Source organism: Pseudomonas sp. BF-R-24 (assembly GCF_019947335.1).
Lineage (GTDB): Bacteria > Pseudomonadota > Gammaproteobacteria > Pseudomonadales > Pseudomonadaceae > Aquipseudomonas > Aquipseudomonas jessenii.
Window position 1 is genome coordinate 1 of record NZ_JAGYGG010000004.1, and the last position, 229,193, is coordinate 229,193.

The following is a 229,193-nucleotide window of genomic DNA, read 5'->3' on the forward strand; positions in this document are numbered from 1 at the left end:
GCCAGAACTCAGGCCTTGGTCATTCTTGCCCGCAAGCTTTGCCGAGTGGCATTCGCCCTCATGAAAAACCAGAGCGAATACCAGCCGAATTTGAAGTTGCAGGGTTCCCCTGCAACATAGAATCTCCCACAATGAACCGGTTTTGAACACAAAATTCAGGCAGACTCAAATACCTGTGGGAGCGAGCTTGCTCGCGATTGAGGCAACTCGGTCCACCTGAAGACTCGCTGTTTTAAACCAACACCTGCCGGGTACTGGCCATGTACTCGAACACCTGCTTCTCCACCCGCGGATGAATCAATTCCACTGGCCCCCGCCCATTGGGGCACGGCAGGGTCTTGGTGGTGCCGAACAACCGGCAGATCAGCGGCCGTTCGTCATACACCGTGCAACCATTGGGCCCCAGGTGCACACAGTTGAGTTCTTCCATGGCGGCATCCTGCTCGGCGCGGGTCTTGCGCGGCAGGCGTGACATTTCTTCCGGCGAGGTGGTCACCGGCCCGCAGCAGTCATGGCAGCCGGGAACGCACTCGAACGAGGGAATCTGCTGTCGCAATGTGCGGATTGTCTGACTGTTGCAGCTCATTGCAGCGGTGACCAATAGCGGAATAGAGCGCGATTCTGACGCAAAAGCCCCGATCCAGACAGCACCAGCCGACCAATGTTGCCCGTCCGGGAAGGTCCGGCTTATGCTCCGTCAAGTTTTCTAAGCGCAAGCATCAGGAACACACACATGAATGCCCGTGCTCAACAGCCTGCAATGAACCACACCGCGTCCTACTACGCCGCCAGCAGTCTGCCGCAGCCTGAACTTCCGGCGCTCAAAGGCGAAGTGCTGACCGATGTCTGTGTGGTGGGCGGTGGGTTTTCGGGGTTGAACACGGCGCTTGAGCTGGCCGAACGCGGCCTCAGTGTAGTGTTGCTTGAAGCCCATAGAATCGGCTGGGGCGCCAGTGGTCGAAATGGCGGGCAACTGATTCGCGGCGTCGGCCACGGCCTCGATCAGTTCACCAACGTCATCGGTGTCGAAGGTGTTCGGCAAATGAAACTCATGGGCCTGGAAGCCGTGGAAATCGTCCGGCAACGGGTCGAGCACTTCCAGATCCCCTGTGACCTGACCTGGGGTTACTGCGACCTCGCCAACAAACCCCGAGACCTGGAAGGTTTCGCCGAGGATGCCGAAGAACTGCGCAGCCTCGGTTATCGCTACGAGACCCGTTTGCTGCAAGCCAACGAGATGCACACCGTGGTCGGCTCTACGCGTTACGTCGGCGGCCTGATCGACATGGGCTCGGGGCACCTGCATCCACTGAACCTGGCCTTGGGCGAAGCATCCGCGGCACAACGACTGGGGGTCCAGTTGTTCGAGCACTCGGCCGTGACCCGCATCGACTATGGCCCAGAGGTAAAGGTCCATGCCGCCGAGGGCTCGGTGCGCGCCAAGACCCTGGTACTGGGTTGCAATGCCTACCTCAATGACCTCAACCCGGAACTCAGCGGCAAAGTCCTGCCCGCCGGCAGCTACATCATCGCCACCGAACCATTGAGCGAAGAACGGGCCCACGCCCTTCTGCCGCAGAACATGGCGGTCTGTGACCAGCGCGTGGCGCTGGACTACTACCGGCTCTCGGCGGACCGGCGCCTGCTGTTTGGTGGTGCCTGCCATTACTCCGGCCGCGACCCGAAAGACATCGCTGCGTACATGCGTCCGAAAATGCTGGAGGTCTTCCCGCAACTGAGTGCAGTGAAGATCGATTACCAATGGGGCGGCATGATCGGTATCGGCGCCAACCGCCTGCCGCAGATCGGGCGACTCAAGGACCAGCCGAATGTGTATTACGCCCAGGCCTATTCCGGTCATGGCGTGAACGCCACGCACCTGGCCGGCAAGCTGTTGGCCGAAGCTATCAGCGGCCAGCACAGCGGCGGCTTCGATCTGTTTGCCAAGGTGCCGCACATCACATTCCCGGGTGGCAAGCATTTGCGTTCGCCGTTGCTGGCATTGGGGATGTTGTGGCATCGGTTTAAAGAGTTGGTCTGAAGGTTTAGCTGGGCCTGTACCGACGCCATCGCGAGCAAGCTCGCTCCCACAGTGTTTGGCAGTGTTCACAAAATTTGTGTTCACCACCGTTCCTTGTGGGAGCGAGCTTGCTCGCGATGAGGCCCTGAAGAACACCGCAAAACTCAGATCCGCCAGAAAGGCTTCAGCCCCTCCTCCCGCGCCTGCTCCCGCGTCAGCCCGATGTCCTTGAGCTGGTCAGCCGTCAGGGCCAGCAACGCCTTGCGCGTGTGCAGGCGACGCCAGAACCGGTCCCAGCGATTCAGGCCGGACGACGCATTGCCCATGCCCCCCTCCCGCGTGCCGTTGTTCTGCCCGGTCGCCAGCTCCTGACTGTGTAACGTCAGCCGCACATCGCTCAAACCGTTCATCTTGGATGCTCCTGTTTACTTGGGTAGCCAGAGGTTCCATGATGCGTGGGCGCGCAAGAGCATTACAGATTCAAAACAACTGTATTAATTCCATACAGTTTTGCCGATTCCGCCACTGAATCCCGATTTTTCGCCCGATCTGTACTGGTTAACCGAATCACCCTTATCGAGGCTGCACCATGACCCTTTACGTCAACCTCGCCGAATTGCTCGGCACACGTATCGAACAGGGCTTCTATCGCCCCGGTGACCGGCTGCCTTCGGTTCGGGCGCTGAGCGTCGAGCACGGCGTCAGCCTGAGCACAGTGCAGCAGGCCTATCGGGTGCTGGAGGACAGCGGGCTGGCCATGCCTCGGCCCAAGTCGGGGTACTTCGTCCCGGCCAGCCGCGAACTGCCGGATTTGCCGGCAGTCGGCCGCCCGGCCCAACGGCCGGTGGACATTTCCCAATGGGATCAAGTGCTGGAGTTGATTCGCGCCGTTCCACGCAAAGACGTGGTGCAACTGGGTCGCGGCATGCCGGACATCACCAGTGCGACCATGAAACCGCTGCTGCGTGACCTGGCGCGAATCAGCCGTCGGCAGGACATGCCCGGCCTGTATTACGACAACATCCACGGCAACCTTGAACTGCGCGAACAGATCGCTCGTCTGATGCTCGATTCCGGCTGCCAGTTGAGTGCCAGCGAACTGGTGGTGACCACTGGATGCCATGAAGCGCTGTCCACCAGTATTCGCGCGATCTGCGAGCCCGGCGACATTGTCGCGGTGGACTCGCCGAGCTTTCACGGCGCGATGCAGACCCTCAAGGGCCTGGGCATGAAGGCCCTGGAAATCCCCACCGATCCACTGACCGGCATCAGCCTCGAAGCGCTGGAACTGGCCCTGGAACAGTGGCCGATCAAGGTCATACAGTTGACCCCCAACTGCAACAACCCGTTGGGCTACATCATGCCGGAGTCGCGCAAACGCGCGTTGTTGACGCTTGCGCAGCGCTATGACGTGGCGATCATCGAGGACGATGTGTATGGCGAGCTCGCCTACACCTACCCGCGTCCGCGCACGATCAAGTCCTTCGACGAGGACGGTCGTGTCCTGTTGTGCAGTTCGTTTTCCAAGACCCTGGCACCCGGCCTGCGCATCGGCTGGGTCGCGCCCGGCCGCTATCTGGAACGGGTACTGCACATGAAATACATCAGCACCGGATCCACCGCGCCACAACCGCAGATCGCCATCGCCGAATTCCTTAAAGGTGGCCACTTCGAACCGCATTTGCGGCGGATGCGTACGCAATACCAGCGCAATCGCGACATGATGATTGATTGGGTGACCCGCTACTTCCCGGCCGGCACCCGCGCCAGTCGCCCACAGGGTAGCTTCATGCTGTGGGTCGAATTACCGGAAGGTTTCGACACCCTGAAACTGAATCGTGCATTGCACGACCAGGGCGTACAGATTGCCGTGGGCAGTATTTTTTCCGCCTCGGGCAAGTACCGCAATTGCCTGCGCATGAACTACGCTGCCAAGCCAACACCGCAGATCGAAGACGCAGTACGCAAGGTCGGTACGACAGCGATCAGACTGCTGGCGGAAAACGATCAGCTCAGCGACTGACCTTTTTTCGGGAATCAGCGTACATATGCCTATCTGCGCCGCCAAACGGAGTTGGCGGCGGCGCTTCAATGCCTGGCTGAGCAATTCGGTTGGCTGGGGACGATGTTGTAAGACTCGACCGCCACAGTCCTGCGATGCTCATCAGGCTGGCTGAGCGGTGCCAAACGCCCCTTGCCGCGACACCACAATCAGCACGCCCAAGGCCCCCACTGCCATCAGCAACGGCAACGCATGGCCGTTGATCCACTGGCTGCCGGCACCCGCCAGCAGCGGCCCGACCAAGCAACCAATCCCCCACAGCTGTGCAATATGCGCGTTGGCCCGCACCAGTGCGTCGTCGCGATAACGCTCACCGATCAGGATCAGTGACAAGGTGAACAAGCCACCGGCACTGGCGCCAAACAAGACCCACAGCGGCCAGATCAGCAGTGTGTCGATCAGCATCGGAATCGCCAGGCTCGACACCAGCAAGACGACTGCGCAGCCGGTAAACAACGCCCGCCGCGACAAACGATCGGCCAACGCACCAATCGGCAATTGCAGCACCGCATCGCCGACGACCACCGTACTGACCATCGCCAGAGCGATCTCCGTGGTGAAGCCCTGGCGCAGGCAGTAGACCGGCAACAGCGTCAAAATCATCGCCTCGAACGCAGCGAACAGCGACACCGCCCAGGCAATCGCCGGCAGGCCACGACAAAACTCAAGCAAATCACGCAGGGTCACGCTGCTGGCTTCACTGCTCGGCGCGCCACTGCGGCCCAGCAACAGGAACGGAGCCCCCATCAGCAAACCGACGCCCACCCAAAAGCCATAGTCATGCTCGGTACCGAGGAAGCCCAACAACACCGGCCCCGCCAGCTGACTCAATGCGTAGCTGCTGCCATACAGCGCCACCAGCCGCCCGCGCCATTGCTCGACCACCAGTTGATTGATCCAGCTTTCACCGATGATGAATACAAGGGTCAGGATCACCCCGATCATCAGCCGCAGCACCAACCAGATCGGATAGCTCGGCAACAGCGCCAGCAAACCGATCGAAACCGCCCCGGCCCACAGGCACAGGCGCATCAGATTGGCCGTGCCGAATCGCGCCGCCAGATGGCTGGAGATTTTCGCCCCCAGCAGGACGCCGATGGCTGGCATCGCGGCCATCACGCCAATGGCAAACGAGCCGTAGCCCCAGCTTTCCAAGCGAAACGACACCAGCGGCATGCTGACACCCAAGGCCAGGCCGACACTCAGGACAGATGCCAAAACGGCGAAATAAGTCGCCCAACGCATGTTCCACGCTCCTGTGGATATTTTTATGTACAACACAAAACATTGTGGGAGCGAGCTTGCTCGCGATGACGGAACAACATTCAACATTGAAGTCGACTGTTACACCGCTATCGCGAGCAAGCTCGCTCCCACAAGGGATCTGTGTCGTTCGGGAGGCCTGCTCTACAACAGACCTCCCTTAACGGCTTACAACTTGATCCAGGTCGCCTTCAGCTCGGTGTATTTGTCGAACGCGTGCAGGGACTTGTCGCGGCCGTTGCCGGATTGCTTGAAGCCACCGAACGGAGCGGTCATGTCGCCGCCATCGTACTGGTTGACCCACACGCTACCGGCACGCAGTGCGCGGGCGGTGAGGTGGGCCTTGGAAATGTCGGCCGTCCAGACCGCAGCGGCCAGGCCGTACGGTGTGTCGTTAGCAATCGCGATGGCTTCTTCGGCGCTGTCGAATTCGATAACCGACAGTACCGGGCCGAAGATTTCTTCCTGGGCGATTTTCATCGCATTGCTCACACCATCGAAAATCGTCGGTTCAACGTAAGTGCCGCCAGTTTCCTGGAGCGTACGCTTGCCACCGGCCACCAACCTGGCGCCGTCGGCATGACCGGACTCGATGTAGGACAGTACGGTGTTCATCTGCTGGGTATCGACCAGCGCGCCAACATTGGTCGCCGGATCCAGCGGATTGCCCGGCTTCCAGGCCTTCAGCGCCTCGATCACCAGCGGCAGGAATTTATCCTTGATCGAACGCTCCACCAGCAGGCGCGAACCGGCGGTGCAGACTTCGCCCTGGTTGAAGGCGATGGCGCCAGCAGCGGCTTCGGCAGCATCCTGCAGATTCGGCGCATCGGCGAACACGATGTTCGGGCTCTTGCCGCCGGCTTCGAGCCAGACTCGCTTCATGTTCGACTCGCCGGAGTAGATCAGCAATTGCTTGGCGATTTTGGTCGAGCCGGTGAATACCAGGGTGTCGACGTCGTTGTGCAGGGCCAAGGCCTTGCCGACGGTGTGACCGTAACCCGGCAGCACGTTCAGCACGCCTTTCGGGATGCCGGCTTCGACAGCCAGTTCGGCGATGCGAATGGCGGTCAGCGGGGATTTTTCGGACGGCTTGAGGATCACCGAGTTACCGGTGGACAGCGCAGGACCGAGTTTCCAGCACGCCATCATCAGCGGGAAGTTCCACGGCACGATGGCGCCCACAACACCCACCGGCTCACGGGTCACAAGACCCAACTGATCGTGCGGAGTGGCTGCCACTTCGTCGTAGATCTTGTCGATGGCTTCGCCGCTCCAGCTCAAGGCTTGCGCCGCGCCGGGAACGTCGATGTACAGGGAATCGCTGATCGGCTTGCCCATGTCCAGGGTTTCAAGCAGGGCCAGCTCTTCGGCGTGCTGTTTCAGCAGGCCGGCAAAACGGATCATGGTGGACTTGCGTTTGGTCGGCGCCAGACGCGACCAGACACCGGAATTGAACGTGGCGCGAGCGTTTTCCACGGCGCGCTGGGCATCGGCGGCGTCACAACTGGCAATCTTGCCGAGCAGACGGCCATCGACCGGGCTGATGCACTCGAATGTCTCGCCGGAAACGGCGTCGGTGTATTCGCCATTGATATAGGCGCGGCCTTCGATTTTCAGGTCGCGGGCACGTTGTTCCCAGTCGGCACGGGTCAGGGTGGTCATGCGAGTGTCCTCCTCTTATTGATACGACACCCGCGTTCTTCGCGGGCGCTGTCAGGAATTCTGCCCGGCCAGCCTGCTTTTCGGCCCAAGGCATCCACCACCCTAAACCAGCGGCAGGTGAAGTTTCAATATATTTGACATAACACCGGCAAACGGCCTTGCGATGTTCATTTTAATAAACATAGACTTTGGCAATACCAACGCAATGACGGGGGAATACAACAATGAGCATCCAGAATATCGTCGACTTCAGCCAGGCCACCACCGCCGCCGAACGCTATCGCCCGGATCCGACCAAAGTACTGAAGGGTGATCCAGAGCAAGTGGTGTACAACCACTACAACAGCCCTTGCGGCCAATTGAACGCTGGCGTGTGGGAAGGGGCTGTCGGCCAGTGGACGGTAAACTTCACCGAGCACGAATACTGCGAAATCGTGCAGGGGGTTTCCGTGATACGTGACCTCGACGGCAACGCCAAGACGCTGCGTGTGGGTGATCGCTTCGTGATCCCGGCAGGCTTTCGTGGCACCTGGGAAGTGCTGGAGCCATGCCGCAAGATCTATGTGGCGTTTGAACAGAAGGCTTGAAGACTAGCGTTGTCAGGGCCGGCCCCTTCGCGAGCAAGCCCGCTCCCACATTCGAGCTTCAGTGAACACCACATTTGTGTCCGGCGACAATCAAGTGTGGGAGCGGGCTTGCTCGCGAAAGGGCCCTGACAGGCACTGCATAACCCACAGGCAACAAAAAAGGCCCGTATCTCGCGATACGGGCCTTTTTCGTAAGAGGGAAAAATCAATTACTTGATTTTGCCTTCTTTGTAGATCACGTGCTTGCGAACAACCGGATCATATTTCTTGATCTCGATTTTGTCCGGAGTAGTACGCTTGTTCTTGTCGGTAGTGTAGAAGTGACCAGTACCGGCGCTCGAAATCAAACGAATCAATTCACGCATGATTAGCTCCCTTAAACCTTGCCATCGCGGCGAAGTTCGGCCAGCACGACAGTGATGCCACGCTTGTCGATGATACGCATGCCTTTGGCAGATACGCGCAGACGCACAAAACGTTTCTCTTCTTCAACCCAGAAGCGGTGATGCTGCAGGTTCGGCAGGAAACGACGACGGGTTTTGTTGTTTGCGTGGGAAATGTTATTCCCAGTCACCGGACCCTTACCGGTAACTTGACAGACTCTAGACATGCCTCAGCCCTCTAAAACCACATGCCCAACCCGGCATGGGTTGGCCGCTTAATCTCTCAGTCATTTGGCGCCAGGCGCCGCGTTTCTTTAGAGGTCTTACCGGCTACACCTACAGTGAAGGAACCGGGCCCCTAGAAAAGAGCGCTGCTTTATACCAGAAAGACTAGAGAGCAACAACATTCAGTGTGCGTTGAATTCACAAAAACCCCGTTTTTCTGGCTCCGAGCGCCTTGGACAAAGGCTATCGTCGATGGCGACCGCTCGTCGCAGAAAATCGTTCAGCGAGCCATCCAAGGGGTTTGCTCAACCGCTGCACAGCAAAATCAGTCGCCTATAGTCCCCTTAAAATGAAAAAGGGGATAGTCATTTGCAAAAGAGCCCACTAGGGTAGGCCTTTTCCAGACTGCACTTGCAGATGGGCCTTCGACCTGTATAGGAAGCCGACCATGCGCCTTGCTGCCCTACCGCTGTTGCTCGCCCCGCTTCTGCTGAGCCCACAGGCATTTGCCGCCGCCCTGAGCGTCTGCACCGAGGCCAGCCCTGAAGGGTTCGACGTGGTGCAGTACAACTCGCTGACCACCACCAATGCCTCGGCCGATGTGTTGATGAATCGCCTGGTGGACTTTGACACGGCCAGTGGCAAAGTGGTCGCCAGCCTCGCCGATAGCTGGGAAGTCAGCCCCGATGGCCTGATCTACGTGTTCAAGTTGCACCCGCAGGTGAAATTCCATCGCACCGAGTACTTCACCCCGACGCGTGACCTGAGCGCCGAAGACGTGATTTTCAGCTTCGACCGTATGCTCGACCCGGCCAATGCGTGGCACAAAGTCGCCCAGAGCGGCTTCCCGCATGCGCAATCGATGCAGTTGCCTGCATTGATCAAGAAAATCGACGCCCTCGATCCGCAGACCGTGCGCTTCACCCTCGACCACCCGGATTCGACCTTCCTGGCGACCCTGAGCATGGGTTTCGCCTCGATCTATTCGGCCGAATACGCCGACAAACTGATGAAGACCGGCACACCCGAGAAGCTCAACAGCCAGCCGATCGGCACAGGGCCGTTCGTTTTCACTCGCTTCCAGAAGGACGCATCGGTTCGCTACAAAGCCAACCCCGACTACTTCGGCGGCAAACCCTCTGTAGATCCGCTGATCTTTGCCATCACCCCGGACGCCAACGTGCGCCTGCAGAAATTGCGCCGCAACGAATGCCAGATCGCCCTGTCGCCCAAGCCTCTGGACGTACAGGAAGCGCTGAAAGAGCCGACGCTGAAGGTCGAAAAGACTGACGCGTTCATGACCGCATTCGTCGGCATCAACAGTCAGCATCCGCCACTGGACAAGCCTGAAGTCCGCCAGGCCATCAACCTTGCCTTCGACAAGGCCAACTATGTCAAAGCCGTGTTCGAAGACACTGCCGAGGCGGCCAACGGTCCGTATCCGCCCAACACCTGGAGCTACGCCAAAGGCCTGCCGGGTTACCCTCACGACATCGCCAAGGCCAAGGCCTTGATGGCCAAGGCCGGACTCAAGGACGGCTTCCAGACCACCATCTGGACCCGCCCTTCCGGCAGCCTGCTTAACCCCAATCCAAGCCTTGGTGCCCAACTGCTGCAGTCTGACCTCGCGGAAATCGGCATTCAGGCCGAAATCCGCGTGATCGAATGGGGCGAACTGATCCGCCGCGCCAAGGCCGGTGAGCACGACTTGCTGTTCATGGGCTGGGCCGGTGACAACGGTGACCCGGACAACTTCCTCACGCCGCAGTTTTCCTGCGCGGCGGTCAAGTCCGGCACCAACTTCGCCCGCTACTGCAATCAGGACCTGGACAAGCTGATCAGCGCCGGCAAGACCACTGGCGAGCAAGGTGTGCGTAGCAAACTCTACGAACAGGCCCAGGCGCAGATCCAGCAGCAGGCGTTGTGGCTACCACTGGCTCACCCGACGGCCTTCGCGCTGACGCGCAAGGATGTCGAGGGGTATTCGGTCAGCCCGTTCGGCCGGCAGGATTACTCCAAAGCGACCCTGAAATAAACGGCTGAAACCCTGTAGGAGCGAGCTCTGCTCGCGATGGACTTCAACGATGACGAGGGCTGCTTGAATGAAAACGGTGCCCCGGCCGCCATCGCGAGCAGAGCTCGCTCCTACAGTGAATCATTCACATCCAGCCATACTCCGCCATCGACAACGGGTCGCCATCACCGATGATGAAATGGTCGAGCACCCGCACGTCAATCAACTCCAGCGCCTTTTGCAGGCGCTTGGTCAGCACCCGGTCGGACTGACTTGGGTCGGTGTTGCCCGAAGGATGGTTGTGACAGAGGATCAATGCCGCTGCGTTGTTGGCCAGGGCGCGCTTGACCACCTCTCGCGGATGAACGCTGGTGTTGTCGATGGAGCCGCGGAACAGCGTCTCGAACGCCAGTACCTGATGCCTGGAATCGAGAAACAGGCAACCAAACACCTCGTGTGGCTCGTGGCGCAGCATCGATTTCAGATACTCGCGAACCGCGTGCGGACTCTCCAGTGCCGATTTATGGCGCGCACGCTCGGCCAGATGACGCCTGCTCATTTCTTGCGCAGCCTGCAACTGCGCAAATTTCGCCGGCCCAAGTCCCAACTGCTTGCTGAACGCTTCCTGATCGGCTTCAAGCAACAAACGCAGGCTGCCAAACTGATTCAACAGGTGTCGCGCCAGATCTACTGCACTTTTACCCACCACGCCGGTGCGTAAAAAGATCGCCAGCAATTCGGCATCCGAAAGGCTTCCCGCGCCCCGCTCAAGCAACCTCTCCCGCGGCCGTTCCGCCGCCGGCCAATCGCGAATACTCATAGCACCTCCCTGTCTGTGGGCACCGCTGTTCCGTAGCGGTCGCTGTGATATCGTAGCCCATCTTTTTTGCGGGCGAATTCACCCTGGGGAGGGGGTTTCGCCACGTATGTCACCAACGAATTGAAAGGCAGGCCTATGCAGCGGCTGTATCGGAAACGCATTGTTCTGGGCGTCGGCGGCGGTATCGCTGCCTACAAGAGCGCCGACCTGGTTCGCCGCCTGATCGATCAGGGCGCCGAAGTGCGCGTGGTCATGACCCGAGGCGGCGCAGAGTTCATCACCCCGCTGACCATGCAGGCCCTGTCCGGGCACCCGGTCCACCTGGACCTGCTGGACCCGGCGGCCGAGGCGGCCATGGGCCACATCGAACTGGCCAAATGGGCCGACCTGGTGCTGATCGCCCCCGCCACGGCGGACCTGATCGCCCGCCTGGCCCAAGGCATTGCCGATGATCTGCTGACCACGCTGGTGCTGGCCACCGACGCAGTGGTCGCCGTCGCGCCGGCAATGAACCAGGCGATGTGGCGCGATCCGGCGACCCAGGCCAACCTGCAAACCCTCGAAAGCCGCGACATCAAGGTTTTCGGCCCGGCCTCCGGCAGCCAGGCCTGCGGCGACGTCGGCCTGGGACGCATGCTCGAAGCCCTTGAACTGGCCCAGTGCGCCGCCGACTGCTTCCAGCGTCAGGCACTGACCGGCAAACACGTGCTGATTACGGCCGGCCCGACCCAGGAAAACATCGACCCGGTGCGCTACATCACCAACCACAGCTCCGGAAAAATGGGCTTTGCCCTGGCCGAAGCCGCTGTGGAGGCCGGTGCCCGCGTGACCCTGATCACCGGCCCCGTGCACCTGCCGACTCCGGATCGCGTCAACCGCATCGACGTGGTCAGCGCCCGCGACATGCTGGCCGCGTGTGAAGCGGCGATCCCTTGCGACCTGTTCATCGCCTCGGCAGCGGTCGCGGATTACCGTCCGGAAGTCGTCGCCCCACAGAAACTCAAGAAAGATCCTACGAACGGCGACGGCTTGTTGCTACAGATGGTGCGTAACCCGGACATCCTGGCCACCATCGCCACCCGCCCCGACCGCCCGTTCAGTGTCGGTTTTGCCGCCGAGACCGAACACCTGCTCGATTACGCTGCACGCAAGTTGAAAGACAAGAACCTCGATCTGATCGTCGCCAACGACGTCGCCAACCCGAGCATTGGCTTCAACAGCGAAGAAAACGCCTGCAGCGTCATCGACCGTGAGCTTCACGCCACACTTTTCGCCCAGACCAGCAAGAGCAAGATTGCTCGCCAGCTGATCACTTTTATCGCCGAACGTCTGAACCAGGTTTAATTTACATGCACGCTTTGCAAGCCAAGATCCTCGACCCCCGCATCGGTACCGAATTCCCGCTGCCGCAATACGCCACACCGGGCTCCGCCGGCCTCGACCTACGCGCCATGCTGGAACAGGACACCGTGATCAAGCCGGGTGAAACCGTGCTGATCCCCACCGGCCTGTCGGTCTATATCGGCGACCCGAACCTGGCGGCGCTGATTCTGCCGCGCTCGGGGATGGGCCATAAGCACGGCATCGTGCTGGGCAACCTGGTGGGGCTGATCGACTCCGACTACCAAGGCCCATTGATGGTTTCCTGCTGGAACCGTGGCCAGACCGAGTTCACCATGCCGGTTGGCGAGCGCCTGGCGCAGCTGGTGCTGGTACCAGTAGTGCAGGCTCACTTCGAGATGGTTGAAGAGTTTGTTGAAACCGAGCGCGGCACCGGCGGCTTCGGCCATACCGGCACCCGCTGATCCGGTCTTGCTCTTCTTGTGGCGGGGGGATCTGGCTCCCTCGCCACAAAATTCAAATTGTCATCTGCAAGGTTTAGCTCCGAAAATCAAGGCATTGCCCGGTCAAACCCTTGTCGTCAGGGGCGTCATGGCCCTTTCACACCACGAACTCTCTGTGGAAAACGCCGTCATACCCTTCAGTTTGAACCTGCCGCCGAGTGAATCGGCGGCCTGTCCAGCCACTTTCGAGATGGAGCATTCCCACAGATGAACACCCCGGCCAACATCGCACCCAAGTTCCCTGACAGCATCTTCCGCGCCTACGACATCCGCGGCACCGTCCCGGAATTCCTGAACGCCGAAACCGCTTACTGGATCGGCCGCGCCGTCGGCTCTCAAAGCCTGGCCCAGGGCGAGCCAAACGTGTCCGTCGGCCGCGATGGCCGTTTGTCCGGCCCGGAGCTGGTCGCGCAACTGATCAAAGGCATCGCCGACAGCGGCTGCCACGTCAGTGATGTCGGCCTGGTCCCGACTCCGGCGCTTTACTACGCCGCCAACGTACTGGCCGGCAAATCCGGCGTGATGCTCACCGGCAGCCACAACCCGTCGAACTACAACGGTTTCAAGATCGTCATTGCCGGCGACACCCTGGCCAACGAACAGATCCAGGCCCTGCACGACCGCCTCAAGACCAATAACCTGAGCAGCGGCCAGGGCAGCATCACCCAGGTCGAGATTCTCGACCGCTACACCACCGAAATCGTCCAGGACATCAAGCTGGCCCGTCGCCTGAAAGTGGTCGTCGATTGCGGTAACGGCGCGGCCGGTGTGATCGCTCCGCAACTGATCGAAGCGCTGAACTGCGAAGTCATCCCGCTGTTCTGCGAAGTGGACGGCAACTTCCCGAACCACCACCCGGACCCGGGCAAGCCTGAAAACCTCGTGGACCTGATCGCCAAGGTCAAGGAAACCAACGCTGACATCGGCCTGGCCTTCGACGGCGATGGCGACCGCGTCGGCGTGGTGACCAACACCGGCAGCATCGTCTACCCAGACCGGTTGCTGATGCTGTTCGCCCGCGACGTTGTGGCGCGCAACCCGGGCGCCGAAATCATCTTCGACGTCAAATGCACCCGCCGCCTGATTCCGCTGATCAAGGAATACGGTGGCCGGTCGTTAATGTGGAAGACCGGTCACTCGTTGATCAAAAAGAAAATGAAACAATCCGGCGCCCTGCTGGCTGGCGAAATGAGCGGGCACATCTTCTTCAAGGAGCGCTGGTTCGGTTTCGACGACGGCATTTACAGCGCCGCGCGGTTGCTGGAGATCCTCAGCAAGGAAAAATCCTCGGCCGAAGAGTTGTTCGCGACCTTCCCGAACGATATTTCTACGCCGGAAATCAATATCCATGTGACCGAAGAGAGCAAATTCAGCATCATTGATGCATTGCACGATGCGCAGTGGGGCGAAGGCGCCGACCTGACCACCATTGACGGCGTGCGAGTCGACTATGCCAAAGGCTGGGGCCTGGTACGCGCATCCAACACCACACCGGTGCTGGTGCTGCGTTTCGAGGCCGATGACGAGGCTGAATTGCAGCGCATCAAGGACGTTTTCCACGCCCAGTTGAAGCGTGTTGCACCTGATCTCCAACTACCGTTCTGATTCACCCGGAGCCCTGAATGACCCTCGAACGCGAAGCCGCCGCCAACACCGCCAAGGTCCTGTCCGAAGCGCTGCCTTACATCCGCCGTTATGTCGGCAAGACACTGGTGATCAAATACGGCGGCAACGCGATGGAAAGCGAGGAGCTGAAAACCGGCTTCGCCCGCGACATCGTGCTGATGAAGGCCGTGGGCATCAACCCGGTGGTGGTTCACGGTGGCGGCCCGCAAATCGGTGACCTGCTCAAGCGCCTGTCGATCGAGAGCCATTTCGTCGACGGCATGCGCGTCACCGACGCCGCGACCATGGACGTGGTTGAAATGGTCCTCGGCGGCCAGGTCAACAAGGACATCGTCAACCTGATCAACCGTCATGGCGGCAGCGCCATCGGCCTGACCGGTAAAGACGCCGAGCTGATTCGCGCGAAGAAGCTCACCGTTACCCGTCAGACGCCGGAAATGACCACCCCGGAAATCATCGACATCGGCCACGTGGGCGAAGTAGTCGGCATCAATACCGACCTGCTGAACCTGTTGGTCAAGGGCGATTTCATCCCGGTGATCGCGCCCATCGGCGTCGGCGCCAACGGCGAGTCGTACAACATCAACGCTGACCTGGTGGCCGGTAAAGTCGCCGAGGCATTGAAAGCCGAGAAGTTGATGCTGCTGACCAACATCGCCGGCCTGATGGACAAATCGGGCACGGTCCTGACCGGCCTGACAACCCAGCAAGTCGACGACCTGATCGCCGACGGCACCATCTATGGCGGCATGCTGCCGAAGATCCGTTGCGCACTGGAAGCGGTCCAGGGCGGTGTGGGCAGCTCGCTGATCATCGACGGTCGCGTGCCGAACGCGATCCTGCTGGAGATCTTCACCGATACCGGCGTGGGCACCCTGATCAGCAATCGCAAGCGTCACTGATTCAAGAACGTCATAAAGATCGCAACCTTCAGCGGCACCTACGGAAGTATGAATTTTCCGTAGGTGCTGACGAAGTCTGCGATCTTTTTTATGCGTGCAGGAAATGCCTCACTTCAGATAACGAAACGTCCGACATCATTAAGGAATCAATCTGCATAGGATCTTCCCTGCATCCACAGGAGATCTACCCATGCAAAAAGACCATGTTCCATACGGCAGTGACATTTCAGCAGGCACCTACGCCTGCGTAGACTGCGGATTTGAGTATTCAGGCCCGTCGCAAACATCAATGCCACCCTGCCCTGATTTCAAAAAGACCCCTCACACGCGCAAAGCCTGGAAAGTATTGACCGGCCAGGGCGACGCCCCGAATGACCCGTATCCGGAAAAAACCGACAAATCCGTCGAGAACAAAAAGGCCGAGACAACCAGCCCTGCGAGCAAAAAATAGCCACGGAGGCACTGAGCCATGCAGATCTCGTTCACGATCGACGCCCAGGCTTTCGAGCAGGAGCAGAAGGAACCGGTCAAGAAAACCCTGAAGATTTCCGACACGGAAATTGCTCATGCCTTACAGCGTATAGCCAAGGCGAGCCTGACTGAATACTTGAAAATGCTGGTTGAGGGCGGCATGCCGAGCCGGGCCGATGAAGCAAAACAGGACCGTTTGCTGTATCTGATTCAAAGCTACTTCGGGCAGACCCTGCCAACCGAATCGCAGATATCGACGATTTTCCAGCTGACTCAGAGCCAAAGCAAAACCTTGCTGAAAAACACGGTTTCACGCTTCCGCAATCAATTGGACGAGATCCTGCAGCACAGCATGCGAGCCGTGATCGAGTCTGCGGAGCACGCGCAGACCGTGTATCTGGTGGTGATCAGCTCGGACGTCATCCGCGATGAACTGAACATGCTGATCACCCAGAACGAGCCGACTTTCAAACCCATCATCAAACGCAAAGGCAGTGCCGGGCAGTTCGAAATCAGCGAGGATTCCCACGCGCTGCTGTGCCGGACACTGGGCCTGAATGCCGTTCAGTGACATCGTCGCGGTCAGTGGTTTGCTGCTGACCCTGACCACCTTCATGTTCAACCTGGCATGGCCAAAATTGCATGAAGCGTTGGAACTGGATGAAAAACAACCAGGCCCACTGGCCAGAAAACGTAGCCGAGAGAAGGTTTCAGGCGTTCTGCTCGGCTGCGCCCTGCCCCTGACCTGCGCCTTCACAGCACTTTTTTACGTCAACCTGCCGGCCGCCGCTCGAATCATGCGTGGCAGCAGACTGGATCTGTGGGATTTCGATGTGGACCGCACGCTTTACGTTCTAGTCGTCGTGGCACTGCTGGTGTTCGCGCTATTCAATCTGGGATTGGCACTAAAACTGATAGGAAAATGGCGAAGACTGCACTGACAGCACAAACAAAAAGACCGTTGTAGGAGCGAGCCCGCTCGCGAAAAACGTCAACGATAACGCGGGGGTGCCTGACAACCCGCGTTGTTGGGACGTCCATCGCGAGCAGGCTCGCTCCTACAGGGTCGGCGTATCAAACGCCGAACTGGGCGCGGTAGGCTTCCACAGCTGGCAGATGTTGCTTGAGCTGCGGATCGTCCGCCAGGAATTCCAGCACCTGGTTCAGCGAAACGATGCTGATCACCGGGATGCCGAAGTCACGCTCGACTTCCTGGATCGCCGACAACTCGCCGTTGCCACGCTCCTGACGGTTCAGGGCGATCAGCACGCCAGCGGCCTTGGCGCCGTCCTGGGAGGCGATGATCTGCATCACTTCACGGATGGCGGTGCCGGCGGTGATCACGTCGTCGATGATCAGCACTTCACCGGTCAGCGGTGCGCCAACCAGGCTGCCGCCTTCGCCGTGGGCCTTGGCTTCCTTGCGGTTGAAGCACCATGGCAGGTCACGGTCGTGATGCTCGGCCAGGGCCACGGCGGTGGTCGCCGCCAAAGGGATGCCCTTGTAGGCCGGACCAAACAGCACGTCGAACGAAATGCCGCTCTCGGCAATGGCGGCGGCGTAGAAACGACCCAGCTGCGCCAAGGCCGAACCCGAGTTGAACAGGCCGGCATTGAAGAAGTAAGGACTGGTGCGCCCGGACTTCAGGGTGAACTCACCGAAGCGCAAAACGCCGCGATCGATGGCAAAACGGATGAAATCGCGCTGATACGCTTGCATGAAAAAACCCCAAATACCACGGATTTAGCTAATTAGCTTGACGCCGTGTATCATACACGCACGCGATTTTTGGGGCCATTTATGCGGATCATCAGTGTGAACGTCAATGGTATTCAGGCTGCAGTCGAGCGTGGTTTGCTCAGTTGGCTGCAAGCACAGAATGCCGACGTCATCTGCCTGCAGGACACCCGTGCCTCCGCCTTTGAACTGGATGACCCAGCCTTCCAACTGGATGGCTACTTCCTTTATGCCTGCGATGCTGAAGTCCCTGCCCAAGGTGGCGTGGCTTTGTATTCGCGGCTGCAACCGAAGGCTGTCATCAGCGGTCTCGGTTTCGAGACGGCCGACCGCTACGGGCGCTACCTGCAAGCAGATTTCGACAAAGTCAGTATTGCCACCTTGCTGCTTCCTTCGGGGATGAACGGCGATGAGGATTTGAACCAGAAGTTCAAGCTCATGGACGACTTCGGCAAGTACCTGGACAAGCAGCGGCGCAAACGCCGCGAGTACATTTATTGTGGCTCGCTGTACGTGGCGCAGCAGAAGCTCGACATCAAGAACTGGCGCGACAGCCAGCAATCTCCGGGCTTCCTGGCACCTGAACGTGCCTGGATGGACGAGATTGTCGGCAACATGGGTTATGTCGACGCCCTGCGGGAAGTCAGCCGGGAAGGCGACCAGTACAGCTGGTGGCCGGACAACGAACAGGCGGAGATGCTCAACCTCGGTTGGCGCTTCGACTATCAGTTGCTGACCCCTGGCCTGCGCCGCTTCGTACGCAGCGCACGCCTGCCACGCCAGCCGCGGTTCTCGCAACACGCGCCGCTGATCGTGGACTACGACTGGACGCTGACGATCTAAGTGATTTTTCACTGAGCAGTTTGACGGATGGTCGAAAAAATGCCCGTATCGCAAGATACGGGCATTTTTTTATGCGCTCTATCCAGAGGTTCCCATCGACCTGAACTTCAAGCCGCGGCGAAAAACGGTAGAGCGAGATACAACTTGATCACAATGACATTAATGATGTCGATGAAGAAAGCGCCCACCATGGGCACCACCAGGAACGCTATCTGCGAAGGCCCGTAGCGTTGCGTCACCGCTTGCATGTTAGCGATGGCAGTTGGCGTGGCCCCCAGTCCAAAACCGCAGTGTCCTGCCGCCAGTACAGCCGCATCGTAGTTACTACCCATGACCCTGAACGTCACGAAAATCGCAAACAGCGCCATGACCAGCGTTTGCGCCGCCAGGATGATGAAGATCGGCAAAGCCAATGCGGCCAGATCCCAGAGTTTGAGTGACATGAGAGCAATTGCCAGAAACAGCGACAAGCTGACATTCCCAAGCACGGAGACTTCACGCTCAAACACTTGATACAAGCCAAGCGCTGAAAGCCCGTTTCGCAAAAGTACACCCACGAACAAGACACAAACGAACGTCGGCAACTCGAATGCGCTTCCGTGGAGCATCTCGTTCAGAAGAGTACCTGCCAGCAGGCTGACGGCGATCAGCGCGAGCGTCTCGATAAACGAAAAGGGTGTGATCGAGCGCTCTTTGTTTGGCTGTTCAAAGCCTTTTGGCACCCGTGGTTTTTCTTGATCAACGCAGCCGGGTACTTGTACGCGCTTGATGAGGTGGCGAGCAACTGGCCCACCGATCAATCCGCCCAGCACCAATCCAAACGTCGCAGAGGCCATCGCAAGCTCGGAGGCAGATGCCAGACCGAACTTCTCACTGAACGTAGCCCCCCATGCAGCACCCGTACCGTGACCGCCGGCCAACGTAACCGAGCCTGTCAGCAGGCCCATCAAGGGATCGAGCCCCAAGAGACTCGCAAGACCGATACCCATGGCATTCTGGACCAGTAAAAGCCCGGTGACCGCCAGTATGAAAACACCCACCACCCGCCCGCCCTTCTTCAGGCTGGCGAAATCTGCACTCAAGCCAATGGTGGCGAAAAACGCCAACATCAAGGGTGTCTGCAACGAAGTGTCGAACCGGACCTCAACATCAAAGCCGCGCAAAACCAGGAGAACCAAGGCAACCACCAGGCCACCCGCTACAGGTTCGGGGATATTGTAGGCGCGTAAAAAACCGACACGCGTGACAAGTCCGCGCCCCAGCAAAAGTACTAAAGAGGCGGCTACTAATGTTCCATAAAAATCGAGCTGAAGCATTCTGGATATTCTTGCTTATATATTCAGGGGCGAACTTTTTACCTGGACACGCCTCTTGAACAGGTTGATAGATCTCAACACTGACCGGTATTAGATTCAGGAGCCGTCAATGGTCTGAATATATCGAAATATTTCTTGATAAATATTACTTGGGCCAACCTTATCAACCGCCAAGTCCAATTGCCAAGCCTACAAGCGGCACTGAGCTTTGCAGTTTGTGTCTAAACGTGTAAAAAACATTATGCGCACGAATTAACTTAGTTTGAATAGCGAGCGACAAAACACGCAATAATAGAGATTAATCTGATTGCAAAAAAACAAATACCCCGACATGTCGGGGCATTTGTTTTGAATTGCGCTGAAGTGTGCGTCAAACAACAGCAGTGTCTTGGCTTACTTGATCAACCGCCATGTGAACGGATACCGATAAGGCTGCCCTTCATTGGCCTTCACCCCGGCAATGATCGTTAGCACCAGCGCACCGATCGCGATCAGGCCAAACAGGAAGAACCCGATAATCACCAGCATCAGCAAGAAGCAGATAGCCGAGGCAATCGCCACCGTTATCTGAAAGTTCAGCGCTTCCTTGCCCTGGGCATCGATGAACGGGTCCATCTCGCGCTTGATCTGCCAGAGAATCAGCGGGCCGATGATCGTACCGAACGGAATCCAGATCCCCAGCAAGGCGGACAAGTGGCAAAACATGGCCCACTGACGCGCCTCTTGGCTCGGCGTGGGCAGCGGCAGTTGCTCGTCACTCATGGTGTCCTCCTTGTCTGGAGCAGCCCGGTCAGTCGGCCAGGGCGGCCTTTTGCAGTTCGAAGATCTCGTTCATGCCTTTCTTGGCCAGTTCGAGCATGGCGTTCAGCTCTTCAGGCTGGAACGGCGCGCCTTCGGCAGTGCCCTGGACTTCGATGAAGCCGCCAGCGCTGGTCATTACCACGTTCAGGTCAGTCTCGGCGGCCGAGTCTTCCAGGTAATCGAGGTCGAGCACCGGCTCACCCTTGTACATGCCCACGGAAACCGCAGCGATCATCTGCTTGACCGGGTCGCCGCCTTTCAGGCCGCCACGCTTCTTGATCACTTTCAAGGCATCGATCAGCGCAACCATGGAACCGGTAATCGAAGCCGTGCGGGTGCCGCCATCGGCCTGGATCACATCGCAGTCGACGTACAGGGTGATATCGCCCAGTTTGGACATGTCCAGCGCAGCGCGCAGGGAGCGACCGATCAGACGCTGGATTTCCAGGGTGCGACCGCCTTGCTTGCCACGGCTGGCTTCACGCTGGTTACGCTCGCCGGTAGCACGCGGCAGCATGCCGTACTCGGCAGTCAACCAACCCTGGCCCTGGCCTTTCAGGAAACGCGGTACGCCCGGTTCAACGCTGACGGTGCAGATGACCTTGGTATCACCGAATTCGACCAGCACAGAACCCTCGGCGTGCTTGGTGTAGTTGCGGGTGATGCGGATCGAGCGGAGCTGATCGGCAGCGCGACCACTTGGACGTATCATAGGGAGTACCTGTACTGGGGACGGAAAACTGCGGAGCATTATAGAGCCGACGGCCGCCACTGGGCACTTCTAAAAAAATCCGCCGACGACCGAGGGCTCTGTACCGCGCGCCGGTGCAGGCCTGCCGCTCTTTGTCACACTGTGTGTTTGGGCGCATCCGCGCCACTGCGCTACAATCCTGCGCCTTTGCTGCCAGTCGGCTTTAATTCATTGATATCGGATTCCCGGAACCTCGGTTCTGTGCCGATCTGCCTTGCGAGGTACCTCCATGGTGCACAGCATGACCGCCTTCGCCCGCGTCGAGAAAGCCGGCGTCCAGGGCACCCTGAGCTGGGAACTGCGCTCGGTCAACAGCCGCTACCTGGAACCCCACCTGCGCCTGCCGGAGTCCTTTCGCGACCTCGAGGGCGCTGTTCGTGAAGCCCTGCGCCAGGGTGTGTCGCGGGGCAAGCTTGAATGCACCCTGCGCTTCACCGAAGAAAATACCGGCAAGGCGCTGCAAATCGATCAGGAGCGCGCCGCGCAACTGGTCGCCGCCGCCGAGACCATCGCCAGCCTGATCAAGAACCCGGCAGCGCTGAACCCGCTGGAAGTCCTTGCCTGGCCCGGCGTACTGGTAGGCGACGCCACCGACCCGCAAGCCTTGAACGCCGAAGCGCTGGCACTGTTCAATCAGGGCCTCAAGGAGCTGAAGGCCGGCCGCGAGCGCGAAGGCGCGGAGCTGGCGCGACTGATCAACGAGCGCCTGAGCGCCATCGAAGAAGACGTGGTGACCTTGCGCGAACTAGTCCCGCAAATGCTCGCCACCCAGCGCCAGAAAGTCCTCGACCGTTTCGCCGACATGAAGGCCGAGATGGATCCGCAGCGCCTGGAGCAGGAAATGGTCATGCTCGCGCAAAAAAGTGACGTCGCCGAAGAACTGGATCGCCTGAGCACTCATATCATCGAAGTTCGCCGGGTGCTCAAATCCGGCGGTGCCGCCGGTCGGCGCCTGGACTTCCTGATGCAGGAACTCAACCGCGAAGCCAATACACTGGGCTCCAAAGCCTTCGACCCGCGCAGCACCCAGGCTGCGGTCAACCTCAAGGTGTTGATCGAGCAGATGCGCGAACAAGTGCAGAATATTGAGTAAGGCTACCCCGACATGACACACAGCACCGGCACCCTGTACATCATTTCCGCTCCTTCGGGCGCGGGCAAGAGCAGTCTGGTCAAGGCTCTGACCGACGCAAATCCGGAGATCCGCGTCTCGGTCTCCCACACCACCCGCGCCATGCGCCCCGGTGAAGTGAATGGCGTGAACTATCACTTCGTCGACCGCAGCGAGTTCGTGAAGATGATCGAGCACGGGGACTTCCTCGAGCGCGCCGAAGTGTTCGGCAACCTCTACGGCACCTCGCAAAGCCACCTGCAGCAAACCCTGGACGAAGGCCACGACCTGATTCTGGAAATCGACTGGCAAGGTGCCGAGCAAGTGCGCAAGCTGATGCCTCAGGCCCGTTCGATCTTCATTCTGCCGCCGTCATTGCAGGCCCTGCACCAGCGCCTGACCAATCGCGGCCAGGACAGTGACGAAGTCATTGACGGCCGGATGCGCGAAGCCGTCAGCGAAATGAGCCACTACGTCGAATACGACTACCTGATCATCAACGACGATTTCGCCCACGCGCTGCACGATCTGAAGGCGATTTTCCGCGCCAATCAGCTGATTCAAAAGCGTCAGCAACAGCGTCACGGCAAATTGCTGGCTGAATTGCTCGGTTAATCAGCTCTTCCCAAAACCGCTGCAAGGGCTTTACATTGGTACTTGCAGCGCGTTGAAGGGCTTGGTCAAAAAATCAGCGCTTCCCTAAACGCTGGTGATTTTTTAAACTGTCGAGTCCGCTCGCCCATCCGGGCAGCGCGCATATTGCATTTGCTACGAGGAAGACCATGGCCCGCGTAACCGTTGAAGACTGCCTAGAACACGTGGATAACCGCTTTGAGCTGGTCATGCTCTCTACCAAGCGTGCCCGTCAACTGGCCACCGGCGGCAAAGAGCCGAAAGTAGCATGGGAAAACGACAAGCCTACCGTCGTTGCCCTGCGCGAAATCGCTGAAGGCCTGATCGACTACGCAGCTATCGCCGAAGCCGAAATCGTTGAAGATGAACCGCTTTTTGCTGCATTCGAGGACGAGTCCAACGAGGCCGTCTAAGCCTATGCCTGGTCGACGTAGCACGGCGCGGGATAAAAGCTTACGGCAGGAGACATCATGCCGAGCATAGACGCCCTCGCCGATCGCTTATCGACCTACCTCGGCAAGGACCAGGTCAACCTGGTCCGCCGAGCGTATTTCTACGCCGAACAAGCCCACGACGGCCAACGCCGCCGTAGCGGCGAGGCGTACGTCACGCACCCACTCGCGGTTGCGAATATTCTTGCCGACATGCACATGGACCATCAGAGCCTGATGGCCGCGATGCTGCATGACGTGATCGAAGACACCGGTATTGCCAAGGAAGCGCTGCAAGCGCAGTTCGGCGAAACCGTGGCCGAACTCGTCGACGGGGTCAGCAAACTGACCCAGATGAATTTCGAGACCAAGGCCGAGGCACAAGCCGAAAACTTCCAGAAAATGGCCATGGCCATGGCCCGCGACATTCGCGTGATCCTGGTCAAGCTGGCCGACCGCCTGCACAACATGCGCACGCTGGAAGTGCTGTCCGGCGAAAAACGCCGGCGCATCGCCAAGGAAACCCTGGAAATCTATGCGCCCATCGCCAACCGGCTGGGCATGCACGCCATCCGCATAGAGTTCGAAGATCTCGGTTTCAAGGCCATGCACCCGATGCGTTCCGCGCGGATCTACCAGGCCGTCAAACGCGCCCGGGGCAACCGCAAGGAAATCGTCAACAAGATCGAAGAGTCCCTGAGCCACTGTCTGGCCATCGATGGCATCCAGGGCGAGGTCAGCGGTCGCCAGAAACACCTCTACGGCATCTACAAGAAAATGCGCGGCAAGCGTCGGGCCTTCAACGAGATCATGGACGTCTACGCGTTCCGGATCATCGTCGACAAGGTCGATACCTGCTACCGAGTGCTGGGTGCTGTACATAACTTATATAAACCGCTGCCGGGACGCTTCAAGGATTACATCGCGATCCCCAAGGCCAACGGCTATCAGTCACTGCACACCACGCTGTTCGGCATGCACGGTGTTCCGATCGAGATCCAGATCCGAACCCGTGAAATGGAAGAGATGGCCAACAACGGCATCGCCGCCCATTGGCTGTACAAATCCAGCGGCGACGAGCAGCCAAAAGGCACCCATGCCCGCGCCCGCCAGTGGGTCAAGGGCGTGCTGGAAATGCAGCAACGCGCCGGCAACTCGCTGGAATTCATCGAAAGCGTGAAGATCGACCTGTTTCCGGACGAGGTCTACGTGTTCACGCCCAAAGGCCGGATCATGGAGCTGCCCAAGGGCTCCACGGCGGTCGACTTCGCTTATGCGGTGCACACCGACGTCGGCAACAGCTGCATCGCCTGCCGGATCAACCGTCGACTCGCGCCGTTGTCCGAACCGCTACAAAGCGGCTCCACGGTCGAGATCGTCAGCGCTCCCGGCGCACGGCCGAACCCGGCCTGGCTCAACTTCGTGGTCACCGGCAAGGCGCGCACGCACATACGCCACGCACTGAAGCTGCAACGCCGCTCCGAATCCATCAGCCTCGGCGAGCGCCTGCTGAACAAGGTCCTCAACGGCTTCGACAGCTCGCTGGAGAAAATCCCGGCCGAGCGCGTCAAGGCCATGCTGGTCGAGTACCGCCTGGAACTGATCGAAGACCTGCTGGAAGATATCGGCCTGGGCAATCGCATGGCCTATGTAGTGGCCCGCCGGTTGCTGGGCGAAGGCGAACAGTTGCCAAGCCCTGAAGGCCCGCTGGCGATTCGCGGCACCGAAGGCCTGGTGCTCAGCTACGCCAAGTGTTGCACCCCGATCCCGGGCGACCCGATTGTCGGCCACCTGTCCGCCGGCAAGGGCATGGTCGTGCACCTGGACAACTGCCGCAATATCAGCGAAATCCGCCACAACCCGGAAAAATGCATCCAGCTCTCGTGGGCCAAGGATGTCACCGGCGAATTCAACGTCGAGCTGCGCGTCGAGCTGGAGCACCAGCGCGGCCTGATCGCCCTGCTGGCCAGCAGCGTCAACGCCGCCGACGGCAACATCGAGAAAATCAGCATGGACGAACGCGATGGTCGCATCAGCGTGGTCCAGTTGGTGGTCAGCGTGCACGACCGCGTGCACCTGGCCCGCGTGATCAAGAAACTGCGCGCCTTGACCGGGGTGATTCGCATCACCCGCATGCGCGCCTAAGCCCCTAATTACAAGGAGTCCTACATGACCAAGACTGTTATCACCAGCGACAAGGCCCCGGCCGCCATCGGTACTTACTCCCAGGCGATCAAGGCTGGCAACACCGTTTACATGTCGGGTCAGATTCCCCTGGACCCAAAAACCATGGAACTGGTTGAAGGCTTCGAAGCCCAGACCGTCCAGGTATTCGAGAACCTCAAGGCCGTGGCTGAAGCTGCCGGCGGTTCGTTCAAGGACATCGTCAAGCTGAACATCTTCCTCACCGACCTGAGCCACTTCGCCAAGGTCAACGAGATCATGGGCAAGTACTTCGACCAGCCTTACCCTGCACGCGCCGCCATCGGCGTAGCGGCCCTGCCGAAGGGTTCGCAGGTCGAAATGGATGCCATCCTGGTCATCGAGTAATGCGTACGGCGCAGCCTCGGGCTGCGCCGACTGCTCTGCTGTAAAGAAAGCTTGAAAGGATTCCACCATGCGCAACGCGCTTGTTCTCTCGCTGCTTGCCCTGTTCCTGGGCGGATGTGCCAGCAACCCTGCCGACCGTGACATCAGCGGCACCTGGATCAACCAGGTGGCGATCGATGCTGCCGCCAAAGGCGTCCCCCTGCGTGAAGCGCTCCAGGCCTATGGCCCGAACCTGGAATGGGACATCAACACCAAGGCCGGTCAGGCCCGCTACACCAACGGTTTTGAAAATGTCGATGGCAAGCTGCTGGGTGAAGACTCCGGCGCCTGGAAAGTCGACTTTTATGGCAGCTCGGCCAGTGAGCTGAAGCGTGACGGCAAGCAACTGAGCCAGTCCGCCAGCGACAATGAGCCTGAGCAAGTCTTCGACCGCGTACAGATCCAGGTACCGGATGGCGCACCGATGGGTGCCACCTTCGAGCGTGCCCTGTATTCAGCCTACATGGGTGGCGGCTGGACAATCGTCAACGGCCCGGGCGAAGGCAACACGGTTCAATTCCAGGCCGACGGCCAGGTGACCGGCCTGCCGGGCAGCGACCGCTATGCGTTGTGCCTGGCCGGCGATTGCGCATCCATGAGCGGCGGCAATGACAACATGTGGCTGCAACTCAATGGCCAGGGCAACGCCTGGATCTTTGCGCGCAAGGGTAAAGAGCTGGAGATTTTCCAGACCGTGAACACGGCACAGGCGGACGAGATGCCTCAGTACACACCGGGTGATCGCAAGTGGTTGCTGGAGAAGCAATAACCCGGATCTAGCTGCAAAGAAGTTTTAATTTGGGAGCGGGCTTGCTCGCGAATGCTATCTATCATTCAACGTTGATGTTGACTGATACACCGCTTTCGCGAGCAAGCCCGCTCCCACATTTTGGTTTCTGGTGACTGAACGTCAGCAGCGCCCTTCAATGATCGCCGCATACCCCTCGCGAAAACTCGGATACTTCGGCGTCCAGCCCAACGCTTTGGCCCGCGCATTGCTGCAGCGCTTGCTGCCAGTGCGACGCACGCTGTCGTCATCGGCCCATTCGGTCACACCCAGATATTCGCGCAACCAGCCCACCACATCGGCCAGCGCTGCCGGCGCATCATCGACGCCGATGTAGACATCATCCAGCGCCACCCCACGCCGATCCGCCTCAAGCAGGCACGCGATCAACCCTGCGGCATCGTCGGCATGAATCCGATTGGCATACAACGGTGGCTCGACCGCCACGCGATAACCCCGGCGCACCTGGGTCAGCAGCCATTCACGGCCGGGACCGTAAATGCCGGTCAGGCGCACGATACTGGCCGGAATGCCGCTCTTGAGGGCAAGTTGCTCGGCTTCGAGCATCACACGTCCGGAGTAGCCCGCCGCCACGGCCGGTGAAGCCTCGTCGACCCATTCGCCATTCTGCTGACCGTAGACACTGCTGCTGGAAACGAACAACAGGCGATTGGGCATCTGCCCGTAGTCGTCCAGCCACTCCAGCACATGCTCCAGACCCTGAACATACGCAGCGCGGTAACCGGCTTCGTCGTGATCGGTGGCCGCCGCGCAATACACCAGGTAATCCACGGCGCCGATTGGCCAAGTGTCCGGGCAGTCTTTGTTGAACAGGTCACCGGCCACGCCGATGACGCCCTTGGGCAGGCGTGAAACGTCGCGTCGCAGACCATGGACCTCCCATCCCGCCGCCAGCAATTGTGTGGCCAGGCGGCTGCCGACATCACCGCAGCCGGCGATCAAAACAGTAGGCGCAGACATCAGAAAACTCCCATCGGAAAGCCACAGACTAGCGCCGGCAACAGACAGGCGGCTAGTAATGCAGGAAAAAAAGAGACGCTATTACTTCTGTTAACAAGAATTACTTGCAATAATGCCTCCCCACTTTTGTTCTCGGCCTTCGAGGCCTGGAAGAACATCACCCGTTTTTTCTCTCAGGTCCGGCCAGCATGACACGCAATCAACTCTCCGCTTCGCCAACCAAACGACCTCGCGCCTGGAGCGCGGTGGCCGCCCTGTTCTTCAGCCTGATGCTCGCGCCAGTCGCCGCTTTCGCCGATGCCCAGGCGCCAGCCACACCAGCCGCCACCGCGCCTGCGCCGGCCGATCACGCCGCCCCGGCCGTTGCTCCGGTCGCGACCGATCCTGCCCAGGCCGCACCGACAGAAGCGTTGGGTGAAGACGTCCCTGAAGTCCTCGAAGCCGACAACACCCTGGGCATGGCCCACGACCTGTCGCCGTGGGGCATGTACAAGAACGCCGACATCATCGTGAAAATCGTGATGATCGGCCTGGCCATCGCCTCGATCATCACCTGGACCATCTGGATCGCCAAGGGTCTTGAGCTGATGGGCGCCAAGCGTCGTCTGCGCGGTGAAATCGCCCAACTGAAAAAATCCGCCTCCCTCAAGGAAGCCAGCGCCACCGCGGCGAAGGAAGGCACCCTGGCCAACCTGCTGGTACATGACGCCCTTGAAGAGATGCGCCTGTCGGTCAACAGCCGTGAGAAAGAAGGCATCAAGGAACGCGTCAGCTTCCGTCTTGAGCGCCTGGTCGCGGCCTGCGGTCGCAACATGAGCAGCGGCACCGGCGTGCTGGCCACCATCGGTTCCACCGCGCCGTTCGTCGGCCTGTTCGGTACCGTGTGGGGCATCATGAACAGCTTCATCGGCATCGCCAAGACCCAGACCACCAACCTCGCCGTCGTCGCCCCCGGTATCGCCGAAGCCTTGCTGGCTACCGCGCTGGGCCTGGTTGCAGCTATCCCTGCGGTCGTGATCTACAACGTCTTTGCCCGCTCCATCGCCGGTTACAAGGCTCAGGTGTCCGATGCGTCGGCACAGGTCCTGCTGCTGGTCAGCCGCGACCTCGACCACCAGCCTGAGCGCAGCTCGCAACCGCACATGGTGAAAGTGGGGTAATCGGCCATGGGCCTGCATTTGAAAGAAGGGGCAGACGACGATCTGTCCGAAAACCACGAAATCAACGTTACGCCGTTCATTGACGTGATGTTGGTGCTGTTGATCATTTTCATGGTGGCGGCCCCGCTGGCCACCGTGGACATCAAGGTCGACCTGCCCGCCTCGACCGCCAAGCCGGCTCCGCGGCCAGAGAAACCGGTGTTCCTCAGCGTCAAGGCAGACCAGCGCCTGTTCCTTGGTGAAGACGAAGTGAAGGCCGAAGCACTCGGCGCCACCCTCGACGCCAAGACCCAGGGTAAGAAAGACACGACAATCTTCTTCCAGGCCGACAAAGGCGTGGATTACGGCGACCTGATGAGCGTGATGGACAACCTGCGTTCCGCCGGTTACCTGAAGGTAGGTCTGGTCGGACTCGAGACGGCAGCCAAGAAATGATCACGACGCGCCATAAGCTGACGCGTTACAGCGGTAGCCTGGCCGTGGTGCTGGGTGTTCACGCGCTGGCCATTGCGCTGGCGCTGAACTGGTCCACCCGTCCGCCCATCGAATTGCCCCCTCAGGCAATGCTGGTCGAACTGGCACCGGTTCCTGCCCCGCCACCGCCTGCTCCGCCGAAGGTCGTCACCCCTCCGCAGCCACCGGCTCCGGTTGAAGAACTGCCGATACCCAAGCTCGCTGAAGCACCGAAAGCTGAAATTGCCGTGCCCAAGCCGGTCAAACCCAAGCCGAAGCCGCAACCGCCCAAGCCGGTAGAGAAAAAACCCGAACCGCCGAAGGAAAAACCGGCCGAGGAAAAGCCTGCCGAAACGCAACAGACTCAGGCACCAACGGAGAAATCCGCCCAGCCTGCGCCGGGCCCATCGCCTGCTCAATTGGCGGCCAAGGCCAGTTGGCAAGGCACGCTGTTGGCACACCTGCAGAAGTACAAAAAGTACCCTGCAAGTGCCCAGGCGCGGGGCAAGGAAGGCATGAACCGTCTGCGTTTCGTCGTGGATGCCGAAGGCAATGTGTTGTCGTTTGAGCTGGTAGGCGCCTCGGGCACTGCGGATCTGGACCGGGCCACTCTGGAAATGATCCGTCGCGCCCAACCGCTGCCCAAGCCACCGGCCGACATGCTGACAAATGGCTCCATCGAAATCGTTGCACCGTTTGTTTATTCGCTGGAAAAACGTCGACGGTAAATGTGGGAGCGGGCTTGCTCGCGAAGAGGCCGACACATTCAACATCCATGTTGATTGGCACACCGCTTTCGCGAGCAAGACCGCTCCCACATGATCACGCTTCAACGATAAAAGGCACCGAAAGGTGCCTTTCGCTTATCTGCCAGCGGCAAACCGGTATAACCCGGTGTCACGCGACAGTCTCAGTCTGATAACGTGCGTCTATCGATTGCAGCCGGTATGCTTGGCCCGCAACTACATGGACGCTTGCTATGACCCTCACAGAATTACGCTACATCGTTACCCTCGCCCAAGAGCAGCACTTCGGCCACGCGGCCGAGCGTTGCCACGTCAGCCAGCCGACCCTGTCGGTGGGTGTGAAAAAGCTTGAAGACGAACTCGGTGTGCTGATTTTCGAGCGCAGCAAAAGCGCCGTGCGCCTGACGCCGGTCGGCGAAGGCATCGTGGCCCAGGCCCAAAAGGTATTGGAACAAGCCCAAGGCATCCGCGAACTGGCCCAGGCCGGCAAGAACCAGCTGACCGCCCCACTCAAAGTCGGCGCGATCTACACCGTCGGGCCGTACCTGTTTCCGCATCTGATTCCACAACTGCACCGGGTCGCCCCGCAGATGCCGTTGTACATCGAAGAAAACTTCACCCACGTGCTGCGCGACAAACTGCGCAACGGCGAGCTCGACGCGATCATCATCGCCCTGCCGTTCAATGAAGCCGACGTGCTGACCCTGCAGCTCTACGACGAGCCGTTCTACGTGCTGATGCCGGCGCAGCACCCGTGGACACAAAAGGAATCCATCGACGCCAGCCTGCTCAACGACAAGAGCCTGCTGCTGCTCGGCGAAGGCCACTGCTTCCGCGATCAGGTATTGGAAGCCTGCCCGGCCCTGACCAAAGGCAACGACGGCGCCAAGCACACCACGGTGGAATCCAGCTCCCTGGAAACCATTCGCCACATGGTCGCCTCGGGTCTCGGGATTTCGATCCTGCCGTTGTCGGCGGTCGACAGCCATCACTACGCCCCCGGCGTGATCGAGGTGCGTCCGTTGTCGGCACCCGTACCGTTCCGCACCGTGGCCATTGCCTGGCGCGCCAGCTTCCCGCGCCCGAAAGCGATTGAAATCCTCGCCGACTCCATTCGCCTGTGCTCGGTGGCCAAGCCAGCGGCGCAAGTCGCTGCGGGCTAAGCAACGGTCATGAGCGAGTTGTCGCAAGTGTCGGTGACGGCACTCAAGGGTGTCGGTGAAGCCATGGCCGAGAAACTGGCCAAGGTCGGCCTGGAAAACCTCCAGGACGTGTTGTTTCACCTGCCCCTGCGTTATCAGGACCGCACTCGCGTGGTGCCGATCGGCGCACTGCGGCCCGGTCAGGATGCGGTCATCGAAGGCACTGTCAGCGGTGCCGATGTGGTCATGGGGCGTCGGCGCAGCCTGGTGGTCCGGTTGCAGGATGGCACCGGCGGACTCAGCCTGCGCTTCTACCATTTCAGCAACGCGCAAAAGGAAGGTCTCAAACGCGGCACGCGGATTCGCTGCTACGGCGAAGCGCGGCCCGGTGCTTCGGGGCTGGAGATCTACCACCCGGAATACCGCGCCATCACCGGCGACGAACCGCCGCCAGTGGATGAAACCCTGACCCCGGTCTACCCGCTCACCGAAGGCCTGACCCAACAGCGCTTGCGCCAGTTGTGCATGCAGACCCTCACCCTGCTCGGCCCCAGCAGCCTGCCCGACTGGCTGCCGAGCGAACTGGCCCGCGACTACCAACTGGCGCCGCTGGCCGATGCGATCCGCTACCTGCACAACCCGCCCGCCGATGCCGACGTCGATGAACTGGCCCTCGGTCACCACTGGGCACAGCACCGTCTGGCTTTCGAAGAACTGCTGACCCATCAACTGTCGCAACAGCGCCTTCGTGAAAGCATGCGCGCCCTGCGTGCGCCCGCGATGCCCAAAGCTACCAAGCTGCCAGCCAAATACCTGGCCAACCTCGGCTTCAGCCCGACCGGTGCCCAGCAGCGGGTCGGCAACGAAATCGCCTATGACCTCAGCCAGCACGAACCGATGCTGCGGCTGATCCAGGGCGATGTCGGCGCCGGCAAAACCGTGGTCGCCGCCCTTGCCGCACTGCAAGCGCTGGAGGCCGGTTATCAGGTCGCGCTGATGGCGCCCACCGAGATTCTCGCCGAGCAGCACTTCATCACCTTCAAGCGCTGGCTCGAGCCGCTGGGCATTGAAGTCGCGTGGCTGGCCGGCAAGCTCAAGGGCAAGAACCGCGTCGCCGCGCTGGAGCAAATCGCCAGCGGCACGCCGATGGTGGTCGGCACCCACGCGCTGTTCCAGGACGAAGTGCAATTCAAGAACCTGGCACTGGTGATCATCGACGAACAGCACCGTTTCGGCGTACAGCAACGTCTGGCCCTGCGGCAGAAAGGCGTCGGCGGGCGCATGTGCCCGCATCAGCTGATCATGACCGCTACGCCGATTCCGCGCACGCTGGCCATGAGTGCCTACGCCGACCTCGACACCTCGATCCTCGACGAACTGCCCCCCGGCCGAACCCCGGTCAACACCGTGCTGATCACCGACACCCGGCGGGTCGAAGTCATTGAGCGAGTACGCAGCGCTTGCGCCGAAGGGCGTCAGGCCTATTGGGTGTGCACGCTGATCGAAGAGTCGGAAGAGCTGACCTGCCAGGCCGCCGAAACCACTTTTGAGGACCTCACCGCCGCCCTCGGCGAACTGAAGGTCGGGCTGATCCACGGCCGCATGAAGCCTGCGGAAAAAGCCGCGGTGATGGCCGAATTCAAGGCCGGCAACCTGCAATTGCTGGTCGCGACCACGGTGATCGAAGTCGGCGTGGACGTGCCCAACGCCAGCCTGATGATCATCGAGAACCCTGAACGCCTGGGCCTGGCGCAATTGCACCAGTTGCGCGGCCGCGTCGGCCGGGGCAGTGCCGTCAGCCATTGCGTGCTGCTCTACCATCCGCCGCTGTCGCAGATCGGCCGCCAGCGCCTGGGCATCATGCGTGAAACCAACGATGGTTTCGTCATCGCCGAAAAGGATCTGGAACTGCGCGGCCCCGGCGAAATGCTCGGCACCCGGCAGACAGGTTTACTTCAATTCAAGGTCGCCGACCTGATGCGCGATGCCGATTTGCTGCCTGCCGTGCGGGATGCCGCCCAGGCATTGCTCGAGCGCTGGCCGACCCACGTCAGCCCGCTACTCGATCGATGGCTGCGTCATGGCCAACAATACGGCCAAGTGTGACAACCGTCACGGTTTCTGAGGCGTGGCCCCAAGCAAGCTGGTTATACTCCTGCAATTGTTTAAGTCCGGATACAGACCATGACCGACGTTGCCTTCGCACCCGACACCCCGCACGCTCCGTCGGTTATTCGGCTGATGCTGGGCAAGTTGGGCATTGCCTACGAAGAAGTGCTGGACCGTCACGGTCTCAATGCCGCGCGCAAAGTGCAGGCTGTTCTCCTGGATGACAGCATTGGCGTATTGATGGTGCTGTTCCCGCAGAGCCAATTGCTGGACCTCAATCGCCTGACCGAACTCACCGGTCGCCGCCTCGCCGCCGTACCCACCGAACGCCTGACAAAAATGCTCGGCAAGCACAATCTCGGCTTGCTGCCGGGCTTGCCGGCGCTGACCAGTTCACCGTGCCTGTATGACGAAAGCCTGCTGCGCGAGCCGAAGTTGCTGATCAACTCCGGTGAGCCGGGCGTGCTGCTGGAAATCACCAGCGAAGACTTCAAGGCGACCATGCTGACCAAGGCCAGCGCCGCCAACTTCGGCGAAAACCTGACAAGCATCCGTCCCAACCTCGACCGCCCCGATGACGACCGCGAGGAAATCACCCAGGCCGTCCAGGCGTTCACCGCACGGCGTATCCAGCAGCGTCTGGAAGCGACCATCGAAATTCCGCCGCTGGCCGAAACCGCGCAAAAAATCATCAAGCTGCGCGTCGACCCCAACGCCACCATCGACGACATCACCGGCGTGGTCGAAACCGACCCGGCGCTGGCCGCACAAGTGGTGAGCTGGGCGGCATCGCCCTACTACGCGTCGCCGGGAAAGATCCGCTCCGTTGAAGACGCCATCGTGCGCGTGCTGGGCTTCGACCTGGTGATCAACCTGGCGCTGGGCCTGGCCCTGGGCAAAACCCTGAGCCTGCCCAAGGACCACCCGCAACACTCCACCCCGTACTGGCAGCAATCGATCTACACCGCCGCCGTCATCGAAGGCCTGACCCGCGCCATGCCGCGCGCCCAGCGTCCGGAAGCCGGCCTGACCTACCTCGCCGGCCTGCTGCACAACTTCGGCTACCTGCTGCTGGCCCATGTGTTCCCGCCGCACTTCTCGCTGATCTGCCGTCACCTGGAGGTCAACCCGCACCTGTGCCACAGCTACATCGAGCAACACCTGCTGGGCATCAGCCGCGAACAGATCGGCGCATGGCTGATGCGCCACTGGGACATGCCCGAAGAACTGTCCACAGCACTGCGCTTCCAGCACGACCCAGCCTACGACGGCGCCTACGCCGAGTACCCGAACCTGGTCTGCCTGGCCGTGCGCCTGCTGCGCAGCCGTAATATCGGCTCCGGCCCGGACGAAGACATCCCCGACGCCCTGCTCGAACGCCTCGGCCTGAGCCGCGAAAAAGCCAACGACGTGGTAAGCAAAGTGCTGGAAGCCGAGATGCTGCTGCGCGAATTGGCATCGCAATTCACTCAAGGCTGAAAAACATCGCGAGCAAGCTCGCTCCCACAAGGATCACCAAAACCTTGTAGGAGCGAGCTTGCTCGCGAAAGTCGTCAACGATGACGCGTGCATCCTGGATAAACGCGGAGGGGCTTGAGTTTCTCGCGAGCAGGCTCGCTCCTACACCTTCTTCGGCTTCAAATACTTCGTCAGCCCCTGGAACCAGATCACCAGCGCCGGGTTGCCCTTGATCTGAATCGACTTGTCCTGAATCCCCGTCATGAACGCCAGCTGCTTGTTCTTCGCCTGCATCGTGGCAAAGCCATACGCGGCGTCTTTAAAGGCAATCGCAAACGCAGGCTCGGCATGCACACCCGATTGACTGGTGATGCGCTGGTCCTTCACGCGGAAATGCCGCGCCACTTTCCCGTCCAGGGTCTGCAACTGAAACACCAGGTCCTTGTCACCCAACTGCTGCTGAAACGCCGGATTGGTCCGGCTGGCCTTACCCATCAACAAACCCAGCATCCACAGCAGAAAACGAAATTTCATGCGTAAGCCTCAGAAGAAAAATGAACGGCTGGGGCAGTTTAGCGACTTAAAACAAGAACGCCACCTTCCAGATGCGTTAGAAGAAGATAAGCCACATTTCCCGCATGATGACTGCCAAGTCACGATCTTATACGTCACACCGATCGCTCACGTGCTCATGCGTGGGAATGCATCCCGTGTCGCTCCTACACCTGTAGAAACACATTCCTGTAGGAGCTGCAGAAGGCTGCGATCTTTTGATCTTGCACCCCGCAGACTTCTCGGACATTTCCTTCCAAACGCCGGGTCATGCGTGAACTAGGCGATTCGGGTCGGCACCGATAACCTCTTTAAGCCACCGCAAAATCGGTGACTCGGACGTGCAAGTCCGGTTCAGGTGCACATCGTTGATGGCAATTCACCGAGCGTTTTCCTATGCTCGCGGATCGTTATGGCGGCTGTGCGTCGGAGACCTTCGGGTCTGCCGGGCACCTGGACCGGTCTTGCACACCAACGCACAGCTGCCACCTCTTTCGAAGTGCAAAGCGAAACGGTGCCAGCCTCTTAATTCCAGGAAGCGACATCCATGTTCAAACCAACACCCAACCCCCCTGATAACGAAGCCACATCCCCCTGCGAATCCCCCGATTCCAAAGTGACCAATGAAGCGGTCGAATGCACCTTCAACCACTACACCACCCAAGCCAAACAGAAACAACCGAAACGCAACGGCCAACTCTTCAGCGTCCGTCCTGACATCAACACTGAAGCACTGCTGGCCAACGCCTCAGAAGATCTGCTCTCCATCAGCGCCATCGCCGCCGACCTCGCGGATGATGTAGACGGCTCACGTCGCTCGGTTGTCCTTGCGATCAGTCGCATGGCTGACGGGGTGCATTTGCTAGTTGAGCAAGCACTGGAACATCTGGACGAACCGGAAATGGCAGCGATTATCACCCAGCAAAAAAGCAGAATCATCTGACTCGCAAAGCAGAAAAAACAAACCCGTTTGTTGTCACCAACAATCGGGGGTTTCTTTGACTGCGTATCACGTTGTTCGACATCAAATCACCAGCGCCACGGCTCCAGGCAAAAATCCAGGTGCCAGCTTGGATCGTTCCGCTTTGAGACATGCAACATTCTGAAATGCAGGAAGTTTCTGATCGCTGAAGGAGAGTCTTCCTACATCACCTCCTCCAATTTCTTGTTAGCGTATTTCGGTCATGGACACCGGAGTTACTAGTCCACTAACGGGCGAACTGTCAGGGAGACACTCGAATGTTTTTATGGCAAATCGTGCCCACGTGGCACGAAATAGAAAATCGTATAACCCATAAGATGGGATACCAAGGAGGCGCCTGCTTTCGCACGCATTTCAACGAACGTGCCCCCTCCCTTTCTCTCAACATCCGACGTATCAACAGTGTCAGCTACGCATTCAACCAAGCCGAGTGGGAAGCCGGCCGCCTATTGAGGCAACGGTTCTCTGACCTCGACATCTCCAGCATCCTCAACGAGTTGATCGAAGTCGTTACTCAAATGGCAATGATCGTCGCCGGCAGTGTGCTGACCGGAGGAGCAATTGGTGCGGGAGTAGGCGCATTCCTCGGAGGGGCAGGTGCCATTCCCATGGGTGCCGCTGGCGCCGCAATGGGATTGCAAGTCAGCACCTGGATATTAGGGATACTTGGTCTGACGTCCGTCGCTGAGTTTTTCGTCGAGGGTTTGCCGCGCATTGGCGAGTATTACCTGACGGGCATCAACATCGCGTGGAAAGGCCCACGTGGCGAGGAAGGGTTGAACCCGTTCAGCCGGGACGATCCTTTTGCCGAAGAAAGAGCAACCCATCACATCGCACTGGGGCATGTGGAGGTTGTCGTCCTGCTGCTGGGAGCCATCGTTGCTTACATTACGCGCGGTCGAGGTAATGTAAATGTCCTCGCCCAGGAAATGCGAGCAAGCCCCAAAGGGGCACGGCTGGGCGAATGGATGCTCAAGCATGAAGAGGCACTGAAAAAACGACCAGACCTGCAAACCGCAGAGCCGCGCAGAGGTGCACTTGGCCCGCAGGAGCCCGCGCCGCCAGCAAATCGCCCATCTGGAAAAGACAAGGACTCGCCTCGTGACAAACCGAACGCCATGCCGCTTCATAAAGTCGAATGCTTTAAAGCGGACAAGATGCCGGCGTCTAAAATCGGAGAGTTCGAGCGGCAGTTGAAGGGGCAAGAGGACGGGCTGAATCGGCTGACGGTTGATGAGTATCTGGAGAATATTGCTAATCCGGTGAAGCGTAGTCGGGCGGCTGCCAAGCGGGCTCGAAAAGATTTAACAACTACGTTGCAAAAGCGTTTTCAGCGGGAATACCAGAAAAACATGACTCCGCTTGAAGCAGAGGCTGAAGCTATCAAAAAAGCCAAGGAAACGATGTCAAACCTTGCAGGGTTGCATAATCCTGATTTGCGCGCTGGCGGCAAGGACATCATTGCGGACTTTGGTGATCGACAAGTGAATTCCAGTATCGGTCCTCAGTGGGCACCGAAAATCGCAAATTTGAAGGCTGCTGCTGAGAACGTGCCCCATTCAATGAGAGAGTCAACTTTTCTCAACGTAAAACTACATAAGTGCTAATAAGGAGACATCGCGTGGACCAAGTATTTGCCCGGTTTATAGAGAAATTTGGCGGACCTGTTGATCGGCAAGATGTCCCAGCATCAAGTATCGAGCACTATAGAGGCAAGCTACCCAACCAGTTGTTGGAATACTGGGCTGAACACGGCTGGTGCGGTTACGGTGACGGCATTTTTTGGATAGTCAATCCTCAGGAATACGATGGGGTAGTGGCGTCTTGGCTTGAAGATACGAAATATGAAGAGCGTGATGCTTACCACCTGATTGCTCGTAGCGCCTTCGGTGATTTGTACCTGTGGGGCGAAAAAACGGGTGCCTCTCTTAAAATAACCAGTGTTCTTTCTCGATGTGTTTTTGATGATTTCGAAATTACGATCGAAGAAATGGATAGGGAGTTGCAAGGCTTTCTTTTATCCACGGATGTGGACTCCAACGATTATGGCGACCTGTTCCAACCCGCGAAGAAAAAGCTCGGCACCTTGCGTCACGATGAGATGTACGGCTTTGTTCCAGCGCTGATGTTCGGCGGTCCGGACACCCTCGACCATCTAGAGAAGGTGAAAGCGGTGGAGCATCTGATCCTGCTGTCTCAGATCACCGAGCTTCAGCCCTATAGTTTTTCAGACCTTTAAGGCAGGTATCAGGAAGCAGATCTCAATGAAATCACCGATCAGTGATCTGATGCTTACAAAGAAGGAGGCATCGCGTGGACAAAGTATTTGCCAGGTTTATAGAGAAATTTGGCGGACCTGTTGACCGGCAGGAAGTCCCAGCATCAAGTATCGAACGCTATAGAGGCAAGCTACCCAATCAGTTATTGGAATACTGGGCCGAACACGGCTGGTGCGGTTACGGTGATGGGATTTTTTGGATAGTAAACCCTCAGGAATACGACAGGATGGTAGCGTCTTGGCTTGAGGGGACGAAGTTTGAAGCCATTGACACCTACCACCTGATTGCTCGCAGCGCCTTTGGCGATCTGTACTTTTGGGGGGAAGAAACGGGTGCTTCGCTAAAAATAATCAGTATCGTTTCTCGCTACATAACACACACATCCACACTTCCAAAAGAGCAAATGGATAAGAGACTTCATAACTTTTTATTGTCTACGGAGGTGGAGTACAACGATTTCGATGACCTATTCAAGCCCGCAAAGAAAAAACTCGGCACCCTGCGCCACGACGAGATGTACGGATTTGTTCCAGCGCTGATGTTCGGCGGTCCGGACACTATCGACCATCTAGAGAAGGTGAAGGCCGTGGAGCATCTGATCCTGCTGTCTCAGATCACCGAGCATCGGCCCTACAGTTTTTCAGACCTTTAAAGCAGATTTCAGGGGCAGATTTCAATGAAACCTGTAGACCCCACAAAAAATGGGCACCCAACCCTGGTTGGCGTGCCCATTTTTTATTCCACTCCCCCGCTACGCGGGAGGTGAAAACGGATTACGGATTAACGCTGTCTTTCAACGATTTCCCAGGCTTGAAAGCAACGGTGTTGCTGGCCTTGATTTTGACGGGTTCACCGGTTTGCGGGTTTTTGCCGGTGCGGGCACCGCGATGGCGTTGCAGGAAGGTGCCGAAGCCCACCAGCGTCACGCTGTCTTTGCGGTGCAGGGCACCGGTGATTTCTTCAAGAACGGCGTTGAGAACGCGGTTGGCTTGTTCTTTGGTGAGGTCTGCTTTTTCAGCAATGGCTGCAGCGAGGTCTGGTTTACGCATGTGAGTGAAGCCCCTTTGACGGTTTGTTGTTGTTATGTCCGTGCTGCTCTCTATGGAGCAGCGCCCAAAGCGCCGCAGGTGCTCTACTCTGCGGCAGACGGGAGTGAGGATGGCACGCAGTGAGGCCCCGCGCCAGTATCGGCGCGGCCATTGTTAGGGCAAAAGGGGGGTGATTCCGACAGAACGACCGGTATTTATGCCAACAGGGCCGGAAGCTCTTTGTTCAGGGCCAGTTTTTCCATCACGGCGGCACCGGTGAGGGCGTAACCGAGCAGCTTGCCCGCGGCATCGCGGCATAAAACCTTGATGTCGGCGCCCTGCCCTTCGACTGTCCAGATGCCCTCTGCGCCCCGTGGCGGCGGGGACACCACCAACGGGCAGACCGGGGTCTTGACGGTGATCGGCATCGGGCCATAGGTGACGGCGGTCGGGTTGCCGGACAGGGTTTGCGCCAGCGCTCGCGCACAGCTCATCAGGGGCATCACGTACAGCAGGTTCAGCCCGTCGACCTCGGCGCAGTCGCCCAGGGCGTAGATGTTGGCGTGGGAAGTCTTCAGGTGCCGGTCGACCATGATGCCGCGGTTGACCTGCAGACCGGCCGCAGCCGCCAGGTCGACGCGCGGTCGCAGGCCAATGGCCGAGACCACCACGTCGCACGGGATCACCTGGCCATCGGACAGGTGCGCTTCCAGGCCGTCAGCCACGCGCTGCAGGCGGTTGAGCACCGGCCCGAGGTGGAAGCGAGCGCCAAGGCTTTCGAGGCCTGCCTGCACCGCAGCGGCAGCCGCCGGGTGCAACAGGGTCGGCATGACTTGTTCGCACGGCGCAACCAGCTGCACTTCGTAGCCACCCAGGGTCAGGTCGTTGGCGAACTCGCAGCCGATCAGGCCGGCGCCGAGCAGCAGCACGCGGCGCTTGCCGGCTGCCGCCGCACGGAAGCGTGCGTAGTCTTCCAGGTCGTTGATCGGGAACACGCAGTCCGCCGCGTCGCCTTCAATGGGTACACGCACGGTTTCGGCGCCCCAGGCCAGGATCAGGTCGCGGTAGATCACCGCTTCTTCACCGATCCACAAGCGCTTGTGGCCCGGGTCGATGCCGCTGATGCGCGTGTGGGTGCGTATTTCAACCTTGAGCTGCTCGGCCATGGTGCCGGGTTCGGCCATGCTCAGGCCGTCGGCATCCTTGTTTTTGCCGAAGCCGGTGGAGAGCATCGGCTTGGAGTAGGAGCGCCCGTCATCGGCGGTAATCAGCAGCAGCGGGGTTTCGCTATCGAGTTTGCGAAACTCGCGGGCCACGTTGTAGCCAGCCAGGCCGGTGCCAATGATTACGACAGGTGCGTTCATTCCTTACTCCTCAATTATTCAGGCAGCGATTTCGATCATTTCAAAATCCATTTTGCCCACACCGCAGTCCGGGCACAGCCAGTCTGCCGGGACGTCTTCCCAACGGGTGCCCGGCGCAATGCCGTCATCCGGCCAACCGTCGGCTTCGTTGTAGATCAGGCCGCAGACGATACATTGCCACTTTTTCATCAGGTACTTCCTCAGGGTTCAGGCGTTTTGCCGGCCGGACGGTCGATGGTTGTAGCACTGCCGTCCAACTCAGCGCGTTTTGTACTGATCGGAGCCATCGGATGCAAGCCTGTTCGGCGCAACGGCAGGCCATTTCAATCGATATCGGCGGCTGACATGTTAAGCTCGCCGCCTCATTTGCTGCCAATAATGACTCATTGTGCATCACACAGAATCCCCCTCTCCAGCTCCTCTCTGGCTCTCGCGCAGCGAACTGGCGCCCCTCCCCGATGCCTCCACCCTCGACTGGCTGTTCGACGAAGGCTCGCTGACCAGACGCCTGATTCATTTGTCGAATGACGCCTTCAGCGTCTCGCCGATGTTCGAAGGCTGGCAGCCCCTGCGTGCCGACGAATGCGCAGCACTGGACCTGGCCGATGGCAGTGAGGGCTGGGTCCGCGAGGTGTATTTGCGTGGTCATGGCCAGGCGTGGGTGTTTGCGCGCAGCGTGGCGTCACGCAGTGCATTGCAAGGCGACGGCTTGCACATGGACGAACTGGGCAGCCGCTCGCTGGGCGAATTACTGTTTTGCGATCAGGCCTTCCAGCGCCGGGCCATCGAGGTTTGCCATTATCCGCAAGCGTGGCTGCCCACCGAGGTGCAATCGCCTGGACTGTGGGGCCGCCGCTCGCGCTTCGACCGCGGCGCCTTGAGCGTTTTGGTGGCCGAAATTTTCCTGCCTTCCCTGTGGGACGCCGCCTGCGCCCAATCGGAGAACCGTTGATGTACCAAAGCCTGCTCAAGTCCTTGAACCGCTTGAACCCTCGGGCCTGGGATTTCATTCAGCTGACCCGCATGGACAAGCCGATCGGCATTTACCTGCTGCTCTGGCCTACGCTGTGGGCGCTGTGGATTGCCGGCAAGGGTTCGCCCTCCCTGGCCAACATTGTGATTTTCGTCCTTGGCGTGGTGCTGACTCGCGCTGGCGGCTGCGTGATCAACGACTGGGCGGACCGCAAGGTCGATGGTCATGTGAAGCGTACCGAGCAGCGGCCGCTGGTGAGCGGCAAGATCAGCTCCAAAGAGGCACTGGTATTCTTCGCACTGCTGATGGGCGTGAGTTTCCTGCTGGTGCTGTGCACCAATGCCGCGACCATCTGGCTGTCGTTGGGCGGCCTGGCACTGGCGTTCAGTTACCCGTTCATGAAGCGCTACACCTATTACCCGCAAGTGGTGCTGGGCGCTGCATTTTCGTGGGGGATGCCGATGGCGTTCACCGCAGAAACCGGTGAACTGCCGGCTGTCGCGTGGCTGCTGTGGATCGCCAACCTGATGTGGACCGTGGGTTACGACACGTATTACGCGATGACCGACCGCGATGACGACCTGAAGATCGGCGTGAAATCCACGGCGATTCTGTTCGGCGACGCAGACCGGGCGATCATCCTGACCCTGCAAGGGCTGGCGCTGGGTTGCCTGTTGCTGGCGGGTTCGAAGTTCGACCTCGGTGGCTGGTTCCACCTTGGATTACTGGCGGCGGCGGGCTGCTTTGCCTGGGAGTTCTGGTACACCCGCGACAGGGACCGCATGCGTTGCTTCAAGGCGTTTTTACACAACCATTGGGCAGGGTTGGCGATTTTTGTGGGGATTGTTTTGGATTACGCGGTGCGTTGACGCCATATCGTGTGTAGGGGCGAGCCCGCTCGCGATGAATTTGAAAGCGACGCGGTTATCCAGACAGCCCGCATAATCGTTCACGCTCATCGCGAGCAAGCTCGCTCCTACATGAGATGTCTTACATCTTCGGCCCTTGGAGGACGTGCCAGACCTTGTTCTTCATGTCGCCCGTCTTGTCTCCGGGCTTCTTGTCGTCGTCGTAGTAGTACAGCGGCTTGCCGTCGTAGGCCCATTGCATCGTGCCATCGTCACGCTGGACGACTGTCCATTTACCTTCAGCCTTGGCACCCGCTTCAGCCTTGAGCGGCGGCCAGTGTTTTGCACACTCACCGGTGCATACCGACGTGCCGCCAGTGTCCTTGTCGAACGTGTACAAGGTCATGCCCTTATGGTCGACCATCATGCCGTCTTTCATCATCGCCGGCTCAGCCGCGAAGGCCATGGTCGGCAAGGAAAACGCCGCGACCAGTAGCAGAGCCTTGAAGGATTGCGAGATTTGCTTCATGGAAACCTTCCTTTTGTGGTTGTCAGGATTCGGACTTAAAGCTTAGCCCAGGATCCCGCCAATCGCCGACCGACTAAAATACTGTCACACGACTGCAATAATTCCGTTATCTAATGCGGCGCAAGACAGTTAAATGACAAGAGGATTAAGGGCATGGTTGGCAGGAGCATTCTGATCGTCGACGACGAAGCGCCTATTCGCGAAATGATCGCCGTTGCGTTGGAAATGGCCGGCTATGACTGCCTGGAGGCTGAAAACTCCCAGCAGGCCCACGCCATTATCGTCGACCGCAAACCGGACCTGATCCTGCTCGACTGGATGCTGCCCGGCACGTCCGGCATCGAGCTGGCCCGTCGTCTCAAGCGTGATGAATTGACCGGGGACATCCCGATCATCATGCTCACCGCCAAAGGTGAAGAGGACAACAAGATCCAGGGCCTGGAAGTCGGCGCCGACGACTACATCACCAAACCGTTTTCCCCCCGTGAGCTGGTAGCGCGCCTGAAGGCCGTGCTGCGCCGTGCCGGCCCGACCGATGGCGAGGCGCCAATCGAAGTCGGCGGCCTGCTGCTGGACCCGATCAGCCACCGCGTGACCATCGACGGCCGTCCTGCCGAGATGGGCCCGACCGAATACCGCCTGCTGCAATTTTTCATGACCCACCAGGAGCGCGCCTACACGCGTGGCCAGTTGCTGGATCAGGTCTGGGGCGGCAACGTCTACGTTGAAGAGCGTACCGTCGACGTGCACATTCGTCGCCTGCGCAAAGCCCTCGGCGATGCTTACGAAAATCTGGTACAAACCGTGCGCGGCACCGGTTACCGCTTTTCTACCAAAGCCTGACCCGGACCTCTACCGCCCGACAAGCTGACAAGGACGCGCGTCAAGTGAACCAAAACTGGCATGGCACCCTGATTCGCCACATGCTGCTGCTGGTCACCGCCTGCCTGGTGATCGGCCTGATTACCGGCTATTACGGCTGGAGCCTCGCCGCAGGCCTGGGTCTTTACCTGGCCTGGACCCTCAAGCAATTGCTGCGTCTGCACGAGTGGCTGCGCCTGCACAAACCCGATGAAGCACCACCCGACGGCTACGGCCTGTGGGGCGAGGTGTTCGACAGCATCTACCACCTGCAACGCCGCGACCAACGGGTACGCGGGCGCCTGCAAGCAGTGATCGACCGGGTTCAGGAATCCACCGCCGCGCTCAAGGATGCGGTGATCATGCTCGACACCGACGGCAATCTGGAATGGTGGAACCGCGCCGCCGAAACCCTGCTGGGCCTCAAGACGCCACAGGACAGCGGTCAACCGGTGACCAACCTGGTGCGCCATCCGCGCTTCAAGGAATACTTCGAGCAAGACAGCTACGCTGAGCCGCTGGAAATCCCTTCGCCAACCAACGACCGCGTGCGCATTCAGCTGTACATCACCCGTTACGGCAACAACGAACACTTGATGCTGGTGCGCGATGTGACGCGCATCCATCAGCTTGAGCAAATGCGCAAAGACTTCATCGCCAACGTTTCCCATGAACTGCGCACGCCGTTGACGGTGATCTGCGGTTACCTGGAAACCTTGCTCGATAACGTCGACGAGGTGAACCCGCGCTGGGGTCGTGCCTTGCAGCAGATGCAGCAACAAGGCGGACGCATGCAGACCCTGCTCAACGACCTGTTGTTGCTGGCCAAGCTGGAAGCCACCGATTATCCGTCGGACAACCAGCCGGTACCGATCGACGGCTTGCTGCAATCGATCAAGAGTGACGCGCAGCAGTTGTCCGGCCAGAAAAACCAGAAAATCACCCTGGAAGCCGACCCGACGATTCTGCTCAAGGGCAGCGAAGCGGAGTTGCGCAGCGCGTTTTCCAACCTGGTGTTCAACGCGGTGAAATACACCCCGGCCGAAGGCAATATCCGCATTCGCTGGTGGGGCGATGACCAAGGGGCGCACCTGAGCGTGCAGGATTCCGGGATCGGCATCGATGCCAAACACCTGCCGCGCCTGACCGAACGCTTCTATCGCGTCGACTCCAGCCGCAACTCCAACACCGGGGGCACCGGCCTGGGGCTGGCGATCGTCAAACACGTCTTGTTACGACATCGGGCACGCATGGAAATCAGCAGCGTGCCGGGCCACGGCAGTACCTTTACCTGCCACTTTGCCCCGGCCCAGGTCACCAAATCACGGGTTATCAGCACCGCTGACTGATACCGGCCAGCACGCGCCACTAGGCAACTGGCCGGTCAGCCGCTACATTGGCTGACTTGCGCCTGCCTTTCAGGCGCGGTTTTTTACTTCCCTCTCGAATATACGGAACCCGCAAAACTCCATCATGGACCCTTCCCCTGGCTTGACCCTCGCTACAATTTTCGCCGACTTCGGCATGATTCTTTTTGCTCTGATCCTGGTTTTGCTCAACGGATTTTTCGTTGCGGCGGAATTTGCCATGGTCAAATTGCGCTCGACCCGGGTCGAGGCCATCGCTGACAAAAACGGCTGGCGCGGGCACATCCTGCGCACCGTGCACAGTCAGCTCGATGCTTACCTGTCGGCTTGCCAATTGGGTATCACCCTCGCCTCCCTGGGCCTGGGCTGGGTCGGTGAACCCGCGTTTGCCCACATTCTTGAGCCGGTGTTGAGCGCAGTCGGCGTCGAGTCGGCCGAAGTGGTCAAAGGCATCTCGTTCTTCACCGCCTTCTTCATCATTTCGTACCTGCACATCGTGGTCGGCGAACTGGCCCCCAAATCCTGGGCCATCCGCAAACCCGAGTTGCTGTCGCTGTGGACCGCCGTGCCGCTGTACCTGTTCTATTGGGCCATGTACCCGGCCATCTACCTGCTCAACGCCAGCGCCAACACTATCCTGCGCATTGCGGGGCAAGGTGAACCCGGCCCGCATCACGAGCATCACTACAGCCGGGAAGAACTGAAACTGATCCTGCACTCCAGCCGTGGCCAGGACCCGAGCGACCAAGGCATGCGCGTGCTGGCCTCGGCAGTGGAAATGGGTGAACTGGAAGTGGTCGACTGGGCCAACTCCCGCGAAGACCTGGTGACCCTGGAGTTCAACGCACCACTCAAGCAGATCCTGGCGATGTTCCGTCGCCACAAGTTCAGCCGCTACCCGGTGTACGACAGCGAGCGCCAGGAGTTCGTCGGCCTGCTGCACATCAAGGATCTGCTACTGGAACTGGCGGCGCTGGACCACATTCCCGAGTCGTTCAACCTGGCCGAACTGACCCGCCCGCTGGAGCGCGTGTCGCGGCACATGCCGCTGTCGCAGTTGCTGGAGCAGTTCCGCAAGGGCGGCTCGCACTTCGCCGTGGTCGAAGAGGCCGACGGCAACATCATCGGCTACCTGACCATGGAAGACGTGCTGGAAGTGCTGGTCGGCGACATCCAGGACGAACACCGCAAGGCCGAACGCGGGATCCTCGCGTATCAGCCGGGCAAGCTGCTGGTGCGGGGCGATACGCCACTTTTCAAGGTTGAAAGGTTGCTGGGCATCGACCTCGACCACGTCGAAGCCGAAACCCTTGCCGGGCTGGTCTATGAGAGCCTCAAGCGCGTTCCGGAAGAGGAAGAAGTGCTGGAAGTCGAAGGCCTGCGGATCATCATCAAGAAGATGAAAGGGCCGAAGATCGTTCTGGCCAAGGTGTTGATGCTGGATTGATCTGCGGCTGAAGGGCATTTTGTGGCGAGGGGGCTTGCCCCCTCGCCACAGTTGATCACCGAAAACTTCACTTCCCGCCCAACGCAAAGTTGGGCAGCGCACCCACCGGCTGGTTGAACTGGTACGGAATCGAGACCAGCCCCAGCCCGGTATTGCGCTGCACCACGAAGTGCAAATGCGGCCCGGTGCTGTTGCCGGTGTTGCCGGACAACGCCAACGCACTGCCTACCGTTACCCGCTGACCTTCCCGAACGCAGACCGAACCTTTCTTCAGGTGCAGGTAAACACCCATGGTCCCGTCATCGTGCAGCACCCGCACGAAATTGCCGGAAGCGTCGGTGCCGCGCCCGCTCTGCCTGTTCTCGGTTTTCACCACCACCCCGCCTCGCGCGGCAATGATCGGCGTGCCCTCAGGCATTGCGATGTCTATGGCATATCGGCTCTTGGGCCCGAAGTGGCTGTAGGGGCCATTGGCGCCCTGACTGATCCGGAATGGTCCACCACGCCAGGGCAACGGGTACCGATAGCCCACCGTGGGCCCAGAGGGGTCGCCCAGGGAGTATTTGAACTTCGGGACGTATGCGAGGGACCTCCCGCCTTTAGTCGCCGTGAGCCGCGCCAGACGAACGCTGCTGCGTAGCGGTATCACCCGCCGAATCGTTCCGCCCGGCACGCCGCTGGCGTTCTTCACCCCGGCAAAACTCAATTCGACTTCTACCGGCGCATACAGGTCATTGCGCACGTACACGCTGTGCACGCCGTTCTTCTTCATGATGATGAGGCGCACCTGACGCTCAAGGTGCTCGACCATGCCATCGCGAAAAACGAACACATGGGCGCCCTTGCTGGGGCGGTCGCTGTAGGAAACCACGCCATAGGCGTCCTTGGACTTGTAGATGGTCATGGCCACGGCCGAGGTGGCGACCATGAACAAGCCACATAAAAACAGCAGGCGCGTGAACATGAGCAAGGATTCTGTCGAGTGAGATCTGGGATTGAGCCTAGCAGCTGCAATGGACCCGGGTAGTCGGCAGTTGTTTCAGAAAAGGTGTTCAGCAGATGTGCGGTAACAGTGATGGCCCCTTCGCGAGCAGGCTCGCTCCCACAAGAGAACGCATTACAAATGTGGAAGCGAGCCTGCTCGCGAAAGCGGACTGTCAGGCGACCTTATATCAAGCGCCAGGAATAAAGTGCTTCTGCGCCGTACCCCGTGCAATCAGGCGGGAGATGTAATCGAGCTTCTGCGCATCCTGGTCGACAAAACGGAAGGTCAGTTGCAGCCAGTCGCTGTCGGGCTTCGGTTCGTGGGCCACGACGGCGTGCAGGTAACCGTTGAGGCGGGCGATTTCGGCGTTGTCGCCCTGCTCAAGGTCCAGCACGGCGCTGTCGAGGATCTGCGGCAGGGTCTCGGTGCGTTTGACCACCAACAGGGCTTCCTTGAGGCTCAAGGCCTTGATCACACATTGCGCGATGCCGTTAGGCAAACGCAGTTGACCCTGGCCACGGCCACTGGTGGGTGCCGAGGAGGTCGCAGGCGTCTTGACCGGTGGACTGTTGAGCAAGCCTTTGGACGGTGCGGGTGCGACCGTTGGGGTCGCTACGGGTGCCTTGCCACCGGTCAAGGCGGCAAGGGAGTCGTTACCGAAGGCAGGGCTGGTTTTGGTTGCGGCTACGTTGATCAAGGCGTCGAGTTTGCCGACCTTGTGCAGCGCCTGCTTGACCTTGGTGATCAGTTGCTCGTTGGTGAACGGCTTGCTGACGTAACCGGAAACTCCGGCCTGGATCGCCTGGACAACGTTCTCCTTGTCGCCACGGCTGGTGACCATCACGAAGGGCATTGTTTTGAGGGTGTCTTGCTCGCGGCACCAGGTCAGCAGTTCCAGGCCGGACATTTCCGGCATTTCCCAGTCGCACAGGACCAGGTCGAAGGCTTCCTTGGCCAGCATGGCCTGGGCCTTTCTGCCGTTGATCGCGTCTTCAATCCGCATGCCCGGGAAATAGTTGCGCAGGCACTTCTTCACCAGGTCACGAATGAACGACGCGTCGTCCACGACCAACACATTGACCTTACTCATCCAAAACCCCTTTAAAAAATCCCGGCCAGCATACCGCCTTGCTGATGGCACATTGCCAAAAACCTTCAGTCACGCCGGACTTTTCGTTCGCGGGGTGCTGCTTTTCGAATTCGTGAAGCTCAAACAAAAACGCCCGGCCAAAAGGCCGGGCGCTTTACTTGGGCAACCTTACTTATCGTCAGTTTTGCCCGGAACATTAGCGCTTTCGCCGGTTGTTCCTTCGACTTCTTCCTTCATGCGCTTGAGACCCAGGTGCCGCACGTCGGTGCCGCGTACCAGGTAGATCACCAGCTCCGAAATATTGCGCGCGTGGTCGCCGATACGCTCCAGCGAACGCAGCACCCAGATAATGCTCAGAACCCGCGAAATGGAACGCGGATCTTCCATCATGTAGGTAGCCAGCTCACGCAGGGCCGTCTTGTATTCGCGGTCGATGATCTTGTCGTACTGCGCCACCGACAAGGCCAGTTCGGCGTCGAAACGGGCAAAGGCGTCCAGTGCATCGCGGACCATGTTGCGCACCTGGTCGCCGATGTGACGCACTTCGACGTAACCGCGCGGCGCTTCGCCTTCTTCGCACAGCTGGATGGCACGACGGGCGATCTTGGTCGCTTCGTCACCGATGCGCTCCAGGTCGATCACCGACTTGGAAATGCTGATGATCAGGCGCAGGTCGGACGCTGCCGGCTGACGACGGGCCAGAATGCGCAGGCATTCTTCGTCAATGTTGCGTTCCATCTGGTTGATCTGGTCGTCGATCTCGCGCACCTGCTGGGCCAGGCCGGAGTCGGCCTCGATCAGCGCGGTCACCGCGTCGTTGACTTGCTTTTCCACCAGCCCGCCCATGGCCAGGAGGTGGCTGCGCACCTCTTCAAGCTCGGCGTTGAATTGCGCGGAAATGTGGTGGGTAAGGCCTTCTTTACTAATCATCTTTTTCGCTCCGCGAAAGTTGCAAGCTTCAAGCTGCAAGCTTCAAGCAGTTATGTACAAGTCCTGGAATCGCACCGCTTCTTTCTTGCCGCTTGCAGCTTGTAGCTCGCGGCGGCCTCAACTAGCCATACCGACCAGTGATGTAGTCTTCGGTCTGCTTCTTCGCCGGGTTGGTGAACAGGGTATCGGTGTCGCCAAACTCGACCAGTTTGCCCATGTACATGAACGCGGTGTAGTCGGACACCCGCGCAGCTTGTTGCATGTTGTGGGTCACGATCACGATGGTGAACTTGGATTTCAGTTCGTAGATCAGCTCTTCGACTTTCAGCGTGGAGATCGGGTCGAGTGCCGAGCACGGTTCGTCGAGCAACAGTACTTCCGGTTCCACGGCAATGGTGCGGGCGATCACCAGACGTTGCTGCTGACCACCGGACAGGCCCAGTGCCGACTCGTGCAGACGGTCCTTGACCTCATCCCACAGTGCCGCGCCTTTCAACGCCCACTCGACGGCTTCGTCGAGGACGCGCTTCTTGTTGATACCCTGGATGCGCAGGCCGTAAACCACGTTTTCGTAGATGGTTTTCGGGAAAGGGTTCGGCTTCTGGAACACCATGCCGACGCGACGACGCAGCTCGGCCACGTCTTCGCCCTTGCGATAGATGTTGTTGCCGTACAGGTTGATCTCGCCTTCAACGCGGCAGCCGTCAACCAGGTCGTTCATGCGGTTGAAGGTACGCAGCAGCGTGGACTTGCCACAGCCGGACGGGCCGATGAAGGCGGTCACGCGCTGTTTCGGGATGTTCATGCTGACGTCGTACAGCGCTTGTTTTTCGCCGTAGAACAGGCTCAGGCCCGGCACTTCGATGGCTACGGTTTCCTGCTCGAGGTTCAGGCTCTGTTTGTCGCGACCCAGCGCCGACATGTTGATGCCGTGGGTATGTGCTTCGTGCTGCATGGGAGGCTCCCTGTGCTAACAAATTCGGTTCGGTTGCCACTGGCCAAGGCCCGCGGTTACACAATTCTTTCTGTAGGAGCGAGCCTGCTCGCGATGGTCGTTCAGACACAGAAAATGTGTCGGATGTACCTTCTTCGCGAGCAGGCTCGCTCCTACAGGGTGTTATCAGCTATCCAGCGCCTTGTACTTCTCGCGCAGGTGGTTACGGATGTACACCGCCGACAGGTTCAATGTCGCGATCACCAGCACCAACAGCAACGCCGTGGCGTACACCAGCGGTCGCGCGGCTTCGACGTTCGGGCTCTGGAAGCCGACGTCATAGATGTGGAAGCCCAGGTGCATGATCTTCTGGTCCAGGTGCAGGTACGGGTAGTTACCGTCCACCGGCAGCGACGGCGCCAGCTTCACCACACCCACCAGCATCAGCGGTGCCACTTCCCCCGCGGCGCGGGCCACGGCGAGGATCATGCCGGTCATCATCGCCGGGCTGGCCATCGGCAGCACGATCTTCCACAAGGTTTCAGCCTTGGTCGCGCCGAGGGCCAACGAGCCTTCACGCACGGTGCGAGGAATCCGCGCCAGGCCTTCTTCGGTAGCCACGATCACCACAGGCACCGCCAGCAGCGCCAGGGTCAGCGAGGCCCAGAGCAGACCCGGCGTACCGAAGGTCGGTGCCGGCAGTGCTTCCGGGAAGAACAGACGGTCGAGCGAGCCGCCCAGCACATAGACGAAGAAGCCCAGGCCGAACACGCCGTAAACGATCGCCGGAACACCCGCCAGGTTGTTCACCGCGATGCGGATGATTCGGGTCAGTGCGTTCTGCTTGGCGTATTCACGCAAGTAAACCGCTGCCAACACGCCGAACGGAGTCACGATCATCGCCATGATCAGGGTCATCATCACGGTGCCGAAAATCGCCGGGAAAATCCCGCCTTCGGTGTTTGCTTCACGCGGGTCGTCGGACAGGAACTCCCAGATCTTGCTGAAATAGAAACCGATCTTGGTGAAGGTGCTCATGGCGTTCGGCTGGTAGGCGTGAACCACTTTGCCCAGACTGATTTCGATTTCTTTGCCATTGGCGTCGCGGGCTGTCAAAGCGTCGCGGTTGAACTGTGCATGCAAGTCAGTCAGACGTGCTTCGATATCCTGATAGCGGGCGTTCAGCTCAGCGCGCTCGGATTCCATGTCCGCTTGTGCGGTTGCGTCGAGTTTACCTTCCAGCTCCAGCTTGCGGCCGTGCAGACGGATGCGCTCCAGACCTGCGTTGATCGCACCAATATCACTCTTTTCCAGTGACTTCAGTTGCGCAGCAAGCTTGTTCACGCGGTCGATCCGCGCTTGCAGCTCAGGCCATGCCGCTTCCCCCTCGGCGATAACCTTGCCGTCCTGTTTGACGTTAACGAGGTAGCCGTAAAAGTTGCCCCACTCGCGACGCTCGATGGCCATCAACTCGACCGGGGTGGTCTGGTTGGTCAGCCACTCGCCGACGACCCAGGTGAAGTCGTTGCCGTTCAGATCACGGTTGCCGACCTTGATCAGCTCGCGAGTCATGAATTCCGGGCCCTGATCAGGCACCGGCAGACCGGCACTTTTCAGACGGGCGCGCGGCACTTCTTCTTTCTGCACCACCTCACCGACGACCAGATGCTGGCCCTGGCCCGGCACGTCATAGCTGGCGTGGATCAGATCCGCCGGCCAGAAGTGACCCAGGCCACGCACGGCAATCACTGCCAGCAGGCCAATGGTCATGATGACCGCGATGGACACCGCGCCACCGCTGATCCAGACGCCGGGGGCGCCGCTCTTGAACCATCCTTTCAGGGAGTTCTGTTTCACAGACTTCTACCTTTCTTAAAGCGACGAGTATTTCTTGCGCAGACGCTGACGAATCAGTTCTGCGAGGGTGTTCATGACGAAGGTGAACAACAGCAGCACCAGCGCCGAGAGGAACAGCACGCGGTAGTGGCTGCCGCCGACTTCCGATTCGGGCATTTCCACTGCAACGTTGGCCGCCAGGGTGCGCAGGCCTTCGAACAGGTTCATTTCCATGACCGGGGTGTTACCGGTGGCCATCAACACGATCATGGTTTCACCGACCGCACGGCCCATGCCGATCATCAGCGCCGAGAAGATGCCCGGGCTCGCGGTGAGGATCACCACGCGAGTCATGGTCTGCCACGGTGTGGCACCGAGGGCCAGGGAGCCCAGGGTCAGACCGCGAGGCACGCTGAACACGGCGTCTTCGGCGATGGAGTAGATGTTCGGGATGACCGCGAAGCCCATGGCCAGGCCCACTACCAGGGCGTTGCGCTGGTCGTAGGTGATGCCCAGGTCGTGGGAGATCCACATGCGCATGTCGCCACCGAAGAACCAGTTCTCCATGAACGGGCTCATGTACAGCGACAGCCAGCCCACGAACAGGATCACCGGAATCAGCAGCGCACTTTCCCAGCCATCCGGGACTTTCAGGCGGATCGACTCAGGCAGGCGGCTGAAGGTGAAACCGGCGACCAGGATGCCGATCGGCAGCAACATCAGCAGGCTGAAGATGCCCGGCAAATGCCCTTCAACATAGGGCGCGAGGAACAGGCCGGCGAAGAAACCGAGGATCACCGTCGGCATCGCTTCCATCAGCTCGATCACCGGCTTGACCTTGCGGCGCATGCCGGGAGCCATGAAGTACGCGGTGTAGATCGCAGCGGCAACGGCCAGTGGAGCGGCCAGCAGCATGGCGTAGAACGCGGCTTTCAGGGTACCGAAGGTCAGCGGTGACAGGCTCAGTTTGGGTTCGAAGTCGGTGTTGGCGGCGGTCGATTGCCAGACGTATTTAGGCTCGTCGTAGTTCTCGTACCAGACCTTGCTCCACAGCGCGCTCCACGAGACTTCCGGGTGCGGGTTGTCGAGCAGCAGCGGGTGCAACTTGCCACCGGCTTCCACGATCACGCGGTTGGCGCGCGGCGACAGACCGAAAACGCCTTGGCCTTCTGCGACCGGCTCCACCAGCAAGGTGCGGTGGGCAGTGCTGTGGAACACGCCAAGCTTGCCGGAAGCGTCGAGGGCGACGAAGCCCTTGCGGCGCTCTTCAGCTGTGATTTCAACGATAGGCGTGGTGCCCATCTGGAAGGTGCGGATCTGCTTCAGGCGTTGCTCGCCATCGGGGTCGCGGGCCATGAACCACTGGGCCAGGCCACCTTTGGAGTCACCGATGATCAGCGAGATGCCGCCCACCAGTTGGGTGCTGGCGGTGACTTGAGCCTCACCGTCTTCAAGCAGTTTGTAGCGACCGTTGAGGCTCTTGTCGCGCAGGCTGAACACGTCGGCCTGGGCACGCCCGTTGACCACGTAAAGCCACTGCTGACGCGGGTCGACGAAAATATTCTTCACCGGCTCGGTCATTTGCGGCAGTTCGATGCGTTTCTGCTCGTTGGTGACTTCGCCGGTCATCATGTTCTCTTCGCTGGTCAGCGACAGAACATTGAGTTGCGAACCGGTGGAGCCGACCAGCATCAGGGTCGAATCATTGGCGTTGAGGCTGACGTGTTCCAGCACACCGCCGGCTTCGTTGACCGCGATTGGCGTTTCGCCGTACGGGTACTCGACGGCCGGGGTGATGGTTTTCTTGCCTTCCGGGTAGCTGACTTTATAGGTGTGACGGAACACCAGGGCCTGACCGTTGGACAGACCTACGGCCACCAGCGGGTGACCTGGCTGGTCTTCACCGATGGAGGTCACGGTGGTGCCGGCCGGGATCGACAGATCGACGCGCTTCAATTCAGCGCCACTGTCGATATCGAAGAACAACGCCTGGCCCTTGTCGGAAACGCGCATGGCCACCTGATTCTGCTCTTCGAGCGAGATCATCAGTGGCTTGCCAGCGTCCTGCATCCAGGCCGGGGTAATGGACTCTTTCGCGGTCAGGTCGGCACCCTGGAACAGCGGCGCAACAACATAGGCGAGGAAGAAGAAGATCAGGGTGATGGCTGCCAGCACCGCCAGGCCGCCGATGAGGACGTACCAACGGGTGAAGCGATCTTTGAGCGCGCGAATGCGGCGCTTGCGTTGCAGTTCAGGCGTATTGAAGTCAATTCGCTTGGGGGGATTAGTAGTCATGTTGGAATTGGCCAGATCATTCATGCGCTCACCCTAGCGATCCTGTATGACAGAAAGATGACAATGCAGTGACGCACCAAATCCACCGCCAGCGGGACTGGCAGAGGATCGAAAATTTGAGGTGTGTAAAAGGCCGGCCTGCAAGCAGATCCGGCCTTTTACTTGAGTCCGGAAGGGTTCACCCCGGACTCAATTTGTTACTTTTTTACGACTGCAGCGCCGCCTTCCGCCAGACCCAGGTCAGCCAGTGCTTTTGCAGCAACCTTGGCTGGCAGTGGGATGTAGCCGTCTTTCACCACAACTTCCTGGCCCTGTTTGGACAGAACCAGCTTCACGAACTCAGCTTCCAGCGGAGCCAAAGGCTTGTTCGGGGCTTTGTTGACGTACACGTACAGGAAGCGCGACAGCGGGTACTTGCCGTTCAGGGCGTTTTCTTCAGTGTCTTCAACAAACTCGGTGCTGCCTTTCTTGGCCAGGGCCACCGTCTTCACGCTGGCAGTCTTGTAACCGATACCCGAGTAACCGATGCCGTTCAGCGAGGAGCTGATCGACTGAACAACCGAAGCCGAGCCTGGCTGTTCGTTGACGTTTGGCTTGAAGTCACCTTTGCACAGGGCTTCTTCCTTGAAGTAGCCATAAGTGCCGGATACCGAGTTACGGCCGAACAGCTGAACCGGCTTGTTGGCCAGGTCGCCGGTCACACCCAGGTCACCCCAGGTTTTGACGTCGGTTTTGCCGCCGCACAGACGGGTGGACGAGAAGACCGCATCGACCTGTTCCATGGTCATATGCTTGATCGGGTTGTCCTTGTGCACGAATACGGCCAAGGCATCCACGGCAACCGGAATAGCGGTTGGCTTGTAACCGTATTTGGTTTCGAAGGCCTGCAGCTCGTTGTCCTTCATCTTGCGGCTCATCGGACCCAGGTTAGCGGTGCCTTCGGTCAGCGCAGGTGGCGCGGTAGAAGAACCGGCGGCCTGAATCTGGATGTTTACGTTCGGGTATTCTTTTTTGTAGTTCTCAGCCCAGAGGGTCATGAGGTTGGCCAGGGTATCGGAGCCGACGCTGGACAGGTTGCCCGACACACCAGTGGTCTTGGTGTAGCTCGGGATAGCAGGGTCAACAGCGGCAACCGCGTTGGCAGTCGCAACGCCAGCAGCGACAAAAGTCATTGCCGCCATCAAACGCTTCAGTTTCATGCCTTACTCCTAGCAGATAGGGTGTGTTATTCGGGGCCAAGTATCAGCAGGCCGTGTGAACACTCTATGGCTGAAATATGACAATTGGATGAAAGGCCATTATTCGATGTTTTGAAGGGATACAGCGTTATCGTTCTTCGCGAGCAAGCCCGCTCCCACATTCGACCGCATTCCTCTGTGAGAACTCGGTCAAGTGTGGGAGCGGGCTTGCTCGCGAAGGCGTCAGTGAAGTCGATACAAAGGGCTGGTTTAGCGCCCCCTCTTCCAGAGATACGCCCCCACCAGAATCCCGACCCCGCACAACACGGCCACATAATAAGCAGGCCCCATCGCACTTTCCTTGAGCAACAGGCTGACGATCATCGGCGTCAGGCCACCGAAAATCGCGTAGGCGACGTTGTAGGAGAACGACAGGCCGCTGAAACGCACCACCGGCGGGAACGCCTTGACCATCACATACGGCACCGCGCCGATGGTGCCGACCAGCAGACCGGTCAGGGCATACATCGGGAACAGCCAGTCGGGATGATCGGCCAGGCTGTTGTAGAAGGTCCAGGAACTGGCCAGCAATGCGGTACAGCCGATCACGAAGACTCGTCCCGCACCGAAGCGATCGGCCAGTGCGCCGGCAATGATGCAACCAAAACTCAGGAACACGATCGCCACGCTGTTCGCCTGCAGGGACGTGGTTGGCGAGAAGTGATAGACCGTCTGCAACACAGTCGGTGTCATCAGGATCAACACCACGATGGCGGCCGACAGCAGCCAGGTCAGCAGCATCGAAATGGCGATGGCGCCACGATGGTCACGCAACACCGCACGCAGCGGCACTTCTTCGGCCAGGGCCTTGCGCTGTTGCAGTTCGGCGAACACCGGGGTTTCGTGCAACCAGCGACGCAGGTACACCGAGAACAGACCGAACACGCCACCCAGCAGGAACGGAATTCGCCAGGCGTAATCCGCTACTTCCACCGGGGTGTAGATACTGTTGATCGCCGTGGCGACCAGCGAACCGAGCAGGATGCCCGCCGTCAGGCCGCTGGTCAGGGTCCCGCAGGCATAGCCGATATGCCGTTGCGGCACGTGTTCGGAAACGAAGACCCATGCACCCGGCACTTCACCGCCAATGGCCGCGCCCTGGATCACCCGCATCAGCAGCAACAGGATCGGCGCCCACATGCCGATCTGTGCATAAGTCGGCAGCAAACCCATGATCAAGGTCGGCACCGCCATCATGAAAATGCTCAGAGTGAACATTTTCTTGCGGCCCAGCAGGTCACCGAAGTGCGCCATCACGATGCCGCCCAGCGGCCGCGCCAGGTAGCCGGCGGCGAAGATGCCGAAGGTCTGCATCAGGCGTAGCCATTCAGGCATGTCCGCCGGGAAGAACAACTTGCCCACCACCGTAGCGAAAAACACGAAGATGATGAAATCGTAGAACTCCAGCGCGCCGCCCAGGGCAGACAGCGATAGAGTCTTGTAGTCGTTGCGGGTCAGCGGACGTGCGGGTTGGTCTGGCTGCGCGATGCTCGAGGGCGCTGTGGTCATGGCAAGGGCTTCTCTTATAGTCGGATCTGCTACCTCAACAACGCTGGCTGAGGTTTGGGCAGGTCCGGCACGATAGCAAATTGTTCGAAAAAGCACATAGAGGTGCGTTTTTGACAGTCAAAATGAGAACCGGACGGTCGTCGCGGAGTCTACCGACCGATATACTCAAAGCCTGCTCCGGTTTTTGAGGGGTTGCTGTGCGAAAGCGCCTGTCAGGTTCATAGGCGATTTCGCAGAGTTTCCCTTTAGGCGCCTGATGGAAAACGTGACGAACGTAGTATGTTCGGTGCTGAATCGTTTTTCCCGAAGACGGCTACCACCAGCAATACCAACGAAGAGTCACGGGTCAGAGGCCCCCCGGCATGATAGAACTCGAACAAGAAGATCCGATCCCGCAAGGCGACCTGGCCTTGCAAATCACCGCGCTCCCACGCGAAACCAACGGCTTTGGCGATATTTTCGGCGGCTGGCTGGTGGCGCAGATGGATTTGGCAGGCACCGCGATGGCCAGCAAGGTCGCCGGCGGACGCGTTGCTACCGTTGCAATCGACCGCATGGCGTTTCTGGTTCCGGTGGCGGTGGGCGCTCAGCTCTCCTTTTATACCCAGGCCCTGGAAATCGGCCGCAGCTCGATCAAGATGATGGTCGAGGTCTGGAGCGACGACCCACTGTCCAGCGAGTGGCGTAAAGTAACCGAAGCGGTGTTTGTGTTCGTTGCCATCGACGGCAGCGGTCGCACCCGTTCGGTTCCGCCCCGGGCTCGCTGAAAGAACTTCTAAACCTGGTAGCCGTTTTGCGGTCGATAGTCGTCCACGTTACTGATCGAGAGCTGTCCCATGAGCACGCCCAATGTTGAAGCCGTAAAACTGGATGAACTGAACTGCTGGCGAATTCGCCACGGTCAGGCTGAATTACTGGTGGCCCAGCAAGGCGCGCACATCCTCAGCTATCAACTGGCCGGCCAGCCGCCGCTGATCTGGCTCAATGACGAGGCCGTGTTCAAGACCGGCAAGAGCATCCGTGCCGGCGTGCCGGTGTGCTGGCCGTGGTTCGGCGTCTTCGACCGTAACCCGCAAAGCGTGCAGGCGATGCGCGTCAGCAATGAAGCGCCGTCGGCTCACGGCTTCGTGCGAGCGATGGATTGGGAGCTGGGCGGCATCGAAGCCGAAGGCGAAAGCCTGAAAGTCGAATTCCTCCTGCCCTACCCCGACGGCGGCTTTCCTGGCTGGCTGCACCAGGTGGACTTGACGCTGAGCATTCGCCTGGACGAGCAGTTGCACATCCACCTGACCAGCCATAACCGGGGCGCTGAAACCGTCAGCATCAGCCAGGCGCTGCACAGCTATTTTGCCGTCAGCGATGTGCGCGAGGTGCATGTCGAAGGTGTGGGCGGTCTCAAATACATCGAAACCCTGGATAACTGGAAAACCGTAACCCAGAGCGGTGATCTGCGTTTTACCGGCGAAACCGACCGCATCTATCTCGATGCCCCGCCACTGCTGAGCATCGTCGATCCGGCCTGGGAGCGACGCATCGAACTGACCAGCACGGGCTCGCGCACCGCGGTGATCTGGAACCCGTGGATCGACCGCGCCGCCGCATTCAGCGACATGGCCGACGACGGTTGGCAGCGCATGCTGTGCATCGAGACGGCGAACGTGATGGGTGATGTGGTGAACCTGGCACCAGGTGCCAGCCATACCTTGGGCGTGAGCATCGCCAGCAAATCGCTCTAACACCACAAAACTGATGTGGGAGCGGGCTTGCTCGCGAAGGCGGTGTACCAGTCAACGATGATGTTGAATGTTACGGCCCTTCGCGAGCAAGCCCGCTCCCACATTGGGTTTATGCCGGCTTGAGTGGCGCGTTACAGATCCGATTCCTTCACCACCCGCACCTTCTCCGCATCCAGCGCATACGCCGCATCCGCCAAGTCATTGCTGACCTTCTCGACCTTCAGCGTGCCGGTGACCCACAGCGGCGTGTAGATATCGTTCAGTTTCAGGCCCTTTGGATAGCGCACCAGCACCAGTTGGTTGGGCGGCGGCGGCGGCACGTGGATGCACGCGCCCGGGTACGGCACCAGGAAGAACAACGTACTACGGCCCTTGGCATCGGACTCCAGCGGCACGGGGTAACCGCCAATGCGGATGTTCTTGTCGTTCATCGACGCAACGGTCTTGGTCGAGTACATCACCGCCGGCAAGCCTTTGGCCTGCTTCATCCCACCCTTGTCGGTGAAAGTGCCATTGGCTTCAGGGGAGTTGTGGTCGATTTCAGGCATGGCCTCGAGGGCCTTCTGGTCCGACTTGGGCATCAATTCGAGCCAGTCGGTTTCCGGCAGTTCGCCGGCATGGGCAAGGCCCGTTCCCAATAAAAGTAGAGTCAGCAGAAGACGGCGCATGAAGGTGCTCGGTATAGGAGTGATCAGAAAACGCCGAGCATTCTAGCCCTCCCGGCTTGTGCGACCGAGAGGACTTTTTCGCCTGGATCAGTTCTTTTTGATCAGTCCGTAGATCACCAGCAACACAACGGCGCCCACCAGCGCACCGATGAAGCCTGCGCCTTGACCAGCCTGATAAATGCCCAGAGCCTGGCCACCGTAAGTGGCCGCCAGCGAACCGCCGATACCGAGCAGGATGGTCATGATCCAGCCCATGTTGTCATCGCCCGGTTTCAGGAACCGCGCCAGCAGGCCGACAATCAAGCCGATAAAGATGGTTCCGATAATTCCCATGGCATTTCCCTCAATATGGAGTGGTCATGCCAAAGCCTAGTCAGACTTTGGCATCCTGCCATGAGAGAACGGCGGTCCCTGAATGGTTCCGCCGCTGCCACATGAAACTATTCGGCGATCAGCGCTTCGACCTTGAGGATCTGCGCGGTCAGCGTTTCGCGATCCGCACAACGAAGGTTGGCGTGACCGACCTTGCGACCGACCTTGAACGCCTTGCCATAGTGATGCAGATGGCAATCGGCGATGGTCAGGACCTTCTCGGTCTCAGGCACTTTGCCGATGAAGTTGAGCATCGCGCTTTCGCCGACCTTGGCCGTCGAACCCAACGGCAGACCGGCAACGGCCCGCAGGTGGTTTTCGAACTGGCTGCACTCGGCGCCTTCGGTGGTCCAGTGCCCGGAGTTGTGTACTCGCGGGGCGATTTCGTTGGCCTTGAGGCCACCGTCGACTTCAAAGAACTCGAACGCCATCACGCCGACGTAATCCAGTTGCTTGAGCACACGGCTGGAATAGTCTTCGGCCAAGGCTTGCAGCGGGTGATCGGTGCTGGCCACGGACAGCTTGAGGATGCCGCTGTCGTGGGTGTTGTGTACCAGCGGATAGAAGCGGGTTTCACCGTCGCGGGCACGCACGGCGATCAGCGAGACTTCACCGGTGAACGGCACGAAGCCTTCCAGCAGACAGGCCACGCTGCCCAGCTCGGCAAAGGTGCCAACCACATCTTCTGGCGTGCGCAGGACTTTCTGACCCTTGCCGTCGTAACCCAAAGTACGGGTCTTCAGCACTGCCGGCAGGCCGATGGAAGCCACGGCGGCGTCCAGGTCAGCCTGGGACTGAATGTCGGCGAACGCCGGGGTAGGAATCCCCAGGTCCTTGAACATGCTCTTCTCGAACCAACGATCGCGGGCAATGCGCAGCGCTTCGGCGCTCGGATAGACCGGGACGAATTGCGACAGGAAAGCCACGGTCTCGGCCGGAACGCTTTCGAACTCGAAGGTCACCAGATCGACTTCATCGGCCAGCTGGCGCAGGTGATCCTGATCGCCGTAATCGGCTCGCAGGTGTTCGCCCAACGCGGCTGCGCAAGCATCCGGTGCCGGGTCCAGGAAAGCGAAGTTCATGCCCAGCGGAGTGCCCGCCAGCGCCAACATGCGACCCAACTGGCCGCCACCGATTACACCGATCTTCATCGTCAACAACCTCAGGCGATGCGTGGGTCTGGATTGTCCAGGACGCTGTCTGTCTGCTCAGCACGGAAGGTTTTCAGCACCGCATGGAACTGCGGGTGCTTGGCGCCAAGGATACTCGCCGACAGCAGCGCCGCGTTGATCGCGCCCGCCTTGCCGATGGCCAGGGTGGCGACCGGAATGCCCGCCGGCATCTGCACAATGGATAGCAGCGAATCAACGCCCGACAGCATTGCCGATTGTACTGGTACGCCCAGCACCGGCAGGTGGGTCTTGGCTGCACACATGCCTGGCAAGTGGGCTGCGCCACCGGCACCGGCGATGATCACCTCGATGCCACGCGCCTCGGCTTCTTCAGCGTACTGGAACAGCAGGTCCGGGGTGCGGTGGGCGGAGACCACTTTCACCTCGTAGGGGATGCCGAGCTTTTCCAGCATATCGGCGGTGTGGCTAAGGGTGGACCAATCGGACTTGGAGCCCATGATCACGCCAACCAGTGCACTCATCGTCGTGCCTCTTCTCTATCTGGGCGCCCGCAGGCGCATCAAAAAACAACAAGCCACGCAAAATGCGTGGCTTGATTGTACGAATTATGGCCGGTCGTAACCGGCCGAAGGCCGCGCAGTATACCGCAATACGACAGATAAACAGCCCCTGTCGCGACCATCTGTCATTCACCTTGCCGGAGTTATTAACTGACTCAAAAGTCAGCTGAGACAGCTATTTCAGGTGACGACTTGATTACTCGCAATAAGATCCAAAACTTCCAGCGCCTAAATTTCTATAATTATTAATTCCATGCAATAGAACGCAACAATCGCCAACTCGCAAAAACAAAACACCGCCATTAGATTGAACCTGTAGAAACCTCACAAACAAACCAAACTTGCAACAACCCCAAGATAACTAAAGGATTCAAGGATGAACCCAACTAGCGCCCCCGCCGAGAAAAAAGCAATTACTATTTTCGTGATCATTCATGATGACGTACCGGAACCAACAAGAAAAAACCTTTATGCCGACCATTTCCAGCCATTCATAACCGAACTGCAAAGCTTTATCGAGCGAAAAGTCCACGTAATTTTTGGCCGACTCGCGCCCTACAGCAACTTTGATTATAAAAACGAAAACGAGCAAATGACCTCGTCGCGCTGGGAAAACATGTGCTTCGGCTATTTAGAGGAAAGACGTGCAGAAGGGTTCAAAACGGACCAACTGACCAAAGTGCTTTTAGTCACCAACGAAAGTTTGAACAGCAGGACAGGAGGGATCGCTCGTATTTACCCACCGTTTTTTTCCGGAAATAGCGCAATTGCATCGCTGACCAGCTACATAAATGTCGCCCATGAAATTGGCCACTTACTGGGTGCAAGGCATGGGGACTATGAAACTCAATTCAACGGTTGGTGGTGTGAAACTTACATGACATCACAGCCCGGAGGTATTACATCCAACTGTTATGTATTCAGTCCTGCCAACCGACAGAACATAAAGAATTATTTGGCGAGCGTAAACTGATAATTCCTGGATTTTCCATCAAGAAACCCCCTGGAAGTTTTGCTCTCTTCGTTGCCCGCAGGCGCGTCAAAAACCTGCAAGCTACGTATTACTCATGGCTTGAGTACGAATGATGGCTGGAAATAATCAACATCCAGCCAAAAATTTTAAATTCCGGAAAGACAACTGCTCAATACCGTCCTGAATATAAACCCTGAAAACAACCACACATACGCAGATCATAATTTTCCACAAATAATTATACCTTCAGCCTCATCGAATACAGAACAAGACTATTTGGATTATTTAATTCACATTGAACTCACACCTTATTAAACCGACTACTTCACCAACTTCAATTCGAGCTACTTAAGACTTGATAAATCCAATGGAAACCATTATGTCAAAACGACCGATCAAGCTAACCGTCTTCTTACATGAAGACCTGAGCGACATTAACGAAGATTTGCTGCATCAAGATTATTTCGATTGGCTTGAAGATACGGTTTCACGTATCTCCGGCCGTACAATGGATGTTATTTTTATACAACCTTCAGACGCACCAACACTAAGTAGCCTCAACTATAGATCCGAAGACATGAAACTCTTGCTAGATAAATTTCAACACGCTCTCCTCATCCATCTCGAAAATGAAGATCGCAACACTTACGATGCCACCATCAACAAGTATTTGCTGTTAACGCGCGATGACATCAATAAAAGCACGCTGGGTGTTGCTCGAAGACAAGGTGCGCTAGGGATTGCCTCGATCACATCGAAATTAACTGCATCCCATGAGGTTGGGCATATGCTCGATGCCGTTCATGAAGACAGCGATGAAAATGCTTCCACCTACTACGGAACCTACAAATCGATAATGTACAAAACTGCAGGCAAGTCAGCATTTGTCTTCAGCAAGAAAAACCAAGAGAACATTCGCAATTACCTCAATCAGTTCCCTTAATCTGATTGACGCCGTTTTCGACAGATCAAGGCCAACTCGATTGGCCTTGATCACGCTTCGCCCTCAGGAAGCAGAACCCGCCGCTCCGCCTTCCAGTTTGCGCCACAACAACCGCACATTGGCCTTGCGTACCAGCGCGCAGCGGTACAAACGAATCTCCAGCGGCACATGCCATTGCGGGCCGCCGCAGACCACCAGCTCACCGCGTGCCAGTTCGGCACGCACGCTGAGTTGCGGCACCCAGGCGATGCCCAGGCCTTCAAGGGCCATGCTTTTCAGGCTGTCGGCCATGGCGGTTTCGTAGATGGTGGTGAAGCGCAGCGCCCGTTGGCGCAGCAACATGTTCACCGAACGACCGAGGAACGCACCGGCGCTGTAGGCCAACAGCGGCACGCTGCCCTCGCCTTCCAGATCGAACAGCGGCTTGCCATCGGCGTCTGCCGCGCAGACCGGCAGCATCTCGGTGTGGCCAAGGTGTAGCGAGGGGAAGATTTCGGGGTCCATCTGCATCGCCGCATCCGGGTCGTAGAACGCCAGCATCAGATCGCAGCCGCCTTCGCGCAAGGCATGCACGGCATCACCGACGTTGGTCGCCACCAGTCGCGTGGCGATGTTCAAACCTTCGTTGCGCAACTGCGCGATCCAGCGCGGAAAGAAACCGAGCGCCAGGGAGTGCGCGGCAGCGACCTGCATCACTTCGCCCTGCCCGCCCTCCAGGTGATGCAGATGGCGCAATACTTCACCCAGCTGTTCGACCACGGTGCGCGCGGTGACCAGAAACAATTGCCCTGCCGCCGTCAGCTCCACCGGCGTGCGCGAACGGTTGACCAGGGTCAGCCCCAACGCGGCTTCAAGGCTGCGGATTCGCCGACTGAACGCCGGCTGCGTCACAAAACGCCGCTCGGCGGCCTGGGAGAAACTGCGGGTGGCGGCCAGGGCACTGAAGTCCTCCAGCCATTTGCTTTCCAGATTCATCACGTCCTCCCGGACACGCACCAATTTAGGTCACACGTTCGCCGTCAAGCCGGCGTCACACGGGCATTATGCCGAATGTGCATAGGCTAGTGCTTAACAGCATTGGCCCAAAATTCTGCACAAGCCTAGCATTCACAGCGTTCCGGCACAGACCGGGTCCATATTGAGATGATTTCTATCATGTCCTCCGCTGCATCATTCCGCACAGAAAATGACCTGCTTGGCGCCCTCGAAGTACCGGCTCAAGCGTATTACGGTATCCAGACCCTGCGAGCGGTGAATAACTTCCGCCTTTCGGGCGTTCCGATTTCGCACTACCCGAAACTGGTTGTCGGTTTGGCCATGGTTAAACAGGCCGCTGCCGACGCCAACCGTGAGTTGGGTCACCTGAGCGAAGCCAAGCACGCCGCCATCAGCGAAGCTTGTGCACGTTTGATCCGCGGCGACTTCCACGAAGAGTTCGTGGTGGACATGATTCAAGGCGGTGCTGGCACTTCGACCAACATGAATGCCAACGAAGTCATCGCCAACATCGCACTGGAGGCCATGGGTCACCAGAAAGGCGAGTATCAGTACCTGCACCCGAACGACGACGTGAACATGGCGCAGTCGACCAACGACGCCTACCCGACGGCGATCCGTCTGGGTCTGTTGCTCGGTCACGACGCCCTGCTCGCCAGCCTCGACAGCCTGATTCAGGCGTTCGCGGCCAAGGGTGAAGAATTCAACCACGTCCTGAAGATGGGTCGTACCCAACTGCAAGACGCCGTTCCGATGACCCTGGGTCAGGAATTCCGTGCGTTCGCCACTACCTTGGGTGAAGACCTCGCACGCCTGAAGACTCTGGCACCGGAAGTGCTGACGGAAGTTAACCTGGGCGGCACCGCGATCGGCACCGGCATCAACGCCGACCCGCGTTACCAGCACCTGGCTGTTCAGCGTCTGGCAGTAATCAGCGGTCAACCGCTGGTACCGGCCGCCGACCTGATCGAAGCCACCTCCGACATGGGCGCCTTCGTGCTGTTCTCCGGCATGCTCAAGCGTACCGCGGTCAAGCTGTCGAAGATCTGCAACGACCTGCGCCTGCTGTCCAGCGGCCCACGCACCGGCATCAACGAGATCAACCTGCCGGCGCGTCAGCCAGGCAGCTCGATCATGCCAGGCAAGGTCAACCCGGTTATTCCGGAAGCGGTCAACCAGGTAGCGTTCCAGATCATCGGTAACGACCTGGCCCTGACCATCGCGGCCGAAGGCGGCCAACTGCAACTGAACGTGATGGAGCCGCTGATCGCCTTCAAGATCTTCGACTCGATCCGCCTGCTGCAACGCGCCATGGACATGCTGCGCGAGCACTGCATCGTCGGCATCACCGCCAACGAAGCACGCTGCCGTGAACTGGTCGAGCACTCGATCGGCCTGGTCACCGCACTGAACCCGTACATCGGCTACAAAAATGCCACCCGCATCGCCGGCCTCGCCCTTGAAAGCGGCCGTGGCGTGCTGGAACTGGTGCGCGAAGAAGGTCTGCTCGACGAAGCCATGCTCGCCGACATCCTGCGCCCGGAAAACATGATTGCTCCGCGTCTGGTGCCTCTGAAGGCATAACCCGACGCGTTACTTGTAGCACCGCTCACCAGGTCGAGGGACTAGACACCTCTCACCTTTTGAGGGCTTGGAGATCAATCTCCAGGCCCTTTTTTTTAACCATTTGCCAGTGAAACCGTATGTCTGGGGACTGACCAATGTGGGAGCGGGCTTGCTCGCGAAGGCGGCGGCACATTCAACAATGACGTGTCTGATACACCGCTTTCGCGAGCAAGCCCGCTCCCACCAAGAGCAGTTCCCACATAGCCTGACAGCACAAATGTCAGGTGTTTCAAAGGCTTCGTTTCACCGCATGCACCACAACCGTGCAGACGGACGGCACTGTCATCGGTATAGTGCCGCCCCTCTTCGCATGAGCGGTCGTCGGTAGCGAGGCCACAACCCATGCGAAACCCGAACTAATAACAAACCCGCGATATGAAACCGGGACGAACTTCGTACCGCCCATTGTGCCGTGCGCCAAGGGGTGTAACTCGATGTGTCTGTCCGGCCAGCATTGTTGCCTACACAAAAAACAGCGAGGAATAATCCATGCTCGAAGTCATTAACGACTTCCTCTCAGGGAAAGTACTGATCGTGCTCATTGTCGGGCTCGGTAGCTACTTCACGATCCGCTCGCGTTTCGTTCAATTGCGTCACTTCTTCCACATGTTCGCGGTGTTCCGCGACAGCCTCAAAAGCAGCGCCGGGCAACTGAGCTCGTTCCAGGCCCTGATGCTCAGCCTCGCCGGCCGCGTCGGTGCGGGCAACATCGCCGGTGTCGGCATTGCCGTGACCCTCGGTGGCCCAGGTGCGGTGTTCTGGATGTGGGTGACCGCGCTGGTCGGCATGTCCAGCAGTTTCTTCGAATGCTCCCTCGGCCAGCTCTACAAGCGCTGCGATTCCGAAGGCCAGTTCCGTGGTGGCCCGTCCTATTACATCCAGCACGGTTTGCAAAAACGCTGGTTGGGCATGCTGATGGCGTTCCTGTTGCTGGTAACGTTCGGCTTCGCCTTCAACGGCCTGCAAGCCCACGCTGTGACGCACTCGCTGAACAACGCGTTCGGCCTCGACACCACTTACACCGGCATCGGCCTGGCCGTGCTGCTGGGCCTGGTGTTCATCGGCGGGATCAAGCGCATCGCCAAGGTCGCCGACCTGTTGGTGCCGGTGAAAACCCTGGTGTACATCGGCGTGACCATCTACGTGATCGTGCTGCAGTTCGACCAGGTGCCGGGCATGCTGATGACCATCGTCAAGAGCGCCTTCGGTCTGGACCAGGCCTTCGGCGGCCTGATCGGCAGCGCCATTATCATGGGCGTGAAGCGTGGCGTGTTCGCCAACGAAGCAGGCCTGGGCAGTGCGCCTAACGTGGCGGCGGTTGCGGCGGTCGAGCACCCGGTGGCGCAAGGCGTGGTCCAGGCGTTCAGCGTGTTCCTCGATACCTTCGTGATCTGCACCTGCACCGCGTTGCTGATTCTGCTCTCCGGTTTCTACACCCCAGGCTTCGAAGGCGACGGCATTGCCCTGACCCAGAACTCGCTGGCCGCCGTGGTCGGTGACTGGGGCCGGATGTTCATCTCCGTAGCCCTGGCGTTGTTCGTGTTCACCTCGATCCTCTACAACTACTACCTGGGTGAGAACAACCTGCGCTTTTTGATCGGTGAAAACCGCAAAGCGCTGATGGGCTATCGCGCGCTGGTACTGGTGCTGATTTTCTGGGGCGCCATCGAAAACCTCGGCACCGTGTTCGCTTTCGCCGACATCACCATGACCATGCTCGCGTTCGTCAACCTGATCGCGCTCTTCCTGCTGTTCAAGGTCGGCATGCGCATCCTGCGTGATTACGATGACCAACGCGCCGCCGGGATCAAGACTCCGGTGTTCGACTCCGCCAAGTTCCCGGATCTGGATCTGGATCGCCAGGCGTGGCCGGCCAACCCGCCTGCCGCTGTCGGCAAAACTGAAGTTGAGCCGCAAGGCGTACCCGCAGCGCAACGCTGACAGGTAAATGACGGGCGCATCGCGTGCGCCCGTCAGTTAAAGTTCGAAAAACTGTGGGAGCGAGCTTGCTCGCGATGGCGCACTGTCAGTCAACATAGCGATGTCTGACATACCGCTATCGCGAGCAAGCTCGCTCCCACAGGAACTCTTCCTTTCGGAGAATCTTCATGAATTCGTCGACCTACCCCGCCGCCCAGCACGTCATGGTGCTCTACACCGGTGGCACCATCGGCATGCAGGCCAGCGCCAACGGCCTGGCCCCGGCGTCCGGTTTCGAAGCGCGGATGCGCGACTATCTGCACGGCCAGCCTGAGCTGGTGGTACCGCAATGGCGTTTCCGTGAAATGTCGCCGCTGATCGACAGTGCCAACATGACCCCGACGTACTGGCAGCAGTTGCGTGAAGCGGTGGTCGATGCGGTGGATGTTCAGGGCTGCGACAGCGTGCTGATCCTGCATGGCACCGACACCCTGGCCTACAGCGCGGCCGCGATGAGTTTCCAGTTGCTCGGCCTGCATGCCCGCGTGTGCTTCACCGGCTCGATGCTGCCGGCAGGTGTAACTGACAGCGACGCCTGGGAAAACCTCGGCGGCGCGCTGGTTGCGCTGGGCCAGGGCCTGGCGCCGGGCGTGCATCTGTACTTCCATGGCGAACTGCTGGACCCGACCCGTTGCGCCAAGGTGCGCAGTTTTGGCCGTCATCCCTTCAAGCGACTGGTGCGTCAGGGCGGCGGTGTGAAAGCGGCCTCGATTCCGGCACAACTGAACTACAACCAGCCGAAGCAATTGGCGAACGTCGCAGTGCTGCCGTTGTTTCCCGGCATTAGCGCCGAGGTGCTGGATGGTTTGCTCGACAGCGGCATTCAGGGCCTGGTGCTGGAGTGCTACGGCAGCGGCACCGGGCCGAGCGACAATCCAGAGTTCCTCGCCAGCTTCGGCCGTGCACGGGACAACGGCGTGGTGGTGGTTGCCGTTACCCAATGCCATGAAGGTGGCGTGAAGCTCGACGTGTATGAGGCAGGCAGCCGCCTGCGTGGCGTTGGCGTGCTGTCCGGTGGCGGCATGACCCGTGAGGCGGCGTTTGGCAAGTTGCATGGCTTGCTGGGAGCCGGACTCGAAGCTGCCGAGGTTCGCCGTCTCGTTGAACTCGACCTTTGCGGCGAATTGAGCTGACACCACACAACACACCTGTAGGAGCGAGCCTGCTCGCGATGGACAAGAGATCGCCGCGGGGTGTCAGGCTGCCAGCGTTATCGTTCACGACCATCGCGAGCAGGCTCGCTCCTACAGTTTTGTGCCTCGGCATGCAACTTGCTGTGTTCCAGCTATCCCAAGGCTGGAAGTCCTTATGCTCCACTCCCACCTCACCACCCTCAATGCCGTCTCCCTGGTACTCGATGCCTTCAAGGCACAGGGCTTGTCCAGCGAAGCACTGCTGGCCGGAAGCGGCATCAGTGCGGCGGATCTGAACCGTGCCGACACGCGTATCACCACCAATCAGGAAATGCAGGTCTGTGCCAACGCCGTCGCACTCAAGCGTGACATCGGCCTGGAACTGGGTCGGCGGATGCACGTCTCCTGCTACGGCATGCTCGGTTACGCCCTGCTCACCAGTGCCACCTTCGGTGACGCTTTGCGTCTGGCGATGCGCTATCCGGCGCTGCTGGGAACACTTTTCGAACTGAGCCTTAAAGACGATGGCGAGCGCATCTGGTTCGCCGCCGCCGATTACCGCGAGAGCCCCGCCATGGCAGTGTTCAATGCCGAGTTCTGCCTGGTGTCGCTGAAAGTCACCTGCGACGACCTGCTCGGCCATCCCCTGCCCTTGCTCGGCGCACGCTTCGAACATGCCGCGCCCGACTACGAAGCGACCTACGCCGAACACTTCAACTGCCCAGTGCACTTCGGAGCACGGAACAACGCCTTCGCTTTCGACAAGCGCTGGCTCGACCAGCCATTGCCGCTGGCCGATGTCATCACCCATCAAGCCATGGCCGAACGCTGCCGAAAACAGAACATCGAGTTCACCGGGCGACAGGCCTGGCTGGGACGGATCCGCCAATTGCTCAGCGCGCAACTGAATGCCGCGCCCGGGCTGGAGGGGCTGGCCGAGCAAATGAACTGTTCGGCGCGGACCTTGCGCCGGCATCTCAAGGACATGGGTTGCAGCTACCAGGAGCTGCTCGACGAACTGCGCTTCGAACAGGCCAAGCAGATGCTTTGCGAGGATCAATTGCCGATCTATCAGATTGCCGAAGCGTTGGGCTTCAGCGAGACCGCGAGTTTTCGCCATGCCTTTGTGCGCTGGAGTGGTGTGGCGCCGAGTCAGTTCCGGCCCTGAGGGCTGTAGTGACCGATCTGCCGCCATCGCGAGCAAGCTCGCTCCCACAAGGGGTATGCGTCTTACAAAAAATCGCGGACGCTGAGGCTCACCTGTGGGAGCGAGCTTGCTCGCGATGGCGGCCGCGAGAGCTCCGCATTATAAAGGGGCGAATTTCGGTCAAATGTTTTGGCCATATCGATCCCCTTTTGGCCTTTCCTGCCGTTCTCCGATTCGCCGTGCGCCGCAACACTGGGGGCAACCGAATCAGCCCTGCGGAGAACAACAAATGCTGACGATCTACTCTGACGATCACCACCTGCACCATGGCCGCTGCGAACTCATCGACGGCCAGCTCAAGCCGTGCTTCGAGATGCCATCGCGCGCCGATCATGTGCTGCAACGCGTGCAGAACCAGAACCTTGGCCCAGTCGAAGCGCCAAAGGATTTCGGTCTTGAGCCTATCGCCCGCATTCACAGCCGCGACTACCTCGACTTTTTCAAAGGTGCCTGGGCACGCTGGACCGAGTTCAACACCGACGGTGACCTGCTGCCCTACACCTGGCCTGCACGCACCTTGCGCCCGATCAAACCGACCAGCCTGCACGGCCAACTCGGCTATTACAGCTTCGACGGCGGCGCCCCGATCACCGCTGGCACCTGGCAAGCGGCGTACAGCGCAGCACAAGTCGCGCTCACCGCCCAAGCTGAAATCCAGCGCGGCGCCCGTTCTGCTTTCGCCCTGTGCCGTCCACCGGGACACCACGCCGCCAGCGATTTGATGGGTGGTTATTGCTACCTCAACAACGCCGCCATCGCTGCCCAGGCGTTCCTCGATCAGGGCCACAAAAAAGTCGCGATCCTCGACGTCGATTACCACCACGGCAACGGCACCCAGTCGATTTTCTACGAGCGAAGTGATGTGCTGTTCACCTCGATCCACGGTCACCCGGAAGCCGAGTTCCCGTTCTTCCTAGGCTATGAAGACGAACTGGGCGAAGGCGCCGGTGAAGGCTTCAACTTCAACTACCCGTTGGCTGCCGGTTCAGGCTGGGATACCTGGAGCGCAGCGTTGGAACAAGCCTGCAAAGAGATCGAAAACTACGGCGCCGACATCGTCGTGGTGTCCCTTGGCGTCGATACCTTCAAGGATGATCCGATCTCGCAATTCAAACTCGACAGCCCGGATTACCTGGCCATGGGCAAGCGCATCGCGGCGCTCGGCAAACCCACGCTGTTCGTCATGGAAGGCGGCTATGCCGTGGAAGAAATCGGCATCAATGCCGTGAACGTTCTCGAAGGTTTTGAAAGCGCTTAATGAGGAAGTAGAAGAATGAAAAGTCTTAAGCGTTTTATTTTTCCAGCGCTATGCGCCACGGTGCTCAGTGGCGCCGCCCACGCTGAAGAGCGAACCCTGCGCGTCTACAACTGGTTCGACTACATCACCCCCAAGGCCCTGGAAGACTTCAAGGCTCAGAACACCCAGACCAAACTGGTCTACGACATCTTCGACACCAACGAAGCACTGGAAGCCAAGCTGCTGACCGGCAACTCCGGCTACGACGTGGTGGTGCCGTCCAACGTGTTCCTCGCCAAGCAAATCGAAGCCGGCGTATTCCAGCCCCTGGACCGCAGCAAGCTGCCGAACTGGAACCACCTCGATCCCAAGCTGATGAAGCTGATCGAGGCCAACGACCCGGGCAACAAATTTGCCGTGCCGTACATGTACGGGACCATCCTGATCGGCTTCAACCCGGACAAGGTCAAGGCAGCCTTGGGCGCCGACGCGCCGGTAGACAGCTGGGACCTGATCTTCAAGGAAGAAAACATCAGCAAGCTCAAGCAGTGCGGTGTCGCCCTGCTCGACTCGCCCTCGGAGATCCTGCCGCTGGCCCTGCAACACCTCGGCCTTGACCCCAACAGCAAGAAGCCTGCGGACTATGACAAGGCTGAAACACTGCTGATGAAGATTCGTCCGTACATCACCTACTTCCACTCGTCCAAGTACATGGCCGACATTGCCAACGGTGACATCTGTGTCGCAGTCGGCTATTCCGGCAGCTTCTCGCAAGCCGCCAATCGCGCCAAGGAAGCCAAGAATGGGGTGGTCGTCGACATGCGTTTGCCGAAGGAAGGCGCGCCGATCTGGTTCGACATGCTGGCAATTCCGAAGGGGGCGAAAAACCCCGAAGACGCCTACACCTTCATCAACTACCTGCTACAGCCGCAGGTGATTGCACCGGTCAGTGACTTTGTCGGTTACCCGAACCCGAACAAGGACGCCACGGAACTGGTCGACCCGGCGATCCGCAACAACCCGAACCTGTACCCGACCGATACGGCGATGAGCACGCTCTACACCCTGCAACCGCTGCCGCGCGATGCCGAGCGTGCACGGACCCGGGCCTGGACCAAGATCAAGTCCGGCACCTGATAACCGACGCGCGTTTATGCTGACCTGCGCTTGCGCAGGTCTTTTTTTGCCCGCGATATTTATTTACCGCCAACATCGCGATACCCGTCGCTACTTTGCAAGGGACCGCGCACCGGACTATCCACGGTGCCTGCTGCCCTCACAAAGGATGTGACCATGACAGATACTTCCAGCCCTGCGTCTGAAACCGGCCTCTCCACTGATCAAGATGCCCTGCTCACTCAATTGGTAACCGGCCCCTCGATCAGGGAAGTCGCCACACATGCGCTGCAACCTGCCTTGAAAGCGCTTTACCCGAATTTGCAAATCGATCCTCGCCTGGCCATGGTGGTGACACCGTCCTGGGTCTTTCACAATGGGCTTGTCGAGCCCGGGCCACGGCACTTCGAGTCGCTGACAGACGCACTGGTGCGTCATGGCGTAGCGCGAACGCCCGTGGTCTACCTCGACGGCGAGCACTACCTCACGCTGCACCCTCAGAAACAGACACCGGCCCAACTGCCTGTGAGCATCGACGCCATCGGGCGCCTGCTCAACGAGTTGGCACCGCTGCTGTTTGTCGCTTTTCAAGAGCAACAGGTCGATTACTGGAACCAGTTCACCCGCGCGTCGGCTCCACGCTGGCAGGCGCTGTCCAAATCCTTGCGCGACCTGTGGAACATCGAAGCCAACCCTGACTGGGACAGCGACCAACACGCCATGGCCGGCAAGCTTTTCGCCTACCCGGACATAAGCGCACGCCGTGCGCATGACCCCTATCAGTCGCGCGCCTGCCTGATTGACCTGGACATCCTGCGCGACGCTGCCTCGACTCACGTCAACATCCTCGACATGGCGGTACTGATCGGAACACTGGGTACCCGGACCCTGATCATCACTCACACCATCACTCGTGGTTTCCAGGCGTTTGACTCCCTGCAGGAACTGGGCGAGTCGTTGTTGGCGGACACCGATGGGCAAGTACCGGGGAATATCCTGCATTGGCGCTTGATCGAACCGACGGGAAATTATTTCGACCGCCTGGCGTGCAACCTGATAGCCCTGCAAGCCGATGCAATCGGTGCGCTGGCCAACGAACCCGCGGCGGCAAACCCGGACCTGGCGCCACACGTCAGCCGTACGAACAACGAACTCGACCCGACGGACAAGCAGTCATCCTCGCGCTTCAATCAGGTCGAGCAATCGCTGCCAGACTGGATGGCCGATGCGTCATCCACCGATCTCACGGCTTACAGCCGTCATCTGATGGATCTGGTGACGGTGCGCAATCAGAACGCCGGGCAATCCTTTCTGGACGGGCTCAAACCGATCCGCGAATTTGCACTGGATCAGCTGCGCGAAGCCATGCTCGCGCAACATGCCGATGCCGCATATCTGAACCTGGCGGACATCGAGATCGTGGTCGACAGCGTGGTGGTCTGGGGCAGTTTTGTGCCAACGGTGGGACCCGAGCGCACTGCCCTGAGCCTGGTCGACCTGGCGCTGCAAAACCTGATTGCCCTGCCGCTGGGCAACAAATCCGTACACAGTTCCAGCGCCGCCGCGCTGCCACAGTGGATGACGGTGAGCTATCTGGAGGAGCTGATTACACGCGTCGACATTGGCCAGAACTACCCGGCGCTGATCAAAAGCAAGCTGCTCGCCGATCCCGTTGAAAGCCTGCGGCGTCAGAACCTGTTCACCAGCCATTTGCGCATCGAGTTACCGCTGTTGGCCTTACAGCTGAAGATTCGCAAACAGAACGGCGTCGACGAGACGGGTTATCGCTATGTCGCCGCCGTGGTGCAAGTGCTCGACGCCAATCGCTGGGTGGATGACCAGGAAATCGTGATTCGCCCACTGGCCTTCGCGCCAGGCTGGCGCATCGGGGGCGCCACCGATGAAGTGACCAACATGTTCGTGATCGGGCCCCGGCAGATGGACAAGGGGCCGTGCTTGCTTTACCGGCCAATGCTTGAGCAACCACTGAGCCAGTATCCAACGCCGGCCAACCTGGTCTACGCCATCAAACACTCGCCGACGTTGCGCCAGTCCGTACTCGCCTGGCTGCCGGACGACGCCCGCACCAACTACGCCAACTATGCGTTCACCGGAGACCGACCTTCGGTCTGGAGCATTTCTCAACTGCTGGCCGACCCGCTGACCTCCCTGCAAATGAGCGGCCCGATTTCCCTCGGCCCTCGAGTTCTCAGCGGCAATTACCTGGCCGTCCTGTACAAGGCCAACGTCAATGCGCTGGTCGAACTGGCGCAACGGCAATCGCTGTCCAACGCGCAAAATCGCTGGGCGACTTTCAAGCGGACAGCCTGGACGCTGCTCAATGCCGCATTGCCCTTTCTCGGTCGAACCGTCGGGACGGCCGCCTGGATCTGGCAAGTGCTGGATGACTTGCAGCAAACCCTCGACGCGGCCGACCGTGGCGACCATCAGCAGCAGAAGTCAGCCATGACCGACCTGTTGCTGACCCTTGCCATGGTGCTTGCCCATCACGCCAGTACGCGTAATCCGCCTGCGCGCAGGGCCCAGGAAAAGCCCATTGCAAAAGCGATCGAGCAACAGGAAAAACCGGCCCGGAAACCTGTGACCGTCGTGCAATTGTCCGACATCGTCAGCGAGTACCCTCCTGCGCAACATCGCCAGACAGTGGCAACCGATGCGGCCCTGGACCTGACAAAAACCCTGGACCAGTTCAAGGTCATTCCACCCGAACAACTCACACCGCCCGACAGTGGCAACGGCGTCTATCGCCACCTCTATCGAAAGGAAAACACCTTCTATGCGCCGGTGGGCGAGCGCTGGTTCGAGGTGGCCGTAGAGGACACGGGCGAAGTGTCGATCATCGACTCTCGTCAGCAGCCCGTGCGTAGCGGCCCGGCACTGATCAGCAACCAACGGGGTGACTGGTTCGTCGACATTCGCCTGCGCCTGCGCGGCGGCGGTCTGTCGAGTCGGCGCAAGGCACTCAAACAGCAGAACCACGAGCGCATTGCCGACCTCAAACGGCAACTGGTCGAGTTTGATCGCGAACGCGAACGGGCACGTACAGAACTGACCGACGCTCACAACGCCATGAAATCGGCCAGCGACGAGTCACTGCCTGCCGCGCAAACGCGTTTCCTCGAAAAGCTCGATCGCCGCACCCAGGAGTACGCCCTGCCCATCGAGCAGCTGAAATCGTTGAACCTGCTCGACACGGTGCCCAACTACCGAACCGCCATGGTCGAGATGCTCGGCACCCAATTGTTCTTCAACCAGACGTGGCTCGATCAGCGCAATGCAACTTTTGCGCAGACCCTGAGGGAAACTCTGGTGCTGCTCGATGCCGAGGAAACGGCAGGCGGGACCGGTAATCCTGCGACCTACCGGAAAATGGTCGAACTGGCCGAGGGCGTGATCGGCAAAATAGAGTTTGCCCAATCGCGGTTCCATGAGTTGAGCCGACTCGGTAGAGGCGCTGCGGAAGTTGCGGGCACCTACCGGACAAAACTGCCCGCTTTCAGCCTCAACGATCTCAAGGCGCTCCAGGTTTCGCTGGCCCGCGACGTCTGCCTGAAAGAAGGTAACAGTGCCGCTCTGATCGACGCCAGGAGCGCATTCGAGCGCCTGCTCGACACCACCAATCTGGTTATCCAGACCTCGCAAGAGCTGATGCTGCAAGACAGTGCATGGGCGACAGGCGAACGCATAGAAGGCCTCAACGGCATGCTCGAACAGTTTGCCGCTATCGACCAGTTCTTCGAAGACTTCAGCCTCACCCACAAGGACGCGGTTCTGGAGCAACCGTTCAAACACGTACGTACACGGATCAGTGAATTCCAGCAGGACACTGAAGCTAATCTGGCGCAATTGCTGCGTGAACAACAGCCGGTGGAGCCCCGCCCCGGCCCTTCAAGGCCCGTGCCGGCATCGCACAAACGGGTGGTCAAGACGCGCTTCAAGGGCACGGTCGTTGGCGAAGTGCGTCCTTCGGGCTCGGGAGAGCCGATCCTGCTGGATGTGAAATCCCCCTTGACCGGCAAAGTGATCGCCACCTTTCACGAAAAAACACCCGGCGTCTGGATTGAGCGCGTGCAACCCCGACGTCGCCGCCCGACCGTCCAGGCGACTGACCTCGACACCCAAATCGCGCAAGGCCAGACACTGCTCGACGGTGTGGACAACTTCATTCGGCAAACCGAAGCGAGCGCGAAAAAAACCGGCCGCATCCCGGTGGAAATCGAAGAGTTGTTCCAGCACAAAGCCGAACAGCTCGACAAAAGCGCGAAGATGCTCGAGCAGACCCTGACCGCTTCGAATACGACCGACACCACGACAACACTGGGTGCTGACTTGAACGCGGCACGTGATCGACTGTATGCCGAGGGCTACCGGATCCGGATCGAGATGATCAAGCAACAGCCGCCCACGGCGGCCCGCGTCGAATGGCTGTCGAGCAAAAATGAAATTGATATCGTGCGCAGCGGTGAGCGACGCCGACTCAAGGGCCCGCGCAAGGATTACCTGGAGGAATACGAGATTCGCGAGCGAGGCACCGGGCAACCATTGTGGTACGCGCATTTCCACTACACCGGGTCCGACACGCCTGCCGAGGCATTTACCGCCGCCCATTTGAAACTGCGTGAGCAACGGATGATGGCCGGGGGTGTCGACCTGAGTTCGGCCTCCAGCAGCCAGGTGATCGCCATTTATCGCAGCGCGATCAGCCCGCAACTGGCACGCACACTGTTCTTTTCAAAAAGCCTCTAACGTCAAAAAGTAAAATGGCGATGACCGAGCACCCAGTCACTCGATACACACCCTGATGTGTGAACACGGACGGGTTGATCACCCGCCCACTTCAGCGAGCACGCCACACCGAGCGTAATCGCTCCAGTGCCGCCTCGATCGATTTCTCAGGCACTGCCGCAAAGCCCAGCACCAGCCCGGCGCGTTGATCGACCGGGGTGGTGGAGTCCGGCAGCCAATAACTGCTCAAACCATTGATCTCGACATCGACGCCACGTGCCAATTCGATCAGTTCTTGCTCACGCGCCACACTATCGATCGGCACGGTCATGTGCAGCCCGGCGGCGACTGTGGGTAATGGGCCGACGCCAGGCATGTCCAGCGGCCAGCCATTGAGCAGGGTATTACGCCGACTCAGCGCCGCACGGCGCATCCGGCGGATATGCCGCTGGAAGTGTCCCGCCGCCATGAACTCGGCCATCACTGCTTGGGTACTGACTTCCGAATGTCGAACATCCACTGCACGACGCTGGGCAAAGGCTTCCACCAGACCCGCAGGCAACACCAGATAACCCAGGCGCAATGCTGGAAACGCCACCTTGCCGAACGTGCCCACGTAAAGCACCCGGCCTTGCCGATCCAGCGCCGCCAAAGGCGCCAGCGGTGCACCGCTGTAGCGGTACTCCCCGTCGTAATCGTCCTCGACGATCCAGCCCTGGGTGCGCTCTGCCCAGGCCAGCAACTCCAGGCGTCGCGCCAGACTCATGACCACGCCGGTGGGATACTGGTGTGACGGCGTGACGTAGGTCAGCCGACAATCACTGAGCTTTGCCAGTTCACTGCAATCGATGCCCTCGCTGTCCACCGTCACCCCATGCAGCCGTGCACCCGCCACGACGAACGCATGACCCGCCGCCCGATACCCCGGATTCTCGATCGCCACGCCGTCGCCCGGCTCCACCAGCAACTGTGCACAAAGGCTGATCCCCTGCTGCGCGCCACTGGTGATCACAATTTGCTCAGCCGTGCACTGCATGCCACGGGAACTGCGCAAATACGCGGCGATCATCCCGCGCAAGCGCGCATCGCCGGCCGGGTCGCCATAACACAGCTGCTGCAAGTCCGGTTTACGCCAGAAAGCCGCATTCAGCTTGGCCCAGACCTCGAATGGAAACAGATCGAACGCCGGAACACCAACCCGAAAAGCCTTGGGCGGACCACTGGGCGGCATGGGTAAATGGTTCTTTTCGACGCGAGTCAATGCACCACTGTGGATAACTTTGCTGGATGAATCCACAGGTAAATCGAGCCAATTTGTGGATAAGGTTGTGGGTAACCCTGTTGAAAACCCTGTGGATACTTTTGTGGATAGTTTTTTTGCCGGCACGGTTGCCTGGGGCAGTTGCGCGACATAAGTCCCATCGCCTACCCGCCCTTCGATAAACCCTTCGGCGTACAACTGATCGTAGGCGCGCACTACGCTGTTGCGGGAAATCGCCAGCGCGGCTGCCAGATCACGACTGGCAGGCAGACGCGTACCGCTGGCCAGTCGCCCGTCCAACACACGCGTGCGCAATGCCTGGTAGAGCTGACGACTCAGCCCCTGGCGACGATCAAGTTCGATACCTGCCGGGTTGAAGGTCAGGGACAGTGGTTCGCTAGTCATCACAATGGACCTATGAAATTGGTCATTAATGGCTCTTACAACAGACCAATAGCCTGCCTAGGATGCAGACATTCGCCAAGGGAAATATCTCCATGTACACGCCACGTGCTTTTGCCATCGACGAGTTGTCCCAACTGCATGAACTGATCCTCGCCACCCGTCTCGCCATATTGGTGACCCACGGTGAAAGCGGCCTGCAAGCCAGCCATGTACCGGTGCTGCTGCATTGCGAACAAGGCTCGAACGGCACGTTGTACGGACATCTGGCCAAAGCCAATCCACAGTGGAAAGACCTGCGCGACGGCGCCGAAGCCCTGCTGATTTTTGCCGGTGCCGACGCCTACGTCAGCCCTGGCTTCTACCCGAGCAAGGCCGAACACGGCAAAGTCGTGCCAACCTGGAACTACGTCGCCGTACACGCCTATGGCCGAGCCGAAACCTTCAGTGATGGCGGGCGGCTGCTCGACATCGTCAGCACCCTCACCGATCGTCATGAAGCTGGCCGCGCCCAACCGTGGTCAGTGGCCGATGCCCCCGCCGATTACATCGACGGCATGCTCAAGGCCATCGTCGGTTTCGCCATTCCCATCGACCGTCTGGAAGGCAAGCGCAAGCTCAGCCAGAACCGCAGCCCCGCCGACATCGCCGGCGTGCGCAAAGGCCTGGCCGCCAGCCCCGACGTCAACGACCAAACCCTCGCCCAATTGATGCGCTAAGGAAATCACCATGAGTCAGATCGACATTCGCCAAGTCACCGCCGGTGATCACGCGGCATGGTTGCCGCTGTGGCAAGCCTACCTGCGCTTCTACAACACCGAACTTGCGGATACCGTCACTCAAAGCACCTGGCAGCGCATGCTCGACCCGAGCGAACCGACCCACGCCGCCCTCGCCTGGGCCGATGACAAAGCGGTGGGCATGGTGCACTTCATCTACCATCGTTCGAACTGGGCCATCGAAAACTCCTGCTACCTGCAAGACTTGTTGGTGGTCCCGCAAACCCGTGGTACCGGCGTCGGCCGCCAGTTGATCGAGTTCGTCTACACCACAGCCAAGGCCGACGGTTGCAACAAGGTCCACTGGCTGACCCACGAAACCAATGCCACCGCGATCCAGCTCTACGAGCGCATCGCCGAACGCCCCGGTTTCATCCAGTTTCGCAAAGCCATCTAGGTTCAAGGAGAACAGCATGTCGATTTCACTCGCCGACTGGAAAGGCGTCCCGCCCCCCACGACTCAACTGATCGAAGGGCGTTACATCCGCCTGGAAAGACTCGACCCGGCGCGCCACGGCGACGACCTGTTCAAGGCCCTGCAAGGCCCGGGCGCTGACCCGAAATTGTGGGACTACCTGCCTTACGGCCCCTTCCCGGAGCGCAGCGTCTTCAACGACTGGCTGAACAACCACGCGACCAGCAGCGATCCGTATTTCTTCAGCGTGATCGACCGCGTCAGCGGCGAGGTCCAGGGCATTCTCAGCCTGATGTCCATCGTCCCGGCCCAGGGCCGCATCGAAATCGGCCACGTCACCTTCGGCGCCCCGATGCAGCGCTCGCCGAAAAGCACAGAGGCGGTTTACCTTCTGGCCAAGGAATCCTTTGCCTTGGGTTACCGTCGCCTGGAATGGAAATGCAACAACGCCAACGCTCGCTCCAAATATGCTGCCGAGCGTTTGGGCTTCAGTTTTGAGGGTGTGTTTCGCCAGCACATGGTGGTCAAGGGACAGAACCGGGATACGGCGTGGTATTCGATCCTGGATTCGGAGTGGCCGGCGATTGGTGCGGGGTTTGAAAAGTGGCTGAGCAATGAGAACCAGACCGGTTCGGGGCAGGTGAAGTCGTTGGTGGAGTGTCGCGGGTAATCGTCAGCGCCTGGAATTACGCCATCCCGAGCGAGCTCTTGATCAATTCACACCCGCTTCACTGATGGGACACAGCACCTGTGGGAGCGAGCTTGCTCGCGATGGCGGCATCACATTCAGCAATTGTTGAGACTGATGCTCCGCTATCGCGAGCAAGCCCGCTCCCACAGGTTTTTCAGGCACGGATTTGCAGGCATAAAAAAAGGGGAGCACATGCCCCCCCGAGGTATAAAGCGTTGTATCGAGGCTGTTAACTCAGCCTTCGATCTCGATCAGGATCTCGCCCGGGTTCACCCGGTCGCCCTTGGCCACGTGAATGGCGGTGACTTTACCGGCGATGGCTGCCTGGACTTCTGTTTCCATCTTCATCGCTTCTGTGATCAACACGGCCTGGCCTGCCTTGACGGTGTCGCCCTCCTTGACCAGCACGTCGACGATGTTGCCCGGCATGGTGGTGCTGACGTGACCCGGTGCAGTGGCTTGCTTGCGCTTGCTGCTGCCGCCGCCGACAAATTCGTTGAGCGGCTCGAACACCACTTCTTCCGGCATGCCGTCGATGGACAGGTAGAAGTGACGCTTGCCTTCGGCCTTGACGCCAACACCGGTGATGTCGACGCGGTAGGTTTCACCGTGCACGTCGATGACGAACTCGGTCGGCACACCTTCGCCACCGGCAGAGGCCACGCCACCCGCTTCAGGAATCGGCAGCAGAACCTCTGGCGTGAGGGTGCCAGCGGCGCGTTCCTCGAGGAACTTGCGACCGATGTCCGGGAACATGGCGTAGGTCAGCACGTCTTCTTCAGACTTGGCCAAGGCACCGATATCGGCACGCAGCTTGGCCATTTCCGGCTTGAGCAGGTCGGCCGGGCGAACGTCGATAACCTCTTCGCTGCCGATGGCCTGGCGACGCAGTTGTTCGTTCACGGTGCCCGGCGCCTTGCCGTAGCCGCCTTGCAGGTACAGCTTCACTTCGTTGGTGATGGTCTTGTAGCGCTCGCCGGCCAGCACGTTGAAGAACGCCTGGGTACCGACGATCTGCGAAGTCGGGGTCACCAGCGGCGGGAAGCCGAGGTCTTCACGAACGCGCGGGATTTCGGCCAGCACTTCGCTCATGCGGTTGAGCGCACCCTGCTCTTTCAACTGGTTGGCCAGGTTGGAAATCATCCCGCCCGGTACCTGGTTGACTTGAACACGGGTGTCGACGGCGGTGAACTCGCTTTCGAACTGGTGGTACTTCTTGCGCACTGCGTAGAAGTACAGACCGATCTCTTGCAGCAGTTCCAGGTTCAGGCCGGTGTCGAACTCGCTGCCTTTAAGGGCGGCGACCATCGACTCGGTACCCGGGTGGCTGGTGCCCCAGGCGAAGCTGGAGATCGCGGTGTCGATGTGATCGGCGCCGTTTTCGATGGCCTTCATTTGGCACATCGCGGCCAGGCCAGCAGTGTCGTGGGAGTGAATGAACACTGGCAACGATTGCTCGGCTTTCAGAGCCTTGACCAGTTCGCCGGTGGCGTACGGGGTCAGCAGGCCGGCCATGTCCTTGATCGCCACTGAGTCGCAACCCATGGCTTCCATTTGCTTGGCCTGGTTCACGAACGCCTCGATGGTGTGCACCGGGCTGGTGGTGTAGGCGATGGTGCCCTGGGCGTGTTTGCCGGCGGCTTTCACCGCTTCGATGGCCACGCGCAGGTTACGCACGTCGTTCATGGCGTCGAAGATGCGGAACACGTCGATGCCGTTGACCGCTGCCTTGGCCACGAAGGCTTTGACCACGTCGTCGCTGTAGTGGCGGTAGCCCAGCAGGTTCTGGCCGCGCAACAACATTTGCAGGCGGGTGTTAGGCAGCGCGGCGCGCAGCTGGCGCAGACGCTCCCACGGATCTTCTTTCAGGAAACGTACGCAGGCGTCGAACGTCGCGCCGCCCCAGCACTCCAGCGACCAGTAGCCGACTTTGTCGAGCTTGTCGCAGATCGGCAGCATGTCTTCGGTGCGCATGCGGGTGGCGAGCAGCGATTGGTGGGCGTCGCGCAGGATAGTGTCGGTAACGTGGATTTGTTTGCTCATTGTTCTATTCCTCACAGGCCTGCGTGGGCGGCGATGGCGGCGGCGATGGCCAGGGCCAGCTCTTCGGGTTTGCGCTTGATCGAGTAGTTGGTCAGTTCAGGGTGGCTTTCAACGAAGCTGGTGTTGAACTGGCCGCTACGGAATTCCGGGTTACGCAGGATTTCCTGGTAGTACGCGGCGGTGGTCTTGACCCCTTGCAGACGCATGTCATCCAGGGCGCGCAAGCCACGGTCCATCGCCTCTTCCCAGGTCAGCGCCCACACCACCAGTTTCAGGCACATGGAGTCGTAGTACGGTGGAATGGTGTAGCCGGTATAGATCGCCGTGTCGGTTCGCACGCCGGGGCCGCCGGGAGCGTAGTAACGGGTGATCTTGCCGAAGCTCGGCAGGAAGTTGTTCTTCGGGTCTTCGGCGTTGATCCGGAATTGCAGGGCGAAGCCGCGGTGCTGGATGTCTTCCTGTTTCACCGAAAGCGGCAGGCCGGAGGCAATGCGAATCTGCTCGCGGACAATGTCGATGCCGGTGATTTCTTCGGTGATGGTGTGTTCCACCTGCACCCGGGTATTCATCTCCATGAAGTACACCTCGCCCTCGGCGAGCAGGAACTCCACGGTGCCGGCGTTCTCGTATCCCACGGCCTTGGCTGCGCGCACCGACAGGTCGCCGATATAGGCGCGCTGTTCCGGGGTCAGCTGTGGGCTTGGGGCGATTTCGATCAGTTTCTGGTTGCGGCGCTGGATCGAGCAGTCACGTTCGAACAGGTGCACCACGTTGCCGAAGCTGTCGCCAAGAATTTGCGCTTCAATGTGCTTCGGATTGACGATACATTTTTCCAGGAACACTTCCGCCGAACCAAAAGCCTTGGTGGCTTCGGAAATGACCCGCGGGAAAGCCTGTTCGAGCTCTTCACGGCTGTTGCAGCGACGAATGCCGCGACCGCCACCACCGGAAGTGGCCTTGAGCATCACCGGGTAACCGATACGATCGCCTTCGGTCAGGGCTTCTTCGATGCCCGACACGTTGCCTTCAGTGCCCGGGGTCACCGGTACACCGGCCTTGATCATGCTGCGACGGGCTTCGGTCTTGTCGCCCATGCGGCGAATCACTTCGGCCGATGGGCCAATGAACTTGATCCCGCGCTCGGCGCAGATCTCCGCCAGCTCGGCGTTTTCCGAAAGGAAGCCGTAGCCTGGGTGCAGTGCATCGCAACCGGTTTCCACAGCCAGGTTCACCAGCTTGCGCGGGTTCAGGTAACCGGCCAGTGGCTCGGCACCAATGCTGTGGGCCTCGTCCGCTCGCTTGACGTGCAAGGCATGACGGTCGGCATCGGAGTAGATCGCGACCGAGCGAATGCCCATTTCGGCGCAGGCACGTACGATTCGTACGGCAATCTCACCACGGTTGGCGATCAGGATCTTTGTTATCACTTGGAAATTCCCTTGAGCCGGTGGTACCCACGACCTGCTAGACCAGGTCGACGCGTGACCAAATGTTTCAATTTGGTCGCAGGTCCACACTAGCGCTCACAAGGGATTAACAAAAATGAATAATTATTGGGTCGTGCATAAGTAAAGACTTATAGTTGATTCACCAGCCAGCGACGAGAGTGATCAAAAAATGCGTAAGTCATTGATGCGTATGACTTTACGACAATTGCAGATCTTCAACGAGGTCTGTGATTTGCGGTCGTACAGTCGCGCGGCCGAGGAAATGTCGCTCACACAACCTGCCGTCAGCCTGCAGATTCGTCAACTTGAGGAGCTGATTGGCCAGCCTTTGTTCGATTACGTCGGCAAAAAACTCTACATGACCGAAGCGGCTGAAGCGTTACAGCGGGCCAGCCGGGATATTTTCGGACGCCTGGAAAACCTCGACATGCAACTGTCGGACATGCAGGGTTCGTTGCAGGGGCAATTGAAACTGGCGGTGGAATCCAGCGCCAAATACTTCGTGCCGCATCTGTTTGCCGCGTTCAAACGCCAGCACCCGGAAGTGAACCTGCAACTGACGGTGGTCAATCGCGGTCAGGTCATTCGGCGCCTGTCGGACAACCGCGATGACCTGGTGATCATGTCCATGGTGCCTCAGGACATGGGCCTGGAATTCCTGCCGTTCCTGAACAACCCGATCGTCGCCGTGGCGCCACCGGATCACCCGCTGTGTCATATGGGGCCGCTGCGCTTGCAGGATCTCGAACCCTACACACTGCTGCTGCGCGAGCCAGGCTCCGGGACGCGGCTGGCGTGCGAAGAATACTTCAAAGAGAAACGCGTGCACTTCAACCAGACTCAGGAAGTCTCGTCTGCCGAAGCCCAGCGAGAATGTGTACTGGCAGGCCTGGGCGTTGCGCTGTTGACGCGCCACGCCCTGAACCTTGAACTGGCAACCGGTGGGCTGATCGAGCTACCGGTCGAAGAGCTGCCACTGTTTCGCAGTTGGTGCCTGGTGCAGGCCAAGGCGAAACGCCTGTCACCGGTGGCTCACGCCTTCCTGGCGTTTATCCGTAGTGAACGGATTCAAATCAGCGCGCTGGTTGAGCGTTTCGACGGGAAGTCGAGGGAGTTGCCTGCCAGAAGTTGAGTTCCAACTCCGGAAAATCGCCAATTTCGGCCAGAAGCTGGCGGCGTTCGCAGCGATCTTCGATGGCGCGACGGAATTCCATGCGGCGCTGATCTTCTTGCTGACGACGGGTTTTGACAGCGCTGTTGCGTTCTTCGTAGGGCATGGCCATTTCGAGTCTCCCAAGGCGAGTACGGGAGTTTCAAGATAGGCGCGGGGGATGACGGTTTGGCGGCTTGGGGGTTACAAACTGATGAAAATTGCGGTGCATTCGAGGCCGCCATCGCGAGCAAGCTCGCTCCCACAAGTTCTGCGGCGTGCACGATCAAATGTGGGAGCGAGCTTGCTCGCGATAAGGTCGGAACGACCTTAATGCAATCTCAGGCCTGGCTCAATCGTCCAGCGCTTTCACCGACTTGGGCGACAACCGCAAGCTGCGCAGGCTGCGCTTGACGCTCTTGAGGTGGTTGACCAGGCTCGGGCCACGCGCCATGGCCACGCCCATCGCCAGCACGTCGATCACCACCAGGTGGGCGATACGCGAAGTCAGCGGCGTATAGATTTCAGTGTCTTCATGCACATCGATTGCCAGATTGACCGTAGACAGTTCGGCCAACGGCGTCTGGCTCGGGCACAAGGTGATCAACGAGGCACCGCTTTCACGCACCAGGTTGGCAGTGATCAGCAGGTCCTTGGAACGCCCGGACTGGGAAATGCAGATCGCCACGTCGGTTGGCTTGAGCGTCACGGCCGACATCGCCTGCATGTGCGGGTCGGAATACGCCGCAGCGGTGAGCAGCAAGCGGAAGAACTTGTGCTGGGCGTCCGCCGCGACCGCACCCGAGGCACCAAAGCCATAGAACTCGACACGCTGGGCCTGGGACATCAGCGTCACCGCCCGCTGCAATTCCAGCGGATCGAGTTTCTCGCGAACCTCCATCAGCGTATGCAGGGTGGTGTCGAAGATTTTCAGGCTGTAGTCAGCGACCGAATCATCCTCATGGATCGCAAACTGGCCAAAACTTGCACCTGCCGCCAGGCTCTGGGCCAGCTTCAGCTTCAGGTCCTGAAAGCCGGAACAACCGATGGCACGGCAAAAACGCACGATGGTCGGTTCGCTGATGCCCACGCTGTGGGCCAGGTCGGCCATCGAACTGTGCATCACGGCCGCAGGATCAAGCAGCACGTGGTCGGCGACCTTGAGCTCCGACTTGCGTAACAGGTGGCGAGACTGGGCGATGTGTTGCAGCAGATTCAAAGGGCTGGACTCTTTGTTATTGGCAAGTGCCGGGGATGTAGCACGCTTGTAGTTATACTACATGAATCGGCTTTTTGCCTGCTCAATGCGTTACCGAATCCCTCGATTTCAGGTGCCCGCGCTTCATGTAGCACTCATGGCGTCCGTCCAGGTGCGCCGTCGGCTGCACGAATTTAAAGGACAAAAGCATCTTAAGTTATCAAATGAAAATCATATACGATTCGCTGCGACTGATTAACAACAGAACACACAGCCTTACAAAACCAACAAAGAAACCTCAACCGATAGCAATTTCAATTGAATATATTGATGCCGCAGGAAGCAAAAAATTAATTAAAGGAGCTACATATTATGAGTATTAAAACAAAAGACTGGGCCGCACAAATTGACCGCATGCCCGGCGCCGCTTCGTTCCGCGCCTACGGCACCGTAACCGTTGCCCACCCGGGTTTCACACCAAAACTGGAAATGACCGCACTGCAAGACAAATCCTTTGATCTGCGCCTGGAACTAAAACTGGAAGAGTCCGATGGAGTCTTCTTGCAGGTCGAAACAGACAAAGTTGTTGAGTACAAAGTAACGGGCAATTCCAATGTCACCGGCGTCAGCATTTTCTACGAAGGCAAATTGCTGCACCATATAGATGAAGTATTGATTACCCAGTAAAAACATATAAGTCTTCCGGCATCTCAGGCGTCCTGCCCGACACGTCAGGCGGGACGCCTCCTCGTCAGCTTGCGGCTTGCGCGTGCAGCAAACCTGCCAACGTCTCAGCCTCAACCGGGCGGCTGATCAAATAGCCCTGTACCTCATCGCAGCGCTCGGCTTTCAGGAACTCAAGCTGTTCTCCGCGCTCCACTCCTTCCGCCACGACCTTAAGCTTCAGGCCGTGGGCCATGGCAATGATTGCCCGGGTAATCGCCGCGTCTTCGCTGCCCTCACCCAAGCCACGAATAAACGCCTGATCAATCTTCACGTAATCCACCGGGATCCGCTTGAGATAGCTCAGGGATGAGTAACCAGTGCCAAAATCGTCAATGGCCAGTTTCACCCCGAGATCACGCAACTGCTGGAAGGTTGCGATGATGTGTTCGACGCTGTCCAGCAACTGGCTTTCGGTGAGTTCCAGCTCCAGCAGTTGCGGCGCCAGCCCGGTCTCTTCCAGCACCTGCCGCACCAGACTGACCAGCTTGCCTTGGCGCAATTGATGCACCGACAGATTGACCGACACCCGAATTGCTTCGAGTCCCTGCCGTTGCCACTCACAGGCTTGCCAGCAGGCCTGACGCAGCACGAACTCACCGATCGGGCCGATCAATCCGGTTTCTTCAGCCAGGCCAATGAAATCCCCCGGCGGCACGCGGCCCATGGTCGGATGATCCCAACGCACCAAGGCTTCGGCGGCATTCAACCTGCCAGTGGCCAGGCACAGTTTCGGTTGGTAAAACACCTTCAGTTGTTTGTCTTCGATGGCTTTGCGCAAGTGGTTTTCCAGCTGTAAACGCTCCAACGTGCTGGCTTGCAAGCTGTCGGTGTAAAACTGGAAATTATCGCCTCCCAGGTGTTTGGCGTGCTGCATTGCCATGTTCGACTGACTGACCAGTGCCGATATTTCCCGCGCGCTGTCCGGCAACAAGCTGATGCCCATCGACGCGCTGAGCACCAGCTCATGCCCGTCAATGGTCACCGGCAAACGCAACTTGTTCGCCAGACGAGTCGCCACCCTCGCCAGGCTCGAAAGGTTGCCGTAGGAATTGAACAGCACGGCAAACTCATCACCGGAAAGGCGCGCGATGGTGTCTGCTTCAGGCAATGCATTCACCAGTCGCCGGGCCATTTTCTGCAATAACTGATCGGCGACTTCATGCCCCAGGCTGTCGTTGAGTTGCTTGAACCGATCGAGATTGATGTGCAGCAACGCCAGGCTGCGATAACCGCCCTGCCGCACTCGTTGATGAGCCTCGTTGAGTCGTTCGCGAAACATCGCGCGGTTGGCCAGACCGGTAAGTTCGTCGTAATGGGTCAGATAGCGCATACGCTGTTCGGACTCTCGACGAGCCGAGAGATCAGCGAAGAAGCCCACAATATGGCTCACATTTCCCCGGGCATCGCGCACGGCATTCAGTTGCAGCCATTGCGGATACATCTCGCCGTTCTTGCGGGTTTCCACCAATTCGCCCTGCCAGCTGCCTTGCTGCTCCAGCGCCTGATGTATCGCGGCGTAATGCCTGCGCGCATCGCGACTGCATGGCAACTCGACGACATTGCGTCCGATCATGTCGTCGATGTCATAACCGGTCACCCGACTGAAGGCTTGATTGATCGCGATCAGGACGTAGTTAGGATCGAAAATCACGATCCCTTCGCTGGCCGCCTCGAACACGGTCGCCGCCAATTGCCGCTGCTCTTCCAGACTTTTGCTGGCGCTGATATCGCGGCGAGTGCCGACCATGCGAATCACCCGGCCGTTGTCGGCACGCTCGACTGCTCGCCCGCGGTCCTCGATCCAGACCCAGTGGCCGTCGCCATGCCGCACGCGATACTCGATTTGATAGTCCTCGGTGCGGCCCTTCAAATGCTCGACCAGCGCCCTTTTCAGCGCAGGAAGATCCTCGGGGTGAAGACGCGGCTTGAGGTGACGCAATATCGCCGTGACCTGTTCCGGCTCCAGGCCGAACAATTCCTGAATTTGTGTGTGATGGACTTCGTCGGTTTGCAGATTCCAGTCCCACAACCCCAACTCGCTGGCCTTCAATGCCAGCGCCAGGCGCGCCTCACTCTTGCTCAGTGCCTGATTGGCGGCGTCCAGTTCCAGGCTGCGCTGAGCCACCCGGTTTTCCAGGTCGACCTGGATCTCTCGCAATTCGTCCTCGGCACGTCGGCGCTGTTCTATCTCCTTGGCCAGCTTCTGATTGAGCTGATCACTGCAGCTTTGCGCCTGCTGCAGATGCTCGATCAGTGCCTGGTTCTGAAAGCGTCGCATCAAGCCCCGATCGATCAATCGATTGACTTGCCAGGCAACCACGCTCAACGCACCGAGCAGGATCAGCCCGAACCAGCCCCAACCTTGCTGCTGTTCGTCAGCCCCCCAAAACATATAGGCGATGGCCGGCAACAGGCAGGGCAAGGTGAATGACAGGAAGGCCGGCAAGCTGACCGCATAAGCCACGCTGGCCGAGAGCGCTGCGGCACCGATGAGGCCGAAGACCCAGGCTTGCTGAATGAAAGTATCGGCGGGAACCAGGGCGATGCCGGCACCGGCCAGGGTCAGACCGGTGAGGCCGGAGCCCAGCAAAAACATCCGCCGCCAGATGGGATGGGCCTGACGGTTGGGAATGGCCGAATCAAAGGCTGCGACCTGAATCACCCGCAATGCCACCAATGACAACAACCACACCAGCCAGACACTGACCAGGAAATAGCGCTGCGGGCTCCAGAGCAAACCGGCACAGACCAGGCCATTGATCAGCATGAACAACGTGGGCAGCAGCGAGCCTTGATACAACAGGCGCGTGCGTTCGACCGCCATTTCCATGGCGTACTGTTTACGGATCACCCGGGGCTCCACAGTGGGGCCCGACAGGTCGAAGCTGAGGGTCATAGGCGATGTTCTTGTTCTTATAATGATGAGCATGTGCCCGAAACTGCTCGGAGCATACACAAGCAATTGCCCGGACCAAACTGCTGCTGATCAATAAATCGCCAAATTTTTCGGACGCCGATGCCGCTGAAAATGCTGAAGGCACGCCCCGCCAATGCCTGCAGCCGATGACTGACCGGTCGTCCTTCGCATAACTTTCATCGGTTAAAGCGAAGCGGGGTTTGCCCGGTGTGTCGCTGCCCCCTAGAATGCCCCGATGCGCGATGATCTCTCCCTTCTGCTGAACTCCCTCAACGATGCCCAACGCCAGGCCGTAGCGGCCCCCGTGGGTCGTCAGTTGGTCCTGGCCGGTGCTGGTTCCGGTAAAACCCGAGTGCTGGTGCACCGTATCGCCTGGTTGATCCAGGTCGAAAACGCCTCGCCCCACTCCATCCTGTCGGTGACCTTCACCAACAAGGCCGCTGCCGAGATGCGCCAGCGCATCGAGCAGTTGATGGGTATCAACCCGGCCGGCATGTGGGTTGGCACCTTCCACGGCCTGGCGCACCGCCTTCTGCGGGCACACTGGCAGGAAGCGGGCTTAAGCCAGACCTTCCAGATTCTCGACAGCGATGACCAGCAGCGGTTGGTCAAGCGGGTGATCCGCGAGCTCGGCCTGGATGAGCAACGCTGGCCGGCCCGTCAGGCCCAATGGTTCATCAACGGCCAGAAAGACGAAGGCCTGCGCCCGCAACACATTCAAGCCAGTGGCGACCTGTTCCTGGCAACCATGCGCGGTATCTATGAGGCCTACGAGGCCGCCTGCCTGCGTGCCGGTGTCATCGACTTCTCCGAATTGCTGCTGCGCGCACTCGATCTGTGGCGCGATCACCCAGGCCTGCTCGCTCACTATCAAAAGCGCTTCCGGCACATTCTGGTGGACGAGTTCCAGGACACCAACGCCGTGCAATACGCCTGGTTGCGCATGTTGGCCAAGGGTGGCGACAGCCTGATGGTGGTGGGCGACGACGACCAGTCGATCTACGGCTGGCGCGGCGCCAAAATCGAGAACATCTACCAGTATTCCGAAGACTTCCCGGACGCCGAAACCATTCGCCTGGAGCAGAACTATCGCTCCACCGCCGGCATCCTGAAGGCTGCCAACGCCTTGATCGCCAACAACACCGGGCGCCTGGGCAAAGAGCTGTGGACTGACGGCGGCGACGGCGAAGCGATCAACCTGTACGCCGCCTTCAACGAGCACGACGAAGCACGCTACGTTGTCGAAACCATCGAAAGCGCGCTGAAAACCGGCTTGTCTCGCAGCGATATCGCGATTCTGTACCGCTCCAACGCCCAATCGCGGGTTCTGGAAGAAGCCTTGCTGCGCGAGCGCATTCCCTACCGCATCTATGGTGGTCAGCGCTTCTTCGAACGCGCCGAAATCAAGAACGCCATGGCCTACATGCGCTTGCTCGAAGGCCGCGGTAACGATGCTGCGCTGGAACGGGTCATCAACGTGCCGGCCCGCGGCATCGGCGAGAAAACCGTCGAAGCGATCCGCGACCATGCGCGCCACAGCGATGTGTCGATGTGGGAAGCGATGCGCCAACTGGTGGCCAACAAAGGCCTGACCGGTCGTGCGGCCGGTGCCCTCGGCGCGTTTATCGAGCTGATCGAGAACCTCGCTGCCAAGTGCATAGAAATGCCGCTGCACCTGATGACCCAGACCGTCATCGAGCAGTCGGGGCTGATCGCCTATCACGAAGCGGAAAAAGGCGAGAAAGGCCAGGCCCGGGTAGAAAACCTTGAGGAACTGGTCAGCGCCGCGCGCAACTTCGAAAACAGCGAAGAAGACGAAGACCTGACGCCATTGGCAGCATTCCTTGGTCACGCATCGCTGGAGGCCGGCGACACGCAGGCCGACGAGCACGAAGACAGCATCCAGCTGATGACCCTGCACAGCGCCAAAGGCCTGGAGTTCCCTTACGTGTTCCTGGTGGGCATGGAAGAAGGCCTGTTCCCGCACAAGATGAGCCTGGAAGAACCCGGCCGCCTGGAGGAAGAGCGTCGTCTGGCCTACGTAGGCATCACCCGGGCCATGCAGAATCTGGTGATGACCTTCGCCGAAACCCGGCGCCTTTATGGCAGCGAGACCTACAACAAGGTGTCGCGCTTCGTACGCGAAGTTCCGAAAGGCCTGATTCAGGAGGTGCGGCTGTCCAACAGCGTCAGCCGTCCGTTCGGTGGCAACCAGTCGATGAGTGGCAGCAACCTGTTCAGCGGCAGCGAGATTCCGCAGACCGGCTTCAGCCTGGGCCAGACTGTGCGCCACTCGATCTTCGGTGACGGCGTGATCCTCAACTTCGAAGGCGCCGGCGCTCAGGCCCGGGTGCAGGTGAACTTCAGCGAAGGCAGCAAGTGGTTGATGCTGGGGTATGCCAAACTGGAAGCAATCTAAAGATCGTCGAAGGATCAATGTGGGAGCGGGCTTGCTCGCGAATACGGTGGATCAGTCTCTATCGATGTTGCCTGACACTCCGCTTTCGCGAGCAAGCCCGCTCCCACAAGGTTCTGTGTAGTCTCCAGGTTCATGTAAGCAATCAAGGAACCGTCATGGGCACGGGCTTTTTTTCCTCCTGGACATTCTGGGCCCTGTTATCCGCGGCATTCGCGGCAATGACCGCCATTTTCGCGAAAGTCGGCATCGAAAACGTCAACTCCGACTTCGCCACCCTGCTGCGTACGATAGTGGTATTGGTCAGCCTGGCCTTGATTTTGTACGCCACGGGCCAATATCAGTCCTTGGGATCGATCTCTGCGAAGAGCTACCTGTTCCTGCTGTTGTCGGGCCTTGCCACCGGTGCATCGTGGATCTGCTATTTCCGCGCACTCAAGGTCGGTCCGGCGTCACTGGTTGCTCCAGTGGACAAACTCAGCGTGGTGCTGGTGGCTGTCCTTGGCGTTGTCCTGCTGGGTGAAAAACTCGACTTGCGCCAATGGGGCGGAATAGGCCTGATCACGGCCGGAGTGGTCATGCTTGCCCTGCGACGCTAGGCAAGCGTCCTACAAGCCCTGTCCACTCATCTGACAGATCAAAGTCAAAAGGCCTTATTGCACTGACTGGAGCTGAACACGACCTGTCAGGCAAAAGCCCGAAACACTCTGCCGCTAGCCAGCAACACTTCACCTGTGCAACATGGCGCGCGTGCCTTCCACAAATGGGAATTCCCTTTATGAAACGTTTTCTTAGCATCGCCATGGCGTTGTGCATCGGCCTGACGATGAGTCTCGACGTCAATGCCGCCAAGCGCTTCGGTGGTGGCAAAAGCGCAGGCGCTGCGCCGACTCACCAGACCAGCCAGATGGCTCCTTCTTCTCCAGGCATGGGCGGCGCTGCGGCGACCGCTGGTGCTGCCGGTGCCGCTGGCGCTGCTGCCAAGGCCGGTGGCGCTTCGCGCTGGCTCGGCCCACTGGCCGGTATCGCTGCCGGTGGCCTGCTCGCATCCATGTTCATGGGTGACGGCTTCCAGGGCATGCAGATCTTCGACATCCTGATCATGGCCGTCATTGCGTTCCTGGTCTTCCGCTTTATCGCCGCCCGTCGTCGCAAGCAGCAGGAGCAGTACGCTCCGGCCGGCCACGCGCCGATGCAACGTGAGGCGTTCGAACAAAAGCCTGCCGGCGGTTCGATCTTCGGTGGTTCGGCAGCGCCTGTTGCCGCTCGCCCGGTGATCAACGCGCCAGCCTGGTTCAACGAAGGAAACTTCGTCGAAGCGGCACGCAATCACTTCCAGTCCCTGCAACAGCACTGGGACGCCAACGAAATGGACAAGATCGCCGAGTTCGTGACCCCGCAAATGCTGGAGTTCCTCAAGCGTGAGCGTGCTGACCTGGGCGACGGCTTCCAGTCCACCTACATCGATAACCTCAATGTACAACTGGACGGTGTGGACGATCGCGCCGACAAGACCATCGCCACCCTGACCTTCACTGGCCTGTCGAAAACCTCGCGTTTCGACCAGGGCGAAGTCTTCAGCGAAAGCTGGAACATGGAACGTGCACAGGGCGAAAACCAGCCTTGGCTGGTGGCCGGTATCCGCCAGAACGGCTGATCACCCTCCGCGTTTCACTTGTTGTAAACAAAACCCCGGCCCAGGCCGGGGTTTTCTATTTCGCGGTTGCATCTATAGCAAGCTACTGTATAAACCGCCCCATATAAACCGCGCCATACAAGCAAGAGGATCCCGGACGTGGAAGAAATCATCGAACAACTGCGTGAAGCCAACGAACCGGTACCGGTCCCCTTGGAGTTGCCCGACGAAGACCTGCTGGTCGAAATCGAAGAACAACTGTTCATCGACATTCCGTTCGTCTTCAGAGAGTTTCTGCTGACCGTCAGCGATGTGGTCTACGGCAGCCTGGAACCGGTCACCGTGACCGACCCGCAATCCCACACCTACCTGCCCGACGTTGCCGCCAACGCCTGGGACGCCGGCGTCGATCGCAGCCTGATCCCGATCTGCCAGGACGGTGATGACTACTATTGTGTCGAAGAAGACGGCACCGTGGTGCTTTGGCAGGCCGAAGAAGAACTGATCGCCGAAGAGACCTGGGAGTCTGTCTGGCACTGGGCACGGGACGTCTGGCTGGAAAGCTGATCCAGTCAACGCCGCGGGGTGGTCAATGCCCGGACGACTCCTTGTGATTGTCGAGGGTTTCCAGCAACGCCACCTGCATCCGCGTATGCACACGAATGAACCAGCGCCACAACAGCGCCGCCACGGCGGCCGCGACCACGGCGATCAGTACCAGCAACTTGTTGGTCGGCAGAATACTGGCCGACAAGGCTGCCAGCAGAAAAAAGATCACCAACAGCGACAGGATCGGGATCACTTCGGCGATCACCCGGCGCACTCGCTGCGTGTGGCGCCCGGCCATCTCCGGCTTCACGCCCATTTCTGCGAGCAACATCGACAGCGCCTTTAGCTTGCGGTACGCCGCAATCAAAAAAGGCAGCGATAACAACAGCGCCCCGCCCCAGATCAACGCCTTTTGCCAGCTCGGATCGCTGATCCAGCCTTGCAGGTAAGCCGACATGCGTTCGGCGAAGTACGCGCCCGAGAAGAAGATCGCGATCACCAGCGCCAGATTGACTCCCACCTGCAGCAAGATCCTGCGAATCATGGATGCCAGTAACGCGCCCTCACCCTGCGGCTGGATGCTGCGCAGCCATTCGCCATACATCCCCAGCACCCGCCCCAAGCGTTCTGGCATCGCGCTGGCGAGCTTGATCGACAATGGATCGGCCGCACGGATCAGATAAGGCGTCAGCAAGGTCGTGATCACCGAAACCGCCACAGCCACGGGGTATAAAAAGTTACTGGTGACCTGCAACGTCATGCCCAGTGCCGCGATGATGAAAGAGAATTCGCCAATCTGTGAAAGACCCATCCCGACTCGCAGCGAGGTACGTCCGTCATTGCCGGCGATAAATGCACCAAGGCCGCAGGACAACATCTTGCCGAGCACCACGGCTACGGTGATTACCGCGATTGGCCAGGCGTACTGAAGCAGGATCGCCGGATCGAGCATCAGCCCGATGGCCACAAAGAAAATCGCACTGAAAAGATCGCGAACCGGTTCAATCAAACGCTCGATTTTCAGCAGTTGCCGGGATTCCGCCATGATCGCGCCGATCAGGAATGCACCGAGGACCATGCTGTATTCAAGCTTGACCACCAGCAGGCAGAAGCCAAAACACAGGCCCAGCACCGTGATCAGCAGCATTTCGTTGCTTTCGAATCTGGCGACGTAGGCCAGCAACCGCGGTACCATCAGGATGCCAATGACCAAGGCGACGATCATGAACAGCGACAGCTTGCCGACCGTGGAAAACACTTCGCCGGAGCTGACCGTACCGCTGACCGCGATGCTGGACAGCAGCGCGATGATGCCGATGCCCAGAATGTCTTCGACGATCAGCACTCCGAATATCAACTGGGCAAACCGCTCGTTCTTCAGCTTCAGATCATTGAGCGCCTTGACGATGATGGTGGTCGAGGAAATCGCCAGGATCGCGCCGAGGAACAGTGAATCCATGGTGTTCCAGTCGAACCAGCGACCGATCTCGTAGCCGATCCAGATCATCAGCACGATTTCCAGGAATGCCGCGATGAATGCCGTGGCACCGACCTTGAACAACTTGCGCAGGCTGAACTCCAGGCCCAGGCAGAACATCAGGAATATCACACCGAGCTCGGCCAGGGTCTTGATGGTTTCTTCGTCGTGGATCAGGCCGAATGGCGGGGTGTGCGGGCCAATGATGAAACCGGCGACGATGTATCCCAGTACCACCGGTTGCTTCAGGCGATGAAAGACCACGGTGACCACGCCTGCGATCAACATGATCACTGCCAGATCCTGAATGAAACTGATGGCATGCATGGCGTGAGACTCCCTGGGTGGTATTGCTCGATCCCCGGACGCAGGAAAAGTCTGATCGAGCAGAACAAAAATCGGAATTGCACGTAGGAAATGCCCTTGAGGCGGGGCTTTTGCAGGGTAACACCGCGACTTCTGGCAGAAAGGCGGTGCAATATATGGAAACAGATCGATCCGGCGTGACGGCGACTCCGCACCTGGCGTCCCGATAACTGTTGGTTTGAAAAAAACCGCCGAGGCACCCGCAGAGGTGCATCCCTCAAACCTGGCCTTGACCCGTGAGAATGCTATGGAACCCGGAAACGCCCAGCTGTCGATGACGGTATTGATGACCCCCGACATGGCCAATTTCTCTGGCAATGTTCACGGCGGCACCCTGCTCAAATACCTCGACGAAGTGGCCTACGCCTGCGCCAGCCGTTATGCCGGCCGCTATGTGGTGACCTTGTCGGTGGATCAGGTCATTTTCCGTGAGCCGATCCATGTCGGCGAACTGGTGACCTTCCTGGCCTCGGTCAACTACACCGGCAACACCTCCATGGAGGTGGGCATCAAAGTGGTGACCGAGAACATCCGCGAACGCTCGGTGCGCCATACCAACAGTTGCTTCTTCACCATGGTCGCGGTGGATGAGCAGCGTAAACCTGCATCGGTACCACCGCTGCAACCGCAGAACAGCGAAGACAAGCGCCGCTATATGCAGGCCCAGCAGCGTCGGCAGATTCGTCAGGAGCTGGAAAAGCGCTATCAGGAAATCAAGGGCGACGCCTGAGCTGGTCTTTCAGGCTGATGGTGTTCGTTAGATAGCCATTCGCGAGCAAGCCCGCTCCCACACTGGATCTATGCAATACCGAAGATCAAATGTGGGAGCGAGCCTGCTCGCGAATGGGGGCAACGCAGAATCAAAGGCTGATCGAGGTCGCCTCGAACCGCACCCGCGGATGGGCAATCCGGTCCTGAGCCCGAACCAGTTCCAACTCGTAGCTGGCACAAGCCTGGGTTTCCAGCAGCACTTCATGCACCGCCGATGCCGTGAACTCGAACGCGGCCACCAGGCTGTCGCCCAGCAGCACACGCGCCAGGAACAGGCCGGACGTCAGATCGCCCACGCCCACCGGCTGACGCGGGAACGCCAGCAACGGGCGCTGCAAATGCCAGCTGCCTTCGGCCGTCACCAGCAGCATCTCGAAGACCTCAGCAGACTTGCCTGGGTAGTCCAGATGCTTGACCAGCACCGCTTTCGGACCGCGCACCAGCAATGCACGCGCCATTGCCAGGCAATCGAACAGCGATTGCGGCTTGCGTCCGGAGAAGCTGTCCAGCTCCAGCTGGTTCGGGCACATGAAGTCCGCCACGGCGGCGGCCTCCTCCAGCAGAAAATCACTGACCTCCGCCGGAACACTGCAGCCCTTCTCCGGATGCCCCATGACCGGGTCACACAGGTACAGCGCCTTGGGGTTCATCGACTTGATCCGCTCCACCCCCGTCAGGATCGCCCGGCCCTGGGCCGCACTGCCGAGGTAACCGGAGAGCACCGCATCGCAGTTGCCCAGCTCGCCAATCGCCGCGATGCCTTCGACCAGGTCAGGTATCTGGTGCGGCGCCAACACTTCACCGGCCCACTGACCGTACTGGGTGTGATTGGAGAACTGCACGGTGTTGAGCGGCCAGACATTCACCCCGACCCGTTGCATCGGGAAAACCGCGGCACTGTTGCCGGCGTGACCGAATACCACGTGGGACTGGATAGCGAGCAAATGCGGTGTACGTTTCATGCGGTGGATTTCCGTAAAACGATTGAAATTCTAGCCGCGCAGTATGCGACTAAACGCAGCCTGTACGACAGACCAGCGACACAGTTAAGCTGACACTATCTTGTTGGAGCACCCTGTTGATGCTGACCCTTGGAAATATATTCGTGCTGATGCTGTTCGCCACTGCCGGCGCATGGCTATGGCACAACCACGGCTTGCGCGAGCGCGCGCTGGAGCGGGTCAAGCAGCATTGCGGCAAACTCGGGATCGAATTGCTCGACGGCAACGTGGCCTTGAAAAAAATCGCATTCATCAGGGATGCCAGTGGTCGGCGACGCCTGGCCCGTGTGTACAACTTCGAGTTCACCGTGACGGGCGAAACCCGCCACAACGGTACCATCACCCAGTTCGGCGCTCACAGCGCACAGATTGAGCTGGCGCCCTACCCGGTCCCGTTCGACGAAACCGAACCGGTGGTCGAAGTGGCGAAACCTCGCGCTGAAGTGATCGAGCTGAGCCAGTGGCGTCAGGAACACACCAAGTGGCGACCTTGAGCCATTAACCCGATCCGGATCGACATGCTGCCAGCTCACGCTGCAGTCGTTCTGCGTTCTGCGTTTCACTGAAAATCAGCTCGATACGCGAATCCTGCCGCCATTCACTGGGCTGCCAGTCCAGCACCGAGTTATCCACAGCGTTCGCCGAGACCCACCCGTGGGCGCTGTGGATAACCAGCTTCGCCCGCTTCCAGCCAAGGCAGTCAAGCCACCGGCCAACCAGAGCGGCATCAAACACCTGGCTTGGGTGCCAACGCCATCCGATGCTCCAGCCTCCGTCCTGTTCCTGACTCAAGCAAATGGGCAACGCGGGATCACTCCAGCCCGCCGGCAGCTGCGCCAATCCCCTGGGCAAGACGAAGTTATCCACACCTGCCAGTGCTTTGGCATTCAGCCCCGGCAACTCGCTCAAGGGTAAAGCCGCCTGCTGCGTCCAGTGCAGGGGGAGCGGCGGCAATTGCCCGGTGATTCGCTGGCGGCTTTCTTCTTCGAGCCCTTCAGACTTGTTCAACAGTAATAATCCCGCATGGCCCAGCGCTTGCTGTTGAACATCCGGCAGCGGTTTGCCCGCGGCGAGCGACTGGGCATCCAACACCAGCACACAAGGCTGGACAGCCAACACGCCTTGCCACGGCGCTTCGCTCAATTGCCTGAGCAACTGCGCCGGATGCCCCAGCCCCGAGGGTTCGATGAACAGCCGATCCGGTTGTGCCTTGCGCAACAAGCGCCCAAGACCAATCTGAAACGGCGCACCGTTGACGCAACACAAGCAGCCCCCGGCCACTTCCCCCAGTGCGATACCATCGGCGTCCTGGGTCAGTAGCGCAGCGTCGAGACCGATCTGGCCAAACTCGTTGATCAACACCGCCCACCGCTCGCCAGCCGGGCGCTGGGCCAGCAGGTGCTTGATCAGGCTGGTCTTGCCGGCACCCAAGGGGCCGGCGATGACATGAGTGGGGATATTCTGCAGCATGGTTGATGATTTCTGAGGAGGTGATGGATGCGGTTGATTGGCTTGGCGTTGCTCCTGGCACTCGTTTCAGGCGAAGCGCTGGCCCAGGCTTGTGTGGTTCATAGCCAGGGCGAGCGGCTTGATGTCCAGGTTTGCCAGCAGAACCGCAACATCCCGCCAAAACTCTTCGCCGATGGCTTCTGCCAACCGAACCTGGTGGGGCAGAAAGTCGATGTGCAGTATGTCGATCAATGTCCCGGCGGCGCATTTGGTATCTGCAGCAACGCCCAAGTAGCCAATATGCCCTACCGACAGGATATTCACTATTACGGCGTTGCCACCGACGCGGCGTATTTGCAGCCGTACTGCGAAGCCCAGAGCCAGGGCACCTGGCTCAAGCCTTGAAGCGTCAGTTCAGGATCAGGCTGCCTCTTCGTACCAGGGGCCGAATGGATCAGGCAGCAAACGCCAGCCCTCTATGCCCAGCACCATTTCCTCATCGGTCAGCAGGCATGCGTCCAGTTCGGCCGCAAGCTGCTTGAAGTCGATGTTCTGGCCGATGAATACCAGTTCCTGACGACAGTCCCCGCTGTCAGCGGCCCAGTTTTTCATGATCCCGGCGGTACTTTCTTCGTCTTGCGGCCATTGGTTTTTCGGTACGAAACGCCACCAGCGTCCGGCAAAGCCATAGCGCATCAAACCACCGGCCTGGGACCAGCTGCCGGCGTCCATGTGCTTGCTCGCCAGCCAGAAAAAGCCCTTGGAGCGCAGCAGCTTGCCGTTGTCCCAGGGCCCGTCGATGAAGTTGAAGAAACGCTGTGGATGGAACGGTCGACGAGCCCGGTAAGCGCTGGACGCAATGCCGTATTCTTCGGTTTCCGGCACATGTTCGCCGCGCAGCTCCTGCAACCATCCCGGTGCCTGGGCAGCCTTTTCGAAGTCAAAACGACCGGTGTTGAGAATCTTGTTCAAGGGGATTTCACCCATCGACATCGCAATGATTTCCGCCCTGGCGTTGAGCCGTTCAAGTATGGCGATCAACTCCTCACGCTGGTGGCTGCTGATCAAGTCGATCTTGCTGAGCAAAATCACATCGGCGAACTCGACCTGCTCAATCAACAGATCGGTAATCGAACGTTCGTCTTCCTCCCCTAGTGTTTCTCCTCGGGAAGCCAGGCTTTCGGCAGCCTGGTAATCGAGCAGGAAGTTCATGCCATCGACCACCGTGACCATGGTGTCCAGACGTGCGATGTCGTTGAGGCTCTGGCCGTTTTCATCGCGGAAGGTGAAGGTTTCCGCCACCGGCAGCGGTTCGGAAATACCGGTGGACTCGATCAGCAGATAGTCGAAGCGACCCTCCCTGGCGAGTTGGCTCACTTCCTCCAGCAAATCTTCACGTAACGTACAGCAAATACACCCGTTACTCATTTCCACTAACCGTTCTTCAGCGCGATTAAGGCTGACATCGCGCTGGACTTCGGTGCCATCGACGTTGATTTCGCTCATATCGTTGACGATGACTGCAACCCGTAAACCATCGCGATTACGTAGTATGTAATTAAGAAGTGTACTTTTTCCGGCACCAAGAAAGCCGGAGAGAACGGTCACGGGGAGTCGATTGGACATCTGTATATTCCTCACAGGGATGCCCGGTCGCTGTGTCGGGCTTACATAATGTTATACTGTAACAACACAAATAAACCATCCCCTCTTGCTCCGCAGGGCGAACGACAGGATGCTGAACGCCGCGGCCCTCGTGAGAAAACCCATGCGCAACACCCTTAAACCCGCATTGATCATGCTCTCCCTGCTGGTGGCTGCCGACGCGATGGCACAGGTCCCGAGCCTGGCCAAGTGCACTCGCAGCGCCAACCTGCTGGCCTGCGTGGATGCGGATGGCAACGCCTACAGCGTCAATACCGCCGGAAGCACGATCTATTTGCGGGGTTTCGAAGTGACCGGAAAACGCTATTGGGCACAGACCAACAGCCGCTACGGCCAGCTTACGTTTTTCACCGGTATCGCTTCCGACGGCGAGACCTGGGTTGGCTACAACCGGCGCGTCGGCTGGACCACGATCAACCGGTTTTCCAGCTCCGGCGGCAGCAGCGCCAGGTTCACCTGCAGCCGGATCGCTGGCTGTTAGGCCGGCTTGTTTTTCTGCTCTTGCTGCCAGGCAAATGACGTCTGTGCATGATGAAGACCTGTTCATGAAAAAGGCATCGTCGATTTGATTGCAATACTATAACATTGCAAATCAACTCCCACGATGGACCTGCTCATGAATGCGCTGACTCTGCCGGATATCGCCGCGCAGGCCTCACGCCAAGCCCTGCCACTGGAGTGGGTGGGCATGTGCGGCATTGCTCTTCCCGTTTTGTTTGAGGGCCAACGACTGAATGCAAAGGCCGATGCCGGCGTGAGCCTCGACGATGGCAACGCGCGTGGCATTCACATGTCACGGCTCTATCTGGCACTTGAATTGTTGGAACAGGAAAGTCTTTCAGCGGCTTTATTGCGGCGGGTTTTGCAGCGTTTTCTTGAGAGCCATGAAGGGCTGTCCAGCAGCGCCCACTTGACCCTTCACGCCGATTTGTTGCTGAAAAGGCCCGCGCTAATCAGTCCATTGGCTGGCTGGAAAAGCTATCCGGTCAGCATCGAAGCACGTTTGAAAAACGCAATGTTCCACGTGGAACTAAAAATCGAGGTGCCTTATTCCTCAACCTGCCCGTGTTCTGCTGCTCTTTCTCGACAGTTGATTCAGCAGCAGTTCGTCGATGATTTCGCCAACAAGCCACTGCAACACGCCGACGTTTTAGCGTGGCTCGGCTCCACGAATGGCATCGTCGCCACACCTCACAGCCAACGCAGCAGCGCAAAGTTGCGCGTACGGCTGGCTGATTTTTTAGACGAGTTGCCTCTGATCGCCGTCATCAATGACGCCGAAGCCGCACTCGGCACAGCCGTTCAAACAGCGGTAAAACGCGCCGACGAACAGGCCTTCGCCCTCGCCAATGGTCAGAACCTGATGTTCTGCGAGGACGCCGCACGCCGCTTGAATCTGGCCCTGAAGCGCTCCACGGGCATTAACGCCTTCCACATTCGTGTGATCCACGCCGAAAGCCTGCACGCCCACGACGCCGTAGCCGAAAGCCGCTTCAACTGGGAGGTCGCATGATCGGTTGCCACGCCTTGCGCTGGGGCGCACCGGGGCAGCCACTGACGCCAGCGCTGGACTTCGAACTGTCGAAGGGCAGCCTGACCGCCATCATCGGTGCGAACGGCTCCGGGAAAAGCAGCCTGCTGAAGGTCATCGCCGGCTTGCAAAAACCGTTGGCCGGAAAGGTTCGACTGGATATTCCACTCAAGGGCGGTGTGTCGTTCCTGCCCCAGCAACAACACTTGGACAGGCAATTTCCGATCAGCCTTCAGGCATTGGTCGCCGCTGGTTTCTGGGGCAACAAACAATCACCGGTAATCCGTAGCCAACGACTGGCAACCGTCCTCGAAAACTGGTGCCTGAATGGTCTGGAAGATCGACCCTTGATGGCCCTTTCCGGCGGCGAATTGCAACGCGCCCTGCTCGCCCGATTGAGCCTGACAGACGCACCCGTGCTGTTGCTCGACGAACCCCACGCAGCCCTCGATGAACTCGGTCAGGCATTGCTCTGGAAGCACATACACGATTGGCACCTCGACGGCCGGACACTGGTGGTGGTGTGCCATGACCTCGCCGCTGTTCGCGAGCACATCCCACATACATTGCTGATCAAAAGCAACGGTTGTGTATTCGGCCCGAGCGCCGAACTGATCCGCCAACAACCTCAATCGCTGGTGGCCTGATGATCGCTGCCGCGCATCTCTGGCAACCGTTCCACGAATTCGTGTTCATGCGCCGAGCGCTTCTCGGTGGATTGGTCCTGGCATGCAGCACGGCGCCCCTGGGGGTATTTCTGATCCTCAGACGCATGAGCCTGATCGGTGATGCCGTCGCCCACGGCATCCTCCCCGGTGCGGCGTTAGGTTTCTGGTTTGCCGGGTTGAGCCTCCCGGCGTTGACCATCGGTGGCCTCGGCGCGGGCCTGAGCATGGCAGGCCTCGCAGCCTGGATTACGCGACGCACCGGCCTGCGAGAGGACGCCAGCCTCGCGGCGATCTACCCGATTTCCCTGGCCGGTGGCGTGCTGATTCTCGGCATCGCCGGCAAACGCCTGGACCTGTTGCACCTGCTGTTTGGTTCCGCGCTGGCAGTCGACGGCCCGACCTTGACCGGCATGCTTTGGGTCTCAGGCCTGAGCCTGATGGCCATGGCACTGATCTACAAACCACTGCTGCTCGACACCCTCGACCCGCTTTTTCTGCAAACCGTCAGCCGACTCGGCCCACTGGCCCACGGCGTATTCCTGACGCTGGTGGTGTTGAATCTGGTCATCGGCTTCCAGGCGATCGGCGCGTTGATGGTAGTCGGCCTGATGATGTTGCCTGCCGCCGCGGCACGTTTCTGGAGTCGCCGCCTGCCAATACTGATCGTCGTCGCCGCCGTGCTCGGCAGCCTCTCGGTATGGCTCGGTTTATTGATCTCATTCTATTACTCGCTACCCAGTGGCCCGGCAATCGTGCTGGTCGCAGGCGCAGGGTATCTGTTGTCCGTGGTGTTCGGACCGGTGCACGGCTTGCTGCGCCGCCCGCCTTTGCTCACATCCCAATGAGGTGTTAACCGATGCGCGCTTTACTCGTGCTGTTCAGCTTGATGGTGTCGATGTCACTATCTGCCGCCGAAAAACTTCAGGTGGTCACCAGCTTCAGCATCCTTGCCGACATGACCCGGCAGGTTGGCAAGGATCATATCCAGATCACCAACATGGTCGGCCCGGACGCGGATGCCCACACCTACGAGCCGACACCGGACGACGCCAAAGCGCTGCTCAAGGCCAGGCTCATCATCAAGAACGGCCTGGGTTTCGAGCCCTGGCTGGATCGCCTGGTGACGAGCACGGAGACTCGGGCGCCGGTCATCAGCGCAAGCCACGGTGTCATACCCCGTAGCCTGGATGAAGACGGTAAAACCGTTCCCGACCCGCACGCCTGGCATAACCTGGCGAACACCGAGCTGTACATCACCAACATCACCAAAGCGCTGATCGCCGCTGACCCGGCGAACACCGCCGACTATGAGCGCAACAGCCAGCTGTACCTGAAACAGGTCTACGCCCTGCTCGCCGAAGCCAAGGCCAAACTCGGCTCACTGCCACCGGGCAACCGCAAGGTCGTGACGTCCCATGATGCCTTCGGTTATCTCGGCCAAGCCTACGGCATCGAGTTCATGGCGCCTCAAGGACTCTCAACCGAGCGCGAGCCTTCAGCCGCCGAAGTGGCCGCACTGATTACCCAGATTCGTCAGGCCAAGGTCAAGGCGGTGTTCATGGAAAACATCAAGGACGCCCGCCTGCTCAAGCAGATCGCGGATGAAAGCGGCGCTCAGATCGGCGGCACGCTGTACTCCGATGCCCTGGCGGCGAGTGGTCCGGCCAGCACCTTCACAGGGTTGTTCGAGTACAACCTCAACACCCTTTACAACGCGTTGGGCAAGCCATGATCCGCAAGAACCCCTCTGGAGATTTACCGCTGATTGCCGAATCGGCCTACGTCGACAAGACGGCGATCATCTGCGGCAAAGTGGTGATCGGCGAAAACGTGTTCGTCGGGCCTTATGCCGTGATCCGTGCTGACGAGGTCGATGACTCGGGCGACATGCAGCCGATCACCATCGGCGCCAACTCGAACATCCAGGACGGCGTGGTGATCCATTCCAAATCCGGTGCGGCGGTGACCATTGGCGAGTTCAGTTCCATCGCCCACCGCTCGATCGTGCATGGCCCCTGCACCGTGGGTAATCGAGTGTTCATCGGCTTCAACAGCGTGCTGTTCAACTGCGTGGTCGGTGACGGTTGCGTGGTGCGGCACAACTCGGTGGTCGATGGTCGTGACCTGCCTGAAGCTTTCTACGTACCTTCCACCACGCGGATCGGCCCAAACACCGACCTCTCGCAATACCCGCCGGTAAGCGTCAGTGCTTCGGAATTTTCCGAAGATGTGGCGCGCACCAACGTCGACCTGGTACGCGGCTACAAAGCCCTGCAAAACGAGTTCTGAGCATGAGTAGCGTGCTGATTCGCAATGCCCGCGTTGCTGGAACCGGTCGCGGAACAGATTTTACCGATCAGCACACTGGCGGCCAGAACCAGCCATCGTGTCAGGACAAATTGCCTGGCACGACAAACGTCTTAATGAAGCACCCCTACGGTTTATGCGATAACGCTCGTTAGAAGCACCAGAGTACGCCGACCATGATCCAGATCACCCTGCCCGATGGTTCATTGCGTGAGTACGATCAGCCGCTGTCCGTGCACGAGGTGGCCGCCAGCATCGGCCCCGAACTGGCCATCGCGGCCGTCGCGGGAAGGGTCAATGGTGTACTGGTGGACTGCGAATACCTGATCGAGGCGGATGCCCGGGTCAGCATTGTCACCCCCCGGGAGCCGGACGGCCTGGAGATCCTGCGTCGCTCCTGTGCATTGATGCTGGCCATGGCGGTCAAGCAACTCCACCCTCATGCGCAATTGCGTGCGGGAAAGGAACTGGGTGACGGTTTCTATTACGAGTTTGCAGTCGAGCAACCGCTGACCCCCGCAGACCTGCCTCTAATCGAAGCGCGCATGCAGTCATTGGCAGCAACCAATCACTCGATCCGTCGTCGGCCGGCGCGCGAAGCCGTGTCGCTGTACCGTCTGGGGGACGCCGAGTACCAGAGCCATGGACCGCACGTCCCAACCACCAAAGTCTTGCAGGCGTTTGCCCTCGATCACATCAGCGGCACGTTGCAACAACGGATCTACGGCACCTGCTGGTCCAGCCATCAGGAGCTGCAACACTGGCGCGTTCCACCCCATGTGGTCGTCGTGAGCATGGATGAACGCCAGGCGACTTATGCACAAGCGGTGACCGAGTCCTTGCGCCAAAAAGGCGTGCATGCAAAGGCCGACCTGCGAAACGAAAAGGTCCGCTACAAGATTCGCCAGCACAGCCAGACCGTGCCGTTCCTGGTCGTGGTTGGCGAAATGGAACAGGCTGGGGGGTTCGTCAGTGTGCGCAGTCGCACGGGGGAGGATTTTGGCCGGATGGCTGTCGAGGCGGCGTGTGAGTGGTTAAGTCGGCCGGGGATTCAGGGCGGCTGAACGGACGCTTTCGCGAGCAGGCTTGCTCCCACAGGGGATTTGTGTGCGACACATAACCAATGTGGGAGCGAGCCTGCTCGCGAAGCTTTTTAAGCTCTTGGCTTCACCGTGCCACAATCCTGCCCCAACCAGACGGCGCGGGATTCGAGGCTGCCCTTCTGCTGAATGCCGGTGGCGTTGAACGTCCCGTTGACCTTGGTGGTGAATTCGCGATCACTGAGGAACGTCGCCACGCCGGCTCCCTGGGCTTTCGGGCAGCTGAAACGGAATTTCCACTGATTGCCGGAGCGGTCGGTGATTTCCTGTTTGCAGCCCGACTGCGGATCGGTCAGCGGAATGTCGTCGGTCTTGACCTGTTCAGGGGTCAGGCACGCCCGGATCCCTTTGCCGCCCACGGTGATGCCCTGCTTTTCCAGCTGCGCACGTTGCTCGGGGGTCATCTGGTTCTGGATCTGGCCGAGGATCAATTGCAGGTCCGGCATATTCTGCTCGTCGACCTTCATGTTGCTCGTGGTCAGCTCCCACAATCCTGGTTGCAGCATTTGCGCGTGAGCGGCCACAGGAAGTGCCAAACCCAGTGCCATGGCCAAACCCAGCAGACGAACGTTCATCGAGTAACTCCTGATCAGTAGTGGCCGTTAGACGTCAGCCGCGGGCTTCGGTTCATGGTCGAATTAATTAGCGACATTCTGCACGGAACATGGTCTGTTAAGCACTGAATCTTCAGGAGCAAGGCAGCCCCCATGGATTACTTCGGACCACATATTTTCGGTTATACCATCGCCCTGTTGCACTCGCTGGGCATGATTGCGGCCATACACGCCGTGTTGACCGTCCGTACCGCCCAAGGCTCGATCGCCTGGGCCCTGTCGCTGTTTTTCATCCCTTACCTGACGCTGATCCCTTACCTGATGTTCGGCCGCAGCACCTTTGATGGCTACATCAAGGCCCGGCGGCAGGCCAACGACGAGATGCGCAAGGCTGTTTCCGAACTCAACTGGCGACCCTGGGTAGAAGAAGCCCTCACCGCCCGCGCTTCGTCTGCCTACGCCTCACTCAGAGCGATGCCCAAGCTCGGACACATGCCCTGCCTGGCCAATAACCAGATGCGGTTGCTGATCAACGGCCAGTCGACGTTCGAGGCCATTTTCGATGCCATCGGCCAGGCGAAAGAGGCCGTGCTGATCCAGTTTTTCATCGTCCACGACGACCGTCTCGGTCAACGCCTGCAGACTTTGCTGTTGAAGAAAGCCGCCGAAGGCGTAGCGATCTATCTGTTGTATGACCGAATCGGCAGCCATTCCCTACCCAACGGTTACGTGCAGGCCTTGCGTGATGGCGGGGTCGAGGTCAAGGCTTTTGGCCCTCGTAATGGCTGGTTCAATCGCTTTCAGGTGAACTTCCGTAACCATCGCAAAATTGTGGTGGTGGACGGCATTCTCGGCTTCGTTGGCGGGCACAACGTCGGCGATGAATACATGGGCGAGAAACCGCCCCTGGCCCCTTGGCGCGATACCCACGTGCAAGTGCGCGGGCCAGTGGTGGCGTGCATGCAGGAGTCTTTCGCTGAAGACTGGTTCTGGGTGGCTCATGCCCTGCCGCCACTGATCCTGCCCGAGGTTTATCCGGAAGACGGCGTGCTGTGCCAGTTGCTCGCCAGCGGGCCGGCAGACGCCTACGAAACCTGTTCTCTGTTCTTTGTCGAAGCGATCCATGCAGCGACGGAACGGATCTGGATCACCAGCCCGTACTTCATCCCCGATGAAGCCGTATTCGCCGCGTTGCGTCTGGCGGTCCTGCGGGGTGTGGATGTGCGGCTGCTGTTGCCGTCTCGACCCGACCATCGAATCGTCTACGCCGCCTCCAGCCTCTACGCCTTCGAAGCCGTGCGCGCCGGTGTTCGGGTGTTCCGTTACGAGCCCGGTTTCCTGCACCAGAAAGTGGTGTTGATCGACTACGAAATCAGCGCCATCGGCAGCGCCAACCTGGACAACCGTTCGTTCCGGCTGAATTTCGAAGTGATGTTGCTGACCGTCGACAGCGCCTTTGCCGCAGAGGTGGAACAGATGCTCAACGATGATTTCGCCAACGCCCACGAAATCGCCAAAGGAGAAGGCCGGGAGACTCACCGCCTGCAGCAGGTCGGCATGCGGGTCGCCCGGCTTATTTCGCCGGTTCTCTAGAGGTAGATATCGTCACGGGTCCATGGCAGTTCATGACTGCCATCGGCGTGGGCCTTCACCGCGAGAATCTGGTGCAGGTTGATCCAGCCCCGGGCAAAGGCGTAAGCGCAACCGGCCAGGTACAGCCGCCAGATACGCAGGGCTTGTTCCGGTACGAGTCTGGAGGCCGCTTCGAGGTTGTCCTCCAGGCGTTCGCTCCAGTGATCGAGCGTACGTGCGTAGTGCAGACGCAAGCTCTCGACGTCGACGATTTCCAGCCCGGCCTCACTGATCTCGGCAGAGATCATCGACAGGTGCGGCAGCTCGCCGTTGGGGAACACATATTTTCCAATGAACTCACCGGCACCGCGTCCCACCGGACGGCCATCGGTGTATTTGGCGGTGATCCCGTGGTTCATCACCAGGCCACCGTCTTTCACCGCACCGAACAGGGTCTTGCAGTACTCGGCAAGATTGGCGTGGCCGACGTGTTCGAACATGCCGACGCTGACCACTTTGTCGAAACGGCCATCCTGCGGCAGATCGCGATAGTCGAGCAGTTGCAGTTCGATCAGGTCCTCCAGGCCCTCCGCTTTTACGCGCTCCCGGGCCAGGGCCAACTGCTCCTTGCTGAGGGTGATACCGAACACTTTCGCGCCAAATTCTCGCGCAGCAAAACGCGCCAATCCGCCCCAACCACAACCCACATCCAGCAGATACTCGCCGGGCTGCAGGCGCAGCTTGCGACACAAATGACGGAACTTGGCTTGTTGGGCTTGTTCCAGGGATTCGCTGCCGGTCTCGAAATAGGCGCAGGAATATGCCATGTCGCTGTCGAGCCACAGCTGATAGAACGCGTTGGAAAGGTCGTAGTGGTAGGAAATCGCCTTGGCGTCCATCTCTTTGTCGTGGGCGTTACGAACCGGCTGATTGTCGTCGCCTTCATCCAGCAACGCCTGGCTCCATTCATCGCAGATGCGGATCACATCGCTGATGGAGCCTTCAAGCTCAAGTTTGCCTTCGACAAATGCAGCACCAAGGGCGTCCAGGCTTGGATGGGTAAACTGGGTGACCATTTGTGGGTCCTTGACCACAATCGTGACACTGGGCGTCGGCCCCAGATTGAATTCATGGCCATCCCAGAGTCTCAGGCGAAGCGGCAATTGCAGATTCTGTAAGGCCGGTGGAAGATGCGCGAGCATGGAGAAGCCCCCTTGTTTCAGACGTCTAAACAGAGGGTAGACCATCTTTGAAAAATAGCTGGCTATCGAATTAATAGCCGTTTTCAATGATTCGCGACGCCTACACCTGCCGCCGCGAACGCACAAAATGATGTGCCCTCATCTTCAAAGACTACGAACCGCGTGCACAGTTCTAAAAAGTTGAAGCCCCCCGCGATTACCCGGTTTAGAGCATTCGCCTTCAGGTTTCGTCCTTGAGTTTGAGCAATGGCTCCTGGAACCGCAGCAAACGGCCGGCATTGCCCAACACCAACAGGGTGCTGAGGTTATGCAGCAACGCCGCAATCATCGCCCCGGCAGCGCCAAGCCAGCCGAACGCGGCGAAGGCGACGATCGCCAGGGTCCAACCTAGCCCGATGATCACATTCACCTGTAACGTTTGGCGGCACTGACGACTCAGGCGCACGCAAGTACCGAGGCGGCGCAGGTCACTGCCGATCAGCACGATATCCGCCGATGCCAGGGCGATGTCCGCACCGCCCGCGCCCATGGCGACACCCACCACGCCAGCCTTGAGGGCCAGGGAATCGTTGATCCCATCGCCGACCACCATCGGCCGGAAACCGCTGTCGATTTCCTTGAGCACACGCTTCAGTTTGTCTTCGGGCAGGGCCTGCGCTTCGACATCACTGATCCCGACATCCCGGGCGAGCGTTTGTGCGACGCTGTGCCGGTCACCGGTGAGCAACAACTGGCGACCCAACCCGAGGTCGCGCAACTCACCCAAGGCAAATTGCGCCTCGGGTTTGACGCTGTCGGCCAACAACAACCAGGCGAGAAATTCACCGTTGAGCGCCAGCCCGGCAATCGGACCGTCGTGATCGGGAACCTCCGTTGTACTGATGCCCAGTTGCGCGAACAGCTCCGGCCGGCCGAGCGCTGCTTCGCCCTGCCCGGTCATCGCCACCACGCCCAGGCCCTGGCGCTCATGGATGTCAGTAAGCAGCAGGAAATGCTCCTGGGTCACCAACCCCGCCAGCGCACGGCTGACCGGGTGACTGCTGGCCGAGCCAAGGCTGGCGGCGAGCTTCAGGAGATGACTGCGATCCTCCAGCGGACTGTCGATGGATTGCAGCCGCAAGGTGCCGAAGGTCAGCGTCCCGGTCTTGTCGACCACCAGCGAAGTCAGGTCCGCCAACTCTTCAAGGAACGCAGAACTGCGAATCAGAATCCCGTGGCGTGCCGCTACCGCCACCCCGGCAATCGCCGTGGCCGGCGCCGACAACACCAGCGCACAAGGACAGGCCGCCACCAACACCGCGAGCATCGCTTGAGCGTTGTTGGTGATGAACCAGGTCACCGCCGCCAGCAGCAACACCAGCACCATATAGCTGCCCGCGTAACGCTCCAGCAGACGAGTGATCGGCGGTTTCGAGCGCTCGGCGTTTTGCATCAGGGCGATGACTTTGCCGAGGGTCGATTCCTGTCCGGTGCGGGTCACTTCGATCCGTAGCAGACCGTCGAGGTTGATCGCGCCGCCGAACACCGACATGCCGACGCCCGCCTCCATCGGTACCGATTCGCCGGTAATGGAGGCGGTGTCCAGGCTGGCCTGGCCGGACAACACCCGGCCATCCGCGGGCACCCTGTCCCCGGCGCGTACCTCGACCAGGTCGCCCGCCTTGAGCGTACCGTTGTCGACTTCGATGATGGAGCCGTCCGCCTGAACCTTGCGCGCGTGGCTGCGGGTCAGTTTGCCGAGGGCGTGAATCGCCTCCTGGGAACCGATCACGCTGCGCTCCTCCAGCACGTGCCCGAAGATCATGATGATCGGCAACAGGGCCGCCGTCAGCAGATCCCCGGTGGCCCAGGCACCCAGCATGGCCAGGGCAATCAATTGATCGGTGATGCCGTGCAGGCTTGGATAACGCAGGCTGTACCAGGCTGAACGCATGACCGGAACGGCGACCAGCAACGAAGCAAAACCCAGCAGCAGTTGACTGACACCAGTCTGCTCCGGCGCCAGCCAACGCCAGATCAAGCCCAGCGCGAGCAGGCCCAACGCGAGCATGGCCAGGGTCAACTGGCGCGCGGCGCGGCGCTGTTCGGCCGATGACAACAGGCTCGGTACGGCGGCGGTTTGAGCGGTCATTGTGCAGCTCCCTGAATGATCAGGCGGGAATCGTCTTTAGGGTCGACCGTCGTGACGGAGCCGGCCTGGCCGAGGATCTTCGGCATCCGCTCGCGATAGATGCGCAGCAGCATTTGCGGGTCAGTCCCCTGCTGCTGTGCCTTGGCCAGGCTCAACACTGTGGCGGTATCTGCCGAGGCTTTGGCCAGTCGCTCGCTCGCCTGGGCATGGGCCACTTGCAGCGTACGGTCGGCTTGCTCGTTGGCGGTCTGCGTCAACTTCTCGGCTTCGGTGCGCGCATTGGCGACGGCCTTATCGGCTTGCTGGCTGGCCGTCAGTACCGCGTTGAAAGCGTTCACCGCAGGGCTGGGCAAACTCGATTGCACATCCACTCGCGCCACTTCGATCCCCAAGCCTTGCCCTGTTGCCGTGAGTTCGGCCAGCCGTTGATTAATGCCCTGCACAAGATCGCCTCGCAAGCGCTCGCGCCGTTCCGCCGCCTGGCTATCAGCGCCGATCAATTCCGGGCGAGCGACCAGGATAGTGTCCAGATCCCGTGCGGCCGTGAGCGCGACCGCACTGCGGGTCACCAGGCGATCCAGTGCCAGCAACACGTGTTCGCCCTGAAGCACGAACGCATAGGGCTCGGTGACTTTGTAGAAAACCCGCACATCCAGTTGCACCACACCGGCATCACCCGTTAACAGATAGCCGGAGCCTGCGAGGGCATCGCTGATGGGCGTGGCAAAACTGGCCACGCGATCTGCCTGCATCGCGGCACCACTGCGCAACAAGCCTTCCACTCGGCGCTCGATCACCCGATCCGCCGCCGGCAACAAAATCACCTGTTCGAACGGTTGTGGCCAGGCCAATAACAGCCCGGCATTCTGAATGCGATCCAGCGCGCCGAAATGCAAAACCACCGCGCGATTCTGCGGATCAATCTGCCTCACATTGGAAAACGCCCACGCCAATGCCGCCAACACCGTCACCGCGTAGAGGGCGAGAAACGCCAAGCGCCCGGCCTGAATCCAGGGGCTGCTCAACTCATTTGTTCCACGTGGAACCAAACTCATGGCTGCGATCCGGACTTGTTGTCGAAACTCGGCGGACCGTCAACCAACACCCGGAACGGTTCGGCATCGGTACGCAGAATCAGCTTGGTTCCTGGCGTCACCACCGTGCCCAAGGTGTCGAGCGAGCGCAGCAGGTTGTAGAGCTGCGGCGATTGCGCGTAGGCGCGGCCATAAATCTGCGCCGCTTCGACGCGCGATTGCGCTTCGATATCTGCTGCTTTCACCGTGGCATCGGCCTGCAAAATTCGCGCATCACGCTCGGCGGCGGAACGAATTTGCGCGGCTTCACGCTTGCCGATGGCCGTGCGCTCAGTAGCGATGGTTTCGCGCTCGGCACGCATCCGGTCGACTGTCGCGGTGAGCGTCACTGAAGGCAGCGTCAATCGCTCGATACCGACCTGCAACACGCGCACACCATAAGTGGTGAGCAGCTGCTGATCTATTTGCTTGCGCAGTTGTGTTTCGAAATCGGCGATGCGTACCTGGCTGGCATCTGTATTGACCAGGTTCGCCAGATCAAAACTGCTGGCGGTGGTTTCCAGCGCGGAGCCGACAAAGGTGCGAATCTGCCGCGCGGCTTCATCGGGCTGGTTCTGCACCGCCCGCATGAAACGTTGCACATTGTCCGGATCACCCTGCACCTGCCACGCCACATAGGCTTGAACGATGATGCGCAGACCGTCCCGCGTGCCGACATCCTGCAAACCGCTGGACGTGGTACGCAGCCGCAGATCCACAGGGATCGCTGCTTCGAACGGTGCCGGCCAGCGCCAGCCCAGTCCCGGCTCCAGCAAGACCCGTGAGGGGTTGCCGAAGCGCGTGATCACCGTGGCCTCACCCGAGCGCACCTGCACCAGGCTCGCGGCAGCGACCGCAAACGCCACCAGCAATGCCGCCCACCCCATCCGACGCCATGGGAATGGACCGGCCTCCTGCGGATCGCCGTGATGATGATGGCCGTGGTGATGGTGCCCGCCATGGCCGTGATCGTGGCCGGCGTGGTCATCGTGATCGTGAGTATGGGACTGGCTCAATTGGCAGCTCCTGGCTGAGCGGTTTTACGCGACGGCGCAGAGTCAACCGGCAGCGCGAACGTACGGAGGTCGATGGTCGGCGCATTGCTGCTGCCACCCAGACGATGATCAAGAACCAGCAACTTGGCATTGGCCAAACCCTGGGACAACTGACTGAAATACTGCTCCAGCACGAAGGCCTGGCCAGCGCTGGCATAGGCTTTTTGCTCGGCGTTGAATTTCAGGTCCGCTGCCTGGGCGCCAGCATTGATTTCGCGGGCGCTGGCCGTCGCCTGATCGCGGGCGATGCTGGCTTGCAACTGCGCCTGATTGGTAGCTTCGGCAGCGGCACCACGTTCACGGGCGATCAAGGCTTGCGCGCCAATCTGCGCCGCTTGCACGCCGTGATAGGCGTTGGCTGCACCGGCCGGGGGGTGAATCGCCTCGACCACCGTGGCGAGAATTTCCACGCCGCTGTCGAGTTTTTGCAGGTCCGCCTGAACCGCGCGGCCGATCTCTTCAGCCAGCCCTACCCTGTCCTCGCCAAGCAACCCGTCGAGGGTGCGCGAGGCGAAGTCGTGAACCAGGATTCGGCTGGCGGTGCTGCGAATCAACATCGGTACATCGGCACTGTTATAGGTCGCGGCCAACGCCGCCTGATCGCTCAGGCCGATGCGATAGACGAAGCGTACGTCCATGTTGACGATCTGAAAGCTCTGCTTGTCGGCTCGGCTGCTGGCGATCACCTGGGACTTGTCGTTCACATGGCTGGCGTCCCACAGACGATTGGCAACTGCCGGGGCCGGGCCTTCAGCGGGGTCCGCCTGAGCAGGGGCTGTGGTTTCGCCAACACTGGTGGCCAACTCGTGAACCACGCCATTCTCGACACTCAACACCCGACCCAATGGCCACGGCAAGCCCATATGCAAACCTGGGCCAAACACCTCCACTGGCTTACCGAATCGCTCATAGATGCCACGCTCTTGCAGGGCAATTTCGTGAATGCCGGTCAGCGACCAGCCAACAAGTGCGACCACCGCCAACACCGGCAGGAAGGCCCGACGCATGTAAGTGAAGGCCCAGATCTGCCGCAGGTCGATGCCGAAGCGGTTATGCAATTCGTGCTGCAACGCCAGCAATGGCTGTGGTGGCCAGCGCAACATGTCAGCGATAAAACTGCGCGCCAGTAGCTCTGGCTCAAGACGTTCACGGCGCGGGCTGAACAATGACAACACCGCGCGCAGCAACAGTTCTGCCGCCACCAGCCCCGGCAGCAGCCCAATCAACACCGCCAGACGTACGGGCCATACCGAGGTTTCATTGGCAAACAACAGACAAAAAGCACCGAGCGCCAGGCTGATGATCACCACACGGATCAATTGCGCCAACGTAGCGGCTTCAGGCCATTGCGCGGTGTTTTCCTGCGCCAGATGACGCTCCATCACCAACAGGCCGAACGCCAACAGCAAGAAGCACGCTGCCCCGACAGTGGCTGCCAGCCCCAGTGCTGCCGGGGGCAATGTGAGGTTCCAGGCCTGTTCGACGCTCAATACCGCCAACAATGCCCAGCCACCAAGCCACAGCGTTGGCGCGCCGATTTGCCCGAGCAGGTGCTGCGATTGCAGGCTGATCCGGTCCAGCAAACGCTCATACCACCCCGAAGGCGCGACAGATTCGTCGACAGCAATCACCTTCCCCACGGGGTTCATGGCGCGAGCACGCCACTGGGCCACCCACCAGGCCGATTGCAAACCCGCCATCAACACGACAAACGCCATGCTCAGGTTCAGCAGCAATGTTGGCCACAGTGTTTGCGAGGAAAACAGCCCGGCAAAAAACGCCAGCAGCACACCTACCGTCGCGAGCACGCCCGCACCGATGGCGAACTGGCGCAAACGCCGCCCTTGAATGAACGCCTGCTGAAAGCGCGGCAACCCGGCTAACGGCGTTTCATCAACATCGAGATCGACTTGCATACCACCCCAGAGTGTCTTCGCTTGCATGGCAATTCGTTACGATATAACGAAAATGGTGAAATTTTCGTACTCAAGCGCGCTATCTAAAGATGCCCAACCTGTCACTTGGCTGAAGCCTTGACCGAAATGCGACAGAACGCACATATTACGTTCGTAATTTTACTCAGGAACTACTTTTACCCATCCCTTCCCCATTCGATCCAGGAGTACATCCATGAGCACTTATGACGTCGTGATACTCGGCGGTGGCCCCGGCGGTTACAACGCGGCGATCCGCGCCGGACAACTGGGTCTGAAAGCTGCCTGCGTGGAAGGACGCGCCACACTCGGCGGCACCTGCCTGAACGTCGGTTGCATGCCATCCAAGGCGTTGCTGCATGCCTCCGAACTGTACGACGCGGCCAAGGGCGCGGAATTCGCCAATCTGGGGATCGAAGTCAAACCCGTGCTCAACCTCAACCAGATGATGAAGCAAAAGGATGAAAGCGTTACCGGGCTGACCAAGGGCATCGAGTTTCTTTTCCGTAAGAACAAGGTCGACTGGATCAGAGGATGGGGCCACATCGACGGGCCGGGCAAAGTCACGGTGACCGATAGCGCCGGCGGCAAGACCGAACTAAGTGCCAGGGACATCATCATCGCCACCGGTTCCGAGCCTACGCCCCTGCCCGGCGTGGATATCGATAACAAACGCATCCTCGACTCCACCGGTGCCCTGGCGCTGACCGAGGTGCCCAAGCATCTGGTAGTGATCGGCGCCGGCGTGATCGGCCTGGAGCTGGGTTCGGTATGGCGGCGCCTTGGGGCGCAGGTAACGGTGGTCGAGTTTCTCGACCGGATCTGCCCCGGTGTGGACATCGAAGCCGGCAAAACCCTGCAGCGCTCCCTGAGCAAACAAGGCTTGAGTTTCAAATTGAGTTCAAAAGTGACCAGCGCCACCTCCTCCGCCACCGGCGTGCAGCTCAGCATCGAGCCTGCCGCAGGCGGTGCCGCCGAGCTACTGGAAGCGGATTACGTATTGGTGGCCATCGGGCGCCGACCTTATACACAGGGCCTGGGCCTGGAGAACGTCGGCCTCGCCACGGACAAGCGCGGCATGCTCGCCAACAAGGGGCATCGCACCGAAGCCGTCGGGGTCTGGGTGATTGGTGACGTGACCTCCGGCCCCATGCTCGCCCACAAGGCTGAGGACGAAGCCATGGCCTGCGTCGAGCAGATGGTCGGCAAGGCGGGCGAGGTCAATTACAACCTGATCCCCAGTGTGGTCTACACCAAACCGGAGCTGGCCAGCGTCGGCAAGACCGAAGAGCAGCTCAAGGCTGAAGGCCGGGCGTACAAGGTCGGCAAGTTTCCCTTTACCGCCAACAGCCGGGCGAAGATCAACCACGAAACCGAAGGCTTCGCCAAAGTGCTGGCCGATGAACGCACGGACGAAGTCCTCGGCGTGCATCTGGTTGGCCCGAGCGTCAGTGAAATGATTGGCGAGTATTGCGTGGCCATGGAGTTCAGCGCCTCGGCCGAAGACATCGCCCTGACCTGCCATCCACACCCGACTCGCTCCGAGGCCTTGCGCCAGGCGGCGATGAATGTGGAGGGGATGGCGACGCAGATGTAAGAGTTGAAGAGTTGAAGAGTTGAAGAGTTGAAGAGTTGCAGTGACTGATTTATCGCCTTCGCGAGCAAGCCCGCTCCCACAGGTACAGCGCAATCCTTGTGGGAGCGGGCTTGCTCGCGAAGGCAGGCGACTCGGTTTAAAGCGGCAAATGCTCCAACGGCAACGCCCCCGGCGCCTTCACCGTGTGAATCGCAAAGTTGCTGCGGATGTCGCTCACACCCGGCAACTTCAGCAAACGCCCGGTGAGAAACCGGTCATAGGCACGCAAGTCCGGCACCACTACCTGCAGCAGAAAATCCGACTCTCCCGACACCAGAAACGCCGAAATCACCTCCGGCAATGCCGTCACCGCCAGGCGGAAGGCTTCGGCTTGCTCATCGTTATGACGCTCGACCTTGACCCCGACAAACACCGTCAGCCCCAACCCCACTTCGTCGCGGTCCAGATTGGCCTGGTAGCCGCGAATCACCCCCGCCTCTTCAAGCATCCGAACCCGGCGCAAGCAAGGCGATGCCGACAGACCGATCTCGTCTGCCAGTTGCACATTGCTCAAGCGGCCATCCCGTTGCAGTGCGGCGAGAATCTTGCGGTCGTAGGCGTCGAGTTTCATGGTTTGGCAGATCCTGATGGTTCAATCTTGATTAAGTGGCAGATTATGCCAATACATGACCCGATAGAAGCTGACAACGCAAGCACCTGCCCCGCCCTTCAGCCCTAGACTGGCACGACCAAATCGACAACGAATGGGGTGCAACATGCAAGGTCTCTGGCTGTTTTTCATGGCACTGGCGGTGGTCTACCTGTTGCCGGGGCCCGACATGATCCTGCTGTTGCAGACCGGTGCCCGCCAAGGCAAAGGCGCTGCGCTGGCCACGGCCGTGGGCCTGGGCATTGCCCGGGGTTGCCATGTGGCATTGGCGGCGCTGGGGCTGGCGGCACTGTTCAAGGCAGCACCCTGGACCTTCGACGTGGTACGCCTGGCCGGTGCCGCGTACCTGCTGTGGATCGGCATTCAGTGCCTGCGAACCACGATGCTGCCGAGCCTCACCAGCGCCGACACAACCGGCGAAAAACCGCGCTGGGGCGCAGCCATCCGACGCGGACTGCTGACCAACCTGCTCAATCCCAAGGCACTGCTGTTCTGCTCGGTGCTGCTACCGCAATTCATCGACCCACAGTCTGGGCCGGTGCTCGGGCAATTTGCGACCTTGGGCGTGGTGCTGGTTAGTGTCGGGTTGCTGTTCGACAGCGCATACGCCCTGGTCGGCGCCGCACTCGGCCGTTGGCTGCAAAGCAGCCCCTCAGCCCAGCGCCTGCAACAATGGTTGTTCGGCAGCCTGTTGATCGGTTTCGCCGTGCGGCTGACCTTTGTGCAACAGGCTTGAACCTCACTGCGCCTTGCGGCGGCGGCGTTTGAACATCAACAGCGCCGCTGCCGCGAACACCACTACGCTACCAACCTGTAAAGGCATCTTGTACGGTCGCAAGGCCGAACGCGCAGCGTCGGTCACTTGGGTCACGTAGCGTTTGTCGGCGTTTTCGAAGTCGGGGTACGGGCACTGGTGGCCGAAATCGGCGGCCCATTCCACGTAAGGCCCTTCTTTGACATAACGCTGATATATCGCACTTTGCTCTTCGAGGCTGCTGTTCCACCCCGACGCCTCGCACAGCACCGCCGCAAACGCCTGACTGGTGTGAGGCAAGTTATCCGCCGCCTTGCTCGCCAGCGCGGTGGCCACGAAGCGATAGTGATAACGCTGATCAGGCTGGGCAGCGCTGGCCTGCTGGCGCTTCACTTCGTCCTCAGCCACCAAAGGACCGACCTTGAGTTCGGTGTTTTCGAGAATGTAGTTACCGCCGAACGTGGCGTAATCCGGCGCCATTTCATAGCCCAGAATGTCCATGCCCCACTCGCGTGCCGTCCAGGCCGCATTGAACAGAGCAGCGGCGCGACGGGTCGGCCACCAGGCTGAATCAGCCGCCAGACGTTGCTCGCCATACAGCTTTGCCTTGTGCCGCAAGCCGTCATTGTCGAAGTACGCCGGCGCCTGCTCGTAATGTCCCTCGCGCAACAGCCGACGGCCCAGCAGATTGCGCAGGCTCGCCGCCACCGGCAAGGGCACGTAGTTGTCGCGGTCCTGTTGGCTGAGCGGCGGCGGGGCCGGCACTTGAGTGTCTACGTAGTGCTTGAGTTCTTCGAGGGTCAACACGCGCTCGGCAACGGTGGCGGCATCGAACCAGTAAATGCTCTGGCTGCGATACAGCTGATCGAAGGCTTGCAGGTAATCCCCGCGTTGCAGGGCCAGGATCGCACTTTCACCCTCGACCCGGCATTTGGGCTGGAGCGTTTCGTAATCGAAGTCCGGTGTGCGGCGCTCGCCCCAGGATTCATTCTGCGGGAAGGCCTGCGCCGCTTTGGCATAGGCTGCGGCGGCCGCGCTCTTATTGCCCTCGCGCACCGCCAGTTTCGCCCGCAACCACCAGGCCAACCCACCATCGCCAGCCTGTTCGAGGAAAGCCTTGGCGCTGGCGTAATCACCCTGTTGATAATTCATCGCCGCCAGGCGGTCGGCGTTTTCGAGACTGCCACGGGTACTGTTTTGCAGCAGCTTGATCATTTTCTGTTCGTTGGGCGGTTGATCACCGAACGACCACCCCAACCGACTGATCAGCGATGCTGTCACCAATTGCTGCACTGGCTGGCCCTTGAGCAACTCGGCCACTTGATCATCCGGCAGCGTCATCAGGTCCGCCATCAACAGCTTCAACGAGGTGTAGCCCACCGCGGAGCCGTGCAGGTTCTGCGTGGCGTACAACTCGATGGCGCGGTTCCAGTCGCCAGCGGTGCGCACCACCCGGGCTTCTTCACCGAGGCTGGCGACACCCAGTTCCAGTGGATCACTGAAGCCGTCGATGCTCAGTTGCCGGGTTTGCTCGAAGGCGTCGCGGGATTGTTCGAGCAGATCCGGAGCCGCATTGGCTTCGGCGCTCATGGCGAACAACGCTCGACCCAACGAGTAAGCCGCCCAGGTACTGCGTGAGGCCCGTTGCTCTGTGGGCAGGGCCAGCACTTTCTTGAAATACCCGGCAGCCAAGGCAGGATCACCCGCGGCAAATGCCACAGCGCCGGCCAGGTACAACCTGAGCTCAGGCGGCAGTTGCGCGCCCTCGCTTTCGACCTGGCGGGCATCGGTCAGGCTGCGCAAGTGTTTCACCAACACCTGTTGTTCGGCGGAAAGTCCCGCCTGCTCGGCTTGATCGCGTAGCGCTACAGCGTCAGGTACATCCGTGTAGTCAACGCCAGCGGCGACGTTCTTCAACCCGTTGATGGCGTGACCGAGGCGGCTGGTTTCGAAGCTGAAGTTGCCTTCCGGCAGTTCCGCCAGCGACTGGCCTCGGTTATCCAGCAGGCGCATGGGGAAGTCCGGACCGCAGGCCAGTGCCGAACCCAGCGGCAGGCTGAGGCCCAGGCAAAGCAAATGACGCGGCCAGTTACGGGTGAACATTCGAACCTCCTTGATCAATGTGTGCGCAGCGAGCCCAACCAACGGCACGCTGTCCGCCGGCCGGTATTCGGCCATCACGCAGGCGGGTGAAGGTAAGCAGATCCGGACGCTGTTGCAACGCGTAACCGGCCAAGGCATCGGCCCCCTCACAACCGCTGACCGCCAGTGTCAGGCGTTCGGGCCAGGCGCTGTCGAGATTGCCCTGGTTGCTGATGCCGATGTCATAGAGGCCATTGTCGGCCGAGAGTTTCAGTTTCAATTGACTGTCGAGGACATCACCACGCGCCACGGCGAGCAAAGTGGTCAAGCTCCAGGCCCGACGGTCGTTGGCCAATGGCAGGCGAAACCAGATCAGGCCCGCCAGATGTTTCGGTGGATCGGCACGCAACTCGGTGCCGAGGGTGCGCAATGACTGAGGGTCGGCAAGCAATTCCCGACGCAGCCCTTCACGCTCCACCGTCACTTCGCTTTCCACAACGGGCGCGCCACCCGCCGAGGGCAGCAACGCCACGCCATAGGCCGGCAGCGCCAGATAGAACGGTTTCGTCGTGATACGGCTCCAGGCCTTCGCCCATTGCCGGGCCTGATCAGCATCGAACAAGCCACGACGCGGATCGCTCACCGCGTGCACCTGCAACACACTGCTGTCGACTGTGGATAACAGCGCCGGCAGTTCGCGACTGTCGAGCCAGGATGGCAACGCGGTGATGCTCAGTACCAGCGAAGTCGGCAATGCTCCGCGCAACTGCGCGAGAAATTGGCGGTACTCCGGTAGCCGAGCGTTACCGGCATCGTGGTCGATTTCCACGCCGGCGAGGTTCAGCCCCTGTCCCTGCCAGTCGCCGATCACCTGGCGGATTTGCGCTGTGATCTCATCCTGATCCAGCGCCTTGAGCTGCCCATCCAGGCGAATCACCGCAATCACCGGCCGGCCATCGCGCTTGAGCAGTGCCGGGTCAATCCGGGCTCGACTCCAGCCCGCGTTGGGAAAGGCCTGCAAGGCCAGCACCCGCAACGTCGAAAAGTCGGCACGGCTATCCCTGAGGGCAGCGTCGTGGGCCGGCGTCCACTGCCGCTGCCAGACGTAAAGCTGTTGATCCAGCGGCGGTGCATCCTGTCTTTCGCAACCGGTGGTGAGCGCCAGCGCCATCAGCAAGACCATCGAGCGAGTGAAAAAAACCATTGAAACGCCTGTTCCTGAAATGCAGAAAGGGCCTGTGCGGTGAATGCCAGTCAGTTAAGCGTTTAAACACCGCAAACCTTGTGGGAGCGAGCTTGCTCGCGATGACGGTTGGACAGTCACACAAGGGGTGCCTGACGGTCCGCTATCGCGAGCAAGCTCGCTCCCACAATGTCCGGGGCTTAACTGACAGGCACTACCCTCTGCGGCCCTTGTTCGTTCTGCCCCTACCCTACTCAGCCATCGACCGGCGGGCAATGTTCGCCTGAAATGATATTCAGATATCGAGTACCAGCGGTTGCGCGCCCTGCGCCGGAATCGCACAGCAAATCAGCACCTGTCCATCATCCGGCACCTCCGCTGGCGGCAGTGGGTAATGCACCTGACCGCTGATCAAGCGCGTTTTGCAGGTGCCGCAGGAGCCGCCGCGACAACTGAATTCCGGGCGCAGGCCACGGCTTTCCGCCAACTCCAGCAAGCTGCCGCCGTCTGGCTGCCAGCGCGCCTCCTTGGCCGAACGCTGGAACACCACGGGCACGGACGTGGTGGCGGCTGGCGGTTGTTCGATGACCACCGCATCGGGGTCCGGTCGCCGGCGCAAGGTGGACGGGCCGAAGGTTTCGGCGTGAATCCGCGAATCGCGAATGTCCAACTCGCGCAAGCCGTCGTACAACGCCTGGGTAAAACTCCCGGGACCGCAGACCACAAAATCCGGCTGATCGTAGTCCGCGACTGTCAGCAGATCCTTGAGCAGCGCGACGTCGATCCGTCCACTGAGGTCGAAGTCCTCTCCTTGTATCGCCTCGGCTTCCGGTTGACTGAGCAAACGCACTACCCGCACCGCGTCACCGGCATCCTCGAGCAAGCGATCCAGTTCGCGGCGAAATGGCTGGTCGGCCAGCGTGCGCGAACTCTGGATGAACCATGTGGGCCGGATACGCCGGGTGCGCAACCCTTGGTAAACCACTTCCCGCAGCATCGATAACAGCGGCGTGATGCCGACCCCGGCCGCCAACAACACCAAGGGTCGACGCTCATGGGGCGCCACGGTGAAATGCCCTTGCGGCGCCCGCGCCTCCAGCAGGTCGCCGACACGAATCTGCTCATGCAAATGCGTAGACACCCGTCCGTCACGCTTCACGCTGATGCGGAAAAAATCATCGGACGGTGCGCTCGATAAACTGTACGTGCGGATATATGCATCGCCGTCAATGTTCAAGCGCAACGGCAAATGCTGCCCGGCCTGGAACAGTGGCAACCCCGCTCCGTCGGCGGGCTCCAGGTAAAGTGAGCGAATGCTGTGGCTTTGCGCTTCAATCCGCGTCACCCGTAACGGCCGCCACTGATCGCCCAGGGTCTTGGCCTGCAAACGCGCCTTGGCCTGCTCCCAGGTACCGGTGAGCAAACTGGTGGGTGAAACGCCGTCGAAGCGCCAGCGCAACGACAGGGCAGCCGGACGACGTATCACCTGCTCGACATCGATCGTCCACAGGCGCTCGGCCCCCTGGAACGCCTCGACCTGAGGACCGTCCAGGATGATTTCGGTGCGCCCACTGAGCTGCAGCAAATCACCGGTATTGAAATCGATGAACAACAACCCGGCCCGGGGATTGAGCAGCAGGTTGCCCAAGGTGTTGAAATGCAGGTTGCCGGCGAAATCCGGAATGGTCAGGCGATTGCCTTCCACCTGTACGAAACCGGCCTGACCGCCGCGGTGAGAAACATCCACCGAGCGTTCACCGTCGACGTCCACATAACTGGCAACGAAAAAGGTGTCCGCCTCGGCGATCATGGCTTTGCTCGCGTCATCCAGTTCGCCGAAATGCTGGGCGGCACGGGTCGCAGGATCGGTCAGCGGCACCGAGCGAAACTGGCGCAACTGAATGTACTGCGGGCAATTGCCGAAGGATTGGTCCACCGTCACTGCGAAACCATCCATGGTCATGGCACTGACATGCCCATTGATGCGGTTGCGGCGGCGGGTGTGCAACTCGATGCCCAGCAGTCCGATGGCCGAGCCTTCGCTCAACTGCGCGGGATCACCAAAGGCCGGCAGACTGCGAAATTGCAGCAAACCAGGTTCTGGCGAGTGTGCGAAACCGGGCTGGCCTTCAAGGACACTGGCCCAGGGATGACCGTCGGCATCCACCGCTGCGTACAGCATGAACGGCAATTGTTGATAGAAGGTGCGGTGCTGGTCCGGCATCTCGCTGCGAATCACCTTACGACCGAACGCCTCCATTCGTTCGGCAACGCCCACATGCGCCTGCAATTGTTTCTCGCCGGCATGCCAGGGTGAACGGTCCATACGGCTGCTCCCTTGCGCCTGTGGCGCAGAACGGGGCGGCCCGGCAACACCGGGCCACCAGCATCAGGCGGTTTTTTGCAGGCCGGCGACGGTGCGCGGCATGCCGACAAAACCCGGCAAGGCTTCGATGCGGGCCAGCCAGGCACGAATGTTGGTGTACTCGTCCAGCGACACATTGCCCTCAGGCGCATGGGCGATGTAGCTGTAGGCGGCGACGTCGGCAATCGTCGGATCAGCGCCGGCAAGATACGGCGTATCGGCCAATTCGTGATCGATTACCTTGAGTACGGTATGGGCATAGGCAATCACTTCTGCAGCGTTGTAAGGCGCGCCGAACACAGTAATCAATCTTGCCCGGGCAGGGCCGAAGGCAATCGGACCGGCAGCCACCGACAACCAGCGTTGGACCTTGGCGGCCCCTACCGGATCAGCCGGTAGCCAGCGACCGTTGCCGTACTTTTGCGCCAGGTAAACCAGAATCGCGTTGGAATCGGCCAACACCACGCCCTGATCATCAATCACCGGCACCTGACCGAAAGCATTGAGCGCGAGGAACGCCGGTTGCTTGTGTTCGCCTTTGGCGAGGTCAACGAAGATCAATTCGGTCGGCAGTTTCAGCAGGGACAGCATCAATTCGACACGATGAGCGTGGCCGGAACGTGGGAAGTTGTAGAGTTTGATCGCTTGCATGGTCGACACCTCGGGTGAGTGCTGCTGTTCAGGAGAGAGATGGCTCGTATCTTCTACTCACCTCCAAAACAACAGAATCACCAGCCAACGCAATCCATTATTTCAACAAGTGAAATAATTCAATGCTTGAGCGCTGGATGCTCGCGCAGGGTCTTCACCGCGAAATCGACAAAACTGCGCACACGGGCCGGTGCTTTGCGCCCGCCCTGATAGACCACATGGATGGGCAACGGCGGCAGTTCGAAGTCCGCCAGAATGATTTCCAGCTCTCCGGCAGCCACCTTGCCCGCCACTTGATAAGACAGCACCCGCGTGAAGCCCAACCCCAAACTGGCCGCCGTGATGGCTGCCTGATTCGCCGTCACCACCAGCCGCGGTTCAGCCCGGACACTCAAGGTCTCGCCGTCTTCAATGAATGGCCAACTCCTGAGTTGGCCAATAGCAGAAGTCGCAATAATCGGCGCCTGGGCCAGTTCCCGGGGATGTCTGGGCCGACCATGGCTGGCCAGAAACTGTGGCGATGCGCAGATCACCCGCCGCACTTCGCCCACGCGGATCGCATGCTGGTTGCTGTCGGGGAGCTCGCCGATGCGGATGGCCACATCAACGCCCTCCTCGACCACGCTCACCACCCGGTCCACCAGCAGCGCGTTGATGCAGACCTCGGGGAATTGCGTCAGATAATTCACCATCAACGGCGTGACAAACAGCTCGCCAAACAAGACCGGTGCGGTGATGGTCAGTTGCCCACGGGGATGGATATGGCTGCCCGCTGCCGAGTCCTCGGCTTCCTGCACCTCGGCGAGAATTCTCCGACAATCCTCCAGATATCGTTGACCGGCCTCGCTCAAATAAACGCTGCGCGTCGTACGCGTGAGCAGTTGTGTGCCTATTCGCTTCTCCAGCGCCGCGACCGCTCGGGTGACGCTGGCCGCCGACAGACCCAAACCCCGCGCCGCCGCCGAAAAACCCTGCTCCTTGGCGACAGCAGCGAAGACCTGCATTTCCTGGAAGCGGTCCATGGGACTGCCCTCATTTCAGATAGATAAACCGCAACCGAAGGCCGGAATGTTAAGCGCAAATGTTCAACAACATAGTTGGGCGCCAGACCATCAGGTAAATCAATGGGCTACTGCACTGTAGCGCCTGCACCGTAAAAACCAAGCGCGTCACAAACCTCAAAAAGCGGACCGGGGATTATTGATAATTAATGACGATTATTTTCTTGCGACGGGTGCGACTGTTGGCAATTATTCTGATCAGCCCGCTGCAACGGCAAATGCCCGGTAGAGAAAAAGAACCATTGGTTCAGCTTCCAAACCGCTTCAGTCAAGGGCTCGCAGCGGACTCCATCAACTGCAGCAGGATTCCAGCCTGTATAAACAGGCGGAATATACGACTGCTCCTATACTACAAACCACCTGTTACCTATTGGGTTTTTGGTAGGTACCTCATTGAAGTTTTCTCTACTTAAAGTAAGGCGTTATCGGTTTTTAACGCTTTGACGGCTGCCCGTCGATCCTGCTTTATGGATTCACTTAGTAGGGAAGAGTTGAACTTCAACGGCCTGGCTAACCTGTGTGACACAGCAAGGAGTTCGACAATGTTGCGCACTAATATTTCCGCTAGAGCACTGTCCGGTGGTTTGCTCGATGTACTGATTCGCGCCGGGTTGATTACGGTGCTGGTACTGTTCTGCTTCCAGATCTTCCACCCCTTCCTCAACCTGATGCTCTGGGCAATGATTCTGGCCATTACCCTGTATCCCCTGCATGCGCTCATCAAGCGCAAGCTGGTCAACAAGGACGGTCGTGCCGCCACCCTGATCGTGGTGGTCGCCCTGGCTTTGCTGATGGTACCGATCTACCTGCTGGGCACCTCGATCAGTGAATCGGTCCAGGGCACCCTGGCGGTCCTCAAGTCCGATACGTTGCAGATTCCGCTCCCCAGCGAAAAAATCGCTTCCCTGCCGCTCATAGGCGAGCCGCTTTATGGCTACTGGATGCAGGCCGCCACCGACATGAGCAGCGTGCTCATGAAGCTGATGCCTTATATCAAGTCCGTCGGCCTGACCTTGTTGGGCAAAATGGCCGATGTTGGCGTGGGCTTTCTGTTGTTCATCGGCGCCCTGATCATTGCCGGCGTGTTCATGGCCTATGGCGAAAACGGCGAAAGAAGCGCCCTGGCCATCACCTCGCGCCTTTCCGGACCAGAGCGTGGGCCACGCATTACCGTGCTCTGCACTGCAACCATCCGCGCGGTCGCCCAGGGCGTAGTGGGCATCGCGTTCATTCAGATGTTGCTGGTCGGCGTGGGCTTCGTGCTCATGGGTGTCCCCGGTGCCGGGCTACTGGCCATGGTGGCGCTGTTGATGGGGATCATGCAATTGCCGGTACTGCTGGTGACCCTTCCGGTGATCGCTTTTGTCTTCGCCACCGAAGGGACCAGCCTGGCCACCGTCGTGTTTGGCATCTACAGCCTGATTGCCGGGATGGCCGACAACGTCCTCAAACCGTTGATGCTGGGTCGTGGCGTCGATGTCCCGATGCCGGTGATTCTGATTGGTGCCCTGGGCGGCATGGTAAGCGGCGGCTTCATCGGTTTGTTCATCGGGCCGGTGGCGCTGGCGGTGGGCTACCAATTGTTCTGGCAATGGGTCCAGGACCAACCGTCTGCCGAGCTGATGAACGAGACACCCGAGATCGAGGCGTTGAACGATCAGCGTCCTGTCTGAGGAGTTTGCGCTTGATGCCACGCCCTGCTCGCATCAGCCGGCTTCTGCTCTGTGGCACCGTCGTCCTGGGGGGCTGTGTACAACTGGGCCCGGATTTCCAGTCGCCGGCCCAGCCCTGGGTCGACCACTGGAACAGCCCGGCCCTGGAGGTCGCCGGCCAACAACACGCGCAACCTGACAGCCGCCAATGGTGGCGCGTGTTCAACGACCCGGTGCTGGACCATTTGATGGCCGAAGCCGATGCCCACAACGCCGACCTGCACCTCGCTGGCCTGCGGGTCATGGAGTCCCGGGCGCAATTGGGTATCGCCCTGAGTGGACGCTACCCGCAATTGCAGCAGGCCAGCGCCGACAGCCTGTACCTGAACCGTCGACAATCGGGGGGCGCCAACCCTCAGGACACGCATTTCTGGCAATACAGCGCCGGTTTCGATATCGGCTGGGAGCTGGATTTCTGGGGGCGTTTCAGCCGTGCCATCGAGTCGGCGGACGCATCCTGGTTTGCCGCCCAGGCCAACTATGAAAATGCCTTGGTGCTGTTGCACGCGCAACTGGCGCAAAACTACTACGCCTTGCGCACCGCCGAGGCGCGCCTGGCCATCGCCCGCAGTAACGCCAAATTGCAAAAACGCAGCTACGAGATCACCGAGCGCCTGTTCAACAGCGGGGCCGAAGCCGAACTTGATCTGCAACAAGCCAAGACCCAGTACCTGGGCACCCTCAGTACGATCCCGGACTTCGAGAGCCAGGTGGCGAGCTTGCGCAATGCGTTGTCCACCCTGATCGGCCAGCCACCCGGCTCGATCCCTGACCTCAATCGCAACACCGGCTTAGTGCCGCTGCTCGATACTGCGGTCTTGCAGGATGTGCCGGCCAACCTGCTGGTGCGGCGCCCCGATGTTCGTGCTGCCGAGCTACAAGTGGCGGCGCAGTCGGCGTTGATCGGTGTGGCCGAGACTGACCTGTACCCCTCCATCAGCCTGCTGGGCAGCATCGTCTGGTCTGCCAGCTCGCTCAGCGGTGCATCCAACACCCTGGACATGGTGGCCGGCCCCAGTTTGCGCTGGGACATCTTCGACCACGGCCGGATCACCAACAACGTCCGCGTGCAGGATGCGCGCTTGCAGCAACTGATCGTTATCTACCAGGACAGCGTGCGCCAGGCGGCACGCGAGGCGGACGACGCCGCGACCGGCTTGATCAAGGCACTGGAGCGCGACCGGATCCTCAGCGATGCATCGGTGGCCGCCGAACGTTCGGTGACCCTGGCCAATGCCCAATACCGCGAAGGCTATTCCGATTTCCAGCGCGTGCTGGATGCCCAGCGGGCTCTGTTTGCCCAACAGGATATCTACCTGGTCAACCGTGGCACCGCGGTCAACAGCCTGATCGCCCTATACAAGGCTCTGGGCGGAGGCTGGTACAGCGACCAGCCGATGATCGACCCGGCCACCCGCAAACAAATGCAAGAACGGACCGATTGGGGCGATCTGCTCGACGAACCGAAGGAAAGTGCCAATGACTGACAGCCAACAACCGGCCGCCGAGAAAGCCCCGACACCTGCCGCCGACCCTGCGAAAAAAGCAATCAACTGGGTGGTGCTGCTGATCATCCTGAGTCTGGTCTGGTACCTGATGGCCGACCGTTACACCCCCTACACGCAACAGGCACGGGTGCAGGCCTTCATTGTACCGGTGGCCGCCGAGGTATCCGGCCGGGTGACCAAGGTGCATGTACGCAACAACCAGGACGTAAAGGCTGGCGAATTGCTGTTTGAAGTCAACCCGGAGCAGTACCAGATTGCCGTCGATCGCGCTCGCGCCGACCTTGAGTCGACCCGTCGCCAGGTGGGCGCCAACACCGCCGGCGTCGACTCCAAGCAAGCATCACTGCGTGCATCCCAGGCCAACGAGCTCAAGGCACGCCAGGACATCCAGCGGCTTGAACGCCTGTACAGAGAAGACCCGGGCACCATCTCGCTGCGACGCCTGGAGATATCCCGCGCCACCCTGGAAGAATCCATCAGCCAGGTCGCCGCGGCCAAGGCCGAAGTGCAACGTGCGCGCGAACAACAGGGCGGTAACGAAGACGAAAACGCCCAGTTGCTCAGTGCCGCCAGCAACCTTGAAAAAGCCGAGCTGGACTTGAGCAATACGAAGGTCCACGCGCGCTCGGCCGGCCTGATCACCGATCTGCGCACCGATGTCGGCCAGTTTGCTTCCGCCGGTGCGCCGGTGATGACCCTGATCGCCATCCACGATGTCTGGATCAGCGCCGACATGACCGAAAACAACCTGGGAAGTGTCCAGCCAGGGACGCCGGTGTCCATCGTCCTCGACGCCCTGCCGGGGAGAATTTTCAAAGGCCATGTGCGCAGCGTCGGCTATGGCGTCGAAGTTGGTCAGAGCACTCAGCCGGGTAGTCTGCCGAAAGTGGAGAACAGCCGCGACTGGCTACGCCCTGCCCAGCGCTTTCCGGTGATCATCGAGTTCGAGCCCGGTGAGTTGACCAGCCCGCAAGGCATCCGGTCCGGCGGGCAGGCCGAAGTCATGGCATTTCCGAGTGAAAGTAACCCGCTGAATATCCTGGGTCGCCTGTTCCTGCGCCTGATGAGCTGGATGTCCTATGCGTATTGAGCGCCCGCCCCGGGTTCAGCGCGCCCTGCGCCTGAGCTTCGGCACGGCGCTGTGCCTGGCGGCGAGCTTTGGTCTGGCCCTGCCCATCCCGTTCCTCTCTCCGATGCTGGCGCTGATGATGCTGGCAGCGATGAACCGACCATTGCCGTTCAAGGCCAGCCTGGGCCTGATCCTGATCCTTATGCTGACCACCGGGACCGGCCTGTTGCTCATTCCCCTGCTGCGTTACTACCCGTTCAGCGGTGTACTGCTGGTAGGGCTATGCCTGTTCCTGGCCTTCGGTTATGGCCTGCGCGGCGGCAACCCGCTGGTGGCGACGTTTCTGGTGGTGGGCCTGACCTTGATCAGTTCGGCCGGAACCGCTGAATTCGCCCTGGCGCTTGAGGTGATCGTGGCCCTGGTCAAGGGGCTGTTCCTGGCCGTCACCACGCTGACCATCAGCCATTGGCTGTTTCCCGACCCCGCCAGCGCCCCCGCGGCCAAACCCGGCCCGAGCCTTACTCCAACCGAAAGCAGTTGGCTGGCGCTACGTGCCACGCTGGTGGTACTGCCCACTTTCCTGCTGGCCATGATCGACCCGGCCAGCTACCTGCCGATCATCATGAAAGCCGTCAGCCTCGGCCAACAAAGCTGCGCGACCAGCGCCCGCACCGCCGGCCAGGAGTTGCTCGGCTCGACCCTGCTCGGTGGCCTGATGGCAATTCTTTTCTGGTGCGCACTCAGCCTGTTCGTCAACCTGTGGATGTTCTTTCTGTGGATGTTGCTATTCGGTTTGCTGGTGGCCAGAAAACTCTACGGTGTGGCCATGACTCGACAACCACCGAGTTTCTGGCTCAACAGCCTGGCGACCCTGATCATTCTGCTCGGCCAATCGGTACAGGACAGTGCAGCAGGCAAGGACGTCTACACCGCCTTCGCCATCCGCATGGGCCTGTTCATACTGGTGACCTTGTACGCCTGTGTCATGGTCCATCTGCTGGACATGCGGCGGGAGCGTCGAATTACGACCGCCTAGAAACAGAAAAACCCCCTGAGAAGGGGGTTTTTCACCTGTGGATAACTTATTCCACAGTGACCGACTTCGCCAGGTTGCGCGGCTGGTCAACGTCGGTGCCCTTGAGTACGGCAACGTAGTACGACAGCAGTTGCAGCGGGATGGTGTAGAGAATCGGCGCCAGGATGTCGTGAATGTGCGGCATGTGCACAACGTGAGTGCCTTCACCGTTGGTCATGCCGGCCTTCTCGTCAGCGAAGACGATCAACTGGCCACCGCGGGCGCGGACTTCCTGAAGGTTGGACTTCAGCTTCTCCAGCAGTTCGTTGTTCGGCGCCACGGTCACCACTGGCATGTCGTTATCCACAAGCGCCAACGGGCCATGTTTCAGCTCGCCGGCCGGATAGGCTTCAGCGTGGATGTAGGAGATTTCCTTGAGCTTGAGTGCCCCTTCCATCGCGACCGGGAACTGCGCGCCACGGCCGAGGAACAGCGTGTGGTGTTTCTCGGCGAACAGCTCGGAGATTTTTTCCACGGTGCCGTCCATGGCCAGCGCCTCGCCCAGACGGGTCGGCAAACGACGCAACTCTTCGACCAACGTCGCTTCGACACCTTTGGCCAAGGTGCCACGAACCTGACCCAGGGAAAGCGTCAGCAACAACAGGCCAACCAATTGCGTGGTGAAGGCTTTGGTCGAAGCCACACCGATTTCGCGACCGGCCTGGGTCAACAGGGTCAGATCGGATTCGCGCACCAGCGAGCTGATGCCGACGTTGCAGATCGCCAGGCTGGCGAGGTAACCCAGTTCCTTGGCGTTGCGCAGCGCGGCCAAGGTATCGGCTGTCTCACCGGACTGGGAAATGGTCACGAACAAGGTGTCCGGCTGCACCACCACCTTGCGGTAGCGGAATTCGCTGGCGACTTCGACCTGGCACGGAATGCCGGCCAGCTCTTCGAGCCAGTAACGCGCGACCATGCCTGCGTGGTAGCTGGTGCCACACGCGACGATTTGTACGTTACGCACTTTGGCGAACAGTTCGGCCGCCTGTGGGCCGAATGCCTGTACCAGGACTTGGTTCTGGCTCAGGCGACCTTCCAGGGTGCGCTGCACCACGGACGGTTGCTCGTGGATTTCCTTGAGCATGAAGTGGCGGAACTCGCCCTTCTCAGCGGCTTCGGCACCGTCGCGATACTGCACGGCTTCGCGCTCGACAGCCTTGCCGTCAACGTCCCAGATCTGCACGCTGTCGCGGCGGATTTCGGCGATATCGCCTTCTTCGAGGTACATGAAACGGTCGGTGACCTGACGCAGGGCCAACTGGTCGGACGCCAGGAAGTTTTCCCCCAGGCCCAGGCCGATCACCAGCGGGCTGCCGCTGCGGGCTGCAACCAGGCGATCCGGTTGCTGAGCGCTGATCACTGCCAGGCCGTAAGCACCGTGCAACTCTTTGACAGTTGCCTTGAGGGCCACGGTCAGGTCGCTCAGATCCTTGAGTTTGTGGTTCAGCAGGTGAGCGATGACTTCGGTGTCGGTGTCCGAGGTGAACACATAACCCTGGGCCTTGAGTTGTTCACGCAGGGCTTCGTGATTCTCGATGATGCCGTTATGCACCACCGCCAGGTCACCGGAGAAATGCGGGTGGGCATTGCGCTCGCACGGTGCACCGTGGGTGGCCCAGCGCGTGTGGGCAATGCCCAGGCGACCGACCAGCGGCTCGGTGGCCAACGCCTGCTCCAGCTCACTGACCTTGCCCGGACGACGCAGGCGCTCGAGTTTTTCGTCGTTGGTGTAGACCGCAACGCCGGCACTGTCATACCCGCGGTATTCCAGACGCTTCAAGCCTTCGACGAGGATGGCGGTGATGTTACGTTCTGCGACTGCGCCGACAATTCCACACATGCTATTTCTCCTGACTGACAGCCGCGCAAATCAATGTGATGCCGCGGGCCTGAATCTGATCGCGAGCCTCAAGTGGCAGGCGTTCATCGGTAATAAGGGTATGGACGCTGCTCCAGGGCAGCTCCAGATTGGGAATCTTGCGACCGATCTTGTCGGCCTCCACCATCACGACCACTTCGCGGGCGACTTCGGCCATGACCCGGCTCAGCCCGAGCAGTTCGTTGAAGGTGGTTGTACCGCGAACCAGATCGATGCCATCGGCGCCGATAAAAAGCTGGTCGAAATCGTAGGAGCGTAGTACCTGCTCGGCAACCTGCCCCTGAAAGGACTCGGAGTGCGGGTCCCAGGTACCACCGGTCATCAACAGCACCGGTTCGTGCTCAAGTTCGCTCAGGGCATTGGCGACATGCAGCGAGTTGGTCATCACCACCAGGCCGGGTTGCTGTCCGAGTTCCGGGATCATGGAGGCGGTGGTACTGCCACTGTCGATAATGATCCGCGCATGCTCGCGAATCCGCGCGACGGCGGCACGGGCGATGGCTTGCTTGTACTTGGAAACCGGCTGACCAAGATCGGCGACCAGTTCCTGAGGCATGGTGATCGCCCCACCGTAACGACGCAGCAACAGGCCATTGCTTTCAAGCGCCGCCAGATCCTTGCGAATCGTAACTTCCGACGTTTCGAAACGCTTGGCCAACTCATCCACACTGACTTCACCCTGCTCATTGAGCAAGGCGAGGATGTTGTGACGGCGCTGAGGTGTGTTGCGCTTCGACATAAGCTAGTAAGTTTCGTTTCGAAAGATAACGGAAGCAATCAAAACCTATCAGCGAAACTTCGTCAAGCGCCATGCGATAAAAAGAGCTGTGGATAACCCTGTGTAGGAGCGAGCTCGCGATGGACTTAAGGGCGCTGCCTTTATTCAGACTGATCTCGTCATCATTGACGTCCATCGCGAGCGAGCTCGCTCCTACACAAGGGAGTTGTGGATAACTCAGCCCTTCTTGATCTTCTCCGGCCGCTTCCAGCCATCGATGTTCTTCTGGCGAGCACGCCCGATGGCCAACTGGGACTTATCCACAGTCGAGGTAATAGTCGAGCCAGCCGCTGTGGTCGCACCGGAAAGGATATCCACAGGCGCTACCAACGAGTTGTTGGAACCAATGAACACATCTTCACCCAACACGGTTTTCCACTTGTTGGCGCCGTCGTAGTTGCAGGTGATGGTGCCGGCACCAATGTTGGTGCGCGCCCCGACTTCGGCATCGCCCAGGTAAGTCAGGTGACCGGCCTTGGCACCTTCGCCCAGGTGAGCGTTTTTCAATTCGACGAAGTTACCCACATGGGCTCGCGCTTCCAACACGGTACCTGGACGCAGACGCGCAAACGGGCCGGCATCGCTGCCTTCACCCAGAATGGCACCTTCGATATGACTGTTGGCCTTGATGACCACGCCTTTGCGCAGGGTGCTGTCCTTGATCACGCAGTTCGGGCCGATCACCACGTCGTCTTCAATGACCACCTTGCCTTCGAGGATCACGTTGATGTCGATCAGCACATCGCGGCCTACGGTTACGTCTCCGCGCACATCGAATCGTGCCGGGTCGCGCAGCGTCACGCCTTGAGCCATCAAGCGACGACCGGCGCGCAATTGATAATGCCGTTCAAGTTCGGAAAGCTGCTTGCGGTCATTAGCGCCCTGCACTTCCATGGCGTCGTGCGGTTGCTCGGTGGCCACCACCAGACCATCGCTCACTGCCATGGCAATGATGTCGGTCAGGTAGTACTCGCCCTGGGCGTTGTTGTTGGAGAGACGGCTCATCCAGTCGCCGAGACGGGCAAAAGGCAGCGCCAGAATGCCGGTATTGCCTTCGGTGATCTTGCGTTCGGCTTCGTTGGCATCTTTCTGTTCGACGATGGCCGTCACTTTACCTGCGTCATCACGAACGATGCGGCCGTAACCGGTCGGGTCATCCAGTTCGACGGTCAGCAAGCCCAACTGCTGCGGCCCCACCTTCTTGAGCAGGCGCTGCAGGGTGTCGACCTCGATCAACGGCACATCGCCGTAGAGCACCAGCACGGTGTCGGCCTGAATGAACGGCACGGCTTGAGCAACGGCATGGCCGGTACCCAACTGTTTATCCTGCAGGACGAAGTTCAGGTCATCCGCCGCCAGGCGTTCGCGCACCGCATCGGCACCATGACCGATCACGACGTGAATGCGCTGTGGATCAAGTTGCCGGGCGCTGTGGATAACATGGCCGAGCATGGAGTTGCCAGCAATCGGGTGCAAAACTTTCGGCAAAGCAGAACGCATACGCGTGCCTTGGCCAGCAGCGAGAATAACGATTTCAAGAGACATGACTGGCTACCAATCCTGGGTGGTCAGCGGCTGCGACCGGGTTGTAAAAATCGGAAAAGAAAAAAGGGTAGCCGAGGCTACCCTTTTTAATCAATCACACAACAAGTGCAGCCTTAGTGGCCGAACTTCTTGCGGATCTGCTGGACGGTGCGCAGCTGAGCTGCAGCCTCGGCCAGACGTGCGGCAGCAGAACCGTAATCGAATTCCGCGCCACGTTCATGCAAGGCCTTCTCGGCTGCCTTAACGGCTTCCTGAGCGGAGGCTTCATCCAGGTCGGCAGCACGTTGCACGGTGTCGGCAAGAACCTTGACCATGTTCGGCTGAACCTCGAGGAAACCACCGGAGATGTAATACACCTCCTCTTCCCCGCCCTGCTTGACCAGGCGGATCGGACCTGGCTTCAGATTAGTGATCAGCGGCGCGTGACCCAGAGCGATACCAAGATCACCCAGTGCACCGTGCGCAATCACCATCTCGACCAGACCGGAAAAGATTTCTCCTTCCGCGCTGACGATATCGCAATGGACTGTCATAGCCATCTGATTGCCTCAACCTAAATTAGCGCCCGTTGCCGGGCGCCGGGATTACAGTTTCTTGGCTTTCTCGATCGCTTCTTCGATGCCGCCAACCATGTAGAACGCTTGTTCTGGCAGGTGGTCGTAGTCACCGTTGAGGATGCCTTTGAAGCCAGCAATGGTGTCTTTCAGGGAAACGTATTTACCCGATGCACCGGTGAAGACTTCAGCCACGAAGAACGGCTGCGACAAGAAGCGCTGGATCTTACGAGCACGGTTTACCAACTGCTTGTCGGCTTCCGACAGCTCGTCCATACCCAGGATCGCAATGATGTCCTTCAGTTCTTTGTAACGCTGCAGAACGTACTGAACGCCGCGAGCGGTGTCGTAGTGGTCCTGGCCGATTACGTTCGGGTCCAGCTGGCGCGAAGTCGAGTCGAGTGGATCGACCGCTGGGTAGATACCCAGGGAAGCGATGTCACGGGACAGAACGACGGTAGCGTCCAAGTGGGCGAAGGTGGTCGCTGGCGACGGGTCGGTCAAGTCATCCGCAGGTACGTATACCGCTTGGATCGAAGTGATCGAACCTTCCTTGGTCGAAGTGATACGTTCTTGCAGAACGCCCATCTCTTCAGCCAGGGTCGGCTGGTAACCTACTGCCGAAGGCATACGGCCCAGCAGTGCGGATACTTCAGTACCGGCCAGGGTGTAACGGTAGATGTTGTCGACGAACAGCAGAACGTCGTTACCTTCGTCACGGAACTTCTCGGCCATGGTCAGGCCGGTCAGTGCTACGCGCAGACGGTTACCCGGCGGCTCGTTCATCTGACCGTAAACCAGTGCCACTTTGTCCAGAACGTTGGAGTCCTTCATCTCGTGGTAGAAGTCGTTACCCTCACGAGTACGCTCACCCACACCGGCGAACACGGAATAACCGCTGTGCTCGATGGCGATGTTACGGATCAGTTCCATCATGTTTACGGTTTTGCCTACACCGGCACCACCGAACAGACCGACTTTACCGCCTTTGGCGAACGGGCAAACCAGGTCGATAACCTTGATGCCGGTTTCCAGCAGGTCGTTGCCGCCTGCTTGTTCAGCGAACGAAGGCGCTGGACGGTGAATGCCCCAACGCTCTTCAGTGGCGATAGGGCCAGCTTCGTCGATCGGGTTGCCCAGAACGTCCATGATCCGGCCCAGAGTCGCTTTACCGACCGGTACGGAGATGGCTGCGCCAGAGTCGGTAACTTCCAGACCGCGCTTCAGGCCTTCGGTGGAACCCATCGCAATGGTACGAACCACGCCGTCGCCCAGCTGCTGCTGAACTTCCAGAGTGGTCCCGGCCGCGCTTTGTACTGTCAGCGCGTTGTAGATGCTCGGTACGCTGTCGCGTGGAAATTCCACGTCGATAACGGCGCCGATGATTTGAACGATACGTCCGCTACTCATAGCTGGATCCTCTGAATATTTGAACCGTTAAACCGCGGCAGCGCCGCCGACGATTTCCGAGATCTCTTGGGTGATCGCAGCCTGACGCGCCTTGTTGTAGACCAGCTGCAAATCGCTGATCAAATCACCGGCGTTGTCGGTAGCGTTCTTCATCGCGATCATCCGCGCAGCTTGTTCAGCCGCGTTGTTCTCGACCACCGCCTGGTAGACCTGCGACTCCACGTAACGGACCATCAAGCCGTCGAGCAGCTCCTTGGCATCCGGTTCGTAGAGATAGTCCCAGTGGTGCTTGAGGTCTTGATCCGGGGTTGCCACCAGTGGAATCAACTGCTCCACGGTAGGCTGTTGCGTCATGGTGTTGATGAACTTGTTGGACACCACGGACAGGCGGTCAATACGGCCGTCCAGGTAGGCATCCAGCATCACCTTGACGCTGCCGATCAGATCATTGATCGACGGCTCTTCACCCAGGTGGCTGATAGCTGCAACGACGTTACCGCCGAAGTTGCGGAAAAAGGCCGCACCCTTGCTACCAACGACACACAGATCGATCTCGACGCCGTTTTCGCGGTTTACCGCCATGTCCTTGACCAGGGCCTTGAACAGGTTGGTGTTCAAGCCGCCGCACAGACCACGGTCACTGCTCACTACGACATAACCAACACGCTTGATTTCGCGGTCGATCATGAACGGGTGGCGGTATTCCGGGTTGGCGTTGGCCAGATGCCCAATTACCTGGCGGATACGCTCCGCATAAGGACGGCTAGCAGCCATGCGCATTTGTGCCTTGCGCATTTTGCTGACCGCCACTTTTTCCATGGCGCTGGTAATCTTTTGCGTGCTTTTGATGCTCGCAATCTTACTGCGAATCTCTTTTGCGCCTGCCATGTAACACCTATCAGGTTAGCAAGCGGGAGCCTTGCGGCTCCCGCTGCGGCTTACCAGGTTTGGGTGGCCTTGAACTTCTCGATACCGGCTTTCATGCCAGCGTCGATTTCGTCATTGAAGTCACCTTTCACGTTGATCTTCGCCATCAAATCGGCGTGATCGCGGTTGAAGAAAGCAATCAGCGCTTGCTCGAAGCTGCCGATCTTGGCGATTTCAACGTCAGTCAGGAACCCACGCTCAGCGGCATACAGCGACAGCGCCATGTCAGCGATCGACATTGGTGCGTATTGCTTCTGCTTCATCAGCTCGGTAACGCGCTGACCATGCTCAAGTTGCTTACGGGTCGCTTCGTCCAGGTCAGAAGCGAACTGGGCGAATGCCGCCAGTTCACGGTACTGAGCCAGAGCGGTACGGATACCACCGGACAGCTTCTTGATGATCTTGGTCTGAGCGGCACCACCCACACGGGATACCGAAACACCGGCGTTCACTGCAGGACGGATGCCCGAGTTGAACATGGCCGATTCCAGGAAGATCTGACCGTCGGTGATGGAAATCACGTTGGTCGGAACGAACGCGGAAACGTCGCCAGCCTGGGTTTCGATGATCGGCAGTGCGGTCAGGGAACCGGTTTTGCCGGTCACTGCGCCGTTGGTGAACTTCTCTACGTATTCTTCCGAAACGCGGGATGCGCGCTCCAGCAGACGGGAGTGGAGATAGAACACGTCGCCTGGGTAAGCTTCACGGCCTGGTGGACGGCGCAGCAGCAGGGAAATCTGGCGGTAAGCCACTGCTTGCTTGGACAGATCGTCATAAACGATCAGCGCGTCTTCACCGCGGTCGCGGAAGAATTCACCCATGGTGCAACCGGAGTACGGTGCCAGGAATTGCAGCGCAGGAGATTCCGAAGCACTGGCAGCCACGATGATCGTGTTGGCCAGGGCGCCGTTTTCTTCCAGCTTGCGAACCACGTTGGCGATGGTCGATTGTTTCTGACCGATTGCTACGTAGACGCAGAAAATGCCGCTGTTCTTCTGGTTGATGATCGCGTCGATCGCCAGAGCGGTTTTACCGATCTGACGGTCACCGATGATCAGCTCACGCTGGCCACGGCCGACAGGGATCATGGCATCGACAGCCTTGTAGCCAGTCTGTACAGGCTGGTCTACCGACTTACGCCAGATCACGCCTGGAGCAACTTTCTCGACCGCGTCGGTCTCGGTGTTGCCCAGTGGACCTTTGCCGTCAACAGGGTTACCCAGTGCGTCGACTACGCGACCCAGCAGTTCCTTACCAACCGGAACTTCCAGGATGCGGCCAGTGCACTTGGCGCTCATGCCTTCAGCCAGAGACTGGTATGCGCCCAATACAACGGCACCTACGGAGTCTTGCTCCAGGTTGAGGGCCATACCGAAGACGCCGCCCGGAAACTCGATCATCTCGCCGTACATTACGTCGGCCAGACCGTGAATCCGCACGATACCGTCAGATACGCTGACGACAGTGCCTTCGTTACGGGCTTGGGAGGTCACATCGAGCTTGTCGATGCGGCCCTTGATAATTTCACTTATTTCGGAAGGATTGAGTTGCTGCATTGCTCTGCTGCCCCTTCAAACTCAAGATTTCAATGCTTCGGCAAGTTTCGCGATTTTGCCGCGAATCGAGCCATCGATAACCAGGTCGCCGGCGCGGATGACGACACCACCAATAAGGGCAGCGTCCTCCGCAACTTGCAGGCGCACTTCCCGGTTGAGTCGTGCACTGAGAACCTTGGCGAGTTTGTCTTGCTGTTCTTGGTTCAATGCAAAAGCACTGGTGACTTCAACGTCTACCGACTTCTCTTGTTCGGCCTTGTACAGGTCGAACAGAGCGGCGATCTCCGGCAACAGCGGGAGACGGTCGTTTTCGGCAACGACGTGGATGAAGTTCTGTGCCTTGGCATCAAACTTGTCGCCGCACACGTCAATAAACGTGGCGGCCTTTTCTGCGCTCGTCAGTCGCGGGGCCTTGAGCACGCGCTGCATGGTGTCGTCTTCCGACACCGCTGCAGCCAGGCCGAGCATGGCTGACCAATTGGCCAGTTGCTGGTGGGCCTGAGCGTGCTCGAAGGCCGCCTTAGCGTAAGGTCGGGCCAACGTGGTCAGTTCTGCCATGATCGCCCTCGCTTAGATTTCAGCAGCCAGTTGGTTAACCAGCTCTGCGTGCGCGTTTTGATCGATTGTGGCACCCAGGATCTTCTCGGCGCCGCCGACTGCCAGCAAGCCCACTTGGGCACGCAGCGCGTCTTTGACACTGTTCAGTTCCTGTTCGATCTCGGCCTGAGCCTGAACCTTCACACGGTCAGCGTCGACACGGGCCTTTTCAACAGCCTCTTCGACAATCTGGTTACCGCGTTTCTTGGCTTGCTCGATGATTTCAGCTGCCTGAGCTTTCGCTTCGCGCAGTTGGTGACCCGCTTTTTCTTGGGCCAACTCCAGGTCGCGAGCTGCACGGCTGGCAGCGTCCAGACCATCAGCGATCTTCTTTTGACGTTCGTGCAGTGCCGCAATGACCGGAGGCCATACGAACTTCATGCAGAACAGTACAAAAATCAGGAACGCAACGGACTGGCCAATCAGGGTCGCATTAATGTTCACGCCAACACCTCGCAGTTACGTTGTCCATCACACCAAATTACCCGGAAGATCCGAGTAATTAGCCAGCGATTTGACCAACGAACGGGTTCGCAAAGGTGAAGAACAGAGCGATACCAACACCGATCATGGTTACGGCGTCGAGCAGACCGGCAACGATGAACATTTTAACTTGCAGCATTGGAACCATTTCTGGCTGACGCGCTGCGCCTTCCAGGAACTTGCCGCCCAGCAGGCCGAAACCAATTGCGGTACCCAGTGCGCCCAGGCCGATCAACAGTGCAACAGCGATAGCGGTTAGACCAACTACAGTTTCCATCTTTCCTCCCGACTTTTACGTCGTATGGTTTAGGTTTTTTAGATTAAAGCGGTAAAACAAATCGTTTCAGATGCCCCGTAAGGAGCACCTTCCCGTTTTACCGGGAAGGACATCAGACTAGTCGAGACTGGCCTTAATGGTTTTCTTCGTGCGCCATCGACAGGTAGACGATGGTCAACATCATGAAGATGAACGCCTGCAGGGTGATGATCAGGATGTGGAACACAGCCCACGCCCACTGCAGAACAACGCCCAGGCCACTAAGCCAGAGCAGACCGCTGCCGAACATCACAGCAATCAGAATGAAGACCAGCTCGCCGGCGTACATGTTGCCGAACAGACGCAGAGCCAGGGAGATCGGCTTGGCGATCAGGGTCACGAATTCCAGCAGGAAGTTCACCGGAATCAGCAGCGCCTGAACGAAGATGTTCTTGCTGCCGAACGGGTGCAGGGTCAGCTCGCCGATGAAGCCGCCGAGGCCCTTGATCTTGATGCTGTAGAAAATGATCAGCGCGAACACCGTGAAGGCCATGGCCAGAGTCGCGTTCGGGTCGGTGGTCGACACGGCGCGGAACGGGATGTGTGCATCGCCGGAGATCAGGATGGCCAGCTGAGGAATCCAGTCGACCGGTACCAGGTCGACGGCGTTCATCAGGAACACCCAGACGAAGATGGTCAGTGCCAGCGGTGCAATCACCGGGCTACGGCCATGGAAGCTGTCTTTCACGCTGCCATCGACGAATTCGACCAATACTTCAACGAAGTTCTGCAAAGCACCAGGCTGACCGGAAGTCGCTTTCTTGGCCGCCATGCGGAAAAGAAGAACGAAGATCAGACCCAATGCGACCGACCAGCCGAGAGTATCGACGTGGAAAGCCCAGAAGCCCATTTCTTTAGCTTCTGCTGCGGTGTGGGCAAAGCCCCAGCCGCCGGTAGGGTGCTGACCGAAGGTCAGGTTCTGCAAGTGGTGCTGGATATAGCCCGAAGCGGTTGTTTCTGCCATGGTTGCCTCAAACGCCCTAAGGTCTCGAAAGTCTTGTTCTCATCAGCAGGGGAGCGAACCAGCTGACCGACTGAGTCAGCACGAAGGCACCGAATACTGCAATCGGCGCCAGTGGCTTCACACCTGCAAACACCAGTGCAAACAGCACTGCCGTCAAAATCAGTTTGCCTGCCTCGCCGGCATAAAAAGACCGGACGATGGACTGGGCTGCTCGGGCGCCGGAAAACCGAAATGCCCTGTGAGCGAAATAAACATTGGGTAGCAAGGCTATCAGGCCTCCGCAGAGTCCCGAGTACCCGGCAACGACTCCATATCGGTACCAGAGCGCCAAAGCGGCGATCAGCAGCACGACAAATTGAGCCATTAACACCGGAAAAACTGCCAGGCGATGGAAGGGCAGGCGGTTTGGCGTGCGGGTTTCCATCACTTTTACTCCCCAATGGTCGGCTGCCGAAATTCAATAACTTGGCATAATTTGTGCCGACAAAATGCGCGCAGAGTATAGGGGCGGTTCTGCCCCTATTCAACTGTCAGGTAGTGATTTCCGACTGCGCGCTACATGAGGAAATGTTTCAGCGGATATGTGCAAGTACGCCTTGAAGCTCATCCAGTGAGTTGTAGCCAATCACCAACTGCCCTTTACCCTTCTTACCGTGGCGGATCTGCACCGCAGAGCCTAGGCGCTCGGCCAGGCGCTGTTCGAGACGGGCGATATCCGGGTCCGGTTTTGCCGCTTCCACAGGCTCCGGTTTACCACTCAACCACTGACGAACCAGTGCCTCGGTTTGGCGCACGGTCAGCCCGCGTGCGACAACATGTCGCGCCCCTTCAACCTGTTGAATTTCCGGCAAACCGAGCAAAGCACGGGCATGACCCATTTCCAGGTCGCCGTGGGACAACATGGTCTTGATGACTTCCGGCAAGGAAATCAGGCGCAACAGGTTGGCCACGGTCACCCGGGACTTGCCTACAGCCTCGGCCACCTGTTGCTGGGTCAGCTGGAACTCCTGCTGCAACCGCTGCAGGGCCACCGCTTCTTCAATCGGGTTCAGGTCTTCGCGCTGAATGTTCTCGATCAGCGCGATGGCGATCGCGGTTTCATCGGGTACATCGCGAACCATCGCCGGGATGGTTTCCTGCCCGGCTTGCTGGCTGGCGCGCCAGCGGCGTTCGCCGGCAATGATTTCAAAGCGGCCGCTGCCGATCGGGCGAACCACGATGGGCTGCATGACGCCCTGGGCCTTGATCGATTGCGCCAGCTCTTCGAGCGCCTGCGGATCCATGTCACGACGCGGCTGGTACTTGCCGCGCTGGAGCAGATCCAGGGGGAGATGTTGCAGCTCACGCTGATCGGCTTGCGCCGCTTGTTCTTCCAGCGAGCTGACAGTCGGACCACTCAACAGAGCATCCAGTCCACGTCCGAGACCTCGTTTCTTGACGGCCATGGGGATTCCTTAAGTTGCCTGAGCAGCGGCGATGCGTGAGTTTTTGCGTTGACGACGAACCATTTCGCCCGCCAATGCCAGGTAGGCAACGGCGCCTCGCGAAGCTTTGTCGTACGCCAGCGCCGGCATGCCGTAGCTTGGCGCTTCGGCCAGACGGATATTGCGCGGAATGACGGTGTCGTAGAGCTGCTCGCCGAAGTGTTCCTTGAGCTGCGCCGAGACATCGTTCATCAGGCTCAGGCGTGGGTCGTACATCGTACGCAGCAGGCCTTCGACCTTGAGGTTCGGGTTCAGCAGTTCAGAGATACGCTTGATGTTATCCACAAGGTCGCTCAAGCCTTCGAGTGCGAAGTACTCGCACTGCATGGGGATAATGACCCCGTCAGCGGCAACCAGTGCGTTCAAGGTCAGCATCGACAGCGACGGCGGGCAGTCGATCAGGATGTAATCGTAGTTTTCCCGGATCGGCGCCAGCGCGCTGCGCAGACGGCTTTCCTTCATCTGCATTTCCAGCAGCACCACTTCGGCTGCGGTGAGATCGCGGTTGGCCGGCAACAGCTGGTAACCACCGTGTTCGGAGAAGTGCATGGCCTGGGCCAGATCACATTCTCCGATCAGCAGGTCGTAGACCGAGTTTTCCAGGCCATGTTTATCCACACCGCTACCCATGGTGGCGTTGCCCTGTGGATCAAGATCGATCAACAGCACCCGGCGCTTGGTCGCGACCAGGGATGCTGCGAGGTTGATGCAGGTGGTGGTTTTGCCCACGCCACCCTTTTGGTTCGCAATCGCGAATACCTTAGCCATTCTTGCTTGTGTTCCCAATCATGCCGTGCGGCGCAGTATCAGCAGATGGCGTTGGCCTTGGCAACCAGGTACGGCCAGGGCGTGTTCGCTATCGAGGTGGAAGTCTGCCGGCAATGCTACCAGCTCATCGGCCGGATGAACGCCCTTCATTGCCAGCCAGCGTGTTTCGCTATCGCCGAGGTGGCGCGTCCAGTTACTGAAGTTCTCCATGCTGCTGAACGCCCGGGAAATGATTCCGTTGAAGGGCTGTGCAGGCTGGAAGGCTTCGACGCGACTGTGGATAACTTGCAGGTTATCCAGTTTGAGTTCGAGTTTGACCTGGGTCAGGAAGCGGGTTTTCTTGCCGTTGCTGTCCAGGCAGGTCACCTGGGACTCGGGAAACAGGATGGCCAGTGGAATGCCTGGCATGCCACCGCCACTGCCGACATCGAGCCAGCGCCCGTTTTCGATGAATGACATCACGCTCAGACTGTCGAGCAGATGGCGGGAAACCATTTCGTCCGGATCACGCACGGCAGTGAGGTTGTAAGCCTTGTTCCATTTTATCAACAGGGTCAGATAACCCAGCAGTTTCGCGTGCTGGGTTTCTGTCAGCGTGACGCCAAGCTGGCGGGCACCTGTGGATAACTCTTCTGCGTGTTGCGAAGTGACCAACGAACTCAAGCGCTTTGCTCCAACTGACGGCCCGCGCCGCGTTTTTTCAAATGAATCATCAACAGCGAAATGGCTGCCGGCGTAACGCCCGGTATACGCGAGGCCTGGCCCAAGGTTTCTGGACGGGTCGTGCCGAGCTTGCTCTGGATCTCCTTGGAGAGACCGGAAATATTCGTGTAATCGATATCCACAGGCAATTTGGTGTCTTCGCTGGCTCGCAGGCGGGCGATTTCATCCTGTTGACGATCAATGTAGCCGGCGTATTTGGTCTTGATCTCGACCTGCTCGGCAACCTGTGGATCTTCCGCGCCCCCACCGGTCACGGCGATGAGACCAGCGTAGTCGATTTCCGGACGGCTCAAGAGGTTGAGCAGGTTGTATTCGTGAGTCAGTGGCGTGCCGAATTTTTCGGCAATGGCATCGCCCTGTTCGGTACCAGGGCGTACCCAGGTACTTTTCAGGCGCTGCTCTTCCAGTTCGATGCTTTCGCGTTTTTTGCAGAAAGCCGCCCAGCGCACGTCATCCACCAGACCCAGTTCGCGACCTTTTTCGGTCAAGCGCAGGTCGGCGTTGTCTTCGCGCAGGATCAGGCGATATTCGGCACGTGAGGTGAACATCCGGTACGGCTCTTGGGTACCGAGGGTTATCAGGTCGTCGACCAACACGCCGATATAGGCCTCGTCGCGACGCGGGCACCAGGCCTCTTTGCCTTGCGCACGCAGTGCAGCGTTGGTCCCGGCGAGCAAACCCTGGGCACCGGCTTCTTCGTAACCGGTTGTGCCGTTGATTTGCCCGGCGAAGAACAAGCCGCCGATCACTTTGGTTTCCAGGCTGTATTTCAAATCCCGTGGATCGAAGTAGTCGTACTCGATCGCGTAGCCCGGACGCACGATGTGCGCGTTTTCCATGCCGCGGATCGATTGCACGATCTGCAATTGCACGTCGAACGGCAAGCTTGTGGATATCCCGTTCGGATACAGCTCATGGGTGGTCAAACCTTCCGGTTCGATAAACACCTGATGGCTTTCCTTGTCGGCGAAGCGATGGATCTTGTCTTCGATCGACGGGCAATAACGCGGGCCGATCCCTTCGATCTCACCGGCAGCGGAATACATCGGCGAACGGTCGAGGTTCGCGGCAATGATTTCGTGGGTGCGCGCATTCGTGTGGGTAATCCAGCAGCTGACTTGCTTCGGATGCTGCTCTTTTGACCCCATGAACGACATCACCGGGATCGGCGTATCACCCGGTTGCTCGGACATCACCGAGAAATCCACAGACCGACCGTCGATACGTGGCGGAGTACCGGTTTTCAAACGACCCACGCGCAATGGCAGTTCACGCAGACGGTGAGCCAGCGCGATCGATGGCGGATCACCGGCGCGACCGCCAGAAAAATTCTGCAAACCGATGTGGATAAGTCCACCGAGGAACGTACCGGTGGTCAACACCACGGAATCAGCGAAGAAACGCAGGCCCATTTGGGTGACAACACCACGGACTTGTTCCTGCTCGACGATCAGATCGTCAGCGGCCTGTTGAAATATCCACAGGTTCGGCTGGTTCTCCAGGATTTCGCGGACAGCTGCCTTGTACAGAACCCGGTCTGCTTGCGCGCGGGTTGCTCGCACGGCCGGACCTTTGCGGCTGTTCAACACGCGAAACTGGATACCGCCTTTATCGGTAGCCATGGCCATCGCGCCGCCGAGGGCGTCGATTTCCTTGACCAGGTGGCTTTTGCCGATCCCGCCAATGGCCGGATTGCAACTCATGGCACCGAGGGTTTCCACGTTATGCGTCAGCAATAGGGTTTTAACCCCCATACGTGCTGAGGCCAGTGCTGCCTCGGTACCGGCATGACCGCCGCCGATGACGATCACTTCAAAACGGGAAGGGAAATCCACCACGCACCTCGTGCCTGCTTAAGTAGGTAATTCAGGAATAGTTTGAGCTCAGGTTTTTGGACCTGGTCGACAAGTATAGGGACTTCGCCCTTCCTAAAGAACCCTTTGCACAAAATTTAACCAGCTGTGGAAAAGTCGGAGTTATAGAAATTAAAAAGAAAGAAATTTATTAAATCTTTGTTTTTATGTTTATTTCTATGCACCTACCTTTCTGTGGATAGATTGATATAGCCCTTTATTTTCAATGTGTACAGAGATTCAAAACCCTGTGTTCATGTGCCAATGAGGCCCTTGGATAACCGGTTTAAGCCTGTGGATGAAAGGGGTGGTTATCCACAGAGGTGGTTATGTCCAGTTTTCGAGCCCTGTTATCAACTGACCTTAGCCGCGGTTATTCACAGGGCTTAATCCACAGAAAAGTGCCGTTCGCTCGAAATTCGGGTGCAGGAATTCCGCTCAAGCAGACGAAGTCCGCTCGGCACTGGGAGTTTTTTTCAGAAAAGGAGAGAACAGACAGGCACGAATGGCCTGTCTGTGAATAACAGGAGGGCTATTTACCGATACAGAAGCTGGAAAAAATCCGCCCAAGCAGGTCATCGGAACTGAAAGCACCGGTGATTTCACCCAGCGACTGCTGAGCCTGGCGCAAATCCTCGGCCAACAACTCGCCAGCACCGGCCAGGGTCAATTGGGCACGGCCATGCTCGAGGGCCGCACTGGCATGACGTAGCGCCTCAAGGTGTCGCCGGCGAGCGCTGAAGCTGCTTTCGGACGTTTGTTCATAGCCCATGCAGGCCTTGAGGTGATCACGCAGCAGCTCCAGCCCGACACCACCCGACTTGGCGCTCAGGCTGATGGTGACATGGCCGTCCTGGCTGACCTCCAGCGCAATGGCTTCGCCCGTAAGATCGGCTTTGTTGCGGATCAGGGTGACTTTCGCGGGATCGGGACGGATTTCGAGAAACTCCGGCCAGAGTGCGAAAGGATCGAGGGCTTCCGGTGCAGTGGCATCAACCACCAACAGTACCCGATCGGCTTCGCCGATAGCTTTCAAGGCACGCTCGACGCCGATTTTTTCCACATGATCATCGGTATCGCGCAGACCGGCGGTATCCACGACGTGCAGCGGCATGCCATCGATGTGGATATGTTCGCGAAGCACGTCACGGGTGGTGCCGGCAATCTCGGTCACGATTGCTGCTTCACGCCCGGCCAGGGCATTGAGCAGGCTGGATTTACCGGCATTCGGACGACCGGCAATGACCACGGTCATACCGTCACGCAGCAAGGCGCCCTGCCCGGCTTCGCGCATGACGGTGGATAACTCGTCGCGCACTTTGTCGAGCATGCTCAGGACGTGGCCATCGGCGAGGAAGTCGATTTCCTCTTCCGGGAAATCGATGGCCGCTTCGACATAGATTCGCAGGCCGATCAATTGCTCGGTGAGGTTATGCACACGTGACGAAAAAGCACCCTGCAGGGAGCGCAACGCGTTTCGCGCAGCCTGGGCAGAACTGGCTTCAATCAGGTCGGCAATGGCTTCGGCCTGGGCGAGGTCCAGTTTGTCATTGAGGAAGGCGCGCTCACTGAATTCCCCCGGCCGGGCGAGGCGGCAACCCAGTTCCAGGCAGCGCTTGAGCAACATATCCAGAACAATCGGACCGCCATGGCCTTGCAGCTCCAGCACATCTTCGCCTGTGAACGAGTTCGGGCCGGGGAAATACAAGGCAATGCCCTGGTCCAGAACCTCGTCGTTTTCACTGAAAAACGGACCGTAGTGGGCAAATCGCGGCTTGAGCTCGCGACCGCTGAAGGCCTTGGCCGCAACGCTGGCCAACGGCCCGGAAATACGCACGATGCCTACACCCCCGCGACCTTGAGCGGTGGCGACGGCTGCGATGGTTTCGCGAGGAACGCTCATAAACCGGTATCCAGACAAAAGTGACAGATAGCAAAACGCCCCACTAGGGGGCGTTTTGAGTGGTTATCCACAGTGTAAATCAGGCAGCTGCTTTAGCGGCCGCTTCGATTTTACGCGTGATGTACCACTGTTGTGCGATGGACAGCACGTTGTTTACAACCCAGTACAGCACCAGACCGGCCGGGAACCACAGGAAGAAGAAGGTGAAGATGATTGGCATCAGCTTCATCACCTTGGCCTGCATCGGATCCGGAGGAGTCGGGTTCAACTGCTGCTGGATGAACATGGTTGCGCCCATGATGATCGGCAGAATGAAGAACGGATCCTTGATCGACAGGTCAGTAATCCACAGCATGAACGGCGCTTGGCGCATTTCAACGCTTTCCAGCAGAACCCAGTACAGCGAGAGGAAAACCGGCATCTGCACGAGGATTGGCAAGCAACCACCCAGCGGATTGATCTTCTCTTTCTTGTACAGTTCCATCATGGCTTGCGACATTTTCTGCCGGTCATCGCCATGTTGCTCTTTCAGCGCGGCCAGTTTCGGTGCCACTGCACGCATGCGCGCCATGGATTTGTAGCTGGCAGCCGACAGCGGGAAGAAGATCCCTTTGATCAGCATGGTCAGGAAGATGATCGACCAGCCCCAGTTACCCACAATGGCGTGGATGTGTTGCAGCAACCAGAAAATCGGTTGGGCGATGAACCACAGAATGCCATAGTCGACCGTCAGTTCCAGACCTGGGGACAACTCTTTGAGCACGGCCTGGCTTTTCGGACCTGCGTACAGAACAGCGCTGGTCTCGGCCTTGGCACCCGGCGCAACACTCATCGATGGGCCGGTGTAGCCGATGATGTAGTTGCCTTTGCTGTCTTTACGGGTCTGGACGACGTTGTTTTCGCCCTTGGCCGGAATCCATGCGGTCACGAAGTAGTGCTGCAACCAGGCAACCCAACCGCCAGTGACGGTTTCTTTCAGCGGCGCCTTGTCCATGTCCTTCATGGACACTTTCTTGTACGGCTCGGAACTTGTCCACAGGGCGGCGCCCAGGTAAGTCGCGGTGCCGGTAGCCGTAGTCGATGAAGGATCGGCGCTGGCGTCGCGCTTCAACTGGGCGAACATCGCACCATTCCAGGGCTGGGCGCTCTGGTTGTCGACCAAGTAGGAAACGGTTACGTCATACAGGCCGCGTTTCAGGGTGAAACGCTTGATGTAGTTGACGCCGTCTTTGCTGAACTTCAGGTCTACGACCAATTGGTCCTGACCGTCAGCCAGCTGATAAATCTTCTTCTCCGAGGAATAAACCGGACGACCGGCCGGATTTGCATCCGGACCGTTGGTGCCGATCAGACCGCTTTGCGCCAGATAAGTACGTTCGCCGCCGTTATCGAACAGCTGGAACGGAATTTCCGGGTGATCCTGACGACGCGGATACAGCGGCAGGGTCAACTGGGCAACATCGCCACCTTGTGGGTCGACAGCCAGGTCCAGTACATCCGTTTTGATCTGGATGAGGTCCTTGCTCACAGCCACCGGTGTTTCGGCAGGTGCGCTGGTGTCGCTTGCAGCACGTGGAATGTCGTCACTGGCAGAAGCGTTGGAGCCAGATGCCGTATCCGGCAGGCCCGATGCAGTCGTATTGGTGGCAACATTCTGAGTCGGCAGGGCAGCCTGGCCATAGTCCTGGTTCCATTTAAGAACCATAACGTAGGACACGATTGCCAGGGCGACGATCAGGATCGTGCGTTTGATATCCATGATTACTCGGCCATCGAAGAAGAACGGGAGGTAGGGATAGGTGGAACCGGGTCATAACCACCGGGATTCCACGGATGACAGCGACCTAAACGACGAAAGGTCAGCCAGCCACCGCGAAGAAGGCCATGATTTTCGATGGCTTCTAACGCGTAGCAGGAACAACTGGGGTAGAAACGACAGTGACTGGCCATCAGGGGACTAATGGCATAGCGATAAAACTGGATCGGAACGAGTGCCAGTTTACGCATCTGGACTGTCTACCCCTACAGTTTCGGTTTTGACTGCTGGTACTGGCGAACTGCGAGCCAGTCGTTTCCAGAGTTTGCCGAAATGCTGAATCAATTCGGGGTTTTCTACGTCGCCCAAACCTTTGCGCGCGACGATAACAATGTCCCAGCCGACCAGAGAATCCTGGTTCAGGCGAAACGATTCGCGCATCAGACGTTTGAGGCGATTGCGCTCGACGGAGAGCTTTACGCTCTTTTTCCCGATTACCAACCCGAGACGGGGGTGATCAAGATCGTTGTTGCGCGCAAGGAGCAGGAGATTTTTCCCCGGAACCTTGCCGGTAGGGGAGTCAAAGACTGCCTTGAATTGCCGGGGGGTAAGCAGACGCTTTTCCCGACTGAAGTCCTGACTCACCTCCAGTGCCGGATTATCAAACTGCCAGACGCGCACGACCTTTGGCGCGACGACGCGACAGGACGGCACGACCGTTCTTGGTAGCCATGCGAGCACGGAAACCGTGGGTACGAGCGCGTTTGATAGTGCTTGGTTGGAAAGTACGTTTCATTGTCGTGTTACCTGGTTCGTCCACAACGGGCCGGAATGGCCCCCGTTTTAAGAGACCGGGGATTCTAGAGAAAGCAAGCCTTCAGGTCAATTTCCAACCAACGTTTCCTTATAAATAGATCTCCAGAGGTTTTTCAGCACTTGCACCTTGCGTAGATATAAAAATAAGAAAGGAAAGTATTTAAAGCTTTTCTGTAAAGCTTATAAAAGCTAGGCTCGCCACCTTCTGTGGATAACTCGATTCAGCCCTTGTTTTACCTGCTGTACAGAGAATGACAACTACGGTGGAAAACAGTGTTCAGCCTGTGCTGCGCTGTCGGATAACCTGTGTGTGAAAGACCGCTTTATCCACAGCCCGGTTATCCACCGAGTTTCGCCCCCACTTGTGCAATGACCTTAACCCCGGTTATCCACAGAGCTTATGCACAGACCACTGGTCGCCTTTTTTGCTTATGAAACGGTGATTCTTCTTGGTCGATGAACCACCTTCGTGTGGATAAGTCGGCGTCTGGTCGCTACAATGGCCGCTTGTTTTTGCCTCACCGGCTTTCAACTTAGGGGATATCCGTGTCAGTGGAACTTTGGCAGCAGTGCGTGGAGCTTCTGCGCGATGAGCTGCCTGCCCAACAATTCAACACTTGGATCCGTCCACTACAGGTCGAAGCCGAAGGCGACGAGTTGCGTGTGTATGCACCCAATCGTTTTGTTCTGGACTGGGTCAACGAAAAGTACCTGGGGCGTGTTCTCGAATTGCTCGATGAGCACGGCAATGGCATGGCGCCTGCGCTTTCCTTATTAATAGGCAGCAAACGCAGTTCGGCACCCCGTGCCGCGCCAAACGCTCCCCTGGCTGCTGCGGCTTCCCAGGCCCAGGCTGCTCAAGCACCCGTCAGTCCGCCGCCGACACCTGCCGCCGTGTCGACCAAGCGTGCGACGCAAAAAGTGGCTGAAGTCTCCGAGGAAGAACCTTCCCGTGACAGCTTCGACCCGATGGCCGGAGCCAGTTCGCAACAGGCACCTGTGCGCGCCGAGCAACGTACCGTGCAGGTCGAAGGTGCGCTCAAGCACACCAGTTACCTGAACCGCACCTTTACCTTCGAGAATTTCGTTGAAGGTAAATCCAACCAGCTGGCGCGCGCCGCTGCCTGGCAGGTGGCAGACAACCCCAAGCACGGTTACAACCCACTCTTCCTTTATGGTGGTGTCGGCCTGGGTAAAACCCACTTGATGCACGCTGTGGGTAACCATCTATTAAAGAAGAACCCGAATGCCAAGGTGGTGTACCTGCATTCCGAGCGTTTCGTGGCGGACATGGTCAAGGCCCTGCAACTGAACGCGATCAACGAGTTCAAACGCTTCTACCGTTCGGTGGATGCGTTGCTGATCGATGACATTCAGTTCTTCGCCCGCAAGGAGCGTTCCCAGGAAGAGTTTTTCCACACCTTCAACGCCTTGCTCGAAGGTGGGCAGCAGGTCATTCTCACCAGTGACCGCTACCCGAAGGAAATCGAAGGCCTTGAAGAACGCCTCAAATCCCGTTTTGGCTGGGGCCTGACCGTAGCGGTCGAGCCGCCGGAGCTGGAAACCCGCGTGGCGATTCTGATGAAGAAGGCCGATCAGGCCAAAGTCGAGTTGCCTCACGACGCCGCGTTTTTCATTGCCCAGCGCATTCGCTCCAACGTCCGTGAGCTGGAAGGTGCGCTCAAGCGCGTGATCGCCCACTCGCACTTCATGGGCCGCGATATCACCATCGAGCTGATTCGCGAATCCCTTAAGGACTTGTTGGCGTTGCAGGATAAACTGGTCTCTGTGGATAACATTCAGCGCACTGTCGCCGAGTACTACAAGATCAAGATCTCCGACTTGCTGTCCAAACGCCGTTCGCGTTCGGTCGCTCGTCCGCGTCAGGTCGCCATGGCGTTGTCCAAGGAACTGACCAACCACAGCCTGCCGGAAATCGGCGATGTGTTTGGCGGCCGCGACCATACGACGGTCTTGCACGCGTGCCGCAAGATCAACGAACTTAAGGAATCCGACGCGGACATCCGCGAGGACTACAAGAACCTGCTGCGTACACTGACCACTTGATGAACACCAGCGCAGCTAATTAAGGCAAGGGACTAGACCATGCATTTCACCATTCAACGCGAAGCCCTGTTGAAACCCCTGCAACTGGTCGCAGGCGTCGTCGAACGCCGACAGACCTTGCCGGTACTTTCCAACGTGCTGCTGGTTGTCGAAGGCCAGCAATTGTCGCTGACCGGTACCGACCTGGAAGTCGAGCTGGTCGGTCGTGTTCAACTCGAAGAGCCGGCGGATCCGGGTTCCATCACCGTGCCGGCGCGCAAGCTGATGGACATCTGCAAAAGCCTGCCGAACGATGCGCTGATCGACATCAAGGTCGACGAGCAGAAGCTTGTGGTCAAGGCTGGCCGTAGCCGCTTCACCCTGTCGACACTGCCGGCCAACGACTTCCCTACCGTGGAAGAAGGCCCGGGTTCGCTGACCTGCAGCCTGGAGCAAAGCAAGCTGCGTCGCCTGATCGAACGCACCAGCTTCGCCATGGCCCAGCAGGACGTGCGTTACTACCTCAACGGCATGTTGCTGGAAGTTTCCGCGGGCGTGATCCGCGCGGTAGCCACCGACGGTCACCGTCTGGCCATGTGCTCGATGCAGGCCGACATCGGCCAGCCGGATCGTCACCAGGTCATCGTGCCGCGCAAAGGTATCCTCGAACTGGCTCGCCTGCTCACCGAGCCGGACGGCAATGTCAGCATCGTGCTGGGTCAGCATCACATCCGCGCCACCACCGGTGAGTTCACCTTCACCTCGAAGCTGGTTGACGGAAAATTCCCGGACTACGAGCGAGTTCTGCCTAAAGGCGGCGACAAGCTGGTTCTTGGTGATCGTCAGGCTCTGCGCGAAGCGTTCAGCCGTACCGCCATTCTGTCCAACGAGAAGTACCGTGGTATCCGTCTGCAACTGGCCAGCGGTCAGCTGAAGATCCAGGCGAACAACCCGGAGCAGGAAGAGGCGGAAGAAGAAGTGGGCGTTGAATACAATGGCGGCTCTCTGGAAATCGGCTTCAACGTGAGCTACCTGCTCGACGTACTGGGCGTGATGACCACCGAGCAGGTTCGTCTGATCCTGTCCGACTCCAACAGCAGCGCGCTGGTGCAGGAATCGGATAACGACGACTCGGCCTACGTTGTCATGCCGATGCGTCTGTAATCATGTTCAGCAGAAGCTAGATGTCCTTAAGTCGCGTCTCGGTCACCGCGGTGCGCAATCTGCACCCGGTGACCTTCTCCCCCTCCCCCCGCATCAATATTCTTTACGGCGCCAACGGCAGCGGCAAAACCAGTGTTCTGGAAGCCATCCATCTGCTGGGGCTTGCCCGTTCGTTTCGCAGCACCCGTCTGTTGCCGGTCATTCAATACGAACAGCTTGCCTGTACGGTTTTTGGCCAGGTTGAACTGGCGGAGGGTGGGCATAGCGCCTTGGGCATCTCACGGGATCGCCAAGGGGAATTCCAGATCCGTATCGATGGGCAGAATGCTCGCAGCGCCGCGCAACTGGCCGAGATCTTGCCACTGCAACTGATCAATCCGGATAGCTTTCGATTGCTGGAAGGCGCGCCGAAGATTCGCCGACAGTTTCTCGACTGGGGTGTGTTCCACGTGGAACCGCGCTTCATGTCAACCTGGCAGCGCTTGCAGAAGGCCCTGCGCCAGAGAAACTCTTGGCTGCGGCATGGTACACTTGACGCCGTTTCGCAAGCGGTTTGGGACAGGGAACTGTGCCAGGCCAGCGCTGAAATCGATGAATACCGCCGCGCTTATATCAAAGCCTTGAAACCAGTCTTTGAACAAACCTTGAGCGAACTGGTTGAGCTTGAAGGCTTGACGCTCAGCTATTACCGCGGCTGGGACAAGGACCGTGAACTGAGTGCTGTGCTCGCCGGGTCTCTTCAGCGGGACCAGCAAATGGGACATACCCAGGCCGGACCACAACGCGCTGATTTGCGGCTCAGACTGGGTGCGCACAACGCCGCGGACATCTTGTCCCGAGGCCAGCAGAAGTTGGTGGTTTGCGCATTACGGATTGCCCAAGGGCACTTGGTCAGCCAGGCTCGACGCGGTCAGTGTATTTATCTGGTGGATGACTTGCCGTCCGAACTGGACGAGCACCACCGTCGCGCCCTTTGCCGCTTGTTGGAAGACTTACGCTGCCAGGTATTTATCACCTGTGTAGATCACGAATTATTGAGGGAAGGCTGGCAGACGGAAACGCCAGTCGCTCTGTTCCACGTGGAACAGGGCCGTATCACCCAGACCCACGACCATCGGGAGTGAAGGCATTGAGCGAAGAAAATACGTACGACTCAACGAGCATTAAAGTGCTGAAAGGCCTGGATGCCGTACGCAAACGTCCCGGTATGTATATTGGCGACACCGACGATGGCAGCGGTCTGCACCACATGGTGTTCGAGGTGGTCGACAACTCGATCGACGAAGCGCTCGCCGGCTACTGCGACGACATCAGCATCATCATCCACCCGGATGAGTCCATCACCGTTCGCGACAACGGCCGTGGCATCCCGGTAGACGTACACAAGGAAGAAGGCGTTTCGGCAGCCGAGGTCATCATGACCGTGCTGCACGCCGGCGGTAAATTCGACGACAACTCCTACAAGGTTTCCGGCGGTCTGCACGGTGTGGGTGTGTCGGTAGTTAACGCCCTGTCGGAAGAGCTGGTCCTGACCGTTCGCCGTAGCGGCAAGATCTGGGAACAGACTTACGTCCACGGTGTTCCGCAAGAACCGATGAAAATCGTTGGCGACAGCGAAACCACCGGTACACAGATCCACTTCAAGGCTTCCAGCGAAACCTTCAAGAACATCCACTTCAGCTGGGACATCCTGGCCAAGCGGATTCGTGAACTGTCGTTCCTCAACTCCGGTGTCGGTATCGTCCTCAAGGACGAGCGCAGCGGCAAGGAAGAACTGTTCAAATACGAAGGCGGCCTGCGTGCGTTCGTTGAATATCTGAACACCAACAAGACCCCGGTCAACCAGGTGTTCCACTTCAACGTCCAGCGTGAAGACGGCATCGGCGTGGAAATTGCCCTGCAGTGGAACGACAGCTTCAACGAGAACCTGTTGTGCTTCACCAACAACATTCCACAGCGCGACGGCGGTACTCACCTGGTGGGTTTCCGTTCCGCACTGACGCGTAACCTGAACACCTACATCGAAGCGGAAGGCCTGGCGAAGAAGCACAAAGTCGCCACTACCGGTGACGATGCCCGTGAAGGCCTGACCGCGATCATTTCGGTAAAAGTGCCGGATCCGAAGTTCAGCTCCCAGACCAAAGACAAGTTGGTGTCTTCCGAAGTGAAGACCGCGGTCGAACAGGAAATGGGCAAGTACTTCTCCGACTTCCTGCTGGAAAACCCGAACGAAGCCAAGCTGGTCGTCGGCAAGATGATCGATGCGGCCCGTGCCCGTGAAGCGGCACGTAAAGCCCGTGAGATGACCCGCCGCAAAGGCGCGCTGGACATCGCAGGCCTGCCGGGCAAACTGGCCGACTGCCAGGAAAAGGACCCTGCCCTGTCCGAACTGTACCTCGTGGAAGGTGACTCCGCGGGCGGCTCTGCCAAGCAGGGACGTAACCGCAAGACCCAGGCGATTCTACCCCTCAAGGGTAAAATCCTGAACGTCGAGAAGGCACGCTTCGACAAGATGATCTCTTCCCAGGAAGTGGGCACCTTGATCACTGCGCTGGGCTGCGGCATCGGTCGCGAAGAGTACAACATCGACAAGTTGCGCTATCACAACATCATCATCATGACCGATGCTGACGTCGACGGTTCGCACATCCGTACCCTGCTGCTGACCTTCTTCTTCCGTCAGCTGCCGGAGCTGATCGAGCGTGGCTACATCTACATCGCTCAGCCGCCGCTGTACAAAGTGAAGAAAGGCAAGCAAGAGCAATACATCAAAGACGACGACGCCATGGAAGAGTACATGACGCAGTCGGCCCTGGAAGATGCGAGCCTGCACCTGAACGAGGAGGCACCGGGTATCTCCGGCGAAGCCCTCGAGCGTCTGGTGAATGACTTCCGTCTGGTGATGAAGACCCTCAAGCGTCTGTCGCGCCTGTACCCACAGGAATTGACCGAGCACTTCATCTACCTGCCGGCTGTCAGCATGGATCAGTTGTCCGATCATGCAGCGATGCAGGACTGGCTGGCCCAGTACGAAGTGCGTCTGCGTACTGTCGAGAAGTCGGGTCTGGTCTACAAGGCCAGCCTGCGTGAAGACCGTGAGCGTGGCGTGTGGCTGCCAGAGGTCGAACTGATCTCCCACGGCCTGTCGAACTACGTCACCTTCAACCGCGACTTCTTCGGCAGCAACGACTACAAGACCGTCGTTTCCCTGGGCGCTCAACTGAGCACCCTGCTGGACGACGGCGCGTACATCCAGCGTGGCGAACGCCGTAAGTCGGTCACCGAGTTCAAGGAAGCCCTGGACTGGCTGATGGCTGAAAGCACCAAACGCCACACCATTCAGCGATACAAAGGTCTGGGCGAGATGAACCCGGACCAGCTGTGGGAAACCACCATGGACCCAAGCGTGCGTCGCATGCTGAAAGTGACTATCGAAGACGCCATTGGCGCGGACCAGATCTTCAACACCCTGATGGGTGATGCGGTCGAACCACGTCGTGACTTCATCGAAAGCAATGCCCTGGCGGTGTCCAACCTGGACTTCTGATCCCGGTCGACACCAACGAAAAGGCCAATGCATTTGCATTGGCCTTTTTTTGCCTGCGTTTTACTCGCTCGCCGGTGCCACACTCTCCAACCGATACCCATAAATCGTCAGCAACTGCCAACTGCCAACCGCGATCCGCCGTCAGCCCAAGCTTGTTGCGCAGGCGATAGATGTGAGTATCGAGCGGCCGGGACGAGGACACTTCTTCATGGGGCCAGAATCGTTCGTACAGGTAATCCCGCGACCAGGCGCTGCCCATCGCGCAGCTGAAGATCGAACTGTTCAGCCAATACTGGCGCTTTTCTTCCACCGAAGGTATCGATGGTGTGGGGTTGGGATTATCGATGGTCAAAGCCGTTGTGGATGGGCATAAAAAAACCGGCTATATCCGCCGGTTTTTTTACGTCCAAAAAAACTTATGCACGTTTTTATGGTTTTTATCATTCTAAGAAATATGTAAAAAAATCATAATGTTACGTACAAGAAACGACGCTTTTCAATGAAACGGTACACAGGTTATCCACAGAATCTCAGACAACCACCTGATCGTTTGAAACCGGCGCTTGTGGAGCCGGTGGCAGTGAGCCCATTTCCCGTTGCATCTGCTCGTTCCACGCCTGGACCCGGTCGTTCAATTCAGCAATGGCTCGTGGTCCGGTGCCTGCGGCATACATAGGCTCACCAATGATCACAGTGATGACGCCCTGCTTCTTCGCCCAACCGGTTTTCGGCCAGAACTTGCCTGCGTTGTGCGCAATCGGCAGCACCGGCAATTCGGCGTTGACCGCCAAAGCACTGCCACCGCGCGAGAACTTTCCGACGGTGCCGAAAGGAACGCGCGTGCCTTCGGGGAAGATCAACACCCAGACATTGTCCTTGAGCAACTCATCACCTTTTTGAGCCACATGCTTGAGTGCTGCTTTCGGGTTGTCGCGATCGATGGCGATCGGTCGCAGCATGGCCATGGCCCAACCGAAGAACGGCACATAGAGCAACTCACGTTTGAGCACCTGGCTCAGCGGTGAGAAGTAGGCGGAGAGAAAAAACGTCTCCCAGGTACTCTGATGGTTCGATTGAATCACGCACGGCCGTTCAGGTACGTTCTCGGCACCCTTCACTTCGTAGCGAATACCAAGGAACACTTTGCTCAGCCACAGGGCACAACGGCACCAATACACGTTGATGAAGCGATAACGTGCCTTGAAGGGCAGAAACGGCGCGATAAAAAAACTCAGGCTGCACCACAGCAAGGAGCTGGTGCCCAGCAGCAGGTAAAAGAGGAAGGTTCTGATGGCCTGCAATATCGACATGGTGACGTTTACCGTTGCGGGAATTGCCCGCCTGTATAAAGCGCACTCCTGATGGGTCCTTTATCAGGAATTTCAGAAGCACTCTAATTGTGGATAAGTTCTGCGGCAATCGCCGCCAGATCGTCAAAAATCAATGTGCCAACCGGAAGGGTCTTGCCCAAAGTCTTTTCGCCTTTCCCGGTCTTCACCAAAACTGGCTGTGAATCGACGGCTTTGGCGGCTTCCAGGTCACCAAGGCTGTCGCCGACGAACCAGAGATCGGTCAGCGACACGTTGTAATGAGCGGCGATGGTTTTCAACATCCCGGGTTTCGGCTTGCGGCAATCGCAGCCTTCGTCCGGCCCATGCGGGCAGTAGACGATCAGGCCGACTTCACCACCCTGCTCCGCCACCAACGCGCGCAAGCGCTCGTGCATGGCATTGAGGGTGGCAAGGTCGTAATAGCCGCGAGCGATGCCCGACTGGTTGGTAGCGACGGCTACCGTCCAGCCAGCCTTGCTCAACTGCGCGATGGCTTCGATCGAACCGGGGAGCGGAATCCACTCCTCCACCGACTTGATGTAAGCGTCGGAGTCGTAATTGATCACTCCGTCCCGATCGAGAATCAGCAGTTTCAACAGCAGTCCCTCAACCCAGCAGCGAAATGTCGGCAACGCCGAGGAACAACCCACGCAGACGCGCCAGCAATGCATAACGGTTGGCGCGGACCTTTGCGTCCTCCGCGTTGACCATCACGGCTTCGAAGAACGCATCCACCGGTTCGCGCAGTGCAGCCAGGCGTGCCAGTGATTCGCTGTACTGACGCGAGGCGGCCATTGGCTGTACAGCCTGGTCAGCCTGCTGGATCGCCGAGTACAGGGAGAACTCGTTGGCGTTGTCGAAGTACTTGGCTTCCACGACTGTCGGAACGGAGCCTTCGACCTTGCTCAGCAAATTCGACACGCGCTTGTTCACGGCGGCCAGGGCGGCAGCTTCCGGCAGTTTGCGGAAAGCCTGTACCGCTTGCACGCGCTGGTCGAAGTCCAGGGCCGAACCGGGTTTCAGGGCACGTACCGACAGGTAGGTCGCCACATCGACGCCTTCGTCTTCGTAACGGGCACGCAGGCGGTCGAAGATGAATTCCAGCACCGAATCGTTCAGGCCCGCAGCCTTGACCTTGGGACCGAACGCATTCACAGCGAAGGCCACGGCGTCGTTCAGGTCCAGATCCAGTTGCTTCTCGATCAGGATACGCAACACGCCCAGTGCAGCACGGCGCAGGGCGTACGGGTCTTTGCTGCCGGTCGGCAGCATGCCGATACCGAAGATTCCCACGAGGGTGTCGAGCTTGTCGGCAATGGCCACGGCCGCACCGGTCAGGGTGCTTGGCAGTTCAGCGCCGGCACCGCGCGGCATGTACTGCTCGTTCAGCGCCAGTGCGACATCTTCCGGCTCGCCATCGTTGAGGGCGTAGTAGTAACCGGCGACACCTTGCATCTCCGGGAACTCGCCGACCATCTCGGTCGACAGGTCACACTTGGACAGCAGGCCTGCACGAGCAGCCCACGAAGCGTTGCCGCCAATGCGCGCCGCGATGTAGGCGGCGAGTCTGGAAACGCGTTCGGCCTTGTCGTAGACGCTGCCGAGTTTTTCCTGGAACACCACGTTTTGCAGGCGCAGGTTGAAGTCTTCGAGCTTTTGCTTCTTGTCTTGCTTGAAGAAGAACTCGGCGTCGGTCAGGCGTGGGCGAACCACTTTCTCGTTACCGGCGATGATCTGCTGTGGGTCCTTGCTCTCGATGTTGGCCACGGTAATGAAACGTGGCAGCAACTTGCCGTCGGCGTCCAGCAGGCAGAAGTACTTCTGGTTGTCCTGCATGGTGGTGATCAGGGCTTCCTGCGGCACGTCGAGGAAGCGCTCCTCGAACGAGCACACCAGCGGCACCGGCCATTCGACCAGCGCGGTCACTTCATCGAGCAGCGCTGGAGGAACGATTGCCGTGCCTTCCTGACGGGTGGCCAGCTCTTCGGTGCGCTTGCTGATGATCTCGCGACGCTCGTTGGCGTCGGCCAAAACGTAGGCGGCACGCAGGTCGGCCAGGTAGCTGGACGGCGAACCGATGCGCACGTTTTCCGGGTGATGGAAGCGGTGACCACGGGAATCGCGGCCGGCCTTCTGGGCGAGGATGGTGCAGTCGATGACCTGGTCACCGAGCAGCATCACCAGCCACTGGGTCGGACGAACGAATTCTTCCTTGCGCGCGCCCCAACGCATGCGTTTCGGGATCGGCAGGTCGTTCAGCGAATCTTCGACGATGGTCGGCAGCAGGCTCGAAGTCGCCTTGCCGGCAATGCTCTGGCTGTAGCGCAGTTTCGGACCGCTCTGATCGATTTCGCTCAGGTCGACGCCGCACTTCTTGGCGAAGCCCAATGCTGCCTGGGTCGGGTTGCCTTCAGCATCGAACGCGGCCTGACGCGGCGGGCCGTCGAGGTTGATGCTGCGATCCGGCTGCTGGGTGGCCAGTGCGGTGATCAGCACGGCCAGGCGGCGCGGAGCGGCATAAACGGTTTTGCTCTCGTAGTTCAGGCCGGCAGCTTGCAGGCCCTTGTCGATACCGGCGAGGAACGCCTCGGCCAGGGTGTTCAGGGCTTTGGGTGGCAGTTCTTCAGTGCCCAGTTCAACCAGAAAATCCAGAGCACTCATTGTGCAGCCTCCAGCTTGGCCAGTACTTCATCACGCAGGTCCGGGGTCGCCATCGGGAAGCCCAGCTTGGCGCGAGCCAGCAGGTAGGCTTGCGCAACGGAACGCGCCAGGGTGCGTACACGCAGGATGTATTGCTGACGCGCGGTCACCGAGATCGCCCGGCGCGCATCCAGCAGGTTGAAGGTGTGGGAAGCCTTCAACACCATTTCGTAGCTCGGCAACGGCAGCGGCTGGTCGAGTTCGATCAGGCGCTTGGCTTCGCTTTCGTAGAAATCGAACAGTTCGAACAGCTTGTCGACATTGGCGTGTTCGAAGTTGTAAGTGGACTGCTCCACTTCATTCTGGTGGAACACGTCGCCGTAGGTCACTTTGCCGAACGGACCGTCAGCCCACACCAGGTCGTAGACCGAGTCCACGCCTTGCAGGTACATGGCCAGACGTTCGAGGCCGTAGGTGATCTCGCCGGTCACCGGGTAGCACTCGATGCCGCCCGCTTGCTGGAAGTAGGTGAACTGGGTCACTTCCATGCCGTTGAGCCAGACTTCCCAGCCCAGACCCCAGGCGCCGAGGGTCGGCGATTCCCAGTTGTCTTCGACGAAGCGAATGTCGTGGACCAGCGGGTCCAGGCCAACGTGCTTGAGAGAGCCCAGGTACAGTTCCTGGAAGTTGTCTGGGTTCGGCTTCAGGACCACCTGGAACTGGTAGTAGTGCTGCAGACGGTTCGGGTTTTCACCGTAACGGCCGTCAGTCGGACGGCGGCTTGGCTGCACGTAGGCGGCGTTCCAGGTTTCCGGGCCGATGGCGCGCAGGAATGTTGCGGTGTGGAAAGTGCCGGCGCCTACTTCCATATCGTAGGGCTGAAGTACCACACAACCTTGCTCGGCCCAGTATTGCTGGAGGGCGAGGATCAAGTCTTGGAAGGTACGCACGGCTGGCGTAGGCTGGCTCACGAAATTCACCTGTTTCTTGGGCTGCGATTTAAAGAGCGGGAGTATACCCGATTCATTGCTGCGCACGCCCCCTGGAGCCTTATGCCACGCTGCTTTTGGTGTTCCGAAGATCCGCTGTACATGGCTTATCACGATCAGGAGTGGGGCACGCCGCTACGGGATGCGCAGGGATTGTTCGAGTTGCTTTTGCTCGAAGGGTTCCAGGCCGGGCTCTCCTGGATCACCGTGCTGCGCAAGCGCGAGCGTTATCGCGAAGTTTTGTTCGGCTTCGACGTGCAGCGCGTGGCGCAGATGAGCGATGCCGAAATCGACGAGCTGATGCTCGATCCCGGCATCATCCGCAACCGACTCAAGCTCAACGCGGCTCGGCGCAATGCCCAGGCCTGGCTGGCGCTGGAGGATCCGGTGGCGTTTCTGTGGTCATTCGTCGGCGGCACGCCTGTGATCAATCATTTCAAGGATCGCAGCGAAGTCCCGGCCGTGACGCCGACTGCCGTGGATATGAGCAAAGGCTTGAAAAAGGCCGGTTTCACGTTCGTCGGGCCGACCATCTGCTACGCGCTGATGCAGGCCTCGGGCATGGTCATGGATCACACCCGCGATTGCGACCGCTACGCGCAGCTGGCGAACGGCGGTTAGAATGGCCGCCTCGCGCACAGCACAAGATCAGGAGTGACCTGTGGATAAGTTTAAAGGCGCCTTGCTGGTAGGCGCTCTGCGGCTGTTTGCCCTGCTTCCGTGGTGGGCCGTGCAGGCCGTGGGCTCGGCGATTGGCTGGGTTATGTGGAAAACCCCGAACCGTTCCCGCGACGTGGTACGGATCAATCTGTCCAAGTGCTTTCCGGACATGGACCCCGCAGAGCGTGAACGCCTGGTAGGCCAGAGCCTGAAAGACATCGGCAAGTCCCTGACCGAGAGTGCCTGCGCCTGGATCTGGCCGGCCCAGCGCTCCATCGACCTGGTGCGCGAAGTCGAAGGCCTTGACGTATTGAAGGACGCCCTTGCCTCCGGCAAAGGCGTGGTCGGCATCACCAGCCACCTGGGCAACTGGGAAGTGCTCAATCACTTCTATTGCAGCCAGTGCAAACCGATCATTTTCTACCGTCCGCCGAAATTGAAGGCAGTGGATGAATTGCTGCAAAAGCAGCGGGTGCAGTTGGGTAACAAGGTCGCGGCTTCCACCAAGGAAGGCATCCTCAGTGTCATCAAGGAAGTGCGCAAAGGTGGTGCAGTGGGCATTCCCGCTGACCCGGAACCGTCCGAATCCGCCGGGATCTTCGTGCCGTTCTTCGCCACTCAGGCACTGACCAGCAAGTTCGTACCGAACATGCTGGCCGGCGGCAAAGCAGTCGGCGTATTCCTGCACGCCCTGCGCCTGCCGGACGGTTCGGGCTACAAAGTGATCCTTGAAGCCGCGCCAGAGGCCATGTACAGCACCGATACGGCAGAGTCCTGTGCGGCCATGAGCCAAGTGGTCGAGCGCTATGTGCGGGCGTACCCGAGCCAGTACATGTGGAGCATGAAGCGCTTCAAGAAGCGCCCACCGGGTGAAGAGCGTTGGTATTGACTTACTTGGCACACTCTGTGGATAACCTGTAGGAGCGAGCTTGCTCGCGATGGACGTTAACGATGATGTGGGCTGCCAGGTTGAACGCGGCACCCTGGCATCCATCGCGAGCAAGCTCGCTCCTGCACGTATCCACAACCGTTCATCAGGGCGCAAAAAGATGTCCGAACACCGCAAATCATTTCGCATCAAGATCAGTCACGAAAGCATCGGCGATTGCCTGGGCCAGACGCGCAACCTGTCGACCACCGGCGTCTACGTCAAGCATCCGAAACTGTCGGCGCTGCCCCGGGGGGCGGTGGTTTACGGACAGGTGCAGGACTTACCCACAGGCGCGCCTCGCGTGCGCATGGAAGTGGTGCAGGTGGACGCCGAGGGCATCGGTTTGCGCTATCTCTGATCAGTGGGCCTGACGCTCGAGCTTCTTCAGGAACACCGTCATTTCCTTCTCCGCCTGCTTGTCGCCATGGCCGCGAGCAGCTTCCAGGCCTTGTTCCCAAGCCTGCCGCGCGGCCGCAAAGTCCGCCAGCGCCAGATGGGCCTTGCCCAGTAGTTTCCACGCCGCCGAATACTTCGGATCGAATTCGACGCAGCGCTGCAAATGCTCCGCAGCCTTGGCGTTTTCCCCCAGATCCAGATAGCCCTTGCCCAGGCCGAAGCGCAGCAAAGCGTTATCCACACCCTTGGCGAGCATTTTTTCCAGGGATTCGATCATCGGTGGATTCCTTGCCTGAGGCATGTCAGGGGTTGATTTACTGTAGGGGCGAGCTTGCTCGCGATGAAGCTGAAAGCGACGCGGGGTGTCTGGTTTCCAGCATTATCGTTGACGACCATCGCGAGCAGGGCTCGCTCCTGCAAAGGCAGGCCCCGGATCAGAAGAAGCTCAGCCCCACATGGAACAGCTTCTCTACATCGCGAATATGCTTTTTATCCACAAGGAACAGAATCACGTGGTCGCCCGCTTCGATCACGGTGTCGTCGTGGGCGATGATCACCTCTTCGTCGCGGATGATTGCACCGATGGTGGTGCCCGGCGGCAGGCCAATGTTCTCGATGGCCTTGCCGATCACCTTGCTCGATTTCGCATCGCCATGGGCAATCGCCTCGATGGCCTCCGCCGCACCCCGGCGCAGTGAATGCACACTGACGATGTCACCCCGGCGCACGTGGGCCAGCAATGTGCCGATGGTCGCCAGTTGCGGGCTGATGGCGATGTCGATGTCGCCGCCCTGGATCAGATCGACATAAGCCGGGTTGTTGATGATGGTCATCACCTTCTTCGCGCCCAGGCGCTTGGCCAGCAGCGACGACATGATGTTGGCTTCGTCGTCGTTGGTCAGGGCCAGGAAAAGGTCAGCGTCGGCGATGTTCTCTTCCATCAGCAGGTCGCGGTCCGAAGCGCTGCCCTGCAACACCACTGTGCTGTCCAGTGTGTCGGAGAGATGACGGCAACGTGCCGGATTCATCTCGATGATTTTCACCTGATAACGGCTTTCGATGGCCTCGGCCAGACGCTCGCCAATCTGCCCGCCACCGGCGATGACGATGCGTTTATAGGTTTCGTCGAGACGGCGCATTTCGCTCATCACCGCACGAATGTTCGCCTTGGCGGCGATAAAAAATACTTCGTCGTCGGCCTCGATCACCGTGTCGCCCTGGGGCAGGATCGGCCGGTCACGACGGAAAATCGCCGCAACGCGGGTTTCCACGTTCGGCATGTGTTCACGCAACTGCCGCAGTTGCTGGCCCACCAGCGGCCCGCCGTAGTACGCCCGCACCGCCACCAGTTGCGCCTTGCCTTCGGCGAAGTCGATTACTTGCAAGGCACCGGGGTGCTGGATCAGGCGCTTGATGTAGTTGGTGACCACTTGTTCCGGGCTGATCAGCACGTCCACCGGAATCGCTTCGTTCTGGAACAACTGCTCTTCGCGGGTCAGGTACGCGGCTTCGCGAACCCGGGCGATTTTGGTCGGGGTGTGGAACAGGGTATGGGCGACCTGGCAGGCGACCATGTTGGTTTCGTCGCTGTTGGTCACCGCGACCAGCATGTCGGCGTCATCGGCTCCGGCCTGGCGCAACACGGTCGGGAACGAGCCACGACCTTGTACCGTGCGGATGTCCAGGCGGTCACCAAGGTCGCGCAGGCGTTCGCCATCGGTGTCGACCACAGTAATATCGTTGGCTTCGCTGGCCAGGTGTTCCGCCAGCGAACCGCCGACTTGCCCTGCACCGAGGATGATGATTTTCATCCAGTCACTCCATTGAATCCATTTAACCGCGCGCGGCGGCGATCTTGATCAGCTTGGCGTAGTAGAAGCCATCGTGGCCACCTTCCTGGGCCAGCAACTGGCGACCATGGGGCTGCTTGATGCCGGCCGCCGTGGCGAGGTCCAGTTCACGAGCACCCGGCGTGCGGGCGAGGAAGGCTTCGATGACCTCGGTGTTCTCGGTCGGCAGCGTGGAACAGGTGGCGTACAGCAGGATGCCGCCGACCTCCAGGGTTTTCCACATTGCATCGAGCAACTCGCCCTGCAGCAGCGCCAGCGCGGCGATGTCGTCGGGTTGGCGGGTCAGTTTGATATCCGGGTGACGACGAATCACACCGGTGGCCGAACATGGCGCGTCCAGCAGGATGCGCTGGAACGGCTTGCCGTCCCACCACGCCTGAGTGTCGCGGCCGTCGGCGGCAATCAGTTCGGCGCTCAGTTTCAGGCGTTCTAGGTTTTCCCGCACCCGCACCAGCCGCTTGGCTTCCAGGTCTACCGCCACGACGCCGGCCAGTTTTGGCTCGGCTTCGAGGATGTGGCAGGTCTTGCCACCTGGTGCACAGCAAGCGTCGAGCACCCGTTGACCCGGCGCGAGGTCGAGCAGATCGGCAGCCAGTTGCGCGGCTTCGTCTTGCACGCTGATCCAGCCCTCGGCGAAACCCGGCAGGCTGCGCACATCGGCGGCGGCGTCGAGCACGATGCCGTCGCGGCTGTAGACACACGGCGTGGCGGCAATTCCCGCGTCAGTCAGCAAACCGAGGTAGGCATCACGGGTGTGATGGCGACGGTTGACCCGCAGGATCATAGGCGGATGCGCATTGTTCGCCGCGCAAATGGCTTCCCATTGATCTGGCCAGAACGCTTTCAAAGATTTCTGCAGCCAGCGTGGGTGAGCGGTGCGCACCACCGGATCACGTTCCAACTCGGCGAAAATCGTTTCGCTTTCGCGCTGAGCATTACGCAGCACAGCGTTGAGCAGCGCCTTGGCCCAGGGTTTTTTCAGCTTGTCGGCGCAACCGACGGTTTCACCAATGGCGGCATGGGCCGGGACACGGGTGTAGAGCAACTGATAGAGACCGACCAGCAACAGCGCCTCGACATCGGCGTCGGCAGCCTTGAACGGCTTCTGCAGCAGCTTGGCTGCCAGCGCCGACAAACGTGGCTGCCAGCGCGCGGTGCCGAACGCCAGGTCCTGGGTAAAGCCGCGATCACGGTCCTCGACCTTGTCCAACTGCGTAGGCAGCGAACTGTTGAGCGAGGCTTTTCCGTTCAGGACGGCAGCGAGTGCCTTGGCGGCGGCCAGACGCGGATTCATTGAGCGTCCGCCACTTGGCCGAGGACAGTGCCGGTGGCGAATTTCTCGCGACGGCTGTTGAACAGATCGCTGAAGTTCAGCGCCTTGCCGCCGGGCAATTGCAGACGGGTCAGGCACAAGGCCTGCTCGCCGCACGCGACGATAAGACCGTCCTTGCTGGCGCCGAGGATTTCACCCGGGGCGCCTTTGCCTTCGGCGAGGTTTGCGGCCAGTACTTTCAGGGCTTCGCCGTTCAAGGTGCTGTGGGTAATCGGCCACGGGTTGAAGGCACGGACCAGACGCTCCAGCTCAACCGCCGGGCGACTCCAGTCGATGCGTGCTTCGTCCTTGTTCAATTTGTGCGCATAGGTAGCGAGGCTGTCGTCCTGCACTTCGCCCTCCAGGGTTCCGGCGGCGAGGCCGGCAATCGCCTGGACTACAGCCGGCGGGCCCATTTCGGCCAGGCGATCGTGCAGGCTGCCGCCGGTATCTTCGGCGCTGATCGGCGTGGTGACCTTGAGCAGCATCGGCCCGGTGTCGAGGCCGGCTTCCATGCGCATCACGGTCACGCCACTTTCGGCGTCGCCCGCCTCCACGGCGCGCTGGATCGGCGCCGCACCCCGCCAGCGTGGCAGCAGTGAGGCGTGGCTGTTGATGCAACCCAGGCGCGGAATATCCAGCACCACTTGCGGCAGGATCAGGCCGTAGGCGACCACCACCATCAAGTCCGGCTTCAGTGCGGCCAGTTCAGCCTGAGCATCTTCGTTGCGCAGAGTGGGCGGTTGCAGCACCGGGATATTGTTCTCCAGAGCAAGCTGCTTGACCGGGCTCGGCATCAGTTTTTGCCCGCGACCGGCCGGACGATCCGGTTGGGTGTAGACCGCAACGATCTCGTAAGGGTTGTCGAGCAGGGCCTTGAGATGTTCGGCGGCGAATTCCGGGGTGCCGGCAAAGACGATGCGCAGTGGCTCAGTCATGGGTGTTCTCTATTGCAAAGCATCTTGAAAAGAAAAAGGCTTGCCGCGGCAAGCCTTTGAAGGAGGGCATCAAGCGTTTTGGCGATGCTGTTTTTCCAGCTTCTTCTTGATGCGGTCGCGTTTGAGCGTCGACAGGTAATCGACGAACAATTTGCCGTTGAGGTGGTCGCATTCATGCTGGATGCACACCGCGAGCAGGCCTTCGGCGATCAGTTCGTAGGGTTGGCCATCGCGGTCCAGCGCCTTGACCTTGACCCTTTGCGGGCGATCGACATTTTCATAGAAGCCGGGTACCGAAAGGCAGCCTTCCTGGTATTGCTCCATCTCGTCGGTCAGGGGTTCGAACTCGGGGTTGATGAACACTCGCGGTTCGGTGCGGTCTTCGGAGAGGTCCATCACGACGATACGTTTGTGCACGTTGACCTGGGTAGCGGCGAGGCCGATGCCAGGCGCTTCATACATTGTTTCAAACATGTCGTCGACCAACTGACGCACTTCGTCGTCCACTACGGCCACTGGCTTGGCGATAGTGCGCAGACGCGGATCAGGGAATTCGAGGATGTTTAAAATGGCCATAAGCTTGATAAGTGCACGTGTGAAGTAAGGTCGGGTCGATGGCCTGGCGGTCCGAAGAGGCAGGCTACCGTTGTAAAACGTAGCTCCCTTTTGTTGACAAGCAAGCCGGGAGCGAGCCACTGACGGCTCTGGCGTTTCACGCGAATGCACATAATAAAGGGATTCACCGCATGAGGAAATCACTACTCGCCCTGCTGCTCCTGGCTTCGGCAGGTTGGGCGTACGGGCAAGGGCAGCTTCGGGAAGAGATTCCCACCATAAAGCTGTCGCCTCAGGTTCGCAGCAGCCCGGTGACCGAGGCTATCCCCAGCATTGCTCTGAAGTCGATCAACAGCTTTCTGCTGAGCAACCGCATCGTCGACAAGGCCGAGGAATTCGACAAGGCGCCTTACATCGTCGCTGGTGATTCCGAACGGGTGCTCAGCGGCGCGGGTGACCGCATCTTTGCCCGTGGCCATTTCGATCCGGCACAACCAGCGTACGGTATCTTCCGCCAAGGCAAGGTCTACACCGATCCGCAGAGCAAGGAAATCCTGGGGATCAACGCCGACGATATCGGCGGCGGCGATGTCGTGGCCATCGAAGGTGACGTTGCCACCCTGGAGTTGCTGCGCACGACTCAGGAGGTCCGCCTCGGCGATCGCTTGTTCAGCGGTGAAGAGCGCGCGATCAACTCGACCTTCACGCCCAGCGCACCGAGCCACGAAATCAACGGATTGATCATCGATGTGCCGCGTGGGGTCACGCAGATTGGCGAGTTGGACGTGGTAACGCTGAACAAGGGTCAGCGCGACGGTCTGGCCGAAGGCAATCTGCTGGCGGTAATGAAAACCGGTGAAACCGTAAGGGACCGGATCACTGGCCAGCCATTGAAAATTCCCGATGAGCGCGCCGGTTTGCTGATGGTTTTCCGTACCTACGACAAGCTCAGTTACGGGCTGGTGCTCAGCGCCTCGCGCTCGCTGTCGGTGATGGACAAGGTACGAAATCCGTAAAAGTGCTTCACAAGTTACCAACAGAGTTATCCACAGCTTATTCCCGTTTGTACGGGTGCTCATAACGATCAAGGATGATCCATGTCGCTGTCTGCCGTTACACCGGTTTCCCCCGCGGAACTGGAAGCTCGTTTACGTCTGCACCGTTTGCCGGAACTCGGCCCGGCGCGTTTCAAGAAATTGCTCGAAGCCTTCGGCTCGGCATCCAAAGCCATCAGTGCGCCAGCCAGCGCCTGGCGCGCGCTGGGTTTGCCACTGGCCTGTTCCGAGGCCAGGCGTAGCACTGAGATCCGTGACGGCGCCAGTCATGCATTGGCCTGGCTGGAGCGCCCGGCCCAGCATTTACTGATGTGGGACCAACCGGACTACCCGGCACTGCTGTCACAAATCAGCGATGCACCACCGCTGTTATTTGTCGCGGGCGATCCGGGCATTCTGGAAAAACCACAACTGGCGATGGTCGGCAGCCGTCGCGCTTCCCGGCCAGGAATGGACACCGCTGCCGCGTTTTCCCGCAGCCTGGCGGGTGCCGGTTTTGTCATTACCAGCGGCCTGGCCCTGGGCATTGACGCCGCCGCGCACCAGGCCGCGCTCGACGTCGGCGGGCAAACGGTCGGTGTGCTCGGCACGGGGCTCGAGAAGTTTTATCCACAGCGAAATAGACGCCTGGCGGACGCCATGATCGCTTCGGGCAGCGCAGTGCTTTCGGAGTTTCCGCTGGATGCAGGTCCCAGCGCCAGCAACTTCCCTCGGCGCAATCGGATCATCAGTGGTTTGTCCCTCGGAGTGCTGGTGGTCGAAGCCAGTGTCGCCAGTGGTTCACTGATCACCGCGAGGCTGGCGGCGGAACAGGGGCGCGAGGTGTTTGCGATGCCCGGGTCGATCCATCACCCCGGCGCGCGCGGCTGTCATCAGTTGATTCGGGACGGTGCGGTGCTGGTGGAAACCATCGAACATATCCTCGAAGCCTTGCGCGGTTGGCAACGACTGTCGTTATCCACAGAAACCTGCACCCCTGCGATGACTCACCCACTGCTGAAACTGCTGCATGCCGCGCCTCACACCAGTGAAGCGCTGGCCGACGCAAGCGGCTGGGCCTTGCCGAAAGTGCTGGCGGCGTTGACGGAACTGGAAATGGATGGCCGCGCTGTGTGCGAAAACGGGCGCTGGTTTGCACGGGTGAGCTAGGTTTTATAAACAAGATCGGTAAACTGCGCAGAGCCTTAATCTGGAGTGTTTTTCATGGTCAACAGTTGGCGTGTGCAACAAGCCGCGCAAGCAATTCGCGCCGGGGCGGTGATTGCCTACCCAACCGAAGCAGTCTGGGGCCTGGGTTGCGACCCGTGGGACATCGATGCGGTGGAACGTTTGCTGCTGATCAAGGGCCGGTCTGTGGAAAAGGGGCTGATTCTGGTCGCCGACAACATCCGTCAGTTCGATTTCCTCTTCGAAGACTTCCCCGAGTTGTGGATGGACCGCATGGCCAGTACCTGGCCGGGTCCGAACACCTGGCTGGTGCCGCACCAGAACCTGCTGCCGGAGTGGATTACCGGCGTGCATGAAACCGTGGCGCTGCGGGTCAGCGATCACCCGCTGGTGCGGGATTTGTGCGCGCTGGTCGGGCCGCTGGTGTCGACGTCGGCCAATCCGCAGGGGCGCCCGGCGGCACGTACGCGGATTCGCGTCGAACAGTATTTCCGTGGCCAGGTGGATCTGGTGCTGGGCGGAAACCTGGGCGGACGCAAGAACCCGAGCGTGATTCGCGATCTGGCGACCGGAAAGGTTGTGCGCCCCGATTGAGACCGAGTTGACCCCTTCGCAAGCAAGCCCGCTCCCACAGGGGGGCTGTGTCGAACACAAATCCCCTGTGGGAGCGAGCTTGCTCGCGATGGCGTCAGTCAGGGCAACAGGACAACCGAACCTGTCGTGCGCCGCGCCGACAACTCGGTCTGCGCCTTCGCCGCGTCAGCCAGTGGATAACGCTGGCTGATGTCCACGGTCAGCTTGCCGCCGATGATCATCTCGAACAACTCGTCGGCCATGCGTTGCAGGTTCTCGGCGTTGTTCGCATAAGTGCCCAGGGTTGGCCGGGTCACGTACAGCGAGCCTTTCCCCGCCAGGATCCCCAGGTTCACGCCGTCGACCGCGCCGGACGCATTGCCGAAACTCACTACCAGCCCACGCGGCGCGACGCTGTCGAGTGAAGTCAGCCAGGTGTCCTTGCCAACGCCGTCGTACACCACTGGGACTTTTTTGCCGTCGGTCAATTCCAGCACACGTTGCGCGACATTTTCATGGCTGTAATCGATGGTCGCCCAGGCACCGTTGGCCTTGGCCAACGCGGCTTTCTCCGCCGAACTGACCGTACCGATCAGCTTCACGCCCAAGGCCCTGGCCCATTGGCAAGCCAGCGAGCCGACACCGCCCGCCGCGGCGTGGAACAGGATGGTTTCGCCACCCTTGAGTTCATAAGTCTGACGCAGCAGGTATTGCACGGTCAGGCCCTTGAGCATGACGCCGGCGGCCTGTTCGAAGCTGATGGCGTCCGGCAGTTTCACCAGATTGGCTTCGGGCAAGACGTGAACCTCGCTGTAGGCGCCCAGCGGCCCGCTGCCATAGGCCACGCGATCGCCGATCTTGAAGCGGGTCACGTCGCTGCCCACTGCCTCGACCACGCCCGCACCCTCTGAACCGACACCCGACGGCAGGGACGGCGGTGGATACAAACCGCTGCGGTAGTAGGTGTCGATGAAGTTCAGGCCGATGGCCTTGTTGGTCACGCGTACTTCCTTCGGACCTGGCTCGGCGGGTTGGTAATCCACATATTCGAGCACTTCGGGGCCGCCATGGGCGCGGAACTGGATACGCTTTGCCATCAGAACTCTCCATAGGTCGTTTTACCAAGCTCCCTATCGGACTCCTAAGCTTGATCTTCGTCAACTGCGGCGGGGTGACTTGCGATGGTATGCTACGCGCCCATTTGCGCAGGCTGAGCTCCAATGGAGCGCCGCGTTGTTTTGCCCGATTCAAGGTGATGACATGACGACCCGCACCGAGGCCGTAAAAGCCTACCTGCTCGACCTGCAAGACCGTATTTGCGCCGCCCTGGAAGCCGAAGACGGTGGCACGCAATTCGTCGAAGACGCCTGGACCAGGCCGGCGGGCGGTGGCGGTCGCACCCGTGTGATAGAAAACGGCGCGGTGATTGAAAAGGGTGGCGTCAACTTTTCCCATGTCTTCGGCAGTGGTCTTCCACCGTCTGCCAGCGCCCATCGACCGGAACTGGCCGGCCGCGGCTTCGAAGCCCTCGGCGTGTCGCTGGTCATCCACCCGCACAACCCGCATGTGCCGACTTCCCACGCCAACGTGCGTTTTTTCATCGCCGAAAAAGAAGGTGAAGAGCCGGTCTGGTGGTTCGGTGGCGGCTTCGACCTGACCCCGTATTACGGCAACGAAGAAGACTGCATCCACTGGCACCGCGTGGCCGAGCAGGCCTGCGCGCCGTTCGGTCCGGACGTCTACCCGCGTTACAAGGCCTGGTGCGACAGCTACTTCCACATCAAGCATCGTCACGAGCCGCGTGGCATCGGCGGCCTGTTTTTCGACGACCTGAACGAGTGGGACTTCGACACCAGCTTCGCCTTCATGCGCGCCATCGGTGATGCGTACATCGACGCTTACCTGCCCATCGTGCAGCGCCGCAAGAACGATGCGTTCACCGCCAAGCAGCGTGAGTTCCAGGAGTTCCGCCGTGGCCGCTACGTTGAATTCAACCTGGTCTACGACCGTGGCACGTTGTTTGGCCTGCAATCGGGTGGGCGTACCGAGTCGATCTTGATGTCGCTGCCGCCGCAAGTGCGCTGGGGCTACGACTGGAAAGCCGAGCCTGGCAGTGAAGAAGCGCGTCTCACCGAGTACTTCCTGCAAGACCGCGATTGGTTGGCCGAAGCCTGAACGAGGAATCCTGATGGACCGTTATGTCGTATTCGGTAACCCGATTGGTCACAGCAAGTCGCCGCTGATCCATCGACTGTTCGCCGAGCAGACCGCGCAGAAACTGGATTACAACACGCTGCTGGCGCCACTCGACGACTTTTCCACCTGTGCCCGGAGGTTTTTCCTCGAAGGACGCGGCGCCAACGTGACGGTGCCGTTCAAGGAAGAAGCCTATCGGCTGGCGAACAGCCTGACGGCGCGGGCGCAACGGGCCGGAGCGGTGAACACCCTGAGCAAACTGGCCGATGGCAGTCTGCTGGGCGACAACACCGACGGTGCCGGGCTGGTGCGGGACCTGACGGTCAACGCCGGGTTCAGCCTCAAGGGCAAACGCATCCTGCTGCTCGGTGCTGGCGGTGCGGTGCGCGGTGCTTTGGAGCCGTTGCTGGCCGAGCAACCGGCCTCGGTGATCATCGCCAACCGCACGGTGGACAAGGCCGAGCTGCTGGCGGAACTGTTCTGCGATCTGGGGCCGATCTCGGCCAGCGGCTACGACTGGTTGCAGGAGTCGGTGGACTTGATCATCAACGCGACCTCGGCGAGCCTGACCGGCGATGTGCCGCCTATTGCCCCCAGCTTGATTGAGCCTGGCAAAACGGTGTGCTACGACATGATGTACGGCAAGGAACCGACCTCGTTCTGCCGCTGGGCCAGCGAACACGGGGCGGCGGTATCGATGGATGGCTTGGGCATGCTGGCCGAGCAAGCGGCGGAAGCGTTCTTCCTGTGGCGCGGCGTGCGCCCGGATACGGCGCCGGTGCTGGCTGAGTTGCGTCGACAGTTGGCCTTGTAACCTACTGTAGGAGCGAGCTTGCTCGCGAAAAACCTGAGGGCATCTGGTTTTGCGCGTAATCGTTCACGACCTTCGCGAGCTAGCTCGCTCCTACAGAGAGCGGCGTTTCAGTCCTCAAACCGGATCGGGCATTTCTCCGCCCCTTCCAGCTTCCTCAACTCTTCCACCACCTGCGGTCGGGCCCGGCGCAAGGTGAGGCTGCGATCTTGACGCAGTAGCCGCCGGGCTTCCTGGTGCAGCATTTCCACCCCTGAGTAGTCGATGAAGTTGATCTGCTGCGCCTCGATCACCACGCGCGCGCCGTGCATGCGTTGCAGGCGTACTTGCAGGTAATGGCTGGCGCCGAAAAAAATCGAGCCCCCCACCCGCAGAATGTCTTCCTCGCCATCTCGCACATGCTGCACCCGTGGTTGCGATGTGCGTTTGAGGTAGAAAAAAAGCGAGGCCAACACGCCGGCGTAGATCGCCGTCTGCAACTCCAGCAGCAGCGTGGCGACGCAGGTCAGCGCCATGACCACAAATTCGGCGCGGCTGACCCGCAACAACGCGCGAATCCCGCGATGGTCCACCAGTCCCCAGGCGATCAACAGAATGCTGCCGGCCATGGCTGGAATCGGGATGTGCGCGATCAGGCTTGCGCCGAAGATCGCAAACAGCGCCACCCACAATGCCGAAAAAATCCCGGCCAGCGGCGAACAGGCCCCCGCTTCGTAGCTCAGGCCTGAGCGAGTGAAGGAGCCGGCCGACAGCGATCCGGAAAAAAACGCACCGACGATGTTCGACAAGCCCTGGGCGCGGACTTCCTGATTCGCGTCGAGTAATTGCTGCGAACGTGCCGAGATCGAGCGGGCGATCGACAGGCTGGTTACTAGCCCGAGCATTCCGACCGCCACCGCGCTGGGCAGCAGGCGCAGGATCAGATCCAAGTCCAGGGGCAACGGGCTGAAGGGCGGCAGTTTGCCGGTGAAGGCGCTTACCAGTTGCACATGGCCGAACATTGATGGCCAGAGCCAAACCAGCAAGCCGCCGAGAATCAGGGTGATCAAGAGCGTCGGCCAGCGTGGCAGCAGCAGTTTGAGGATCACGCCGACCACCACGGTCGCCAGACCCAGCGCCAGCGAAGGTTTGTCCATTTCGCCGAGATGGCGCAACAACGTGATGAAACTATCCAGCGCGGTGGCCTGGCTGGGCAAGTCCAGCCCCAGCAGGTTAGGCAATTGACCGATGGCAATCACCACGGCAGCACCCAGGGTGAAGCCGAGTACCACCGAGTGCGAGACGAAATTCACCAGCGCGCCGAACCGCAGCAAACCCAGCAGCCACTGAAAGATACCGGCAAGAAACGTCAGCAACAGGATCAGCATGACGTAGTCCTGCGACGCTGGAACGGCCAGAGGACTGACACTGGCATACAGGACAATGGAGATGGCGGCCGTAGGACCGCAGATCAAATGCCACGACGAACCCCAGAGGCAGGCGATCAGAACGGGGATGATTGCGGCGTACAGGCCGTATTCCGGTGGCAGGCCGGCGATCAGTGCGTAGGCAATGGATTGCGGCAACGCGAGGATCGCGCCGCTGAGGCCGACGATCAGGTCGCGCCCGACACTGGCGCGGGTTTGCCGGGGTAGCCAGGTGAGGAAGGGAAAGAGTGAATGGCGGCTTGGCAGGGCCATGGGGGCTCTCGGTGAATGACTGTAAATGCGTCAGGGTGGTGTGTCAGATGTAAGGGCGCAAGGGCATAAATCGATTCGCGAGCAGGCTCGCTCCCACAGGGACTGCGCGGACCTGTGGGAGCGAGCCTGCTCGCGAAGGCGTCCTTGAACCTTAAAGCTTGGCTTTGACCGCTGGCAAAGCATCCTTGCCATCCACTGTCTTCACCCCATCGAGCCATTTATCCAGCACTGCCGGGTTGGCCTTGATCCACGCCTTGGCCGCGTCGGCATTGCTGACCTTCTTGTTCACCACCTCGGCCATGATGCTGTTTTCCATCTCCTGAGTGAAACTCAGGTTGGTCAGCAGTTTGCCGACGTTCGGGCAGGCCTGTGCATAACCTTTTCGGGTCAGGGTATGCACGCTGCCGGTGTCACCGAAGTATTTCTCGCCACCCTTCAGATAATGCATTTTCAACTGCACGTTCATCGGGTGCGGGGTCCAGCCGAGGAAGGTCACGAATTTCTGTTTTTTCACCGCGCGGGACACTTCCGCCAGCATCGCCTGCTCGCTGGACTCGACGAGTTTCCACTGGCCCATGTCGAAATCGTTTTTCTTGATGATCTCTTGCAGCGAGATATTCGCCGGTGCACCGGAGCCGATGCCATAGATCTTGTGGTCGAACTTGTCGGCGTACTTGTTCAGGTCGGCAAAGTTATGCACACCCGCGTCCCACACGTAGTCCGGGACAGCGAGGGTGAATTCGGTGCCGTCGAGGTTCTTCGCCAGTTGCGTGACATCGCCGCTTGCGACGAATTTGTCGTAGAAGCCCTGCTGCGCCGGCATCCAGTTACCCAGGAACACATCGACCTGGCCGTCCTTCAACCCGCCAAAGGTGATCGGCACCGCGAGGGTGTCGACCTTGGCCTTGTAGCCCATGCCGTCCAGCAGAAACCCGGTGATGGCGTTGGTCGCGGCAATGTCGCTCCAGCCCGGGTCGGCCATCTTCACCGTCTCGCAACTCTGATCGGCAAACGCCGAGGCACTGCCCAGAGCCAGGAGCCCGACCGTCAGTACTGTGGATAACCTTTGCATGGACTTCCCCTTAACATTATTGGTTTTGGCAGGGTTGTGGATAACGTGCTTTACGTTCCAGATCGTCGAGGTCGATGTGGTTGCGCATGTACTGCTGACTGGCGTCCACCAGCGGCTGGTGATCCCAGCTCTTCAGCTTGCCGAGGGTCAGCGCCTCGGCCACGAAGCGTCGGCGCCGCTGGCTGGCGAGCACCTGCTGGTGAATCGCGGGAATGTTCCATTTGGCCCGCGCTTCGGCGAGAAAATCGTCGAACAACTGGCGATGTTGCGGCGAATGACTGAGTTCTTCCAGTTCGCGAGGGTCATTCTGTACGTCGAAGAGTAGGCAAGGGTCGTCTTCGCTGTAGATGAATTTATAGGCACCACGACGGATCATCATCAACGGGCTGATGGTGCCTTCAGCCATATATTCGCCAAACACCTCGTCGTGACCGCCCTGCCCTTGCAGGTGCGGAACCAGCGAGCGGCCGTCCAGCGGCAAGCCCGGTTCCAGCGAGCCGCCGGCCAGTTCGACGAATGTCGGCAACAGGTCCGCTGTGGAAACACTGGCGCTGATCCGGCCGGCGCCGAACTGCCCCGGTGCGCTGACCAACAGCGGCACCCGTGCGGCCATTTCATACCAGTGCATTTTGTACCAGAGGCCGCGCTCGCCGAGCATGTCGCCGTGGTCACCGGAAAACACGATGATGGTGTCATCGATCAACCCGGTATCTTCGAGGGTTTGCAGGAGTTTGCCGACGTTGCTGTCGATATAGCTGCACGCGCCGAAATAGGCACGACGGGCATCGCGGATCTTATCCACAGGCAGTGGCTTGTCCCACAGGTCGTAGACCTTGAGCAAACGTTGCGAGTGCGGATCGAGGTCATGCGGGTCCGGGGTTGTAGGCAGCGGGATATCGGCATCGTCGTACAAATCCCAGAAAGCCTTGGGAATGGTGTACGGATCGTGCGGGTGAGTCATCGAAACGGTCAGGCAGAACGGCTGGTCGCCATCCTCGCGGATATGGTCGAACAGGTACTGCTGGGCCTTGAACACCACCTCTTCGTCGAAATCCAGTTGATTGGTGCGTACGCACGGGCCGGCTTGCAGCACCGATGACATGTTGTGATACCAGGTCGGGCGCACGTCCGGTTCATCCCAGTTTACCGCCCAGCCATAGTCGGCCGGGTAAATGTCACTGGTCAGGCGTTCTTCGTAGCCGTGCAACTGGTCTGGCCCGCAGAAATGCATCTTGCCCGACAGGGCGGTGCGGTATCCGAGACGGCGCAGGTAATGGGCGTAGGTCGGTACGTCAGCGGGGAAATCGGCGGCGTTGTCGTAGGCGCCGATCTTGCTCGGCAACTGGCCGCTGACCAGTGTGAAACGCGATGGCGCGCACAATGGGCTGTTGCAATAGGCGGAGTCAAACACCACGCCTTGTGCGGCGAGGCGACTGAGATTGGGCAGTTTGATGGGCGATGGGCCGTAGAACGGCAACATTGGCGCGGCCATTTGATCGGCCATGATGAAAAGAATGTTCTTGCGCTTCATGTGATCGCGGCATTCCATAGTGGATGTTTATGCGAGAGTGCTGGCGTTGAGAATGAAACCCTCGCACCTTGCGGTAAAGCCCATGCGCGGCAATGACTAGGATAAGCACAGCTTATGTATGACGCCCTTGGTGACCTGTCACTGGATTTGCTTCGCGCCTTCGAAGCGGCGGCCCGTCAGCGCAGCTTCACAGCGGCGGCGGTTGAACTGGGCACCACGCAACCGGCCATCAGCCAGCAGATCAAGCGCCTGGAAGAACAACTGGCAACACGGCTATTCGACCGCATTTATCGCGGAATCGAACTGACAGAGGCTGGGCAGATTCTTTTTGAGCAGGTTCAGCTCGGTTTGCAGAATCTCGACGCAGGATTGAGCGCAATCAGCGCACAGCAACAGCATGAAGTGCTGCAGGTGGCCACGGATTTTGCCTTCGCCGCCTATTGGTTGATGCCGCGTCTGCACCGCTTTCACGCGGCCAATCCGCAGGTGGATGTCAGCCTGGTCACCAGTGAACGCAGCCATAACATGCTACGTACCGATATCGATGTGGCGGTGCTGTTCGGCGATGGCCGCTTCAAGCAGGGTGAAAGCCATTGGCTGTTCAGCGAGGAAGTGTTTCCGGTGTGCAGCCCGCAGTTGTTGAGCGAGCGTCCACTGCCCTTGCCAGCCCAGGCATTGCTGGAGTTTCCTTTGTTGCACCTGCGTGGGGAACACAGCAGTAACTGGTTCGACTGGAGTGGTGTGTTCCGCGAGCTGGGCATTACCTCGCCCCCGGCGCCCGGGCAGTTGCGCTTCGATAATTACACCTTGCTGATTCAGGCGGCGATTGGCGGCCAGGGCGTGGCCATCGGCTGGCGCCACCTTGTGGATAACTTGCTGGCGCAAGGGTTGTTGTGTCGACCGATCGGCGAAACGGTGATGTCGAGGCTGGGTTACTACGTGGTTCTGCCCCAGCGCAAAAGACGCGGAGCATTGATCCAGCAGTTTGTGGATTGGTTGATGGCGGAACAGGCCTGCAGTGCGCAATCGCTCAACGGCCTGACGCTGCCGTCCATTGCGGTTTAACTGTCGGTTGCGATGAAGTTGACGTGCTCGCCGATGTGCAGGTTCAGGTGCAATTCATCGGCAATGCCCACGGCAGTGCGGGCCAGCCGTTTGAGCGGTTCAGCCAACCCCGGTTCGGGGTTGCCACCGATGTTGGCAAAGTGTTCGATGGTCAGCCCCGGTACCCCGCGCGGTTCGTTAACCAGCGTCCACTTCAAAGGACTGCTTTGCAGTGCCTCGCGGATTTCCTCGGCGGCGTGACGTTGCAAGCTATCCTCGGTTTCCGGGTCGTCCAGCACGTCGAAATCACCCACCAGAAACAATCGGGCGATGTTTGCTGCCTGCATGCCATCGATGAGCGCATCCACTGCCAGCACCTGCTCGACCGGGCCGGGCACGATGGTTTTTTCCACGTGTTCGCTATTGAACGGTAACCCTGGTGCGTCCAGTAAGCAGATAACCACTGAACTGCCGGCCACACTCTGCTTGACCCGTTGCGCGTCGAACAGGTCGCCAGTCTTGGTGCGCAGCCCCGGACGGGGTGCCAGCGCCGTCAGGTCATCGAGAATCGCGATCACTTCATGCTGGCGTCGCAGCATTTCAGCCATCAGCGCACTGCCCAGGCTACTCATGGCACCATAAAGCACCACTTTCACGACGGGGGTTTCGGCATTTTTCATGGCTGGGCTTCCTGTTTTCCAGCGTCTGTATAACGTTTGACCCGCAGGAAACGGCGAGGGTTCGAACAACTTTCAGAGGGATTCAGATGCAGCAGATAACGGGCTACCACGCCCACGTTTATTTCGATGCCAACACGATCTCGCAGGCGCGAGCCTTATGTGAACGGGCGGCGCAATTGTTTCCATTGAAAATGGGCCGCGTGCACGAGCGCCCGGTCGGTCCGCACCCGGACTGGAGCTGCCAGTTGGCGTTCGAACCGCAGGTGCTGGGCGACGTTCTGCCGTGGCTGGCGCTGAACCGCAAGGGGCTGGTGGTGTTCCTGCACCCGGACACCGGCGACGATTTGCTTGACCACACCGAGCACGCGATCTGGATGGGTGCGATTCGGCCGCTGGAGCTGTCTGTTTTTTGATCAAAGTGTTTCTTCAGCCTCACCGGGCAAATGTTCGTCCAGATGCAGCCACGGCAAGCGGCTGTCGGTCCAGATGTGCCGTTCGGCTGGTGCTTGCTCAGGATGGTCGAGGGTGGCGATGGTCAGGTCGATGCTTTCCGGGCTTAGTTGCGTCGCTAGTGCAAGTTGCGCCCCACAGTGGCCGCAGAAATATCGCGCACAGGTGGATGAAGAGTCGTACCGCGACGGCGTCCCGACCAGCCATTGAAAGGCGGATGCCGGCACGGTTATCCAGGTAGTCACGATGCCGCCGCTGACCCGTCGGCAAATCGAACAATGGCAGTGGGCGATATCGTGCAGCGGCCCGCTGAATTGATAGCGCAGTTGCCCGCAATGGCAGCCGCCGGTGTGAATTTTGTTCATGGCATTCCTCCTGATGCGTAATTACCGACGCCTTCGCGAGCAAGCCCGCTCCCACATTGGCTTTGTGTACGACACAGATCCAGTGTGGGAGCGGGCTTGCTCGCGAAGGCCGTAACTCGGTTCACCTTCATGCCCCAGTCCGACGACCGGTTGTACTTCCGGTCAACGCGTTCATCGCCGAAAGCTGGCTGAAAGCTTCCCCGATTAGGATCGCCCCCACTACCGGCAACAGACCGGTTGGCCAATGCCAGCGTTTTATCGCTCGCACAGCCCATTTAACAACAACAATGGTGATTCTGATGTCCTCTTCCATCCGCCGCTTCGCTGCAACTCCGCCCGTACGTCTCGTGCTTCCCGTTCTGCGCTGATCCCGCCTGATCCGCCCATTCCCTAGCCGCGCTACGCCTGGAGTATTCCCATGCTGACTTTCCTTGGCTTCGCCATGGTCATCACGTTCATGTTCCTGATCATGACCAAGCGCCTGTCCGCGCTGATCGCCCTGATCATCATTCCAATCATCTTTGCCCTGTTCGGCGGTTTTTCGCCGAAGATCGGTCCGATGATGCTCGAAGGCATTACCAAGCTTGCGCCAACCGGCGTGATGCTGATGTTCGCTATCTTGTACTTCGCCCTGATGATCGACTCCGGCCTGTTCGACCCGGCCGTGCGCAAGATCCTCAAACTGGTCAAGGGCGACCCGCTGAAGGTTTCGGTCGGCACCGCCGTTCTGGCGCTCGTTGTCTCCCTCGATGGTGACGGCGCGACCACTTACATGATCTGCGTGGCCGCCATGCTGCCGCTCTACAGCCGTATCGGCATGAGCCCGCGAATCATGGCCGGCCTGATCATCCTCGCCGGTGGCGTGATGAACATGACCCCATGGGGTGGCCCGACCGCTCGCGCCGCCAGTGCGTTGCATGTGGATCCGTCCGACATCTTCGTACCGATGATTCCTGCGATGCTGGCTGGTGTGGTGGCGATCCTGGTCATTGCCTACTTCTACGGCAAGCGTGAACGTGCGCGTCTGGGTGAACTGCACCTGGTGGGCGATGAAATCGACCACAGTGAAATCAGCGTTTCGCAGTTCCCGGATGCCCGTCGTCCGAAACTGATCTGGTTCAATGGCGCCCTGACCCTGGCCCTGATGTGCACCCTGATCGCCGGCCTGCTGCCGTTGCCGGTACTGTTCATGGTGGCGTTCAGTATCGCCATGATCGTCAACTACCCTTGCCTGCAACAGCAGAAGGATCGCGTCGCGGCTCACGCCGGTAGCGTACTGGCGGTGGTCGGGTTGATCTTTGCGGCCGGTATCTTCACCGGTATCCTGACCGGCACCGGGATGGTCGACGCCATGTCGAAGAGCCTGTTGGCGGTGATTCCGGACTTCCTCGGCCCGTACCTGGCAGTGATCACGGCGCTGGTAAGCATGCCGTTCACTTTCTTCATGTCGAACGATGCATTTTATTACGGCGTGTTACCGGTACTTGCCGAAGCCGCCAGCCATTACGGTATAACCGCAGTGGAAATGGCACGTGCCTCGATCGTCGGTCAGCCCGTCCACCTGTTGAGCCCGCTGGTTCCATCGACCTACCTGTTGGTGGCCCTGGCCGGCATCGACTTCGGTGACCACCAGCGCTTCACCCTGAAGTGGGCAGTGCTGGTTTGTATCTGCATACTGATTGCTGCACTGCTGTTGGGGACTTTCCCGGTGTTCAGCACTCTATAAGCCCAAGACTCACCACTTCGGGTCCAGGCTTCGCTGTTTGAAGCCCGGGCCCGTTGTGGTTTAACAATCGCTCAAAGGAATACACATGGAATGGCTGACCAACCCTGAAATCTGGGTTGCCTTCTTCACCCTGACCGCCCTGGAAATCGTCCTGGGTATCGATAACATCATCATGATTTCGATCCTGGTCAGCCGCATGCCCAAACACATGCAGGCGCGCACCCGGATTTTCGGTCTGGCGCTGGCCATGATCACGCGAATCCTGCTTCTGCTGTCGATCACCTGGGTCATGCGCCTGACGGCGGACCTGTTCGTAGTATTCGGCCAGGGTATTTCCGGACGCGACCTGATCCTGTTCTTCGGTGGTCTGTTCCTGTTGTGGAAAAGCTCGCAAGAGATGTACCACGCGCTGGAAGGTGAAGACGAAACCAACGAAGAGCCTTCGGGCAAGGGCGGCAACTTCCTCTACACCATCATCCAGATCGCGATCATCGACATCGTGTTCTCCCTGGACTCGGTGATCACCGCAGTCGGCATGGTCTCCCACGTACCGGTCATGGTCGCGGCAATCATCGTAGCCGTACTGGTGATGATGTGGGCATCGGGCACCATCAGTGAGTTCATCGACAAGCACCCATCGCTGAAGATGCTGGCGCTGTCGTTCCTGCTGATCGTCGGTACGGTGCTGATTGCCGAATCCCTGGACGTGCACGTGCCAAAAGGCTACGTCTACTTCGCCATGGCGTTCTCGCTGGCGGTGGAAGCGATCAACATCAGGATGCGCACTGCCATCGCGAAAAAGAAGAAACAGCAGGATCCGGTAAGGCTGCGCAAGGACATTCCGGGCCAGTAACCCGGTAGCGGTAAATACGCAAAACCTGTGGGAGCGAGCTTGCTCGCGATAGCGGTCTGTCAGTCAACACCCATGTTGAACCTGATGGCCTCATCGCGAGCAAGCTCGCTCCCACAGTGCTTTGTGTGGCTGGAAGATCGCCCTTTTCATGACAGTTTTGTTTCAATCGCGTCTTTGGCTATGCGATGCTGGCGCGCAGACCGTTAGCCAACTACAGCTTAAGTACAGAACGTAGAACGTCGCGCGGTACCGTCAACTTGCTCCTTTGGGGCGCTACACCACAGGGGGTCATTATGCTCACCCTGCTCAATTTGCTTTCTGCCGTGGCCCTGCTGATCTGGGGCACGCACATCGTCCGAACCGGCATCCTGCGGGTCTACGGCACCAACTTGCGCCATGTCATCAGCCATAACATGTCCAACCGCTGGCTGGCTTTCCTCTCCGGGATCGCCGTGACGGCGATGGTCCAGAGCAGCAACGCCACCGCCATGCTGGTCACCTCCTTTGTCGGCCAGGGCCTGATGGCGCTTACGCCAGCGTTGGTCACCATGCTCGGTGCCGATGTCGGTACGGCCCTGATGGCGCGGGTGCTGACGTTCGATCTGTCGTGGTTGTCGCCGTTGCTGATTTTTGCCGGGGTGATCTTCTTTCTGTCGCGCAAACAGACCCGACTCGGACAGATGGGCCGTGTCGCCATTGGCTTGGGGTTGATCATTCTGGCGCTGCAACTGATTGTTGAAGCCGCGCACCCGATTACCCATGCCAAAGGGGTGAAGGTGATTTTCGCCTCGCTCACCGGCGATATCCTGCTCGACGCCCTGGTCGGCGCGCTGTTCGCGATGCTTTCCTATTCCAGCCTGGCCGCTGTATTGCTCACCGCGACCCTGGCGGGCGCCAACGTGATCAGCCTGCCGGTGGCCATCGGGCTCGTGATCGGCGCCAATATCGGCAGCGGCATACTCGCGTTCCTCAGCACCAGCATGCAGAACGCCGCCGGGCGCCAAGTGGCGCTGGGCAGCCTGCTGTACAAACTGATTGGTCTTTTATTGATCATTCCGGTGCTCGATCCGCTGGTGCACTGGCTCGATGGCCTGGATTTCAGCCCTCAGGAAATGGTCATTGGCTTTCACCTGCTCTACAACATCGCGCGTTGCCTGATCTTGCTGCCCAGTGTTGGGCCGATGGCCAGGTTTTGTGCCTGGGTGCTGCCGGAGCGCCCGCTAGCCAACGGTACGGCCAAGCCCCGACACCTGGACCCCACGGCGTTGGTCACCCCCGGTTTGGCGCTGGCCAACGCGGCCCGGGAAACCCTGCGCATGGGCGACCTGATCGACAACATGCTCGAAGCCATGCTCGACGTGTTACGCGGAAAGCAAACCGCCGTCACCCAGGAAATGCGGCGCCTGACCGACGATGTCGAAGCGCTCTACAGCGCGATCAAGTTGTATCTGGCGCAAATGCCCCGGGAAGATCTCAGCGATCAGGACAGCCGGCGCTGGGCGGAAATCATCGAACTGGCGATCAACCTGAAACTGGCCAGCGACTTGATCGAACGCATGCTGCGCAAGGTCCAGCAGCAGAAAACCTCGCAGCGCCGGTCGTTTTCCGAAGTGGGGCTGGACGAATTGACCGGGCTGCAAACTCAGTTGATTTCCAACCTGCGGCTCGGGATGTCGGTGTTTCTCAGTGGCGACCCGGAAAGTGCCCGCCAGCTGGTGCGTGAAAAACGTCGTTTCCGCGCACAGGAACGGCGCCTGGCTCACGCTCATGTCAGCCGCTTGCAACGTAAAATCGTGCAAAGTATCGAAACCAGTTCGTTGCACCTGGAGCTGATCGCCGACATGAAGCGTCTTAATTCGCTGTTTTGCAGCAGTGCCTACGTGGTGCTGGAAACATCGGACACAGGTGCGCTGGTGGTCGACGATTTGAGCGACATCACTCATTCACCCTGAACGTCCACAGTTGCCTGAAGTCTGTTGAATTTACGCTAGCCGTACGGAAGCTCGTTATGCGTTGTCTGTTGTTCGCCTGCCTGTTGCTAGGTTCACTCCCGTCATTCGCCCTGGATCGCTTCCAGGTCGAGGGCTACACCCTGCGCAACGGTTTGCAGTTGCTGCTCAAGCCCGGCACTGACCACGGGCATGTGGCGATCCGGCTGGTGGTCGGCGTTGGCCTGGACGATTTCAAGTGCGAAGAAAAGGAGTTGCCGCATCTGCTGGAACACTTGTTGTTCAGCGGTATCGACGCCAGCGGCGAAGGCGGCCTGGAAGAAAGCATGCAGGCTCTGGGCGGCGAGTGGAACGCGTTCACCAGTAATGCCGATACGACTTTCGTCATCGAAGCCCCGGCGAAAAACCAGCGCAAGGTTCTCGACCTGTTGCTGGCGCTGCTGACCCAGACCCGCTTCGACGACAGTGCCATCAACGCGGCCAAGCAAGTGGTCGAGCGTGAAGACGGCGGCCATTACTCGCACCTGCAACGCTGGCTCGATCGTCAGGACCTCGGCCACACGGCCAGCAAACAACTGGCCGTGGAGTTGGGCCTCAAATGCCCGGAGCGTGCGCAAGTCGATGACCTGACCCGTGAACAACTGGAGCAGGTGCGCAAAGACTGGTATGCGCCGAACAACATGACCCTGATCGTGGTCGGCGACCTCGACAAGTTGCTGCCAGCCTATCTGGAACGGGCGTATGGCGCGCTGGAGGCGATCACCCCTGGCGAGCATCCGCCGCTGCCGCAAATCCAGGCCAGCGCCACCCATGAGCGCACCTTGACCCACAGCCTGGTCGGCAACGGCGCCAAGTTGCACTGGCTGGTGCCGGAGCCGGTACTGGAGGATGGGCACGATGAAACCTTCGATTTGCTCAAGGACTATCTGGATTGGGCGCTTTATCGCCAGTTACGCCTGGCTCACGGTTTGTCCTACGGCCCGTGGGCGGAGCGCGAGGTGTTCGGCGGCGTAGGTTTCATGAGCCTCAACGCCGACCTTGAACGCGACGCCGTGGCCGATGCCGAACAAGTACTCGAGGACCTGAAGGCCGGCCTGCTCAAGGACGGCCTCAATGCCGACACCTTCAACCGCCTCAAGCAGGCCGCGATTGCCCGCCAGGCCTGGGCCGTACAAGGCAACAGCGCGTTGGCCGACTACTACTGGAGCGCCATCGGTAACTACGAGGACGGTCACTTCACCAACCCGGCCCGGGAGCTGCAAGGGGTGACCCTGGAAGAAGCGAACAAGGCCGTGCGCGAATTGCTCCTGCAACCGGGGTATTTGCGGATCGAGAAGCCTTTGTTCAGTTATGACCAGTTGATGTGGCTGGTGGTCGGTGGGGTGGGCTTGATCGTGTTGATGTTGGTGGGCTGGCGTTTGCACCGCAGGAAGTAACCATTCCATGTGTCAACGGACTGAGAGGCCTTGCCGGTTCCCTGTGGGAGCGAGCTTGCTCGCGATAGCGGATTGTCAGCCGCCGAAAATGTTGGATGTGCCGGCCTCATCGCGAACCCTCGCCACAGCGCCGCACCAGCGGTACCCTGTCGAGGTTTTTTCCTACGACGACTGTGAAACCACCGAATGCAAAACCTATCCCTTTTCGTACAGCGCATCCTAGATTTGATGAAGCGGTACCCTGGGGTCATTGCGCTCTTTGGTTTCATCTCCGGGGTGGGCAGTTTCATTCTGGTCGATCGCCAGCAAGGCCTGGCGAGCTGGATCACCACCATCATGCTGATCAGCTGGATCTGGCTGATGCTGGAAAACAGCCTGACCAAGCTGTTCACGCGCATCTTCAAGCGCGAAATACCGGAACCGTTGTTGCGTTACGCAACGCAGATGATCCATCAGGAAAGCCTGTTCTTTGTCCTGCCGTTCTTCTTCATCACCACGACGTGGAACAGCGGCCAGTTGTTTTTCACCGGGTTGCTGGGCGTGGCGGCGCTGATTTCGATCGTCGACCCGCTCTACTACAAGTGGCTGGCTCCACGGCGCTGGGCGTTTCTGGCCCTGCACACCCTGACCCTGTTCGCCGCGCTGCTCACCGCATTGCCGGTGATCATGCACCTGACCACCGCGCAAAGTTTCAAATGGGCACTGGGTATCTCGGTACTGCTGTCGTTCCCGAGCCTGGCGTCGATCTTCCCGATTCGTACCCTGCGCAATGCGCTGGCGATCTTGAGTATCACCCTGGGCATCGGCGCCGTTGGATGGGAGCTGCGCTCGTGGGTGCCGCCGGCGACGCTGTGGATGACCGACGTGGCCATCAGTACGCAAATGCAGGATCGCACACCTGGCGCCAGCCTCGACGAAGTCAGCGCCGAACAGATCCGTAATGGCGGGCTTTACGCGTACACCGCGATCAACGCCCCGCGTGGCCTGGACGAGCGGATTTATCACGTCTGGCAGTTCAACGGTAAAGAGGTCGACCGCATCCCCCTGGATATTCGTGGCGGGCGCAAGGAAGGTTACCGGGCCTGGACCCACAAGCAGAACTTCCCGGGCAACCCGGCCGGCAAATGGCAGGTTCGGGTCCTGACCGAAGATGGCCAGGTCATTGGCGTGCTTCGCTTCAAGGTCACGGACAGCACAGCGATCAAAGAAAAGTAGTCCGGTTCGTGCTATTACGTAGAGCTGCGTAATCACTGAACAAGCACGGAGCTTATGATCAGCAGCACGATGGCCGGCAACGCCCGATTGGACTCCTCGATTACCCCTGCGCGGTTGCGGGTGACGGGCGACTGGACGCTTGCCCATTACGCTGACCTCAAGCTATTGAGCGAAAAACTCCACGGCCAGTACGACGCCAACACCCCCATCGACCTCAATGGTCTCGGCGCCCTCGACACCGCCGGTGCCTCGCTGTTGGTCGAGCTGCTCGGCTCCGAGCGCCTCGGTCGTTCTGCCGAACATCCTGATTGCACACTCTCTGCTGCGGATCGGGCGTTGCTGCAAACCGTCTACTGCTCGTTGACCGATTTCTGCGTACCGATCAAGGAACCGGAAGTCAGCGTTTCCATTCAGTTGCTGACCCGCATTGGCCGCGCGGTGGACACTGTCTGGCAGGACACCCTGCAACTGCTGGGTTTCGTCGGCCTGATCATCGAAACCATCGTCCGCGGCCTGTTCCGTCCCAAGCGCTGGCGCGTCACGCCGATGATCGCCCATATCGAACAGACCGGTCTCGACGCCGCCCCCATCGTTGCGTTGCTGACTTTTCTGGTGGGCGCCGTGGTGGCGTTTCTCGGGTCGACGGTGCTGGCCACTTTCGGCGCCACCGTCTTCACCGTGGACCTGGTGGGGTTTGCCTTCCTGCGCGAATTCGGTGTGCTGCTGACCGCGATCCTGATGGCCGGGCGCACCGCCAGTGCGTTCACGGCGCAAATCGGTTCGATGAAGGCCAACGAGGAAATCGACGCTATCCGCACCCTGGGCCTCGACCCCGTGGAGTTGCTGGTGGTGCCGCGGGTCCTGGCGTTGCTGATCGCCCTGCCGATGCTGACCTTCCTGGCGATGCTGTCAGGGATTATCGGCGGTGCCGTGGTCTGCGCGGTGGCGCTGGATATCTCGCCAGCGATGTTCCTATCGCTGCTGCAAACGGACATCGGCGTTCAGCACTTTCTGGTGGGGATCGTCAAAGCGCCGGTGTTCGCCTTCCTCATCGCCGCCATCGGTTGCCTCGAAGGCTTCAAGGTCAGTGGCAGCGCTGAGTCTGTGGGCGCGCACACCACGTCGAGTGTGGTGCAGTCGATTTTCGTGGTGATCGTGATGGATGCGATCGCCGCGATGTTTTTCATGGAGATGGGTTGGTGAGTCGTATCCCCAGAGCGCCCTCCGAGGCGGTGATTGAAGTCCGTGGATTGTGCAACCGTTTTGGAAGCCAGAGCGTGCACGAGAACCTCGACCTGGACTTGTACAAGGGCGAGATCCTCGCCGTGGTCGGCGGCTCCGGCAGCGGCAAGTCGGTGCTGCTGCGCAGCATCGTCGGGTTGCGCCAGCCCAGCGAAGGCGTGGTGAAAGTTTTCGGGAAAAACCTGCCGACCTTGTCCGAGCACGAGCGTTCGCTGGTGGAGCGGCGATTCGGCGTGCTGTTCCAGAAAGGCGCGCTGTTCTCTTCACTGACGGTGACCGAGAACGTCGCCCTGCCGCTGATCGAACACGCCGGCTTGAGCCGCAACGACGCCGAGCACCTGGCGGCGGTGAAAATGGCCTTGGCCGGGTTACCGCTGTCGGCCGCAGAGAAGTACCCCTCGTCGCTGTCCGGCGGCATGATCAAGCGCGCCGCGCTGGCCCGGGCATTGGCGCTGGACCCTGACATCCTGTTTCTCGACGAACCCACCGCCGGTCTCGACCCGATCGGCGCCGCCGCGTTCGACCAATTGATCCTGACCCTGCGCGATGCTTTGGGCCTGAGTGTCTTTCTGGTGACCCACGATCTCGACACGCTCTACACCATCACTGACCGGGTAGCGGTGCTGGCGCAGAAAAAAGTGCTGGTGGCGGACGCCATCGACAAGGTTTCGCAAACCAACGATGCGTGGATTCACGAATACTTCCATGGCCCTCGTGGCCGCGCGGCATTGACGGCCGCCCAACAGCTCAACAAGGTCTGACATGGAAACCCGAGCCCATCATGTATTGATCGGCCTGTTCACCGTGATTGTGGTGACGGCCGCGCTGCTGTTCGGCCTGTGGCTGGCCAAGTCCAGTGTCGACACCGAGTTCAAGGACTACGAGGTCGTGTTCAACGAGGCGGTCAGCGGTTTGTCCCAAGGTAGTTCGGTACAGTACAGCGGGATCAAGGTCGGCGACGTGATCTCGCTGCGCCTGGACCCGAAAGACCCGCGCCGGGTGCTGGCGCGAATTCGCTTGGCCGGCGATACCCCGGTCAAGGAGGACACCCAGGCCAAACTGGCCCTGACCGGCGTCACCGGGACTTCGATCATCCAACTCAGCGGCGGCACACCACAGAGCCCGACGCTCAAGGGCAAGGACGGCAACCTGCCGACCATCGTCGCCTCGCCCTCGCCCATCGCCCGGCTGCTCAATGACAGCGAAGACCTGATGGCCGGGGTGAGTACGCTGATGCATAACGCCAACCTGATGTTCTCCACGGAAAACATCGAGCGCATCAGCAACACCCTGGAGCACCTGGAGCAAACCACCGGGGCCATTGCCGATCAGCGCGGCGATATCCGCCAGGCCATGCAGCAACTGGCCTCGGTGGGCAAGCAGGCCAACACCATGCTGGAGCAGACGACGGCGTTGATGCGCAATGCCAACGGGCTGCTCAACGAGCATGGCAAGGAAGCGCTGGGCAGCGCCGAGCAGGCGATGAAGTCGCTGCAGGAGAGCAGCGCCACCCTCAACAAACTGATCACCGCCAATCAGGATTCGCTCAACAGCGGCATGCAAGGCCTTAATGGTCTGGGCCCGGCGGTTCGTGAGATGCGCGAAACCCTGAGTTCGTTGCGCACCATTACCACACGCCTGGAAGCCAACCCCAGCGGTTACCTGCTGGGCAGTGACAAGACCAAGGAATTTACGCCATGAAGCTGATTCGGATTGCCCTCCTCGCTGGCTTCACATTGATCAGTTCGTGCTCGATCCTGCCCAAGCCAGAGCCCTTCGAGGTCTATCGATTGCCGTCGGCCCAGAGCGCATTGGCCAGCCATGGCACGCCGCAGCGCTGGTCGCTGCGCCTGAGCAAATTCCAGTCCAGCGAAGCGTTGAACAGTCCGAGCATTGCCGTAATTCCCCAGGGCGATGTGATCAGCCACTACAAGGGTTCACGCTGGAGCGACCCGGCGCCGGTGCTGGTGCGCAATCGTCTGCTGGAAGGTTTCCAGCATGACGGGCGGGTGCCGCTGCTGAGCACCGATGACAGCATTTTCCAGACCGATCTTGAATTGGGCGGCAGCCTGCAGGCGTTCCAGACTGAATACCAGGGCACGAATGCCAGCGCGGTCGTGCGTCTGGATGCATTGCTGGTGCGCAGTTACGACCAGCGCATCCTCGCCAGCCGCCGCTTTGAAGTGCGCCAGCCACTCGGCGATGTGCAGGTCCCGGCGGTGGTGGCCGGGTTCGGTCAGGCGAGCGATCAGTTGACCGTGCAGGTGGTGAGCTGGGCGGTTGAGCAAGGGCAGAGACTCGCGCCGTCGCCCAGACCTTGAGGAAGTACACCGTCCCCTGTGGGAGCGGGCTTGCTCGCGAAGAGGGAGTGTCAGTCGACAACAATGTTGCCTGATACACCGCCTTCGCGAGCAAGCCCGCTCCCACAGTTGATTTGTGTCGATCCTGTCAACGCTGTAAAAACGCCTGATGCAACTCTTCCAGCGTCTCAAAGTGATACGCCGGCGCTTCGGCACTCAACTCTTCATGGCTGCCGAACCCGTAACCTACCGCCGCCGCGTCCAGGCCATTGCTGCGCGCGCCGATCAGGTCGTGCTTGCGGTCGCCGATCATCAAAGTGTTGGCCGGGTCCAGGTTTTCTTCGGCCATCAGGTGAGCGATCAGCTCGACCTTGTTGGTCCGGGTGCCGTCCAGTTCGCTGCCGTAAATCACCTTGAAGTGTTTGGCAAAATCGAAATGCCGGGCGATTTCCCGGGCGAACACCCACGGTTTCGAGGTCGCGATGTACAGCTGTCGCCCTTGTCCGCCCAGGGTTTCCAGTAGTGGCGTGACACCATCGAACACCCGGTTTTCGTAGAGGCCGGTGACCTTGAAGCGCTCGCGGTAGAAATTCACCGCTTCCCAGGCCCTGGCTTCATCGAAGTCGTAGAACTGCATGAATGCCTGCAACAACGGCGGGCCGATGAAGTGTTCGAGTCTGGCCAGGTCCGGCTCATCGATACCCAGTTTGCCCAGGGCGAACTGGATCGAACGAGTAATGCCCTCACGTGGGTCGGTCAGGGTGCCATCGAGGTCGAACAAAACGGTTTGGTAATGCATGTCGAATCCTGAATAAGGGGCCGGGTCAAAGCTGGTCGTAGCCTTCGGCCAGATGCAGGTCCTTGAGCTTCACGTAGTTCGCCGCGCTGTAGGTGAAAAACGCGCGTTCCTTGTCAGTCAGCGGGCGGATCTGCTTCACCGGGCTGCCCACATACAGGGAGCCGCTTTGCAGATGCTTGCCCGGCGGCACCAGGCTACCGGCACCGATGATCACGTCATCGTCGACCACCGCACCGTCCATGACGATGCTGCCCATGCCGATCAACACCCGGCTGCCCACCGAACAGCCATGCAGCATGACCTTGTGGGCGATGGTCACGTCATCGCCGATCAGCAACGGAAAGCCGTCCGGGTTGAACGGCCCGGCGTGGGTGATGTGCAACACGCAGCCATCCTGCACGCTGGTGCGCGCGCCGATGCGGATTCGGTGCATGTCGCCACGGATCACTGTCAGCGGCCAGACCGAGCTGTCTTCGCCGATTTCAACGTCGCCGATCACCACCGCCGAGCCGTCGACAAAAGCGCCTTTACCCAGCAGCGGCGTGTGGTTCTGATACTTGCGAAGGTTCACGATAGGGTTTCTCTCTATTGCTGATAGCTGCGGTGAGCGTCGATTGTAATTAAGATGGCTGCATGTTTCTCCAGCCAAGGTATCAACCGTGAGCGTGAACAACCCTCTTTTGCAGTCCTATGACCTGCCGCCGTTCTCCGCCATCCGCGCCGAACACGTACAACCGGCCATTGAACAGATCCTGGCTGACAACCGTGCCGCTATCGTCGAGATCCTCAAGACCCAGGTCAAACAGCCAACGTGGGCTGGCCTGGTGCTGGCGATGGACGAACTCAACGACCGCCTGGGCGCCGCCTGGAGCCCGGTCAGCCACCTCAATGCCGTGTGCAACAGCGCCGAACTGCGTGAAGCCTACGAGTCGTGCCTGCCGGCCTTGAGCGCCTATTCCACTGAAATGGGTCAGAACCGCGAACTGTTCCAGGCTTTCGAAGCCCTGGCCAGCAGCCCGGAGGCCACCGGTTTCGACGTGGCGCAGAAAACTATCCTGGAACACTCCCTGCGTGACTTCCGTCTGTCGGGTATCGACCTGCCGGAAGCCGAACAAAAGCGTTACGCCGAAGTGCAGAGCAAGCTGTCCGAATTGGGCAGCCGTTTTTCCAACCAGTTGCTCGATGCCACTCAGGCCTGGACCAAGCACATCACCGATGAAGCCGCCCTCGCCGGCCTGACCGATTCGGCCAAAGCGCAAATGGCTGCCGCGGCTCAGGCCAAGGATCTGGACGGCTGGCTGATCACCCTGGAATTCCCGAGCTATTACGCGGTGATGACCTACGCCCAGGACCGCGCGCTGCGTGAAGAAGTCTACGCCGCGTACTGCACCCGGGCGTCGGACCAGGGGCCGAATGCCGGCCAGAACGACAACGGCCCGGTCATGGAAGAAATCCTCGATCTGCGTCAGGAACTGGCAAAACTCTTGGGGTTCAGCAGTTTCTCCGAGTTGAGCCTGGCGACCAAAATGGCCGAGTCCAGCGATCAGGTGCTGAGTTTCCTGCGCGACCTGGCCAAGCGCAGCAAACCGTTCGCTGCCCAGGATCTGGAACAGCTCAAGGCTTATGCCGCCGAACAGGGCTGCCCGGATCTGCAAAGCTGGGACAGCGGTTTCTACGGCGAAAAACTCCGTGAACAGCGTTACAGCGTCGCCCAGGAAGCCCTGCGCGCCTACTTCCCGATCGACAAGGTACTCAGCGGTCTGTTCGCCATCGTCCAGCGCCTGTACGGCATCGAGATTGCCGAGCAGAAAGGCTTCGACACCTGGCACCCGGATGTCCGCCTGTTTGAAATCAAGGAAAACGGCCAGCACGTCGGCCGCTTCTTCTTCGACCTCTATGCTCGCGCCAACAAGCGTGGCGGCGCCTGGATGGATGGCGCCCGCGACCGTCGTCGCACCGCTGGCGGTGTATTGCAAAGCCCGGTGGCCAACCTGGTGTGCAACTTCACCCCGGCCGACAGCGGCAAGCCTGCGCTGCTGACCCACGACGAAGTCACCACCCTGTTCCACGAGTTCGGTCACGGCCTGCATCACCTGTTGACCCGCGTCGAGCATGCTGGCGTGTCCGGCATCAACGGCGTGGCTTGGGATGCGGTCGAGCTGCCGAGCCAGTTCATGGAAAACTGGTGCTGGGAGCCGGAAGGCCTGGCGCTGATTTCCGGTCATTATGAAACCGGCGAACCGCTGCCTCAGGACCTGCTCGGTAAAATGCTCGCGGCAAAAAACTTCCAGTCCGGCCTGATGATGGTGCGCCAACTGGAGTTCTCGCTGTTCGACTTCGAATTGCACGCCACCCACGGCGACGGCCGCAGCGTGCTGCAAGTGCTTGAAGGCGTGCGTGACGAGGTTTCGGTGATGCGTCCGCCGGCCTACAACCGCTTCCCCAACAGCTTTGCGCACATCTTCGCTGGCGGTTACGCCGCGGGTTACTACAGCTATAAGTGGGCTGAAGTGCTGTCGGCCGATGCGTTCTCGAAGTTCGAAGAAGAAGGCGTGCTCAACGCCGACACCGGTCGTGCGTTCCGCGAAGCAATCCTGGCCCGTGGCGGCTCCCAGGAGCCGATGGTGCTGTTCGTCGACTTCCGTGGTCGTGAGCCATCAATTGACGCACTCTTGCGCCACAGCGGCCTGAGTGAGGGCGCGGCAGCATGAGTGAGGGACCTGTGATTACGAAAAAACGCTTTATCGCCGGGGCGGTCTGCCCGGCATGCAGCGAGCCGGATAAATTGATGATGTGGAATGAAGACCAGGTCCCGCACCGAGAGTGCGTGGCCTGCGGTTACTCCGACACACTCAATGAGCAAGGGCTGTCGGTGCCCAAGGAGTTGGGTACGCGGGTGAACACCAGCGTACCCAAACCTGCCGACACCAAGGTTCAGCCGGTTCAGTTCTTCCCGAATCCGAAGCTGAAGAAAAAGCCTGACGAACAAAACTGAGTGAAAAAAGCCCCCGTTGCGCAATGCAACGGGGGCTTTTTTTACTCGATGTGAGCGGACTTGAACCAGCTCTTCATTGAACACGCAGCGAATGGGCTGGTGCTGCAATCGCCATTGGCCAGGGCCGTGCGCAGTTTTTCCACGTCGGCCTGCATCATGTAGCGAATTCCGTCCTTGAAGTGGGTGCTGTCGCCAAAGCCGCCCTGGGTCATTTCGTTCAGGGCCTCCTCCTTGGTCCAGCCCTGGATGACAGCCCGGTACATGGCGGCCATCAGGCCGGTACGGTCGGAACCGTGTTTGCAGTGCATCAGCACCGGGCCTTTGGCTTCGGCGGACCGAATGGCGCGCAAGGCCTTGAGCACATCGGCGTCATCCACATGGTTGGTGCGATAAGGCAGTTGTACTTGCGTGATGCCTGGCGCGGACAACCAACTGGAGTCTGCTTCGGGCAGGAAATTGATCACAGTGCCCACCTTGAGTTTCTCCAGCAGCGGCACCGCGCCCTTGTCCGGCAAGGCGCTGCGATAGAGCGTCGGCGACATCTGGAAGAGGTTGTATTGCTTCTCTGTCTGTTGAGCCCAGTCTGCTGGACGCTGCATCACACTGTCGTCAGCAAGTGCCGGTGTCAGGTTAGCGAGCACAACCAGCGACAAGCATATTGCAGATAAAAAACGTGGAAAAAGCATGCTTGAGCGACCGTTCAGAAAGGGACGGGAAGATGGTGGCAAGGATCAGCCATGCACGGTCAAAGGCCTGTGAGCGGACTGTCAAAGAATCGTGAAGTCCGCGCTCAGGTTATAGTTTCAGTTTGATGAAGGATTTGAGCAGCTCGTTCAGTCCGACCCCATAGTTAAACACCTGTCCAGTTAAAGGGTTGCGCATGCGACCTTCAAAAGACGAGCCGGCATTCACAGATTTAGTCTCGTACACACCGCGGCTATACAGTTGATGATCATCTTCGTCAATTTCAAATTCCTCAACGTCTACTCGAAACTCGGGTGATTCAGCGGGAAGTCGATAAAGGTACGCTATGCCCTCTGGAGCAATTATTTGTTGATGATAAAAAGCGAGTGCAAGTTGTGTAAGGGCGGCAATGTCCTTTTCGTCGATGCTATTGTCTGGAGTGACATTGATATCGGACCAAGGATCAAAATCGAGCTTTGAAGTCTTGCCTTCGTCTTTTATATGGAGTGTCACTGAGGGAGCGCTTGCGAGAATATCAGAGAATTGCTCCATTGTTTTGTTCGGATACTCGCCTGCCCTTATTAGCTTGATAATTACCTGCACACCTTTCGTCGTTTCTATTTGCTGTAGATAAACACCGGTTTTTATGAGCATTGACATTTTTATCCTCCAGGCTGTCTGGAATGCATGCGGGAGCCCGCATGCATTCGGCAATAGCACTTTCCAGTGATCGGAAAGTCAGGGCTCAGGGATTGACGATACTGGCATAAGCCTTTGCCAGCGCCTGTAACTTGGCTTTGTCGTCGGCACCGATGGTCCCGTCTCCATCGACATCCTTGCCCACGGTCCGGATGCTGAAAGAGTTGCCAAGGTCGGTGGAAGTGGCTGTGTAGTAAGTTGAGTCGATCAGCTTTTCAATTTGCATTTCATTTTCCTCATCCCAACTCAATTCTTTGCGAGCCAGTTGCAAAGAAACCAGGGTGTTGGGTTCCGAAGGGCTTGGTTGCATGAGTTGAAGGAAAATACCGCGCTGATTAAAGAAAGACATTAATAAATCCTTTTATTTGATTGCTGTTGAGAGTATTGCCTGTTGGGTTGAATATACGGGTGGGTATTGAATCCAACCACTGACTATATGTTTCCTTAGTTTTCTGATTATTAATGAACAAGTAAGCATCATGATGCCCCCTTGTCAGATGAAGGGCTGAGCGGTACTGGTAGACAGGCAGTGGGTCGGTTACTGTATGGATATACAGATCAAGGAGTCCGCCGATGGTCAGCTCTCTGCCTCCCCGCGGTCGCGGCAGCGCAACCAACCCGCACAACCGCTTTGCCCCCAGCCATTCGGTGGTTGAGGACGACGGCTGGTATCAGGAAGTACCGCTCACCCAGGGCACCGAGGTGAGCATTGAAACGGCGAAAACCATCATTACCCGCAACACGTCGCCGGACTTGCCCTTCGATCGATCGATCAATCCCTATCGCGGTTGCGAGCATGGCTGCATCTACTGCTACGCGCGGCCAAGCCATGCCTATTGGGACCTGTCGCCCGGGCTGGATTTCGAGACAAAGCTGATCGCCAAGACCAACGCTGTGGATGTGTTGGAGCAACAACTGTCCAAACGCGGCTATCAATGTGCGCCGATCAACCTCGGCTCCAACACCGACCCCTATCAGCCGATCGAGCGTGAGTACAGGATCACCCGGCAAACCCTCGAAGTACTGCTGCGATATCGTCATCCCGTGACCATCGTCACCAAAGGCTCGCTGATCCTTCGCGATTTGGACCTGCTGACCGAACTTGCACAGCAAAACCTGGTGGCGGTGATGATCAGCCTGACCACCCTGGACGACGAACTCAAACGCATCCTTGAACCCCGCGCCGCAGCGCCCAAGGCCCGGTTGCGGGCGATCAGGGTCATGCGCGAGGCGGGCATTCCGGTGGGCGTCCTGTGTTCACCGATGATTCCGATGATCAACGACAGCGAACTCGAAAGCCTGCTCGCCGAGGCTCACGGCGCCGGAGCACAAAGCGCCGCCTACATGATGCTGCGTCTGCCGCTGGAAGTGGCGCCGCTGTTCGAAGAATGGCTGGGCGCCCACTATCCGCAACGGGCGGCGCATGTGCTGAGCCTGATTCGCCAGAGCCGTGGCGGTGAACTCTACGACAGCCGCTTTGGTGCTCGAATGCGCGGCGAAGGTCCCTTCGCCGAGCTGCTGGCACAGCGTTTTGCCAAAGCCATCAAGCGCCTGGGGCTCAATCGCCGGGAAGGCTTTGACCTGGACTGCAATGCCTTTTGTCCGCCCGGTCGCCAAATGTCGTTGATTTGAGGACAATTGGCCTATGGTTGAGTACTGAAGATCGCGCTCGCGTCTTAGGCTGGTCACGTTTTTTGTGACCTGTAACACGCATTCTAGAGCGTTTTATTCAGTTTCAATTAAGATTCGGCCGCTACCTTGTTCATCGAGTGACTGATGGGTCGAGATGTTTGGCCTGGATGTTTTTTAACCAGCCACTGGCTTCACACCGGACCACACGGGATGACTCCCTGAGCCCGCCAATGAGGATGAATTGATGAGTGACAAGGATAAACAGCCGTTGGCTGCGTCGGCTTCAGCCCAACCCGAGGCCGAAACCGCCGATGCAGCGTTGCAGCATATCGTTGACGGCTTTTTGCATTTTCATCATGAGATCTTTCCTCAACAGGAAGAGCTCTTCAAGAAACTCGCCACGGCCCAGCGGCCACGAGCGATGTTCATCGCCTGCGCCGATTCGCGCATCGTTCCCGAGTTGATTACCCAGAGCTCCCCCGGCGACCTGTTCGTGACCCGTAACGTCGGCAACGTCGTGCCGCCTTACGGGCAAATGAACGGTGGTGTTTCCACGGCCATCGAGTACGCCGTACTGGCTCTGGGGGTGCATCACATCATCATTTGCGGGCATTCCGACTGCGGCGCCATGCGCGCGGTGCTCAATCCGGACAGTCTGGAAAAAATGCCCACGGTCAAAGCCTGGCTGCGTCATGCCGAAGTGGCCAAAACCATGGTGCAAGAGAACTGCAACTGCTCTAGCGAAAGCGAAAGCATGCACATCCTCACTGAAGAGAATGTGATCGCCCAGTTGCAGCATCTGCGCACCCATCCGTCGGTGGCTTCGCGCATGGCCAACGGTCAGCTATTTATTCATGGCTGGGTCTACAACATCGAAACCAGCGAAATCAAAGCGTACGACGCTGATCAAGGCTGTTTCCTGCCGCTCAATGGCAGCCTGCCAATTCCCGTGGCGACGCCCAAAGCGCGCTTCTAAATCCTCCTAAATCGTTGTGTGGTTCAGCCGAGGCTGCCGTTCAGGCAGCCTGGCTTTGCCATGCCTGAAGAAAAACTTCGGGAGACTCACCATGCGTGCTGCTCGACTCAAAGCTGTTCTGCCACGGGAGCTGCTGGCTTCGGTGGTTGTGTTTCTGGTCGCCCTGCCTCTGTGCATGGGCATCGCGATTGCTTCGGGGCTGCCGCCGGCCAAAGGCCTGATCACCGGCATCATCGGTGGTCTGGTGGTCGGCTGGTTGGCCGGTTCGCCACTGCAAGTCAGCGGCCCGGCGGCGGGCCTGGCCGTTCTGGTATTCGAGTTGGTCCGCCAGCACGGCATCGCCATGCTCGGGCCGATACTGTTGTTGGCGGGTTTGCTGCAACTGGTGGCTGGCCGATTGAAGCTGGGCTGCTGGTTTCGAGTGACGGCACCCGCGGTGGTGTACGGCATGCTGGCCGGGATTGGCGTGCTGATCATCCTGTCTCAGGTGCATGTGATGCTGGATGCCGTGCCCAAACCTTCGGGTCTGGATAACCTGGCGGCCTTCCCGGCGGCGCTGTCTCTGGCGTTGCCCACGTTTGGCTGGCAAGCCGGGTTGCTCGGTTTGTCGACAATCGCCGTCATGTGGCTGTGGGATAAATTCCGTCCGCAATCCCTGCGCTTCGTTCCTGGCGCGCTACTTGGCGTCGGTCTGGCCACGCTTGCCAGCCTGATGCTGGCGTTGCAGGTCAAACGGGTTGAGGTTCCGGCCAACCTGACGGAGGCCATCGACTGGCTCAAGCCAGCGGATCTGCTCAACCTGGCTGATCCGACCTTGCTGATCGCGGCGTTTGCCGTGGCTTTCATTGCTAGCGCCGAAACCTTGCTCTCAGCCGCCGCGGTTGATCGTATGCACAGCGGTCAGCGCTCGGACTTCGACCGGGAATTGTCGGCGCAAGGTATCGGCAACATGCTGTGTGGCCTGCTTGGAGCGTTGCCGATGACCGGCGTTATCGTACGCAGTTCGGCGAATGTTCAGGCTGGCGCAACCACGCGGTTTTCGACCATTTTCCACGGCCTGTGGTTGTTGGCGTTCGTACTGTTGCTATCCAGCGTGCTGCAAAGCATTCCGGTGGCGAGCCTGGCGGGCGTGCTGGTGTACACCGGTTTCAAGCTGGTGGATCTCAAGGTATTCCGTGGTTTGGGCCGGTATGGTCGGGCGCCGATGTTCACCTATGCGGCAACCGCGCTCGCCATCGTATTCACGGACCTGCTGACTGGCGTATTGATTGGCTTCGGCCTGACGCTGGTGAAACTGGCGCTGAAAGCTTCGCGATTGAAAATCAGCCTGATCGACCTGCCTCAGGAAGGGGAAATGGAATTGCGCCTGGTGGGCGCGGCGACCTTCCTCAAAGTGCCGGCGCTGACCCAGGTGCTGGGTAGTATTCCACCAGGCGCGACGGTGCATGTGCCGCTTAACAACCTGAGCTACATCGATCACTCGTGTCTGGAGCTTCTGGAGGAGTGGGGCCGGGCGAATGCGGCCAAGGGTTCGAAGCTGTTGATTGAATCGCGGGGGCTGAAGCGCAGGCTCGAGGGGCGGGTGCGAACGAATACCGGCATAGGGGCGGCCGGGTAGATAACAGTGTGGGAGCGGGCTTGCTCGCGAAGGCGGTGGATCAGTCAATATATTTGCTGAATGGTTAGCCGCATTCGCGAGCAAGCCCGCTCCCACAGGGGATTGTTTTTACCGGTGGATCAAGCCGCCGGTTGATCCAGTTCCAGGCCTACGCCCAAACGGCGGGACATGCACGGCCAGCGTTTCCACGCGGCGCCGGTGTCCGGGCTGTTGAGCTTCTCGCGGTAGGCTTCCACGGACTCCAGTGCGAAGGTTTCGTCGTTGAGCATCTCGTCGATGGCGTGATGCACCACTTCGTCCAGTTGGTTGGCGAACGTCTCACCGATCAATTGGTGAGCAATCAGGTTGGCGACAGTCATGTCCAAGGGGATCAGTGGCTGGCCAAGATGCTTGATGTACAGGTCGTTGACCTCTTCGACAAACCGGTGCGCCAGATAGGCTTCATCCAGCAGACTGTCGAGCCCGGCATGGCCGGCCATGATGGCTGGCGGCTGGAGGAAGTACTGCTCGGCGATTTTCAGCACAGGTTTGATCTGTGACTCAATGCCCGCTTCCCTGGCGACTTCATTGGCTGCATCCAGCAGATCAGGCACTTCTTCGATGTAGGCGGCGACAAATCGCGTCAGTACGCCTTTGGTATCGGCCTCCGGCAATTGGATCGCCGGGTGCAGATGAGCCAGTTTGCTTTCCAGTTGACGCGTCAGCAGACCGGTCTCGGCTTCGTGTTGTTGGGCTGTTTGGATCTGCTCGCGCAATGCGGCGGTGTTCATGAAAACTCCAGGAAACAAGGCAATGAAATAGGGAAGACATAACTTAGCTGGCTTACGAAAAATGCTAAGACGCATTTGTCATAATTATTTCATCCTTGAGACGGTCCCGTTATATCGATTTGCCACCACTCGTCTGCATCCTTCTCCATTCGTGCCCTGCAACGCAAGTTAATGCTGTTTCAGATCATTTACGCCTTCGCATTGCGAGGTGAGAGTCGCTGTCTATACTCGGGGTGGAATGGAGTTAGCTGATGACGCCCGACTGCATATGCAGCAAGGCCCGGTGCTCAAGTTCGTAGTCTGATGCAGCCGCTCCCTTGCCGCAGGTGAAAGCCGGCGGGATAACAAGAACGATAAGGGGAACCCGCAATGATGCGACATCCACATGTCTGGATGGGCCTCCTGTTGTGGTCGATTTTCAGTCAGGCGCAAGCGGCCTGGACTGTGAATATGGCGCCTGGAGCGACTGAAATCAGTCACGCAGTATTCGACCTGCACATGATCATTTTCTGGATCTGTGTGGTGATCGGCATCATCGTATTTGGTGCCATGTTCTGGTCGATGATTCTCCACCGCCGCTCGACCGGGCAGGTGGCCGCCAAATTTCATGAAAGCACCACCGTCGAAATCCTCTGGACCATTGTGCCCTTCCTGATCCTGGTGGCCATGGCGGTTCCTGCTACCGCGACCCTGATCAAGATGTACGACGCCAGTGAGCCGGATATCGACATCCAGATCACCGGTTACCAGTGGAAGTGGCACTACAAATACCTGGGCCAGGACGTCGAGTTTTTCAGCAACCTGACCACCCCCCAGGATCAGATCCACAACAAGGAAGCCAAGGGCGAGCACTATCTGCTCGAAGTCGACAAGCCATTGGTGCTGCCGGTCGGTGCCAAGGTGCGCTTCCTTGTGACCTCCGCCGACGTGATCCACTCCTGGTGGGTGCCGGCGTTCGCGGTCAAGCGCGATGCGATTCCCGGGTTCGTCAATGAAGCCTGGACCCGTATCGACAAGCCCGGCATCTACCGTGGCCAGTGCGCCGAGTTGTGCGGCAAGGATCACGGCTTCATGCCGACCGTGGTCGAGGTCAAGGAAAAGGCCGATTACGAAAAATGGCTGGCCGATCGCAAGGCCGAGGCCGCGCAGCTCAAAGAGCTGACCAGCAAGGAATGGACGCTCGAGGAGCTCAAGGAACGCGGCGACAAGGTCTATCACACCACCTGCGTGGCCTGTCACCAGGCCGAAGGCCAGGGTCTGCCGCCGATGTTCCCGGCACTCAAGGGCTCGAAAATCGCCACCGGACCGAAAGACGCACACCTGAGCATTGTTTTCCATGGCAAGCCTGGCACTTCCATGGCCGCATTCGGCAAGCAACTCTCGGAGGTCGATATCGCGGCGGTCGTGACCTATGAACGTAACGCCTGGGGCAACAACAAGGGCGACATGGTCACGCCTAAAGAAGTGCTGGAGCTGAAACAGGCGGAAAGCAAATGACCCGGTCTATTGCGCACGTAAGGAACCGGTCGGGGCTACGCACCCCGGCCTGCCCAGTCCATCTGTTTGCAGGAGACAGGACATGACTGCTGTAATCGATGAGCATGTTCATACCGCCACCGACCACGCCCATGGCCCCGCAAAAGGCCTGATGCGCTGGGTGCTGACCACCAACCACAAGGACATCGGTACGTTGTACCTGTGGTTTGCGTTCTCCATGTTCCTGCTTGGCGGTTCGTTCGCGATGGTGATTCGCGCCGAGCTGTTCCAGCCGGGGCTGCAGATCGTCCAGCCGGAATTTTTCAACCAGATGACCACCATGCACGGTCTGGTGATGGTCTTCGGTGCGGTGATGCCGGCCTTCGTCGGCCTCGCCAACTGGATGATCCCGCTGATGATCGGCGCGCCGGACATGGCCCTGCCGCGCATGAACAACTTCAGCTTCTGGCTGTTGCCGGCGGCGTTCCTGATGCTGGTGTCGACCCTGTTCACTGCCGGTGGCGGGCCGAACTTCGGCTGGACGTTCTATGCGCCGCTGTCGACGACCTATGCGCCGGAAAGCGTGACTTTCTTCATTTTCGCCATCCACTTGATGGGGATCAGTTCGATCATGGGCGCGATCAACGTGATCGCCACCATCCTCAACCTGCGCGCCCCCGGCATGACGCTGATGAAAATGCCGTTGTTCGTCTGGACCTGGCTGATCACCGCGTTCCTGCTGATTGCGGTGATGCCGGTACTGGCCGGTTGCGTGACGATGATGCTGATGGACATCCACTTCGGCACCAGTTTCTTCAGTGCCGCCGGTGGCGGAGACCCGGTGCTGTTCCAGCATGTGTTCTGGTTCTTCGGTCACCCCGAGGTGTACATCATGATCCTGCCGGCGTTCGGCGCCGTCAGCTCGATCATTCCGGCCTTTTCGCGCAAGCCATTGTTCGGCTACACCTCGATGGTCTACGCCACGGCGAGTATCGCGTTCCTGTCGTTCATCGTCTGGGCGCACCACATGTTCGTGGTCGGCATTCCGCTGGTGGGCGAGTTGTTCTTCATGTACGCCACGTTGCTGATTGCGGTGCCGACGGGCGTGAAGGTGTTCAACTGGGCCAGCACCATGTGGCAGGGCTCGCTGACGTTCGAGACGCCGATGCTGTTTGCCGTGGCGTTCGTGATCCTGTTCTCCATCGGCGGTTTCTCCGGGTTGATGCTGGCCATCGCCCCGGCGGACTTCCAGTACCAGGACACCTACTTCGTGGTCGCGCACTTCCATTACGTGCTGGTGCCGGGGGCGATCTTCGGGATCTTCGCCTCGGCCTACTACTGGCTGCCGAAATGGACCGGCCACATGTACGACGAAACCCTCGGCAAGCTGCATTTCTGGCTGTCGTTCATCGGCATGAACCTGGCCTTCTTCCCGATGCACTTTGTGGGGCTGGCGGGCATGCCACGACGGATTCCGGACTACAACCTGCAGTTCGCCGACTTCAACATGGTGTCGTCGATCGGCGCATTCATGTTCGGCGCCACGCAGATCTTCTTCCTGTTCATCGTGATCAAGACCATTCGCGGCGGCGCGCCGGCACCGGCCAAGCCGTGGGATGGGGCTGAAGGTCTGGAGTGGAGCATCCCGTCGCCGGCGCCGTATCACACCTTCACCACGCCGCCGGAAGTGAAATGAACGCCTGGCCCTTTGTAGGAGCGAGCTCGCTCGCGATGGTCGTCAACGATGACGCTGGAAGCCTGATACACCACGGCGCTCTCAAGTTTTTCGCGAGCAAGCTCGCTCCTGCAGGGGTGTGCGGAAATCATGGCTGACTCGATTTCGATGAAGAAACTGGTCACGCGCCTGCTGACCGTGGTGGTGGCAATGTTTGTGTTCGGCTTTGCCCTGGTGCCGATCTACGACGTGATGTGCAAGGCCTTCGGCATTAATGGCAAGACCGGTGGGCAGTACGAGGGTGAGCAAACGGTCGACACCTCGCGGCAGGTACGCGTGCAGTTTCTGTCGACCAACACCGCCGACATGCCGTGGGACTTTTATCCCAAACATGACGAATTGACCGCGAACCCGGGGGCGGTGAACGAGATGATCTTCATCGCCCACAACCCCACCGATAAACCGATGAGCGCCCAAGCCGTGCCGAGTATCGCGCCCAGCAATGCGGCGGCGTACTTCCACAAGACCGAATGTTTCTGCTTTACCCAGCAAGTGCTGCAGCCCGGTCAGCGGATCGAAATGCCGGTACGTTTCATCGTTGATCGTGACATGCCCAAGGATGTGAAGCACCTGACGCTGTCCTACACGCTGTTCGATATCACCGCCCGACATCCACCGGTAGCTGTAAACACTGGCGGCTGAGCGTGCCCGATAAGGAGAACAATAAATGGCAACTCATGAACATTATTACGTCCCGGCCCAGAGCAAATGGCCGATCATCGCCACGGTCGGGATGTTCGTCACGGTGTTTGGCCTGGCCACCTGGTTCAATGATCTGAAAGCAGCGCGTCCGGAATCCCACGGGCCGCTGATCTTTTTCGTCGGCGGGCTGTTGCTGGCCTACATGCTGTTTGGCTGGTTCGGCACGGTGATCAAGGAAAGTCGCGGCGGCTTGTACAGCGCACAGATGGATCGCTCGTTCCGCTGGGGCATGAGCTGGTTCATCTTCTCGGAGGTGATGTTCTTCATCGCCTTTTTTGGCGCGCTGTTTTATGTGCGTCAAATCTCCGGACCGGCGCTCGGTGGTGAGGGTGCCAAAGGCATGGCGCACATGCTGTGGCCGAACTTCCAGTTCACCTGGCCGTTGCTGAGCAACCCCGACTCGAAACTGTTTCCGCCGCCCAAGGAAGTCATTAGCCCCTGGGGCCTGCCGCTACTCAATACCGTGTTGCTGGTCAGTTCCAGCGTGACCGTGACCATCGCCCACCATGCCTTGAAAAAGGGCCATCGCGGCGCACTGAAACTCTGGCTGGCGCTCACTGTATTGCTCGGCAGTGCGTTCCTCATCTTCCAGGCCGAAGAGTACATGCACGCCTACCGCGAACTGGGCCTGACCCTGGGCTCGGGCATCTACGGCGCGACCTTCTTCATGCTCACCGGGTTCCACGGCGCCCACGTCACCATCGGCACCATCATCCTGTTCGTGATGCTGGTGCGGATCATGCGCGGGCACTTCGACAACGAGCACCAGTTCGGTTTCGAAGCGGCGACCTGGTACTGGCACTTCGTGGATGTGGTCTGGATCGGGCTGTTTGTTTTCGTCTATGTGCTTTAAAGCAGCAGTTACCAGGGCGCATTGGAAACCAACTGGCCGCTGAAAAAGCCCCAGGCAATCAAGCCAAGGGTAAGGGCGGCCAGGGTCACACGCACACTCAAGGCAATGACGAGGCGGTTTGAGCGGCTGTCGTCCTTGACCAGAAAAAACAGGCCGCTGAACAGGCTGACAACCGTGGCAATCAGCATCAGGACGATGGCTGCTTTGAGCATGGTGAGACTCCGGGGGAACAAGCGATGCACTTGAGTATAGCTATCGCGATGACCGATTTTCTGGCAATGCCATGAAGTGCTTTCGGCCAGGTATCGTGCCAACGCTGGTGGTGGCGTTGTTGCTGCCACTACTGGTGTCCCTGGGGTTCTGGCAGTTGAGCCGGGGCGCGGAGAAAAGCGCGCTGCTGCAAAGCTACACCGAGCGCCGGGCCGCCGAGCCGATGGCCAGCACCGAACTGCAACACACGACAGACCCGGCCTTCCGTCGGGTTCACCTGTACGGCCAGTTCGATGCCGAACACAGCCTGCTGCTGGATAACAGTCAACGCAACGGCAGGGTTGGCGTCGAGCTGTTGCAACCCTTTCACGATCAGGCCACCGGGCTTTGGCTGCTGGTCAATCGCGGCTGGTTGCCTTGGCCGGAGCGCCGCACACCACCGCAATTCAAGACACCCACCGAGGCGGTAAGCCTCGACGCGTGGGTCTACGTCTCCCCTGGGGCGACGTTCCAATTGCACGCAGATCCCACAACGTTGACATGGCCGAAGCTGATTACGGCCGTTGAACCAGACAAGCTCTGGACAGCACTGAATCGCGAAGGCTTTGCCTACGAACTACGTGCCGAAACCGGCCCCGCCACCTATCAGGCCGACTGGCCCGTAGTCGCCATGGGCCCGGAAAAACACATCGCTTATGCCGTGCAGTGGTTCGCCATGGCGATCGTCCTGTTCGGACTTTATCTCTATCTCGGCTGGCACAACGCAAAGGAGAAACACCATGGGAGCGGCCATGAATCCACCCAGCATGTCTGAGGCGAAACCGTTGGTGAATCGGCGCAAGGGTCGTATGCAACTGCTGCTGATCCTGCTCGGGGTGATCGGTCCGATGATCCTCGCCACCGGCATGTACAAGCTGAATTTCTGGGTGCCCGAGGGCCGCAGTTATCACGGCGAACTGATCGGCAACGGTCAGACCCGCGCGGACATCGGCGTGCAGGCCCAGGAAGAGCGTTGGCAGATACTGGTGACCGCGCCCAAGGATTGCGCGGTGGACTGCCAGCAACTGGTGTATCTGGCGCGGCAAATCCAGATCGGCCTGGGCCGCGATGCGTCCCGCGCCAGCCATGCATTGGCCACCGCGCAGACGCTGAACAGCGATTACGAGACTAAACTTCAACGCGAGTACCCGCAGTTGCAACGTTATTCACTGGACTTGCCTGCCTACACAAAAGGCGCTCAGAGCAATGACGTGCCGCACCTGTGGATCATCGACCCCCACGGCAATCTGGTTCTGCGCTACGACCCGTCGGTGAAGGGCAAGGACTTGCTCAACGATCTGCGCCACCTGCTGAAACTGTCGAACATCGGATAAGGGCATCGTCATGGCCAAGCCTGGATTTCGCCTCGCGTTGTTTGCCACCTTGCTGGCACTGATTGTGGTGTTGCTCGGCGCCTACACGCGCCTGACCCACGCCGGCCTCGGCTGCCCGGACTGGCCCGGCTGCTATGGCTTCATCAGCGTGCCGAAAAGCGAAGCCCAACTGGCCCATGCCGAATTGCATTTCCCGGACGCTCCGGTCGAGGCCCATAAGGGCTGGAACGAGATGATCCACCGCTACTCCGCCGGCACGCTGGGGCTGTTGATCGCGGTGTTGGCGGGTCGTGCGTGGGTGCATCGCCGCCATCCCGGACAGCCGGTGAAGCTGCCGTTGTTCCTGTTGGCGGTGGTTGTTGGCCAGGCCGCGTTCGGCATGTGGACGGTAACGCTCAAGCTCTGGCCGCAGGTGGTCACCGGGCATTTGCTGGGCGGCTTCGCGACCTTGAGCCTGTTGTTTCTGCTGACCTTGCGCCTGTCCGGCGTACTGCCGGCGCTGACGGTGCCACGACGTTTGCAGCACTGGGCGACGGCAGGGCTGTTGCTGGTGATCGGGCAAATCGCCCTCGGGGGCTGGGTCAGTTCCAATTACGCCGCCGTGGCCTGCATCGACTTTCCGACCTGTCACGGCCAGTGGTTGCCAGCGGCGGACTTCGCCAATGGCTTTCACCTGACCCAGCACATCGGCCCGAACTACCTCGGCGGGCAACTGGACAGCGATGCCCGTACGGCCATTCACCTGACTCATCGCATAGGCGCGTTACTGGTCACCCTGGTATTGCTCGGTCTGGCCTGGCAACTGAAGGCGGTTGGCATGACGCGCCTGGCAGGCCTGGTGCTGATCGCCCTCGGCGCACAAATCACCCTGGGCATCAGCAACGTGCTGTTCCATCTGCCGCTGCCGGTGGCCGTCGCGCATAACGCGGGCGGCGCGGCGCTGTTGCTGACCATGGTGCTGGTCAATTACCACGCCCGAACCAGTCTGGTCCGGGTCAAGCAAGCGCGCTGGCACTTCAGCCCGCGTAAACACTCAGCCGGGCCCATAACAATAAAAGGAGAAATGCCATGGCGATTCTGATCGGCGAACGTCCCAGTCAGGCGATCTGGCGTGACTACCTGGAACTGACCAAGCCCAAAGTCGTGGTGCTGATGCTCATCACTTCGCTGGTGGGAATGTTCCTCGCGACCCGCGCCGGGGTGCCGTGGACGGTGCTGATTTTCGGCAACCTGGGCATCGCCCTGTGTGCCGGTGGCGCGGCGGCGGTCAATCATGTGGTGGACCGGCGCATCGACGCGGTGATGGCGCGCACCCACAAACGGCCGCTCGCCGAAGGCCGGGTTTCGCCGACCGCCGCGCTGACGTTCGCGCTGGTATTGGCGGTCCTCGGGCAAGCCATGCTGCTGGCGTTCACCAACCCGCTGACCGCGTGGCTGACCCTCGCCTCGTTGCTCGGCTACGCGGTGGTCTACACCGGATTTCTCAAGCGCGCGACCCCGCAGAACATCGTCATCGGTGGTCTGGCCGGTGCCGCGCCGCCATTGCTCGGCTGGACCGCCGCCACCGGTCACGTCAGCGCCGAACCGCTGCTGCTGGTGCTGATCATCTTCGCCTGGACCCCGCCGCACTTCTGGGCGCTGGCGATCCATCGCAAGGAGGAATACGCCAAGGCCGACATCCCGATGTTGCCGGTCACCCATGGCGAGCACTACACCAAGATTCACATCCTGCTTTATACCTTCGCATTGCTTGCCGTCAGCCTGATGCCTTATGTGATCCACATGAGCGGCACGCTCTACCTGATCTGCGCGCTCGGGCTGGGCGCGCGGTTTCTGCAATGGGCCGTGGTGCTGTACCGTGGCACTCGGCCGCACGCGGCGATCAACACGTTCAAGTACTCTATTTACTACTTGTTCCTGCTGTTTATCGCCCTGCTCGTAGACCACTACCTATTGTTGAACCTATGACTCGAACCCAGAAAACCGTCTTCATACTAGTCGCCCTGGTCGCACTGATCCTGGGCCTGACCGTCAACAAGGTGCTGTCCGGGAAAAACCAGGGCGATCCGACGGCGCTGATCGACGCCGGCATCATCCTGCTGCCGCAGAGCCGTAATCTGCCGGACGTGATGATGACCAATCAGGACGGCCAGCCGGTCGCGATCAATGAATTGAAAGGCAAGTGGAGCCTGCTGTTCTTCGGCTACACCTTCTGCCCGGACATCTGCCCGACCACCCTCGCCCAGTTGCGGCAGATCAAGAGCGAGTTGCCGCCCGAGGCTGTGGATAAATTGCAGATTGTGCTGGTCAGCGTCGACCCGAACCGCGATACGCCCAAGCAGCTCAAGCAGTACCTGGGCTACTTCGACCCGCAGTTCATCGGCCTGACCCCGGCGTCGACCGATGAACTGCAAACGATCGCCAACGCAGTGAGCATTCCGTTCATTCCGGCGGACACGAGCAAGCCGAACTACACCGTTGATCACAGCGGCAACCTCGCGGTGATCGGGCCGGATGGGACACAGCGTGGGTTCATTCGGGCGCCGTTGAACAATGCGAAGCTGGTGGCGCAGTTGCCGGTGATGCTCAGGCGCAATTAAACAACACAAAACCCTTGTAGGAGCGAGCTTGCTCGCGATGGAGTGTCAGTCGACACCTATGCAGCTGACACACCTTCGCGAGCAAGCTCGCTCCTACAAGGGGTGGTGGTTCGGGCACAAAAAAGGGGCGCATTCAATGCGCCCCTTTTTCGTTTACGTCAGCTGATCAGAACGCCGGCACCACCGCGCCTTTGTACTTCTCGAGAATGAAGGCCTTCACTTCCGGGCTGTGCAGGGCAGCCACCAGCTTCTTCATCGCATCGGTGTCCTTGTCGTCTGGACGGGCAACGAGGATGTTCACGTAAGGCGAGTCGCTGCCTTCGATGAACAGCGCGTCCTTGGCCGGATCAAGCTTGGCTTCCAGCGCGTAGTTGGTGTTGATCAGCGCCAGGTCGACCTGAGTCAGCACGCGCGGGATGGTCGCGGCTTCCAGTTCGCGGATTTTCAGATCCTTGGTGTTCTCGGTGATGTCCTTGACGGTCGACAGGATGTTGTTTGAATCCTTCAACTTGATCAGGCCGGCCTTGGCCATCAGCAACAGCGCACGGCCGCCGTTGGTAGCGTCGTTCGGGATGACCACGTTGGCACCGCCAGGCAGTTCAGCGATGGTCTTGTACTTGCTGGAGTAAGCGCCCAGGGGCTCCAGATGCACGCCAGCCACAGAAACCAGATGGGTGCCCTTGGCCTTGTTGAACTCATCCAGGTACGGCTGGTGCTGGAAGAAGTTGGCGTCCAGGCGTTTTTCCGCGACCTGCACGTTTGGCTGGATGTAGTCGGTAAATACCTTGACCTTCAGGTCCACGCCTTCTTTGGCCAGGGCCGGCTTCACGAATTCGAGGATCTCGGCGTGCGGAACCGGAGTGGCCGCGACGGTCAGGGTTTCAGCGTGGGCAGAGAATGCCGCAACGGCCGCGAAGGCCACGAGTAGTTTTTTCATTCAGCTAACTCCATGTGAGGCGCCCGTTTGGCGCCTGCCAGCGAATGGCCGGCTCATGTCTTACTTACGGGAAAAGTGGACGACCAATTTGTCGCCAACGGTTTGCAGTACCTGGACCAGTACCAGCAGCAACACCACTGTCACCACCATCACATCGGTCTGGAAACGCTGGTAACCGAAACGGATCGCCAAGTCACCCAGACCACCAGCGCCAACGACACCGGCCATCGCCGTGTAGGACACCAGTGTAATGGCGGTCACCGTAATCGCCGCGAAGATGCCCGGACGAGCCTCAGGCAGCAAGGCATTGGTGATGATCTGTCGTGTAGTCGCGCCCATGGCCTGGGTCGCTTCGATGATGCCGCGATCCACTTCACGCAGGGCGGTTTCCACCAGGCGCGCGAAAAACGGCGTGGCACCCACTACCAGCGGCGGAATTGCACCGGCGACACCAAGGGAGGTACCGGTGATCAACACGGTGAACGGAATCATCACGATCAGCAGGATGATGAACGGCAGCGAGCGCAGGATGTTCACCACCAGCGACAACATCGCGTAGATGCCTTTGGCTTCCAGCAACTGGCGCGGGCTGCACAGGAACAGCAGCACACCCAGCGGCAGGCCAAGCAGTACGGTGAATAACAGCGAACCACCCAGCATCAGCAAGGTGTCACCGGTGGCCAGCCAGATTTCGAACCAGTCGATATTGGCGAAGAAACTTGTCAGGGCTTCCATTAGCGCAGCACCTCCATGTGGACGTCGGCTGCGGTGAAGCGGGCGAAGGCTGCTTCCATGTCACCGCCGGTCACGGCCAGGGTCAGTTGCCCGTAGGGGATGTCTTTGATGCGGTCGATGCGACCGGCCAGGATGCTGTAGTCCACACCGGTTTCCCGGGCGACGGTGCCCAGCAACGGCGCGTAGGTCGCGTCGCCCTGGAAGGTCAGACGCACGATGCGGCCTGGCACGTGAGCGAAGTCGTCACGCTGTTCGCTTTCGTCGATCTGCTCGTCTTCCTGCACGAAGCGCTTGGTGGTCGGGTGCTTCGGATGCAGGAACACTTCGGCCACCGAGCCTTGCTCGACGATCACGCCGGCGTCCATCACGGCTACCTGGTCGCAGACCCGGCGGATCACGTCCATCTCGTGGGTGATCAACACGATGGTCAGTTTCAGCTCGCGATTGATCTCGGCCAGCAATTGCAGGACCGATGCGGTGGTTTGCGGGTCGAGGGCGCTGGTGGCTTCGTCGCACAGCAGGATTTTTGGCTTGGTCGCCAGCGCACGGGCAATGCCGACACGCTGCTTCTGCCCGCCGGACAATTGCGCCGGGTACTTTTTCGCGTGGTCGGACAAGCCGACCCGCGCCAGCAACTCGGCCACGCGCGAATCGATCTCGCTGCGCGACAATTCGCCGGCCAGGGTCAGAGGCAGCGAGACGTTGTCGGCGACAGTCTTGGAGGCCAGCAGGTTGAAGTGCTGGAAAATCATCCCGACCTGCTGACGGAAGCGGCGCAGGCCGTTGGCGTCGAGTGCAGTGACTTCTTCACCGTCGACGGTGATCTTGCCGCCACTGGCGTTTTCCAGGCGATTGATCAGACGCAGCAGGGTACTTTTCCCTGCGCCGGAATGACCGATCAAGCCGTAAACCTGCCCGTTCTCAATCGTCAGACTGGTCGGATGCAGGGCGGGGATTTCCTTACCGGCGACGCGGTAGGTTTTATGGACGTTTTGAAACTCGATCACGTAGCGAACCTTGTGGGGCGCGTTAGAAAAGGATCAGCGGTTAGCCGGGCGCGCATTTTAGCCTGTCCGTATAGAGGTTCTTAGCATTTATTTCGTATTTGTCCTGTCATTTGGCAATAACGCGATCAAAGGTCAGAAAAAAGGAACGGCTGAAGAAACTCACCCAAGGCCGAAGGCAACTTCGACATGGTGGGCAGCATCGGGTTTGGGACAGGGAGGCGAAGGCCAAGGCGATTCCGGCCTGAAGATCTGCGGAGCCAGGGAGACCGCCATCGCGAGCAAGCTCGCTCCTACAGTAGAGAAGTGTTGGTCACAAAATGTGTGGGCAACCCGAAACCCTGTGGGAGCGAGCGTGCTCGCGATGCTTTTAAGATTTACGAGGCGTTAGAACCATCTGCGCCGGGACGCTGCGCAAAATCTGCCGCTCCAGCTTCAGGTCAAACTCAGGATCGAGTTTCTTCACCCGTTTGGTCAGCAAGTTGGCCAGCCAAGGGTAATCATTAGTGCGTGGAGCCTGAATGCTCACGTCGCACTGAAAATTCACCACATCGGCGGCAATGGCATCCAGTTGGCGACGCAGTTTGCCCATATCGTTGATATTGAGCACGACCGTGGTGCTTTCAGCCGTCAGGTCGATAACCTTGGCTTTTGGCTTGGCTTCGGCAGCCTTGAGGGCGGCTTCGGCTCTTTCCAGTTCGGCCTTGCGCGCCTGGGCAATCGAGCCGTTGACTCCGCCGGTCAGTGCCGGAGCCTTGGGCATCAACGCGCGGGCACGGCTCAGGGCAGTTGCTGCGGCATCCACGTCACCCTTTTGCAGCACGATCTGGCTGCGGCGCAGATAGGCTTCGGCCAGCTGCCGCTGGTATTGCTCAAGGGAAGCATCGTTGGGTGATTCGGCCTGCAAGGCTGCCAATTGATCTTCGGCGATGGCCAGTTCATCGCTGGCGATGTTTTGTTCCAGCTGTACGATGGCCGCGGCCCGCGCATCGGCGGCCTCGGTGGCCGCCGGTGGCGTGCTTTGGCAGGCGCCCAGCAGCAAAGAAAATGCGACAAGGAGCAGATAACGGGAGGCGAACGACTTCATTCCTGCGACTCTCTATTTGCGCAAAAAACGAGCAAGTCTACACCCCTCGACGGGGCAGAACAAAACTCAGCAGAAATAGCGCGGCGGCCGTCACCACAATCGACGGGCCGGCCGGGGTGTCCTTGAACCAGGACAGCGCCAGCCCGCCACACACGGCGAGTATGCCCAGCAGGCTCGCGCCCAGTGCCATCTGTTCCGGCGAGCGAGCATGACGTTGTGCCGCAGCCGCCGGGATGATCAGCAACGAAGTGATCAGCAACACGCCGACGATTTTCATCGCCACGGCAATTACCACGGCGATCAACAGCATTAACGCCAGGCGCAATCCCGCCACGGGCAAACCTTCGACCCTGGCCAGTTCTTCATGCACCGTGATCGCCAGCAATGGGCGCCACAACGTAACCAGCAAGACCAGTACCGCCGCGCTGCCGCCAAGAATCCAGGCCAGATCGGTCGGGCTGATCGCCAGCAGGTCACCGAACAGATAGGCCATCAGGTCGATCCGCACTTCGTGCATGAAGCTTAGTACCACCAGGCCCAGAGAGAGCGTGCTGGGTGCGAGAATTCCCAAAAGTGTGTCGGATGCCAGCGGCTGGCGTTGTTGCAACGTCACCAGCATCACCGCCAACAGCAAGCAGCCAACAGTGACGGCAACGGTCGGGCTGACATCCAGCAGAAAACCCAGGGCCACGCCGAGCAATGCCGCGTGGGACAGGGTGTCGCCGAAATAGGCCATGCGCCGCCAGACCACGAAAGACCCCAGCGGGCCTGCGACGACGGCCAGGGCCAGGCCTGCAAGCAGGGCGTAGAGCAGAAAATCAGCCATGCTTGCAGCTATCTCCGTGAACATGGGGTTGGCCCGACGCGGGCGCCTTGACCACCGAGCCATGCAAGTCGTGGGCGTGGTCGTGATGGTGGTGATAAATCGCCAGGCTTTGTGCGTTCTTTCCGAACAGCTCGACAAAAGCCGGATCGCCGCTGACCTGCTCGGGGTGGCCGGAACAGCATATGTGACGATTGAGGCAAACCACCTGGTCCGTGGTGCTCATCACCAGATGCAAATCGTGGGAGACCATCAGCACACCGCAACCATGACGGTCACGCAGGCGGGTGATCAGGCTGTACAGCTCGGCCTGGCCGGCCACGTCGACACCCTGTACCGGTTCGTCGAGTACCAGCAGTTCCGGTTCGCGCAACAAGGCACGGGCCAGCAACACACGTTGCATTTCGCCACCGGAAACGCTTTGCACCGGGCTGTCGATCACCTGTTCGGCGCCGACTTCCTTGAGTGCAGCCAAGGCCATCGCACGGTCCACCCCCGGTACCAGGCGCAGGAAACGCAGGACCGACAGCGGGAGGGTCGGATCGACATGGAGTTTTTGCGGCATGTAACCGACCCGCAGTTTCGGCTTGCGCCAGACGCTGCCGCTGTCCGGTTTCAACAGGCCGAGCACGGCACGCACCAGGGTGGTTTTGCCTGCGCCGTTGGGGCCGATCAGGGTAACGATCTGCCCCGGCTCGACGCTCAGTTCTATGTTGTCCAGCACCGGTTGCCCGGCGAACGTGACGGCAACCTGCTCAAGACGGATCAGCGCGTTGCTCATCAAGCCCCCTGGCAACCGGAGCAGAGACCGACCACTTCAACGGTCTGGCCTTCGACGACAAACCCGACATCCCTGGCGCTGGCGATGATCGCGTCGCTGATGGATTTTTGCTCAAGTTCGATCGCGGCGTGGCACACACGGCAGATCAGGAACTGACCCTGGTGAGCATGTTCCGGGTGGTTGCAGCCGATGAAGGCGTTGAGCGAGGAAATCCGATGGACCAGGCCGTTTTCCAGCAGGAAATCCAGCGCGCGGTACACCGTCGGCGGTGCGGCGCGACGACCGTCCTGCTCGCTGAGGACCGCGAGAATGTCGTAGGCACCCAAAGGCTTGTGGCTTTGCCACACCAGCTCCAGCACTCGCCGGCGCAACGCGGTCAGGCGCAGACCTTGACGTGCGCACAGGGCATCGGCCTCGGACAAAGCGCTGTGAACGCAATGTGAGTGGTCGTGGGGACGGCTGGCGATCGGTGTTTTTAGCATGAGCGGCGACGAGGTTTGTGAGAGACGTTATTATGTTACCCGTTCTCGCCTCTTCGAGTGGTCATCGTGTCCCGACTTTTTTCTGTTTTTGTCGCATTTATCGCAAGTTTTCTGCTGATCGGTTCGGCGCAGGCCGAGGTCAAGGTCCTTACCAGCATCAAGCCTCTGCAACTGATCGCCGCGGCGGTGCAGGATGGCGTGGCGATCCCCGAGGTTTTGCTGCCACCGGGTGCCTCACCGCATAACTATGCGTTGCGCCCTTCCGACGTACGCAAGGTGCAATCGGTGGACCTGCTGTACTGGATCGGCCCGGACATGGAGGGCTTCCTGCCACGTGTGCTCAATGGTCGTACGTTGCCCAACGTCGCCGTGCAGGATTTGCCGGGCATGAAACTGCGTCACTTTGCCGAAGATAACCACTCCCACGCTGAAGAAGCCGACGAACACGACCACGATCACCGTCCGGGCAGCCTGGATGCGCACTTGTGGCTGTCGCCGGTCAACGCCCGGGTCATCGCCACGAAAATGGCGGCTGACCTGAGTGCCGCAGATCCTGCAAATGCCGCGCGCTATCAGAGCAATCTGAAAGCCTTCGACGAGCGTCTCGATGCACTGGATGCGCGCCTGAAGAAGCGCCTGGCCGATGTTCAGGGCAAACCCTACTTCGTTTTCCACGAAGCCTTCGACTACTTCGAAGACGCCTACGGCCTCAAGCACGTGGGTGTGTTCAGCGTCGCGGCCGAAGTGCAACCCGGTGCCCAGCATGTCGCGGCGATGCGCGCGCGATTGCAGGAAGTCGGCAAGACCTGCGTGTTCAGCGAACCTCCGCTGCGGCCCCGTCTGGCGGAAACTCTGGTGGCGGGTTTGCCGGTGAAACTGGCTGAACTGGATGCGCTGGGCGGGTACACGCCGGCGACTGGCCAGGGCTATGAGCAGGTGTTGGAGAAATTGGGGAATGATCTGGCGGGGTGCCTGGAGTCACTGTAACCGACACCAGACCCTGTGGGAGCGAGCTTGCTCGCGAAGGCGGCATTACATCAACATCAATGTTGACTGACCCGACGCTATCGCGAGCAAGCTCGCTCCCACAGGTCAAAGCCTTTAAAGGGCGAAAGGCAAAGGCGTGTTGACTGTCTGTCGCTGTGCCAATCGCAATTGAAATTCCATCGGATCGTGAATCAACACATCCTGTCCGGCAAACGACTCCGCCGCGATCAGGCGTGACAACCAGAACCGTACGCAAGCCACCCGCAGCATGGTCGGCCACAACTCGGCTTCAGCGGCGGTGAACGGTCGCAAGGCCGCGTAAGCGCCCAGCAAGGCCCGCGCTCGCGGTCCATCGATTACGCCATCGTCGTCCGAGCACCAGTCGTTCAAGGCAATCGCCACGTCGTAGAGCATCGGCCCGGAGCAGGCGTTGTAGAAGTCGATCAGCCCGGTCAGGTGCGTGCCTTCGAACATCGCGTTGTCGCGGAACAGGTCGGCGTGAATGTTCGCCCGCGGCAGTGCCAGGATTTTTTCCTTCTGCCGGGTGATTTCTTCCAGCGCCCGTTGCAGCAGGTCTTTCTGTTCGGCACCGAGGTGCGACAGGAATTGCGTGCCCTCCTCCAGCATCCAGTCCAGGCCGCGATCGGTTTTGCGCTTGATCATATTGGCCTGGGTCGCCAGGTGCAGATGGCCGAGCAATTCACCCACCTGCGCGCAATGTTGCGCGTTGGCTTGCTTGATGTGCTTGCCGGCCAGGCGCGGTTGCAGCAACGCAGGTTTGCCCGCCAGCTCTCGCAAGGCCACGCCGTCTGTGGTGCGCAAGGCGTAAGGCACCGGCAGGTCGGCGCCGTGCAGTACGTCGAGCAGTTCGATGAAGAATGGCATCTCCTGAACCGGACCGCGCTCGACCAGGGTCAGGACAAATTCGCCCTGCTCCAGGCTGATAAAGAAATTGGTATTTTCGCTACCGGCGGCAATCCCCTGGAAATCAAGCAGGCGGCCGAGGCCATAAGGGGCGAGAAAAGCTTCCAGCTCGGGCCGAGCCAGGGGGGTGAACACAGACATGTTTAAGCTGCCAGTACGGGCGCCGCTGTTGAGCCGGCGCCGATTAAAGTTAAGGACGACTTACCACTTAAAAATTTCCCACGCCGGAATCAGCATATCCGGGTAGTCGGAGCGGACGAAGTTTCCCTCCGAGCCATCCGCGCGCACCAGGAAATACGGTTTGCCAACCTTTGGGGTGACCTTGATGGCGTACAAAAAGCCGTTTTGCCGGTATTCCTGAATGAGTTTATCGCCTTCCGTGCGAATGGTGACATCCGGGTCCGCCGATGGCGCATCGTCCGCCGCCATCACGGCCGATGGTGCGATTGCAAACAAGCCAGCCAGCAACAGGCGATTTAGTGTGCGCATGATAACCTTGTCCCTTTGTCGTCAACGGTCCCGCTATTCTAGCGCCGGACCCGCCGAAAAGGTTGATCCTGCTCATGAGCCAAGCCCCCCTCGTCCTGGTGGACGGTTCTTCTTACCTGTACCGCGCCTTTCACGCGCTGCCACCGCTGACCACGTCCAAAGGCCTGCCGACCGGTGCGGTCAAGGGCGTGCTGAACATGCTCAAGAGCCTGCGCAAGCAATATCCGGACAGTCCGTTCGCCGTGGTGTTCGACGCCAAGGGTGGGACTTTTCGCGATGAGATGTTCGCCGAATACAAGGCCAACCGTCCGAGCATGCCCGACGATATGCGCGTGCAGATCGAGCCGCTGCACCAGAGCGTGATCGCCCTGGGCTTCCCGCTGCTGTGCGTCGAAGGCGTCGAGGCCGATGACGTGATCGGCACCCTGGCCCGCAGCAGCGCGGCGGCGGATCGTCCGGTGATCATCTCCACCGGTGACAAGGACATGGCGCAACTGGTCGACGGTCACATTACCTTGGTCAACACCATGACCGGTAGCAGCATGGACGTGGAGGGCGTGAAGGAGAAATTCGGCGTCGCTCCGGAGCAGATCATCGATTATCTGGCGCTCATGGGCGATTCTTCCGACAACATTCCGGGTGTTCCAGGCATCGGTCCGAAGACGGCTTCCGGTCTGCTGGTCGGTGTGAACGGCGGTCTGACCGAGCTCTATGCGCAACTCGACATCGTACCGACCCTGCCGATTCGCGGCGCCAAGACCCTGCCGGCCAAGCTTGAAGAGCACAAGGAAATGGCCTTCCTGTCCTATCAGCTGGCGACCATCAAGGTTGACGTGCCACTGGACGTTGGCCTCGACGACCTGAAAATGGGCGCGGAAGATCCTGCGAAACTCTACGAGTTGTACTCCCTGCTGGAGTTCAAGAGCTGGCTGAACGACCTTGATCGCGACGCCAAACGCCTGGAACTGAGCGCTGCCGCCGAGCCAGCACCGGCCGCCGATCTGTTCAGCGAACCAGAGGCCGAAGCACCGGCCGTCGCTGCTGAAGCCGCCTATGAAACCATCCTCGATCAAGCGCGGTTCGATGCCTGGCTGGAAAAACTGAACAACGCCAAACTGTTTGCCTTCGACACCGAAACCACCGGCATCGATGCGCAGCAGGCGCAACTGGTGGGCCTGTCGTTCGCGGTTCAGGCTAACGAAGCGGCCTACATCCCGTTGACCCATTCCTACATCGGTGTGCCGCAGCAACTGGATCGTGACACGGTCCTGCGCGCGCTCAAGCCGATTCTGGAAGATCCGAACAAGCTCAAGGTCGGCCAACACGCCAAGTTCGACATGAACATCCTGGCCAATTGCGCCATCGGCGGCGATCAGGACAACGGCATTACCGTGCGTGGCATCGCCTTCGACACCATGCTTGAGTCCTACGTGCTCAACTCCACGGCCACCCGCCATGACATGGACAGCCTGGCGCAGAAGTATCTGGACCACACCACGGTGAGCTTCCAGGACATCGCCGGCAAAGGCGTGAAACAGCTGACGTTCGACCAGATCGCCCTGGAGCAGGCCGGGCCTTACGCCGCCGAAGATGCAGATATCACCTTGCGTCTGCACCATGCCCTGTTCGAAAAACTCTCGGCTATTCCGAGCCTGGCCGGCGTACTGACCGACATCGAAATCCCGTTGGTGCCGGTATTGGCGCGTATCGAGCGCCAGGGCGCATTGGTCGACGCCGCCTTGCTGGGCGTGCAAAGCATCGAACTGGGCGACAAGATGGTGGCGCTGGAGCGTGAAGCCTTCGAGATTGCCGGCGAGGAATTCAACCTCGGTTCGCCCAAGCAACTTGGCGTGATCCTTTACGAGAAGCTCGGCCTGCCGGTACTGAAGAAAACCGCCAAGGGCCAGCCATCAACCGCCGAAGAAGTGCTGGCCAAACTGGCAGAAGACGACTATCGATTGCCGAAAGTGCTCATGGAATATCGCTCCATGAGCAAGCTGAAAAGCACCTATACCGACCGTCTGCCGGAGCAGATCAACCCGCGTACCGGGCGGATCCATACCTCGTATCATCAGGCGGTGGCGTCCACCGGGCGGCTGTCCTCCAGCGATCCGAACCTGCAGAACATCCCGGTGCGCACCGCCGAAGGGCGTCGCATCCGCCAGGCCTTCGTGGCCCCGGTCGGTTACAAGCTGCTGGCTGCGGACTATTCGCAGATCGAACTGCGGATCATGGCGCACCTGTCCCGGGATGAAGGGCTGATGAACGCCTTCCGCCACAATCTGGACGTACACACCGCGACCGCCGCCGAAGTGTTCAAGGTCGAACTGGCCGAAGTGACCTCCAACCAGCGCCGCAGCGCCAAAGCGATCAACTTCGGCCTGATCTACGGCATGGGCGCGCAGAAGCTCGGCAAGGACATCGGCGTCGACACCAAGACCGCCAAGGCCTACATCGATACCTACTTTGCCCGGTACCCCGGCGTTCGCCAGTACATGGATCGCACGCGTGCCCAGGCCGCCGAGCAAGGTTATGTCGAGACGTTCTTCGGCCGTCGCCTGTACCTGCCGGACATCAACTCCAACAAGCCGCAAGAGCGCGCCGCTGCCGAGCGCACGGCAATCAACGCACCGATGCAAGGCACCGCTGCGGACATCATCAAGAAAGCCATGGTCGCGGTGGATAACTGGCTGACCGCGTCGGGCCTCGACGCCAAAGTCATCTTGCAGGTGCACGATGAACTGGTGCTCGAGGTGCGTGAAGACCTGGTCGACCAGGTTCGCGATGAAATTCGCGTACACATGAGCGAGGCGGCGAAGCTGGATGTGCCGTTGCTGGTCGAAGTGGGTGTTGGAAATAACTGGGATGAGGCTCACTGAGCCTTCTTGTAGGAGCGAGCTTGCTCGCGATGGAATTTCAGTCGAAATCGATGTGTCTGACACTCCATCGCGAGCAAGCTCGCTCCTACAGAAAATTGTCGAGTTCTGCTGCGGCATAGTGCCGCGGCAGAAGGGCGCAAAAAAACAGCTTGGTCCGGAGGGCTATCAGAGTAATTTCAAAGCTATCTGAAAAAAATCTGAACTAATCTTGCGCACCACCACTCAGAGTTACTGAATGGCTGGTGAAGCCCTTCGATGCTCCTATGTTGTGTTAAGTGTTGGCAGATATCTGGACCCCGCCCTAGCGGTCTAGAGCTTCAACCCCGGAACTTCTCCCTCCCCATATGAAGCCCGGGGTTTTTTTTGCCCCGAGAAAAACTGTCTGTGATGCGCTCAGGCTGCGTTAAAAGCGCGGCTCGAAATGCTCATTTAGGCCCCTAAACTCCGCTTTCGAGCCGCGCTTTTGCCTTGCCTGAGCGCACCACAAACAGTTTTTGATATTTATTGAATCTCTGCTGCGGCACCCTTGTCCGCCAGCTCCATCCAGCCAGCCAGTACGGTGTAGGCATCTTCCAGGCCCATGCGTTTGGGGGCCGAAAACAGCTGGATTGTCACCAGATCGCCCCAACCCTTGCGGATTTCCGCCTGAACCTTGAGCAGGGTGTTCTTGGCCGCGCCATAGGTCAGCTTGTCCGCTTTGGTCAGCAGAATGTGCATCGGCATCCCGGCAGCCACGGCCCAGTCGAGCATCAGCAGGTCGAAATCGGTCATCGGATGGCGGATGTCCATCATCAGGATCAGACCCTTCAAACTCTCGCGACCACCCAGATATGCCTCCAGGTGACGCTGCCAGTGTTGCTTGAGCGGGATCGGTACTTTTGCATAACCGTAGCCCGGCAGGTCGACCAGACGGCGTTCATCGTCTAGCTTGAAGAAGTTCAACAGCTGCGTGCGTCCCGGGGTTTTCGAGGTGCGCGCCAGGCTGGCGTGGGTCAGGGTGTTCAAGGCACTCGACTTGCCGGCGTTGGAACGCCCGGCGAAGGCGACTTCGAAGCCCTCGTCATCCGGACATTGATCGACTTTGGCGGCGCTGAGCATGAAGGTGGACTGTTGGCACAGACCGAGGATGGGATTCTTGAGTTGCATGGGATTTCCGATGTGGGCGGCGCCAGGAATGGGTGCGGCAAGCAGTGTCGCTTCCGTTTCAGTGACGCCAGTATATAATGCCGCAGATTTTGTGTGCGCTTTGTCCCAGCGTAGGACGAAGTTCACGAGAGCGACAGACCTTGATTGCGCACTAGAACGCAGCTCGCTCTCAACCCTGAAAAGGTCGTTTTATGACGAAATGGCTGCTAGCTGCCGGTGTATTGATGCCGCTTTACAGCGCTCAGGCTACACAGGATCCGGAAGCTGTGTACAACCGTGTTTGTGGTGCCTGTCATTCCGGCCAACTCCCCATGGCGCCGAAAAAAGGCGATCAGGAAGCTTGGACGCCGAGGTTGGCGAAAGGTATGGAGACGCTGGTGCAACACGTGACCCAGGGTTTCAAGGCGATGCCGCCGCGTGGTTTGTGCATGGACTGCAGTGCCGAGGATTACCAAGCCATCATCCTTTGGATGAGCGAGTAAGCCCGGTCCATAACTCTTAACCCTTAGCCGTAGTTGGATTAGCTGATGAAGAAATTGATCGTGAGTCTGCTGTTGACCGTGGGCATCTCCGGCATGGCCCATGCTGCAGGTGAGGCAGTACAACCGGGTGATGCAAAAGCCGGCCAGGCCAAAGCCGCCGTCTGTGGCGCCTGCCACGGCCCGGATGGCAACAGCATGGCGCCAAACTTTCCGAAACTGGCAGGTCAGGGTGAACGCTACCTGACCAAGCAATTGCACGACATCAAGTCGGGCAAGCGCACCGTTCTGGAAATGACCGGCCTGCTGACCAACCTGAGCGATCAGGACCTGGCGGACATCTCTGCCTACTTCGCCAGCCAGAAAGGCAGCGTCGGTGCCGCCGATCCGAAGATCGTCGCTCGCGGTGAGGCCCTGTTCCGTGGTGGTGACCTGGCCAAGGGCCTGCCAGCCTGCACCGGTTGCCACTCGCCAAATGGCGCAGGTAACGCGGCTGCCGGTTTCCCGCACCTGGGTGGCCAGCACGCTCAATACGTCGGCAAGCAACTGGTCGATTTCCGCAAGGAAGAAGGTGGCCGCACCAACGACGGCGATACCAAACCGATGCAGAGCATTGCCAAGAAGCTGAGCGACGAAGACATCGCCGCGGTGTCCAGCTACATTCAAGGCCTGCACTAAGGCCGGTGGATCGGGCGTTGAACGGCGTGCTGATCGCCTGCAACGTTAACGCTCGATTAATCCGTCTCGGCAAGTATAAAAAGGGTGGCCTTGGCCGCCCTTTTTTGTGGCCGCTGCCGTTACACTACAGAACTCAAGCCCGCCAGGATCTGTCTGAAAACAATCGCGCGCGGCGAAAAAATTTGTCCAGGAGTAAAGCATGCGTAATCTGATCATCAGTGCCGTTTTTGCCGCTGCCAGCCTGTTTGGCATGACTGCCCAGGCCGCCGACGCCCCAGCCGCCCCTTATGTCGAGCTGACCAATCCGGTTCCGGTTGCCGTGCCTGGCAAGATCGAAGTGGTGGAGCTGTTCTGGTACGGCTGTCCGCATTGCTATCATTTTGAACCGACAATCAATCCTTGGGCTGAAAAGCTGCCATCCGATGTGAATTTCAAGCGTATTCCGGCCATGTTCGGCGGAGCTTGGGATGCTCATGGCCAAATGTTCTTGACCCTTGAGTCCATGGGTGTTGAGCATAAGGTTCATGCCGCGGTATTCGACGCGATCCAGAACAAAAAAATGAAGCTGATCGACAAGAATGACATGGCTGACTTCCTGGCTACCCAGGGCGTAGACAAGGATAAATTCCTGGCCACCTTCGACTCCTTTGCTATCAAGGGCCAGGTTGTTCAAGCCCGTGAGCTGGCCAAAAAGTATGAAATCTCCGGCGTTCCAACCCTGGTCGTCAACGGCAAGTATCGCTTCGACGTGGGTTCTGCCGGCGGTGCCGAACAGGCCCTGCAACTGGCCGACAAACTGATCGACAAAGAGCGAGCGGCTAACAAGGCTGCCGCCAACTAAGGGCAGTCACTGCCATGCGCCGATGGGGTACTGAACGCATCGTTGGCCTGCATGATCCGCGGGTCAACGAGCATCATCTGGAGTCCACGGGCCTGCCCGCAGACAGTCGTCTGCGCTTGCTCAGTTTCAATATCCAGGTCGGCATCAGTACCGAGCGCTATCGGCATTACCTGACCCGGGGCTGGCAGCAC

At 59.5% G+C, this 229,193-nt stretch carries 216 protein-coding genes and 4 pseudogenes (1 of these 220 running past the window's edge); 114 read left to right on the forward strand and 106 right to left on the reverse strand.

All coding sequences use genetic code 11. From position 1 onward, the window contains the following. A pseudogene (locus tag KGA98_RS04170) lies at positions 1-120 on the forward strand (IS110 family transposase); the annotation flags it as partial. A gap of 112 nt (positions 121-232) precedes the next feature. On the opposite strand, the gene KGA98_RS04175 reads toward KGA98_RS04170, so the two are convergent. Then, positions 233-586: a YkgJ family cysteine cluster protein gene (locus KGA98_RS04175; RefSeq protein WP_007975156.1), complete on the reverse strand. Its 354-nt coding sequence runs from the start codon at positions 584-586 to the stop codon at positions 233-235. Between the two features lie 147 nt (positions 587-733). On the opposite strand from KGA98_RS04175, the gene KGA98_RS04180 reads away from it, so the two are divergent. After that, complete coding sequence (locus KGA98_RS04180; protein WP_223501443.1) at positions 734-2,041, forward strand: NAD(P)/FAD-dependent oxidoreductase; 1,308 nt, start codon at positions 734-736, stop codon at positions 2,039-2,041. 143 nt (positions 2,042-2,184) lie between these two features. Here KGA98_RS04180 and KGA98_RS04185 read toward each other — a convergent pair whose 3' ends face one another. Further along, positions 2,185-2,430 (reverse strand): DUF1127 domain-containing protein, encoded by a 246-nt coding sequence (locus tag KGA98_RS04185; RefSeq protein WP_090452154.1) that lies wholly within the window; start codon positions 2,428-2,430, stop codon positions 2,185-2,187. Between the two features lie 179 nt (positions 2,431-2,609). Here KGA98_RS04185 and KGA98_RS04190 point away from each other — a divergent pair, with 179 nt between their 5' ends. Then, positions 2,610-4,043: a PLP-dependent aminotransferase family protein gene (locus KGA98_RS04190; protein ID WP_218494620.1), complete on the forward strand. Its 1,434-nt coding sequence runs from the start codon at positions 2,610-2,612 to the stop codon at positions 4,041-4,043. A 141-nt stretch (positions 4,044-4,184) separates the two neighbouring features. On the opposite strand, the gene KGA98_RS04195 is transcribed toward KGA98_RS04190, so the two are convergent. After that, positions 4,185-5,327, reverse strand: a complete 1,143-nt coding sequence (locus KGA98_RS04195) for an MFS transporter (RefSeq protein ID WP_223501447.1) — start codon at positions 5,325-5,327, stop codon at positions 4,185-4,187. A 186-nt stretch (positions 5,328-5,513) separates the two neighbouring features. After that, complete coding sequence (locus KGA98_RS04200) at positions 5,514-7,007, reverse strand: aldehyde dehydrogenase (protein WP_057712751.1); 1,494 nt, start codon at positions 7,005-7,007, stop codon at positions 5,514-5,516. Positions 7,008-7,231: 224 nt separating this feature from the next. Here KGA98_RS04200 and KGA98_RS04205 point away from each other — a divergent pair, with 224 nt between their 5' ends. Then, positions 7,232-7,594, forward strand: a complete 363-nt coding sequence (locus KGA98_RS04205) for a cupin domain-containing protein (protein ID WP_057395874.1) — start codon at positions 7,232-7,234, stop codon at positions 7,592-7,594. Positions 7,595-7,803: 209 nt separating this feature from the next. On the opposite strand, the gene rpmG is transcribed toward KGA98_RS04205, so the two are convergent. Beyond that, positions 7,804-7,959: a 50S ribosomal protein L33 gene (gene rpmG, locus KGA98_RS04210; protein WP_003177274.1), complete on the reverse strand. Its 156-nt coding sequence runs from the start codon at positions 7,957-7,959 to the stop codon at positions 7,804-7,806. Between the two features lie 11 nt (positions 7,960-7,970). Continuing rightward, on the reverse strand, positions 7,971-8,204 hold the full coding sequence (gene rpmB / locus KGA98_RS04215) for a 50S ribosomal protein L28 (protein ID WP_007975166.1): 234 nt from the start codon (positions 8,202-8,204) through the stop codon (positions 7,971-7,973). A gap of 446 nt (positions 8,205-8,650) precedes the next feature. On the opposite strand from rpmB, the gene KGA98_RS04220 reads away from it, so the two are divergent. After that, complete coding sequence (locus KGA98_RS04220; RefSeq protein ID WP_223501450.1) at positions 8,651-10,237, forward strand: ABC transporter substrate-binding protein; 1,587 nt, start codon at positions 8,651-8,653, stop codon at positions 10,235-10,237. 124 nt (positions 10,238-10,361) lie between these two features. Here the strand turns inward: KGA98_RS04220 and radC are convergent, their stop codons facing one another. After that, the gene (gene radC, locus KGA98_RS04225) at positions 10,362-11,036 is read right to left on the reverse strand and encodes a RadC family protein (RefSeq protein WP_057712747.1); all 675 of its coding nucleotides are present in this window, start codon (positions 11,034-11,036) and stop codon (positions 10,362-10,364) included. 135 nt (positions 11,037-11,171) lie between these two features. On the opposite strand from radC, the gene coaBC reads away from it, so the two are divergent. From coaBC to KGA98_RS04260, 7 genes and pseudogenes are all read left to right on the forward strand, one after another. Further along, complete coding sequence (gene coaBC, locus KGA98_RS04230; RefSeq protein ID WP_090452162.1) at positions 11,172-12,380, forward strand: bifunctional phosphopantothenoylcysteine decarboxylase/phosphopantothenate--cysteine ligase CoaBC; 1,209 nt, start codon at positions 11,172-11,174, stop codon at positions 12,378-12,380. A 5-nt stretch (positions 12,381-12,385) separates the two neighbouring features. Then, on the forward strand, positions 12,386-12,841 hold the full coding sequence (gene dut, locus KGA98_RS04235; RefSeq protein ID WP_007975171.1) for a dUTP diphosphatase: 456 nt from the start codon (positions 12,386-12,388) through the stop codon (positions 12,839-12,841). A 267-nt stretch (positions 12,842-13,108) separates the two neighbouring features. After that, positions 13,109-14,485, forward strand: a pseudogene (locus KGA98_RS04240) (phosphomannomutase/phosphoglucomutase); the annotation flags it as partial. Between the two features lie 17 nt (positions 14,486-14,502). Continuing rightward, positions 14,503-15,408, forward strand: coding sequence for an acetylglutamate kinase (argB, locus tag KGA98_RS04245; RefSeq protein ID WP_053163877.1), 906 nt, complete (start codon positions 14,503-14,505; stop codon positions 15,406-15,408). Between the two features lie 190 nt (positions 15,409-15,598). Further along, positions 15,599-15,859 (forward strand): hypothetical protein, encoded by a 261-nt coding sequence (locus tag KGA98_RS04250; protein WP_057712744.1) that lies wholly within the window; start codon positions 15,599-15,601, stop codon positions 15,857-15,859. 18 nt (positions 15,860-15,877) lie between these two features. Continuing rightward, positions 15,878-16,450, forward strand: coding sequence for a hypothetical protein (locus KGA98_RS04255; RefSeq protein WP_057712743.1), 573 nt, complete (start codon positions 15,878-15,880; stop codon positions 16,448-16,450). Further along, complete coding sequence (locus KGA98_RS04260; RefSeq protein WP_150812730.1) at positions 16,437-16,820, forward strand: hypothetical protein; 384 nt, start codon at positions 16,437-16,439, stop codon at positions 16,818-16,820. Before KGA98_RS04255 ends, KGA98_RS04260 begins: the two co-directional genes overlap by 14 nt. Before the next feature lie 133 nt (positions 16,821-16,953). Here KGA98_RS04260 and pyrE read toward each other — a convergent pair whose 3' ends face one another. Continuing rightward, a complete protein-coding gene (gene pyrE, locus KGA98_RS04265; RefSeq protein WP_027616815.1) occupies positions 16,954-17,598 on the reverse strand; it encodes an orotate phosphoribosyltransferase in 645 nt (214 codons plus the stop codon). Between the two features lie 81 nt (positions 17,599-17,679). On the opposite strand from pyrE, the gene KGA98_RS04270 reads away from it, so the two are divergent. Then, positions 17,680-18,459: an exodeoxyribonuclease III gene (locus KGA98_RS04270; RefSeq protein WP_003229491.1), complete on the forward strand. Its 780-nt coding sequence runs from the start codon at positions 17,680-17,682 to the stop codon at positions 18,457-18,459. A gap of 107 nt (positions 18,460-18,566) precedes the next feature. On the opposite strand, the gene gltS is transcribed toward KGA98_RS04270, so the two are convergent. The 3 genes from gltS to rph form a co-directional block, all read right to left on the reverse strand. Further along, positions 18,567-19,775 (reverse strand): sodium/glutamate symporter, encoded by a 1,209-nt coding sequence (gltS, locus tag KGA98_RS04275; protein ID WP_223501459.1) that lies wholly within the window; start codon positions 19,773-19,775, stop codon positions 18,567-18,569. A gap of 393 nt (positions 19,776-20,168) precedes the next feature. Further along, positions 20,169-20,537, reverse strand: coding sequence for a DUF4870 domain-containing protein (locus KGA98_RS04280; RefSeq protein WP_057712740.1), 369 nt, complete (start codon positions 20,535-20,537; stop codon positions 20,169-20,171). A gap of 28 nt (positions 20,538-20,565) precedes the next feature. Continuing rightward, on the reverse strand, positions 20,566-21,288 hold the full coding sequence (gene rph, locus KGA98_RS04285) for a ribonuclease PH (RefSeq protein WP_057395880.1): 723 nt from the start codon (positions 21,286-21,288) through the stop codon (positions 20,566-20,568). Between the two features lie 268 nt (positions 21,289-21,556). Between rph and KGA98_RS04290 the strand changes: the two genes are divergently transcribed. The 6 genes from KGA98_RS04290 to KGA98_RS04315 all read left to right on the forward strand — a co-directional run bounded on the left by KGA98_RS04290 (position 21,557) and on the right by KGA98_RS04315 (position 26,860). Continuing rightward, complete coding sequence (locus KGA98_RS04290; RefSeq protein ID WP_057712739.1) at positions 21,557-22,420, forward strand: YicC/YloC family endoribonuclease; 864 nt, start codon at positions 21,557-21,559, stop codon at positions 22,418-22,420. A gap of 12 nt (positions 22,421-22,432) precedes the next feature. Beyond that, positions 22,433-23,053, forward strand: a complete 621-nt coding sequence (gene gmk, locus KGA98_RS04295; RefSeq protein ID WP_223501461.1) for a guanylate kinase — start codon at positions 22,433-22,435, stop codon at positions 23,051-23,053. Between the two features lie 167 nt (positions 23,054-23,220). After that, a complete protein-coding gene (rpoZ, locus tag KGA98_RS04300; protein ID WP_007921129.1) occupies positions 23,221-23,484 on the forward strand; it encodes a DNA-directed RNA polymerase subunit omega in 264 nt (87 codons plus the stop codon). A gap of 57 nt (positions 23,485-23,541) precedes the next feature. After that, positions 23,542-25,647, forward strand: a complete 2,106-nt coding sequence (spoT, locus tag KGA98_RS04305; protein WP_008047084.1) for a bifunctional GTP diphosphokinase/guanosine-3',5'-bis pyrophosphate 3'-pyrophosphohydrolase — start codon at positions 23,542-23,544, stop codon at positions 25,645-25,647. A gap of 24 nt (positions 25,648-25,671) precedes the next feature. Then, positions 25,672-26,052 carry a RidA family protein gene (locus KGA98_RS04310; RefSeq protein ID WP_003229509.1) on the forward strand — a complete coding sequence of 127 codons (381 nt, stop codon included), beginning with the start codon at positions 25,672-25,674 and terminating at the stop codon, positions 26,050-26,052. Between the two features lie 67 nt (positions 26,053-26,119). Next, entirely contained in the window at positions 26,120-26,860 is a 741-nt protein-coding gene (locus tag KGA98_RS04315; protein WP_223501463.1) for a hypothetical protein, read from the forward strand. A 141-nt stretch (positions 26,861-27,001) separates the two neighbouring features. On the opposite strand, the gene KGA98_RS04320 is transcribed toward KGA98_RS04315, so the two are convergent. Continuing rightward, on the reverse strand, positions 27,002-27,859 hold the full coding sequence (locus KGA98_RS04320; protein WP_150812725.1) for an SDR family oxidoreductase: 858 nt from the start codon (positions 27,857-27,859) through the stop codon (positions 27,002-27,004). A 188-nt stretch (positions 27,860-28,047) separates the two neighbouring features. On the opposite strand from KGA98_RS04320, the gene exbB reads away from it, so the two are divergent. The 6 genes from exbB to KGA98_RS04350 all read left to right on the forward strand — a co-directional run bounded on the left by exbB (position 28,048) and on the right by KGA98_RS04350 (position 34,948). Further along, complete coding sequence (exbB, locus tag KGA98_RS04325; protein WP_090452168.1) at positions 28,048-29,019, forward strand: tonB-system energizer ExbB; 972 nt, start codon at positions 28,048-28,050, stop codon at positions 29,017-29,019. A gap of 6 nt (positions 29,020-29,025) precedes the next feature. Continuing rightward, positions 29,026-29,454: a TonB system transport protein ExbD gene (gene exbD, locus KGA98_RS04330; RefSeq protein WP_007989589.1), complete on the forward strand. Its 429-nt coding sequence runs from the start codon at positions 29,026-29,028 to the stop codon at positions 29,452-29,454. After that, entirely contained in the window at positions 29,451-30,200 is a 750-nt protein-coding gene (locus tag KGA98_RS04335; RefSeq protein WP_223501465.1) for an energy transducer TonB, read from the forward strand. The genes exbD and KGA98_RS04335 overlap by 4 nt, the downstream gene beginning before the upstream one ends. A gap of 251 nt (positions 30,201-30,451) precedes the next feature. Further along, positions 30,452-31,381 (forward strand): hydrogen peroxide-inducible genes activator, encoded by a 930-nt coding sequence (locus KGA98_RS04340; RefSeq protein WP_223501469.1) that lies wholly within the window; start codon positions 30,452-30,454, stop codon positions 31,379-31,381. 9 nt (positions 31,382-31,390) lie between these two features. Continuing rightward, positions 31,391-33,466 carry an ATP-dependent DNA helicase RecG gene (gene recG / locus KGA98_RS04345; protein WP_150812723.1) on the forward strand — a complete coding sequence of 692 codons (2,076 nt, stop codon included), beginning with the start codon at positions 31,391-31,393 and terminating at the stop codon, positions 33,464-33,466. A gap of 78 nt (positions 33,467-33,544) precedes the next feature. After that, positions 33,545-34,948 carry an aminoacyl-tRNA deacylase and HDOD domain-containing protein gene (locus tag KGA98_RS04350; RefSeq protein WP_223501473.1) on the forward strand — a complete coding sequence of 468 codons (1,404 nt, stop codon included), beginning with the start codon at positions 33,545-33,547 and terminating at the stop codon, positions 34,946-34,948. A 141-nt stretch (positions 34,949-35,089) separates the two neighbouring features. Here the strand turns inward: KGA98_RS04350 and KGA98_RS04355 are convergent, their stop codons facing one another. Then, positions 35,090-35,461, reverse strand: coding sequence for a hypothetical protein (locus KGA98_RS04355; RefSeq protein WP_057395891.1), 372 nt, complete (start codon positions 35,459-35,461; stop codon positions 35,090-35,092). A gap of 565 nt (positions 35,462-36,026) precedes the next feature. Between KGA98_RS04355 and KGA98_RS04360 the strand changes: the two genes are divergently transcribed. The 4 genes from KGA98_RS04360 (at position 36,027) to KGA98_RS04375 (ending at position 39,392) form a co-directional block, all read left to right on the forward strand. After that, positions 36,027-36,422, forward strand: coding sequence for a DUF6124 family protein (locus KGA98_RS04360; RefSeq protein WP_223501475.1), 396 nt, complete (start codon positions 36,027-36,029; stop codon positions 36,420-36,422). A 296-nt stretch (positions 36,423-36,718) separates the two neighbouring features. Continuing rightward, positions 36,719-38,068 carry a DUF6861 domain-containing protein gene (locus tag KGA98_RS04365; RefSeq protein WP_223501483.1) on the forward strand — a complete coding sequence of 450 codons (1,350 nt, stop codon included), beginning with the start codon at positions 36,719-36,721 and terminating at the stop codon, positions 38,066-38,068. 14 nt (positions 38,069-38,082) lie between these two features. Next, a complete protein-coding gene (locus tag KGA98_RS04370; RefSeq protein WP_223501487.1) occupies positions 38,083-38,700 on the forward strand; it encodes a GAD-like domain-containing protein in 618 nt (205 codons plus the stop codon). Between the two features lie 74 nt (positions 38,701-38,774). Next, the gene (locus tag KGA98_RS04375; protein ID WP_223501491.1) at positions 38,775-39,392 is read left to right on the forward strand and encodes a GAD-like domain-containing protein; all 618 of its coding nucleotides are present in this window, start codon (positions 38,775-38,777) and stop codon (positions 39,390-39,392) included. Between the two features lie 121 nt (positions 39,393-39,513). Here KGA98_RS04375 and KGA98_RS04380 read toward each other — a convergent pair whose 3' ends face one another. From KGA98_RS04380 to KGA98_RS04390, 3 genes are all read right to left on the reverse strand, one after another. Further along, on the reverse strand, positions 39,514-39,789 hold the full coding sequence (locus KGA98_RS04380; RefSeq protein ID WP_003195589.1) for an HU family DNA-binding protein: 276 nt from the start codon (positions 39,787-39,789) through the stop codon (positions 39,514-39,516). A gap of 194 nt (positions 39,790-39,983) precedes the next feature. Then, positions 39,984-41,132, reverse strand: a complete 1,149-nt coding sequence (locus KGA98_RS04385) for an NAD(P)/FAD-dependent oxidoreductase (RefSeq protein WP_223501498.1) — start codon at positions 41,130-41,132, stop codon at positions 39,984-39,986. An 18-nt stretch (positions 41,133-41,150) separates the two neighbouring features. Then, the gene (locus KGA98_RS04390) at positions 41,151-41,321 is read right to left on the reverse strand and encodes a rubredoxin (protein ID WP_007995385.1); all 171 of its coding nucleotides are present in this window, start codon (positions 41,319-41,321) and stop codon (positions 41,151-41,153) included. A 199-nt stretch (positions 41,322-41,520) separates the two neighbouring features. On the opposite strand from KGA98_RS04390, the gene KGA98_RS04395 reads away from it, so the two are divergent. Continuing rightward, a complete protein-coding gene (locus KGA98_RS04395; protein ID WP_223501500.1) occupies positions 41,521-42,084 on the forward strand; it encodes a chorismate--pyruvate lyase family protein in 564 nt (187 codons plus the stop codon). Continuing rightward, positions 42,084-42,974, forward strand: coding sequence for a 4-hydroxybenzoate octaprenyltransferase (ubiA, locus tag KGA98_RS04400; protein ID WP_057712729.1), 891 nt, complete (start codon positions 42,084-42,086; stop codon positions 42,972-42,974). The genes KGA98_RS04395 and ubiA overlap by 1 nt, the downstream gene beginning before the upstream one ends. Before the next feature lie 121 nt (positions 42,975-43,095). Here ubiA and KGA98_RS04405 read toward each other — a convergent pair whose 3' ends face one another. Next, positions 43,096-43,482, reverse strand: a complete 387-nt coding sequence (locus KGA98_RS04405; protein WP_090452175.1) for a hypothetical protein — start codon at positions 43,480-43,482, stop codon at positions 43,096-43,098. 153 nt (positions 43,483-43,635) lie between these two features. On the opposite strand from KGA98_RS04405, the gene phoB reads away from it, so the two are divergent. The 3 genes from phoB to KGA98_RS04420 all read left to right on the forward strand — a co-directional run bounded on the left by phoB (position 43,636) and on the right by KGA98_RS04420 (position 47,157). Next, a complete protein-coding gene (gene phoB, locus KGA98_RS04410; protein ID WP_003229608.1) occupies positions 43,636-44,325 on the forward strand; it encodes a phosphate regulon transcriptional regulator PhoB in 690 nt (229 codons plus the stop codon). Between the two features lie 80 nt (positions 44,326-44,405). After that, positions 44,406-45,692: a phosphate regulon sensor histidine kinase PhoR gene (gene phoR, locus KGA98_RS04415; RefSeq protein WP_259674430.1), complete on the forward strand. Its 1,287-nt coding sequence runs from the start codon at positions 44,406-44,408 to the stop codon at positions 45,690-45,692. A gap of 124 nt (positions 45,693-45,816) precedes the next feature. Then, positions 45,817-47,157 (forward strand): hemolysin family protein, encoded by a 1,341-nt coding sequence (locus KGA98_RS04420; RefSeq protein ID WP_007975205.1) that lies wholly within the window; start codon positions 45,817-45,819, stop codon positions 47,155-47,157. Between the two features lie 67 nt (positions 47,158-47,224). On the opposite strand, the gene KGA98_RS04425 is transcribed toward KGA98_RS04420, so the two are convergent. The 8 genes from KGA98_RS04425 to KGA98_RS04460 all read right to left on the reverse strand — a co-directional run bounded on the left by KGA98_RS04425 (position 47,225) and on the right by KGA98_RS04460 (position 57,974). Continuing rightward, positions 47,225-48,121 (reverse strand): peptidoglycan DD-metalloendopeptidase family protein, encoded by an 897-nt coding sequence (locus tag KGA98_RS04425; protein WP_223501502.1) that lies wholly within the window; start codon positions 48,119-48,121, stop codon positions 47,225-47,227. Between the two features lie 208 nt (positions 48,122-48,329). Further along, complete coding sequence (locus KGA98_RS04430; protein ID WP_090452179.1) at positions 48,330-49,232, reverse strand: response regulator; 903 nt, start codon at positions 49,230-49,232, stop codon at positions 48,330-48,332. A gap of 168 nt (positions 49,233-49,400) precedes the next feature. Continuing rightward, positions 49,401-50,162 carry a phosphate signaling complex protein PhoU gene (gene phoU, locus KGA98_RS04435; protein ID WP_057712724.1) on the reverse strand — a complete coding sequence of 254 codons (762 nt, stop codon included), beginning with the start codon at positions 50,160-50,162 and terminating at the stop codon, positions 49,401-49,403. 121 nt (positions 50,163-50,283) lie between these two features. Further along, complete coding sequence (gene pstB / locus KGA98_RS04440; protein ID WP_007971742.1) at positions 50,284-51,117, reverse strand: phosphate ABC transporter ATP-binding protein PstB; 834 nt, start codon at positions 51,115-51,117, stop codon at positions 50,284-50,286. Positions 51,118-51,282: 165 nt separating this feature from the next. After that, positions 51,283-52,953: a phosphate ABC transporter permease PstA gene (pstA, locus tag KGA98_RS04445; RefSeq protein ID WP_223501505.1), complete on the reverse strand. Its 1,671-nt coding sequence runs from the start codon at positions 52,951-52,953 to the stop codon at positions 51,283-51,285. A 15-nt stretch (positions 52,954-52,968) separates the two neighbouring features. After that, positions 52,969-55,002, reverse strand: a complete 2,034-nt coding sequence (locus KGA98_RS04450) for an ABC transporter permease subunit (RefSeq protein WP_223501728.1) — start codon at positions 55,000-55,002, stop codon at positions 52,969-52,971. 422 nt (positions 55,003-55,424) lie between these two features. After that, entirely contained in the window at positions 55,425-56,426 is a 1,002-nt protein-coding gene (locus KGA98_RS04455) for a phosphate ABC transporter substrate-binding protein PstS (protein WP_223501507.1), read from the reverse strand. 249 nt (positions 56,427-56,675) lie between these two features. Then, positions 56,676-57,974, reverse strand: a complete 1,299-nt coding sequence (locus KGA98_RS04460; RefSeq protein ID WP_223501515.1) for an MFS transporter — start codon at positions 57,972-57,974, stop codon at positions 56,676-56,678. A 362-nt stretch (positions 57,975-58,336) separates the two neighbouring features. Here KGA98_RS04460 and KGA98_RS04465 point away from each other — a divergent pair, with 362 nt between their 5' ends. Together KGA98_RS04465 and KGA98_RS04470 are read left to right on the forward strand one after the other, a co-directional pair. After that, complete coding sequence (locus KGA98_RS04465) at positions 58,337-58,741, forward strand: acyl-CoA thioesterase (RefSeq protein ID WP_007942704.1); 405 nt, start codon at positions 58,337-58,339, stop codon at positions 58,739-58,741. 69 nt (positions 58,742-58,810) lie between these two features. Next, positions 58,811-59,710: a D-hexose-6-phosphate mutarotase gene (locus KGA98_RS04470; protein WP_223501516.1), complete on the forward strand. Its 900-nt coding sequence runs from the start codon at positions 58,811-58,813 to the stop codon at positions 59,708-59,710. A gap of 131 nt (positions 59,711-59,841) precedes the next feature. Here the strand turns inward: KGA98_RS04470 and KGA98_RS04475 are convergent, their stop codons facing one another. From KGA98_RS04475 to purE, 4 genes are all read right to left on the reverse strand, one after another. Further along, a complete protein-coding gene (locus tag KGA98_RS04475) occupies positions 59,842-60,378 on the reverse strand; it encodes a DUF3299 domain-containing protein (RefSeq protein ID WP_223501521.1) in 537 nt (178 codons plus the stop codon). Positions 60,379-60,465: 87 nt separating this feature from the next. Beyond that, positions 60,466-60,711, reverse strand: a complete 246-nt coding sequence (locus KGA98_RS04480; protein WP_150812713.1) for a GlsB/YeaQ/YmgE family stress response membrane protein — start codon at positions 60,709-60,711, stop codon at positions 60,466-60,468. A 107-nt stretch (positions 60,712-60,818) separates the two neighbouring features. Then, positions 60,819-61,901 carry a 5-(carboxyamino)imidazole ribonucleotide synthase gene (locus KGA98_RS04485; RefSeq protein WP_090452187.1) on the reverse strand — a complete coding sequence of 361 codons (1,083 nt, stop codon included), beginning with the start codon at positions 61,899-61,901 and terminating at the stop codon, positions 60,819-60,821. Between the two features lie 11 nt (positions 61,902-61,912). Then, positions 61,913-62,404 (reverse strand): 5-(carboxyamino)imidazole ribonucleotide mutase, encoded by a 492-nt coding sequence (gene purE, locus KGA98_RS04490; RefSeq protein ID WP_046038893.1) that lies wholly within the window; start codon positions 62,402-62,404, stop codon positions 61,913-61,915. A 415-nt stretch (positions 62,405-62,819) separates the two neighbouring features. Here purE and KGA98_RS04495 point away from each other — a divergent pair, with 415 nt between their 5' ends. After that, entirely contained in the window at positions 62,820-63,416 is a 597-nt protein-coding gene (locus KGA98_RS04495; RefSeq protein WP_223501524.1) for a zinc-dependent metalloprotease, read from the forward strand. Between the two features lie 367 nt (positions 63,417-63,783). Then, a complete protein-coding gene (locus tag KGA98_RS04500) occupies positions 63,784-64,359 on the forward strand; it encodes a hypothetical protein (protein WP_223501525.1) in 576 nt (191 codons plus the stop codon). A gap of 63 nt (positions 64,360-64,422) precedes the next feature. Here KGA98_RS04500 and KGA98_RS04505 read toward each other — a convergent pair whose 3' ends face one another. Then, a complete protein-coding gene (locus KGA98_RS04505; protein ID WP_057712714.1) occupies positions 64,423-65,334 on the reverse strand; it encodes a LysR substrate-binding domain-containing protein in 912 nt (303 codons plus the stop codon). 180 nt (positions 65,335-65,514) lie between these two features. Here KGA98_RS04505 and KGA98_RS04510 point away from each other — a divergent pair, with 180 nt between their 5' ends. The 7 genes from KGA98_RS04510 (at position 65,515) to KGA98_RS04540 (ending at position 78,421) form a co-directional block, all read left to right on the forward strand. Beyond that, positions 65,515-66,939: an aspartate ammonia-lyase gene (locus tag KGA98_RS04510; RefSeq protein ID WP_046038891.1), complete on the forward strand. Its 1,425-nt coding sequence runs from the start codon at positions 65,515-65,517 to the stop codon at positions 66,937-66,939. A gap of 531 nt (positions 66,940-67,470) precedes the next feature. Then, entirely contained in the window at positions 67,471-68,922 is a 1,452-nt protein-coding gene (locus tag KGA98_RS04515) for an alanine/glycine:cation symporter family protein (RefSeq protein ID WP_057712713.1), read from the forward strand. A gap of 167 nt (positions 68,923-69,089) precedes the next feature. Next, a complete protein-coding gene (locus tag KGA98_RS04520; RefSeq protein WP_223501527.1) occupies positions 69,090-70,094 on the forward strand; it encodes an asparaginase in 1,005 nt (334 codons plus the stop codon). Between the two features lie 175 nt (positions 70,095-70,269). Then, positions 70,270-71,262: an AraC family transcriptional regulator gene (locus KGA98_RS04525; RefSeq protein WP_223501529.1), complete on the forward strand. Its 993-nt coding sequence runs from the start codon at positions 70,270-70,272 to the stop codon at positions 71,260-71,262. A 268-nt stretch (positions 71,263-71,530) separates the two neighbouring features. Continuing rightward, entirely contained in the window at positions 71,531-72,559 is a 1,029-nt protein-coding gene (locus KGA98_RS04530) for a histone deacetylase family protein (RefSeq protein WP_223501533.1), read from the forward strand. 15 nt (positions 72,560-72,574) lie between these two features. Then, the gene (locus KGA98_RS04535) at positions 72,575-73,675 is read left to right on the forward strand and encodes a polyamine ABC transporter substrate-binding protein (RefSeq protein ID WP_223501536.1); all 1,101 of its coding nucleotides are present in this window, start codon (positions 72,575-72,577) and stop codon (positions 73,673-73,675) included. Between the two features lie 156 nt (positions 73,676-73,831). Further along, positions 73,832-78,421, forward strand: a complete 4,590-nt coding sequence (locus KGA98_RS04540; RefSeq protein ID WP_223501543.1) for a hypothetical protein — start codon at positions 73,832-73,834, stop codon at positions 78,419-78,421. Positions 78,422-78,512: 91 nt separating this feature from the next. Here the strand turns inward: KGA98_RS04540 and KGA98_RS04545 are convergent, their stop codons facing one another. Next, on the reverse strand, positions 78,513-80,066 hold the full coding sequence (locus tag KGA98_RS04545) for a PLP-dependent aminotransferase family protein (protein WP_223501545.1): 1,554 nt from the start codon (positions 80,064-80,066) through the stop codon (positions 78,513-78,515). 92 nt (positions 80,067-80,158) lie between these two features. Here KGA98_RS04545 and KGA98_RS04550 point away from each other — a divergent pair, with 92 nt between their 5' ends. Genes KGA98_RS04550 through KGA98_RS04560 form a run of 3 tightly spaced genes read left to right on the forward strand, consistent with a single transcriptional unit; the run spans position 80,159 to position 81,927 of the window. Next, positions 80,159-80,782, forward strand: a complete 624-nt coding sequence (locus KGA98_RS04550) for an FMN-binding negative transcriptional regulator (RefSeq protein WP_057712705.1) — start codon at positions 80,159-80,161, stop codon at positions 80,780-80,782. Positions 80,783-80,792: 10 nt separating this feature from the next. After that, complete coding sequence (locus tag KGA98_RS04555) at positions 80,793-81,239, forward strand: GNAT family N-acetyltransferase (RefSeq protein WP_154860866.1); 447 nt, start codon at positions 80,793-80,795, stop codon at positions 81,237-81,239. Positions 81,240-81,255: 16 nt separating this feature from the next. Beyond that, positions 81,256-81,927: a GNAT family N-acetyltransferase gene (locus tag KGA98_RS04560; RefSeq protein WP_150812701.1), complete on the forward strand. Its 672-nt coding sequence runs from the start codon at positions 81,256-81,258 to the stop codon at positions 81,925-81,927. Positions 81,928-82,182: 255 nt separating this feature from the next. On the opposite strand, the gene oadA is transcribed toward KGA98_RS04560, so the two are convergent. After that, the gene (gene oadA, locus KGA98_RS04565) at positions 82,183-83,991 is read right to left on the reverse strand and encodes a sodium-extruding oxaloacetate decarboxylase subunit alpha (protein ID WP_057712702.1); all 1,809 of its coding nucleotides are present in this window, start codon (positions 83,989-83,991) and stop codon (positions 82,183-82,185) included. An 11-nt stretch (positions 83,992-84,002) separates the two neighbouring features. Then, positions 84,003-85,418, reverse strand: a complete 1,416-nt coding sequence (locus KGA98_RS04570; protein ID WP_046038868.1) for an acetyl-CoA carboxylase biotin carboxylase subunit — start codon at positions 85,416-85,418, stop codon at positions 84,003-84,005. A 190-nt stretch (positions 85,419-85,608) separates the two neighbouring features. On the opposite strand from KGA98_RS04570, the gene KGA98_RS04575 reads away from it, so the two are divergent. Further along, entirely contained in the window at positions 85,609-86,571 is a 963-nt protein-coding gene (locus tag KGA98_RS04575) for a LysR family transcriptional regulator (protein ID WP_008018315.1), read from the forward strand. Here KGA98_RS04575 and KGA98_RS04580 read toward each other — a convergent pair. Continuing rightward, positions 86,513-86,722 (reverse strand): PA3496 family putative envelope integrity protein, encoded by a 210-nt coding sequence (locus KGA98_RS04580; RefSeq protein WP_008018316.1) that lies wholly within the window; start codon positions 86,720-86,722, stop codon positions 86,513-86,515. The genes KGA98_RS04575 and KGA98_RS04580 overlap by 59 nt on opposite strands. A gap of 219 nt (positions 86,723-86,941) precedes the next feature. Next, positions 86,942-87,808 (reverse strand): transcriptional regulator HexR, encoded by an 867-nt coding sequence (gene hexR / locus KGA98_RS04585; protein WP_007954250.1) that lies wholly within the window; start codon positions 87,806-87,808, stop codon positions 86,942-86,944. A 351-nt stretch (positions 87,809-88,159) separates the two neighbouring features. On the opposite strand from hexR, the gene KGA98_RS04590 reads away from it, so the two are divergent. Continuing rightward, entirely contained in the window at positions 88,160-88,474 is a 315-nt protein-coding gene (locus KGA98_RS04590; protein ID WP_223501547.1) for a hypothetical protein, read from the forward strand. A gap of 64 nt (positions 88,475-88,538) precedes the next feature. On the opposite strand, the gene KGA98_RS04595 is transcribed toward KGA98_RS04590, so the two are convergent. After that, positions 88,539-91,409, reverse strand: coding sequence for an EAL domain-containing protein (locus KGA98_RS04595; protein WP_223501553.1), 2,871 nt, complete (start codon positions 91,407-91,409; stop codon positions 88,539-88,541). Between the two features lie 256 nt (positions 91,410-91,665). On the opposite strand from KGA98_RS04595, the gene uvrD reads away from it, so the two are divergent. From uvrD to KGA98_RS04615, 4 genes are all read left to right on the forward strand, one after another. Continuing rightward, a complete protein-coding gene (gene uvrD, locus KGA98_RS04600; RefSeq protein WP_223501558.1) occupies positions 91,666-93,849 on the forward strand; it encodes a DNA helicase II in 2,184 nt (727 codons plus the stop codon). Positions 93,850-94,004: 155 nt separating this feature from the next. After that, on the forward strand, positions 94,005-94,445 hold the full coding sequence (locus KGA98_RS04605; protein ID WP_116579800.1) for an EamA family transporter: 441 nt from the start codon (positions 94,005-94,007) through the stop codon (positions 94,443-94,445). Between the two features lie 179 nt (positions 94,446-94,624). Next, positions 94,625-95,503 (forward strand): Tim44 domain-containing protein, encoded by an 879-nt coding sequence (locus KGA98_RS04610; RefSeq protein ID WP_057712698.1) that lies wholly within the window; start codon positions 94,625-94,627, stop codon positions 95,501-95,503. 138 nt (positions 95,504-95,641) lie between these two features. Continuing rightward, complete coding sequence (locus KGA98_RS04615; protein WP_003187120.1) at positions 95,642-96,049, forward strand: SMI1/KNR4 family protein; 408 nt, start codon at positions 95,642-95,644, stop codon at positions 96,047-96,049. A gap of 22 nt (positions 96,050-96,071) precedes the next feature. Here KGA98_RS04615 and KGA98_RS04620 read toward each other — a convergent pair whose 3' ends face one another. Beyond that, positions 96,072-97,835, reverse strand: a complete 1,764-nt coding sequence (locus KGA98_RS04620) for a cation:proton antiporter (RefSeq protein WP_057712697.1) — start codon at positions 97,833-97,835, stop codon at positions 96,072-96,074. A gap of 286 nt (positions 97,836-98,121) precedes the next feature. On the opposite strand from KGA98_RS04620, the gene KGA98_RS04625 reads away from it, so the two are divergent. Further along, the gene (locus KGA98_RS04625) at positions 98,122-98,604 is read left to right on the forward strand and encodes an acyl-CoA thioesterase (RefSeq protein ID WP_057712696.1); all 483 of its coding nucleotides are present in this window, start codon (positions 98,122-98,124) and stop codon (positions 98,602-98,604) included. Between the two features lie 130 nt (positions 98,605-98,734). Here the strand turns inward: KGA98_RS04625 and pdxY are convergent, their stop codons facing one another. Further along, positions 98,735-99,607: a pyridoxal kinase PdxY gene (gene pdxY / locus KGA98_RS04630; protein ID WP_057712695.1), complete on the reverse strand. Its 873-nt coding sequence runs from the start codon at positions 99,605-99,607 to the stop codon at positions 98,735-98,737. A 119-nt stretch (positions 99,608-99,726) separates the two neighbouring features. Here pdxY and KGA98_RS04635 point away from each other — a divergent pair, with 119 nt between their 5' ends. After that, positions 99,727-100,140: a DUF3301 domain-containing protein gene (locus tag KGA98_RS04635; protein ID WP_223501560.1), complete on the forward strand. Its 414-nt coding sequence runs from the start codon at positions 99,727-99,729 to the stop codon at positions 100,138-100,140. Positions 100,141-100,144: 4 nt separating this feature from the next. Here KGA98_RS04635 and KGA98_RS04640 read toward each other — a convergent pair whose 3' ends face one another. After that, a complete protein-coding gene (locus tag KGA98_RS04640) occupies positions 100,145-101,116 on the reverse strand; it encodes a CobW family GTP-binding protein (protein ID WP_223501562.1) in 972 nt (323 codons plus the stop codon). Positions 101,117-101,143: 27 nt separating this feature from the next. Here KGA98_RS04640 and KGA98_RS04645 point away from each other — a divergent pair, with 27 nt between their 5' ends. After that, the gene (locus tag KGA98_RS04645; protein ID WP_223501564.1) at positions 101,144-101,500 is read left to right on the forward strand and encodes an NADH:ubiquinone oxidoreductase; all 357 of its coding nucleotides are present in this window, start codon (positions 101,144-101,146) and stop codon (positions 101,498-101,500) included. Between the two features lie 15 nt (positions 101,501-101,515). Here the strand turns inward: KGA98_RS04645 and zigA are convergent, their stop codons facing one another. Beyond that, entirely contained in the window at positions 101,516-102,721 is a 1,206-nt protein-coding gene (zigA, locus tag KGA98_RS04650; protein ID WP_223501568.1) for a zinc metallochaperone GTPase ZigA, read from the reverse strand. Between the two features lie 142 nt (positions 102,722-102,863). On the opposite strand from zigA, the gene KGA98_RS04655 reads away from it, so the two are divergent. The 7 genes from KGA98_RS04655 (at position 102,864) to KGA98_RS04685 (ending at position 108,330) form a co-directional block, all read left to right on the forward strand. Beyond that, positions 102,864-103,241, forward strand: coding sequence for a glutamine synthetase (locus KGA98_RS04655; RefSeq protein WP_223501570.1), 378 nt, complete (start codon positions 102,864-102,866; stop codon positions 103,239-103,241). A 135-nt stretch (positions 103,242-103,376) separates the two neighbouring features. Then, the gene (folE2, locus tag KGA98_RS04660) at positions 103,377-104,273 is read left to right on the forward strand and encodes a GTP cyclohydrolase FolE2 (protein ID WP_090457716.1); all 897 of its coding nucleotides are present in this window, start codon (positions 103,377-103,379) and stop codon (positions 104,271-104,273) included. Beyond that, positions 104,270-104,938 (forward strand): metal ABC transporter ATP-binding protein, encoded by a 669-nt coding sequence (locus KGA98_RS04665; RefSeq protein ID WP_223501574.1) that lies wholly within the window; start codon positions 104,270-104,272, stop codon positions 104,936-104,938. The genes folE2 and KGA98_RS04665 overlap by 4 nt, the downstream gene beginning before the upstream one ends. Further along, entirely contained in the window at positions 104,938-105,804 is an 867-nt protein-coding gene (locus KGA98_RS04670) for a metal ABC transporter permease (protein ID WP_223501576.1), read from the forward strand. The genes KGA98_RS04665 and KGA98_RS04670 overlap by 1 nt, the downstream gene beginning before the upstream one ends. Before the next feature lie 11 nt (positions 105,805-105,815). Beyond that, complete coding sequence (locus tag KGA98_RS04675) at positions 105,816-106,691, forward strand: metal ABC transporter substrate-binding protein (protein ID WP_223501578.1); 876 nt, start codon at positions 105,816-105,818, stop codon at positions 106,689-106,691. Continuing rightward, positions 106,688-107,248, forward strand: coding sequence for a carbonate dehydratase (locus tag KGA98_RS04680; RefSeq protein WP_057712685.1), 561 nt, complete (start codon positions 106,688-106,690; stop codon positions 107,246-107,248). The genes KGA98_RS04675 and KGA98_RS04680 overlap by 4 nt, the downstream gene beginning before the upstream one ends. 194 nt (positions 107,249-107,442) lie before the next feature. Further along, positions 107,443-108,330, forward strand: coding sequence for a His/Gly/Thr/Pro-type tRNA ligase C-terminal domain-containing protein (locus KGA98_RS04685; protein WP_057712684.1), 888 nt, complete (start codon positions 107,443-107,445; stop codon positions 108,328-108,330). An 89-nt stretch (positions 108,331-108,419) separates the two neighbouring features. Here KGA98_RS04685 and KGA98_RS04690 read toward each other — a convergent pair whose 3' ends face one another. After that, a complete protein-coding gene (locus tag KGA98_RS04690; RefSeq protein WP_223501579.1) occupies positions 108,420-108,941 on the reverse strand; it encodes a DUF3617 domain-containing protein in 522 nt (173 codons plus the stop codon). Between the two features lie 132 nt (positions 108,942-109,073). Here KGA98_RS04690 and cls point away from each other — a divergent pair, with 132 nt between their 5' ends. Then, complete coding sequence (gene cls / locus KGA98_RS04695) at positions 109,074-110,513, forward strand: cardiolipin synthase (protein ID WP_093999533.1); 1,440 nt, start codon at positions 109,074-109,076, stop codon at positions 110,511-110,513. On the opposite strand, the gene cfaB is transcribed toward cls, so the two are convergent. The 5 genes from cfaB to hflK (KGA98_RS04720) all read right to left on the reverse strand — a co-directional run bounded on the left by cfaB (position 110,510) and on the right by hflK (KGA98_RS04720) (position 117,869). Continuing rightward, positions 110,510-111,694, reverse strand: a complete 1,185-nt coding sequence (gene cfaB, locus KGA98_RS04700) for a C17 cyclopropane fatty acid synthase CfaB (RefSeq protein ID WP_223501580.1) — start codon at positions 111,692-111,694, stop codon at positions 110,510-110,512. The two genes, cls and cfaB, sit on opposite strands and share 4 nt — an antisense overlap. Before the next feature lie 220 nt (positions 111,695-111,914). Further along, the gene (locus tag KGA98_RS04705; protein WP_223501582.1) at positions 111,915-113,825 is read right to left on the reverse strand and encodes a cation-translocating P-type ATPase; all 1,911 of its coding nucleotides are present in this window, start codon (positions 113,823-113,825) and stop codon (positions 111,915-111,917) included. Further along, on the reverse strand, positions 113,822-114,880 hold the full coding sequence (hflK, locus tag KGA98_RS04710) for a protease modulator HflK (RefSeq protein ID WP_223501583.1): 1,059 nt from the start codon (positions 114,878-114,880) through the stop codon (positions 113,822-113,824). Before hflK (KGA98_RS04710) ends, KGA98_RS04705 begins: the two co-directional genes overlap by 4 nt. Beyond that, a complete protein-coding gene (hflC, locus tag KGA98_RS04715; protein WP_223501584.1) occupies positions 114,877-115,914 on the reverse strand; it encodes a protease modulator HflC in 1,038 nt (345 codons plus the stop codon). Before hflC ends, hflK (KGA98_RS04710) begins: the two co-directional genes overlap by 4 nt. Beyond that, on the reverse strand, positions 115,911-117,869 hold the full coding sequence (gene hflK, locus KGA98_RS04720; protein ID WP_223501730.1) for a protease modulator HflK: 1,959 nt from the start codon (positions 117,867-117,869) through the stop codon (positions 115,911-115,913). Before hflK (KGA98_RS04720) ends, hflC begins: the two co-directional genes overlap by 4 nt. A gap of 214 nt (positions 117,870-118,083) precedes the next feature. Here hflK (KGA98_RS04720) and lpdA point away from each other — a divergent pair, with 214 nt between their 5' ends. Then, positions 118,084-119,484, forward strand: a complete 1,401-nt coding sequence (gene lpdA / locus KGA98_RS04725; protein ID WP_223501586.1) for a dihydrolipoyl dehydrogenase — start codon at positions 118,084-118,086, stop codon at positions 119,482-119,484. Positions 119,485-119,620: 136 nt separating this feature from the next. Here lpdA and KGA98_RS04730 read toward each other — a convergent pair whose 3' ends face one another. Continuing rightward, positions 119,621-120,094 (reverse strand): Lrp/AsnC family transcriptional regulator, encoded by a 474-nt coding sequence (locus KGA98_RS04730; protein ID WP_007969928.1) that lies wholly within the window; start codon positions 120,092-120,094, stop codon positions 119,621-119,623. Between the two features lie 145 nt (positions 120,095-120,239). On the opposite strand from KGA98_RS04730, the gene KGA98_RS04735 reads away from it, so the two are divergent. Then, positions 120,240-120,869, forward strand: a complete 630-nt coding sequence (locus tag KGA98_RS04735; protein WP_090452245.1) for a LysE family translocator — start codon at positions 120,240-120,242, stop codon at positions 120,867-120,869. A gap of 3 nt (positions 120,870-120,872) precedes the next feature. On the opposite strand, the gene KGA98_RS04740 is transcribed toward KGA98_RS04735, so the two are convergent. The 5 genes from KGA98_RS04740 to KGA98_RS04760 all read right to left on the reverse strand — a co-directional run bounded on the left by KGA98_RS04740 (position 120,873) and on the right by KGA98_RS04760 (position 128,190). Then, entirely contained in the window at positions 120,873-122,990 is a 2,118-nt protein-coding gene (locus KGA98_RS04740) for a hypothetical protein (protein ID WP_223501589.1), read from the reverse strand. Beyond that, a complete protein-coding gene (locus KGA98_RS04745) occupies positions 122,977-124,173 on the reverse strand; it encodes a DUF3142 domain-containing protein (RefSeq protein WP_223501590.1) in 1,197 nt (398 codons plus the stop codon). The genes KGA98_RS04740 and KGA98_RS04745 overlap by 14 nt, the downstream gene beginning before the upstream one ends. Before the next feature lie 274 nt (positions 124,174-124,447). After that, a complete protein-coding gene (locus KGA98_RS04750) occupies positions 124,448-126,478 on the reverse strand; it encodes a pyridoxamine 5'-phosphate oxidase family protein (protein WP_223501595.1) in 2,031 nt (676 codons plus the stop codon). 63 nt (positions 126,479-126,541) lie between these two features. After that, positions 126,542-127,168 (reverse strand): glutathione S-transferase family protein, encoded by a 627-nt coding sequence (locus KGA98_RS04755; protein WP_223501597.1) that lies wholly within the window; start codon positions 127,166-127,168, stop codon positions 126,542-126,544. 119 nt (positions 127,169-127,287) lie between these two features. Next, entirely contained in the window at positions 127,288-128,190 is a 903-nt protein-coding gene (locus tag KGA98_RS04760) for a LysR family transcriptional regulator (protein WP_223501599.1), read from the reverse strand. A gap of 581 nt (positions 128,191-128,771) precedes the next feature. Between KGA98_RS04760 and KGA98_RS04765 the strand changes: the two genes are divergently transcribed. Genes KGA98_RS04765 through KGA98_RS04780 form a run of 4 tightly spaced genes read left to right on the forward strand, consistent with a single transcriptional unit; the run spans position 128,772 to position 133,554 of the window. Further along, positions 128,772-129,902, forward strand: coding sequence for an AI-2E family transporter (locus KGA98_RS04765; RefSeq protein WP_057712669.1), 1,131 nt, complete (start codon positions 128,772-128,774; stop codon positions 129,900-129,902). A 14-nt stretch (positions 129,903-129,916) separates the two neighbouring features. Next, complete coding sequence (locus tag KGA98_RS04770) at positions 129,917-131,428, forward strand: efflux transporter outer membrane subunit (RefSeq protein WP_218494581.1); 1,512 nt, start codon at positions 129,917-129,919, stop codon at positions 131,426-131,428. Beyond that, complete coding sequence (locus KGA98_RS04775) at positions 131,421-132,539, forward strand: HlyD family secretion protein (protein WP_223501601.1); 1,119 nt, start codon at positions 131,421-131,423, stop codon at positions 132,537-132,539. Before KGA98_RS04770 ends, KGA98_RS04775 begins: the two co-directional genes overlap by 8 nt. After that, positions 132,529-133,554: a DUF2955 domain-containing protein gene (locus KGA98_RS04780; protein ID WP_057712666.1), complete on the forward strand. Its 1,026-nt coding sequence runs from the start codon at positions 132,529-132,531 to the stop codon at positions 133,552-133,554. The genes KGA98_RS04775 and KGA98_RS04780 overlap by 11 nt, the downstream gene beginning before the upstream one ends. Before the next feature lie 46 nt (positions 133,555-133,600). On the opposite strand, the gene glmS is transcribed toward KGA98_RS04780, so the two are convergent. From glmS to rpmH, 21 genes are all read right to left on the reverse strand, one after another. Continuing rightward, positions 133,601-135,433, reverse strand: a complete 1,833-nt coding sequence (glmS, locus tag KGA98_RS04785; protein ID WP_223501607.1) for a glutamine--fructose-6-phosphate transaminase (isomerizing) — start codon at positions 135,431-135,433, stop codon at positions 133,601-133,603. 1 nt (position 135,434) lies between these two features. After that, positions 135,435-136,211: a DeoR family transcriptional regulator gene (locus KGA98_RS04790; RefSeq protein WP_008018362.1), complete on the reverse strand. Its 777-nt coding sequence runs from the start codon at positions 136,209-136,211 to the stop codon at positions 135,435-135,437. A gap of 216 nt (positions 136,212-136,427) precedes the next feature. Further along, the gene (gene glmU / locus KGA98_RS04795) at positions 136,428-137,795 is read right to left on the reverse strand and encodes a bifunctional UDP-N-acetylglucosamine diphosphorylase/glucosamine-1-phosphate N-acetyltransferase GlmU (protein WP_223501610.1); all 1,368 of its coding nucleotides are present in this window, start codon (positions 137,793-137,795) and stop codon (positions 136,428-136,430) included. 113 nt (positions 137,796-137,908) lie between these two features. Beyond that, on the reverse strand, positions 137,909-138,334 hold the full coding sequence (locus KGA98_RS04800; RefSeq protein WP_007969909.1) for a F0F1 ATP synthase subunit epsilon: 426 nt from the start codon (positions 138,332-138,334) through the stop codon (positions 137,909-137,911). Between the two features lie 45 nt (positions 138,335-138,379). Then, the gene (gene atpD / locus KGA98_RS04805) at positions 138,380-139,759 is read right to left on the reverse strand and encodes a F0F1 ATP synthase subunit beta (RefSeq protein ID WP_008002330.1); all 1,380 of its coding nucleotides are present in this window, start codon (positions 139,757-139,759) and stop codon (positions 138,380-138,382) included. A gap of 27 nt (positions 139,760-139,786) precedes the next feature. Further along, complete coding sequence (atpG, locus tag KGA98_RS04810) at positions 139,787-140,647, reverse strand: F0F1 ATP synthase subunit gamma (RefSeq protein ID WP_008045673.1); 861 nt, start codon at positions 140,645-140,647, stop codon at positions 139,787-139,789. A gap of 50 nt (positions 140,648-140,697) precedes the next feature. After that, complete coding sequence (gene atpA, locus KGA98_RS04815) at positions 140,698-142,242, reverse strand: F0F1 ATP synthase subunit alpha (protein WP_030132553.1); 1,545 nt, start codon at positions 142,240-142,242, stop codon at positions 140,698-140,700. 21 nt (positions 142,243-142,263) lie between these two features. Beyond that, positions 142,264-142,800, reverse strand: coding sequence for a F0F1 ATP synthase subunit delta (locus tag KGA98_RS04820; RefSeq protein WP_008045680.1), 537 nt, complete (start codon positions 142,798-142,800; stop codon positions 142,264-142,266). Positions 142,801-142,812: 12 nt separating this feature from the next. Beyond that, the gene (locus KGA98_RS04825) at positions 142,813-143,283 is read right to left on the reverse strand and encodes a F0F1 ATP synthase subunit B (protein ID WP_008045681.1); all 471 of its coding nucleotides are present in this window, start codon (positions 143,281-143,283) and stop codon (positions 142,813-142,815) included. Between the two features lie 58 nt (positions 143,284-143,341). Further along, positions 143,342-143,599, reverse strand: a complete 258-nt coding sequence (atpE, locus tag KGA98_RS04830; protein WP_003097235.1) for a F0F1 ATP synthase subunit C — start codon at positions 143,597-143,599, stop codon at positions 143,342-143,344. Between the two features lie 133 nt (positions 143,600-143,732). Further along, the gene (atpB, locus tag KGA98_RS04835; protein ID WP_057712662.1) at positions 143,733-144,602 is read right to left on the reverse strand and encodes a F0F1 ATP synthase subunit A; all 870 of its coding nucleotides are present in this window, start codon (positions 144,600-144,602) and stop codon (positions 143,733-143,735) included. A 16-nt stretch (positions 144,603-144,618) separates the two neighbouring features. Then, the gene (locus KGA98_RS04840; protein WP_008045685.1) at positions 144,619-145,026 is read right to left on the reverse strand and encodes a F0F1 ATP synthase subunit I; all 408 of its coding nucleotides are present in this window, start codon (positions 145,024-145,026) and stop codon (positions 144,619-144,621) included. 148 nt (positions 145,027-145,174) lie between these two features. Next, positions 145,175-146,047, reverse strand: coding sequence for a ParB/RepB/Spo0J family partition protein (locus KGA98_RS04845; RefSeq protein WP_057712660.1), 873 nt, complete (start codon positions 146,045-146,047; stop codon positions 145,175-145,177). 9 nt (positions 146,048-146,056) lie between these two features. Next, positions 146,057-146,854 carry a ParA family protein gene (locus KGA98_RS04850; RefSeq protein ID WP_046038783.1) on the reverse strand — a complete coding sequence of 266 codons (798 nt, stop codon included), beginning with the start codon at positions 146,852-146,854 and terminating at the stop codon, positions 146,057-146,059. Between the two features lie 18 nt (positions 146,855-146,872). Continuing rightward, positions 146,873-147,517 (reverse strand): 16S rRNA (guanine(527)-N(7))-methyltransferase RsmG, encoded by a 645-nt coding sequence (gene rsmG, locus KGA98_RS04855; RefSeq protein WP_223501612.1) that lies wholly within the window; start codon positions 147,515-147,517, stop codon positions 146,873-146,875. Beyond that, on the reverse strand, positions 147,514-149,412 hold the full coding sequence (mnmG, locus tag KGA98_RS04860) for a tRNA uridine-5-carboxymethylaminomethyl(34) synthesis enzyme MnmG (protein ID WP_150812671.1): 1,899 nt from the start codon (positions 149,410-149,412) through the stop codon (positions 147,514-147,516). Before mnmG ends, rsmG begins: the two co-directional genes overlap by 4 nt. A 550-nt stretch (positions 149,413-149,962) precedes the next feature. Beyond that, positions 149,963-151,333, reverse strand: coding sequence for a tRNA uridine-5-carboxymethylaminomethyl(34) synthesis GTPase MnmE (gene mnmE, locus KGA98_RS04865; RefSeq protein ID WP_090452271.1), 1,371 nt, complete (start codon positions 151,331-151,333; stop codon positions 149,963-149,965). A gap of 79 nt (positions 151,334-151,412) precedes the next feature. Further along, positions 151,413-153,092, reverse strand: coding sequence for a membrane protein insertase YidC (gene yidC / locus KGA98_RS04870; protein WP_057712656.1), 1,680 nt, complete (start codon positions 153,090-153,092; stop codon positions 151,413-151,415). Between the two features lie 2 nt (positions 153,093-153,094). Further along, positions 153,095-153,340 carry a membrane protein insertion efficiency factor YidD gene (yidD, locus tag KGA98_RS04875; RefSeq protein WP_010207715.1) on the reverse strand — a complete coding sequence of 82 codons (246 nt, stop codon included), beginning with the start codon at positions 153,338-153,340 and terminating at the stop codon, positions 153,095-153,097. Further along, positions 153,333-153,734, reverse strand: a complete 402-nt coding sequence (gene rnpA, locus KGA98_RS04880) for a ribonuclease P protein component (protein WP_056727027.1) — start codon at positions 153,732-153,734, stop codon at positions 153,333-153,335. Before rnpA ends, yidD begins: the two co-directional genes overlap by 8 nt. A gap of 16 nt (positions 153,735-153,750) precedes the next feature. Further along, complete coding sequence (rpmH, locus tag KGA98_RS04885) at positions 153,751-153,885, reverse strand: 50S ribosomal protein L34 (RefSeq protein ID WP_003213577.1); 135 nt, start codon at positions 153,883-153,885, stop codon at positions 153,751-153,753. 566 nt (positions 153,886-154,451) lie between these two features. On the opposite strand from rpmH, the gene dnaA reads away from it, so the two are divergent. From dnaA to gyrB, 4 genes are read left to right on the forward strand one after another with little or no spacing between them, the layout of a single operon-like run. Further along, the gene (gene dnaA, locus KGA98_RS04890) at positions 154,452-155,972 is read left to right on the forward strand and encodes a chromosomal replication initiator protein DnaA (RefSeq protein WP_154909739.1); all 1,521 of its coding nucleotides are present in this window, start codon (positions 154,452-154,454) and stop codon (positions 155,970-155,972) included. Positions 155,973-156,011: 39 nt separating this feature from the next. Beyond that, positions 156,012-157,115: a DNA polymerase III subunit beta gene (gene dnaN, locus KGA98_RS04895; RefSeq protein WP_007969885.1), complete on the forward strand. Its 1,104-nt coding sequence runs from the start codon at positions 156,012-156,014 to the stop codon at positions 157,113-157,115. Between the two features lie 20 nt (positions 157,116-157,135). Further along, positions 157,136-158,239, forward strand: coding sequence for a DNA replication/repair protein RecF (gene recF / locus KGA98_RS04900; RefSeq protein WP_007969883.1), 1,104 nt, complete (start codon positions 157,136-157,138; stop codon positions 158,237-158,239). 5 nt (positions 158,240-158,244) lie between these two features. Further along, positions 158,245-160,662: a DNA topoisomerase (ATP-hydrolyzing) subunit B gene (gene gyrB / locus KGA98_RS04905; protein ID WP_102669486.1), complete on the forward strand. Its 2,418-nt coding sequence runs from the start codon at positions 158,245-158,247 to the stop codon at positions 160,660-160,662. 60 nt (positions 160,663-160,722) lie between these two features. On the opposite strand, the pseudogene KGA98_RS04910 reads toward gyrB, so the two are convergent. From KGA98_RS04910 to glyQ, 5 genes and pseudogenes are all read right to left on the reverse strand, one after another. Continuing rightward, positions 160,723-160,912 (reverse strand): annotated as a pseudogene (locus tag KGA98_RS04910) (helix-turn-helix domain-containing protein); the annotation flags it as partial. Between the two features lie 280 nt (positions 160,913-161,192). Beyond that, positions 161,193-161,972: a lysophospholipid acyltransferase family protein gene (locus KGA98_RS04915; RefSeq protein ID WP_057712652.1), complete on the reverse strand. Its 780-nt coding sequence runs from the start codon at positions 161,970-161,972 to the stop codon at positions 161,193-161,195. A gap of 83 nt (positions 161,973-162,055) precedes the next feature. Next, on the reverse strand, positions 162,056-162,595 hold the full coding sequence (gmhB, locus tag KGA98_RS04920; RefSeq protein ID WP_167362881.1) for a D-glycero-beta-D-manno-heptose 1,7-bisphosphate 7-phosphatase: 540 nt from the start codon (positions 162,593-162,595) through the stop codon (positions 162,056-162,058). A gap of 4 nt (positions 162,596-162,599) precedes the next feature. Next, positions 162,600-164,654, reverse strand: a complete 2,055-nt coding sequence (glyS, locus tag KGA98_RS04925; protein WP_223501613.1) for a glycine--tRNA ligase subunit beta — start codon at positions 164,652-164,654, stop codon at positions 162,600-162,602. After that, the gene (gene glyQ, locus KGA98_RS04930; RefSeq protein WP_003187265.1) at positions 164,651-165,604 is read right to left on the reverse strand and encodes a glycine--tRNA ligase subunit alpha; all 954 of its coding nucleotides are present in this window, start codon (positions 165,602-165,604) and stop codon (positions 164,651-164,653) included. The genes glyS and glyQ overlap by 4 nt, the downstream gene beginning before the upstream one ends. An 81-nt stretch (positions 165,605-165,685) precedes the next feature. Between glyQ and tag the strand changes: the two genes are divergently transcribed. The 3 genes from tag to KGA98_RS04945 all read left to right on the forward strand — a co-directional run bounded on the left by tag (position 165,686) and on the right by KGA98_RS04945 (position 167,571). After that, positions 165,686-166,243, forward strand: a complete 558-nt coding sequence (gene tag, locus KGA98_RS04935) for a DNA-3-methyladenine glycosylase I (protein ID WP_223501615.1) — start codon at positions 165,686-165,688, stop codon at positions 166,241-166,243. A gap of 40 nt (positions 166,244-166,283) precedes the next feature. After that, a complete protein-coding gene (locus KGA98_RS04940; protein WP_057712648.1) occupies positions 166,284-167,171 on the forward strand; it encodes a lysophospholipid acyltransferase in 888 nt (295 codons plus the stop codon). Between the two features lie 160 nt (positions 167,172-167,331). Further along, positions 167,332-167,571: a PilZ domain-containing protein gene (locus KGA98_RS04945; RefSeq protein ID WP_057712647.1), complete on the forward strand. Its 240-nt coding sequence runs from the start codon at positions 167,332-167,334 to the stop codon at positions 167,569-167,571. On the opposite strand, the gene KGA98_RS04950 is transcribed toward KGA98_RS04945, so the two are convergent. The 5 genes from KGA98_RS04950 to def form a co-directional block, all read right to left on the reverse strand. Further along, positions 167,572-167,886: a tetratricopeptide repeat protein gene (locus KGA98_RS04950; protein ID WP_223501616.1), complete on the reverse strand. Its 315-nt coding sequence runs from the start codon at positions 167,884-167,886 to the stop codon at positions 167,572-167,574. 157 nt (positions 167,887-168,043) lie between these two features. Continuing rightward, positions 168,044-169,420 (reverse strand): Trk system potassium transporter TrkA, encoded by a 1,377-nt coding sequence (trkA, locus tag KGA98_RS04955; protein WP_008045725.1) that lies wholly within the window; start codon positions 169,418-169,420, stop codon positions 168,044-168,046. Positions 169,421-169,442: 22 nt separating this feature from the next. After that, positions 169,443-170,753: a 16S rRNA (cytosine(967)-C(5))-methyltransferase RsmB gene (rsmB, locus tag KGA98_RS04960; RefSeq protein ID WP_223501622.1), complete on the reverse strand. Its 1,311-nt coding sequence runs from the start codon at positions 170,751-170,753 to the stop codon at positions 169,443-169,445. Next, positions 170,750-171,709, reverse strand: a complete 960-nt coding sequence (fmt, locus tag KGA98_RS04965) for a methionyl-tRNA formyltransferase (protein ID WP_223501624.1) — start codon at positions 171,707-171,709, stop codon at positions 170,750-170,752. Before fmt ends, rsmB begins: the two co-directional genes overlap by 4 nt. Positions 171,710-171,778: 69 nt before the next feature. Further along, positions 171,779-172,285, reverse strand: a complete 507-nt coding sequence (def, locus tag KGA98_RS04970) for a peptide deformylase (protein WP_150812665.1) — start codon at positions 172,283-172,285, stop codon at positions 171,779-171,781. 242 nt (positions 172,286-172,527) lie between these two features. On the opposite strand from def, the pseudogene KGA98_RS04975 reads away from it, so the two are divergent. The 3 genes and pseudogenes from KGA98_RS04975 to KGA98_RS04985 all read left to right on the forward strand — a co-directional run. Further along, positions 172,528-173,280 (forward strand): annotated as a pseudogene (locus KGA98_RS04975) (peptidoglycan-binding protein); the annotation flags it as partial. 81 nt (positions 173,281-173,361) lie between these two features. Further along, positions 173,362-174,468 (forward strand): DNA-processing protein DprA, encoded by a 1,107-nt coding sequence (gene dprA / locus KGA98_RS04980; protein ID WP_223501628.1) that lies wholly within the window; start codon positions 173,362-173,364, stop codon positions 174,466-174,468. A 54-nt stretch (positions 174,469-174,522) separates the two neighbouring features. After that, positions 174,523-175,080, forward strand: a complete 558-nt coding sequence (locus tag KGA98_RS04985; RefSeq protein WP_150812662.1) for an L-threonylcarbamoyladenylate synthase — start codon at positions 174,523-174,525, stop codon at positions 175,078-175,080. Between the two features lie 98 nt (positions 175,081-175,178). Here the strand turns inward: KGA98_RS04985 and KGA98_RS04990 are convergent, their stop codons facing one another. Further along, positions 175,179-176,156 carry an NADPH:quinone reductase gene (locus KGA98_RS04990; RefSeq protein WP_150812661.1) on the reverse strand — a complete coding sequence of 326 codons (978 nt, stop codon included), beginning with the start codon at positions 176,154-176,156 and terminating at the stop codon, positions 175,179-175,181. A gap of 163 nt (positions 176,157-176,319) precedes the next feature. Between KGA98_RS04990 and hemF the strand changes: the two genes are divergently transcribed. Together hemF and aroE are read left to right on the forward strand one after the other, a co-directional pair. Next, on the forward strand, positions 176,320-177,234 hold the full coding sequence (gene hemF / locus KGA98_RS04995; protein WP_057716534.1) for an oxygen-dependent coproporphyrinogen oxidase: 915 nt from the start codon (positions 176,320-176,322) through the stop codon (positions 177,232-177,234). 13 nt (positions 177,235-177,247) lie between these two features. Continuing rightward, a complete protein-coding gene (gene aroE, locus KGA98_RS05000; protein WP_090452288.1) occupies positions 177,248-178,069 on the forward strand; it encodes a shikimate dehydrogenase in 822 nt (273 codons plus the stop codon). Positions 178,070-178,176: 107 nt separating this feature from the next. Here aroE and KGA98_RS05005 read toward each other — a convergent pair whose 3' ends face one another. The 3 genes from KGA98_RS05005 to betC all read right to left on the reverse strand — a co-directional run bounded on the left by KGA98_RS05005 (position 178,177) and on the right by betC (position 182,348). Beyond that, positions 178,177-179,745, reverse strand: a complete 1,569-nt coding sequence (locus KGA98_RS05005) for a SulP family inorganic anion transporter (RefSeq protein ID WP_057712637.1) — start codon at positions 179,743-179,745, stop codon at positions 178,177-178,179. 151 nt (positions 179,746-179,896) lie between these two features. Next, positions 179,897-180,817: a choline ABC transporter substrate-binding protein gene (choX, locus tag KGA98_RS05010; protein WP_154860837.1), complete on the reverse strand. Its 921-nt coding sequence runs from the start codon at positions 180,815-180,817 to the stop codon at positions 179,897-179,899. Between the two features lie 16 nt (positions 180,818-180,833). Beyond that, the gene (gene betC, locus KGA98_RS05015; RefSeq protein ID WP_223501631.1) at positions 180,834-182,348 is read right to left on the reverse strand and encodes a choline-sulfatase; all 1,515 of its coding nucleotides are present in this window, start codon (positions 182,346-182,348) and stop codon (positions 180,834-180,836) included. Between the two features lie 114 nt (positions 182,349-182,462). On the opposite strand from betC, the gene KGA98_RS05020 reads away from it, so the two are divergent. Then, complete coding sequence (locus KGA98_RS05020) at positions 182,463-183,413, forward strand: choline sulfate utilization transcriptional regulator (RefSeq protein WP_223501633.1); 951 nt, start codon at positions 182,463-182,465, stop codon at positions 183,411-183,413. Here KGA98_RS05020 and KGA98_RS05025 read toward each other — a convergent pair. Beyond that, positions 183,410-184,072 carry an NAD(P)-dependent oxidoreductase gene (locus tag KGA98_RS05025; RefSeq protein ID WP_090452294.1) on the reverse strand — a complete coding sequence of 221 codons (663 nt, stop codon included), beginning with the start codon at positions 184,070-184,072 and terminating at the stop codon, positions 183,410-183,412. The two genes, KGA98_RS05020 and KGA98_RS05025, sit on opposite strands and share 4 nt — an antisense overlap. A gap of 86 nt (positions 184,073-184,158) precedes the next feature. Here KGA98_RS05025 and KGA98_RS05030 point away from each other — a divergent pair, with 86 nt between their 5' ends. Then, positions 184,159-184,485 (forward strand): DOPA 4,5-dioxygenase family protein, encoded by a 327-nt coding sequence (locus tag KGA98_RS05030; RefSeq protein ID WP_223501635.1) that lies wholly within the window; start codon positions 184,159-184,161, stop codon positions 184,483-184,485. Here KGA98_RS05030 and KGA98_RS05035 read toward each other — a convergent pair whose 3' ends face one another. Next, complete coding sequence (locus KGA98_RS05035) at positions 184,486-184,887, reverse strand: GFA family protein (protein ID WP_223501636.1); 402 nt, start codon at positions 184,885-184,887, stop codon at positions 184,486-184,488. A 418-nt stretch (positions 184,888-185,305) separates the two neighbouring features. On the opposite strand from KGA98_RS05035, the gene KGA98_RS05040 reads away from it, so the two are divergent. The 9 genes from KGA98_RS05040 to KGA98_RS05080 all read left to right on the forward strand — a co-directional run bounded on the left by KGA98_RS05040 (position 185,306) and on the right by KGA98_RS05080 (position 195,629). Beyond that, a complete protein-coding gene (locus tag KGA98_RS05040; protein ID WP_008045759.1) occupies positions 185,306-186,613 on the forward strand; it encodes a CitMHS family transporter in 1,308 nt (435 codons plus the stop codon). An 85-nt stretch (positions 186,614-186,698) separates the two neighbouring features. Further along, entirely contained in the window at positions 186,699-187,466 is a 768-nt protein-coding gene (locus tag KGA98_RS05045) for a TerC family protein (protein WP_057712630.1), read from the forward strand. Positions 187,467-187,759: 293 nt separating this feature from the next. Further along, a complete protein-coding gene (locus KGA98_RS05050; protein ID WP_057712629.1) occupies positions 187,760-189,418 on the forward strand; it encodes a Na/Pi cotransporter family protein in 1,659 nt (552 codons plus the stop codon). A gap of 56 nt (positions 189,419-189,474) precedes the next feature. Continuing rightward, the gene (locus KGA98_RS05055; RefSeq protein WP_223501638.1) at positions 189,475-190,851 is read left to right on the forward strand and encodes a M16 family metallopeptidase; all 1,377 of its coding nucleotides are present in this window, start codon (positions 189,475-189,477) and stop codon (positions 190,849-190,851) included. Between the two features lie 186 nt (positions 190,852-191,037). Beyond that, positions 191,038-192,066, forward strand: coding sequence for a DUF5924 family protein (locus tag KGA98_RS05060; protein WP_057712627.1), 1,029 nt, complete (start codon positions 191,038-191,040; stop codon positions 192,064-192,066). A gap of 54 nt (positions 192,067-192,120) precedes the next feature. Then, positions 192,121-193,269, forward strand: coding sequence for an ABC transporter permease (locus KGA98_RS05065; RefSeq protein ID WP_150812654.1), 1,149 nt, complete (start codon positions 192,121-192,123; stop codon positions 193,267-193,269). Further along, entirely contained in the window at positions 193,266-194,069 is an 804-nt protein-coding gene (locus KGA98_RS05070) for an ABC transporter ATP-binding protein (protein ID WP_223501641.1), read from the forward strand. Before KGA98_RS05065 ends, KGA98_RS05070 begins: the two co-directional genes overlap by 4 nt. A 1-nt stretch (position 194,070) precedes the next feature. After that, a complete protein-coding gene (locus tag KGA98_RS05075; protein WP_223501648.1) occupies positions 194,071-195,009 on the forward strand; it encodes an MlaD family protein in 939 nt (312 codons plus the stop codon). Beyond that, positions 195,006-195,629, forward strand: a complete 624-nt coding sequence (locus KGA98_RS05080; RefSeq protein ID WP_223501653.1) for an ABC-type transport auxiliary lipoprotein family protein — start codon at positions 195,006-195,008, stop codon at positions 195,627-195,629. The genes KGA98_RS05075 and KGA98_RS05080 overlap by 4 nt, the downstream gene beginning before the upstream one ends. A gap of 127 nt (positions 195,630-195,756) precedes the next feature. Here KGA98_RS05080 and KGA98_RS05090 read toward each other — a convergent pair whose 3' ends face one another. Next, positions 195,757-196,407: an HAD family hydrolase gene (locus tag KGA98_RS05090; RefSeq protein WP_223501654.1), complete on the reverse strand. Its 651-nt coding sequence runs from the start codon at positions 196,405-196,407 to the stop codon at positions 195,757-195,759. A 25-nt stretch (positions 196,408-196,432) separates the two neighbouring features. Next, positions 196,433-196,978 (reverse strand): gamma carbonic anhydrase family protein, encoded by a 546-nt coding sequence (locus KGA98_RS05095; protein ID WP_223501655.1) that lies wholly within the window; start codon positions 196,976-196,978, stop codon positions 196,433-196,435. Between the two features lie 88 nt (positions 196,979-197,066). On the opposite strand from KGA98_RS05095, the gene prlC reads away from it, so the two are divergent. After that, on the forward strand, positions 197,067-199,118 hold the full coding sequence (gene prlC / locus KGA98_RS05100) for an oligopeptidase A (RefSeq protein ID WP_223501656.1): 2,052 nt from the start codon (positions 197,067-197,069) through the stop codon (positions 199,116-199,118). Then, a complete protein-coding gene (locus KGA98_RS05105; RefSeq protein ID WP_223501657.1) occupies positions 199,115-199,402 on the forward strand; it encodes a YheV family putative zinc ribbon protein in 288 nt (95 codons plus the stop codon). Before prlC ends, KGA98_RS05105 begins: the two co-directional genes overlap by 4 nt. Positions 199,403-199,443: 41 nt before the next feature. On the opposite strand, the gene KGA98_RS05110 is transcribed toward KGA98_RS05105, so the two are convergent. The 3 genes from KGA98_RS05110 to KGA98_RS05120 form a co-directional block, all read right to left on the reverse strand. Next, a complete protein-coding gene (locus tag KGA98_RS05110; protein ID WP_223501658.1) occupies positions 199,444-200,088 on the reverse strand; it encodes a tyrosine-protein phosphatase in 645 nt (214 codons plus the stop codon). A gap of 109 nt (positions 200,089-200,197) precedes the next feature. After that, entirely contained in the window at positions 200,198-200,746 is a 549-nt protein-coding gene (locus KGA98_RS05115; protein ID WP_223501660.1) for a hypothetical protein, read from the reverse strand. Positions 200,747-200,831: 85 nt separating this feature from the next. Beyond that, positions 200,832-201,134: a hypothetical protein gene (locus tag KGA98_RS05120; RefSeq protein WP_223501662.1), complete on the reverse strand. Its 303-nt coding sequence runs from the start codon at positions 201,132-201,134 to the stop codon at positions 200,832-200,834. Positions 201,135-201,358: 224 nt separating this feature from the next. Between KGA98_RS05120 and KGA98_RS05125 the strand changes: the two genes are divergently transcribed. The 3 genes from KGA98_RS05125 to KGA98_RS05135 all read left to right on the forward strand — a co-directional run bounded on the left by KGA98_RS05125 (position 201,359) and on the right by KGA98_RS05135 (position 205,011). Beyond that, positions 201,359-202,417, forward strand: coding sequence for a PA0069 family radical SAM protein (locus KGA98_RS05125; RefSeq protein WP_223501664.1), 1,059 nt, complete (start codon positions 201,359-201,361; stop codon positions 202,415-202,417). Between the two features lie 244 nt (positions 202,418-202,661). Beyond that, positions 202,662-203,393 carry a carbonic anhydrase gene (locus KGA98_RS05130; RefSeq protein WP_008045785.1) on the forward strand — a complete coding sequence of 244 codons (732 nt, stop codon included), beginning with the start codon at positions 202,662-202,664 and terminating at the stop codon, positions 203,391-203,393. A 91-nt stretch (positions 203,394-203,484) separates the two neighbouring features. Beyond that, the gene (locus KGA98_RS05135) at positions 203,485-205,011 is read left to right on the forward strand and encodes a SulP family inorganic anion transporter (protein WP_057712614.1); all 1,527 of its coding nucleotides are present in this window, start codon (positions 203,485-203,487) and stop codon (positions 205,009-205,011) included. Positions 205,012-205,130: 119 nt separating this feature from the next. On the opposite strand, the gene KGA98_RS05140 is transcribed toward KGA98_RS05135, so the two are convergent. Further along, positions 205,131-205,781 (reverse strand): hypothetical protein, encoded by a 651-nt coding sequence (locus tag KGA98_RS05140; protein WP_057712613.1) that lies wholly within the window; start codon positions 205,779-205,781, stop codon positions 205,131-205,133. A 369-nt stretch (positions 205,782-206,150) separates the two neighbouring features. On the opposite strand from KGA98_RS05140, the gene coxB reads away from it, so the two are divergent. From coxB to KGA98_RS05160, 4 genes are all read left to right on the forward strand, one after another. Continuing rightward, complete coding sequence (gene coxB / locus KGA98_RS05145) at positions 206,151-207,278, forward strand: cytochrome c oxidase subunit II (RefSeq protein WP_223501673.1); 1,128 nt, start codon at positions 206,151-206,153, stop codon at positions 207,276-207,278. Between the two features lie 82 nt (positions 207,279-207,360). Next, positions 207,361-208,953, forward strand: a complete 1,593-nt coding sequence (ctaD, locus tag KGA98_RS05150; RefSeq protein ID WP_057712611.1) for a cytochrome c oxidase subunit I — start codon at positions 207,361-207,363, stop codon at positions 208,951-208,953. A gap of 129 nt (positions 208,954-209,082) precedes the next feature. After that, on the forward strand, positions 209,083-209,634 hold the full coding sequence (locus KGA98_RS05155) for a cytochrome c oxidase assembly protein (protein WP_056726726.1): 552 nt from the start codon (positions 209,083-209,085) through the stop codon (positions 209,632-209,634). A gap of 25 nt (positions 209,635-209,659) precedes the next feature. Continuing rightward, entirely contained in the window at positions 209,660-210,547 is an 888-nt protein-coding gene (locus KGA98_RS05160) for a cytochrome c oxidase subunit 3 (RefSeq protein ID WP_090452324.1), read from the forward strand. Between the two features lie 8 nt (positions 210,548-210,555). On the opposite strand, the gene KGA98_RS05165 is transcribed toward KGA98_RS05160, so the two are convergent. Beyond that, positions 210,556-210,759: a twin transmembrane helix small protein gene (locus KGA98_RS05165; protein WP_057712609.1), complete on the reverse strand. Its 204-nt coding sequence runs from the start codon at positions 210,757-210,759 to the stop codon at positions 210,556-210,558. A 71-nt stretch (positions 210,760-210,830) separates the two neighbouring features. Here KGA98_RS05165 and KGA98_RS05170 point away from each other — a divergent pair, with 71 nt between their 5' ends. Genes KGA98_RS05170 through KGA98_RS05190 form a run of 5 tightly spaced genes read left to right on the forward strand, consistent with a single transcriptional unit; the run spans position 210,831 to position 214,730 of the window. Further along, positions 210,831-211,571 carry an SURF1 family protein gene (locus KGA98_RS05170; RefSeq protein ID WP_223501675.1) on the forward strand — a complete coding sequence of 247 codons (741 nt, stop codon included), beginning with the start codon at positions 210,831-210,833 and terminating at the stop codon, positions 211,569-211,571. Continuing rightward, a complete protein-coding gene (locus tag KGA98_RS05175; RefSeq protein WP_090457722.1) occupies positions 211,537-212,130 on the forward strand; it encodes a hypothetical protein in 594 nt (197 codons plus the stop codon). Before KGA98_RS05170 ends, KGA98_RS05175 begins: the two co-directional genes overlap by 35 nt. Positions 212,131-212,140: 10 nt before the next feature. Next, entirely contained in the window at positions 212,141-213,211 is a 1,071-nt protein-coding gene (locus tag KGA98_RS05180; RefSeq protein WP_057712606.1) for a COX15/CtaA family protein, read from the forward strand. Next, positions 213,199-214,098, forward strand: a complete 900-nt coding sequence (cyoE, locus tag KGA98_RS05185; protein WP_223501676.1) for a heme o synthase — start codon at positions 213,199-213,201, stop codon at positions 214,096-214,098. The genes KGA98_RS05180 and cyoE overlap by 13 nt, the downstream gene beginning before the upstream one ends. Continuing rightward, positions 214,095-214,730: an SCO family protein gene (locus KGA98_RS05190; RefSeq protein WP_223501677.1), complete on the forward strand. Its 636-nt coding sequence runs from the start codon at positions 214,095-214,097 to the stop codon at positions 214,728-214,730. The genes cyoE and KGA98_RS05190 overlap by 4 nt, the downstream gene beginning before the upstream one ends. A 166-nt stretch (positions 214,731-214,896) precedes the next feature. Here KGA98_RS05190 and KGA98_RS05195 read toward each other — a convergent pair whose 3' ends face one another. From KGA98_RS05195 to zur, 7 genes are all read right to left on the reverse strand, one after another. Continuing rightward, positions 214,897-215,667, reverse strand: a complete 771-nt coding sequence (locus tag KGA98_RS05195) for a MetQ/NlpA family ABC transporter substrate-binding protein (RefSeq protein WP_223501678.1) — start codon at positions 215,665-215,667, stop codon at positions 214,897-214,899. A gap of 60 nt (positions 215,668-215,727) precedes the next feature. Further along, positions 215,728-216,402 carry a methionine ABC transporter permease gene (locus tag KGA98_RS05200; RefSeq protein ID WP_057712603.1) on the reverse strand — a complete coding sequence of 225 codons (675 nt, stop codon included), beginning with the start codon at positions 216,400-216,402 and terminating at the stop codon, positions 215,728-215,730. Then, positions 216,402-217,409, reverse strand: a complete 1,008-nt coding sequence (locus KGA98_RS05205; RefSeq protein ID WP_223501679.1) for a methionine ABC transporter ATP-binding protein — start codon at positions 217,407-217,409, stop codon at positions 216,402-216,404. The genes KGA98_RS05200 and KGA98_RS05205 overlap by 1 nt, the downstream gene beginning before the upstream one ends. 367 nt (positions 217,410-217,776) lie before the next feature. Next, positions 217,777-218,493 carry a PA5502 family lipoprotein gene (locus KGA98_RS05210; RefSeq protein WP_057712601.1) on the reverse strand — a complete coding sequence of 239 codons (717 nt, stop codon included), beginning with the start codon at positions 218,491-218,493 and terminating at the stop codon, positions 217,777-217,779. A gap of 37 nt (positions 218,494-218,530) precedes the next feature. Continuing rightward, positions 218,531-219,319 (reverse strand): zinc ABC transporter permease subunit ZnuB, encoded by a 789-nt coding sequence (znuB, locus tag KGA98_RS05215; RefSeq protein WP_057712600.1) that lies wholly within the window; start codon positions 219,317-219,319, stop codon positions 218,531-218,533. Continuing rightward, positions 219,312-220,097, reverse strand: coding sequence for a zinc ABC transporter ATP-binding protein ZnuC (gene znuC, locus KGA98_RS05220; protein ID WP_223501684.1), 786 nt, complete (start codon positions 220,095-220,097; stop codon positions 219,312-219,314). The genes znuB and znuC overlap by 8 nt, the downstream gene beginning before the upstream one ends. After that, complete coding sequence (zur, locus tag KGA98_RS05225; protein WP_008045818.1) at positions 220,097-220,579, reverse strand: zinc uptake transcriptional repressor Zur; 483 nt, start codon at positions 220,577-220,579, stop codon at positions 220,097-220,099. The genes znuC and zur overlap by 1 nt, the downstream gene beginning before the upstream one ends. 66 nt (positions 220,580-220,645) lie before the next feature. On the opposite strand from zur, the gene znuA reads away from it, so the two are divergent. Beyond that, positions 220,646-221,566 carry a zinc ABC transporter substrate-binding protein ZnuA gene (znuA, locus tag KGA98_RS05230; protein WP_174245497.1) on the forward strand — a complete coding sequence of 307 codons (921 nt, stop codon included), beginning with the start codon at positions 220,646-220,648 and terminating at the stop codon, positions 221,564-221,566. Positions 221,567-221,680: 114 nt separating this feature from the next. On the opposite strand, the gene KGA98_RS05235 is transcribed toward znuA, so the two are convergent. Continuing rightward, a complete protein-coding gene (locus tag KGA98_RS05235) occupies positions 221,681-222,631 on the reverse strand; it encodes a homoserine kinase (protein ID WP_007989412.1) in 951 nt (316 codons plus the stop codon). Positions 222,632-222,691: 60 nt separating this feature from the next. Beyond that, positions 222,692-222,979 (reverse strand): DUF2782 domain-containing protein, encoded by a 288-nt coding sequence (locus KGA98_RS05240; protein ID WP_057712597.1) that lies wholly within the window; start codon positions 222,977-222,979, stop codon positions 222,692-222,694. Positions 222,980-223,053: 74 nt separating this feature from the next. Between KGA98_RS05240 and polA the strand changes: the two genes are divergently transcribed. After that, positions 223,054-225,858: a DNA polymerase I gene (polA, locus tag KGA98_RS05245; protein ID WP_154909713.1), complete on the forward strand. Its 2,805-nt coding sequence runs from the start codon at positions 223,054-223,056 to the stop codon at positions 225,856-225,858. A gap of 501 nt (positions 225,859-226,359) precedes the next feature. On the opposite strand, the gene yihA is transcribed toward polA, so the two are convergent. Further along, positions 226,360-227,004, reverse strand: a complete 645-nt coding sequence (gene yihA / locus KGA98_RS05250; RefSeq protein WP_223501687.1) for a ribosome biogenesis GTP-binding protein YihA/YsxC — start codon at positions 227,002-227,004, stop codon at positions 226,360-226,362. 191 nt (positions 227,005-227,195) lie between these two features. On the opposite strand from yihA, the gene KGA98_RS05255 reads away from it, so the two are divergent. From KGA98_RS05255 to KGA98_RS05270, 4 genes are all read left to right on the forward strand, one after another. Next, positions 227,196-227,486 (forward strand): c-type cytochrome, encoded by a 291-nt coding sequence (locus KGA98_RS05255; RefSeq protein WP_008002190.1) that lies wholly within the window; start codon positions 227,196-227,198, stop codon positions 227,484-227,486. 45 nt (positions 227,487-227,531) lie between these two features. Further along, on the forward strand, positions 227,532-228,161 hold the full coding sequence (locus KGA98_RS05260; protein ID WP_057712594.1) for a c-type cytochrome: 630 nt from the start codon (positions 227,532-227,534) through the stop codon (positions 228,159-228,161). A gap of 199 nt (positions 228,162-228,360) precedes the next feature. Further along, positions 228,361-229,002 carry a thiol:disulfide interchange protein DsbA gene (dsbA, locus tag KGA98_RS05265; RefSeq protein ID WP_090452332.1) on the forward strand — a complete coding sequence of 214 codons (642 nt, stop codon included), beginning with the start codon at positions 228,361-228,363 and terminating at the stop codon, positions 229,000-229,002. A 14-nt stretch (positions 229,003-229,016) separates the two neighbouring features. Further along, positions 229,017-229,193 carry the start of an endonuclease/exonuclease/phosphatase family protein gene (locus KGA98_RS05270; RefSeq protein WP_057712592.1) on the forward strand. The gene runs 702 nt beyond the window's last position, so the window shows 177 of its 879 coding nt (coding positions 1-177); the start codon lies at positions 229,017-229,019; the stop codon falls past the right edge of the window.

Bases quoted from the DNA above. Each gene is read 5' to 3' on its own strand.
- KGA98_RS04175 (WP_007975156.1), bottom strand. From the start codon at position 586: ATGAGCTGCAACAGTCAGACAATCCGCACATTGCGACAGCAGATTCCC.
- KGA98_RS04180 (WP_223501443.1), top strand. From the start codon at position 734: ATGAATGCCCGTGCTCAACAGCCTGCAATGAACCACACCGCGTCCTAC.
- KGA98_RS04185 (WP_090452154.1), bottom strand. From the start codon at position 2,430: ATGAACGGTTTGAGCGATGTGCGGCTGACGTTACACAGTCAGGAGCTG.
- KGA98_RS04190 (WP_218494620.1), top strand. From the start codon at position 2,610: ATGACCCTTTACGTCAACCTCGCCGAATTGCTCGGCACACGTATCGAA.
- KGA98_RS04195 (WP_223501447.1), bottom strand. From the start codon at position 5,327: ATGCGTTGGGCGACTTATTTCGCCGTTTTGGCATCTGTCCTGAGTGTC.
- KGA98_RS04200 (WP_057712751.1), bottom strand. From the start codon at position 7,007: ATGACCACCCTGACCCGTGCCGACTGGGAACAACGTGCCCGCGACCTG.
- KGA98_RS04205 (WP_057395874.1), top strand. From the start codon at position 7,232: ATGAGCATCCAGAATATCGTCGACTTCAGCCAGGCCACCACCGCCGCC.
- rpmG (WP_003177274.1), bottom strand. From the start codon at position 7,959: ATGCGTGAATTGATTCGTTTGATTTCGAGCGCCGGTACTGGTCACTTC.
- rpmB (WP_007975166.1), bottom strand. From the start codon at position 8,204: ATGTCTAGAGTCTGTCAAGTTACCGGTAAGGGTCCGGTGACTGGGAAT.
- KGA98_RS04220 (WP_223501450.1), top strand. From the start codon at position 8,651: ATGCGCCTTGCTGCCCTACCGCTGTTGCTCGCCCCGCTTCTGCTGAGC.
- radC (WP_057712747.1), bottom strand. From the start codon at position 11,036: ATGAGTATTCGCGATTGGCCGGCGGCGGAACGGCCGCGGGAGAGGTTG.
- coaBC (WP_090452162.1), top strand. From the start codon at position 11,172: ATGCAGCGGCTGTATCGGAAACGCATTGTTCTGGGCGTCGGCGGCGGT.
- dut (WP_007975171.1), top strand. From the start codon at position 12,386: ATGCACGCTTTGCAAGCCAAGATCCTCGACCCCCGCATCGGTACCGAA.
- argB (WP_053163877.1), top strand. From the start codon at position 14,503: ATGACCCTCGAACGCGAAGCCGCCGCCAACACCGCCAAGGTCCTGTCC.
- KGA98_RS04250 (WP_057712744.1), top strand. From the start codon at position 15,599: ATGCAAAAAGACCATGTTCCATACGGCAGTGACATTTCAGCAGGCACC.
- KGA98_RS04255 (WP_057712743.1), top strand. From the start codon at position 15,878: ATGCAGATCTCGTTCACGATCGACGCCCAGGCTTTCGAGCAGGAGCAG.
- KGA98_RS04260 (WP_150812730.1), top strand. From the start codon at position 16,437: ATGCCGTTCAGTGACATCGTCGCGGTCAGTGGTTTGCTGCTGACCCTG.
- pyrE (WP_027616815.1), bottom strand. From the start codon at position 17,598: ATGCAAGCGTATCAGCGCGATTTCATCCGTTTTGCCATCGATCGCGGC.
- KGA98_RS04270 (WP_003229491.1), top strand. From the start codon at position 17,680: ATGCGGATCATCAGTGTGAACGTCAATGGTATTCAGGCTGCAGTCGAG.
- gltS (WP_223501459.1), bottom strand. From the start codon at position 19,775: ATGCTTCAGCTCGATTTTTATGGAACATTAGTAGCCGCCTCTTTAGTA.
- KGA98_RS04280 (WP_057712740.1), bottom strand. From the start codon at position 20,537: ATGAGTGACGAGCAACTGCCGCTGCCCACGCCGAGCCAAGAGGCGCGT.
- rph (WP_057395880.1), bottom strand. From the start codon at position 21,288: ATGATACGTCCAAGTGGTCGCGCTGCCGATCAGCTCCGCTCGATCCGC.
- KGA98_RS04290 (WP_057712739.1), top strand. From the start codon at position 21,557: ATGGTGCACAGCATGACCGCCTTCGCCCGCGTCGAGAAAGCCGGCGTC.
- gmk (WP_223501461.1), top strand. From the start codon at position 22,433: ATGACACACAGCACCGGCACCCTGTACATCATTTCCGCTCCTTCGGGC.
- rpoZ (WP_007921129.1), top strand. From the start codon at position 23,221: ATGGCCCGCGTAACCGTTGAAGACTGCCTAGAACACGTGGATAACCGC.
- spoT (WP_008047084.1), top strand. From the start codon at position 23,542: ATGCCGAGCATAGACGCCCTCGCCGATCGCTTATCGACCTACCTCGGC.
- KGA98_RS04310 (WP_003229509.1), top strand. From the start codon at position 25,672: ATGACCAAGACTGTTATCACCAGCGACAAGGCCCCGGCCGCCATCGGT.
- KGA98_RS04315 (WP_223501463.1), top strand. From the start codon at position 26,120: ATGCGCAACGCGCTTGTTCTCTCGCTGCTTGCCCTGTTCCTGGGCGGA.
- KGA98_RS04320 (WP_150812725.1), bottom strand. From the start codon at position 27,859: ATGTCTGCGCCTACTGTTTTGATCGCCGGCTGCGGTGATGTCGGCAGC.
- exbB (WP_090452168.1), top strand. From the start codon at position 28,048: ATGACACGCAATCAACTCTCCGCTTCGCCAACCAAACGACCTCGCGCC.
- exbD (WP_007989589.1), top strand. From the start codon at position 29,026: ATGGGCCTGCATTTGAAAGAAGGGGCAGACGACGATCTGTCCGAAAAC.
- KGA98_RS04335 (WP_223501465.1), top strand. From the start codon at position 29,451: ATGATCACGACGCGCCATAAGCTGACGCGTTACAGCGGTAGCCTGGCC.
- KGA98_RS04340 (WP_223501469.1), top strand. From the start codon at position 30,452: ATGACCCTCACAGAATTACGCTACATCGTTACCCTCGCCCAAGAGCAG.
- recG (WP_150812723.1), top strand. From the start codon at position 31,391: ATGAGCGAGTTGTCGCAAGTGTCGGTGACGGCACTCAAGGGTGTCGGT.
- KGA98_RS04350 (WP_223501473.1), top strand. From the start codon at position 33,545: ATGACCGACGTTGCCTTCGCACCCGACACCCCGCACGCTCCGTCGGTT.
- KGA98_RS04355 (WP_057395891.1), bottom strand. From the start codon at position 35,461: ATGAAATTTCGTTTTCTGCTGTGGATGCTGGGTTTGTTGATGGGTAAG.
- KGA98_RS04360 (WP_223501475.1), top strand. From the start codon at position 36,027: ATGTTCAAACCAACACCCAACCCCCCTGATAACGAAGCCACATCCCCC.
- KGA98_RS04365 (WP_223501483.1), top strand. From the start codon at position 36,719: ATGTTTTTATGGCAAATCGTGCCCACGTGGCACGAAATAGAAAATCGT.
- KGA98_RS04380 (WP_003195589.1), bottom strand. From the start codon at position 39,789: ATGCGTAAACCAGACCTCGCTGCAGCCATTGCTGAAAAAGCAGACCTC.
- KGA98_RS04385 (WP_223501498.1), bottom strand. From the start codon at position 41,132: ATGAACGCACCTGTCGTAATCATTGGCACCGGCCTGGCTGGCTACAAC.
- KGA98_RS04390 (WP_007995385.1), bottom strand. From the start codon at position 41,321: ATGAAAAAGTGGCAATGTATCGTCTGCGGCCTGATCTACAACGAAGCC.
- ubiA (WP_057712729.1), top strand. From the start codon at position 42,084: ATGTACCAAAGCCTGCTCAAGTCCTTGAACCGCTTGAACCCTCGGGCC.
- KGA98_RS04405 (WP_090452175.1), bottom strand. From the start codon at position 43,482: ATGAAGCAAATCTCGCAATCCTTCAAGGCTCTGCTACTGGTCGCGGCG.
- phoB (WP_003229608.1), top strand. From the start codon at position 43,636: ATGGTTGGCAGGAGCATTCTGATCGTCGACGACGAAGCGCCTATTCGC.
- phoR (WP_259674430.1), top strand. From the start codon at position 44,406: ATGCTGCTGCTGGTCACCGCCTGCCTGGTGATCGGCCTGATTACCGGC.
- KGA98_RS04420 (WP_007975205.1), top strand. From the start codon at position 45,817: ATGGACCCTTCCCCTGGCTTGACCCTCGCTACAATTTTCGCCGACTTC.
- KGA98_RS04425 (WP_223501502.1), bottom strand. From the start codon at position 48,121: ATGTTCACGCGCCTGCTGTTTTTATGTGGCTTGTTCATGGTCGCCACC.
- KGA98_RS04430 (WP_090452179.1), bottom strand. From the start codon at position 49,232: ATGAGTAAGGTCAATGTGTTGGTCGTGGACGACGCGTCGTTCATTCGT.
- phoU (WP_057712724.1), bottom strand. From the start codon at position 50,162: ATGATTAGTAAAGAAGGCCTTACCCACCACATTTCCGCGCAATTCAAC.
- pstB (WP_007971742.1), bottom strand. From the start codon at position 51,117: ATGCAGCACGAAGCACATACCCACGGCATCAACATGTCGGCGCTGGGT.
- KGA98_RS04450 (WP_223501728.1), bottom strand. From the start codon at position 55,002: ATGCAGGACGCTGGCAAGCCACTGATGATCTCGCTCGAAGAGCAGAAT.
- KGA98_RS04455 (WP_223501507.1), bottom strand. From the start codon at position 56,426: ATGAAACTGAAGCGTTTGATGGCGGCAATGACTTTTGTCGCTGCTGGC.
- KGA98_RS04460 (WP_223501515.1), bottom strand. From the start codon at position 57,974: ATGACCACAGCGCCCTCGAGCATCGCGCAGCCAGACCAACCCGCACGT.
- KGA98_RS04465 (WP_007942704.1), top strand. From the start codon at position 58,337: ATGATAGAACTCGAACAAGAAGATCCGATCCCGCAAGGCGACCTGGCC.
- KGA98_RS04470 (WP_223501516.1), top strand. From the start codon at position 58,811: ATGAGCACGCCCAATGTTGAAGCCGTAAAACTGGATGAACTGAACTGC.
- KGA98_RS04475 (WP_223501521.1), bottom strand. From the start codon at position 60,378: ATGCGCCGTCTTCTGCTGACTCTACTTTTATTGGGAACGGGCCTTGCC.
- KGA98_RS04480 (WP_150812713.1), bottom strand. From the start codon at position 60,711: ATGGGAATTATCGGAACCATCTTTATCGGCTTGATTGTCGGCCTGCTG.
- KGA98_RS04485 (WP_090452187.1), bottom strand. From the start codon at position 61,901: ATGAAGATCGGTGTAATCGGTGGCGGCCAGTTGGGTCGCATGTTGGCG.
- purE (WP_046038893.1), bottom strand. From the start codon at position 62,404: ATGAGTGCACTGGTTGGCGTGATCATGGGCTCCAAGTCCGATTGGTCC.
- KGA98_RS04495 (WP_223501524.1), top strand. From the start codon at position 62,820: ATGAACCCAACTAGCGCCCCCGCCGAGAAAAAAGCAATTACTATTTTC.
- KGA98_RS04500 (WP_223501525.1), top strand. From the start codon at position 63,784: ATGGAAACCATTATGTCAAAACGACCGATCAAGCTAACCGTCTTCTTA.
- KGA98_RS04505 (WP_057712714.1), bottom strand. From the start codon at position 65,334: ATGAATCTGGAAAGCAAATGGCTGGAGGACTTCAGTGCCCTGGCCGCC.
- KGA98_RS04510 (WP_046038891.1), top strand. From the start codon at position 65,515: ATGTCCTCCGCTGCATCATTCCGCACAGAAAATGACCTGCTTGGCGCC.
- KGA98_RS04515 (WP_057712713.1), top strand. From the start codon at position 67,471: ATGCTCGAAGTCATTAACGACTTCCTCTCAGGGAAAGTACTGATCGTG.
- KGA98_RS04520 (WP_223501527.1), top strand. From the start codon at position 69,090: ATGAATTCGTCGACCTACCCCGCCGCCCAGCACGTCATGGTGCTCTAC.
- KGA98_RS04525 (WP_223501529.1), top strand. From the start codon at position 70,270: ATGCTCCACTCCCACCTCACCACCCTCAATGCCGTCTCCCTGGTACTC.
- KGA98_RS04530 (WP_223501533.1), top strand. From the start codon at position 71,531: ATGCTGACGATCTACTCTGACGATCACCACCTGCACCATGGCCGCTGC.
- KGA98_RS04535 (WP_223501536.1), top strand. From the start codon at position 72,575: ATGAAAAGTCTTAAGCGTTTTATTTTTCCAGCGCTATGCGCCACGGTG.
- KGA98_RS04540 (WP_223501543.1), top strand. From the start codon at position 73,832: ATGACAGATACTTCCAGCCCTGCGTCTGAAACCGGCCTCTCCACTGAT.
- KGA98_RS04545 (WP_223501545.1), bottom strand. From the start codon at position 80,066: ATGACTAGCGAACCACTGTCCCTGACCTTCAACCCGGCAGGTATCGAA.
- KGA98_RS04550 (WP_057712705.1), top strand. From the start codon at position 80,159: ATGTACACGCCACGTGCTTTTGCCATCGACGAGTTGTCCCAACTGCAT.
- KGA98_RS04555 (WP_154860866.1), top strand. From the start codon at position 80,793: ATGAGTCAGATCGACATTCGCCAAGTCACCGCCGGTGATCACGCGGCA.
- KGA98_RS04560 (WP_150812701.1), top strand. From the start codon at position 81,256: ATGTCGATTTCACTCGCCGACTGGAAAGGCGTCCCGCCCCCCACGACT.
- oadA (WP_057712702.1), bottom strand. From the start codon at position 83,991: ATGAGCAAACAAATCCACGTTACCGACACTATCCTGCGCGACGCCCAC.
- KGA98_RS04575 (WP_008018315.1), top strand. From the start codon at position 85,609: ATGCGTAAGTCATTGATGCGTATGACTTTACGACAATTGCAGATCTTC.
- KGA98_RS04580 (WP_008018316.1), bottom strand. From the start codon at position 86,722: ATGGCCATGCCCTACGAAGAACGCAACAGCGCTGTCAAAACCCGTCGT.
- KGA98_RS04590 (WP_223501547.1), top strand. From the start codon at position 88,160: ATGAGTATTAAAACAAAAGACTGGGCCGCACAAATTGACCGCATGCCC.
- KGA98_RS04595 (WP_223501553.1), bottom strand. From the start codon at position 91,409: ATGACCCTCAGCTTCGACCTGTCGGGCCCCACTGTGGAGCCCCGGGTG.
- uvrD (WP_223501558.1), top strand. From the start codon at position 91,666: ATGCGCGATGATCTCTCCCTTCTGCTGAACTCCCTCAACGATGCCCAA.
- KGA98_RS04605 (WP_116579800.1), top strand. From the start codon at position 94,005: ATGGGCACGGGCTTTTTTTCCTCCTGGACATTCTGGGCCCTGTTATCC.
- KGA98_RS04610 (WP_057712698.1), top strand. From the start codon at position 94,625: ATGAAACGTTTTCTTAGCATCGCCATGGCGTTGTGCATCGGCCTGACG.
- KGA98_RS04620 (WP_057712697.1), bottom strand. From the start codon at position 97,835: ATGCATGCCATCAGTTTCATTCAGGATCTGGCAGTGATCATGTTGATC.
- KGA98_RS04625 (WP_057712696.1), top strand. From the start codon at position 98,122: ATGGAACCCGGAAACGCCCAGCTGTCGATGACGGTATTGATGACCCCC.
- pdxY (WP_057712695.1), bottom strand. From the start codon at position 99,607: ATGAAACGTACACCGCATTTGCTCGCTATCCAGTCCCACGTGGTATTC.
- KGA98_RS04635 (WP_223501560.1), top strand. From the start codon at position 99,727: ATGCTGACCCTTGGAAATATATTCGTGCTGATGCTGTTCGCCACTGCC.
- KGA98_RS04640 (WP_223501562.1), bottom strand. From the start codon at position 101,116: ATGCTGCAGAATATCCCCACTCATGTCATCGCCGGCCCCTTGGGTGCC.
- KGA98_RS04645 (WP_223501564.1), top strand. From the start codon at position 101,144: ATGCGGTTGATTGGCTTGGCGTTGCTCCTGGCACTCGTTTCAGGCGAA.
- zigA (WP_223501568.1), bottom strand. From the start codon at position 102,721: ATGTCCAATCGACTCCCCGTGACCGTTCTCTCCGGCTTTCTTGGTGCC.
- KGA98_RS04655 (WP_223501570.1), top strand. From the start codon at position 102,864: ATGCGCAACACCCTTAAACCCGCATTGATCATGCTCTCCCTGCTGGTG.
- folE2 (WP_090457716.1), top strand. From the start codon at position 103,377: ATGAATGCGCTGACTCTGCCGGATATCGCCGCGCAGGCCTCACGCCAA.
- KGA98_RS04665 (WP_223501574.1), top strand. From the start codon at position 104,270: ATGATCGGTTGCCACGCCTTGCGCTGGGGCGCACCGGGGCAGCCACTG.
- KGA98_RS04670 (WP_223501576.1), top strand. From the start codon at position 104,938: ATGATCGCTGCCGCGCATCTCTGGCAACCGTTCCACGAATTCGTGTTC.
- KGA98_RS04675 (WP_223501578.1), top strand. From the start codon at position 105,816: ATGCGCGCTTTACTCGTGCTGTTCAGCTTGATGGTGTCGATGTCACTA.
- KGA98_RS04680 (WP_057712685.1), top strand. From the start codon at position 106,688: ATGATCCGCAAGAACCCCTCTGGAGATTTACCGCTGATTGCCGAATCG.
- KGA98_RS04685 (WP_057712684.1), top strand. From the start codon at position 107,443: ATGATCCAGATCACCCTGCCCGATGGTTCATTGCGTGAGTACGATCAG.
- KGA98_RS04690 (WP_223501579.1), bottom strand. From the start codon at position 108,941: ATGAACGTTCGTCTGCTGGGTTTGGCCATGGCACTGGGTTTGGCACTT.
- cls (WP_093999533.1), top strand. From the start codon at position 109,074: ATGGATTACTTCGGACCACATATTTTCGGTTATACCATCGCCCTGTTG.
- cfaB (WP_223501580.1), bottom strand. From the start codon at position 111,694: ATGCTCGCGCATCTTCCACCGGCCTTACAGAATCTGCAATTGCCGCTT.
- KGA98_RS04705 (WP_223501582.1), bottom strand. From the start codon at position 113,825: ATGACCGCTCAAACCGCCGCCGTACCGAGCCTGTTGTCATCGGCCGAA.
- hflK (WP_223501583.1), bottom strand. From the start codon at position 114,880: ATGAGTTTGGTTCCACGTGGAACAAATGAGTTGAGCAGCCCCTGGATT.
- hflK (WP_223501730.1), bottom strand. From the start codon at position 117,869: ATGCAAGTCGATCTCGATGTTGATGAAACGCCGTTAGCCGGGTTGCCG.
- lpdA (WP_223501586.1), top strand. From the start codon at position 118,084: ATGAGCACTTATGACGTCGTGATACTCGGCGGTGGCCCCGGCGGTTAC.
- KGA98_RS04730 (WP_007969928.1), bottom strand. From the start codon at position 120,094: ATGAAACTCGACGCCTACGACCGCAAGATTCTCGCCGCACTGCAACGG.
- KGA98_RS04735 (WP_090452245.1), top strand. From the start codon at position 120,240: ATGCAAGGTCTCTGGCTGTTTTTCATGGCACTGGCGGTGGTCTACCTG.
- KGA98_RS04740 (WP_223501589.1), bottom strand. From the start codon at position 122,990: ATGTTCACCCGTAACTGGCCGCGTCATTTGCTTTGCCTGGGCCTCAGC.
- KGA98_RS04745 (WP_223501590.1), bottom strand. From the start codon at position 124,173: ATGGTTTTTTTCACTCGCTCGATGGTCTTGCTGATGGCGCTGGCGCTC.
- KGA98_RS04750 (WP_223501595.1), bottom strand. From the start codon at position 126,478: ATGGACCGTTCACCCTGGCATGCCGGCGAGAAACAATTGCAGGCGCAT.
- KGA98_RS04755 (WP_223501597.1), bottom strand. From the start codon at position 127,168: ATGCAAGCGATCAAACTCTACAACTTCCCACGTTCCGGCCACGCTCAT.
- KGA98_RS04760 (WP_223501599.1), bottom strand. From the start codon at position 128,190: ATGGACCGCTTCCAGGAAATGCAGGTCTTCGCTGCTGTCGCCAAGGAG.
- KGA98_RS04765 (WP_057712669.1), top strand. From the start codon at position 128,772: ATGTTGCGCACTAATATTTCCGCTAGAGCACTGTCCGGTGGTTTGCTC.
- KGA98_RS04770 (WP_218494581.1), top strand. From the start codon at position 129,917: ATGCCACGCCCTGCTCGCATCAGCCGGCTTCTGCTCTGTGGCACCGTC.
- KGA98_RS04775 (WP_223501601.1), top strand. From the start codon at position 131,421: ATGACTGACAGCCAACAACCGGCCGCCGAGAAAGCCCCGACACCTGCC.
- KGA98_RS04780 (WP_057712666.1), top strand. From the start codon at position 132,529: ATGCGTATTGAGCGCCCGCCCCGGGTTCAGCGCGCCCTGCGCCTGAGC.
- glmS (WP_223501607.1), bottom strand. From the start codon at position 135,433: ATGTGTGGAATTGTCGGCGCAGTCGCAGAACGTAACATCACCGCCATC.
- KGA98_RS04790 (WP_008018362.1), bottom strand. From the start codon at position 136,211: ATGTCGAAGCGCAACACACCTCAGCGCCGTCACAACATCCTCGCCTTG.
- glmU (WP_223501610.1), bottom strand. From the start codon at position 137,795: ATGTCTCTTGAAATCGTTATTCTCGCTGCTGGCCAAGGCACGCGTATG.
- KGA98_RS04800 (WP_007969909.1), bottom strand. From the start codon at position 138,334: ATGGCTATGACAGTCCATTGCGATATCGTCAGCGCGGAAGGAGAAATC.
- atpD (WP_008002330.1), bottom strand. From the start codon at position 139,759: ATGAGTAGCGGACGTATCGTTCAAATCATCGGCGCCGTTATCGACGTG.
- atpG (WP_008045673.1), bottom strand. From the start codon at position 140,647: ATGGCAGGCGCAAAAGAGATTCGCAGTAAGATTGCGAGCATCAAAAGC.
- atpA (WP_030132553.1), bottom strand. From the start codon at position 142,242: ATGCAGCAACTCAATCCTTCCGAAATAAGTGAAATTATCAAGGGCCGC.
- KGA98_RS04820 (WP_008045680.1), bottom strand. From the start codon at position 142,800: ATGGCAGAACTGACCACGTTGGCCCGACCTTACGCTAAGGCGGCCTTC.
- atpE (WP_003097235.1), bottom strand. From the start codon at position 143,599: ATGGAAACTGTAGTTGGTCTAACCGCTATCGCTGTTGCACTGTTGATC.
- atpB (WP_057712662.1), bottom strand. From the start codon at position 144,602: ATGGCAGAAACAACCGCTTCGGGCTATATCCAGCACCACTTGCAGAAC.
- KGA98_RS04840 (WP_008045685.1), bottom strand. From the start codon at position 145,026: ATGGAAACCCGCACGCCAAACCGCCTGCCCTTCCATCGCCTGGCAGTT.
- KGA98_RS04845 (WP_057712660.1), bottom strand. From the start codon at position 146,047: ATGGCCGTCAAGAAACGAGGTCTCGGACGTGGACTGGATGCTCTGTTG.
- KGA98_RS04850 (WP_046038783.1), bottom strand. From the start codon at position 146,854: ATGGCTAAGGTATTCGCGATTGCGAACCAAAAGGGTGGCGTGGGCAAA.
- mnmE (WP_090452271.1), bottom strand. From the start codon at position 151,333: ATGAGCGTTCCTCGCGAAACCATCGCAGCCGTCGCCACCGCTCAAGGT.
- yidC (WP_057712656.1), bottom strand. From the start codon at position 153,092: ATGGATATCAAACGCACGATCCTGATCGTCGCCCTGGCAATCGTGTCC.
- yidD (WP_010207715.1), bottom strand. From the start codon at position 153,340: ATGCGTAAACTGGCACTCGTTCCGATCCAGTTTTATCGCTATGCCATT.
- rpmH (WP_003213577.1), bottom strand. From the start codon at position 153,885: ATGAAACGTACTTTCCAACCAAGCACTATCAAACGCGCTCGTACCCAC.
- dnaN (WP_007969885.1), top strand. From the start codon at position 156,012: ATGCATTTCACCATTCAACGCGAAGCCCTGTTGAAACCCCTGCAACTG.
- recF (WP_007969883.1), top strand. From the start codon at position 157,136: ATGTCCTTAAGTCGCGTCTCGGTCACCGCGGTGCGCAATCTGCACCCG.
- KGA98_RS04915 (WP_057712652.1), bottom strand. From the start codon at position 161,972: ATGTCGATATTGCAGGCCATCAGAACCTTCCTCTTTTACCTGCTGCTG.
- glyS (WP_223501613.1), bottom strand. From the start codon at position 164,654: ATGAGTGCTCTGGATTTTCTGGTTGAACTGGGCACTGAAGAACTGCCA.
- tag (WP_223501615.1), top strand. From the start codon at position 165,686: ATGCCACGCTGCTTTTGGTGTTCCGAAGATCCGCTGTACATGGCTTAT.
- KGA98_RS04945 (WP_057712647.1), top strand. From the start codon at position 167,332: ATGTCCGAACACCGCAAATCATTTCGCATCAAGATCAGTCACGAAAGC.
- KGA98_RS04950 (WP_223501616.1), bottom strand. From the start codon at position 167,886: ATGATCGAATCCCTGGAAAAAATGCTCGCCAAGGGTGTGGATAACGCT.
- trkA (WP_008045725.1), bottom strand. From the start codon at position 169,420: ATGAAAATCATCATCCTCGGTGCAGGGCAAGTCGGCGGTTCGCTGGCG.
- rsmB (WP_223501622.1), bottom strand. From the start codon at position 170,753: ATGAATCCGCGTCTGGCCGCCGCCAAGGCACTCGCTGCCGTCCTGAAC.
- fmt (WP_223501624.1), bottom strand. From the start codon at position 171,709: ATGACTGAGCCACTGCGCATCGTCTTTGCCGGCACCCCGGAATTCGCC.
- def (WP_150812665.1), bottom strand. From the start codon at position 172,285: ATGGCCATTTTAAACATCCTCGAATTCCCTGATCCGCGTCTGCGCACT.
- dprA (WP_223501628.1), top strand. From the start codon at position 173,362: ATGTCGCTGTCTGCCGTTACACCGGTTTCCCCCGCGGAACTGGAAGCT.
- KGA98_RS04985 (WP_150812662.1), top strand. From the start codon at position 174,523: ATGGTCAACAGTTGGCGTGTGCAACAAGCCGCGCAAGCAATTCGCGCC.
- KGA98_RS04990 (WP_150812661.1), bottom strand. From the start codon at position 176,156: ATGGCAAAGCGTATCCAGTTCCGCGCCCATGGCGGCCCCGAAGTGCTC.
- hemF (WP_057716534.1), top strand. From the start codon at position 176,320: ATGACGACCCGCACCGAGGCCGTAAAAGCCTACCTGCTCGACCTGCAA.
- aroE (WP_090452288.1), top strand. From the start codon at position 177,248: ATGGACCGTTATGTCGTATTCGGTAACCCGATTGGTCACAGCAAGTCG.
- KGA98_RS05005 (WP_057712637.1), bottom strand. From the start codon at position 179,745: ATGGCCCTGCCAAGCCGCCATTCACTCTTTCCCTTCCTCACCTGGCTA.
- choX (WP_154860837.1), bottom strand. From the start codon at position 180,817: ATGCAAAGGTTATCCACAGTACTGACGGTCGGGCTCCTGGCTCTGGGC.
- betC (WP_223501631.1), bottom strand. From the start codon at position 182,348: ATGAAGCGCAAGAACATTCTTTTCATCATGGCCGATCAAATGGCCGCG.
- KGA98_RS05020 (WP_223501633.1), top strand. From the start codon at position 182,463: ATGTATGACGCCCTTGGTGACCTGTCACTGGATTTGCTTCGCGCCTTC.
- KGA98_RS05025 (WP_090452294.1), bottom strand. From the start codon at position 184,072: ATGAAAAATGCCGAAACCCCCGTCGTGAAAGTGGTGCTTTATGGTGCC.
- KGA98_RS05030 (WP_223501635.1), top strand. From the start codon at position 184,159: ATGCAGCAGATAACGGGCTACCACGCCCACGTTTATTTCGATGCCAAC.
- KGA98_RS05035 (WP_223501636.1), bottom strand. From the start codon at position 184,887: ATGAACAAAATTCACACCGGCGGCTGCCATTGCGGGCAACTGCGCTAT.
- KGA98_RS05040 (WP_008045759.1), top strand. From the start codon at position 185,306: ATGCTGACTTTCCTTGGCTTCGCCATGGTCATCACGTTCATGTTCCTG.
- KGA98_RS05045 (WP_057712630.1), top strand. From the start codon at position 186,699: ATGGAATGGCTGACCAACCCTGAAATCTGGGTTGCCTTCTTCACCCTG.
- KGA98_RS05050 (WP_057712629.1), top strand. From the start codon at position 187,760: ATGCTCACCCTGCTCAATTTGCTTTCTGCCGTGGCCCTGCTGATCTGG.
- KGA98_RS05055 (WP_223501638.1), top strand. From the start codon at position 189,475: ATGCGTTGTCTGTTGTTCGCCTGCCTGTTGCTAGGTTCACTCCCGTCA.
- KGA98_RS05060 (WP_057712627.1), top strand. From the start codon at position 191,038: ATGCAAAACCTATCCCTTTTCGTACAGCGCATCCTAGATTTGATGAAG.
- KGA98_RS05065 (WP_150812654.1), top strand. From the start codon at position 192,121: ATGATCAGCAGCACGATGGCCGGCAACGCCCGATTGGACTCCTCGATT.
- KGA98_RS05075 (WP_223501648.1), top strand. From the start codon at position 194,071: ATGGAAACCCGAGCCCATCATGTATTGATCGGCCTGTTCACCGTGATT.
- KGA98_RS05080 (WP_223501653.1), top strand. From the start codon at position 195,006: ATGAAGCTGATTCGGATTGCCCTCCTCGCTGGCTTCACATTGATCAGT.
- KGA98_RS05090 (WP_223501654.1), bottom strand. From the start codon at position 196,407: ATGCATTACCAAACCGTTTTGTTCGACCTCGATGGCACCCTGACCGAC.
- KGA98_RS05105 (WP_223501657.1), top strand. From the start codon at position 199,115: ATGAGTGAGGGACCTGTGATTACGAAAAAACGCTTTATCGCCGGGGCG.
- KGA98_RS05110 (WP_223501658.1), bottom strand. From the start codon at position 200,088: ATGCTTTTTCCACGTTTTTTATCTGCAATATGCTTGTCGCTGGTTGTG.
- KGA98_RS05115 (WP_223501660.1), bottom strand. From the start codon at position 200,746: ATGTCAATGCTCATAAAAACCGGTGTTTATCTACAGCAAATAGAAACG.
- KGA98_RS05120 (WP_223501662.1), bottom strand. From the start codon at position 201,134: ATGTCTTTCTTTAATCAGCGCGGTATTTTCCTTCAACTCATGCAACCA.
- KGA98_RS05125 (WP_223501664.1), top strand. From the start codon at position 201,359: ATGGTCAGCTCTCTGCCTCCCCGCGGTCGCGGCAGCGCAACCAACCCG.
- KGA98_RS05130 (WP_008045785.1), top strand. From the start codon at position 202,662: ATGAGTGACAAGGATAAACAGCCGTTGGCTGCGTCGGCTTCAGCCCAA.
- KGA98_RS05135 (WP_057712614.1), top strand. From the start codon at position 203,485: ATGCGTGCTGCTCGACTCAAAGCTGTTCTGCCACGGGAGCTGCTGGCT.
- KGA98_RS05140 (WP_057712613.1), bottom strand. From the start codon at position 205,781: ATGAACACCGCCGCATTGCGCGAGCAGATCCAAACAGCCCAACAACAC.
- coxB (WP_223501673.1), top strand. From the start codon at position 206,151: ATGATGCGACATCCACATGTCTGGATGGGCCTCCTGTTGTGGTCGATT.
- ctaD (WP_057712611.1), top strand. From the start codon at position 207,361: ATGACTGCTGTAATCGATGAGCATGTTCATACCGCCACCGACCACGCC.
- KGA98_RS05155 (WP_056726726.1), top strand. From the start codon at position 209,083: ATGGCTGACTCGATTTCGATGAAGAAACTGGTCACGCGCCTGCTGACC.
- KGA98_RS05160 (WP_090452324.1), top strand. From the start codon at position 209,660: ATGGCAACTCATGAACATTATTACGTCCCGGCCCAGAGCAAATGGCCG.
- KGA98_RS05165 (WP_057712609.1), bottom strand. From the start codon at position 210,759: ATGCTCAAAGCAGCCATCGTCCTGATGCTGATTGCCACGGTTGTCAGC.
- KGA98_RS05170 (WP_223501675.1), top strand. From the start codon at position 210,831: ATGAAGTGCTTTCGGCCAGGTATCGTGCCAACGCTGGTGGTGGCGTTG.
- KGA98_RS05175 (WP_090457722.1), top strand. From the start codon at position 211,537: ATGGGAGCGGCCATGAATCCACCCAGCATGTCTGAGGCGAAACCGTTG.
- KGA98_RS05180 (WP_057712606.1), top strand. From the start codon at position 212,141: ATGGCCAAGCCTGGATTTCGCCTCGCGTTGTTTGCCACCTTGCTGGCA.
- cyoE (WP_223501676.1), top strand. From the start codon at position 213,199: ATGGCGATTCTGATCGGCGAACGTCCCAGTCAGGCGATCTGGCGTGAC.
- KGA98_RS05190 (WP_223501677.1), top strand. From the start codon at position 214,095: ATGACTCGAACCCAGAAAACCGTCTTCATACTAGTCGCCCTGGTCGCA.
- KGA98_RS05195 (WP_223501678.1), bottom strand. From the start codon at position 215,667: ATGAAAAAACTACTCGTGGCCTTCGCGGCCGTTGCGGCATTCTCTGCC.
- KGA98_RS05200 (WP_057712603.1), bottom strand. From the start codon at position 216,402: ATGGAAGCCCTGACAAGTTTCTTCGCCAATATCGACTGGTTCGAAATC.
- KGA98_RS05210 (WP_057712601.1), bottom strand. From the start codon at position 218,493: ATGAAGTCGTTCGCCTCCCGTTATCTGCTCCTTGTCGCATTTTCTTTG.
- znuB (WP_057712600.1), bottom strand. From the start codon at position 219,319: ATGGCTGATTTTCTGCTCTACGCCCTGCTTGCAGGCCTGGCCCTGGCC.
- znuC (WP_223501684.1), bottom strand. From the start codon at position 220,097: ATGAGCAACGCGCTGATCCGTCTTGAGCAGGTTGCCGTCACGTTCGCC.
- zur (WP_008045818.1), bottom strand. From the start codon at position 220,579: ATGCTAAAAACACCGATCGCCAGCCGTCCCCACGACCACTCACATTGC.
- KGA98_RS05235 (WP_007989412.1), bottom strand. From the start codon at position 222,631: ATGTCTGTGTTCACCCCCCTGGCTCGGCCCGAGCTGGAAGCTTTTCTC.
- KGA98_RS05240 (WP_057712597.1), bottom strand. From the start codon at position 222,979: ATGCGCACACTAAATCGCCTGTTGCTGGCTGGCTTGTTTGCAATCGCA.
- polA (WP_154909713.1), top strand. From the start codon at position 223,054: ATGAGCCAAGCCCCCCTCGTCCTGGTGGACGGTTCTTCTTACCTGTAC.
- yihA (WP_223501687.1), bottom strand. From the start codon at position 227,004: ATGCAACTCAAGAATCCCATCCTCGGTCTGTGCCAACAGTCCACCTTC.
- KGA98_RS05255 (WP_008002190.1), top strand. From the start codon at position 227,196: ATGACGAAATGGCTGCTAGCTGCCGGTGTATTGATGCCGCTTTACAGC.
- KGA98_RS05260 (WP_057712594.1), top strand. From the start codon at position 227,532: ATGAAGAAATTGATCGTGAGTCTGCTGTTGACCGTGGGCATCTCCGGC.
- dsbA (WP_090452332.1), top strand. From the start codon at position 228,361: ATGCGTAATCTGATCATCAGTGCCGTTTTTGCCGCTGCCAGCCTGTTT.